Here is a 221472-nt window from a genome sequence, read left to right on the forward strand (position 1 = left end):
GCGCAGGCGGCCCGGGCTGGCTAGCCTGAGCCCATGGGGGAGATCGAGAACCGCCCGCACGACCCGTCGCTGATGCGCATCTCCGACGCCGACCGCCAGCGCGTGGCCGACGTGCTGCGCGACGCCGCCGGCGACGGCCGCCTCGACCTCGAGGAGCTCGACGAGCGCCTCGAGGCGACGTGGCACGCCAAGACGTACGCCGACCTGGTGCCGATCACCGTCGACCTGCAGGCAGCCGGTCCGGTCGCGCCGCCGGCACCGGCGCGTCGTACGCCCTCCGGCGTGCCGGCGGTCGGCCACGCCTCGTCGGTCGCGATCATGGGCGACTGCAAGAGGCGAGGCGTGTGGCACGTGCCCGAGCGCCACACGGCCTTCGCCCTGATGGGCAGCGTCACCCTCGACCTGCGCGAGGCCCTGCTCTCCGGCCACGAGACCCACATCTTCGCCAGCGTGGTCATGGGGGACGTCAAGGTCCTGGTGCCCGCCCACGTGCACGTGGTCGTCGACGGCACCCCGATCATGGGCGACTACGGCCAGGCGAAGGACCGCGTGCCCGCCGAGCTCGGTCCCGACTCGCCCGTGGTGAGGGTGCGCGGGGTGGCCCTGATGGGGTCGGTGCAGGTGCAGCGCCTGCCCGCCCCGGGCACCCCGCGCAAGTACCTCGGCACCTACTGACGCGCCACCTGGTCGCCCGCCACGTCAGCCCTTGACCGCGCCCGCGGTGAGGCCGCGGACGAAGAAGCGCTGCATCGCCAGGAACACCGCGATCGGCAGCACCATGGACAGGAAGCCGCCCGCGGTGATCAGGTTCTGGCCCGATCCGGCCTGGCCCATCAGGTTGTTGCGCAGCGCGACGGTGATCGGCGCGTTGTCGCCCGGGCCGATGAAGATCAGCGCCACGAGCAGGTCGTTCCAGACCCACAGGAACTGGAAGATCGCGAACGCCGCCAGCGCCGGCACCGACATCGGCAGCACCAGCCGGAAGAACGTCTGGAAGTGGCTCGCGCCGTCGATCTTGGCCGACTCGATGAGGCTCTTGGGCAGCGTCGCCATGTAGTTGCGCAGGATGTAGATCGCCAGCGACATGCCGAAGCCGATGTGGGCCAGCCACACCGCGGGGAAGGTGCCCGCGATCTGGAGGTCGCCGTAGATCCGCAGGATCGGCACGAAGGCGATGTAGTTGGGCACCACCAGCAGGCTCACGACGGCCAGGAAGAGGAAGTTGCGGCCGGGGAAGTCCATGAAGGTGAAGGCGTACGCCGCGAACGCCGCGACCAGCACCGGGATGAAGGTCGCCGGCAGCGTGATCGCCAGGCTGTTGACGAACGCCTCGCCCAGCCCGCCCTTGTCGATGGCGGTCGAGTAGTTGTCGAACGTCATGCGGCCCCAGGCCGACGGCGTCCAGAAGAGCGTCCACCAGCCCGACTCGTTGGCGTCGTCTCGAGGGCGGAACGAGGTCAGCAGGAGCCCGAGGACGGGCACGATCCAGAGGAAGCACAGGATGAAGACGACGATCCTGGCGAACCAGCCCGCCTTCTGCGGCTGTCCCTCGCGCGACGCGGCGCGCTTGCGGGTCTTCGAGGTCGGGGTGGCCGCTGCGGGGGTGGTCTGTGTCGAGGTCATGCCATGGACTCCTCACGGCGGAAGTTGCGCACCTGGTACCACATGATCGGGACGGTCGCGATCATCAGCAGGACGACGATCGCCGCGGCCGCACCGTTGTTGAAGTTGGTGAACAGCTCGTTGAAGAACTGGTTGCCGATGACGTTGGTGTTGAAGCCGCCGTTGGTCATCACGTAGACGATGTCGAAGATCTTCATGACCCCGATGAGCGTGGTGACGTAGACGGTGATGACCGATCCCCAGATCTGCGGGACCACCACCCGGAAGAAGATCGCCCGCTCGTTGGCGCCGTCGATGCGGGCCGCCTCGAGGGTGTCCTCGGGCACGCCCTTGACGGCGGCCGACAGCAGCACCATCGAGAAGCCGGCCTGGGCCCAGAGCAGCATGATCATCAGGAAGAAGCTGTTGAGGTGGAACTCGGTGGTCTGCAGCCACACGATCGGGTCGAAGCCGAGGGCGGTGACGATGGCGTTCTGCAGGCCGATCTGCTCGCGGCCCTGGGGCCGATAGTTGTAGATCAGGCCCCACACGGTGCCGGCGCCGACGGCGCTGATGGCCATCGGCAGGAAGATGATGGTCTTCGACGTGCTCTCCCACATGGGCGAGAGCCGGTCCGCGAGGACGGCCATCGCGAGGCCGAGCACCACGGTGAAGACCGGGACGACCGCCATCCAGAGCAGGGTGTTGAAGAGCGTGTCCTGGAAGCCGCTGCTCTGCAGCAGCTTGGTGTAGTTGTCCAGCCCCACCCACTCCGTGCTCTGGGCGTTGGCGAAGCTGAAGACGAGCGTCTGGACCGCCGGGTAGACGAGGTAGAAGACGAGGGCGGCGTAGGCCGGGAGGATGTAGAGGAAGGGCTTGATCCGGTCCTCCCACCTCCCGGGGAGCAGCTCGGCCAGCTTGTTGAGCACCCAGTAGAGGACGACGGCGGCGGCGACGCCCACGCCGACCGTGATCAGGGCGTTGAGGATCTTCAGCAGCATGTGGTTGTGCTCCTAGGTCCGGCGCGGGCGAGGCGCAGACGGGCGAGGGCGGTGGAGCGGGGGCGGCCGTCGTGGTGACGGCCGACCCCGCTCCGACGCGGTCGTCAGCTGGCGGGCCAGCTGTCGTCGATGTTCTTCAGCGCGGTGTCGAGGTCCTCCTGCTCACTGATCCACGCCGTCATCTCCTTCCAGAAGGTGCCGGCGCCGACCTCTCCGGGCATGGCGTCCGAGCCGTCGAACAGCACGGCGTCGGACTTGTAGGCCACGTCGGCGATCTGCCGGGTCAGGTCGCTCGGGTAGAGCGAGGTGTCGAACCCGGTGTGGGGCGAGATGAAGGAGCTGTCGGGCGCCGCCGTGGTGCCGATGTCGACGTTGGCCAGCATCTTCATGACGGCCTTGGCGTCGGCGTTGTCCTGCAGCAGGGTGGCCAGGTCACCGCCGCCGAGGACCGGGTTCTCGCCGCCCGCCTCGGCCGGGGGGAACCCGAAGACGCCGATGCGCTCGTCCACGTTGTCCACGACGTCCTGCGGGATGAAGTCGGCCGAGACGATGAAGTTGCCCTGCTTGAGCATCCAGCACCCGGGCTTGTCGTCCCACATGGTGTCCTCGGCGTCGCCGAAGGCCACGCTCGAGATCGAGCCGCGCCCGCCGGGCACGTCACCGTCGGCGAGCACGTTCTTCTCCATGAAGTCGGCCGCCTGCTTGACCAGGTCGGAGTCGAACGGCGTCTCGTGGGTGACCCACGAGTTGTAGCCGTCGGCGCCGCCGTAGCGCATGATCAGGTCCTCGAACCAGTCGGTCACCGGCCAGCCGGTGGCAGCGCCGGACTCGATGCCGAAGCACCACGGTGTGCCGCCGTCGCTCTTGATCTGGTCGCCCAGCGCAGCGAGGTCGTCGAGCGACTCGGGGGCCTTGTAGCCGGCCTTGTCCCACGCCTGCTTGTTGTAGAACACCAAGCTCTTGACGTTCATGCTGATCATCATCCCGTACTGCTTGCCGTCGATCTGGCCGGCTTCGAGGGTGCCGGGGGTCATGTCGGAGAGCAGGTCTGCGGGGACGATGTCGTCGGTGATCTCGACGGCCTTGCCGCGGTCGACGATCTGCTTGATCACGCCCGGCTGGGGGATCACGGCGATGTCCGGGGCGTCGTTGGCCTGGATCTTGGTGAGGATGAGCTGGTTGATGTTGTCCACTCGCTGGACGTTGACCTTGATCCCGGCCTCGTCGGCCATCTCCTCGATCTTGGACTTGAGCCCGTCGAAGACGAGGGGGTCGGTCGTGGCGAGGATGTCGACGACGCCGTCGTCGCTACCGCCGGCGCTGCCACCGCCCCCGTCGTCACTGCTGCCGAGGCAGCCCGTCGTGGTCAGGGCCAGGGCGGCCGCGGTCGCGGCGAACGCCGCTCGGCGCCGTGTCGCAGTCAGTCGCATGTGGGTGCCTCCTCGGATGGCGGGGGCCTACCCCGCCAGTCCTGTCTGTCGTAGTGTGACCTACGCCACTGCTGAATCGAATCAGCCGCATCATGTGCGGCCCACGCGACCGGTGTCAAGCAACGTTTGGGACACGGTCGGCCCAGCACCCCCTGAGGGGTGCGGCATGCTCTGGCGCGCGCTCGGGGGCGGCGCCATCGACCACGTACGGAGGGGTGAGGGCAGTGAAGACACGACGGCGCGTGATGCTCTCGGACGTCGCCGCGGAGGCCGGGGTGTCCGCCACCACCGCCTCCTACATCCTCAACGGCCGCGCCGACGAGATGCGGATCTCGCCGGCCACGGTGGCCAAGGTCCAGGCGGCGGTCGCCTCGCTCGGCTACCGCCCGAACCGCAGCGCCCGCAGCCTGCGCACGCGTCGTACGGCCACGGTCGGGCTGATCTCCGACCAGATCGCCGGCGCCCAGTACGGCAGCAGCATGCTCACCGGCGCGAGCCTCGCCGCCCGCGAGCTCGACCACCTCGTCGTGATGGGCGAGAGCGGCGGCGACCCCGACCTCGAGCGGCTGCTCATCGAGGAGATGCTCGACCGCGAGGTCGACGGGGTGGTCTATGCCACCCGCACGGCCAGGGCCATCTCGTTGCCCGCCGGGCTGCGCGGCGTGCGAGCCGTGCTGCTCAACTGCGAGGCCCCCGGCGAGCAGGTCGCCTCCGTCATGCCCGATGACGAGGGCGGCGGGCGGGCGGCCGCGCGGGTGCTGCTCGACGCCGGCATCGACGACGTCTGGGTGATCGGCGAGGACCCGACGCCCGACGCCACCGCGGGTCCCCGTCGCCTCGCCGGCGTACGCGCGGAGCTGGCCGCCCACGGCTCCGCGGTGGCCGGTGTCATCGCGTGCGACTGGACGGTCGAGGACGGCTTCGAGGCCACCAGTGCGTGGCTGGCCGCCGGCGGTCGCCCGCGCGGCCTGGTCTGCATGAACGACCGCCTCGCGATGGGTGCCTTCCAGGCCCTCGCCGAGGCCGGGTACCGCGTGCCCGACGACGTGTCGGTGGTGTCGTTCGACGGGTCTGCCCTGGCGGGGTGGCTGCGGCCGGTGCTGACGTCGGTCGAGCTGCCGTTCCGTGAGCTCGGCGCCCTCGCCGTACGTCGTCTGCTCGACGTCGACGACCGGGGCGGCACGGTCTCGCTCCCGATGGCGGTGCGCGAGGGAGGGTCGGTGCGCGCTTCCGCGGAGGTGGGCTGAGACGACCGACGCCTCCGATTGCCACGGTCACCGCCCCGCCCTACTGTGAGCGGCGTCACTTCACTACGGATCGTCCGGCACGTACCTGCCGGTGAAGGAGCAGAAAATGGCATCAGTGACGTTCGAGAAGGCCCAGCGGTGGTATCCCGGGGCCGATGAACCAGCAGTTCCGGGCATCGACCTCGAGATCAAGGACGGCGAGTTCATGGTGCTCGTCGGCCCCTCGGGCTGCGGCAAGTCCACCACCCTGCGCATGCTGGCGGGGCTGGAGGAGGTCAACGACGGCAAGATCTTCATCGGTGACCGCGAGGTGACCAACATGCCGCCCAAGGACCGCGACATCGCGATGGTCTTCCAGAACTACGCGCTCTACCCGCACATGTCGGTCGAGGAGAACATGGCGTTCTCGCTCAAGATGGCCAAGGTGCCGGCCGAGGAGCGCAAGAAGCGCGTCGCCAAGGCGGCCGAGATCCTGCAGCTGACCGACTACCTCCAGCGCAAGCCCAAGGCCCTGTCGGGTGGTCAGCGCCAGCGCGTCGCCATGGGCCGCGCGATCGTCCGCGCGCCGCAGGTCTTCTGCATGGACGAGCCGCTGTCCAACCTCGACGCCAAGATGCGCGTCGCGACCCGCACCGACATCGCCCGGCTGCAGCAGGACCTCGGCGTCACCACCGTCTACGTCACCCACGACCAGGTCGAGGCCATGACGATGGGCGACCGCGTCGCGGTGATGAAGCTCGGCGTGCTCCAGCAGGTCGACACCCCGCTGAAGCTCTACGACAAGCCCGCCAACCTGTTCGTCGCCGGCTTCATCGGCTCGCCGCAGATGAACCTCCTCGAGGGCGTCGCCGCCGAGGACGGCACCGTCAAGGTCGGTGGCTACGCCGTCCCGGTCGACCCCACCGCGGAGCGCAAGATGCGCGGCAACGTGACCGTCGGCGTGCGTCCGGAGAACTGGCGCCTGGTCACCGCGGACGAGGGCGGCCTGCCGGTCAAGGTGACGGTCGTCGAGGAGCTCGGCGCGGACAGCTTCGTCTACGGCACCTCCGACGTGGAGGGTGTGCCCTCCAACATCATCATCCGCGTCGCCGGCCGCCGGGCACCGATGAAGGGCGAGGTCCTCCACGTCACGACCGACCCCCAGCACGTCCACGTGTTCGACACCGAGTCGGGCGAGCGCCTCTCCGACTGAGTCGTCGCACGGCACCACCACCGAGGCCCCGGGAGCAGCGCTCCCGGGGCCTCGTGCGTCCGCTCGTCAGGCGTGGACGGCCAGGCGTCGGAAGCGGGCCGTGCCGCCCTCGGCGACGACCTCGATCCCTGTGCTGTCCGGGTCGGGGAAGACCTGGTCGGTCAGCACCACCTCGCCGTCGGCGAGGAACACCTCGACCGAGGCCACGTCGACGACCACCTCGAGCCGCACGGCGCCGGGGTCGTCCGGCAGCCGTGCCGTGTGCACCGCCGCGAAGTCGGGGTGCACCTCGACGGTGCCCGAGGACGTCCGGTCGAGCGCCACCGCGCCGTCGCGGTCGACCCACACGGTGGTGCGCTCGCCGGGCCCGACCCTCACGTGCAGCCCGGCACGTCGCGCGGTGCCGAGGTCGATCTCCGCCACCACCCGGCAGGTGCGGGCGGCGACCGGCAGGGCGAGCGCGCGGTCGACCTCGAGGTCGGCGGCGGCGTACGTCTGCGCACCTGGTCGCACGACCGGGCGCTGCACCAGCACCAGCTCCGCGCCGCGCCGGCGCAGCGAGAGGCGGCGCGCCAGCGTCATCGAACCGCGGAAGTCGCGGGCGGGGACCTTGTCGGCGTAGCGCCAGTTGCTCATCCAGGCCTGGACGACCGGCTGCGGCCCGACGTCGCCTGCGTAGGAGATCGCGGCGTAGAAGTCGGCGCCGTGGTCCATCCAGCGGGCCGGCTGGGTGCTGCGGAACCCGTCGTCGTCGAGCACGCCCACGAAGTACTGCATGCCCGACCCGCCCGCGGGCGCGCCGTCGGAGACGCTCACGAGCAGGACGTCGGCGTGCTGCGAGGTGCCCTCGACCGGCACCCGGACCAGGTCGGGGCACTCCCAGTCGGCGTCCACGTGGCCCTCGGGGCCGAACGTGGAGTGGTGGGTCCATCGCAGCAGGTCGGGGGAGCGGTAGAGCTCGACCACGTGCTCGTCGGCGCGCACCAGCACCATCGCCCAGCCGTCGCCGTGGCGCAGGACCTTGGGGTCGCGGAACGAGGTGGACCCGACGTCCAGCACCGGGTTGGCGGCGTACGCCGTCCACGTGCGGCCGCGGTCGCTGCTGTGCGCCACGCACTGGGACTGCGCGCCGGTGGCCGGGTCGAAGCCGGTGTAGAGGGCGACCAGCGGGCCGGTCGCGCCGGAGTCGAGCCCCGAGGTGTTCGCGGCGTCGTGCACCACGCTGCCCGACCAGGCGTGCTGCACGTCGGTGGCCGCGATGGCGGTGGGCAGCTCGGTCCAGTCGATGAGGTCGGTGCTGACCGCGTGCCCCCACGAGATCGGGCCGTGCACCAGATCACCCGGGTTGTGCTGGAAGAAGAGGTGGAGCTCGCCCTCGTGGAGCAGCAGCCCGTTGGGGTCGTTGAGCCAGCCCCGCACCGGCGTGAAGTGGTCGCGCGGGCGCACGGACGCATCGAAGCTCACGACGGTCCAGACTAGGTGCGAGCCAGTGACGAGCGGGACCGATGTCGCCATACTGTCTCGCGTGGACGGGTCCGACGCAGGCTTCGAGAGCCGCCTCCAGCAGTGGACCCCCGACCTGCTGCGCACCCTCGAGCGCGTCTACGGCGCCGAGGCCGCACCCGACATCGCCGACCGGCTCGTCGAGGTCGCCCGCGCCGCCCACGGGGCCAGGGCTGACGACCTCCGCGCCCTCGACGACCTCCGCCTGCGCGAGCCCGACTGGTTGCAGCGGCCCTCGATGGTCGGCTACGCCGCCTACGCCGACCGCTTCGCCGGCACGCTGCGCGGGGTCGGTGAGCAGACGGCGTACCTCCAGGAGCTGGGGGTGGGCTACCTCCACCTCATGCCGCTGCTGACCCCGCGCCCCGCGCCCAACGACGGCGGCTACGCCGTCATGGACTACCGCTCCGTGCGCCCCGACCTCGGCACCGTCGAGGACCTGCGCGAGCTCGCCTCGACCCTGCGCGCCGCCGGCATCAGCCTGTGCCTCGACCTGGTGCTCAACCACGTCGCGCGCGAGCACGAGTGGGCGGGGGCGGCGCGGTCCGGCGACGCAGCGCGGCGCGCGTTCTTCCACGTCCACCCGGACCGCGCGGTGCCGGACGCCTACGAAGCGACGCTGCCGGAGGTGTTCCCCGACTTCGCGCCGGGCAGCTTCACGTGGGACGACGAGCTCGACGGCTGGGTCTGGACGACGTTCAACGACTACCAGTGGGACGTCAACTGGTCGAACCCCGACGTGCTCGTGGAGTACGCCGACATCATCCTGGGCCTGGCCAACCTCGGCGTGGAGGTGCTGCGCCTCGACGCGATCGCCTTCATCTGGAAGCGGATGGGCACCGACTGCCAGAACCAGCCCGAGGTGCACGAGCTGACCCGCGCGCTGCGCACGGTGGCCCGCATCGCCGCCCCGGCGCTGGCGTTCAAGGCCGAGGCGATCGTCGGCCCGGCCGACCTGCCGGCCTACCTCGGCGTCGGCGAGCACGCCGGCAAGGTGAGCGACCTCGCCTACCACAACGGCCTGATGGTGCAGGTGTGGTCGATGCTCGCCTCCGGTGACGTCGCGCTCGCGACCCGGGCGCTGCAGCAGCTGCCCCCGCCGCCGTCCACCACCGCGTGGATCACCTACGTCCGCTGCCACGACGACATCGGGTGGGCGATCGCCGACGAGGACGCGCGCGCGGTGGGCATCGACCCGTTCGCGCACCGCAGGTTCCTCTCCGACTGGTACTCCGGGGCCTTCCCGGGGTCGTGGGCGCGCGGGCTGGTGTTCCAGCACAACGAGGCCACCGGCGACCGCCGCATCTCGGGCACGACGGCGTCGCTGGCCGGTCTCGAGGCGGGCGACCCCGGCGCGGCGGCCCGCATCCTGCTGGCGCACGCGATCGTGTGCTCCTTCGGCGGCATCCCGGTCGTGTGGATGGGCGACGAGCTCGCGCTGCTCAACGACCGGGGCTGGGCCGACGACCCCGCCCACGCCGGCGACAACCGCTGGGTGCACCGGCCGCGGATGCCCTGGGAGCTCGTCGAGGAGGGCGCCGACCCGGCCGGCATCGGCTCCGGGCTGCGGCACCTCGTCGACGTACGGTCCCGGCTGTCGCAGCTGCACGCGGCCGTGCCGACCGAGGTCTGGGACCCGCGCGACCCGCACGTGCTGCTGGTCGTGCGTCGCCACCCCGGCGGCCCGCTGCTCGCCGCCCACAACGTCTCCGGCGGGGAGGCGTGGGTCGCCGCCGACGTGCTGCTGTGGCTGGGCCTCGACCCCGCCGGCCTCCACGACGCGCTCACGGGAGGGGCGCCGGTCGTGGTCGACGGCGCCGTGCGCCTCGGACCCTACGCCGCCGCCTGGCTGCACGCGACGCCCTGAGGCGCGAGGGTGCCGCTAGGGTTTGGCGCACGCAGCACCGCCAACGCCTGAGCCTCCGAGAGGACCCGTCGTGACTCGCTGGATCGCGCCCGGACGCATCAACCTGATCGGTGAGCACACCGACTACAACGACGGTTTCGTCCTCCCGTTCGCGCTCGAGGTGGGCTGCACCGCGACCCTGTCGCCGGCCACCGAGGGCTGGTCGGTCACCTCGGCGCAGGCCCCCGGCGAGGTCGTCGTACAGCCCTCCGGCCTGGCCGGTCGGGAGCAGGTGCCCGACTGGGCGGCGTACGTCCTGGGCGCGCTGTGGCTGCTCCACGACGACGGCGTCGAGGTGCCGCCGATGCGCATCGAGGTCGACTCCGACGTTCCCACCGGCGCAGGGCTCTCGTCGTCCGCGGCCTTGGTGTGCTCGGTCGTGTGCGCCCTCGACGACCACCTCGGCCTCGGCCTCGGGCCCGACGGCCTGCTCGCGCTGAGCCGGCGGGTGGAGAACGACGCCGTGGGCGCCCCGACCGGCGGGATGGACCAGCTGGCGAGCCTGCGCGGCGAGGCCGGTCACGTGCTCTTCTGCGACATGCGCGACCTCACCGCGCAGTCGGTGCCCTTCGCCCCGGCCGACTCAGGCCTGGCCGTCCTCGTCGTCGACACCCGCGCGCCGCACCGCCACGCCGACGGCGAGTACGCCGCCCGCCGCACCGGCTGCGAGGAGGCCGCCCGCCGCCTCGGCGTCCCGGCGCTGCGCGACGTCGCCGAGGCCGACCTCGACGACGCGCTGTCCCGCCTCGACGACGAGGAGCTCGAGCGCTACGTGCGCCACGTCGTCACCGAGGACGCCCGCGTGCTGGCGGCCGTCGAGGTGCTGCGCGGCGGCCGGGTCGAGGACCTCGGGCCCCTGCTCACCGCCTCGCACGCCTCCATGCGCGACGACTTCCGGATCACCGTCCCCGAGGTCGACACGGCCGTGGAGGCGCTGCTCGCCTCCGGCGCGCTGGGCGCGCGGATGACCGGCGGCGGCTTCGGCGGCTGCGTGATCGGACTGGTGCCCGAGGCCGCGCTCGACGCGGCGGGCGACGGCGTACGCCGTGCCTTCGCCGACGCGGGCTTCGGCGATCCGGCGCTCTTCACCGCCGCTCCGGCGGCGGGGGCGCGGGCGTTGGTTTCCCCGGATATCCGGGGAAACTGAAGCCTCACCCCCGAAACTTCGCACTGGAAGCTCCAGTTTCCCCGGATATCCGGGGATCGCGACAGCGGGTCAAGAGGCCCGGTCGGCGGTGCGCGCGATCGCCTCGACGAAGGTCTCGAACAGCTCGGGCGGCAGGTCGTGGCCCATGCCCTCGACCAGCAGCAGCTCGGCGCCCGGGATCGCGGCCGCGGTGGAGCGGCCGCCGCTGACGTGGACCATCTTGTCGGCCGTGCCGTGCACCACCAGGGCCGGCACGCGCAGGCTGCGCAGCCGCGGCGTGCGGTCGGGCTGCTTGAGGATGGCCATCATGTGGCGCATCATCCCGCTGGCGCTGTAGCCGCGGTCGAAGGTCTCGCCGGCGCGCGCGGTCAGCCGCTCGGGGTCGGCGGGCCAGCCGGGGGAGCCGATCACGGCCCAGAAGGCGACGCTCGTCTCGACGTACGACTCGCGGCCGGGCTTGCGTGGCGCGATGAGCGACGGGATCAGGCGCGGGTCCTGCCAGCCCACGGTGCGCCGGCCGGTCGTCGACATGATGCTCGTCAGCGAGCGGACCCGCCGCGGGTGCTCGATCGCGACGGTCTGGGCGATCATGCCGCCCATCGAGATCCCGGCGACGTGTGCGGAGTCGACGCCGAGGTGGTCCATCAGCGCCACCGCGTCGCCGGCGAGGTCGCTCATCGTGTAGGGCGCCTTGACCTTGCGTCCGCCGAAGGCGCGCACCAGCTGGCCGCGGGTGACCCGGGCGCGGATGCGGCTCGAGCGGCCGGTGTCGCGGTTGTCGTAGCGCACGACGTAGAAGCCCTCGGTCGCGAGCATCCGGCACAGCTCGGTGTCCCACCAGGTCATCGGTCCGCCGAGCCCCATCACGAGGAGCAGCGGCTCGCCGTCGGGGTCGCCGAAGGTCTGGTAGCACAGCTCGACCTCCGCGCCGACCGGAGCGAAGAGCTCCTCGGACACGGCGGGCGCCTCGGAGGGGGCTCGTCGCTCAGGCATGTGCCCAGTGAACACGACGACGGCGCACCAGAGTGGGTACGGGGGCGCCACGTCCCCCATTGCATGGGGGTTCTGGGCTAGGTTCGACGATTGTGACCCAGCGCACAGTGGCGTCGTTCCTGACCCCGGAGGGCTTCTCGCAGCCGTCCGCGGGCGCCGTGCTGCGCGAGGGCTCGCTGCTGACGGAGGCCTCGCGCTACGCCCTGCACGCCGTCGCGGGTCGCGGCGCTCGACGTCGTACGCCGCTGGGCGCGCGTCCGGCGCGGATGGGCGAGCCGGTGCTGCTGGTCCCCGGGTTCCTGGCCGGCGACTCCTCGCTCGCACCGATGAGTCGCACCCTGCGCCACGAGGGTTTCCGCACCTACCGGGCCGACATCCGCGTCAACGTCGGCTGCACGCTCGCCGCGGCCGCGCAGCTGGAGGAGCGGCTCGAGGAGATCTCGCAGCGACGCGGCGCGCGAGTGCGGATCGTGGGCCACAGCCTCGGCGGCATGCTCGCCCGCGGCGTCGCGGCGCGGCGCCCCGACCTCGTCTCGGGCATCGTCACGATGGGCAGCCCGATGCTGGCGCCCGGCGCGCACCACGCCTCGCTCGCGCGCAGCGTCGACCTGTTGGTGCGGCTCAACCGCGCCGGCCTGCGCAACCTGATGGCCGAGGACTGCGTGGCCGGCCGCTGCGCGCAGGAGAGCTTCGACCAGGCGCGCGCGGTGCTGCCCGCCGGCGTCGACTTCACCGCGATCTTCTCCCGGCGTGACGGCATCGTCGACTGGCGCGCCTGCATCGACCCGGTCGCCCGCGCCGTCGAGGTGCGCTCCTCGCACGTCGGCATGGCCTTCGACCCGGTCGTCATCGCGGCGGTGTCGGCCGCGCTGCGACCGGCGGTGCTGCCGTCAGTTGTCGAAGTCGATCGTGGAGAGATCGCGTAGCTTCGAGAGCCGGTGCTCGGCGGTGATCGATCGCACCGTGCCGCTGCGCGAGCGCATCACCAGCGAGTGCGTGGTGATGCCGTCGCCGCGGTAGCGCACGCCGCGCATCAGCTCGCCGTCGGTGATGCCGGTGGCCACGAAGAAGGCGTCGTCACCGGTCACCAGGTCGTCGGTGCCGAGCACGAAGTCGGGGTCGAGGTCGTGCCCGGCGTCGAGGGCGCGCTGGCGCTCCTCGTCGTCCTGGGGCCACAGCTTGCCCTGGATCTTGCCGCCGATGCACTTCATCGCGCACGCCGCGATGATGCCCTCCGGGGTGCCGCCGACGCCGAGCATCAGGTCGATGCCGGTGTCGGGACGGGCCGCCATGATCGCGCCGGCGACGTCGCCGTCGGTGATGTACTTGATGCGCGCCCCGGTGGCACGGATCTGCTCGACGAGGCCGGCGTGGCGCGGCCGGTCGAGCAGCACGACGGTGACGTCGTGGACCGACAGGCCCTTGGCCTTGGCCACGCGGGCGATGTTCTCCTTCACCGGGAGCCGGATGTCGACCTGGTCGGCGGCCTCGGGGCCGGTGACGAGCTTGTCCATGTAGAACACCGCGCTCGGGTCGTACATCGTGCCGCGCGGCGACACCGCGAGCACCGCGATCGCGTTGTTCATGCCCTTGGCGGTCAGCGTGGTGCCGTCGATCGGGTCGACGGCCACGTCGCACTCGGGGCCGGTGCCGTCACCGACCTGCTCGCCGTTGAAGAGCATTGGGGCGTTGTCCTTCTCGCCCTCGCCGATCACCACGGTGCCGCGCATGCCGATCGTGGAGATCATGTCGCGCATCGCCGCGACCGCGACGCCGTCGGCGTCGTTCTTGTCGCCGCGTCCCACCCAGCGACCTGCGGCCATGGCGGCTGCCTCGGTGACCCGAACGAGCTCGAGGGCGAGGTTGCGGTCGGGCTTGGGAGCGCTCATGGCGCACAGGTTAACGGCCCGCCGCGTAGCGGCTGACGGCCGTCGCCTTGGCCGAGAGCCACACCTCGCGACCCGGCACGAGCTCGAGCTCGGCGGCTGCGGCCGGCGTGACGTCGGCGAGGAGGTCGGGCTCGGCGTGCACCATCAGGCGTACGGCGTCGCCGTGCGGCGCGAGGGTGCCGACCGGGCCGTGCCAGTGCAGCCGCGACGACCCCTCGGGCTCGGCGAGCGACACCGTCACGGCGTCCGGCGTGAAGGCGATCAGGTCGTCGCCGTCGCTGACCAGGTTGAGCCCGACCAGCCGCGCGACGTGCGCGGTCCGCGGCTGCGCGGCGACCTCGTGGGGAGCCCCGACCTGGGCCACCCGGCCCTCGTCGAGCACGAGCACGCGGTCGGCGAGCGTGAGTGCGTCGATCGCGTCGTGGGTGACGAGCAGGACGACGCCGGGGAAGTCGCGCAGGTGGCGGCCGAGCTCGATGCGCAGCGCCATCTGCACCGACACGTCGAGGCCGGTGAAGGGCTCGTCGAGCAGCAGCACGTCGGGCTCGGTGGCCAGCGCCCGGGCGATGGCGACGCGCTGGGCCTGCCCGCCCGACAGCTCGCGCGGCTTGCGGCCGGCGAGGTCGCCGATGCCGAAGCGCTCCAGCCACTCCCGCGCCACTGCGTCTGCGGCGGCGCGGGCCGTGCCGCGGGACCGGAGGCCGAACGCGACGTTGTCGAGGGCGCTCAGGTGCGGGAAGAGCAGCTGGCCCTGGAAGACGAGCCCCACCCGACGCTCGCGCACCGGCAGGGCGAGCAGGTCGGTGCCGCCGATCCGGGCGTGCCCCTCGACGTCGACCAGGCCCGCGACGGCGTGGAGCAGCGACGACTTGCCGGCGCCGTTGGGCCCGATCACCGCGAGCGTCTCGCCGGGCGCGACGGTGAACGCCGCCTCCACCCGGTCGGCGACCCGCAGGTCGGCCTCGAGGGGGGTGGTCACGAGGTGCCCAGCCAGTGGTCGCTGAGCGCCACCAGCACGCCGATCGACACCAGCAGCATGACCAGGCTCAGCGACAGCGCGGCGTCCTGGTCGGACTGACGGGTGACGTAGATGAGGGTCGGCATGGTCTGCGTGGTGCCGGGGTAGTTGCCGTTGAAGGTGATCGTCGCGCCGAACTCGCCCAGCGAGCGTGCCCAGCCCAGGACCGTCCCGGCGACCACGCCGGGCATTGCCAGCGGCACGGTGACCCGGCGGAAGGTCGTCCAGCGGGTCGCGCCGAGGGTCGCGGCAGCCGCGTCGTACCTCGGGTCGGCCGAGCGCAGCGCCCCCTCGATCGCGATCACCACGAAGGGCATCGACACGAAGACGTGCGCCAGCACCACGCCGTACGTCGTGAACGGGAAGGCGAAGCCGGTCCAGGCGAGGAGTGGCTCGCCGACCACTCCGGTGCGGCCGAACGCCGCCCGCAGCGCCACGCCCGCGACGACCGGGGGGAGCACGAGGGGAACGGTGACCAGGGCGCGCAGCGCGCCCCGTCCGGCGAAGTCCACGCGGGCCAGCAGCCACGCCAGCGGCAGGCCGAGCACGAGGCACACGACGATCGCCACCGTCGAGGTGACCAGCGACAGTCGCAGCGCGTCGAGGGCGGCCGTCGAGGTGAGGTGGTCGGGCAGCGCGCGCCAGTCGGTGCTGGCGACCATCGCGACGAGCGGGACGAGCAGCAGCAGCGTGGCGAGTGCCGCCGGCACCACCAGGAGCGCGGGCGGGCGGCCGAGTCGGTCGCTCACGGGCTGCCGAAACCGGCGTCGCGCAGGATCGCCTGCCCCTCGTCCGACGTCACCCACGTGACCCAGTCGGCCGCGAGCCCGGGGTCGCCTGCCTGCTCCAGGGTCGTGGCGTAGTAGGACGTCGGCTCGTCCTCGGCGCCGGGGATCTCGATCGCGTCGACGTCGTCACCGGCAGCGACCGCGTCGGTCGCGTAGACCAGCCCGGCATCGGCCTCGCCCGAGATGACCTTGTCCAGCGTGGAGCGCACGTCCTCCTCCAGGCTGGCGGGCTCGGCGGTGACGCCGTGGTCGTCGAGCACGGCGAGCGCGACCTTGCCGCACGGCACCTCGTCGGCGCAGCGCACCCAGGTGGAGCCGGCGAGGTCGTCGAGGGACTCGATGCCCGCCGGGTTGCCCTTCGGCACCACGATGGTGAGCACGTTGGTCGCGAACGTCGCCACGTCGCCGGTCACGCCCGCGTCCTCGGCGATCCCCATGGAGGTGGAGTCGGCCGTGGCCAGGACGTCACCCGGAGCACCGTCCGCGACCTGCTCGGCGAGGTCGGTGCTCGAGCCGAAGGAGAAGGTGACGTCGACGTCGTGGTCCTCCTCGAAGGGCGTGGCCAGCTGGGCGAAGACGTCGGTGAGCGACGAGGCCGCGAGCACGGTCAGCTCGCCGTGGGCGCCCGGCCCCGCGCCGTCGTCGGCCGCGCCCCCGCAGGCAGCGAGGGGGAGCAGCAGCACGAGCACGGCCAGGCGCTTCACTGCGGCACCTCCACGACGACGTTGGTCGACTTCACGCTCGCGATCGCCCGCACGCCCGGCTCGAGGCCGAGCTCGTCGGCGGCGTCGCTGCTCATCAGCGACACCACCCGGTAGGGGCCGCAGATCATCTCGACCTGCGCCATCACGTGGTCCTTCTTGACCCGCGTGACGATGCCCGCCATCCGGTTGCGCGCGCTGACCGTGCTGGCCCGCGTGCGGTCGCGCTCGGCGACCTCGCCAGACTCGGCCAGGTGCTCGGCGAGCTCGGCGAGGTCGTGGCCCGTCACCGTCGTGCGGCCGTCGGTGCGCTGCGAGGGGATCCGCCCGGCGTCGACCCAGCGGCGTACGGTGTCGTCGCTGACGGCCAGGATCTCTGCGGCCTCCGCGAGTCGGTAGGTGATCACGAAGTGAGTATGCCGCACCCGCGGATCACATGTGCGATGTCCTCACCGCACCTGCGGTTCTTGTGACCCATGCCGCCTCCCGATAGTCCGCATCAGACGGCTTCTCTGGACGCGCTCGGGACGAGCCGATTGATGCGGACTACCGGGGGGCTGGGAGGATGAGGCACGTGAGTGGGCAAGGACGACCGAGCCGGTACAACCGCTCGTTCAACGGCATGGTCGGGGCTCTCATCGTCACGGTGCTGTTCGTGGTCAGCTTCGTGGTCTGGCGCGGCCTGTTCCGCACCGACGTCGACGACACCCCCGTCGCGGTGGACTGGCAGGAGAGCGTGAAGCTCGCCGAGCAGGCCGACCTGCGCGTGGTGCACCCCCGGGCGCTGCCCGACGGGTGGACGGCGACCAGCACCGACCTGTCCGCCGGCGACGACCCGCGCTGGGCCCTCGGCGTGCTCACCGCGGAGGGCGACTTCGTCGGCATCCGCCAGCAGGACTCCTCCGTCGACGACCTCGTGGACCTCTACGTCGACGAGGAGGCCGAGCAGGGCGACGACGCGCAGGTGACCTCGGAGGTCGCCGACACGTGGCAGACCTTCTCCGACGACGGCGGCGACCACGGCTTCGCCGCCGAGATCGGTGACGAGGCGGTGCTGGTCTACGGCTCCGCGCCGGTCGACGAGATCGAGGCCTACCTCGGGACGCTCACCCGCTGACGTACGTCGCTCAGTCGGCGTCCTCGGCGCCGATCGCCTCGTCGAGACGGGTGCGCGCGCCGTCGAGCCAGGCCTGGCAGACCTTGGCGAGCGCCTCGCCGCGCTCCCACAGTGCGAGCGACTCCTCGAGGGTGGTGCCGCCGGCCTCGAGGGTGCGGACGACCTCGACGAGCTCCTCGCGCGCCTCCTCGTAGGTGGGGGCGTCGGTGGGGGCGCCGGTGGGGGTGGCGTCACTCATGGGGGTCCTCCTCGACCGGGGTGGCTGCTGGGGATTCGGCTTCGGTGCGGTCCGTGGTGGCGTGGATGCGGCCGTCGGCCACCCGCACCGACACCGCTGTGCCGGCGACCGCCTGGGTGACGGACGTGATGACGTGGCCGTCGGCGTCCTGGAGCACCGAGTAGCCCCGCTGCAGGGTCGCGAGCGGGGAGAGTGCCCGGGCCCGGGCCCGCTGGTGGCCGATGTCGTCGGCGGCGCGGTCCAGGCGGTGCGAGAGCGTCCGGCGCGCGCGGGCCAGCAGCTCGTCGACCTCCTCGGACCGTGCGGTGAGCAGGTTGCGCGGGTCGGCCATCGCGGGGCGCGAGCGGAGCTGGACCAGCCACTCCTGCTCCCGCGCGATGCGCTGCGCGACGACCTGGCGCAGCCGGTCGCGGGCCCACGTCACCCCGTGCGCCTCCTCGGCCATGTCGGGCACGACGAGCTTGGCGGCGTCGGTGGGGGTGGAGGCGCGCACGTCGGCGACCAGGTCGAGCAGCGGCTGGTCGGGCTCGTGCCCGATGGCGGAGACCACGGGCGTGCGCATGGCGTGCACGGCGCGGATGAGGGCCTCGTCGGAGAAGGGGAGGAGGTCCTCGATCGAGCCGCCGCCTCGCGCGACGACGATGACGTCGACGTCCGCGTTGCGCTCGAGCCGGTCGAGGGCCTCCATGACCTCGGCCGCCGACCGGGTGCCCTGCATGGCGGCGTAGGCCACCTCGAAGCGCACCGCCGGCCAGCGTCGGCGCGCGTTCTCCAGGACGTCGCGCTCGGCGGCGCTGTTGGGTGCGGTGACCAGCCCGACCCGGCCGGGCAGGAAGGGCAGGTCGCGCTTGCGCTCGGGGGCGAAGAGCCCCTCCGCCGCGAGGAGCTGGCGGCGGCGCTCGAGCCGGGCGAGCAGCTCGCCGAGCCCGATCATGCGGATCTCGCGAGCGGCCAGGGAGAACGAGCCACGGTTGGCGTAGAAGCTGGGACGCGCGTGGACCACGACGCTCGCCCCCTCCACGAGGGGCGGGTTCATCGAGTCGAAGAGCGAGCGCGGGCACGTGAGGGTGACCGAGATGTCGGCGACGGTGTCGCGCAGCGTCATGAAGACGGTGTTGACCCCGGGGCGACGGTTGACCTGGGCGATCTGCCCCTCGACCCACACGCCGCCGAGCTTGTCGATCCATTGCGACACCGCGTTGGCCACGGCCCGCACCGGGGCCGGGGACTCGGCCGTGGCGTCGCGGAGTGAGGGCACGCGGCGAGGATAGGGGAGGGGTCGGACACGCCCGTAGACTCGACCCCATGACGACAGACCTCGGCCTGCCCCCGGTGCTCGACCCCGAGAGCGCGAAGAACGTGCTGCTGGCGGCTCCCCGCGGCTACTGCGCCGGCGTCGACCGTGCCGTCATCACGGTCGAGAAGGCGCTCGACCTCTACGGCGCCCCGGTCTACGTGCGCAAGCAGATCGTGCACAACAAGCACGTCGTGGCCAACCTCGAGGCACGCGGCGCGATCTTCGTCGAGGAGCTCGACGAGGTGCCCGCCGGGCACACCGTCGTCTTCTCCGCCCACGGCGTCTCGCCCGCGGTGCACGCGCAGGCCGCCGAGCGCGGCCTCAAGACGATCGACGCCACCTGCCCGCTGGTGACCAAGGTGCACCACGAGGCCCGTCGCTTCGCCAGCGACGACTACGACATCCTGCTGATCGGCCACGCCGGGCACGAGGAGGTCGAGGGCACCGCGGGCGAGGCGCCGGAGCACATCCAGCTCGTCGAGAGCCCCGCCGACGTGGCCGGCATCGTCGTACGCGATCCCGCGAAGGTCGCCTGGCTCTCGCAGACCACGCTCAGTGTCGACGAGACGCTGGAGACGGTCGCCGCGATCCGGGAGCGTTTCCCGCTGCTGCTCGACCCGCCGAGCGACGACATCTGCTACGCCACCCAGAACCGCCAGCTCGCGGTCAAGGAGATCTCGCCGAGCGCCGACCTGGTGATCGTGGTCGGCTCGCGCAACTCCTCCAACTCCGTGCGCCTGGTCGAGGTGGCCCTCGAGGCCGGCGCGAAGGCGTCCTACCTCGTCGACGACCACACCGAGATCGACGAGGCCTGGCTCGACGGCGTGGAGACCGTGTCGGTCACCTCGGGCGCGTCGGTCCCGGAGGACCTGGTCGAGGGGGTGCTCGCGTTCCTCTCCGAGCGCGGCTACCCCGACGCCCGCGCGGTGCACTCGGCCGAGGAGTCGCTGATCTTCGCGCTGCCGCCGGAGCTGCGCCGTGACCTGCGCGCCGCCCAGGGTGCCGCGCGGAAGGCCTGAGACGGATGGCCCGCTTCCTCGACATCCACCCCGACAACCCGCAGCCGCGGCTGGTCACCCAGGTCGTCGAGGCGCTGCGCGACGACCAGCTGATCGCCTACCCCACCGACTCCGGCTACGCCCTCGGCGCGCAGCTGGGCAACCGCGAGGGCCGCGACCGGATCCTCCGGATCCGCGAGCTCGACGACCGGCACCACTTCACGCTCATGTGCAAGGACTTCTCGCAGCTGGGCCAGTTCGTGCACGTCGACAACAACGCCTTCCGGGCGATCAAGGCGTCGACCCCGGGCCCCTACACGTTCATCCTGCCCGCCACCGGCGAGGTGCCGAAGCGGCTGATGCACCCCAAGAAGCGCACCGTCGGCGTCCGCATCCCCGAGCACACGCTGGTCTGCGCGCTGCTCGAGGAGCTCGGCGAGCCGATCCTCACCAGCACGCTGATCCTGCCCGGCGAGACCGAGGCGCGGACCATGGGCTGGGAGATCAAGGAGGACCTCGACCACGTCGTCGACATCGTCATCGAGTCGGGCGAGGTGACCGCGGAGCCCACGTCGGTGATCGACTGGTCCGAGGCCGAGCCCGTCGTCGTACGCCGTGGGGCGGGCGACGTGTCGCGCTTCGAGGAGTGAGCGGTCATCCGGCCTGACCGAGCTCGCGCGTGAGCTCGGTGGCGATGTCGGCCTCGCCCTCGCGGTGCAGCCGCCAGCCGAGCCAGCCCAGGCAGAGGGCGTAGCCCACGCCGAGGGCGATGCCGTGCGTGGCCACCCCCGAGATGACCGCCTGCAGGACGCTGTCGCGCGGGTCGGCGACGGCGTCGCGGGCCACGAGGGCGACGAAGGTGAAGACGGCGGTCATCAGCAGCGGCGGCAGCAGCGCGACCAGGAAGAAGTCGCGACGGCGCACGAGTGCGGCGAGGCCCAGGCAGAGCGCCATGAAGCACAGGTCGAAGAACAGCGTGAGGCGTCCCACCAGGAGCACGTCGATGCTCACCGCGGTGAGGGCGAGCGCCACGCCGAGGGACACCACCTGGCGGCCGGGCTCGCGGCCGACCTGCCACCACGCCTGGGCCAGTGTCACGTCGCTCAACCTAGGACCGATCTCAGGCGCCCTCGGCGCGGCGCGCCGGTGCGTCGTCGCGCTGCCCGGCGAGGAGGTCGTCGAGCGTGGGCTCGTCGCGCGCGCTCGCGACATCGCCCAGCGCGGCCAGCTCGGGGGCCGCGGGTGAGCGCGGCACGGTCTCGACCTGGCGGGGGGCCTCCAGCGGTTCGGACGTGACCCCGAGATCGGCGAAGCGACGCGCCGAGACCAGCACGCGGCCCTCCAGCGAGCCCATCGCCTGGTTGTAGGCCACGACGCTGGCGTTGAGCGAGCGGCCGACCTTGTCGAGGTGGCCGGCCATCGAGGCGAGGCGGGCGTGCAGCTCCTGGCCCAGTCGCTGCACCTGGTGGGCCTGGGCGTTGAGCACCTCGTGCTGCCAGCCCTGCGCGACCGTGCGCAGCAGGGCGATCAGGGTGGACGGCGTGGCGAGCACGACGTTCTTCGCGGCGGCCTGCTCGATCAGGTCGGGCACCGCCTGGAGCCCCGCCTGCAGGATCGCCTCCCCGGGCAGGAACAGCACGACGAACTCCGGGGTGCTGCCCAACGCCTCCCAGTAGCGGCGGGAGCCGAGGTCGGCGACGTGCTTGCGCAGGTGCTCCCCGAGCCGGGTCAGGGCGTGGTCGTGCTCGGCCGGGTCGTCGGACCCGGTCAGGTCGAGAAAAGCGGCGAGCGGCGCCTTGGCGTCGACCGCGATCGTGCGGCCGCCGGCGAGAGAGACCACGAGGTCGGGGCGCAGCCGGCCGTCGTCGAAGCGCACCTGCTCGGCGAAGTCGCAGTGGTCGACGAGCCCGGCCAGCTCGACCGTGCGACGCAGGTGCAGCTCGCCCCACTGCCCGCGGACCTGCGGCTTGCGCAGCGCCGTGGCCAGGGTGGTCGTCTCGCGCCGCAGCGTCTCGGTGGACAGCCGCATGTCGGCCACCTGCTGGTGCAGCTGGGCCTGCCAGGCCACCCGGTCGTGGGCGAGGTCGCTGAGCTGGTCCTGGAGGCGCTCGAGCCCGTCCTGGACGACGGCGTGGTCGGCCACGCGCTGCTGCAGGGCGGCGACGGCCGCGTCGTCACCCGGTCGGCTGCGCGCCCACAGCACGCCGATGACGGCACCGAGAGCCAGACCGACGACGAGGACCAGCGCCAGGGTGAGCAGCAGGGGGAAGGTGTCCATGGGCCCAGCATGGACGGGCCCACCGACAGCGCGTGGGACGCAGGCGCGATCAGGCCAGCGCCGCCGATGCCTCGGTGAGGCGGTCCAGCTCGGCGGCACTGAGCTTCACGGCCGCCGACGCGACCAGCTCGTCGAGCTGGGCGACGGAGGTGGCCGAAGCGAGCGGTGCGACGACGTGGGGCCGCTCGCGCAGCCAGGCCAGCGCGACGCTCGCGGCGGCCACCCCGTGGTCGCGGGCGACCGCCTCGACGGTGTCGAGCAGGCCGAGGCCGTCGGGCGTGAGGAGCGGCTTCACGTTGGCGCCGCGAGCCCTGCCCTCGGTGTCGGCGTCGGTCCGGTACTTGCCGGACAGGAAGCCGCCGCCGAGCGCGCGGTAGGGCAGGACCGCGAGTCCGTCCTCGGCCACGACGGTGCCGAGACCCGTCTCGTAGGGCCGGCGGTGCACGAGGCTGTAGTGCGGCTGCAGCGCTACCGGTGCCGCGAGCCCGTGCCGGTCGGCGGCCCGGAGCCACTCGGTGACCACCTCGACGTCGAAGTTCGACAGCCCGACGGCGCAGACCTTCCCGGCCCGGACCAGCGCGTCGAACGCCGCCGCGCTCTCCTCGACGGGGGTCTTGTCGTCCTGGTAGTGCGCGAGACAGAGAGGTCGACGTGGTCGGTCCCGAGCCGGCGCAGCGACTCCTCGACCGCCGCCGTCACGACGGGGGCCGACAGCCCGTCGAAACGCGGGTGGTTGCCCACCTTGGTGACGACGACCATCCGGTCACGGCTGCCACGGCGTCGCATCCAGTCGCCGAGGATCGTCTCCGCGGCACCGCCGGAGTAGGTGTCCGCGGTGTCGACCAGGCTCCCGCCGGCCGCCTCGAACCGGTCGCGGGCCGCGTGGGACGCGTCGGCGTCCGTCGTCCGGCCGAAGGTGTTGGTGCCCAGTCCCAGCGGCAGGGGGAGCTCGTCGCCCCAGAGGCGGTCGGTCATCGTGTCTCCCCGAGGCTCGTCATGCGCCCACCCCACCACACGGCGCCGACAACCGTCCGGGCCTCAGACGTCGACCACGGCCGGTGCTCCCCGGAACGTACGTCGGTAGGCCGACGGCGAGACCCCGACGCTCGCCCGGAGGTGCTGGCGCAGCGAGGCCGCGGTGCCCATCCCGCACCGGGCGGCCACCTGGTCCACCGGGAGGTCGGTCGCCTCGAGCAGGTGCTGGGCGTGCCGGATGCGCTGCTGGGTGACCCATGCGCCGGGGGACTGGCCGGTCTCCTCGCGGAAGCGCCGGGTGAAGGTGCGCACGCTCATCGACGCGCGCTGCGCCAGGGTCGCGACGTCGAGCGGCCGGTCGAGGTGCTCCAGGGCCCACGCGCGTGTGGCGCCGGTGGTCTCGTCGGCTCGCTCGGGCACCTGCCGCTCGATGTACTGCGCCTGGCCGCCGTCGCGCCAGGGCGGGACGACCATGTGGCGGGCCACGGCGTTGGCGACCGCGGTGCCGTGGTCGGTGCGCACGAGGTGCAGGCACAGGTCGACGCCGGCGCTGAGCCCGGCGGAGGTGAGGACCCGGCCGTCGTCGGTGAACAACACGTCCTCGTCGAGCGCGACGGAGGGGTGCAGGCGGCGGAGGTCGTCGGCGTACTTCCAGTGGGTGGTGGCGCGGTGGCCGTCGAGGATGCCGGCGGCGGCGAGCACGAAGGCGCCGGTGCAGATCGAGACCCACCGTGCGTCGGCCGGCACCGTCGCGAGCGCCGCGCGCAGGTCGTCGGGCAGCGTGCCGTCGCGTCGCGGGCCGGCCACCTGGGTGCCGGGGACGATGACGGTCTGCGCCGTCGCCAGCGCCTCCGGCCCGGCCGAGGGCGCGATCGCGTAGCCGCGGGTGGCGGCGACCGGTGCGCCGTCGAGGCTGACGACCTGCACGTCGTAGAGCGCCCGCCCGGCTGCGTCGACGGCCTCGCCGAGCACCTGCGGCCCGATGGTGAGGTCGTAGCCGATGACGGGCGGGATCGCGAGCACCACTACGCGGTGGGGGACCGGAGGACGCATGGCCGGATTCTTCCACATGTTGGCATTCGTGCCACTCGTCGCGAGACGTCGCAGGAGGGGAGACTCCTCGCGTGAGCACGACGACGTCCCCCGCACCCGCAGGCCCGACCTCCCAGCAGCGCATCCACCGTGCGTGGGTGGTCGCGGCCGTCGCGTTCGTGACGCTCGTGGGCGCGGCCGCCTTCCGGTCGGTCCCCGGCGTGCTGATCGAGCCGCTGCACGACGAGTTCGGCTGGTCGCACGGCCTGATCGGCTCGGCCGTCTCGCTCAACCTCATGCTCTTCGGGCTGATGTCGCCCTTCGCGGCCGCCCTGATGGACCGCTTCGGAGTGCGTCCGGTCGTCACCTTCGCCCTCGTCATGGTGTCCGTGGGCAGCGGCCTGACCGTGTTCATGACCGAGCCGTGGGAGCTGATCGTGTGCTGGGGCCTGCTGGTCGGCCTCGGCACGGGCTCGATGTCGATGGCCTTCGTCGCGACCATCACCAGCCGCTGGTTCGTGGCGCGCCGCGGCCTGGTCAGCGGCATCCTCACTGCCGGCAACGCGACCGGCCAGCTCATCTTCCTGCCGGTCGTCGCGTGGCTCGCGACCCACCACGGGTGGCGTACGGCGGCGCTGCTGGCCTCGCTCGCCGCACTGGCCGTCATCCCGCTGGTCCTGCTGCTCCTGCGCAACCACCCGGTCGACCTGGGGATCAGGGCCTACGGCGCCACCGACGCCGACCCGGGACCGCCGCCGCACCAGCACGTCGGCTCGAGCGCCGGCCGCGCCCTGTCGGTGCTCCGCGACGCGGTGCGCACGCGCACCTTCTGGCTGCTCGGGGGCGGCTTCGCGATCTGCGGGATGACGACCAACGGGCTCATCGCCACCCACTTCGTCCCCGCCGCGCACGACCACGGCATGCCGGCCACCACCGCGGCGTCGCTGCTCGCGGTCGTCGGCGTCTTCGACGTGGTCGGCACGATCGCGTCGGGCTGGCTCACCGACAAGGTCGACCCGCGGCTGCTGCTCGTCGGCTACTACGTGCTGCGCGGAGTGGGCCTGATGACGCTGCCGGCGCTGATGTCGCCGCACGTGGCGCCGAGCATGTGGGTCTTCATCATCGTCTACGGCCTCGACTGGGTGGCGACCGTGCCGCCCACGGTCGCGCTGTGCCGCGAGCACTTCGGGGCCGGCTCCGGCCCGATCGTCTTCGGCTGGGTCTTCGCCAGCCACCAGGTGGGTGCGGCGATCGCCGCGACCGGCGCAGGTGTCGTGCGCGACCTGACGGGGGGCTACGACCCGGCCTTCTACGCCGCCGCCGGGCTGTGCGCGGTCGCCGCGCTGCTGTCGTACGCCATCCGGCGGGCGCCGGTGCCCGTGGGGACGCCGGACCGCGTCGGGGTCAGCTGAGCTCGTGGGTTGCCGAATCGGGGAGCGGCGCCTCACGCAACAGGCCCGCCGACCTGGAGATCCAGGTCGGCGGGGCAGTTGTCGCTGTTGCATGGACGACCGGTGCGGCTACTCCCAGCGAACGGAGGCGAGCCAGGTCTGCATGGGCTCTTGGACCCTTGCCCGGTCCTTGGGTGCGTACTCCACCCAGAAGAGAACCAGTCCCTGCCCGGTGCGTACGACAGTCACGTCCATCGGCTTCTCCTCCAGCAGCTTGTAGCAGCCTCCGGCCTTCACGCAGAACAGGTCGAACGCCGCCGTCCCGGGCTTCTGGGCAAGGGTGAAGGTCTGCGCAGGCCGGCCGCCGACCTCGGTCATGGCGACGTTGCTCACCGTGAGCTCGTCCCGGGTCTGGCGGATGTGAGCGGCCAGGTCGGCGGGCAGGTCGGGTGTCGGGACCCGGGTGAACGTGCTGACCAAGAAGACTGCGGCTGCGCCGCTGGTGCCCTTGATGGCGTAGCCACGCGTTCCGTTCTCCGTCGACGGATCCGAGAAGCCCTTCGGGACGACGAAGGTCATCGGGAACGTGACCCCCTCGAATCCCTCGACGGTGCTGCCCGGGGTCTGAGGCGCTTCGGGCACCTCAGGCTCGGCCGAGGAGGGGGACGGTGAGGCGACCGGGGCTGCGGGATCCACCGGCGCCGGCGCCCCCTCCTGGCCGAAGCCCAACCAGATCGCGCTGGCCACGACGGCTGCGGCGCCCAGAGCGGCGGCTGCGACCCCCGCCCTACCCCGGCCGGGACCTCGGTTGCCCTGGTCGACTCGATCGTGGAACTTGTTGAGCTCGGTAACGGTGCTTGTCTGAGCCATTGCTTCCTCCGCGTGTTGGTGAAGGACAGCGGTCAGTCGTCGCTCGACATCCGAGTCGGTCATGACTGCTCCTCCCATTCCTGAGCAAGGGCGGCCAGGCCGCGGCTCGCATGTTGTTTGACCGAGCCCCGGGATATCCCCAGGGTCTCGGCAATCTCGACCTCGGACTGCTCGAGGTAGTACCGCATGACCAGCACCTGCCGCTGACGCATCGGCAGGGAGGTGACCGAACCCCACATGCGATCGGCCTCCTCGTGCGCCACCACGCACTGCTCCGCGGACTCGAGCTCCTCGGAACGAGGAACCAGGCGCAATGTCGCCCGTTTCCCTCGGAGCCCGCGACGCAGGACGTCCCGGCTGCCGTTGACGACCGCACGGTTCAGGTAGGTCACCACCGCGTTCTGGTCCCGAAGGCCTCGCCAGTGCCGGTGCAGCGCGGCGAACGCATCCTGCACCACGTCCTCCGCCACTTGGCGGTCGTCCACGAGGAGCGCTGCCAGCCCCACCAGACGGCGGTGGTGGACGACGAACAACTCGGAGACAGCCGCGGAAGCATCACTGTCGATGGAGCGCAACGGCACCACCACTTGGGGCCCCGGCCCCTCGATCCCATCCCTTGCCACGTGCATATCGGATCAGACGACGATGGGGAAGAACGGTTGACAGAGCCCAGCCATGACTTCAGATGGGCTAGACCAGCCTCGCCGCACCGACGGGACGCGATGTTCGCGGCCCGTTCCGGTCTCAGCTGGTCACATCAACGACAACGGGTGCATGGTCGGAGGGCGCGCCGTCGTAGGTGTCGGGGTTCCGCTCGTCACGATCGATGAACGCGCCTGTCACACGGTCAGCCAGCGCAGGCGACGCGAGCACGAAGTCGATCTTGAGGCCACGATCCCGCTCGAAGCGCTGGCGGTAGTAGTCCCAGTAGGTGTAGCCCGGCGCGTGCGCCCGTGTCGTCTCGGCCCACCCGTCGTCGAGGAAGCCCTGGAAGGCGGCGCGCTCCGGCGGCGTAACGTGGGTCGACTTCGCGAACTGCGTGACGTCGAAGACGTCGTCGTCGGTGGGGCAGATGTTCCAGTCGCCCACCAGCGCGGTCGGGGTGTCGAGCCAGCCGCGCGCGGCCTCGCGCAGTCGCGCCAGCCAGTCGAGCTTGTAGACGTAGTGCGGGTCGTCGGGCTTGCGGCCGTTGGGGACGTAGAGCGACCACACGCGCACCCCGCCGCAGGTGGCGCCGATAGCGCGCGCCTCGGCGGCGGCAGGGTCGCCGTACGGCGGCATGTCGGCGAAGCCGACCTCGACGTCCTCCAGGCCGACCCGCGACAGCAGCGCGACGCCGTTCCACTGGTTGAGCCCCGCCACCGCGATGTCGTAGCCGAGGGCCTGCAGGCCCATCAGCGGCAGCTGGTCCTCGCGCGCCTTGGTCTCCTGCAGGGCGATCACGTCGATGTCGTGGCGCTGCACGAACGCCTCGACGCGGTCGATGCGGGAGCGGAGCGAGTTGACGTTCCAGGTCGCGATGCGCATCCGTCCACCCTAAGGAAGGCAGCCACGCAGGAGATCACGGGGCGGGAGGAGCGGTTCGCGGGAAACCCTTTACAGACCGGGTGCGGGTGCGGAAGGTTCCAGGCCGACGCACGCGTGCCCGGACGCGCGCGTGCCACCAGTCGCGAACGCCCCTTCCGTCCCGAGCGGAGGGGGCGTTCGTCATGCCTGCCCACGGGAGGCCGGTAGCGTCGTCGGCGTGCCGAACCCCACCTCCACGATCCTCTCCGCGCGCGACCTCGAGTTCCTGCTCTTCGAGTGGCTCCACGTCGAGGACCTCAGCGCGCGCCCGCGCTTCGCCGAGCACGACCGCGAGTCCTACGACGCCCTGCTGGGGCTGTGCGAGGAGCTCGCCACCGAGCACTTCGCGACGCACTACCGCAAGAGCGACACCGAGGAGCCGGTCTTCGACGGCGAGAAGGTGCGCCTCATCCCGGAGATCGAGGCGGCGCTGCAGAAGTTCGCCCGCGCCGACCTGATGGGCCTCACGATCGACGAGGAGCACGGCGGGCTGCAGGTGCCGCACGTCGTCGCGGCGGCCTGCATGGCGTGGTTCACCGCGGCCAACATGGGCACCGCGGCGTACTCGTTCCTCACCGTCGCCAACGCCGGGCTGCTGCTCGCGCACGGCACCGAGGAGCAGGTCGAACGCTACGTGCGGCCCATGCTCGAGGGCCGCTTCTTCGGCACGATGACGCTCTCGGAGCCGCACGCCGGGTCGAGCCTGGGCGACGTGGTGACGCGAGCGGTGCCCGCCGACGACGGCACCTACCGCATCTTCGGCAGCAAGATGTGGATCTCGGGGGGCGACCACGAGATGGGCGACAACATCGTCCACCTGGTGCTGGCCAAGCTGCCCGACGCGCCTGCCGGCTCGCGCGGCATCTCGCTCTTCATCGTGCCCAAGCACCTCGTCGGCGAGGACGGCACGATCGGCGAGCGCAACGACGTCGCGCTGGCCGGCATCAACCACAAGCTCGGCAGCCGCGGCACGGTCAACACCGCACCCGTCTTCGGTGGCGGCGCCTTCACCCCGGGCGGCGCTGCGGGCGCGGTCGGCTACCTCGTCGGCGAGCCCCACAAGGGCCTGTCCTACATGTTCCACATGATGAACGCCGCCCGCCTCGGCGTCGGGATGGGGGCGACGACGACCGCCTACACCGCCTACCTCAAGAGCCTCGACTACGCCCGCACCCGACCGCAGGGCCGCCCGCTGAGCGCCCCCGACCCGGCCGGCCCGCAGGTGCCGATCATCCAGCACGCCGACGTGCGGCGGATGCTGCTCGCGCAGAAGTCCTACGTCGAGGGCGCGCTCGCGCTGAACCTCTACTGCTACCGGCTGCTCGACGAGCAGGCCACCGCCGAGGACGACGCCGAGCGGCTCGCCACCGGCCAGCTGCTCGACGTCCTGACGCCGATCGCGAAGTCGTGGCCCTCGCAGTGGGGCCAGGAGTCGTGCAGCCTCGCCATCCAGGTGCTCGGCGGCTCGGGCTACACCCGCGACCACGACCTCGAGGCCCACTGGCGCGACCAGCGGCTCAACCCGATCCACGAGGGCACGCACGGCATCCAGGCCCTCGACCTGCTCGGGCGCAAGGTGCTCGGCGGCGGTGGTGCGGCGCTGATGGCGCTGGCCGCGCGCATCGAGGACACCGTCGCCCGGGCGGGCGCGCTCGGCGGCGAGCCGGCGTCGTACGCCGTCGCGCTGAAGGCCGCGGTCGACCGCCTCGGCGAGGTCACGATGACGATCGCGGGGCTCGGCGACCCCGACCGGATGCTGGCGAACGCCACGGTCTACCTCGAGGCGGCCGGCCACGTCGTCGTCGCGTGGATGTGGCTCGAGCAGCTGGTCGCGGTGGGGGAGCAGCAGGGCGACTTCTACGACGGCAAGCGGGCCGCGGCGCGCTACTTCTTCGGCTGGGAGCTGCCCAAGGTCGCACCGATGCTCGACCTGCTCGCCTCGGGTGACACCACCGCGCTGGAGATGCGCGAGGACTGGTTCTAGGCGCCCTGCTCGACGAACGGGGTCAGCATCCCCGGCGTCGCGCGGTCGGCCAGGGCGACCGCGACCTCGAGCCGCACGTCGCGCACCAGCACCCGCTCGGTGCCGGCGGCGGTCGTCGCGGTCAGGTCGGCCAGGCCGATCCGGCGCTGCCACCACGACTGGCTCACCACCCAGCCGATGATGCCGTCGGTCTCGAGCACGGTGCGCACGCGGGCCAGGGTCCCGCCGCCCGCGACGAGGTGGCGGTCGAGGAGCGCGTGCCCGAGGTGGCGGTACGACGCCTCGCCGACCGCCGCGGCCACCACGGGGAGCGCGACGGCGAGCGCGGCGAACCACGCCCACGACAGGTCGGCGAACCACCACGCGACGGCGGCGGCGACCAGGACCTCCAGGGCGGTGCGGAGCTGGCGGAACCACGCCCGACGGTGCGCCCTCGGGCCGTGCGCGACCAGCGGCGCAGTGAGCGCGCCGGTCTCGCCGAGGACCGCGCCGCCGACGCCGACCGCGACCTCGCGCGGGCACGGCGGCAGGACCTGGGTGACGCCGTCCTCGACGCCGGTGGCGAGGGTGGACATCTCGGCGCCCCCGACGACGCGCAGGAGCACCGGCTCGACCATCTCCACGCCGCGCACCTTGGCCTCCTCGACGGTGATCGAGCGGGTGGTGAACAGCCCCGAGGAGAGGTGCAGCGAGCCGTGCTCGCGCACCAGGCGGAACCCCCACCACTGCACGACGTAGCCGGTGACCGAGACGACCAGCCAGAGCGCCAGCCCGCCGACGGCGAGCGCCAGCGCGACGGCGACCAGGGCGAACTGCGTGACCCACTCCCACGCCGACGTCGCGGTCTCCTGGTTCCAGATCGGCAGGTCGTCGCCGAACTGCGCGACCACGCCGACCGCACCGGCGAGCAGCACCAGCCGGGCCAGGCTGAAGGGGGCGAAGCGCAGCCACGACCAGTCGATGCGGGCCAGGAGCACGGACGCAGGGGCGGACGGCGCGACCGGGGCGTGCGGTTCGGCGGGGTCGAGGTCTGTCGGCCGGACGTCGGTGGTCTCGCGGCGGCGCAGCAGCGTCGTACGCAGTGCGTGGGCGTCGGCCCTGGCCAGCGCGTCGAGGGTGATCCGGTCGTCGTCGACGCCGGTGCCGACCTGCACCTTCTGCAGGCCGAGCACCCGGTGCAGCAGGGAGGCCTCGAGGTCGACGCTGCGCACCCGGTCGAGCGGCGCGGTCGACGTGCGCTTGTTGAGCACGCCGCTGCGCACCTGGATCTGGCTGTCGGTGATCCGGTAGTGGGTGGTGAGCCAGGGCAGCGCGCCGAGGATGATCGGGCCGAGGACCACGAGCGGCAGGACGAGCGGCCAGAAGCGGGTGTCGCTCCGGCTGATCCCCACCACGGCCACCACCACCGGCACGATCGCCTGGCCGATCGCCTTGACCGGGTCGAGCAGCAGCTTGCGCGGGTCGAGCCGCGCCCAGCCCTCGCCGGGCGCGGGGATCACGTGGCGTCGCCCGCAGTGGCGGACGTGATCGCGGTGAGCCGGGCCACCACCTCGCGGGCGGTGGCGGCGTCGAGGCAGTCGACGGTGATGGGGCCGGCGGCCGACGCAGTGGTGACGGTGATCGAGGCCAGCCCGAACACGCGCATCAGCGCGCCCTGGCGCGAGTCGACCGTCTGCACGCGGCTCAGCGGTGCGATCCGGCTCTCCCGCCCCAGCCAGCCCGCGCGCGTGTGCACGGCCGTGTCGGTGACCTCCCAGCGGTGCACCCGGTAGCGGATGCGCGGCATCAGCACGACGTGCGCCGCCGCGAGCAGGCCGAGCAGCAGCACGACGAGGCCGGCCCAACCGGGCACGTCCGGGACGACCAGCCACGCCACCAGCGCCGCGACCACGACGGCCGCGTCGCCCAGCAGCGCCGACACCGTCCAGAAGCCGATCGCCCGCGGCGAGACCCGGTGGGCCGGCTCCCGCAGCACCGGCACGGCCGGCCCCGCCCCCACGTCACTCATGCGCCGAGTCTTGCAGGTGGCTGCGTGCTTTTCGTACGCCCGTCGGCGCCGCCGTAGACTCCCCGCCCGTGGCTCTCACCATCGGCATCGTCGGTCTCCCCAACGCGGGCAAGTCGACGCTCTTCAACGCCCTGACCAAGAACGACGTGCTCGCGGCGAACTACCCGTTCGCCACCATCGAGCCCAACGTCGGCGTCGTCGGGGTCCCCGACGATCGTCTCGGCAGGCTGGCGGAGGTGTTCGAGTCGGCCAAGCAGCTGCCCGCGACGGTCGAGTTCGTCGACATCGCCGGCATCGTGCGCGGCGCCTCGCAGGGCGAGGGCCTGGGCAACAAGTTCCTCGCCCACATCCGCGAGTCCTCTGCGATCTGCCAGGTCACGCGCGTCTTCCGCGACGAGGACGTCACCCACGTCGACGGCGAGGTCAACCCTGCCAACGACATCTCCACCATCCAGACCGAGCTGATCTTCGCCGACCTCGAGACCGTCGACAGGGCGATCGCGCGACTGGAGAAGGAGTCGCGCAAGGTCAAGGACCTCGTCGCCAACCTGGAGGCCGCGAAGGCTGCCAAGGACGCGCTCGAGAGCGGCACGCCCATCATCGCCACCGACATCGACCGCTCCCTGCTGCGCGAGCTGTCGCTGCTGACGGCCAAGCCCTTCATCTACGTCTTCAACTGCGACGCCGACGAGCTCGCCGACGAGGCCCTCAAGGACAAGATGCGCGAGATCATCGCGCCGGCTGAGGCGATCTTCCTCGACGCCAAGTTCGAGGCCGACCTCGCCGAGATGGACGACGACGAGATGGCGCACGAGATGCTCGCCGAGATGGGGATCGCCGAGTCGGGTCTCGACCAGCTCGCTCGCGTCGGCTTCGACACCCTCGGCCTGCAGACCTACCTGACCGCCGGCCCCAAGGAGACGCGGGCCTGGACGATCAAGAAGGGCGCCACCGCCCCCGAGGCCGCCGGTGTCATCCACACCGACTTCCAGAAGGGCTTCATCAAGGCCGAGATCGTCTCCTTCGACGACCTGATGGCCGCCGGCTCCATGCTCAAGGCCAAGGAGGCCGGCAAGGTGCGCATGGAGGGCAAGGACTACGTCATGGTCGACGGCGACGTGGTGGAGTTCCGCTTCAACGTGTGAGGCCGCCCACCAACGGACCTACGGCCGCCGCCGCCGGCGTACGCCCTGGCGTGCGTGCCCACACGCTGACCTCGTTCGGTCCGCTGGCCGGTCAGGCGCCACGTCCCGGCCGTCGGACGGACGAGGACCACTACCCGCCCGAGCCCTGGCGCGCCGTCACCTCCTCGTAGGCGGCCGTCAGCTCGGCGAGCACGCCGTCCGCCGGAGGTGGTCGCCGCTCCAGGTGGATGGCGCGCAGCTCGTCCATGAAGCGCTCCCACAGGGGCGGTCCTCCCGAAGCGAGCAGCTCGGCGCGGACGGTGAGCTCGGGCGTGGTGTCGAGCCACGTCGCACCCCAGGCGCCGAGCTGCGCCATGACCGGGAGGAGCTGGATCGACGCCTCGGTGAGGTGGTACTCGACCTTCTGGCGGTGGCTGGGGTCGTCGTCGCGCGTGAGCAGCCCGGCCGCGACCAGCTTGGCGAGTCGCGCGGCCAGGATGTTGGACGCGATGCCCTCCATCGAGGAGCCGAGCAGCTCGCGGAAGTGCGTCGCGCCGCCGAAGGTGATGTCGCGCAGGACGACGAGGCTCCACCGGTCACCGAGCAGCTCGACGGTCAGGTTGATCGGGCAACCGGACTTGCCGCGGGGGACCGGCAACCGTCCTGGCACGACTGGTTGCGACACGCCATCAGTGTAGCTAGGGTGAGAAACTGATTGCACAGTGCAACCAGAAAGGAAATTGTCGTGACCCAGCTCGTCCGCGTCCAGAACTTCAACGTCTCCCGCGATGGCTTCGGCACCGGTGAGGGGCAGAGCCTCGAGCGTCCGTTCGGCCACGCCGATCCGGCCGCGATGTTCTCCTGGTCCGGCGCCACGGCCCACGCCCCGATGAGGACGGAGCCCGGCGGCACCTACGGCCTCGACGACTACTTCACGCGCGACTTCAGCCGCAACATCGGCGCGGAGATCATGGGGCGCAACAAGTTCGGGCCGCAGCGCGGGCCCTGGCAGGACCTCGACTGGGAAGGCTGGTGGGGCGAGGAGCCGCCGTTCCGCACGCCGGTCTTCGTGCTGACCCACCACCCGCGCCCGTCGATCACCCGGGGGCAGACCACCTTCCACTTCGTGGACGAGTCACCCGCCCAGGCCCTCGCCCGTGCCTTCGAGGCAGCCGACGGCAAGGACGTACGCATCGGCGGGGGCGTCACCACCGTCCGGGAGTTCCTCGACGCCGACCTCGTCGACACGATGCACGTCGCGGTGGCGCCGGTCGACCTCGAGCGCGGCGTGCGGCTGTGGGAGAGCCCGGACGAGCTCCTCGACCGCTTCCACCTCGAGCGGGTGCCGAGCCCCAGCGGTGTGGTGCACCACATCTTCTGGCGACGGTAGGCCGGCGACCCCTCTGGGGCTACTGTGGAGTAACCAGCCACATCCACCAGCGCGAGGTGACCGCCATGGCACGCCTGGCTCCCGACACGGTCGTGCTCCACGGCCACGAGCTCTCCTACGTCGACAGCGGCTCCGGCTCGGCGGTGCTCTTCATCCACGGGATCCTTGGCTCCCGGGTCCAGTGGGCCCACCTGGTCGACGAGGTCGACGACGACCACCGGGTGCTGGTCCCCGACCTCTTCGGCCACGGCGAGTCGGCCAAGCCGACGGGCGACTACTCCCTGAGTGCCCACGCCGCGACCCTGCGCGACCTGCTCGACCACCTGGGGGTCGAGCGGGTGACCCTCGTCGGGCACTCCCTCGGCGGTGGCATCGCGATGCAGTTCTACTACCTCTTCCCCGAGCGGGTGGACCGCCTGGTCCTCGTCGCCAGCGGTGGCCTGGGACGCGAGGTCAACCTGGTGCTCCGCTCCGCCACGCTGCCGGGCGCCGAGCAGGTGCTCAGTGTCATCGCGTCCGCACCCGTGCTCGAGAAGGCCGAGGCCCTCGGCCGCGGCGCGCAGAGGATCGGCTGGAAGCCCGGTGCCGACATCGGCGCGATCTGGCGCGGCTTCACCTCGCTGGGCGACAGCCAGAGCCGCCGCGCGTTCCTCGCCACCACGCGGGCCGTGATCGACCTCGGCGGTCAGAGCATCAGTGCCCACGACCACCTCGGCGCGGTGACCCCGCCCCCGACCCTGATCGTCTGGGGCTCGAAGGACCGGATGATCCCGGCCTGGCACGCGCTCAGCGCCCAGCGCGCGCTGCCCGAGTGCCGCGTCGAGCTGTTCGAGGGGGCGGGCCACTTCCCGCACCTCGACGACCCCGACCGGTTCGCCCGCGTGCTGCGGGAGTTCATGTCAGCCGAGGCCTGAGGCCCGGTTCAGCGGGTCGCCGCGGCGAGCGCGGCGCGCAGGTCGTCGGCAGAGACGCGCCTGGCCGTGTCGCCGCTCCAGGTGCCGTCCGGGCTGCCGTCGTAGGGGAGCCCGTACGCCGGGGTGTCGGGCTGGAAGCGCCAGCCCTCGGCGAGCGGACCGGCGTCGACGACGTCGTAGCCGAGCACCCCGAGCAGCGCCGTGGCCGACTGCTTGGCCTCGGCGTCGTCACCGGCGATGGCCAGCACGCTGCGCTCCCCGCTGCCGACAGGCGAGCCGGGGCGAGCAAGGGCACCGAGGTGCTCGAAGAAGATGTTGTTGAAGACCTTCACGACGCGCGCGCCCGGCAGGGTGCGGGCGGTGAGCTCGCTCGCGGTGGTCGAGGCGTCGTCGAGCTCGGCGATGCGGCCGTCGCGCTGCGGGTAGTAGTTGCCCGTGTCGAGCACGACCTGCCCGTCGAACGCCGCCACCGGCAGGTCGCCCAGCGCCTTGAGCGGCACGGTGAGGACGACCAGGTCGCCGTCGCGCGCCGCCTCCTCGGCACTGGCCGCGCGGGCGCGCGGGCCGAGGTCGGCCACGAGGTCGGCGAGCGTCGCCGGTCCGCGACTGTTGGCGATCACCACCTCGACGCCCGCGTCCACCGCGAGGCGTGCCACCGTGCTGCCGATGTGTCCTGCTCCGACGATTCCCAGTGTGGTCATGCCGGGGTCAACGGTGTCGGCCGAGGTGTTGTTCCGCGAAGGCACCGCCTGCGAGAGCCGACCGGTTGATCAGGCGTACGGGCCCGCGGCCGGCGCGGCTGCGGGCACGGCCACGGGTCGCGGGCGCCAGGTGAGCACGCCGAGCATGAGGGCGAGCATCCCGATGGACGCGCCGACGAGCAGCTCCGCGGTGAGCCCGGGGAAGTAGGCGCGGAGCAAGTCCTGCCGCAGGGTCCAGCCCGCGAGGCCCGCGGTGGTGAGCCCGAGCACGAGGGCCACGACGTCGGGTCGGCGCACGGCGGCGCCCACGACCAGCACGGCCAGCAGGACCAGCGACAGCCCGAAGGCAGGGAGGTAGACGTCGACGTTCAGGGCGAAGGCCCCTCCGGCGTCGAGGTCGAGCGCCGGATCGGTGGACGGCGTGCGGAAGCACAACGCGTGGAGGACGACAAGCCAGCCGGCCGCGGCCAGCGCCGCAGCGGTCCAGCGCGTCAGGGCGACCATGGGCAGATCCTAGGCACGCCACTCGTCCTCGAGCAGGCCGAACACCAGCTGGGTGGCCCACTCACCCTTGAAGTGCACGCCGTCGACGAACCGTCCCTCCTGGCGGAACCCGAGCCGGCCCAGCAGCCGTGCCGAGGCGTCGTTGCCCTCGATGACCACGGCGCTGACGCGGTGGAAGCCCAGCTCGTCGTACGCCGTCCGCAGCACCGCGTCGGTGGCCTCGGCGGCGTAGCCGTGGCCCTGGGCGTCGCGGGCGAACGCGAAGCCCAGCTCGCCCTGGCGCTCCGAGGCCCACTTGAGGAGCACCTCCCCGATCACGCGACCGGTCTCCCGCAGCTCGACCGCGAGCACCAGCCACTGCCCGGGCTCGCGCAGCTCGCCCTGGTCGAGCTTGACCCGCAGCGTCTCCTCCGTCGCGGCGCGGTCGCGCAGCGGCCACGGGACGTAGCGCACCACCTCGGGGTCGCCGTGGAAGACGACGAGGTCGTCGAGGTCGTCGGCGCGGTGCACGCGCAGCAGGAGCCGCTCGGTCTCGATCGGCAACCGGAGGTCGAGGTCGCTCACAGCGAGAAGTGCCCCGGCGCCAGGCTGCGCAGCACGCAGAACTCGTTGCCCTCCGGGTCGGCCAGCACGACCCACGACTCGTCGCCGGTCTGACCGACGTCGGCGTGCGTGGCGCCGAGCGCGAGCAGCCGCTCGACCTCCTCGTCGCGGGAGCGGTCGACGGGGGAGAGGTCGAGGTGCATGCGGTTCTTCACCACCTTGTCCTCCGCCACGGCCGCCAGGAACATCGTCGGTGGCACCGGCCCGGTGCGTACGGCGTCGAGCAGGGCCTGGTCGCTCTCGCGGGCCGGACCGATCTCGACCAGACCCGGCTCCCGCTCGAGCACCACCCAGTCGAGGGCGGCGGTCCAGAACTCGGCCAGGCGGTCGGGGTCGTGGCAGTCGAGGGAGATCTCGGTCAGGCGGGAGGTCATGGTCGATCCAAACACGTGCGGCGGAGGTGGCCCCCGAAAGACCGGAACGAGGTCCACGACCGCCGCACGTGCGGTGCTCAGAAGTCCTCGTCGAACCCGACCGCGCCCGTCACCCCGACCTGGTAGGCCGAGACCTTGCGCTCGAAGAAGTTGGACAGCTCCTGCACGTCCTGCAGCTCCATGAAGGCCAGCGGGTTCCTCGAGCCGTAGATCACCGGCAGCCCGAGCCGCTCCATCCGGCGGTCGGCGACGTACTCGAGGTAGGAGCGCATGTCGGTGGTCGAGAGCCCGGCGACGCCGCCGCCGAGCAGGTCCTCGGCGAACTGCGCCTCCGCGTCCACGCCGTCGACGAGCATCTGCCGGACGTCTGCGGCCATCTGCTCGTCGAAGAGCTCCGGCTCCTCCTCGCGCACGGTGTCGACGACGTCGAAGGCGAACGCCATGTGCATCGACTCGTCGCGGAAGACCCAGTTGGTGCCGGACGCCAGGCCGTTGAGGAAGCCGCGCGAGCGCAGGAAGTAGACGTAGGCGAAGGCGCCGTAGAAGAACAGCCCCTCGATGACCGCGGCGAAGCAGATCAGGTTGAGCAGGAACTTCCGCCGGTGCTCGCGGGTCTCCAGCGCGTCGAGGTCGAAGACCGAGTCGATCCACCGGAAGCAGAAGTCGGCCTTGGCCTTGATGGAGGCGATGTTGTCAACCGCTGCGAACGCCTCGTGCCGCTCGGTCTCGTCGGGGACGTAGGTGTCGAGCAGGGTGAGGTAGAACTGCACGTGCACCGCCTCCTCGAACAGCTGCCGCGAGAGGTAGAGCCGGCCCTCGGGCGAGTTGATGTGCTGGTAGAGGTTGAGCACCAGGTTGTTGGCCACGATCGTGTCGCCGGTCGCGAAGAAGGCGACCAGCCGCGAGACGAGGTGCCGCTCGGCGTCGCTGAGCCGCTGGAGGTCCTTGAGGTCGGAGTGCAGGTCGACCTCCTCGACCGTCCAGGTGTTCTTGATCGCGTCGCGGTAGCGGTCGTAGAAGTGCGGGTAGCGCATCGGCCGCAGGGTGAGGTTCATCCCGGGGTCGAGCAACATCTGGGTCTTGACGTTCGTGGTGGTCACTGGCAGGCCTCGCAGTTCTCGGGGTTCTCCAGCGAGCAGGCGAGCGCCTCGTCGTCGGAGATGGTGGTGGGGACGACGGAGACCGTCGTCTGCTGGATCCGCGTCGCGGGACGCGAGCGCAGGTAGTACGTCGTCTTGAGGCCGGCCTTCCACGCGTGGAGGTACATCGAGGAGAGCTTGCCGATCGACGGCCCGGCGATGAAGAGGTTGAGCGACTGGCTCTGGTCGACGTACGCCGAGCGCTCGGCCGCCATGTCGATCAGCGCGCGCTGCGGCAGCTCCCAGGCGGTCCGGTAGAGCTCGCGGACCTCGTCCGGCAGCTGCGTCACGCCCTGCACCGACCCCTCCGCCCGCTTGATGGCCTCGCGGACCTCGGCGTTCCAGAGGCCGCGCGCCTTGAGCTCGCGGGTGAGTGCGGCGTTGACCTGGAGGAACTCGCCCGACAGCGTCTCGCGCTTGAACAGGTTGGACACCTGCGGCTCGATGCACTCGTAGCAGCCTGCGATCGAGGCGATGGTCGCCGTCGGCGCGATCGCGACCAGGAGGGAGTTGCGCAGCCCGTGCTCGGCGATGTCGGCGCGCACCCGGGCCCACCGCTCGGTCTGGGTGGGCGTCACGTCCCAGTGGTCCGGCTGGAGCACACCGGCAGCAGCGCGCGTCTCGGCGTACGCCGGGTGCGGGCCGTGGCGTCGAGCAAGGTCGACCGAGACCTCGAGCGCCGTCAGGTAGACCTCCTCCTGCACCCGGGTCGAGAGCTCGCGCGCCTCGGGGGAGTCGAAGGGCAGCCGCAGCGCGAAGAACGCGTCCTGCAGCCCCATCAGGCCCAGTCCGACCGGGCGCCAGCGCGGGTTGGACGCGGCCGCCTCGGTGCTCGGGTAGTAGTTGATGTCGATCACCCGGTCGAGCAGCGGCACGGCCGTGCGCACGGTGGCGCGCAGCTTGTCCCAGTCGATGCCGTCGGGTGCCAGGTGCTGGGCGAGGTTGATCGATCCGAGGTTGCACACGGCGGTCTCGCCGTCGGAGGAGACCTCGATGATCTCGGTGCAGAGGTTGGACAGGTGCACGACGGGACCGCCCGGGGTGTCCCGGGTCTGGTTGCACGTGCGGTTGGAGGCGTCCTTGAAGGTCATCCACCCGTTGCCCGTCTGGGCCAGCGTGCGCATCATCCGGCCGTAGAGCTCGCGCGCCCTGACCTTGCGGACGTAGCGGCCGTCGGTCTCCGCGCGACGGTAGGCCTCGTCGAACGCCTCCCCCCACAGGTCGGGCAGCTCGGGAGCCTGGTCGGGGTCGATCAGCGACCACTCGGCGTCGGCCTCGACGCGGCGCATGAACTCGTCGGGGATCCAGTGGGCCAGGTTGAGGTTGTGCGTGCGACGGGCGTCCTCGCCGGTGTTGTCGCGCAGCTCGAGGAACTCCTCGACGTCGGGGTGCCACGGCTCGAGGTAGACGCACGCCGCGCCCTTGCGGCGCCCGCCCTGGTTGACCGCCGAGACCGACGCGTCGAGGGTGCGCAGGAAGGGCACGATCCCGTTGGACTGGCCGTTGGTGCCGCGGATCAGGGCGCCGCGCGAGCGGACCCGTGAGAAGGCGATGCCGATGCCGCCGGCGAACTTCGACAGCTTCGCGACCTGGGCGTAGCGGCTGTAGATGGAGTCGAGGTCGTCGACGGGCGAGTCGACGAGGTAGCACGACGACATCTGCGTGTGGCGGGTGCCGGAGTTGAAGAGCGTCGGGCTGCTCGGCAGGTAGGCCAGCGACGACATCAGCCGGTAGAACTCGATGGCCTCGCCCGGGCTCTGCGCCAGCCCGCACGCGACGCGGAGCAGGAAGTACTGCGGGGTCTCGACGACCAGGCGGCTCGAGGGGTGGCGCAGGAGGTAGCGGTCGTAGACCGTGCGCAGCCCGAAGTACTCGAAGCGCCGGTCGCCGTCGAGGTCGACGGCGACGTCGAGCTTGCGGGCGTTGTCCTTGACGAAGCGCGCGGTGTCGTCGCCGATCAGGCCCTCGGCGTGGCCGAGCGCCACCGACTGGCTGAACGACATCACGCCCTGGTTGCGCACCTCCTTGTCGACGTAGCCCGCCAGCAGGCGTGCGGCGAGCCGGCTGTACTGCGGCTCCTCGCCGATCATCTCCGCGGCCGTCTGGATCGACAGCCGGTCCAGCTCGGCGGTGGTGGCGCCGTCGTAGAGCCCACTGATCGTGCGGGTCGCGACGCGCATCGGGTCGACGTCGGCCAGATCGGCACTGACCCGGTCGACGGCCCGGACGATCTTGTTGACGTCGACAGGCTCGCTGTCGCCGTTCCTCTTGCGCACCTGCATGGTCGTGCGCACCTGTGACTCGGTGATGGTCACTTCTCTCTCCTCGCGAGACGGACGGGGTCCGGGGTCGCGGGGAGGGGAGCGAAGGACGACGCTCGCTGCCGGCAGGTGCCGACGCGTGCGACGTACGTGCCCACCGGCCTTCCCACGAGGCCTCGGACCACCGCACCCGGTCGGGTGCGGTGCGCTGGCAGGTCTTCGGACTCGTGGGCGCGCCTCACGGACTGATCCGTTCGACCCCTACTGGCCGTCGCTTCCCAGACCTCCCGGTCCAGTGCTGTGTGACGGCTGTCGTTCCCACTCACCGCTGCGGGGCAGTCCCGGACTCACACCGGGTTCCCTCTTGCCTCGACGCGCCTGGGTGGCGCGCCGAACCAGCTGCGTGCACCACCATATGTAGGGCTTGTCGTGAAGTGGGGGACCAGATCTTGTGTCGGCGTGTTGCTGCGCCGGTCGGGCTCAGCCGGCGGCGTACGCCGTCGCGATCGCCGCGCCGAGCCGCGCGTTGTGCTCGACCAGCGCGATGTTGGCCCGCAACGACTCCCCGGACGTGATCTCCACGATGCGCCCGAGCAGGTAGGGCGTGGCGTCCTTGCCGCGGATGCCGAGGGCGTCCATGTTAGCGAGCGCGCGGTCGATGATCGCGCCGATCTCGTCGGCCGGGATCTCCGACTCGGCCGGGATCGGGTTGGCGACGACCACGCCGCCCTCGAGCCCGAGGTCCCACTTGGCGCGCATCAGCGCGGCGACCTCGGCGGGGGAGTCGACGCGCATCGGCGCGCCGAAGCCCGACGAGCGCGAGTAGAACGACGGGAACTCGTCGGTGCCGTAGCCCAGCACGGGCACGCCGAGGGTCTCGAGCTTCTCGAGCGTCAGGCCGATGTCGAGGATGCTCTTGACGCCGGCGCAGACCACCGCCACCGAGGTGGTCGAGAGCTCGGTGAGGTCGGCCGACACGTCGTACGACGTCTCCGCGCCGCGGTGCACCCCGCCGAGCCCGCCGGTCACGAAGACGTCGATGCCGGCGAGGGCCGCCAGCCGCATCGTCGAGGCCACGGTCGTCGCGCCGTGCAGGCCGCGCGAGACGACGTAGGGCAGGTCGCGGATGGAGACCTTGAGGACGGACTCGTCGGAGGCGAGCAGCTCGAGGTCGTCGGCCGACAGCCCGATCGTCGGCCGGCCGCGCAGCACGGCGATGGTCGCCGGCACCGCGCCGCCGTCGCGCACGATGCCCTCGACCGTGCGCGCCATCTCGACGTTCTGCGGGTAGGGCATGCCGTGGCTGATGATCGTGCTCTCCAGGGCGACGACGGGCTGCCCGGAAGCGATCGCGTCCCGGACCTCGTCGGTGACGTGCAGCATCAGCGGTTCTCCTTCAGGGCCTCGGCCAGGTCCGGCCGCACGGTGTGGGGACAAGCGATCGTGGCGGCAGCGGCGAGGTGGCCCCGGCGGGCCGCGGCGACCGGGTCGGCGCCGCGCAACCAGGCGGCGACCCAGGCGGCGAGCATCGCGTCACCCGCGCCGGTGACGTCGACCACCTCGGCCGCGACCGCCGGGAGGTGGACGGGCGCGGCGCCGCGGCTGCACATCCACGACCCGTCGGCGCCGTGGCGCACCCAGACGTGCTCCACGCCGCGGTCGTGGAGGTCGGTGACCGACTCCCGCCACGCCGCGGGCCGGCGGCCGGTGAGGGCGGCGAGCTCGTCGGTGTTGGGCGTGACGAGGAAGAGGTCGTGCACGAGGTCGGCGAGCCGCGCCGCCTTGGCGACCGACACGGGCTCGAAGGCCAGCGGCACGCGCGAGGCGGCGGCCGCGGCGACCACGCGGGCGGCCTGCGCGGGCGCGAGGTTGCCGTCGAGCACGACCAGCGCGGCGTCGGTGAGGTGGACGGTCTCGAGCTCCAGCGCGTCGACCGTGGCCATGTCGGACACCGCGGCCACGAGCTCACCGCGGTCGTCGAGCACCGCGGTGTAGGTGCCCGTCGCGCCCGGCACGCGGCGTACGGCCGACACGTCGGCCCCGCACTCCGCCGTCACCCGCAGTGCCTCGGCGCCGAAGGCGTCGTCGCCGACCGCCGACACGAGCCGCACGGGCGCGCCCAGCAGCCCGAGGCAGGCGGCGATGTTGCGACCGACGCCGCCGGGGGAGATCCGGGTGTGGCCGGGGTTGCTGGTGGCGGGCACGAGAGGCGCGGAGGACCGCGCGACGACGTCCATGTTGGTCCCGCCGACGACCACCACCCACTGCTGCACGCGCAGATCCTGACAGAGCGCTCGGCAGCCTTCACAGGAACCGCACAGGTGGCTCCCACCGCAGTGCCAGCAGCCATCGGCACGCTCGAGCCATGACCCTCCTCCACGAACCGGCGCCGGCGACCGCCCGCGACGTACGACGACTCGGTGCCCGTGCCCGCCGTGACGCGGGCGTCCGCCTCGCCGCCGGCAGCACGCTGTGGCTCTCGCTGCTGCTCGTCACCTGGTGGTGGGTCACCGGCGGCGGCATCGGCCAGCTCGGCGGGTGGGCCACCGGGCTGCAGTCCGTCGGCCGCATCACCGGCCTCACGTCCGCCGTGCTGCTGCTCGCACAGGTCCTGCTGATGGCACGCGTGCCGGTGCTCGAGCGTGCCTTCGGCCAGGACGAGCTCGCCCGGCTGCACCGCATTGTCGGCTTCTCCTCCTTCAACCTGATGCTCGCCCACCTCGTCACCATCACGTGGGGCTACGCCGGCGGCTCGCTGACCTCGACCCCGCGCACCCTGTGGGACCTGGTCGTCAACTATCCGGGCATGCTGCTCGCCACGGCGGCCACGCTGTGCCTGGTGATGGTCGTCGTGACGAGCGTCCGTGCGGCCCGGCGCAAGCTGCGTTACGAGTCGTGGCACCTCCTGCACCTCTACGCCTACCTCGGTGTCGGCCTCGCCATCCCGCACCAGCTCTGGACCGGCACGGACTTCACGTCCTCAACCGGACGCCAGGTGTTCTGGTGGACGTCCTGGGGCCTCGCCGCCGCCGGCGTGCTGGTGTGGCGGGTCGCGTTGCCGGTCTGGCGCAACGTGCGCCACGACCTCCGGGTGGCCGCCGTGGTCCCCGAGGGGGACGGCATCGTGTCCGTGCACTTCACGGGACGCGACCTCCACCGACTGCCCGTCGAAGCGGGCCAGTTCTTCACCTGGCGCTTCCACGGCCGACCCGGCTGGTCCCGCGCCAACCCCTACTCCCTGTCGGCCGCCCCCGACGGCCGCTCCCTGCGGATCACCGTCCAGGACGTCGGCGACGGCAGCGGGGCGGCGGCCGGCCTGACGGTCGGCTCCCGCGCCTGGGTCGAGGGACCGTACGGCCGGCTCAGCCCGCGAGCCCGCGGCCGCCACAAGGTGCTGATGATCGGTGCCGGCGTCGGCATCACCCCGCTGCGCGCGCTGGCCGAGGGCCTCGACTACGCCCCCGGCGAGGCGATGCTGCTCTACCGCACGTCGGCCGCACCGCTCTTCGTCGACGAGCTCAACGCCCTTGCGCAGCACCGCGGTCTGGTCGTGTGGGGCCTGCCCGGTCGCCGACGCGGCCCCGACTCATGGCTGGGCAGCGGTGTCGACGCACCCACTGACCTGGCCGCCCTGACCTCCTGGGTCCCGGATGTCGCGGAGCGCGACGTCTACCTCTGCGGGCCCCGCGTCTGGACCGACCTCGTGCTGCGCGACCTCCGCGCGGCCGGGGTGCCCGAGCACCACATCCATCTCGAGAACTTCGGCTGGTGAGACCCGTGAAACGCATCGTCCTCTGGGTGCTGAGCACCCTCTCCGCCGTGGTGGTCCTCTTCGGCTACCACACCTCCACCTCCTCGACCATGGCCACGAGCACGGGGGGCACCTTCTCCGGCTCGCTGCAGGGACAGTCGACCTCGGGCACCACGTCCGGCGGCGGTACGACGACGGGCGGCAGCGCGCCGCCGAACGGCTCGAACGGCTCGAACGGCTCGAACGGGTCCAGCGGCTCCAACGGCTCCAACGGCTCCAGCAGGACCGTCACGGGCGACACCGCGCGGACCCAGTGGGGGCCCGTCCAGGTCCAGCTCGACGTGAAGGGCTCGACCATCACCAACGTCACGATCCTGCAGTACCCCAACGGCAACGGCACCGACATCCAGATCGCCAACTACGCCCTGCCGCAGCTGATCCAGGACACCCTCGACTCCCAGGGCCACAACGTCTCGATGGTCAGCGGGGCCACCTACACCAGCCAGGGCTACCTGCAGTCGCTGCAGAGCGCGATCGACCAGGCGGGGCTGTGACCACCGCTGCAGGCGCCGACGTCGCCCGGCGCGTCGAGCACGTGATGGGGATGCCGGTCAGCCTCGCCCTGCGCGGGCGGCTCGCGCACTCGGCAGAGGCCGAGGAGGCGTGGCAGGCCGCGCTGGCCGAGCTGCGCTGGGTCGACGCGGTCTTCAGCACCTGGCGCACCGCCAGCCAGGTCTCGCGGCTCGGCCGGGGCGAGCTCGCGGTCGAGGACTGCGACCCCGCCGTGGCCGAGGTGATCGCGCTGGGCGAGGCCGCACGCGCCTCGTCGGGCGGCGCGTTCGACATCTGGCGGCCCGACGCGGACGGCGTACGCCGGCTCGACCCCAGCGGCGTCGTGAAGGGCTGGGCGGTCGACCGGGCCGTGGTGCCGCTGCTCGCGCTGGAGGGCACCGACGTGTGCCTCTCCGCAGGTGGCGACATGGTCTGCCACGTCGCCGACCCCGGTGGCGAGCCGTGGAGCATCGGCATCGAGGACCCTCGCGACCCCTCGCGGTTGGTGGCCACCGTGCCGGTGCACCGCGGCGCCGTCGCCACCTCGGGCTCGGCGCACCGCGGCGAGCACGTCGTGGACGCCCGCTCGGGAGAGGCGGCCGGCGCGCTGGCGTCGGTGACCGTCGTCGGTGCCGACCTGACGAGCGTCGACATCGACGCCACCATCGCGCTCGCGCTGGGCGTCGACGGCCCCGCCTGGCTCCGGTCGCGGCTGCGCACGGGGCTCGTGGTGTGGGCCGACGGGCGCGCCGAGACCGTGGCGTGAGGCGCGTCGCGGGCGTAGCGTCCTCGGCATGGTCGTCACGGGGATCGTCATCGGTGTGGTCGTGCTCGTCGTGCTGGTGCTCAGCGAACGCCAGAGGCGGCGTGACTGGGAGGACCTCACCCGACCGGGGATGGGGGCGCGTCGCACCCGGCCCGGGACCGGCACCGGTCACCTCGGCGAGGCGCCGGTGACGATCCACCACCGCCTCGGCGGTCGCGGCCGCAACGACTGAGCGGCCCGCTCAGATCTCGTCGTCGACGTACGTCGGTGAGGCCACGCGCAGCCCGGCGAGGGTCAGCGGCACCGAGGTGAGCGCGAGCAGCACGATCACCAGCGACCACCCGCCCGTCGCGTCGTGGAGCAGGCCGACGAGGAAGGGCCCGATCGCCGCGAGCGCGTAGCCGACGGGCTGGACGAAGCCGGACAGCTGCGCGGTGACCGACGGGTGGCGGGTGCGGGCGGTGATGAGCGCGATGGCGGTCGGGAAGGCGAGGCCGGAGAGGCCGAGCATCAGCGCCCAGAGCCACGGCACGGTGGCGGGTGCGACGAGCAGGCCGGTGTAGCCGAGCGCGAGCATCACGCCGAAGGTCACCATCCAGGCATGCAGGCCGCGGCTGCGCGCGATGACGGTCGGCATGACGAGCGCGCCGACGATGCCGACGCTGGAGAGCAGCGCCTGCAGCGCGCCGGCCGAGGAGGCGGAGATGCCGGCGTCGCGGTAGATCTGCGGCAGCCACCCGAACTGGACGTAGGCGTGCATCGACTGCACCCCGAAGAGCACCGTCAGCGCGACCGCGGTGGGGGAGTGCGCGATCCGCCCGGTGGGCGCCGGTCCGCTGCTGACGCTGTGCTCGCTCGGCGAGCGGTGCTCGCGCCACGCGACCCAGCCCCACACGGGCACGGCGAGGAGCAGCAGCAGGCCCCACATGCCGAGCCCGGCGCGCCACGAGCCGCTCGCCTCGCTCACCGGGGCGGTGGCGAGCGAGCCGAGAGTGCCGCCGACGACGAGGCCGGTGCCGTAGACGGTCATCAGCACGACGGTGTGCCCGTGCGCCTTGATCCACGCCGGGACGACGACGTTGCCCACGGCCATGCCCGCGAGTGCCAGCACGGTGAGGAGGAGGAAGAGCGGCACGCTGTCGGTCGTCACCCGCAGCAGCAGCCCGGCTGCCGCGGCGGCGAGCCCGGTCGCGACGGCGGCGGTCATGCCCACCCGGCGCGCGAAGCCGACGGCCAGCGCGCCGACCAGGCCGAAGCACAGGCCCGGCAGCCCGGTCATCGCGCCGGCGACACCGGCGCTCATGCCGAGGCCGTCGCGCACCTCCTGCAGCACCGGCCCCGGGGAGGACGCGCCCGGGCGGAGGTTGATCGAGACCAGCACGACGGCGGCGAGCAGGACGCCGTAGCCGACCGCGGAGGAGCGGCTGGAACGGGTGGGGCGGGCGTCAGCGTCGGGCACGTGCACCGACTCTAGGCACGGCTCGGGGCAGCACCAGCAGCGCCCCGAGGACGAGGGTCGCCACCACGACGAAGGGCGTCGCGGTGCCCTGGCCGCTGACCTGCCGCAGCAGCATGCCCCCGACGAGGGCGCCCAGCCAGACCACGACCCCGGACGTCACGGCACCCGGCGGCCGCCGCGTCACGGCCAGCACGGCCCAGGCGAGGAGCGCCCCGGCCAGGAACGGCCAGGCGGTGGTCCACCAGCCGCCCAGGCTCAGGGAGCCGTAGTGGCTGAGACGGCCCACGACCGCGAAGACACCGACGAGCAGGAGGTCGACCAGCAGCCACATGACGATCAGCCTAGGGAGCGCCCTGATGGGCGTGGCTAGGCTCGGTGCATGAGGTCGACGGTCCACTGGGGCGTGGCGCACGGCCTGCCCACCATCTTCCTGCGGCGGGCGGCCGCGCAGGGCGACCTGCAGGCCCGCATGATCCGGGTGGGCTCGCGCGGCACCGACGACGTGTTCGACCTGGTCGAGGAGATCCGGTCGCGCGGGCCGCTCTACCGCTCGCGGATCGGCCACGTCGCCACCAGCCACGACGTCGTACGCCACGTGCTCACCAGCGACGACTTCCGCACCGGCCTGCCGACCGCGCAGGGACCGCTGGGCCGGGTGTCGCGCTGGGCGGCGCCCACCACGTTGCACCCGGTGGAGCCGCCCTCGCTGCTCGTCACCGAGCCGCCCGACCACACGCGCTACCGCAAGCTCGTCACGCGGGTGTTCACCATGCGCGCCGTCGAGCGGCTGCGCGAGCGCACCGAGGAGATCGCCGCCGGCCTGCTCGACTCGCTCGAGGCGCGCGCGGACGGCCCGGTCGACCTCGTCGAGGCCTACTGCGCGCAGCTGCCGGTCACCGTGATCGCGGAGATCCTCGGGGTGCCGGAGGCCGAGCGCGGGCGGGTGCTGGAGTTCGGCTCCGCCGCGGCGCCGAGCCTCGACCTCGGGCTGGGCTACCGGCGCTACCGCGCGGTCTCGCGGGCCCTCGCGCAGTTCGACGCCTGGCTCGGGCACCACCTCGACGACCTGCGTCGCGAGCCCGCCGAGCACCTGCTCGGCCAGCTGGTCGCGGTGCGCGAGGAGGGGCAGGGGCTCAGCGAGTCCGAGCTCAAGGCCACCGCCGGGCTCGTGCTGGCCGCCGGCTTCGAGACCACCGTCAACCTCCTCGGCAACGGCATCGCGCTCCTGCACGACCACCCCGACGAGCGCGCTCGCGTGGTGGCCGACCCGGCGCTGTGGCCCAACGTCGTCGAGGAGGCGCTGCGGCTCGACCCGCCGGTGCTGCTGACCGGGCGGATGGCGGCACGCGACACCGAGCTCGCCGGGCAGCCGGTGCGCGCGGGCTCGATGGTGACCGCCGTCCTCGCCGGCGCCAACCGCGACCCCGAGGTCTTCCCCGACCCGCTCCGCTTCGACGTCGCGCGCCCCAACGCCCGCGACCACATCTCCTTCTCGGCCGGGCGCCACCACTGCCTCGGCGCCCAGCTGGCGCGGATGGAGGGCGAGGTCGGGCTGCGCGCGATCTGGGACCGCTTCCCCGACCTGCGGCTCGAGGCGGGCGCACGCCGCCGCGAGACCCGCATCCTGCGCGGCTTCGAGACGCTCCCGGCGACCTTGCGTCCCTGAGCGCGGAGGAGCAGGTACGGTCCACCGGTGCCGATCCGGGGAGCAGCGCGCCTGCTCGTGCTGCTCGTGACCGCCTGCGTCCTCGCCGTCTCGGGCCCGGCGCTGGCCCGGACCGACGTCCCGCGCCCGGTGCTCGACGTCGACTTCCCCGACCCGGCGGTCGTCTCGACGCCCGGCGGCCTGGTGGCCTACGCCACGGGCGACCGCGTGCCCCACGCCTGGTCGCGCAGCGCCGACGGTCCGTGGCGACGCGGCGGCAGCCTGCTGGCGCACCGGCCGTCGTGGTCGCGCGAGGGCGGGGTCTGGGCGGTCGACGTGGCGCGCGTGCGCGGGCACTGGCTGCTCTACTTCGCCACCCCCGTGAAGGGCATGGGGGAGCACGGCCGCTGCATCGGCGTGGCCCGCTCGACCTCGGCCCGCGGCCCGTTCCGGCCGGTCGGCAGCGCGCCGCTGGTGTGCCCGTCCTACGCCGCGACGCCGACCGCGCAGGACCCGCTCCTGCCGCGCGACCCCACGCTGCCGCGCGCCGGCGTCATCGACCCGTCGTGGTTCCGCGACGCCGACGGGTCGACGTACCTGCTCTACAAGACCGACCGCCGGCCCGCGACCGTGCGGATCGTGGCGCTGGCCCGCGACGGGCAGTCGGTGCGGACCGGCGCGTCGAGCGTGGAGCTCGTCCGCTCGGCCGGCGTGCTGGAGAACCCGGTGCTGGCGCAGCGGCCCGAGGGATACGTCCTGCTGGCCTCGGAGGGCGACTGGACCCGCTGCGGCTACCGCACCCGCTGGCTGCGCTCGACCAGCCTGCTCGACTGGTCGCTCGCCGAGACCGGGACGCTGCTCGACACCGCGACGACGGGCCTGTGCGGCCCGGGCGGCGCCGACCTCGTCGACCTGCCCGACGGGCGCACGCTGGCGTTCCTGCACGGGTGGACCTGCCGCGGGACCTCGCTGCCGTGCACCGGCACGGGCAAGTGGGACCACAAGCCCGCGGCGCGCGGCCACCGAGCGATGTACGCCGCCCAGCTCGACTGGGTGGGCGGCCTGCCCGTCGTCGCCGGGTGGCTCGACCCGCGCGGAGCGCCTGCCGGCGACCCGCGCCTCAGCGGTCGAACCAGGCCCGGTCCATCGACACGATCCACCGTCGCCGGGGGTGCTCGGTGACCGACCACAGGCGGTCGGTCGAGGGCCAGTAGCTCAGGTCCTCCGGGCCCATCGGCAGCGCCCAGCGTCGCTCCGTCATCGAGCCCGGCTGCCCGGACCACACCGAGCCCGGCATCCACGGCCCGTGCGAGACCGTGACGTGGAAGCGGCCGGCCGCGAGCACCGCGCCCTGCATCTGCCGCACCCCGCCGTCGTCGAGGGCCAGCGGTCGCGAGAACCCGTCGTCGCCCGTGGCCAGCTCCCCCGTCGCGGGGTCGAGGGGGTAGCGAGCCAGTCGGGTGGTGGCGCTCGCGCTCGCGGCGTACTCGCCGGCGACGAGCGCCGGCGGGTCGGAGTGCCGGTCGAGCGACATGAAGGAGTAGCGCAGCTTCTCGTGGCCCTCGTCGGTGAAGGCCTTGTGGGTCGAGCGCACCGGGAGGACGTAGCGGTGGCCGAAGGCGTGCAGCCGGGTGCCGTCGAGGCCGAGCTCGTCGGGGTGGTCGTCGTCGCCGGGCACGCGCATGATGTCGTCGACGCGCGCGGTCACGAAGCCGCGCCCGGTGGCCGCGACGTGGAGGTAGGGCCCCGCCCACACGATGCCCCCGGCGTGGACGTTCAACGGCCTGAGGACGAGCGTGCCGGTCTCGTCGAGCACCGGCGAGACCAGCAGCACGTGACGGTAGCGGCCGGAGTCGAGGTCGGCGAAGGTGACCCGCGAGCCGCGCTTCACCCCGTCGCGGCCCGTCGAGTACCACGTCGCGACGACCACCCGACGCCCGTCGACGACCTCGGCGTCGGAGGCGTCCGCGCTGGTCGAGATGCCCTGGGGATACCACTGCACGTCGCGCTCGTCGTAGGCGTCCCAGCGCCACGCCTCGCGCACCGCGCGCCCCAGCAGGCGCGGCGCCCGGGAGCGTCGCAGCGGCCACTTGAGGTCGCCCAGCAGCCCGCTGAGCCCGGCCGGGTCACCCAGCACCGCTGCGAGCGCCTCGATCTCACGGACGTTCTCGTCGGTGCGCCGCAGGTGCACCCCTTCGACGTACGCCGCCTCCGACGCGACCTGCGACGCGGCCGTCCCGGCCGGGGGCGCGGCTGCGGGGTCGGCCGTGGGGTCGGGCTCTCCGGCTGGCTGCATGTCCTCGACCCTAGCCACGGCGCGGCTGTCCCCCCGTCCCCCTTCGGGGTAGTCCGCATCAAACGACTTGTCGATGACCACGTGGAGGAAGCTTCTTGATGCGGACTACCGCGAGGTCGATGGCGGTCAGGGGCCGCCAGCCGTCCACAGGCCCGGCTCGGTACGTGTCGTCCACAGGATGCTGCCGACGCTGACCGTCAACGTCGGTGGGCCTCCGTGCGATGGACTCCATGGACCGACGAAGACCCCACGCCTGGGAGGAGCGCCCGAGCGGACTGCTGGCACCGGTGCGGCTCGACCCCCAGGGCAAGGACGGACCGACCCGCAACCAGGTGGCCGGGCCGCGGTGGCGGCGTACGTCACCGGGACGCTATGTGCCGGCGTCCACCGACCGCGAATGCATCCACCAGCACATCCTCGAGCAAGGGCACCGGATCGGTGCCCACGGTGCGGTGACCGGGTGGGCGGCCCTGCGGTTCCGGGGGGCTGCCTACTTCGACGGTCTCGAAGGGCGGGGTGCCGGCGGGCTCGCCCCGGTCCCCATCGTGACGGGCGGCGCGCTGCTCCGCCCGGACCCCAGTGTGCTGGTCAGCCGCGCTCAGCTCGCGGAGTGCGAGCGGGAGCTCGTGGAGGGGATCTGGGTGGCGACGGCGGAGCGGGCACTGTTCGACGAGGTCCGCCGTCACGGCAGGCTGCGCCAGGCGATCGCTGACATCGAGGTCGCCGCGGCGGCTGGGCTCATCGGCTTCACGGAGTTCGCTGCCTACGTCGCTCCCCGGAACCCGTGGACCGGCATCGCTCTCGCGCGCGAGGCGGCGGCGCTCGCGGGGTTCGGATGTTGGTCGAGACCCGAGGTGGGGATGGCGCTCATCTGGTTGCTGGACGCCGAGCTCGGGCGGCCCCGGTGCAACGTGCCGGTCTTCGACCGCGCAGGCAGGCTGGTCGCGATCGTGGACCTGCTCGATCCCGAAGCCGGGTGCGTCGGCGAGTACCAGGGCTCCGAGCACAAGGACGGTGACCGGCATCGCAGGGACGTGGCACGCGAGCAGGCCCTGCGGGACGTCGGCCTCGAGTGCTTCGAGGTGGTCGGTGGAGACCTGGGCGATCGTGACCTGGTCGAGAAACGCATGCATGCTGCCCGTGACCGGTCGCTGTTCCGTGCTCCGGCCGATCGACTCTGGACGCTGGACCCGCCCGCGTGGTGGGCGGCCTGGGCGGCCGCCCGGGGGCTCTGACGCTGTGATCTCGGGGTAGTCCGTATCAACTGACTTGTCCCTGGGCTGAAGGCACAAGCCTTTTGATGCGGACTATCGCGAGGGAGGGAGGACAGCCCAGCCACCGTGGACAATGACCCCGTGAGGGCGATCTTCTTCGACGAGACCGACGCGCAGGCGGTCGTGGCGCGGCTGCGCGCCGACGGCTTCGAGGCCGCGCTCGAGCGCGAGCGGCTGGCGGGGGAGGACGACGACGAGGACCACCCGTGGGCGGTGGTCAGCGACGCGCCGGCCTTCATGCTCGAGGTGCTCGTCGACACCCATGATGGGTGGCTCGACGAGGGCGACGACGACGCCGGGGAACACACGACCCCGCTCGCGCCGTTGGACCTGCCGACGGCGCCGAGGACCGTCAAGCGCCCCGACCTAGGCTGAGGTACATGACCGATCGCCGCATCCTGCTCGTGCACGCCCACCCCGACGACGAGTGCATCAACAACGGCGCCACGATGGCGCGCTACGTCGACGAGGGCGTCGGGGTCACGCTCGTGACGTGCACCGCCGGCGAGATGGGCGAGGTGCTCGTGCCCGACCTCGCGCACCTGGCGTACGACGAGAAGGGTGGCCTGGGCGACCACCGCCGCGGCGAGCTCGACGAGGCGATGGCGGTCATCGGGGTCACCGACCACCGCTTCCTCGGCGGCTACGGCCGCTTCCACGACTCGGGCATGGCGTGGCACGAAGAGGGTCACGCCGTCGCGGCCGAGACGATCCCGGACAACGCCTTCTGGAGCGCCGACCTCAACGAGGCAGCCGACGAGCTGGTGAAGGTGATCCGCGAGGTGCGCCCGCAGGTGCTCGTCACCTACGACCAGTTCGGCGGCTACGGCCACCCCGACCACATCCAGGCCCACCGCGTCGCGATGTACGCCGCCCAGCTCGCGGCCGCGCCGTCCTACAAGCTCGAGCTCGGCGAGCCGCACGACATCGCGAAGATCTACTGGACGGCGATGAGCGAGTCGCGGATGCGCGAGAGCCTGCGTCAGCTGCGTGAGTCGGGCGACACCGAGACGTTCAAGGGCATGGAGCCCGACGGCAAGCTCCCGCCGTTCGTCACCCCCGACGAGCTGATCAGCGCCCGCGTCGACGGCAGCGCCACGGTCCAGCGCAAGATGGACGCGCTGCGCAAGCACGCGACCCAGGTCGAGCAGGACGGCCACTTCTTCGCGGGCGCCGAGAGCGGGCACTCGTGGTGGTCCGACGAGTTCTACCGGCTGGTCAAGGGCACCCCCGGCCCGACCGACGCCGACGGCTTCGAGGACGACCTCTTCGCAGGTCTGTGAGTCGATGAAGGTCGTGCTGACGCTGGTCGTCGGGGTGCTCTCCGGCGCTGCCGGGACGGTGCTCCACCAGCGCTGGTGGGGCCTCGCGCTCGCCCTCGCCACGGGTGTCGTCGTGCTCGCCTGGCTGCCGCCCGGCACGGGTCGCGTCGCCTTCGCGCTGGGCTGGTGGGTGCCGGTGCTGCGCGGGGCGCTGGAGCGTCCGGCGGGCGGGTTCCTGATCGGCGCCGACGCGACGGGCTGGTCGTTCCTGGCCGGGTCGGCGGTGCTGCTGCTCGCGTCGCTCGCGACGGTGGCGTCGCGGCGCAGACGCGCCGGGGATCCGGGAGTTGGCGACCCGGCCACCTAAACTCGCCGCGTGCCGAAGAACCCGCCGCGCCCGGACCAGCCCCGCGACAAGGCGGGCGCGAAGGTCGTCTTCTGGCTCCTGCTGGGCCTGGTGGTGCTCTTCGGCGGGTTGTACGTCGCCGCCCACGAGGTCGCCGGCGACAGGGTGCCGCGCAACACCACCGTGTCGGGGGTGCGGATCGGCGGGCACCCGCAGGGCGAGGCCGCGCAGCGCCTGCAGGCCGGGCTCGCCGAGCAGGTCCAGCGCGACATCTCGACCACCATCGACGGCCAGCCGGTCGCCCTCGACCCGGCCCGGCTGGGGCTGTCGGTCGACTACGACGCCTCGGTCGCGGAGGCCGGCGGCGAGCGCACCTGGGACCCCGCGCGCCTGTGGGACTACTTCACCGGCGGTGACGACCTCGAGGCCGAGGTCGTCGTCGACGACGCCGCTTTCAACGCCTACGTCGCCGAGCTCGACGCCGAGCACGGCACGCCTGCCCGCGACGGCGCGGTCGCCTTCGACGGCATCGAGATCCGTACGACGAAGGCGCGCACCGGGCAGGCGCTGGACCCGAGCGACACCCTGGCCGCGGTGCAGGACGCCTTCCTGGCCGAGACGCCCGACGTCGTGGCGCTCGAGACCGCGGACGTGGTGCCGGCCATCGACGCAAGCGACGTCCAGGAGGCGCTCGACGGCTTCGCCTCCCCGGCCGTCGCTGCCCCGGTCACCCTCGCCTTCGAGGGCTCGGAGGTGAAGGTCTTCCCCGCCGACTACACCGCCGCCCTCTCGCTCGTGCCCGCCGACGGCGAGCTCGTCCCCACCCTCGACGCGGCCGTCCTCGCCGACGTCGTGGGCTCGAAGGTGACCAGCGGCGCCCCGGTCGACGCGACCATCGCCCTCGTCGGGGGCCGCCCGCAGGTCGTGCCGGCCAGGCCGGGCGTGACGTTCGACCCCGCCGAGCTCGAGGCCGGCTTCCTCGACGTCGTCGCGCAGCCGCAGGGCGAGCGCCGGCTCGAGCTGACTGCGAAAGTCGCCGAGCCCGACTTCACCACCAAGGACGCCCGCGCGCTCCGCGTCCGCGAGCAGGTCTCGACCTTCACGACGTACTTCCCCTACGCGGAGTACCGCAACACCAACATCGGCCGTGCCGCCGAGCTCGTCGACGGCACCCTGCTCAAGCCGGGTGAGACCTTCTCCCTCAACGGCGTCGTCGGTGAGCGCACCGAGGAGAACGGCTTCACCAAGGGCTACATCATCAACGACGGCATCCTCGTCCAGGACCTCGGCGGCGGCGTCTCCCAGATGGCCACGACGACCTTCAACGCGATGTTCTTCGCCGGCCTCGAGGACGTCGAGCACAAGCCGCACTCGTTCTACATCGACCGCTACCCGATCGGCCGGGAGGCGACCGTCGCCTGGGGCGCGGTGGACCTGCGCTTCCGCAACGACACCCCCTACGGCGTGCTCATCGACACCTCCTTCACCGACTCGACGCCGACCTCCTCGGGCGCCGTGACGGTGTCGATGTGGTCGACGAAGTGGTGGAACATCACCACCAGCACCGGGGAGCGCTACAACCTCACCCAGGCGAAGGTCCGTCGCATCGACGACCTGAAGTGTCACCCCAACGAGGGCTTCGGCGGCTTCGACATCGACGTGGTGCGCTCCTTCGAGCCGGTCGGGGACAACACCGGGTCGCGCGAGGACGAGGTCTTCCACACGACCTACACCCCGAGTGACACGGTGATCTGCACCAACCCCGACGCGGTGGACGAGTAACGCCGTGCTGGTCCACCTGCGCCTCACGGTGCCGAGCGAGCTGAGCAACGACGTCGTCGACCTCCTGCGCCACGAGGACCGCTCGGCCAACCTCACCGTCCACCCCGGCGCGTCGCTGTCACCGGTCGGCGACCTGGTCGAGTGCGACGTGGCGCGCGAGCTGGCCGGCGAGCTCATCGGCCGCCTGCGCAGGCTGGGCCTGCACGAGACCGGCGGCATCGTGGTCACCACCCCCACCTCGACGCCGTTCGCCGCCGCCCGGCGGCTCGAGCACGCCGCGCCCGGCGACCCCGACGACGCGGTCATCTGGGAGAGCGTCGTGGAGCAGTGCTACGACGCCAGCCGGCCGACGGTGTCCTACTACCTCTTCTTCGTCCTCGCGACGCTCCTGGCCGCGGTCGCGGTCATCACCGACTCGGCCGTGCTGGTCATCGGGGCGATGGTCGTCGGGCCGGAGTTCGGCACCGTCGCGGCCGTCGCGACCGGGCTCGTCCTGTGGCGACCGGGGCTGACCACGCGCGCGCTGCGCCTGCTCGTCAGCGGCGCGGTCATCTCGGTCGTGGTGGTCGCGCTGCTCAGCCTGGTGGCCTCGTCGGCCGGTCTCATCAGCGCCGACATGGTCACCCGGGCACGCCCGCAGACGGGCTTCATCTGGCACCCGGACCGGTGGTCGTTCATCGTCGCGCTGATCGCGGGTGCGGCCGGCGTGCTCGCGCTGACCACCGCGCGGGCCAACGCGATGGTCGGGGTGTTCATCTCGGTGACGACGATCCCCGCGGTGGGCAACCTCGCCCTCGCGATCGGCGTGTGGGCGCCGTCGGAGGCGCGCGGCTCGCTCGCCCAGCTCGGTCTCAACATCGCCGGGATGGTGGTCGCCGGCGTGCTCGTGCTGGCGTTGCAGCGGCTGCTGTGGGTGCGCACGCTCACTGCTGCCCAGCGGCTGTTCAGCCGCGGGGATCAGCGCGCGACGAGGTAGCGGTTGAGGTGGTGGGTGCGGAACCCGAGCCGGTCGTAGAGCGCGCGAGCCGCGGTGTTGTCGCCCTCCACGTGCAGCCAGGCGGTCCGCGCGCCCCGCGCGGCACCCCAGTCGAGGAGCTCGGCGACGACGCCGGTCGCCAGCCCGCGACGACGGTCCTCGGGACGCACGTGCAGCGAGTGCAGGCACAGCCAGTCGCCGTCGAGCGACGCCTCGCCGCCACCCGCGCCGTGGGGCAGCCGGACCGTCACGCGCGTCGGGGACTCGTCGGCCTCGACGTCGTCCGGCGGCGGAGGGAGACGGCGTACGACCTGGGCGAGCGGCGCGAGCATCGTCTCGGAGTCGCCGGTGCCGAAGGGCTCCCACCCCAGGGCGCGGAGGCCGCGCTCCACCTCGCCGTCGCGCTCGACCTGCGCCAGCGCCACCCGCTCCAGCCGCGCGTACGCCGCCCGCACGTGCGCGGACGCCTCGGCGAGCGGCACGCCCGGGTCGCCCATCGCGAGCGCTGAGTTGCCCCGCTTGAGCAGCCGGCCGCCGATGGGCGGCGAGCTGCGCACGACCCACTCGCCCAGTGGCTCGCGCGCCACCTCGGCCCAGTCGGCGAAGGAGTGCAGCTCGACCTCGCGGGCGCTGACCCGCGCCCGCACCGACGCGCGGGGCGGCACGGGCTTGCCGGTGACGACGTCGGCCAGGGCCACCACGACCGGGCCGGCCCGGTCAGGTGGGCCGTCGCGCTCGATCGTGAGGGAGTCCGCGCCCCACGACGTACAGGTGCCCAGGACGTCGGTGGCGCGACCGTCGGGGAGCAGGTGCCGCACGACGACCCGCTGGCCGACGACGTGGGGCCCGAGGCCGTGGCTGCCCACCCGCGGGTCCGATGGGTGGTGTCCCCGCTCCTCGGCCATGCGCGGGATACTAGAGTGGCGTCCGCTCGCCCCACCCATGCGTCTTGTAGGAGGACCTGGTGACCTACGTCATCGCCCAGCCGTGCGTCGACCTCAAGGACCGCGCGTGCGTCGACGAGTGCCCCGTCGACTGCATCTACGAGGGCAAGCGGATGCTCTACATCCACCCTGACGAGTGCGTCGACTGCGGTGCCTGCGAGCCGGTCTGCCCGGTCGAGGCGATCTTCTACGAGGACGACACCCCGGAGGAGTGGAAGGGCTACTACGACGCCAACGTGCACTTCTTCGACGACCTCGGCTCGCCCGGCGGCGCCGCCAAGATGGGCGTCATCGACAAGGACCACGAGCTCGTCGCCGCGCTGCCCCCGCAGGAGCACGACGAGTGACCGACCTTCCGCTGGTCGAGGAGGTCGCCCAGCGGCCGTCACGAGACCACCGGAAGGTCTCCGGCCGGCTCCCGGACTTCCCCTGGGACAAGCTCACGGCGTACGCCGCCACGGCGCGCAGCCATCCCGACGGGGTGTGCGACCTGTCGGTCGGCACCCCCGTCGACCCCACGCCGGAGGTCGTGCAGCAGGCGCTGCGTGACGCCTCCGACGCGCCGGGCTACCCCACCACGATCGGCCTCGAGGCGACCCGCCGCGCGGCGATCAGCTGGCTGGAGCGCCGCCACGGGGTGAGCGGGCTGGGGCTCGACGGCGTGCTGCCGGTGATCGGCTCCAAGGAGCTGATCGGCTCGATGGCGGTGCACCTGGGCATCGGCGCGGGCGACCTGATCGGCTACCCCGCCCTGGCCTACCCGACGTACGAGGTCGGCGCGGCCCTGGCGGGTGCGGAGAGCCTCGCGACCGACTCGCTGACCGCGTTCGGCCCGCGCACGCCGCGGCTGCTGTGGATCAACAGCCCCGCCAACCCGAGCGGCCGGGTGCTCCCGCTCGACCACCTGCGCAAGGTGGTCGACTGGTGCCGCGAGCGCGGCACGGTCCTGGTCTCCGACGAGTGCTACGTCGAGTGCGCGTGGGAGGGCGAGGCGCCGCTGTCGGTCCTCGACCCCCGGGTCAACGGCGGCTCCCACGAGGGCCTGCTGGCGGTCCACTCGCTGTCGAAGCGCTCCAACCTCGCGGGCTACCGCTGCGCCTTCGTCGCCGGCGACCCCGCGATCGTGGGCGAGCTGCTCGCGGTCCGCAAGAACCTCGGCCTGCAGATGCCCGCGCCGCAGCAGCGCGCGATGATCGCCGCGCTCGACGACGACGCCCACGTCGAGCGGCAGCACGCGCTCTACGCCGCGCGCCGCACGGTCCTCAAGGACGCCCTCGAGTCGGCCGGCTTCCGCATCGACCACTCCGAGGCCTCGCTCTACCTCTGGGCCACGCGCGACCAGGACTGCTGGGAGACCGTGTCCGACCTCGCCGAGCAGGGCATCCTCGTGGCGCCCGGTGAGTTCTACGGCGCCGCCGGCCGTCGGCACGTGCGGGTCGCGTTCACTGCGACCGACGAGCGCATCGCGGCCGCCGCGGCCCGGCTCGTCGGCTGACTGTGCACCCGAGTCTCCTGCTTGTCGGCCCAGATCTGGTGTGACAACCGGGCAAGTCCCCGGATATCCGGGGACTTCGGGGCGGGCGAGACCTCACCTCAGTCGAAGACGTCCACGTGCACGTGGTCGCGGTGCTCCAGGATCGCCCGGTCGCCACGTGAGGACGACGGCACCCGGTAGTCGGTCCACCCGTCGTCCGAGCGCGACCCGGCGTGCCAGATCCGGTCGTCGAAGATCAGCGTCTTGATGTCGAGGCGGTCGGCGTTGGCCACCAGGTAGGTCGCCATCGCCCAGCCCCGCTTGGTGTTGTCGGCGTTGATCGGGCGGAAGAAGACGTCGATCGCGCGCCCCTCGTAGTGGGCCGATCCCTCCATGTGGCCGCTCGAGACGCCCCCGGGCTCGAAGCCGCCGAGCGACAGGGTGCCGAAGCGGGCCTCGAGGTCACGTCGTACGACGGCGGCGCGGGGCACCAGGCCGGACTCGTCGAGGTCGTCGCTCGCCTCCTCGGCGTCACCGCTGACGTCGCACCACATCGCGCGCGGCGAGTTGCCGGTGAGGGCGGAGGCCAGGGCGCGACCGTCCTCCTCGTGGTCGGCGTAGGCCTCGGGGTAGGCCGAGCGCTGCACCTCCTGCGCGGCCTCGGTGATCTCCATCGTCTGGTAGCCCTCGACCTTCGTCAGCGCGTCGTAGAACGCGTTGACGGCGTAGACCGGGTCCTTCAGCTGCTTCGCCGTGCCCCAGCCCTGCGAGGGCCGCTGCTGGAACAGCCCGACGGAGTCGCGGTCGCCGAAGTCGAGGTTGTAGAGCTTGGACTCCTGGAAGGCGGTGGCCAGCGCGATGCTGGCGGCCCGTGCCGGCATGCCGCGCTGGACGGAGACGGCCGCGATGAGCGCGGCGTTCTTGGCCTGCTCGAGGTCGATCTCGACCGTGTGACCGTCGACCTCCGCGGTGCACCCGGTGGTGTCGAGGATCGAGGGCACCCCGCCGCGGTCGAGCACCACCAGCGTCGCCGCGACGGCGCCGGCGGCCACCACCACCGCGACGGCGGCGGAGCGCAGGGAGGGCACGGCGGCGCTAGTTGGCGTGGAGCGCGGCGTTGAGGGCGATGCCGGCCCCGTCGGACCCGCCCTTCCACGGCACGGCCTCGATGGCGCCGCTGACCGAGTTGCGGCGGAACAGGATGTTGTCGACGCCCGAGAGCGTGGCCGCCTTGACCACCTGCGGCTTGCCCTCGATGTCGGTGACGGTGACCTTGGTGCCGGCCGTGACGTAGCAGCCGGCCTCCACGACGCAGTCGTCGCCGAGCGAGATGCCGATGCCGGCGTTGGCGCCGAGCAGGCAGCGCTCACCGACGGAGACGACCTCCTTGCCGCCACCCGACAGCGTGCCCATGATCGACGAGCCGCCACCGATGTCGGAGCCGTCGCCGACGACCACGCCGGCCGAGATGCGGCCCTCGACCATCGAGGTGCCGAGCGTGCCGGCATTGAAGTTGACGAAGCCCTCGTGCATCACCGTGGTGCCCTCGGCGAGGTGCGCGCCGAGGCGCACGCGGTCGGCGTCGGCGATCCGTACGCCGCTGGGCAGGACGTAGTCGGTCATCCGCGGGAACTTGTCGACCCCGAGGACCGTGACGTGCTGGCCCGCCGCGCGCAGCCGGGCGCGGGTGGCCTCGAAGCCCTCGACGGCGCACGGGCCGGCGGAGGTCCACACGACGTTGGCGAGCAGGCCGAAGATGCCGTCGAGCGACTGCCCGTGCGGCTCCACCAGGCGCGTGGAGAGCAGGTGCAGCCTCAGCCACACGTCCTCGGTGGAGCTCGGGGCGACGGCGAGGTCGTCGATCTCCACCAGGCGCACCTCACGGCGTACGCCGCGCGCGTCGTCGTCGCCGGCCAGCGCGAGGAGCTCCGCCGGGGCCTCGCCCTCGGTCGCGCCGAGGACGGGGGAGGGGAACCACGCGTCGAGGACGGTGTCGCCGTGCAGGGTCAGCAGGCCGTAGCCGGAGGCAGCAGTCACGTCCCCAAGCCTACGGAGGTCACTCCACCGGACGGACTACTGCCCGGCGCGTCCGTCGATGCACTCGCGCACGAGGTCGGCGTGCCCGCAGTGTCGCGCGTACTCCTCGATCATGTGCACGACGATGTCGCGCACCTCGCTGGGCTCGCCGTGCACGTCGACCACCGCGTCGAGGTCGGTGCGCTCGAGGACCTCGCGGGCGTAGGCGATCTCGTCCTGCCACAGCTGCTGCGAGGCGCGCACGAGGTCGTCGTCGGCCTCGGGGAAGGTGAATCCCGCGTCCTCGGCCTCGTCCTGGAACAGCCGTGGGAGGTCCATCCGCGCCTCGATCACCCGGCGGAACCAGCTCTGCTCGACCCGCGCCATGTGCCGCACCAGGCCGAGCAGCGAGATGTTGGACGGCGGCACCGCCTTCGTCGCCAGCTGCTCGGCGGTGAGGCCGTCGCACTTGAGCGCGAGGGTCTGGCGGTAGTGCTCGAGGTAGCCCACGAGGCACTCGCGCTCCCCCCGCGTCGGTGCCAGGTCCGCCATCCTGGGGTCCTGGTCGGAGGGGAGCCACATGCCGTCGTACCCGGGGTCCGCCATGGGGCCAGCCAACCGCGCTCACGCCGGGGTAGTCCAGTGAGTTCGGGCTTTCCGGGCGCGGTAGTCCAGTGAGGGATGGCTGCGCAGGAGCTCATGTCGCAGCCAGCGCTCGCTGGACTACCCAGGCGGGACGAGTCCCAGCTGGCTTGTGGATGACCGGTACGAGCGGCTCGGACCGGGGACGCTGCTTACGTGTTCGTCCCTCCTCCCTTCCACGAGAACCGGCCCGGGCTGGTTGCGCCCGTGCGGTCCGACCCGACCGGCGAGACCGGGCCGACACGTGGGGAGGCGCGAGGTCCTAGGTGGCGTACGACGGGGTGCGGGCTGTGGGTCCCCGCCGACGTGCCGGCGACGTCGGCGCAGCGGGCGGTGGAGGCCTCGGCCGTGCTGAAGTCGGACGAGGCGGTCACAGGCTGGGCCGCCCTGAAGTGGCAGGGTGCGGCCTGGTTCGACGGAACGTGGGACGGACTCCGGGAGAGGCCAGTGACGGTCGTGGCGCGTCGCAACGTCCGCCCACAGCCCGGGTTCGCCGTCAGCCAGGAGTTCCTGAACCCGGCAGAGATTGTCCTGCTCGACGGACTCCAGCTCACTCGCGCGGTGCGTTCGGTGACGTTCGAGATGAGGTACGCCGATGGGCTCGGTCCGGCGATCGAGGCGCTCGACATGGCGTGCTACTCCGACCTCGTCAGCATCGCCGAGGTGGCGGCGTACGTGCGGCATCTCGGGCCTGTCACGGGTGTCCAGCAGGCCCGCGACGCCCTGGCCGAGGCCGAGGAGAACTCGTGGTCACCGCGTGAGACCGCGATGCGCGGGGTGTGGACGCGCCGGGCGGAGCTGCCCAGGCCGAGGTGCAACGTCCCGGTGTTCACGCTCGACGGCAGACATGTCGGCACCCCTGACCTCATCGACCCGCGGACGGGACTGGTCGGGCTCTACCACGGTGACTCGCACCTCAGTCTTGTAGGAGCCTCGAAGGACAATCGGCAGGACGCTGACTTCCGCGATCTCGGACTCGAACCGGTCGCGATGTTCGCGACGGACTGGCGCGACGTCGACGACGTGGCCCGCAGGTTGGTCGCGGCGCAGCGGCGCGCTCGGTCGCGTAACGGACCTCGGGGCTGGTCCCTCGACCCGCCGCCCTGGTGGACGCCGACGGAGACCGTCGCGCAACGACGGGCGCTGGCTGAGGGGGAGAAGGAGCGCTACCTCCGCTACAGACGGGCAGCTTGACGGAGCGAGCATGCGGACCGGCCCTCTCGGCGGCCGGGGTAGTCCAGTGAGCGATGGCTGCTGTGGGGCCCGGATCACGACCATCGCTCACTGGACTACCCGCCCAGCCAGCCAACACTCACTGGACTACACCGCCCGCTGACCGTCCCGGCAAACGGATTGGCGCGCCTGCACACGCGCGCCGTACGATCGCCGCAGGCGTCTGAGCCGTCATCAGCGGCGAGCCTCGGGAAGAACAGGTGCGGCGATCCGGCCGTGGCCCCACTAGACCCCGACGGGTACGGCCCGACACAGCCGCAAATGAGCGGTCCCGGCAGGGACAAGCGAGGTGGTACCGCGGTCGCACCGATCGTCCTCGTGGAGTCATCCCACGAGTCGAGAGTCGAGCCAGCCGCATGACGTACCCCAAGGTCTCCCACACAGACGCGACCACCGTTGCGAGCAGCCCCCGCTTCCCTGACATCGAGGAGGCGGTGCTGGCGTACTGGGAGTCCGACGACACGTTCCGCGCGAGCGTCGAGCAGCGCGACGCGGGCGCGGACGGCGAGAACGAGTTCGTGTTCTACGACGGCCCGCCCTTCGCCAACGGCCTGCCGCACTACGGTCACCTGCTCACCGGCTACGTCAAGGACCTCATCCCGCGCTACCAGACGATGCGCGGGCACAAGGTCGAGCGCCGCTTCGGCTGGGACACCCACGGCCTGCCCGCCGAGCTCGAGGCGATGCGCCTCAACGGCATCAAGACCACCGACGAGATCGTCGAGCTGGGCATCGAGAAGTTCAACGAGGCGTGCCGCCAGTCGGTGCTGAAGTACACCGGCGAGTGGCGCGACTACGTCACCCGCCAGGCGCGCTGGGTCGACTTCGACAACGACTACCGCACCATGAACCCCGACTTCATGGAGTCGGTCATCTGGGCCTTCAAGCAGCTGCACGAGAAGGGCCTGGTCTACGAGGGCTTCCGCGTGCTGCCCTACTGCTGGCAGGACGAGACGCCGCTGTCCAACCACGAGCTGCGCATGGACGACGACGTCTACCAGATGCGCCAGGACCCGGCCGTCACCGTCGGCTACGACGTCACGACGGAGGCCCCGATCGGGCAGAGCTTCAAGGGCGTCAAGGTCCTCGTCTGGACGACGACCCCGTGGACCCTGCCGTCCAACCTTGCGGTGATGGTCGGTGAGGACATCGACTACGTCGTCGTCACCTCCGACGGCCCCACCGGCAGCCCGGAGCGCTACCTGATCGCCGAGGCCCGCCTGGCGTCGTACGCCCGCGAGCTGGGCGAGAGCCCCGAGGTCACCTGGCGCGGCAAGGGCGCCGACCTCGTGGGGCTGGAGTACGCCCCGCCGTTCGGCTACTACGCCGGCCACGAGCGCGCCTTCCGCCTCGTGCCCGCCGAGTTCGTCACGACCACCGACGGCACCGGCCTCGTCCACACCGCCGGCGCGTTCGGTGAGGACGACAAGGTCGTCACCGACCGCGAGGGCATCGAGGCGGTGATGCCGGTCGGCAAGGACGGCCGCTTCACCTTCCCGGTCACCGACTACGAGGGCATGCAGGTCTTCGACGCCAACCTGCACGTGATCGACCACCTCAAGGCCGCCACGGCCAACCTCTCGCCGGTCGAGGAGGGCGCGCAACGCTCGTCACGCGACCAGGGCTCGGTCACCCCCGGCACCGTCCTCGTGCGCCGCGAGACCTACGACCACTCGTACCCGCACTGCTGGCGCTGTCGGCAGCCGCTGATCTACAAGGGCGTCTCGTCGTGGTTCGTCGAGGTGACCAAGGTCAAGGAGCGCCTGATGGCGCTCAACCAGGACATCCGCTGGGTGCCCGACCACATCAAGGACGGCCAGTTCGGCAAGTGGCTGGAGAACGCCCGCGACTGGTCGATCACGCGCAACCGCTTCTGGGGCTCCCCGGTGCCGGTGTGGAAGTCCGACGACGAGCACTACCCGCGCATCGACGTCTACGGCTCCTTCGCCGACATCGAGCGCGACTTCGGCACCATCCCGCGCGACCCGGACGGCAACCCCGACCTGCACCGCCCGTTCGTCGACGAGCTCACCCGGCCCAACCCCGACGACCCGACCGGGAAGTCGACGATGCGACGCGTCACCGACGTGCTCGACGTGTGGTTCGACTCGGGCTCGATGTCGTTCGCGCAGGTGCACTACCCGTTCGAGAACAAGGACTGGTTCGACCACCACTTCCCGGGCGACTTCATCGTCGAGTACATCGGCCAGACCCGCGGCTGGTTCTACACGATGCACGTCCTGGCGGGCGCGATCTTCGACCGCCCGGCCTTCTCGACGTGCCTGAGCCACGGCATCGTGCTCGGCAACGACGGGCAGAAGATGTCCAAGAGCCTGCGCAACTACCCCGACGTGCGCGAGGTCTTCGACCGTGACGGCGCCGACGCGATGCGCTGGTTCCTCATGTCGAGCCCGATCCTGCGTGGCGGCAACCTCGTCGTCACCGAGCAGGGCATCCGCGACTCGGTGCGCCAGGTGCTGATCCCGCTGTGGAACAGCTGGTCCTTCTTCAGCCTCTACGCCAACGCGGCCAAGGGCGGGGAGGGCTACGACGCCGTGTGGCGCACCGACAGCGCGCACCCGATGGACCGCTACATCCTGGCCAAGCTGCGCGACTACGTCGCCGCGATGACCGACCAGCTCGACAACTACGAGGTGGCGGCGGCGTGCGACTCGACGCGCGGCTTCCTCGACGTGCTGACAAACTGGTACATCCGTCGCTCGCGCGAGCGCTTCTGGGACGAGGACGCCGACGCCTTCGACACCCTGCACACCGTGCTCGAGGTCGTCTGCCGGGTCACCGCGCCGCTGATGCCGCTGACCACCGAGGAGGTCTGGCGCGGCCTCACCGGCGAGCGCTCGGTGCACCTCACCGACTGGCCGTCGCTCGACGAGCTGCCGGGCGACGAGGCGCTCGTCGCCTCGATGGACACCGTGCGCGACGTCTGCTCGGCGGGCTCGGCCCTGCGCAAGGCCGCCAACCTCCGCAACCGCCTGCCGTTGTCGCGCCTGACGGTCGTCACCGAGGCCGACCTCACCGGCTTCGACTCGCTGGTGGCCGACGAGCTCAACCTCAAGGCGGTCGAGCTCCTCGCAGCCGACGCGCCCGAGGCGGCGGCGTACGGCGTCTCGCAGCGGCTCACCGTCAACGCCCGCGCCGCCGGGCCGCGCCTGGGCAAGGACGTCCAGCTCGCCATCAAGGGCTCCAAGTCCGGCGACTGGTCGGTCGCCGACGACGGCACCGTGACCGCCGGGGGACTCGCACTGGTCGAGGGGGAGTACGCCCTCGAGACCGTCGCGGGCACCTCCTCCGACGACACCGCGATCGGCATGCTGCCGCGCGGCGGCTTCGTGGTGCTCGACACCGCGGTGACGCCCGAGCTCGAGGCCGAGGGCACCGCCCGCGACCTCGTGCGTGCGGTGCAGCAGGCCCGCAAGGACGCCGGGCTCCAGGTCAGCGACCGGATCGCGCTGACGATCACGGCGCCGGCCGCGACCCTCGACGCCGCCCGCACGCACGAGTCACTCCTGTCGGAGGAGACGCTCGCGACGAGCGTGGCGTACGCCGATGGCGCCGAGGTCGCGGTCGAGGTGGCGAAGGCCTGATCGGGATCAGCGCACCACCCGGAGGCGGAGCTTCTCCTTCGGGCTGGTGCCGACCTTGTTCTTCGCCGTGACGACGACCGTCCAGCGGCCCGGCTCGAGCACCTTGCGGGCACCGAGGCGGGCGCGGAGGGTGACGACGTTGCGACCGGCGTCGAGGCGCTCGACCAGGCGGACCGGCTTCGCGCCCGCCTTGCGGAAGGTGAAGGTCACCTTGGCGTCGGTGTTGAGTGTGAGGGAGGCCTTGGCCTTCTTCGCCACCCGCGCGTGCGAGCCGACGGCCCGGACCTGGTGGGTGCCGAGGCGGGCACGACCCACGACCGGGGCGATGCGGGTGGTCGCGCGGCAGGTGAACGTGCCGGTCCAGGTGCAGGCGGTGGCGTTGCCGACGCTGTCGGTGAGCACCACCCGGACCGAGCCCGGGCGGTCACCGGCGTACGACACGGTGGTGCCGGTCGCGGTGGTGCCGTCGGGGAAGGTCCAGCGGGCCGAGGCGACCCGCGACCACACGTCGTGGGCCTGCACGCTGTAGGTCCGGGCGCCACGGGAGGTGCGGGGCGTCTGGCCGGTGATCTCGTCGACGACCGGGCCGGCTGCGTCAAGGCCCCGGGCCTGGACGACGTAGCCGGCGCTGCCCTTGCGCGACCACGCCGCGGTGGCGTTGCCGGCGGGGTCGACCGCGACCTGCGGGTTCCGGGCGTCACCGGGCGCCGAGAGGTCGATCGGTGCGGTCCACTCGCCTCCGGCCGGGCGGCGCGCGGCCTCGACCACACCGCCGCCCTCCTTGCCGCGCGACCACAGCGCGGTGGCGTTGCCGGCGAGGTCGACTGCGAGCTGCGGGTCCCAGGAGTCGATCGCGGGCGTCGACAGCGAGACGGGGTTGCTCCACGCACCTCCCGTCGTGCGCGTCGCACTGGTGACGATCCACCCCTCGTCGTAGCGCTGCCACAGCGCCGTGGCGGTTCCCTGGCGGTCGACGGCGATCGCCGGCGTGTCGAAGACGTCGCCGCGCACGAGGTCGACCGGGCTGCTCCACGCGCCGCCGAGCGGACGGGTGGCGGTCTGGACGCCGTACACGCCGCCGGCAAAGCTGTGCCAGACCGCGGTCACGGTGCCGGCCGGGTCGACGACGACCCGCGGGTTGGCGCGGTTGCTCGCGCTCGCCGAAAGCTGGGCCGGGGCCGACCAGGCGCCGCCGGCCGGACGGGTGGCCGCCTGGAGGGCGGACCCAGCCGCCCACACCGCGGTCGCGTTGCCGGCGGTGTCGACGGCGACGTCGGTGGTGCGGGCGGAGGTGCCAGCGGGCGAGAGGTCGACCGGGGTGCTCCACGTGCCGTCCGTCGCCCGCGTGGCCGACTGGACGGTGTCCTTCCACGGTTGCCCCGGCACTGCCTCGAAGCGTGACCAGGTCGCGGTCACGACGCCGGCAGCGTCGACCGCGACCTGTGGGACGTCGCGCCGGGTGTAGTCGACGGACGGGTCCGTGGCGACGTCCACTGGTGCGCTCCACGTGCCGCCGAGCGGCCGGGAGGCGGACTGCACGACGCTGCGGTCGGTGTCGACGCGCCGCCAGACGGCGGTGGCGTTGCCGGTCCGGTCGACGACGACCTCGGGGTCGATGACCTGCCGCCCGCCGGCCAGGTCGACGGGAGCGCCCCACGTGCCGCCGACCGGGCGGTAGGAGGCCTGCACGACGAACTGCGTGCCATTCCAGCGCGACCACAGCACGGTCGCGTTGCCGGCGTCGTCGACGGCGACGGCGGGCGCGAAGGCGCCGGGTGCCGAGAGATCGGCGAAGAGGTTGGTCACCGGCCGCCAGGTCGGCGCGGCCCCGGCAGGTGGCGCGACGAGCGCGGCCCCCACCAGTCCGGTCACCAGCAGCGCGATGAGATGCCTGAGGCGTCGTGCCATGTCGTTCCCCCGTGTCGTGCGCGCCGGCACGTCCGACGCAGTGGTGACCCTATGACGCCCGCGGAGGCCAACTGGTTGTATGGGACTCATGCAGCTCGATCTCTCCGCCGACGTCGTCACCCTCACCCGGCAGCTCGTGGACACCTTCTCGGTCAGCCACCACGAGGAGGAGATCGCCGACGCCGTCGAGGTGGCGCTGCGGGCGCTGCCGCACCTGACCGTCGTACGCCGCGGGCACACGCTGGTCGCGCGCACCGACCTCGGTCGCGGCGAGCGCGTCGTGCTCGCCGGCCACATCGACACCGTGCCGCTCAACGACAACCTGCCCTCGCGCCTCGAGGACGGCATCCTCCACGGCCTGGGCACCTGCGACATGAAGGGCGGCGACGCGGTGATGCTCAAGGTCGCTGCCGACCTCACTGAGCCCAACCGCGACCTGACCTTCATCTTCTACGAGGCCGAGGAGGTCGACTCGGTCCACAACGGCCTGCGCAAGCTGACCGAGAGCGACCCCGACCTGCTGGAGGCCGACTTCGCGATCCTCATGGAGCCCAGCAACGCCGCGGTCGAGGCCGGTTGCCAGGGCACGATGCGCGTCGACGTACGCACCACCGGCGAGCGCTCGCACAGCGCGCGCAGCTGGAAGGGCGTCAACGCCATCCACCTCGCCGCCCCCGTGCTCGCGCGGCTCAACGACTACGTCGCCCGGCAGCCCGAGATCGACGGACTGACCTACCACGAGGGCCTCAACGCGACCGGGATCCGCGGCGGCGTCGCCGGCAACGTGATCCCCGACGAGTGCGTCGTGGAGGTCAACTTCCGCTTCGCCCCGGACCGCAGCGAGGCCGACGCCGAGGCGTTCGTCCGCGACTTCTTCGACGGCTTCGACGTCACCGTGACCGACCTGGCCGCGGGCGCGATGCCCGGCCTCGACCGCCCGGCGGCCAAGGAGTTCCTCGAGGTCGTCGGGGGCGAGGCTGCCCCGAAGTTCGGCTGGACCGACGTCGCGCAGTTCACCAAGCTCGGCGTCCCGGCGGTCAACTTCGGCCCGGGCGACCCGATGTTCGCCCACAAGCAGGACGAGCGCGTGCCCACCGAGCACATCGAGCGCTGTGAGCGGATCCTCAAGGAGTGGCTGGCATGAGGGACCGTTACAAGGGCCCGGTCGTCGAGCGCCGCGGCCAGATCCACGACGAGAGCACCACCGACCAGCGCCTGCTCGACTCGCGCGGGGCGACCGATTGGGTGCACACCGACCCGTGGCGGGTGCTGCGGATCCAGGCCGAGTTCGTCGAGGGCTTCGGGGCGCTCGCCGAGCTGGGGCCGGCGATCGCGGTCTTCGGCTCGGCCCGCACCCCGAGCGACCACGCCTTCTACGCCGTCGGCGAGGAAGCGGGCCGCAAGCTGGCCGACGCCGGCTTCGCCGTCATCACCGGGGGCGGCCCGGGCGCGATGGAGGCGGCCAACAAGGGCGCCTGCGAGGCGGGCGGCACCAGCGTCGGCCTCGGCATCGAGCTGCCCTTCGAGTCGGGCCTCAACCAGTGGGTCGACAAGGGCATCAACTTCCGCTACTTCTTCGCCCGCAAGACGATGTTCGTCAAGTACTCCCAGGGCTTCGTGGTGCTCCCCGGCGGCCTGGGCACGCTCGACGAGCTGTTCGAGGCGCTGACCCTGGTGCAGACGCGCAAGGTCACGTCGTTCCCGATCGTCCTGCTCGGCACGGCGTACTGGTCGGGCCTGCTCGGCTGGCTGCGCGACACCGCGCTCGCCGAGGGCAAGGTGAGCGCCGCCGACCTCGACATGATGATCCTCACCGACGACGTCGACGAGGCGGTGGCGATCATGGTCGCCGCCCGCGAGGACCGCTGGCCCACGCCGTCGCCCGAGCGTCCGGAGTGAGGAGCAGCTCGTGATGGTGTGGCTCTTCGCGATCCTCGTCGTGCTCGTCATGGGCGGCGTGGCGATGGTGGCATCCGGACGCGGCGGCTCGATGCCCCCGGCGTACGACGACCGCCCCGACCTCGTGCTGCCGGAGGGCCGCCCGCTCGAGGCCGGCGACCTGCGCCGGGTGCGGTTCGGCCTCGCGGTGCGCGGCTACCGGATGTCCGACGTCGACGCGCTGCTCGACCGGCTCGCCACCGAGCTCGAGGACCGCACGGGCACGGGGCCCGCTGCGGACGGACCCGCGCCGGAAGCCTCGTCTGGCGACCCCGCACGCGACTAGGGCAGACTGCACGGCCATGTCGTTCCCGATCGTCGTCTGGATCCTCACGGCGCTGGCCGCCGTGGCGATCGTCCTGACCCGTCTGCGCCTCGCCAGTGACGACGCGGCCGGTCAGTTCGTCATCAGCCGGCGGCTGCCGCTCACCCACTTCGTCGCAGGGCTGGTCGCCCTCGTCCTGTGGGTCGGCGTGCTCGTCGCGCCGGAGGACTCGCCGGTCGGCGGGGCGCTGGTCGGGATCGTCGCGATCGCGTGCTGGTGGGTCACCGCGATCTGCGGGCTGCTGATCCTCGCGCGCTGGCTGCCCTCGCGGGGGCGCCACGTGCCGTCGGCGTCGGGCGACAGCTGGAGCGACGGCCCCGGGCTGTCGCTGCTCGCGCACCTCGGCATGGTCGTCGGCGTCCTCGTCTTCACCTACGCCTACCTCACCGCCGCCGTCTGATGCGCCGGGCCCCCGGCGGCGTCGCGACCGTGCTGCTCCTGCTCGTCGCAGTCCTCGCCAGTCCGGCGCCGTCCGCCACGGCCGTCGAGGCCGGACCGGCTGCCCGCCCGGCCGTCGTCGAGGCCCGCACCATCGGGCACTCCGTGCGCGGCCGCCCGATCCGCGCCTGGCGGCTGGGGGAGCCCGGCATGCGCCGCGTCGTGCTGATCTCCACCATGCACGGCAACGAGCCGCACACGCGCCGGATCCTGGAGACGCTGCGCGACGGTCGTGCGGTGCGCGGGATCGACCTGTGGGTGATCCCGACCCACAACCCCGACGGCCTGGCCCGCGGCACCCGTCGCAACGCCCGCGGCGTCGACCTCAACCGCAACTTCCCCTACCGCTGGGCCGACCTCGACGGCAGCTACGAGTCCGGTCCTCGACCGGCGAGCGAGCCCGAGACGCGCGCGGTGATGCGGTTCCTGCGGGAGGTCGATCCGCGGCGAGTGATCAGCTTCCACCAGCCGCTCAACGGCGTCGACACCGACACCAAGGACCGGGCGTTCGCGCGACGCCTGGCCCGCGCGCTGCGCCTGCCTCGTACTTCGCTCGACTGCGGCGGGCTGTGCCACGGCACCATGACGATGTGGTTCAACCACCGCATGGCCGGCTCGGCGCTCACCGTCGAGTACGGCGCGCACCCCTCGCGTCACCGCATGGTCGTGGAGGCGCCGCGCCAGGTCCTCGACGTGCTCGGGGCGCACCGCACCTCGCGGGGATAGTCCGCATCAAGAAGCTTGTCCGGAGGCGCTCGCGACCAGCTATGTGATGCGGACTATCCCGATCGCGGAACGGCTCAGCGGCCGTTGAAGACCGGCTTCTCCTTGGCCATGAAGGCGTCGACGGCGGCGAGGTGGTCGTCGGTGCCGCCGGTGAGGGCCATCTTCTCGGCCTCGAACGCCAGCGACTCCTGGAGCGGGTGCGACGCCGAGTAGGCGACCGCCTGGCGGATCGACCCGAAGGCGACGGTGGGGCCGGCAGCCAGGCGAGCAGCGAGCTCGCCGACGACACCGGGCAGCTCGTCGGCGCTGACCACCTGGGTCGCCAGGCCGAGCTCGAGCGCCTCCTGCGCGGAGACGGTGCGGGGGAAGTAGAGCAGCTCCATCGCCTTCGCGCGGCCGACCAGGCGCGGCAGCGTCCAGCTCGCGCCCGTGTCGCACGAGAGTGCCACCCCGGCGAACGAGGTGTTGTAGCCCGCGGAGTCCACCAGGATGCGGAAGTCGGCGGCGAACGCCAGGCTCGCTCCCGCTCCGGCCGCGACGCCGTTGACGGCCGCGATGACCGGCTTGGGCATGGTGGCGAGCGCGTGGACGATCGGGTTGTAGTGCTTCTCGACCGTGTCGGACAGCGGCACGTCGGCCTCGCCCTTGAGCCCGGCCAGGTGCTCCTTGAGGTCCTGCCCGACGCAGAACGCGCGCCCGCTCCCGGTGAGGACGACGCAGCGCACCTGCGGGTCGGCGGCGACCGACTGCACGGCCTCGAGCAGCAGGTCCTTGGTGGCCACGTCGAGGCCGTTCATGGCCTCGGGCCGGTTGAGGGTGATGGTGGCGACGGAGTCGACGACGTCGAGCAGGACGGAGGTCATGGGGGCAGTCTGCCCGACGTCCTCCCGACCGGCCTTTCCCCCCAACGTGTGCCCTGTGGTGCCGATCACGCCTGTCATGGGGGATAATGGAGGCGTACGACGCCGATCGAGGTGGCAGGCACGACTCAGCCGCCTCGATTCGCATGTTGAGAGCCACCATCTCCGAGACAGATGGCTGAACAGGAAGAGGTGCGCCGATGGCCGCCATGAAGCCCCGCACGGGCGACGGACCGCTCGAGGTCACCAAGGAGGGGCGCGGCATCGTCATGCGCGTCCCGCTCGAGGGCGGTGGGCGTCTGGTGGTCGAGCTCAACGCCGACGAGGCGCGCGCTCTCGGTGATGCCCTCAAGGACGTCGTCGGCTGATCGTGCCCACTCCGCAGCTGCCCCCGCAGGTCTCACCGCCCGAGTTCGCACTCAGCCCCGCGCTCCCGCACCAGATCGGCGGGGCGGAGGTCTGGGCGTTCCCGGTCCTGCCGGGCGACGACGGACCCCTGCTCGGCCCGGGCGCCGACGAGGCGTCCGACGCGCTTGGCGTCGACCTCCTCGCGGCCCTCGAGGCCGCTCGTGCCACCGGTCGCACGGGTGAGGTCACCACCGTCCCGGTCGCGGCCCTGGCGGCGGCCGACGACGTGAGCCTGGTGCTCCTGGTCGGCGTGGGCAGCGCGAGCGTCACCGACTTCCGTCGGGCCGGGGCCGCGCTGGCACGCGCGACCCGGGACCGGGTCAGCGTGGTCACCTCGCTGCCGGCGATCGCCCCCGACGAGGGCCTGGGTGCCTTCGTCGTCGGAGCGATGCTCGCCTCGTTCTCCTTCCACTGGCGCTCCACCGGGCCCGAGTCGCGCCCGGTCTCGCGCATCGTGCTGGCCGCCGTCAGCGACGACGGTGCTGACGACGAGCTCGCCCGCGCCATCGCGCTCGGGGGTGCGGGCTGGCGCTCGCGCGCCCTGGCCACGGTCCCGTCCAACCTGAAGTCGCCGGCCTGGCTGGCCGAGCAGGCTGTCGAGGTCGGCGAGGCCGCCGGGCTCGAGGTCACCGTCTGGGACGCCGAGCGTCTCGCCGCAGAGGGCTTCGGCGGAATCCTCGCGGTCGGCGGAGGGTCGGTCAACGAGCCGCGCTTCGTCCGGATGGACTACACGCCGCGCGGCGCCACCAAGCGCACGCCCACCGTCGTGATCGTCGGCAAGGGCATCACCTTCGACACCGGCGGCCTCGACATCAAGCCCAGCGAGGGCATGCTGACGATGAAGCGCGACATGAGCGGGGCCGGCGCGGTCATCGCCACCATGGCAGCGCTGCGCGACGTCGACTGCCCGGTCCGGGTCGTCGGCCTCGTCCCCGCCGCGGAGAACTCGGTGAGCGGCTCGGCCATGCGTCCCGGCGACGTCATCACCCACTTCGGCGGACGCACCTCCGAGGTCAACAACACCGACGCCGAGGGACGCCTCGTCCTCGCCGACGCGATGGCGTACGCCGTCTCCGAGCTCGCGCCGAGCGCACTGCTCGACATCGCCACCCTGACAGGTGCCATGAAGGTCGCGCTGGGTCAGTGGACCGGCGGCCTCTTCGCCAACCACGACGCGTTCGCGCGCCACGTGGAGGCGGCCGCCGAGGCGTCGGGCGAGCGCGTGTGGCGCATGCCGCTGGTCGCCGACTACGAGGAGCGGGTCAGCTCGAAGATCGCCGACGGCGACAACGCCGCGGGCGGGCCGGGCGCCATCACGGCCGCGCTCTTCCTGCAGCACTTCGCCGGCGACGTGCCGTGGGCCCACATCGACTTCGCCTCCGCCGCCGAGTCGCCGGCCGACCGCCACGAGTGGACGGCCGGACCGAGCGGCTTCGGGCCCCGGCTCCTGCTGACGTGGCTCGGCTCCGACGACCCCCTGGAAGGGATCTCCTGATGCTCGGACTCACCGTGCGCTGGTCGCTGGCCGAGGCCCCCGACGGGGTCGAGGAACGCCTCGCGACCTACGTCGCCGAGACCTCCCACGCCCGCTTCACCGGCATGGCCGGCCTGCGCTTCAAGACCTGGCGGATGGTGCCGGGCGAGTGGTTCGAGGGCTGCTACGTCTTCGCCACCGACCAGGCGCGCGAGGACTTCCAGCGCGAGTTCGCCGCCGGTGCCGCCGAGGCGCCCGGGTCGCAGATCGTCGGCTCCGCGCCGGTCCTCATCGAGGCGTGCGACGTCGTCGCCGTCGCGGAGGGCTGGGACGGCTTCGAGGCGACGCCCCGCGCCTGAGCGCCTCAGGCCTCCGGCGCCCACTCCTTCTTCGCGGCCAGCAGGCCGTCGCCCACGGGCAGCAGCACCGGCACCAGCGCCTCGTGCTCCAGGATCGTGCGTCCGAGGTCGCGGATGGTGACGGTCTCCTCGTCGCGCTGGGCGGGGTCGGCCACGCGGTCGTGCCACAGCGCGTTGTCGAACGCCACGATGCCGCCGGGGCGGAGCAGGCGCAGCGCCTCCTTGAGGTAGGCGGCGTACTCGCGCTTGTCGCCGTCGCAGAACACCAGGTCGTAGTGGCCGTCGGTGAGGCGCGGCAGGACGTCCAGCCCGGCGCCGGCGATGGTGCGCGCGCGGTTGCCCGGGATGCCGGCCTCGGTGAACGTCTCCTTGGCCAGGCGCTGGTGCTCGGCCTCGATGTCGACGGTGGTCAGCACGCCGTCGGAGCGCATGCCCCGCAGCAGCCAGAGCCCCGACACGCCGGTGCCCGTGCCGATCTCGACCACGGCCCGGGCGTCCAGGACGGAGGCGAGGAAGCGCAGCGCGGCGCCCACGCCGGAGCCGACGGGTGACACGCCCACCTCCTCGGCGCGGCTGCGGGCGGCGGCCAGGATCTCGTCCTCGGCCACGAAGGACTCGGCGTAGGACCAGCTCGCGGACTTGATCGGCGTGGTGTGGTGGGGCACCCGCGGACTCTATCGCGCACCGTGCGTCGGGCGTGGCGGGGAACACACGGCCGGCCTCGCTCGTTGGAGGCTGTGCGCCCACGTCGTACGACGCCGGGCCGACCCGGATCTTCTTGGTCCTCGCCCACGTGGTTCACAGCGAACTCTCAGGCCGAGGACCTAGCGTCAGGAAGGACAGCGAACCGTGCAGCTGCGGTCGAGGAAGTCGAGCCAGGGAGCACCCGTGGGCGAGCAGACGATTCCCACGTGGGACGAGGTCGTCGAGCAGCACTCCGACCGGGTCTTCCGCCTGGCCTACCGGCTCACGGGCAACCGACCTGACGCCGAGGACCTCACCCAGGAGGTCTTCGTGCGCGTCTTCCGCTCGCTCGACACCTACACGCCCGGCACGTTCGAGGGCTGGTTGCACCGCATCACCACCAACCTCTTCCTCGACGGCGCGCGCCGCAAGCAGCGCATCCGCTTCGACCCGCTCTCCGACGAGCGCGCCGCCCGGCTGACCAGCCCGGCGCCCGCACCCGAGCTGGCCTTCGCCGACCGCACCTTCGACGACGACATCGAGACCGCGCTCGCCACGTTGCCTCCCGACTTCCGCGCCGCCGTCGTGCTGTGCGACGTCGAGGGCCTCACCTACGAGGAGATCGCGGAGATCATGGGCGCCAAGCTCGGCACCGTGCGCTCGCGCATCCATCGCGGCCGCAGCATGCTGCGTACGGCGCTCGCGCACCGCGAGCCCGCCGCCGGACGTGAGCGCTACTCCGGGCCGGCCGCGACGCGCGCCCGTGGGGCGGTGTCGTGATGAGCCACCTGGGTCCCCGCGTCAGCGCCCTGCTCGACGGTCGCCTCGACCCGGAGGAGGAGGAGCGCTGCTGGAACCACGTCCACACCTGCCACAGCTGCCGTGACCTCGTCGAGCAGGAGGGCTGGGTCAAGACCCAGCTCGCGCAGCTGTCGTTCGGGGGCTCGGAGACCTCGCACGACTTCAAGTCCGCGCTGGTCGGTCGGTGCGCAGCGGCGTCCGGGTCGGCCCTCGCCCCGGCCAGGTTCCCGACGGCCGCGCACCGCCCGCGACGCGGCCTGGTGGCCATCGGCGGCGGTGCGGCGAGCGCCTGCGTCGTCGGTGTGCTGGCCCTCGGCGTCGCCGGTTCGCCCGGGCGCGAGCCGCAGCCGCCGACGACCGACCTGAGCCGCCCCGCGACGCCCGTCGTGAACGTCGACGACCGGTCGGCGCGCGGCCTCGTGTCGCCCTCCCGGACGCCCCTGGCCGAGCGCCTCGTGGCGATCCGGGAGAAGATTGCCCCGTGAGCGACGAGCACCAGCCGGACGAGCGCCAGCCGGACCAGCACCCGGAGGCCGACCAGCACCCGCCGGCCGACCCGCACCCAGTGGCCGACGGGCGCGCGCCGGAGCAGCCCGACGAGCCGACCCAGCCCCTCGCGGGCTGGTCGCCGACGCCCGCGCCCCACCCGGACGGTCACGCCTACGGCCAGCCCGGCCCGATGATCGCCGGCCCGCCGCCCCAGCCGCACCCGCAGCCCCGCCCCGAGCCGGCGCCCGCCACCCGGCCCCTGGACCCGGGCGCGCCCCAGGGCGCGTGGTTCGGCCCCGGCCCCTCTCCCTACCCGCGCTCGCCCTACGCGCAGCCGGCGCCACCGCGCCGGCTGCCGCTGTGGGTGTGGCCCGCGGTCGCCTGCCTCGCGCTCGTCGTCGGTGTGCTCGGCGGCCTCGCGGGAGGCGCGCTCCAGGACCAGCTGGCCTCCGAGCGCGGCACCAACGACAACGGCCTCCAAGGCGTGCAGACCCGCTCCGCGGCGCCGCTCGAGGCCGACAACGGCTCGGTCTCGGCCGTTGCCGAGGCCCTCCTGCCGAGCACCGTGCAGATCCTGGCCGAGTTCGACGGCCGCGCAGCCGGGGCGACGGGATCGGGCTTCGTGCTCGACCGACAGGGCCACGTCGTCACCAACAACCACGTCGTCGCGTCCGCCGCGGAGGGTGACGGCCCCATCGTCGTGATCGACGAGGCCGGTGAGCGCCACGAGGCCACCGTCGTGGGCCGCAGCGCGGTCTACGACCTCGCCGTGCTCTCGATCGACGGGGCGGAGTCCCTGGAGCCGGCCGCGCTCGGAGCCTCCCAGGTGCTCCGGGTGGGCGACCCGGTCGTGGCGTTCGGCGCGCCCCTGGGGCTGAGCCAGACCGTCACCTCGGGCATCGTCAGCGCCCTCAACCGGCCCGTCACCACCTCGGGTGAGTCCGACGACGAGTCGTCCTACATCAACGCCGTGCAGACCGACGCCGCGATCAACCCGGGCAACTCCGGCGGCCCGCTCGTCAACCTCGCCGGCGAGGTCGTGGGGGTCAACTCCGCGATCGCGACCACGGGCGGCGCTTCGGGGGAGTCGGGCAACATCGGCGTCGGCTTCGCGATCCCGATCGAGCAGGTGCGCACGACGGTCGACCAGATCCTGCGCACGGGCAAGGCGGAGTACCCGGTGATCGGCGCGCAGGTGCGCACCGGGGGAGAGCCCGACGCGGACGGCGCCACCATCACCGAGGTCATGCCCGACACCCCTGCCGCGCGTGCCGGCCTGGAGCAGGACGACGTCATCACCTCCGTCGACGACCAGCCGGTCACCGACGGCATCGCGCTCATCGTGGCCATCCGCACCCACCTGCCCGGCGAGACCGTGGAGATGTCGGTGCTGCGCGGCGGCGAGGAGCGCGTGGTGAAGGTGGAGCTCGACGGAAAGGTAGGTTGACCGGGCTACTGCTCGGGCCCGGTGTCGGCGCCGGCGCCGGCCTCCGCCTCGACGAAGGGGTGCTGGTCGACGAACGTCCTGGTCTCGGCGTACATCCGCTGGATGAACTCCTCGAGCTGGACCCGCTCGACGCGCCACTGGCCCCGGCCGCCGATCTTGATGGCCGGCAGGTCGCCGCGCCGCACCAGCGCGTAGACCTGCGCGCCGGAGGTGTTGAGCACCTCGGCGACGTCGGCGAGCGTCAGGAAGCGGGGATCGTCGGCCATGGCCACATGGTGCCACCGCCGCGGTCGGCCACGGGCACGCCCGGCCGACGTCTGTGGAGAGACAGGTGTGAAGTCCGCCGCTCGCGGCAATGATGGCCGTGTGTCTCGGAACGCCTCACGCCACCTGCCCCGCCCCGCCCCGCGCGACGCCCGTGGCGTCGACGTCCCCCCGGCCACCCGGGCCCGCAGCGCCGGCTGGCGCGACCCGCGGCTCTGGGTCGGCATCGTGCTGGTCGCTGGCTCGGTCGTCGCCGGGGCCCGGATCCTGGCTGGTGCCGACGACATGACACCCGTCTGGTCGGCGTCCACCGACCTGGTCGCGGGCCAGACCCTGACCGCGGCCGACCTGGTCGCCACCCGGGTCCGCTTCGACGACGCGGTCGACCGCGAGCGCTACCTCGCGACGGGGGAGGAGCTGCCCGCGGCGCTCACCCTGACCCGGCCGCTGGCGGCCGGTGAGCTGGTCCCGGCGAGCGCGCTGGGCGAGGCGGCGGGTGACGACACGGTCACCGTGTCGATCGCGGTCGCGGCGGAGCACGTCCCCACCGACCTGGCGCGAGGCTCCCACGTCGACGTCTGGGTGATCGGCGAGCGGAGGCCCGCTGCCGAGCTGGTGCTTGGTGACGTGGTGGTGCTCGACGCACCCGTCGTGTCGGACGCCTTCGTCTCCGCGACCAGCCGGCAGGTGGTGCTGGCGGTGCCCGACGACGAGGACGAGGCGTTGGGCCTGGTGCTCGCGGCCAGCAGCGACGACCGCGTGCGCGTCGTGGGCCGGGGCTGAGCGGTGATCTGCGTCCTGCTCATGGCCGCGGGCGAGGCGTGGGAGTCGCCCGCCCTGGCCGACCTCGAGGCACACCCGGGCGTCGTCGTGCTCAAGCGCTGCGTCGACGTCGACGACCTGCTGGCCTCGGTCGCCAGCGGACAGGCCGACGTCGCAGTGGTGTCCCTCGACGCACCCGGGCTCGACCCCGGCTCCGTCTCCCACCTGCGGCGCCACGCCGTGCGACCCGTCGCGGTGACCTCGAGCGCCTCGCACGACCTCGACGTGCGCGAGCACGCCCAGCGCCTGGGCGTCACGACCGTGGTGGGCGCCGGTGAGCTGGCCTCCCTGGCGCAGGTGGTCACGACCGTCGAGGACGTCGGCGACACCCGACCCCACGCGCTCGACCTCGCCGGTCCGGCTCCGGGCCTGGACGACGCGGTCGACGGCGAGGGCCGCGTGGTGGCGGTGTGGGGACCCGCCGGCGCCCCGGGTCGCACGACCGTCGCGACCGGCCTGGCTGCCGAGCTGGCCCGTCGCCGCACGGCGGTGGTCCTGGCGGACCTCGACCCCTACGGCGGGGCGGTGGCCCAGCACCTCGGCATCCTCGACGAGGTGTCCGGGCTGCTCTCCGCCGCGCGCCTCGCCACGGCCGACCAGCTCGACGACCGGTTCGCCTCGGCCTGCCGGGGGATCGGTGAGCACCTGGCCGTGGTCACGGGACTCCCGCGTGCCGAGAGGTGGCGCGAGGTGCGTCCGGCCCAGGTCGAGCGCCTCGTGGAGCGGGCGCGCACGCACGGTCACGTCGTCCTCGACACGGGCTTCTGCCTCGAGGACGACGCGGGCTCCGACTTCGGGGCACGACCCGCGCGCAACGCCCTGACGCTGACCGCCCTCGAGCAGGCCGACGAGGTGGTGGTCGTCGGCGCCGCGGACCCGGTCGGCCTGGCCCGCCTGGCCCGGGGACTGGTCGACCTGCGCGAGGTCTCCGGCACGACGCCCGTGCGGGTCGTGGTCAACCGGATGCGGGCCTCGATCGGCTGGTCGGAGAAGGAGATCGCGGGCATGGTCGAGGGCTTCACCCGGGTGTCCGGCCTGCACTTCCTGCCCGAGGACCGCATCGGTCTGGACCGCGCGCTCGTGGCCGGGGTGCCGCTGGGCGAGGCCGGCGAGTCCGCGCTCAGCCACGCGGTGGCGACGCTCGCCGACGCGGTGTTCCCGGGGACGGCGGAGGCGTCACCGGGGCGTCGAAAGCGGACTGTTCGCCGTAGAACCGGTTCAAAATGATGCCAAACCTCAAGATTCACCTTAGATTGGGTTCTGATTTCAAGGAGAACCCAGGTGACTTCCTTCTTCCGCCGCACCCCCGGCCGCACGACCCCTGCCCTGGCCGCGCTCGCGCTGAGCGCGATCACGCTGGCCGCGACGCCCGCGATCGCCATGCAGGCGCGCGGCACCACGTCGGACGACAGCATCGTGGGCCGCGCCAAGGCCGACCACATCATGGCTCTCGGCGGGCGTGACCGCGTCCGCGGCTACGGCGGCGACGACACGATCTACGCCGGCAACGGTGACGACATCGTCTACGGCGACGGCGGCAACGACTGGATCACCATGCAGCCGGGCAGCGACTGGGTCGCCGGCGGGCTGGGCAACGACAAGGTCGACGGCGGCCAGGGAGACGACGTCCTCTACGGCGGGGACGGCAACGACATCCTCGCCTCCAACGCCGGCAACGACACCGTCTACGGCGAGGCCGGCGACGACCTCCTCGGCGGCAACGACGGCGACGACCGACTCATGGGCGGCGACGGGTCCGACAAGCACATCGGCGGCGCGGGCAACGACTGGATCGACGGTGGCCCCGGCGACGACGGCGCCATCCAGGGCGGACCCGGCAACGACGTGCTCATCGACGGCGAGGGTCACGACTGGCTCGTCAAGGGCGACGAGGGCGACGACGTGATCTTCCTCGGTCCCGGTGCCGACAAGGTCTTCGCCGAGCAGGGCAGCGACACCATCTACGTGCTCCCCGACGGCTTCGTCGACAAGATCCGCTGCGACGACGGCGGCCAGGAGAACGGCGCGGCCGACCGCGTGGTCTTCGTGGGGTGGCGCGACCCGCTCGACGTGGTCGACCCCTACGGCAGCTGCGAGTTCGTCATGACCGTCACCGACCTCCCCAACGGCTGGCCCTACGGTCCGGTCGGCACCGCTCCTCGTCAGGCCGCGAACAGCAGGTAGAGCCCGCCCACGGTGAAGCCCACCATCGCGACCAGCAGCGGGAGCTGGCCGGTGAGCTGGTGGCGGCGCGGCAGGAGCCGGATCGCGCGGTCGTGCGCAGCCACGACCCCGACGACGTGCCCGAGCGCGACGGCGAGGACCTTGGTCACCGCCAGGAACGTCGGGTGCGTGGAGATCCAGTAGCTGACCTGCAGGTCGGCCGTGCCGAGGTAGTCGTCCCCCCGGCTGAACGGGTCGCTGAGCTGGATGAGCGTCTGCTGGCCGTACTCCACGAGGTAGGTCAGGTAGTGGGCCGTGACGTAGCCGACGATGATCGGCACCACGGAGTGCGCGAACAGCGAGGGCAGCTCGCGCCGTGACGTCGCGCTCGTGGTGCCCGTGGCCATCGTGGCCGCGGTCAGGACGAGCGCCACACCCGCCGAGAAGACGACGAGGGCCAGGGTGTCGGGCAGGACCCGGGAGGTCGACCACGACTGCACGAGCGTGAGCCACGGCGTCGACTCGCGGAAGGAGTCGAACGCCGTGCTGCCGAAGAGCACGCCGACGACGGCCACCAGCCCGGGACGGGGCACGACGGTGTCGAGGTTGGCCAGGGGACTGCGGATCACGAGGAGGGAGTCGCGGCGTCCCCAGACCGACAGCTTCGCGACGAGCGAGGAGTAGACCTCGAAGGGGTCGGCGCGGGCGAGGAAGGTCGTGCCCCACACGGCCGAGCCGATGAGCATGATCCCGAGGTAGGCCGCGACCCACAGCCGCACCGGGCCGAGGTCGGTGGAGCCGGGGTAGACGAGCTCGAGCCACACGAAGGCGAAGAGCCCCGCAGCCGCCGGCCAGTAGCCCAGGCGGGCGGGATAGGCGTACATGCCCTCGCCCTCCGGCACCCCGGAGACCTTCGCGAAGAGCATGGCGATGGTGCGTGCGGGGCTGACCGCCCTGAAGAACGGCCCGAGCAGCAGCGACGCCGGCACCAGGCCCACCCACAGCAGGACGTAGAACGTCCCGAGGAAGGGGTTGATCAGGCTGTCCTTGCCGAAGACCGCGGCGGCGGCGACGTAGAGGAAGAAGGCCATGCCGAGGACGCGGGCGGTGACCGCCAGCGCCCGCGACGACACGAGGCGGTCGAGCCAGGCCGGAGCCGGGCGGCCGCTGGTGGCGGCGTCGTAGCGCGGCTCGCGCCACGCCACCGCCAGGACCGTGAAGGAGATGACCAGTGCGGCGACCGCTCCGGCGATCGCCAGCTCGGAGGGGATCGGCAGGTCCTTGGCGCCCCCGAGGCCGTGCGCCGAGATCCTCAACGGACCTCGAGCTGGAGCACGACCGTGTCGGGCTCGTGGCTCTCCACCTCCACCACGCCGGGTCGGTCGATCGTGATCTCGTGCTCGGACGTGCCGGCGTCGTAGGAGATCTCCTGCTCCGGCGTGCTGTGCACGTGGAGCTCGCCGGCCGTGTCGGCGGTGATCGTCAGGGTGAGCGTCTGGCCGACGCCCAGCTCGACCCGCTCGCCGTTGGGGGTGAAGGTGTCGCCCTCGCGGGTCACGTCGAGCGCGACCGAGTCGCCGTCGGAGCTGCTCGACGGGCTCGAGGAGCTCGTGGCCGGCGGGTCGGCGTCGTTGCCGCCACAGGCGGTGAGCCCGGCGGCGAGGACGAGGACGAGGGGGGCGAGGCGCGCGAGACCGCGACCGGACACAGATTTCTCCTTCGACAGATCCACGAGTGGCGGTGGCCACGGCACGCACCGGGCCAGCACCTCTGCCAGAATCCCATGCGGGACAACGGATCGACGACTCGGCCTCGGGAAGGGGCACACCCTGTGAGCGAGCACGTGCATGAGTGACCGGCTGCGGCCGCGGGACCTGGCGATCCTCGCCGCGGAGTCCCCCACGACGCCCATGCACAACGCCACCGTCGAGATCTTCGACCCGGGCGACTCCGGCTTCGACCACGACCGGCTCGTCGAGCTGATCGCCGACCGCATCGCGTTCGTCCCGCGCTACCGCCAGCGACTGCAGGTGGTGCCGGCGCGCCTCGCCAACCCCGCGTGGGTCGACGACGAGAACTTCGACCTCGGCTACCACGTACGCCGCTCCGCGCTGCCGCGGCCCGGCACGATGGACCAGTTGCGCGAGCTGGTCGCGCGCATCGCCTCGCGTCCCCTCGACCGCACCCGGCCGCTGTGGGAGTGCTACTTCGTGGAGGGCCTCGCCGACGGACGGGTCGCGCTGCTGACCAAGAGCCACGCGATCCTCGTCGACGGTCGCGAGACGGTCGACATCGGCCAGGTGCTGCTGGACACCTCCCCGGACCGCTCGACGCTCGGCCACGACGACGACTGGCGCCCGCGGCGCAGGCCGGGGCCGCTGGGGGTCGCCCTCAACGCCCTGACCGACACCATGGAGAGCCCGCGCACCCTGTGGTCGACGACCCGCGCCAACGCGGAGGCGGTCGGCCGGCAGGCCACGGCCTCCGGCTCGCGGGTCGCCGAGGTCGCCAACGCCCTCGCCGGCCGGGGGCCGGTGCACTCGACGCCGGTGCACCGCAGGCTGTCGCAGCAGCGTCGCTTCGTGACCGTGCGCACCCAGCTGTCGGACTACCGCGCGATCCGCGAGGTGCACGGCGGCACCGTCAACGACGTCATCCTCGCCACCATCACCGGGGGGCTGCGCGGCTGGCTGATGGCGCGCGCGGAGTCGATGTCGGGGCTCAAGGCGATCAAGGCGATCGTGCCGATGTCGGTCATCGACGACGAGCTCGAGCCCACCTCGCTCGGCAGCCAGGTGACCGGGCACCAGGTCTACCTCCCGGTCAGCGAGCCGAGCCCCGTCGTGCGCCTGCACCAGGTGAGCTATGACTTCAAGGCCCACCGCGACAACGGCCGCAACGTCTCGGCCCGGCGGCTCTCCGGCATCGCCGGCTTCGCCCCGACGACGTTCCACGCGCTCGGGGCGCGCCTGGCCGCGACGGAGCTGCGCCACGGGTTCCACGTCTCCATCACCAACGTGCCCGGCCCGCAGTTCCCGCTCTACGCCGACGGGGCCCGCATGCTCGAGTCCTACCCCGTCCACCCGTTGATGCCCGACCACCCGCTGGCCTTCGGCGTGACGTCCTACGACGGTGGCGTCTTCTACGGCATCACCGCCGACCGCGACGCCGTACCCGATGCCGACACCCTGGGCCAGTGCGTGCTCGAGGCGCTCGAGGAGCTCAAGGACTCCGCCTCCGACTCCCGCCCGCGCGCACCGAGGGGACGCAAGAAGTGACCCGCCGCTACGTGCCCTCCTCCCTGCCGCGTCTCGCCGAGGACTGGGAGGCCGACGGTCCGCGGGTGCTCGACGCGGTGCTCGCCGAGGACGACGGCGAGGAGGCGGAGTACGCCGCCCTCATGGGCGCCGCGGACGCCTCGGCCGAGCTGCTGGCCGGCCTGCCCGACGGCCGGCGGCGCCGCGTCGTGGTGGTCGTCGACAGCCCTGCGGACCGCGGACCGGTGACGTGGCGCGACGTGGTCGCGGTGCACGTCGACGACCGCGACGACGCCGACCCCGACGACGACCTGGCGTGGTGGGCGACACAGGAGGTCGGCGACCTGCTCGCCTCCCTTTGAGGCGCGGGCGCGTCTCTGACACGATCGGCGACATGGACGCGATCACCTTCCCGCCGGCACCCACCAACGAGCCCAACCTGACCTACGCACCGGGCACCCCGGAGCGCGAGGCGCTCGTGGTGGAGCTGGCCCGACTCGAGGGCGAGCAGCACACCTTCCACGCCGTCATCGGCGGCGAGCACCGCGACGGCGGCGGCGCGGAGGTCGAGGTCGTCCAGCCCCACGACCACGCCCACGTGCTCGGCACGCTGCGCCACTCGACGGCGAAGGACGCCGAGGACGCCGTCAGGGCAGCCGCGGACGCCGCGCCCGGCTGGCGCGCGATGCCGTTCGACGAGAAGTGCGCGATCATCCTCAAGGCCGCCGACCTGCTCGCCGGCCCGTGGCGCCAGCGGCTCAACGCCGCCACGATGCTGGGGCAGTCGAAGACGGCTTACCAGGCCGAGATCGACGCCGCGTGCGAGCTGATCGACTTCTGGCGCTTCAACGTCCACTACGCCAAGCAGATCCACACCGACCAGCCGATCGCCAACAGCCCCGGCATCTGGAACCGCACCGACCACCGCCCGCTCGAGGGCTTCGTCTACGCGATCACGCCCTTCAACTTCACCGCGATCGCCGGCAACCTGCCCACCGCCCCGGCGCTGATGGGCAACACGGTGATCTGGAAGCCCTCGCCGACCCAGCAGCTGGCCGCGTCGCTGACGATGGAGCTGCTCGAGGAGGCCGGCATGCCGCCGGGCGTGATCAACATGCTCCCCGGCGACGGCCTCGACGTGTCGAAGGTGGCCCTGGCGCACCCCGACCTCGCGGGCATCCACTTCACCGGCTCCACGCCGACGTTCCAGCACCTGTGGCGCACGGTGGGGGAGAACATCACCGGCTACCGCTCCTACCCGCGCATCGTGGGCGAGACCGGCGGCAAGGACTTCATCGTCGCGCACCCCTCGGCCGACCCCGACGTGCTGCGGGTGGCGATGATCCGCGGTGCGTTCGAGTTCCAGGGCCAGAAGTGCTCCGCGGCCTCGCGCGCCTACGTCCCGCGCTCGGTGTGGGCCCGGATCAAGGACCAGCTCATCGTCGACACCGAGGCGCTGAGCATGGGCGACGTGACCGACCTGTCGCACTTCATGGGCGCCGTGATCGACGACCGCGCCTTCGCCAAGCACCGGAAGGCGATCGCGCGCGTCGAGGGCACCGACCACCTCACCCTGCTCGCCGGCGGCCAGACCGACGACTCCGTGGGCTGGTTCGTGCGGCCGACGATCGTGGAGTCGACCGACCCGACCGACCAGATGTTCTCCGAGGAGTACTTCGGCCCGATCCTGGCCGTCCACGTCTACGACGACGCCGACTTCGAGTCGGTCGTGGCGCAGATGGAGAGCTTCGCGCCGTACGCCCTCACCGGCGCGATCATCGCGCAGGACCGCGCGGCGATCGCGTGGGCACGCAAGACGCTGCGCTTCGCGGCCGGCAACTTCTACATCAACGACAAGCCGACCGGAGCCGTGGTGGGCCAGCAGCCCTTCGGCGGCGGTCGCGCGTCGGGCACCAACGACAAGGCCGGCGCCGCGGTCAACCTGCTGCGCTGGACCTCGCCGCGCTCGATCAAGGAGACCTTCGTGCCGCCCAAGACCCACCTCCACCCCCACCAGGGGTGAGGGCCGGGTGACGCGGACGCTGTGGCACATGGGGGCGCTGCACCCGTTCGAGCAGGCGCTCGTGCTGCTGCTCGCCTTCGGTCCCTTCGTGGTGCTCGGCCTCGTGGTGTGGCTACGGCGCCGGGAGGACGACCGGGAGGACTCCCGGGACGGCCGCTAGCGCGCGAGCCACTCCACGCCGACCTCGTGCTCACGGTCGAGCGCGTGCCCGACCATCTCGGCGATGAGGCCCTCGACCTTCCCGCCGACCAGCGGGATGCGGACGCTCACGACGAGGTCGACGGTCTCCGTGGTGGTGCCACCCGACTCGGTGAGGACGAGCGTGCCGACGGCCTCGCCGGGCTTGCCGGGGATCTGGAGCTCGAGGTCGGCCGCGGTCGCCGACGTCCAGGTCTCCTGCTGCACGATGACGATCTCGTCGCCGGCGAACTTGCGGGCGAACGACGGCAGGTCCGCGCCCGAGCGCACCTGCTCGATCCGCACGTGGTCGCCGTCGATGTCGACCGAGCCCCGCGCGACCTTCTGCCGCTCCAGCACCGCCTCGCGGAACGCCGGGTCGTCGAGCATCGCGGCCACCGCCTCCGCCGGGGCGTCGTACGTCAGCGTCTTGGAGAGCTTGGTGCTCATCGTGGGGACTCGCATTCTGTGTGGTCGTCAGGTCCGGGATCCGGCCCCATCATGGACTGAACGAGGGGCTCGTCAGCAGGGTTACGCGCGGGTAGGGACCTGTGTTGTGACGGTCACACGACGGGTCCTATGGTCGGTGCGTGGCAACGGCTGAGGAGACCAAGGACCAGCAGCTCGACGCGGCGACGGAAGGGCGACCCGAGTGGGGTGACCTGGTCCGGGCCTACTACCGGCACGTGCCACCGGAGGAGGTGGCCGAGCGCTCGCCGGAGGACCTCCTCGGGGCCGTCGCCTCGCACCGCGAGCTGGCCACGTCGCGGCCCCAGGGCACCGCCGCCGTCCGCGTCGTCACGCCCACGCTGGCCGACTCCGGCTGGTCGGCCTCCGGTCGCTCGGTCGTGGAGGTCGTCACCGACGACATGCCCTTCCTGGTCGACTCGGTGACCATGGAGCTCAACCGGCTCGGCCACACCGTCCACGCCGTGATCCACCCGCAGCTGTCGGTCGAGCGCGACATCACCGGCGAGCTCCAGCGCGTCGCCACCCACGTCGTGGAGCCCCTCGCCGGGACCAGCGAGTCGGGCGCGGAGTCGTGGATGCACGTCGAGATCGACCGCACCGACGGCGACGAGGCCGCCGAGGTCACCGAGGGCGTGCAGCGGGTGCTGCGCGACGTGCGCGAGTCGGTCGAGGACTGGGCCAAGATGCACGCCCAGGTGCTGGCCGTGGTCGAGCAGCTCGACCAGGACCCGCCGCCGCTCTCGGCCGACGAGCTGCGCCAGGGCCGCGACTTCCTCACGTGGCTGGCCGACGACCACTTCACCTTCCTCGGCTACCGGGAGTACCACCTCGAGGCCGAGGAGGGCGCGCCCGAGGAGTGCGGCCTGCGTGCCGTGCCGGGCTCGGGGCTCGGCATCCTGCGCCACGACCAGGACCTGTCCAGCTCGTTCGCCAAGCTCCCGCCGCTCGCGAAGGCCAAGGCCCGGGAGAAGACGCTGCTGGTGCTGGCGAAGGCCAACTCGCGCGCGACCGTGCACCGTCCGGCCTACCTCGACTACGTCGGGGTGAAGACGTTCGCTCCCGACGGGGAGGTCGTCGGCGAGCGGCGCTTCCTCGGCCTGTTCTCCAGCGCCGCCTACACCGAGTCGGTCACCCGGATCCCGGTGCTGCGCGAGAAGGTCGCCGAGGTGATGCGCCACGCCGGCTTCGACCCGCGCAGCCACGCGGGCAAGGCCCTGATGGACACCCTCGAGAACTACCCCCGCGACGAGCTCTTCCACACCTCGCCCGACGAGCTCGCGCCGGTGGCGCAGGACGTCATGTCCGCCCGGGCGCGCCGCCAGCTGCGGGCCTTCGTACGACGCGACACCTACGGCCGCTACGTCTCGGTGCTCGTCTACCTTCCCCGCGACCGCTACAGCACGGCGGTGCGTGAGCGCTTCTCCGACATCCTGCGCGAGCAGCTCGGCGGCGAGCACGTCGAGTTCACCGCCCGCGTCAACGAGTCCACGACCGCGCGCGTGCACTTCGTCGTCCACCCGCCCAAGGGCGACCACATCCCCGAGATCGACGTCGCCGACCTCGAGCGCCGGCTCACCGAGGCCTCGCGGTCCTGGCGCGACGACTTCGTGGCGGCCGTGGTCAACGAGCACGGCGAGGACCGCGGCTCGCGCCTCGCGCGGGTCTGGGCCGACGCCTTCCCGGAGGCCTACAAGGAGGACTACGAGCCGCAGCGCGGGTCCGCCGACCTCGGACGCATCGAGGCCATCGAGGGTGACGAGGGCATCGACCTCGCGCTCTTCGACCAGGACCAGCAGTCCGGTGTCTACCGCCGCGGCGAGTCACGCCTCAAGGTGTTCCGCGTCGGCGAGCCGCTGTCGCTGAGCACCGTGCTCCCGATGCTCACCTCCATGGGTGTCGAGGTCGTCGACGAGCGCCCCTACCAGCTGAGCGGACTGGCGCGTCCGTCCTACATCTACGAGTTCGGCCTGCGCCACGGCCGGGTGCTGTCGCCGCACGAGCGCACGCTGTTCGCCGAGGCGCTGCGCGCGGTGTGGGACGGCTACAACGAGATCGACGGGTTCAACCAGCTCGTCCTCAGCGCCGGCCTCACCTGGCGCCAGGCCACGGTGCTGCGCGCCTACGCGAAGTACCTCAAGCAGGGCAACTCGCCCTTCGCCCTCGACTACATCGAGGAGGCCCTGCGCAGCAACGTCGACATCACCCGGCTGCTCGTGGAGCTCTTCGAGGCGCGCTTCGACCCCGGTCGCACCGAGGGCCGGGTGCTCGAGGCCGACGCCGAGGCGCGCACCGCCAAAGTCGAGGCGATCGAGGAGCGGCTGGCCAAGGCGCTCGACGACGTGGTCAGCCTCGACCACGACCGCATCCTGCGCTCCTACCGCACGCTCGTGCGCGCCACGCTGCGCACCAACTTCTTCCAGCGCACCGCGGACGGCAGGGTCCACCCCTACATGTCGTTCAAGCTCGAGCCGTCGGCGATCCCCGACCTGCCCGAGCCGCGCCCGCGCTACGAGATCTTCGTCTACAGCCCGCGCGTCGAGGGCTCGCACCTGCGCTTCGGCGCCGTCGCCCGCGGCGGTCTGCGCTGGTCGGACCGGCGCGACGACTTCCGCACCGAGGTGCTCGGGCTGGTCAAGGCGCAGATGGTGAAGAACACCGTCATCGTGCCGGTGGGCGCGAAGGGCGCGTTCTTCTGCAAGCAGCTGCCCGACCCCTCCGACCGCGACGCGTGGCTGGCCGAGGGAGTGGCCTGCTACAAGACCTTCATCTCGGGCCTGCTCGACATCACCGACAACCTCGTCGACGGCGCGACCGTGCCGCCGCGCGAGGTGGTGCGCCACGACGGCGACGACTCCTACCTCGTCGTCGCCGCCGACAAGGGCACCGCGACGTTCAGCGACATCGCCAACGGCGTGGCCAAGGACTACGGCTTCTGGCTCGGTGACGCCTTCGCCTCCGGCGGGTCGGTGGGCTACGACCACAAGGCGATGGGCATCACCGCCAAGGGCGCCTGGGTCTCGGTGCAGCGCCACTTCCGCGAGATGGGCGTCGACTGCCAGGCCGAGGACTTCACCGCCGTCGGCATCGGCGACATGTCGGGCGACGTCTTCGGCAACGGCATGCTCTGCTCCGAGCACACCCGGCTGGTCGCGGCCTTCGACCACCGCGACATCTTCCTCGACCCCGCGCCCGACGCCGCGTCGTCGTACGTCGAGCGCAAGCGGCTCTTCGACCTGCCGCGCTCGAGCTGGAAGGACTACGACGCCTCGCTGATCTCCGAGGGCGGCGGGGTCTGGCCGCGCTCGGCCAAGTCGATCCCGGTCTCCGCGCAGGTCCGCGAGGCCCTGGGCCTGGGCGCCGGCGTCACCGCGCTCACGCCGGCCGAGCTGATGAAGGCGATCCTGGTCGCGCCGGTCGACCTGCTCTGGAACGGTGGCATCGGCACCTACGTGAAGTCGTCGGAGGAGACCCACGCCGACGCCGGCGACAAGGCCAACGACGCGATCCGCGTCAACGGCGAGGACCTGCGCGCGCGCTGCATCGGCGAGGGCGGCAACCTCGGCTTCACCCAGCTCGGCCGTGTGGAGTACGCCCGCTACGGCGCGGGCGGCAAGGGCGGTCGGATGAACACCGACTTCATCGACAACTCCGCGGGCGTCGACACCTCCGACCACGAGGTCAACATCAAGATCCTGCTCGACCGGGTGGTCCGCGCGGGTGCGATGGACGAGGAGGCGCGCAACCACCTGCTCGCGGAGATGACCGACGAGGTGGGCGCGCTGGTGCTGCGCGACAACTACGAGCAGAACCTCGCGCTCGCCAACGCCGAGGCGCACGCGCCGTCGCTGCTCCACGTCCATGAGGACTGGATGCGGGCACTGGAGAAGCGCGGCGTGCTCAACCGTGACCTCGAGGGCCTGCCCAGCACACGTCAGGTCAAGCGTCGCCTCGACCGCAAGCAGGCGCTGTCCGCGCCCGAGCTGTCGGTGCTGCTGGCGTGGACCAAGATCGTCCTGGCCGACGAGCTGATCGACTCCGACCTGCCCGACGACCCCTACCTGCGCGAGGACCTGCTCGCCTACTTCCCGCAGCAGATGGTGCCCGACCTCGAGGCAGCGATCGAGGACCACCCGCTGCGCCGCGAGATCATCGTGACCCAGGTCGTCAACGACCTCGTCAACGGTGCGGGCATGACCTTCTGGCCCCGGCTGCAGGGGGAGACCGGCGCCAGCCCGGCCGAGCTCACCCGGGCCAACTTCGTGGCGCGCGAGATCTTCGGCTCGCTGCCGCTGCGCCAGGAGATCGCGGCGCTCGACAACGAGGTGCCGGCAGAGCGGCAGACCCGCATGCGGATCGAGATGCGCACGCTGGTCGAGCGCGCGTCGCGCTGGCTGGTGACCAACCGGCGCCCCCCGCTGGACTCCAGCGCGACCGTGGCGTTCTTCCGCGGTCCGGTGCAGACCGTCCTGGCCGAGCTGCCGAGCATCATGAGCGGTCGCGAGCTCGACGACTACGCGGTGCGCGAGAAGCGGCTGACCGACCAGGGCGTCCCGGCCGACCTCGCCTCACGCGTGGCGGTGCTGGCATCGGCGTACGCCCTGCTCGGGATCGTGGAGACGGCCGACCGCCTCGGCCTCGACCCGGTCGAGGTGGCTCGCGTCCACTTCGCCCTGGGGGAGCGGCTGGGCCTGCCCGCCCTGGTCGACCGGATCTTCGCGCTGCCGCGCGACGACCGCTGGCAGACCATGGCGCGCGCCGCGGTGCGCGACGACCTCTACGGCGTGCACCAGCAGCTGACGGCACGGGTGCTGGAGACCACGAGCAGCGAGGACAGTGCCCCGGCACGGGTCGCCGAGTGGGAGGACTCCGAGCAGGAGCTGGTCACCCGCGCGGCCGGCACGCTCGAGGAGATCTGCCGCGAGGAGACCGCCGAGCTGGCCCGGCTCTCCGTCGGGCTCCGGGTGGTGCGCGGCCTGCTGTCCTGAGGCGCCGCCGGTCTGGTCGATGAACTGCTTCGTCTACGAGCCCGGGAGGCCACGCGACTGTCGCTCGGCACGGGGGCGGCGCGGAACAGGTGCGCCTGTCAGGCTCGACCCATGAACGCATCCTTCGCCCCTGAGGGGGCCCAGTGGCTCAACGAGCCGGAGTGGCGGGTCGACGGGGAGGTGCTGGAGATGCGCGCCCGCGAGGGCAGCGACCTGTGGCAGGTCACCAGCTACGGGTTCGCCCGCGACACCGGGCACGCGCTGCTCCACCCGCTCGAGCCCGGACAGGCCTGCGAGGTCGACGTCCTCGCCGACATGAGCGAGCAGTTCGACCAGGCAGGGCTGCTGGTCCGGGTCGACGCGACGCACTGGCTGAAGGCCGGCCTCGAGCTGGCCGACGGTCGGCTCGGTGCCAGCGCGGTGTTCACCGACAGACGCTCGGACTGGTCGACCAGCCCGGTGGACGAGTGGGCCGGCGCCTGGGTGCGGCTGCGCATCAGCAGGGGAGCGGACAGCCTGACGGTCCGCGCGCGACCCGAGGGCGGGCAGTGGCGGCTGGTGCGGCTGGTGCCGTTCTCCGCGTCCGGGTGGGTCGGCGTCGGTCCCTACTGCTGCAGCCCGAGCCGGGCCGGGTACGTCGCGCGCTTCCGTGCGCTCGCCGACGGGCCTGCAGACGAGGAGCTGCACCCCTAGCCGGGGCCTCAGAACAGCAGGACGGCGGCCACCACGCCGGCGGCCACGACGGCACCCCTGAACACGGTGTCGGGGAGCGTGCGACCGATGCGGGCGCCGACGTAGCCGCCGCCGAGCGACCCGGCGGCGAGCAGCACCACGACGTCCCAGCGCGGGTCGGCGACGACGACGAAGATCAGTCCGGCCACGATGTTGCCGACCATCAGCGACAGGGTCTTGAGCCCGTTGACCACCCGGAGCTCCAGGTCGGTGCCGAGGCCGAGCACAGCGACCATCATCACCCCGGCACCGGCGCCGAAGTAGCCGCCGTACATCCCGGTGACGGTCGCGAAGCCCGTGGTGACCGGCGACATGTGCAGGCGCTCGGGGCAATGCTCGCCGTGCAGGGCGGCGTGGCGCTCGCGCAGCCAGCGCGAGATGCGCGGCTGGACGCCCACGAGCAGGCAGGTGAAGAGGATCAGCCACGGCACGACCGCCTCGAAGACGCCCGGCGGCAGGCCGAGGAGCAGCGCGGCTCCGGCGACGGCGCCGAGGGCGCACACCAGCACGATCGACCGGGCCACCCCGCCGGCCTCGCGCACCTCCCGGCGGTAGCCGAGGACCCCACCCAGGCCACCCGGGATGAGCCCGAGGGTGTTGGACACGTTGGCGACGACCGGCGGCAGGCCGAGCCCGACGAGCACCGGGAAGCTCAGCAGGGAGGCGACCCCCACGGTGGAGGAGAGCACGCCGGCGCCGAACCCGGTGGCGAGGACCAGCAGCGTCTCGAGACCTGTCACTGCTGCTCGCGGAGCAGCGCGACGTCGCTGACCATCGCCACGTGCGCGTGCATCGCGTCGGCCGCCGCCTCCGGGTCGCCGGCGCGGATGGCCTCGGCGATCGCGCGGTGGCCGGCCAGCGAGTCCTGGGGACGGCCGGGCTGGCCGAGCGACTCCAGCCGGGTCTCCCGGACCAGGTCGCCGATCTCGTCCATGAGGCGGGCCAGCAGCAGGGAGTGCGAGGCGGCGGTCACGGCTCCGTGGAAGCGCTCGTCGCCCTCCACGCCCCGTCCGCCGGCCTCGATGTCGGCGGCCATGAAGGCCAGGGCGTCGTCGATGCGGGCGAGGTCGTCGTCGGTGCGCCGGGCGGCGGCCAGTGCCGCGATCTTGGTCTCGAGCGCGTCGCGGGTCTCGATGATCTCGGGCAGCCGGTCGGCGTGGCTGCGGATCGCCTCGACGATACGGGTGGACTGGCGGTGACCGGCCGTGACCAGGGTGCCGTCGCCGTGGCGCACCTCGACCACGCCGATGACCTCGAGCGCCACCAGCGCCTGGCTCAGCGTGGCCCGGCTGACGCCGAGGCGCTGGGCGAGCTCGCGCTCGGGCGGCAGCCGGTCGCCGGCGGTGAGCCCGTTGTCGCTGATCCACGACGAGATCTGCCCGGCGACCTGCTCGTAGAGGCGGGTGCGGAGCAGCCGGGGCGGGAACGAGGGCGGGCCGGGCGACTCGGACATGGAGACACCCTATTGACGATCGGCGCATTGTCCTATTGGCTAGGCCACTGAGCCAAGCGCGTGATGAGGGTCACCCCCGGGTCCTCGCCGTGCCGGCCATCGACTCGGAGGTGTGGGCATGGGCCCGGAATGGATTGCGATCCTCGCGCTGGTCGCGTTGTTCGTCATCGGCACGGTGCTGCCGATCAACATGGGAGCGCTGGCCTACGTCGCCGCGTGGTTCGTCGGGATGTACGCGCTCGACCTCGACGAGAAGGAGATCATCGCCGGCGTCAGCGGTGACCTGATCCTCACCCTCATCGGCGTGACGTACCTCTTCGCGATCGCGCGCAACAACGGCACGGTCGACCTCATCGTGCGCACTGCGGTGCGCGCCGTCGGCGGTCGGGTCGCGCTGATCCCGTGGGTGATGTTCGCGGTCACCGCGGTGCTCACCGGCATCGGTGCGGTCAGCCCCGCGGCGTGCGCCATCATCGGCCCGATCGCGCTCGGCTTCGCCGGTCGCTACGGCATCAGCCCGTTGATGATGGGCATGTTCGTCGTGCACGGTGCGCAGGCCGGCGGCTTCTCGCCGATCAGCATCTACGGCACGATCACCAACTCCGTGATGGAGGATGCCGGACTGCCGTCGAGCGAGGTCACCGTCTTCCTCGCCAGCCTCGTGGTCAACACCGTGATGGCCGCGATCCTGTTCATCGTCCTCGGCGGACGCAAGCTGATGGCGATGCGCATCGACCCGAACGAGCCCGACACGCTCGACGAGGACCTGCACCGCGGAGGACACACCGTGCCGGCCCGCGGCACCGGAGCCACGACGATGACCGGCACCCAGGCCGTGGGCGTGCGTCACGACCAGATCCTCACGCTCGTGGCGTTCGTCGGTGTCGCGCTCGTGGCACTCGTCTTCGACAAGAACATCGGCTTCGTCTCCATCACCGCGGCCGTCATCCTGGCGATGCTGGCGCCCCACGAGCACAAGGACGCCGTCAAGCAGATCGCCTGGCCGACCGTGCTGCTCGTCGCCGGTGTCAGCACCTACGCCACCATCCTCACCACCGCGGGCTCCCCGGAGTTCGTCGGCACGTGGGCCGCGGGCCTCGGCGCCGCCGCGATCGGCGCGCTGATCCTCTGCTACGTCGGCGGTGTCGTCTCGGCGTTCGCCTCGTCCACCGCGCTGCTGCCGGTGATCATCCCGATCGGCGTCCCGCTCATCGCGGACGGCGGCATCAACGCCGCCCTCTTCGTCGCCGCGCTCGCCGTGTCGTCGACCATCGTCGACGTCAGCCCGTTCTCCACCAACGGTGCGCTCATGCTCGCCAACAAGCCCGACTCGATCAGCGAGCCGGTCTACTACAAGCAGATCCTCGGCTACGGCGTCATCGTCACCCTGGTCGGGCCGCTGCTCGTCTGGGCCGCCCTCGTCCTCCCGGGCTGGTGACACGATGACCGGCCCTCTCTCCGACCTCCTCGTCGTCGACCTGACCCGAGCCCTCGCCGGCCCGCACGCCACCCAGATGCTCGGCGACCTCGGTGCGCGCGTGATCAAGGTCGAGGCCCCCGGCAGCGGCGACGACACCCGCGGGTGGGGACCGCCGTTCGTCGGCGAGCCCGACGCGCGCCAGTCGACGTACTTCCTGTGCACCAACCGCAACAAGGAGTCCATCGCGCTCGACCTCAAGGACGCCGGCGACAAGGACGTCCTGGTCGGGCTCGTGGAGCGCGCCGACGTGCTGGTCGAGAACTTCCGCACGGGCGTGCTCGAGCGGCTCGGCCTCGGCATCGAGGAGCTGATGCGGCGCAACCCGCGCCTCGTCGTGCTCTCCATCACCGGCTTCGGCCACGACGGCCCCGAGGGCGGTCGCGCGGGCTACGACCAGATCGCGCAGGGCGAGGCCGGCCTGATGTCGCTGACCGGCTCGGGCCCCGACGACCCGCAGCGGGTCGGCGTGCCGATCGCCGACCTGCTGTCCGGCATGTACGGCGCCTACGGCGTGCTCGCCGCGCTCCACGAGCGCGAGCGGACGGGCGAGGGCACGGTCGTGCGGACGTCGCTGCTGGCCTCGGTCGTCGGCGTGCACGCCTTCCAGGGCACCCGCTGGACCGTCGCCGGCGAGGTCGGCCGCGCTCAGGGCAACCACCACCCCTCGATCGCTCCCTACGGGCTGTTCCACTGCCGCGACGGCGCGGTGCAGATCGCCCTGGGCAGCGAGGGGCTGTGGAAGAAGTTCTGCGCGGGCTTCGGCCTCGACCCCGACGCCGAGGGACTCGCGACCAACAGCGAGCGCGTCGCACGCCGCGACGACGTGATCGCGCTCGTCGAGCAGGCCTTCGCCGACTGGGACGCCGAGCCGCTGCTCGCCCGGCTCGCCGAGGTCGGTGTGCCGGCAGGCAAGGTGCGCAGCCTCGACGAGGTCTACGAGTGGGACCAGGTCGCCAGCCAGGGCCTGCTCGTCGACGTCGCCCACCCCACGCTCGGTGACATCACCCTGCCCGGGCCGCCGCTGCGCTTCTTCGACGCCGCGGGCACCGAGGTCACCCGTCGCGACCACGTCGCGCCGCCGCTGCTCGACCAGCACGCCGACGACATCCGCGCGTGGGTCGGCGGGGGCGGCGCGTGAACACACCCGTCAAGCGCTGGACCTCGCACGAGCTGCTCGACCTGGTGCTCGACCCGGGCACCTTCACCTCGTGGGACTCACCCATCGACCTGTCCGACGTCGAGCCGGGCTACCGCGCCGTCCTCGAGGCCGCCGCGCTGAAGGCGGGCACCGACGAGTCGGTGCTCACCGGCCGCGGTGAGGTGCGCGGGCGGCCGGTGGCCGTGGTGGTCAACGAGTTCGCCTTCCTGGCGGGCTCGATCGGGCGGGCCGCGGCCGACCGCATCGCCTCCGCCGTACGTCGTGCCACCGCGGAGGGCCTGCCGCTGCTGGCCAGCACGTCGTCGGGCGGCACCCGCATGCAGGAGGGCACCCCCGCCTTCGTGCGGATGGTCGAGATCTCGCGCGCGCTGATGGACCACCGCGCCGCCGGGCTGCCCTACCTCGTGCACCTGCGTCACCCCACCACCGGCGGCGTCTACGCCTCGTGGGGCTCGCTCGGCCACGTCACCGTCGCCGAGCCCGGCGCCCTCGTCGGCTTCCTCGGCCCCAAGGTCTACGAGGCCCTCAACGGCCGGCCCTTCCGGCCCGGCGTCCAGGTGGCGGAGAACCTCGCCGCGGCCGGCGTCATTGACGGTGTCGTCGGTGCCGAGGACCTGCCGGCGATGGTCGACCTCGCGCTCTCCGTGCTCGTCGACCCGCCCGGGCCCGGCGCCCTCGAGCCGCGCCCGGCCGCCCCGATCGGCGACCACGCCGCCTGGGACAGCGTCGAGCGGACGCGGCGTACGGACCGGGCCGGGGTGCGCGACCTGCTCGCCCACGGCGCCAGCGGCACCATCCAGCTGCGCGGCACCGACGAGGGCGAGCGCGACTCGAGCGTCCTGGTCGCCCTGACCCGCCTCGACGACCAGCCGTGCGTGGTCATCGGGCAGGATCGGTCGCGCCAGACACCGGGGCACGCCATGGGCCCCGGTGCGCTGCGCGAGGCACGCCGCGGCATGCGGCTCGCCCAGGAGCTCGGCCTGCCGCTGGTCAGCGTCATCGACACCCCCGGGGCCGAGCTGTCGCCGGAGGCCGAGGAGCGCGCCATCGCCGGCGAGATCGCCCGCTGCATCGCCACGCTGACGACGATGACCGTGCCGACGGTCTCGGTCATCCTCGGCCAGGGCTGCGGGGGAGGGGCGCTCGCGTTCCTGCCGGCGCAGACCGTCGTGGCGACCGAGCACGCCTGGCTCTCGCCGCTGCCGCCCGAGGGCGCCAGCGTGATCGTGCACGGCGACGTCACGCACGCCGCCGAGATGGCGCAGCGCCAGCGGGTGCGCGCAGCGGACCTCCTCGCCGACGGGGTCGTCCACCACGTCGTGCCCGAGGTCGACGGGGAGTCGCCGCGCGCCCTCGCCGTCGCGGTGGCGGCGGAGATCGGCACGATCCTGCGCCGCTCGACCCGGAGGGCCGTGCCGCTCGGCGCCTGAGCCGTGCGACGATCCGCCCATGACCTCCGCGCCCCAGATGTTGACCCTCCCCGACGGCCGGCAGCTGGAGTTCCTCACCGGCGGCGCCGAGGACGGCTTCGGTCTCGTCTACCACTCCGGCACGCCGAGCGGTGCGGTCGTCGACCCGTCGATGTGGGCCGCCGCCGAGCGCGCCGGCCTGCGCCTGGTGACGTACTCCCGCCCCGGCTACGGCGCCTCGACCCCGCGCCCGGTGCCGGAGGGCTGGCCGGTGCCCATCGCCGCTGACGCCGACGACACCGCGGCGCTCCTCGACCACCTCGGGATTGGCGAGTTCGTCACCCTCGGCTGGTCGGGTGGCGGTCCGCGCGCCCTGGCGTGTGCCGCCCTCCTCCCCGAGCGTTGCCGCGCCGCGACGAGCCTCGCCGGCGTCGCCCCGCGCGAGGCCGAGGGCCTCGACTGGCTGGCCGGCATGGGCCCGGAGAACGTGCGCGACTTCGAGGCCGCCGACCGCGGCCGTGAGGCCTTCCGCCCCATCGCCGAGCAGGAGGCGGCCGAGCTCGGCTCGGTCACCACCGACGACATCGTCGAGGCCTTCGGCGGGCTCGTCGACGAGGTCGACGCCGCGGCGCTCACCGGCGAGTTCGCCGAGGTGGTCGCCGCGTCCTTCCGTCACGCGATGGCGCAGGGGCCCGAGGGGATGCTCGAGGACAACCTGCAGATCGCCCGCCCGTGGGGCTTCGACCTGGCCGGCATCGTCGTACCCGTCTCGGTGTGGCAGGGCGCCCACGACAAGATGGTGCCCTTCGAGCACGGCCGCTGGCTCGCCGCGCACGTCCCCGGCGCCCGCGCGCACCTCTTCGACGACGAGGGCCACATCTCCCTCGCCACGCGGATGGACGACATCCTCGCCGACCTGCGGGAGCTGGCCGGGCTCTGACCCGGTCTCGGGCGGTGAGTGAGGAGGATTCCTGCGCCAGAAAACCCGCCTCACGCACCGCTTGGCGGGCGGGGCTGGCGGCGTCGGTGAGTGAGGAGGCGTCCTCGGCCGGAAAACCCGCCTCACGCACCGCTCGGCCGGTCAGCTGGCCTTCTTGGCCACCGTCTTTTTGGTGGTGGTCTTCTTCGCCGCAGCCTTCTTGGCGGGGGCCTTCTTCGCCGCCGTCTTCTTCGCAGCCGACTTCTTGGCGGGCGTCTTCTTCGCCGCGGCCTTCTTGGCCGCCGGCTTCTCCTCGGCCTCGTCGGTGGCCTCGCCGCGGGCGGACTTCGCGGCCGCGACCGACTTCTGCAGCGCGGCCAGCAGGTCGACGACCTCGCCGGAGGTCTTCGTCGAGGTCTCGGTGCGCTTGATCTCGCCGCCCTCGATCTTCGACTTCACCAGCGCCTCGACGGCACCGGCGTAGTCGTCCTCGAGCTCGGAGGGGTCGAAGTCGCCGGCGAGGGTCTCGACGAGCATGTGCGCCATCTTGACCTCGCTGTCCTTGACGTCTCCGGTCTCGACGGAGAAGTCAGGGGTGCGGATCTCGTCGGGCCACATCATCGTCTGCAGCACGATGACGTCGTCCTTCACGCGCAGCACCGCGATGCTGGTGCGCTGTCGCAGCGCGACGGTCACCACGGCCATGCGGTCGGCGTCGAGCAGTGCCTGGCGCAGCAGGGCGTACGGCTTGGCGCCGGCGCCCTCGGGCTCGAGGTAGTAGGACTTCTCGAACAGCAGCGGGTCGATCTGCTCGCGCGGCACGAACTTCTCCACCGCGATCTCGCGCGACGACGTCGACGGCAGCTCGGCCATGTCGTCGTCGGTGAGGATCACCATCTCGCCGTCCTCGGTCTCGTAGCCCTTGGCGATGTCGGCGTAGGCCACCTCCTCCCCGTCGAGGGAGCAGACCCGCTGGTACTTGATGCGGCCGCCGTCCTTGGCGTGCACCTGGCGGAACGAGACGTCGTGGCTCTCGGTCGCGGCGTAGAGCTTCACCGGCACCGACACCAGGCCGAAGGACACTGCGCCCTTCCAGATCGCTCGCATGGGGTAAGCATGTCCCATGCGCCCCATGCTCGCCACCAAGGGAGACGTCGTCCCTGCCGGCGACGAGTGGTCCCACGAGGTGAAGTGGGACGGCGTGCGGATGCTCGCCGACGTGCGCGCAGGCGCGGGTCGCGCGCGGCTGACCACCCGCAACGACAACGACGCGACCATCGCGTGGCCCGAGGTGCACCCCGCCCCGATGGGTGGGCGCGACCTCCTCGTCGACGGCGAGATCATCGGCATCAACGACGCCGGCGTGCCCGACTTCGCGGTCATCCAGGAGCGCATGCACGTGCGGTCCGCGATCACCGCGGCGCGCTTGGCCACGAGCGTCCCGGCGACCTTCATGGTCTTCGACGTGATGCGCCTTGACGGCCGCGACCTGACGTCGCTGCCCCTGGCCGAGCGGCGCGAGGTCCTCGCCGGGCTCGACCTCGGCGGGTGGCAGGTGCCGCCGACGTACGACGACGGGCCGATGCTGCACGAGGCGACGCTGGCGCAGGGCCTCGAAGGCATCGTCTCCAAGCGGCTGACCTCGACCTACCAGCCCGGCGTGCGCAGCCGGGCGTGGCTGAAGTTCGCCCACCGGCACCGCTTCTCCTTCGTCGTCGGCGGCTGGCGTCCGCAGGAGGGCACCAAGGACCGGCTCGCATCGCTGCTGGTGGGCGAGCCCTCGCCCGACGGCCTGCACTTCCGCGGTCGCGTGGGCAGCGGCATCGGCGGTGCGGCCAGCCGGCTGCTCGCCGCGCAGCTCGCGGGGAGCGAGCGCGCTCACAGCCCGTTCGTCGACGACGTGCCGGCGGTCGACGCCCGCGGCACCACCTGGGTCGAGCCGTTCCTCGTCGTGGACGTCGACTCGCTCAACAAGATGCCGGTGACGCGGCTGCGCCAGCCGTCCTACCGCGGCATCCGCACCGACGTCGATGCCGCCGACCTCGTGGGAGGACAGCAGTGAGCGAGCTCCAGGTCGACGTCGACGGACGCACCCTGACGATCAGCAACCTCGACAAGGTGCTCTACCCCCGCACCGGCACCACCAAGGGCGAGGTGCTGCACTACTACGCGCAGGTGGCGCCGGTGCTCCTGCCGCACCTCGCCGACCGCGCCGTGACCCGCATCCGCTGGCCGCACGGGGTGGAGGGGGCGAGCTTCTTCGAGAAGAACGTGCCGGGCGGCACGCCGTCGTGGGTGCGCACGGTCGACGTGCCCACCACGGGCTCGCGCTCGGGCAAGGGTGACGGCACCATCCGCTTCCCGGTGTGCGACGACCTCGCCACGCTGACCTGGCTGGCCAACCTGGCCGCCCTCGAGCTGCACGTGCACCAGTGGACCGTCGAGCCCGACGGCACGCCGCGCCACCCCGACCGGCTCGTGATCGACCTCGACCCGGGCGAGCCCGCAGGGCTGCACGAGTGCGCGCGGGTGGCGCTGATGGTGCGCGAGGCGCTGGCCGAGCGCGACCTGGGCTGTACGCCGGTCACGAGCGGCAGCAAGGGCCTCCACCTCTACGCACGGATGGACGGCACCCTCGACAGCGACGGCACCACGGCGCTGGCCAGGGAGGTGGCGGAGGCACTGCAGAAGGAACACCCCGACCTGGTGACCGCGGCGATGACGAAGGCGAAGCGCCCGGGCAAGGTGTTCCTCGACTGGTCGCAGAACTCGGGGTCCAAGACCACCGTCTCGCCCTACTCCCTGCGCGGTCGCGAGCGACCCACCGCGGCGACCCCGTTGACGTGGGACGAGGTCGAGGCCGGGGCGGAGGACGACCTCGCGCTCGAGCAGTTCTCGATGGACGCGGTGCTGACCCGCGTGGCCGAGCACGGCGATCTTTTCGACGCTTGAACCGTCACACCCAGTTGCGCCCGTTTGTGCCCGAGTGGACCGGAAACCTTTCCCTGTCGTGACCGCTCTGAGGATTTCACGTGGATCGCCCCGCCACATGCTTTACCCATGTCCCGCATCCTCCTGGTCCCCGTCGCAGTCCTCTTGGCTGCCGGTGGCGTCGTGCTCGGCCCCGGCGAGCAGGCGCCCGCCCAGCCGCCCACGTCGGTGGTGTCGACGACCGGGCAGATGGGCGTTCACGTCACCAACCGCTGACCCTGCCTCTATGCTCGACCGCATGGTGCAGGACGTGCTGGTCGTGGAGGACGAGGAGGACATCGCCGTCCCCCTCATGCGCACCCTCGAGCGCGAGGGCTACGCGGTCAACCGCGTCGCGGGCGGAGCGGACGCCATCGCCTTCGCCGTCGACAACGGTCCGGCCGTGGTCATCCTCGACCTGGGGCTGCCCGACATGGACGGCCTCGACGTGTGCCGCCAGATGCGCGCCGGGGGCTTCGAGGGCGGGATCATCATGGTCACCGCCCGTGCCGGCGAGCTCGACCGCGTGGTCGGCCTCGACGTCGGTGCCGACGACTACCTCGCCAAGCCCTTCGGCCTCGCCGAGCTGCTCGCCCGCGTACGCGCGCTGCTGCGCCGCAGCGGTGCTCCGGCCACCCAGGACGACACCACCGTCACGACCGCGTCGGGGCTGCGCATCGACGCCGCCTCGCGCCGGGTGCACCTCAACGAGCGCGAGATCGCGCTGACCGCCAAGGAGTTCGACGTCCTGGCGGTGCTCGCGTCCAACCACGACAAGGTCGTGCCCCGCGAGACGCTGATGAACCAGGTGTGGGACCAGAACTGGTACGGCTCGACCAAGACCCTGGACGTCACCATCGGGCGCCTGCGCAGCAAGCTCGAGGCCGCCGAGGCCGGGGAGAAGGTCGTCGCCATCCGCGGCGTCGGCTTCCGCCTCGAGACCGGCAGCTGAACCCCTCTCTTTACCCCCGCCTACCCACGATGGGGGAACTGGCCCGCCTCGCCGGCCGATCACGCCCGGCGCCGTAGGACTCTCGCTCCGGACTCGTCGAGCCGGACAGGAGTGGGGCCATGCACACTGCGACAGAGGGACGTCCACTGCGGATGCGACCGGACCTGACCCGGTTGCTGGCCCGGACGGGCGCGATCCTCGCGGTCGTCGTCGGCGGCTCGTTGAGCGGGCTGCAGCCCGCCTCCGCCGCCGGCTCGCCCCCGGTCGCCTACGACGACTTCGCCACGACGACCGCGGGACAGCCGGTCGACATCGTGCTGTCCGGCTCGGACGCGGACGGTGAGCCTCTCACCTTCTCGATCGCCTCGCCGCCGACCAGCGGGACCCTCGGTGCGATCGGGTCGCCCACGTGCGACCTCTTCGGGTCTTGTGACGCCACGGTCACCTACACGCCGACCAACGTCCCCGGCGTCGCCAGCTTCACCTTCACCGTCAACGACGGCTCCCTGACGTCCGCGCCGGCCACCGTGGACATCACCGTCGACGCGCCCCCGCCGGGGAGCATCATCTCTGCCGGCCCGCTGACCAGGATCACCACGACCGCCACCCTCAACTGCGCGGTGAACCACTCCGGCGACCAGTCGGGAGAGTGGTTCGGCGGCACCGCGTGCGGCACTCTCGTGGCCGTGGGTGCCTCGCTCTACGGCCCGTCGGGCATCCCCGCTGGGGGTGGCGCGACCGGTGCGGCCGGCTACCAGGCCTTCACCCCCGTCAGCCAGGCCGGCCCCACCGGGGCGGGCACCCAGGCCTCGCCGTACGTCCTCACCACCGTGGTCGACCTCGGCACCAGCGGTGTGCGGCTGGCCCAGACCGACACCTACGTCGTGGGCCAGGAGAGCTATCGGACGGACCTCGCCCTCACCAGCAGGGACGGTGCCGCCCATAGTGCCATCGTCTACCGCGCCGGCGACTGCTACCTCCAGGACAGCGACCAGGGGCTGGGGCAGGTGTTCTCCGGCAACTCCCCGAACTGCAAGGCCGAGCCGGGCTCGCCGGACCCCAACCGGGTCGAGGGGTTCTTCCCGCTCACCGGTCCCAGCCACTACATGGAAGCGGGGTTCTCCGAGGTGTGGTCCGCCGTCGGTGCCAAGACCCAGCTGCCCGACACGTGCCGCTGCGCCGAGAACATCGACAACGGCATCGGCCTGAGCTGGGCGGCCGCCATCGCCGCCGCCGGCACGACGAACATCTCGAGCCTCACCAACTTCTCGCCGGTCGGCGCGGTGCCCGTGAGCTTCTCCAAGACCGCCGACCACCCGGACGTCGCTGCGGGCGCAGCCGACGGCTACACCGTGACGCTGACCAACCCAGGCGCTGTGCCGCAGACGCTGACCAGCATCACCGACACGCTGCCCGTGGGCTTCACCTACGTCGCGGGGTCGACCACCGGCGTCACGACCGCCGAGCCCACCGTGTCGGGTCGTGACGTGACCTGGACCGGCACCTTCACGGTCCCCGCCGCCACCGGCGGAACGCCCGGCACCCGCACGCTGCACTTCGGGGTGACGGCGTCGCAGACGCCCGGCACCTACACCAACTCCGTCACCGGGTCGGGGACCGGAGTGACCGTCCTCGGGGCGAACGGTGTCGCTCCCGTCACGGTGACGGGCGCCGACACGACCCCGCCGGACACCACGATCACGGCGGGGCCCAGTGGCACGACGAACGACAGCACGCCGACGTTCTCGTTCACCTCGACCGAGGCGGGTTCGACGTTCCAGTGCCGCGTCGACGGTGGCGCGTGGGTGAGCTGTACGTCGCCGTTCACGACCGCTGTGCTGGCTGATGGGTCGCACACGTTCGAGGTGCGGGCGACCGACGCGGCGGGCAACACGGATGCGACGCCGGCGAGCCGGACGTTCACCGTCGACACCAGCACGCCTCCCGACACGACGCCGCCGGACACCACGATCACGGCGGGACCGACGGGCACGACGAACGACAGCACGCCGACGTTCTCCTTCACCGCGACGGAGGCGGGTTCGACGTTCCAGTGCCGCATCGACGGTGGCGCCTGGGCGAGCTGCACGTCACCGTTCACGACCGCTGTGCTGGCCGATGGGTCGCACACGTTCGAGGTGCGGGCGACCGACGCGGCGGGCAACACCGACGCGACGCCGGCGAGCCGGTCGTTCACGGTCGACGCGACCGCGCCGGACACCACGATCACGGCGGGGCCGACCGGTACGACGAACGACTCGACGCCGACGTTCTCGTTCACCTCGACGGAGGCGGGCTCGACGTTCCAGTGCCGTGTCGACGGTGGTGCCTGGGTGAGCTGCACGTCGCCGTTCACGACCGCTGTGCTGGCTGACGGGTCCCACACGTTCGAGGTGCGGGCGACGGACGCTGCGGGCAACACCGACGCGACGCCGGCGAGCCGGGCGTTCACGGTCGACACGACCGCGCCGGACACCACGATCACGGCGGGGCCGACCGGTACGACGAACGACAGCACGCCGACGTTCTCCTTCACCGCGTCCGAGGCGGGCTCGACGTTCCAGTGCCGCATCGACGGTGGCGCTTGGGTGAGCTGCGCGTCGCCGTTCACGACCACAGCGCTGGCCGACGGGGCGCACACGTTCGAGGTGCGCGCCACGGACGCGGTGGGCAACACCGACCCGACGCCCGCCGCGCGCACCTTCACCGTGGCCACCGCAGCCCCGGTGCCGACCTGCTTCGGCAAGCCGGCCACCGTGGTCGGGACGGTCGGCAACGACGTGCTGACCGGCACCGGCGGCGCCGACGTGATCGTCGGGCTCGGTGGCAAGGACAAGATCAGCGGGGGCGGGGGCGACGACCTGATCTGCGGCGGTGACGGCGACGACGTCCTCCGCGGCGCCGGCGGCGACGACCACGTCGACGGCGGCACGGGCAACGACGACATCGGCGGCGGCGGTGGCGACGACGTGCTCCTCGGAGGCGACGGCGACGACCGGATCAAGGGCAACGGCGGTGACGACGAGATCGACGCCGGCGCCGGTGACGACCAGGTGCGCGGAGCGGCCGGCGACGACGACCTCGTGGGTGGCCCCGGTGACGACCGACTCTACGGTCAGGGCGGCAACGACCACCTGTCGGGCGGCCCCGGCCGGGACAAGCTGGACGGCGGGCCCGGCCGAGACCGCGGTGACGGTGGCGGGGGACAGGACGTGATCGTGCGCTGCGAGTCCTGAGGCGCCCGGCTCAGGCGCTGTGGGCGAGGGACAGCTCGCGTGCTGGTCGGCCGTGCACGGCTTCGCGGTGCTCAACGTCGAGGGGCCGCTGCGCGGGCTGCCGGCGGCCGAGCGCCAGCGTGCCCTCGAGGGTCTGCTGCTCAGCACCGACCGGGGCCTCGGGATCGGCCACGACTGGCCCGCGCTGACCGTCCCCTGAACGTCCAGGATCGGTTGTCCACAGTCTTTGCCTGACCCCTGTTTCCGGGTGCCTGCTGCTGGGTAGCGTCCCCATTGCACGATCTCGGGGAAGCAGGTGCGTCATGGCAGTGGACCGTCTGGCGGTCGATCGACCGCAGCAGGTGCGTACGCCCGCTCGCGACGACCTCCTGGAGCGCCTCGACGGCCAGGTGCGCGAGCGGGTGCGTCGCGCCGGCGTCGACCCGCAGCGCGAGGCCGCGGTGGTGCGGCGCATCGCCGAGGACGTCGTGCGCGACCACGACGAGCTCAGCCTCACCGGTGCGGTCGCGCCCATCGCCGACGACGGCGCGGTGGTCGGCGAGCTGGTGGCCCGGGTCTCCGGCTTCGGGCCGCTGCAGCCCTTCCTCGACGACCCCGAGGTGGAAGAGGTCTGGATCAACTCCCCGGAGCGGGTCTTCATCGCCCGGCGCGGCCGGCACGAGCTGACCAACCTGCGCCTCGACGCCGCCCAGGTGGCCGAGCTGGTCGAGCGGATGCTCAAGTCGAGCGGACGCCGCCTCGACATCAGCACCCCGTTCGTCGACGCCATGCTGCCCGAGGGGCACCGGCTCCACGTGGTGCTGGAGGGGATCACCCGCGGCTTCACAGCCGTCAACATCCGCAAGTTCCTGCTCCGCGCGCATCGCCTCACCGACCTGGTCGCGTTGGGGAGCCTGACCCCGCAGGCGGCAGCATTCCTCGAGGCCTCGGTGCGCGCGGGCATGAACATCCTCGTCGCCGGCGGCACGCAGGCCGGCAAGACCACCATGCTCAACTGCTTGGCAGCCGCGGTGCCGGGTGGCGAGCGTGTGGTGAGTGCCGAGGAGGTCTTCGAGCTGCGGTTCAGCCACCCCGATTGGGTCGCGATGCAGACCCGCCAGGCCGGGCTCGAGCAGACCGGGGCCATCGTCCTGCGCGACCTGGTCAAGGAGGCGCTGCGCATGCGCCCGAGCCGGATCCTCGTCGGCGAGGTGCGCGCCGCCGAGTGCCTCGACCTCCTGCTCGCGCTCAACTCCGGCCTTCCCGGCATGTGCACCCTTCACGCCAACAGCGCCCGTGAGGCCCTGGTGAAGATGTGCACGCTGCCTCTGCTGGCCGGTGACAACATCTCCGCGCGCTTCGTCGTGCCGACCGTCGCGAGCTCGGTCGACCTCGTGGTCCACCTCGGCCTCGGCGCCGACGGCGTACGACGAGTCAACGAGATCGTGTCGGTGCCTGGACGGGTGGAGGCCGACGTCATCGAGGTCGAGCCGATCTTCGTGCGCGTCGGGGGCGAGCTGCGCCGTACCAGCGGTGTCCCGGCGCACCCGGAACGCTACGAGCGCGTGGGCATCGACATCCACCAGCTGCTGGCGTCCGTCCCCACGGGTGCACGCTGATGGGCGCCTTGGTCGGGCTCGGCGTGGGCGTCGGCCTGCTGCTCGTCTGGTCGGCGTTCGCCCTGCCCCGCCAGCCGCGCACGCCCACGCCCACCTCGACCGCGCTCGGGCGCCTCCTCGGCCGCGCCGGGCTCTCCGATGTCACGCCGGCGAGCGTGCTGGTGGTGTGCGCGGTGCTCTTCGCCGTGGCGTTCGTCCTCGTGCAGGCGGTGTCGCGCACCGTCCCGGTGGCCGTCGTCTTCGCCACCATGGCGGCCTACGTGCCCGTCGCCGTGCTGCGCCAGCGCGCGGCCCGGCGCCTGCGCGACTTCGCCGAGGTGTGGCCCGAGGCCGTCGACAACCTCGCCAGCGCCGTGCGAGCCGGGCTGTCTCTGCCCGACGCCGTCGCCGCGCTCGGCACCACCGGGCCGGAGGCGCTGCGCGCCGACTTCGCCCGCTTCGCCCTCGACTACCAGGTCACCGGGCGCTTCGGCGAGTGCCTCGACCGGCTCAAGGACCGGCTGGCCGACCCGGTCGGGGATCGCGTCGTGGAGGGACTGCGCCTGGCCCGCGAGGTCGGCGGGGGTGACCTCGGGCGATTGCTGCGCAACCTCTCGGGCTTCCTGCGCGACGACGCCCGCACCCGCTCCGAGCTCGAGTCGCGACAGGCGTGGACGGTCAACGGCGCCCGCCTCGCCGTCGCCGCGCCCTGGATCGTGCTGCTGCTCATGTCCTTCCAGACCACCGCCATCCGGCGCTACGCCACCCCGGGCGGCGTCCTGGTGCTCGGCATCGGCCTGGGCGTCTGCGTGCTCGCCTACACCGCGATGATGCGGATCGGGCGGCTGTCGGTCGAGAAGCGGATCCTGTCGTGAGCACGGCGGTGTGGGGTGGCGCGCTCGGTGCCCTCGCCGGGCTCGGGCTGCTGCTGGTCGGCCTGCGCGTGAGCGTCCTCCGACGTCCCCAGCTGGGCGTGCGGGTCCTGCCCTACCTCCGCGACGTGCCCCGGCGCGACCATCCCGCGACCCTGCTCCCGCTCGCGTCGTCGCCGAGCTCCGCGGCAGCCGGGATCTTCGGGCCCGCCCTCCAGGCGGCGGCCGACGTCGTCGAGAGGGTGCTCGGCGGGAGCGCGTCGGTGCGCCGCCGGCTCCGGCGGGCGGGGCTCGACCGCACCGTGCAGGAGTTCCGCACCGAGCAGGTCGTGTGGGGCCTCGTCGGGTTCGCCGCCGCGGCGGCGGTCGCCCTGCTGCGCGCACTCGGCGGGGTCGGCGGCCTCGGCTCGACGGTGGTGTTCTGCGGGCTCGGGTTCGTGTGCGGCGTCTTCCTGCGGGACAACAGGCTGAGCACCCAGGTGAAGAGCCGCGAGCGACAGGTCCTGACCGAGTTCCCCACGGTGGCCGAGCTCCTCGCCCTGTCGGTGGCCGCGGGGGAGAGTCCGGTGGCCGCGCTCGACCGCGTCGTACGCCGCAGCCACGGCGCCCTGTCGGAGGACCTCGCCGACGTGCTGTCCCGGATCCGCACGGGCGAGCCGGTCGGCGTGGCCTTCGAGTCCCTCGCGGGGGCCACCGGCCTGCCGATCGTCGCCCGGTTCGCCACCGGCATCACCGTGGCGATGGAGCGCGGCACGCCGCTCGCCGACGTGCTGCACGCGCAGGCCGCGGACGTGCGGGAGGCCGGGCGCCGGCTGCTGATCGAGACCGCCGCGCGCAAGGAGATCGCGATGATGGCGCCGGTCGTCTTCCTCGTCCTCCCGGTCACCATCCTCTTCGCCTTCTACCCCGGCGTCCTGGGCCTCCGGCTCACCACGCCCTGACCACTGACCGACTGCTCGACCTCGCCCACCGGAAGGACACACCTCATGCACCAGTCGATCTCGGGACTGCTGTTCCACCTCGCGGCCCTGGCCGACCCGCTTCGCGCCCGTCCCCGCGACGACCGGGGCGACGTGCCGGGCTGGGTGATGGTCACGCTGATGACCGCCATCGTCGTCGCGGCGCTCACCCCCGTCGTCAGTGACGAGCTGATGGGCATGCTGCGGCGGGCGTTCGCGATGGTCGGCGGCTAGGTCCAGGTGGATCGTCGCTCGCCCGCCGGCGAGCGCGGATCGGCGGTCGTGGACTTCGTGCTCGTCCTGCTGGTCCTGCTCCCGCTCGTGCTGGGCATCCTCCAGCTCGCGCTCGTGCTGCACGTGCGCAACACCCTCGCCTCGGCCGCGGCAGAGGGGGCGCGGCACGCCGCGGTGGCCGGCTCGTCCGCCGGAGCGGGCGCCGCGAAGGTGCAGGAGCTGGTCGACGGCGCGCTGTCGACGGACTTCGCGCGCTCGGTGGTCGTCCGACCCGCCACCGTCGGCGGCGCCCCGGGCTTCGAGGCGGTCGTCGAGGCCGACGTCGCGGTCCTCGGCCTCGGCGGTCCCGGGATCCACGTCCGGGTCGAGGGGCACGCGGTCGCCGAGCAGGCAGCGGTCCAGCCGTGAGGCGCCGCGACGACACCGGCTTCGCACTCGTCGAGCTCAGCTGGCTCGCGATCATCCTGCTCGTCCCGCTCGTGTGGATCGTCATCTCGGTCTTCGAGGTGCAGCAGGGCGCCTTCGCGACGAGCGCCGCAGCGCGTGCGGCCGGACGGGCCTACGCCCTCGCGCCCGATGACCGCACCGGCGAGGAGCGGGCTCGGGCAGCGGTGGCGCAGGTGCTCGCCGACCAGGGGACCCCCGGACAGGAGGCCCGCGTCGAGATCACCTGCGAGTCGCCCGCGAGCAGCTGTCACGTCGGCACTGCGGTGATCACGGTGCGGGTGGACTCCGGCGTGGAGCTGCCGCTCTTCCCGACGATCCTGGGCGACGGCGCCGCGAGCTTCTCGGTCGACGCCTCGCACACCGTCCCCATCGGGCAGTACGTCGAGAGCGCGCCGGTCGACGACGAGGACCGTGCGCCATGACGCCGACCCGCGACGACCAGGGCCAGGTCACGCTGCTGATCATCGGGTTCGCCTCGATGCTGCTGATGGCCATCGTGGTCGTGATCGACGCGTCGGCGGCGTACCTCCAGCGCCAGGGGCTCGACAACCTCGCCGACGGCGCCGCGCTCTACGGCGCCGACCTCGGCTCGGCCGGCGTCTACGAGGAGGGCCTCGGTGAGGCCCGGCTCTCGCAGCAGGCGGCGGCGGTGCAGGCAGCAGTGCGCGACTACCTCGACCGGGCCGGTGCCGCACATACCTACCCGGGCATCGGCATCGCCGTGCGCGTGGACCCGGCCGGACGCTCGGTGACCGTGCGGCTCGAGGCGCCGCTCGACCTGCCGCTGTCGATCCCCGGCTCGCCGAGCGCCCCGAAGGTCGCGGCCAGCAGCACCGCGGCGGTGACGGTCGTCACCGCCCCCACCCCATGAGATGGTCCGTGAGGGGCCTACCGGCCGGTCGCCGGTAGCGTCGACCCATGACCGAGACCTGGCCCGGCACCGCCTACCCCTTGGGTGCCACCTTCGACGGCACCGGCACCAACTTCGCGCTCTTCAGCGAGGTCGCCGAGCGCGTCGAGCTGTGCCTGTTCGACCCCGACCCGGACAACGCCGGTTCGTTCATCGAGACCCGGCTCGAGGTCACCGAGGTCGACGCCTACGTCTGGCACTGCTACATCCCGACCGTGCAGCCGGGCCAGCGCTACGGCTACCGCGTCCACGGTCCGTGGGACCCGACCCAGGGCCTGCGCTGCAACCCCAGCAAGCTGCTGCTGGACCCCTACGCCAAGGCCACCGCCGGCGAGATCGACTGGGACCAGTCGCTGTTCTCCTACGACTTCGGCGACGAGGACAGCAAGAACGAGGACGACTCCGCCGCGCACATGACCCACGGCGTGGTCATCAACCCGTTCTTCGACTGGGAGGGCGACCGCCGCCTCTCGATCCCCTACAACGAGTCGTTCATCTACGAGGCGCACGTCAAGGGCCTCACCCAGCTGCACCCCGACGTGCCGGAGGAGCAGCGCGGGACCTACGCCGGTCTGGCGCACCCCTCGATCACCGCGCACCTGCAGAAGCTCGGCGTCACCGCGATCGAGCTGATGCCGGTGCACCAGTTCGTCCAGGACTCCACCCTGCTCGACCAGGGCCTGCGCAACTACTGGGGCTACAACACCCTCGGCTTCTTCGCACCCCACGCCGACTACGCCGCGAGCGGCCTGGGCCAGCAGGTGCAGGAGTTCAAGGCGATGGTCAAGGCCATGCACGCCGCCGGCATCGAGGTCATCCTCGACGTCGTCTACAACCACACCGCCGAGGGCAACCACCTCGGCCCCACGCTGAGCTTCAAGGGCATCGACAACGCGGCCTACTACCGCCTCGTCGAGGACGACCAGCGCTACTACATGGACTACACCGGCACCGGCAACACCCTCAACGTGCGCCACCCGCACTCGGTGCAGCTGATCATGGACTCGCTGCGCTACTGGGTGACCGAGATGCACGTCGACGGCTTCCGCTTCGACCTCGCGGCAACGCTGGCCCGCGAGTTCTACGACGTCGACAAGCTCTCCACCTTCTTCGAGATGGTGCAGCAGGACCCGGTGGTCAGCCAGGTCAAGCTGATCGCCGAGCCGTGGGACATCGGCCCCGGCGGCTACCAGGTCGGCGGCTTCCCGCCCCAGTGGACCGAGTGGAACGGCGCCTACCGCGACACCGTGCGCGACTTCTGGCGCGGCGAGCCCTCGCTGGGCGAGTTCGCCTCGCGCCTTGCCGGGTCGTCCGACCTCTACGAGCACTCCGGTCGCCGGCCCTTCGCGAGCATCAACTTCGTCACCGCCCACGACGGCTTCACCCTGCGCGACCTCGTGTCCTACAACGAGAAGCACAACGAGGCCAACGGCGAGGACAACAACGACGGCGAGAGCCACAACCGCTCCTGGAACCACGGCGTCGAGGGCGCGACCGAGGACCCGGAGGTGCTCGAGGCGCGCGCCCGCGAGCAGCGCAACTTCATCGCCACGCTCCTGCTGAGCCAGGGCGTGCCGATGCTGCTGCACGGCGACGAGCTGAGCCGCACCCAGGACGGCAACAACAATACCTACGCCCAGGACAGCGAGATCAGCTGGGTGCATTGGGACGACGCCGACAAGCCGCTCGTCGAGTTCACCGCCGCAGTGGCCAGGCTGCGCGCCGACCACCCCACCTTCCGCCGCAAGCGCTTCTTCGACGGCCGCGAGGTCCGCACCGGCGACGGCGAGCGGCTCAACGACATCGTCTGGCTCGCCCTCGACGGCCAGCCGATGGAGGACGGCGACTGGGAGGGCGCGAAGGCGATCGGGATGTACCTCAACGGCCACGGCATCGCCGGCAAGGACGCCCGCGGCGCCGCGATCACCGACGACCACTTCCTGCTCTACTTCAACGCCGACGGCCCCGCGCAGGTCACCCTGCCGCCCGGCGAGTACGCCGAGGCGTGGGACGTGGTGATCGACACCGGGGGAGACGCCGACGCGGAGGCGACGCTGGAGGCGGGCGGGTCCTTCGACCTGACCACCCACAGCCTCGTCGTGCTGCGGGAGCACTCCGAGCCCGAGGCGAGCCCCGACCACTCGGTCGCCGCATCGCTGGCCGCCCGCTCGGCGACGGACGCCTCGTGACCGCAGCCCAGCGGCGTACGCCCCACAGCACCTACCGGCTCCAGGTCAGCCCCGACTTCACGCTCCACGACGCCGCGCGGGTGCTGCCCTACCTGCGCGACCTCGGTGTGGACTGGGTCTACCTCTCGCCGCTGCTGGCCTCCGAGCCCGGCAGCACGCACGGCTACGACGTGGTCGCCTTCGACCACGTCGATCCCGAGCGCGGCGGCGCGGAGGGCCTCGCGGCGCTGTCCGCCGAGGCCCGCCGGCTGGGCCTGGGCGTGCTCGTCGACATCGTGCCCAACCACGTCGGTGTGGCCACGCCCTCGGAGGACCCGTGGTGGTGGGACGTGCTCAAGCTCGGGCGCGAGTCCGAGCACGCCAACGCCTTCGACGTCGACTGGGCGGCCGGTGACGGCCGCATCGTCATCCCGGTCATCGGCGACGACGACGAGGACGCGATCCGGGTCGTCGCCGCCAAGGGCGAAGTTCGCTACCACGACCAGCGCTTCCCGCTGGCTCCCGGCACGAGCACGCTCGAGGAGCAGCACTACGAGCTGGTCAACTGGCGTGCCGCCGACGAGGACCTCAACTACCGCCGGTTCTTCGCGGTCAACACCCTCGCCGCGGTGCGCGTCGAGGACCCCGAGGTCTTCGCCGAGACGCACGTGGAGATCAAGCGCTGGTTCGACGAGGGACTCGTCGACGGCCTGCGCGTCGACCACCCCGACGGCCTGCGCGACCCCAAGCGCTACCTCGACGACCTCGCCGCCCTCACCGGCGGCGCCTACGTGCTAGTGGAGAAGATCCTGGAGCCTGGCGAGGCGCTGCCCACCGACTGGGCCACCGCCGGCACCACCGGCTACGACGCGCTCGCCCACATCGACCGGGTGCTCACCGACCCGGCCGGCGAGGCACCGCTGACCGCGCTCGAGGACCGCCTGCGCGGCGCCTCGGTCGACTGGCACCGCACCGTGCACGACAACAAGCGCGCGGTCGCCGACGGCATCCTGCACTCGGAGGTCCTGCGGATCACCCGCGAGGTCGAGCGCGTGCTCAGCGTCCGCGAGGAGAGCGCCGACGAGGACGCCGTCGCCGACGCGATCGCCGAGCTGCTCGCCTGCTTCCCGGTCTACCGCTCCTACCTCCCCGAGGGCCGCGAGCACCTCGAGCAGGCCTTCGCCGCGGCGCGGGCCGAGCGCCCCGACCTCGCGACGACGTACGACGTGCTGGAGCCGGTGCTCCACGACGAGTGGAGCCAGCCGGCCCGCCGCTTCCAGCAGACCTCCGGCATGGTCATGGCCAAGGGTGTCGAGGACTGCTCGTTCTACCGCTGGTCGCGCCTGACCTCGCTCAACGAGGTGGGCGGCGACCCGTCGATCTTCGCGATCGGCGTCGACGACTTCCACGCGGCGATGACCGAGCGCCAGCGCGACTGGCCCGACGCGATGGTCACGCTGTCGACCCACGACACCAAACGCGGCGAGGACGTCCGCGCCCGCATCACCGTGCTCGCCGAGGAGCCGGGCCACTGGGAGCGCGCGCTCGACGAGCTGCTGCGACTCGCACCGGTGCCCGACCCCGGCTTCGGCTCGCTGCTGTGGCAGGCCGTGCTCGGCGCCTGGACGCCCGACCACCTCCCCGACCTGCGCGAGCGGCTCCACGGCTACGCCGAGAAGGCGATGCGCGAGGCCGGCGACCGCACCACGTGGACCGAGCCCGACGAGGCGTACGAGTCGGCCGTGCACGCGGCCGTCGACGCGGTCTTCGAGTCCGAGGACGTGCGGGCCGTGCTCGTCGACCTCGCCGCCCGCATCGACGCGCCGGCGCAGGCCAACTCGCTCGCGGCCAAGCTGCTCGCGATCACGATCCCCGGCGTGCCCGACGTCTACCAGGGCAGCGAGCTCTGGGAGACCTCCCTCGTCGACCCCGACAACCGCCGCCCGGTCGACTTCGACCACCGCGCCGCGGTGCTCGCCGGCACCGAGGAGGACGACGCCGCGACCAAGCTCCACGTCACCTGCACGGCGCTGACGCTGCGTCGCGAGCATCCGGAGCTCTTCACCTCCTACACGCCGGTCACGGCCACCGGCAGCGCAGCCGGGCACGTCGTGGCCTTCGACCGCGGAGGCGCCATCACCGTCGCGACCCGCCTGCCGGTCGGGCTCGCCGCCGCCGGCGGCTGGGACGACACCGCGCTGGAGCTGCCCGAGGGCCGCTGGCACGACGTGCTCACCGGTCTCGACACCGACGGCCGGCTCGCCGACCTGCTCGCGGTGCACCCGGTCGCCCTGCTGGTGAGGAAGGGCTGATGCGCGGCCCGTACGACGTCTGGGCGCCGCGACCCGAGCGGGTGCGGCTGCTGGCGGGTGGCGAGACCGTCGAGATGACCCGCGGCGACGACGGCTGGTGGAGCCCCGCCGCGCCGGTCGCCGACGACGGGCCCGTCGACTACGGCTACCTCGTCGACGACGACCCCGACCCGCGCCCCGACCCGCGCTCGCGCCGCCAGCCCGAGGGCGTGCACGGGCTCTCGCGCCGCGACACGACGGCGTACGAGTGGCGGGACGCCGCCTGGACCGGCCGCCAGCTGGCCGGGTCGGTGATCTACGAGCTGCACGTCGGCACGTTCACCCCCGACGGCACGCTGGACTCCGCGATCGAGCGGCTCGACCACCTCCTCGACATCGGCGTCGACCTCGTCGAGGTGATGCCGGTCAACTCCTTCAACGGCACCCACAACTGGGGCTACGACGGGGTCGCGTGGTTCGCCGTGCACGAGCAGTACGGCGGCCCCGACGCCTACAAGAGGTTCGTCGACGCGTGCCACGCCAAGGGCCTCGGCGTCGTGCAGGACGTCGTGCACAACCACCTCGGCCCCTCGGGCAACTACCTCCCGCTCTTCGGGCCCTACCTCAAGGCCGGGCGCAACACGTGGGGCGACCTGGTCAACCTCGACGGCGACGACTCCGCCGAGGTGCGCCGCTACATCCTCGACAACGTGCGGATGTGGTTCGACGAGTTCCACGTCGACGCGCTGCGCCTCGACGCGGTCCACGCGCTCAGCGACACCTCCGAGGTGCACCTGCTGGAGGAGATGGCCGTCGAGACCGCGGCCTTCTCCGCGCACGTACGCCGCCCGCTGACGCTGATCGCCGAGTCCGACCTCAACGACACCCGCCTGGTCACCCCACGCGAGGCCGGGGGCATGGGTCTCGACGCCCAGTGGAGCGACGACTTCCACCACGCCGTGCACGTCGCGCTCAGCGGCGAGACGGCCGGCTACTACGCCGACTTCGAGCCCCTCGAGGCGCTGGCCAAGGTGTGCGAGCGGGGCTTCTTCCACGACGGCACGTTCTCCTCCTTCCGTGGCCGTGACCACGGGCGTCCGGTCGACACCGCGCACATGCCCACCTGGCGGCTGGTGGTCGCCAACCAGAACCACGACCAGGTCGGCAACCGCGCCCGCGGCGACCGGCTCACCGAGCACCTCGACGACGACCAGCTCGCCTGCGCCGCGCTGCTGACGCTGGCCGGGCCCTTCACCCCGATGCTCTTCATGGGCGAGGAGTGGGCGGCCTCGTCGCCGTTCCAGTTCTTCACCTCCCACCCCGAGCCCGAGCTGGGCAAGGCCACGGCCGACGGCCGGATCGCGGAGTTCGAGAAGATGGGCTGGGACCCCGCCGAGGTGCCCGACCCCCAGGACCCCGCGACGTTCCACCGCTCCCGGCTCGACTGGGACGAGCTCACTAGGGGCCGGCACGCGGTCGTGCTCGACTGCTACCGCCGGCTCGCGCGGCTGCGTCGCGAGCTGCCACAGCTCACCGACCCGGCCTTCGGGTCCGTCTCGTGCGACGTGGACGGACGCGTCCTCACCATGCGACGCGGCGACCTGCTCGTGGTGGTCAACGCCGGAGACACCGCTGCGACCACCGAGGTGGGGCAGCGCGAGGTGCTGTTCGAGACCCCCACCGGGGTCGGGCTCGAGGGCACGACGCTGTCCCTCCCGCCGCACACCGGTGCCCTGCTGCGCTGACTCTCCCGGGAGGTGACGCCAGTCCTGCGCACGCGGGTCAAAGGACTCCTGACGTGGCCGCCCCGGACGGCAAGGGTGGAGGTGGAGCCCCACGACGAGGTGGAGCCCCGCCGAGATGAGGAGCACGTCATGAGAGGCATAGTTCGCGCCGCGGTCGCCGCGGTCGCGTCCCTGGGACTGGTGTCGATGGCACCGGTCGTCACCGCTGCATCGGCACCGGCACCGGAGGTCCACAAGTCGGCCGCCGCCTTCAAGGTCATCGCCGCCATCGACAAGACCGAGGTGGTCGCGGGCGAGGACATGGTCCGCATCACCGGCCGGGTCCGACCGAAGGCTGCCGGTCAGAAGGTCTTCCTGCAGCAGCGGCTGGACGGGACGACGCGCTGGAAGAAGTCGGGCACCGCGACGATCAAGCCGTCCGGCAGGTTCGTGCTCAAGGACGGGCCCAGCGCCAACCATGCCGGCGTCCGGTTCTATCGCGTCCTGAAGCCTGCGGCCGACGGCGTCAAGGCCGCCACCAGCCGTGAGCTCCAGCTCGACGTGTGGGCTTGGTACGACCTGACCAGCTGGCTCAGTGCAGGCGCCCACTCCGGGGTGCTCCTCGACTCCTACACCCAGTTCGGCGCCGAGGGCTACTCCAGCAGCCTCGTGCAGGAGACGGCGGGCACGCCCGGCTACGTCGAGTACACCCTGGGCAAGAAGGTCCGCAGCCTGCGCGGGACCTACGCGCTGACCGACGACTCCACGACCGGGGCGTCCGGCTCGGTCAAGGTCTCGGTGGACGGGACTGCCGTGGTGACCCATCCGCTGGTCACGGGGACCATCGTCAAGGACTACGTCCTCGACGTGACGAACGCCTTCCGCATCAGGTTCGACCTCGTCGGCTCGGCCACGCCCGCCGGCCGCTCCGCCGTGGGCGAACCGCAGGTGCTCGTGCTGCCGTGAGCCAGTGAGAAGTTGTCGGCGGGTCTTCTCGGACCCGCCGACAACTTTTCCCCGACGCACCTAGTCTCCCTCGTGAAGGGGCCCGCCAAGGGCCACCGCCACACACGACGGGGACACCCAATGAACCGCATCGCCACCTGGTCCGCAGCCGCGGCCCTCGCCCTCAGCCCCCTGGCCCTCGCCCAGCCCACCACCGCGGCGCCGGCGAGGATCGCCAACGCCTACACGGTCACCGCGAAGGTCAACACCGACACCGCCATCGCCAAGGAGACCATCGTCAAGGTCACGGGCCGCGTCACGCCCAAGGCCGCCGGCGAGAAGGTGATCCTCCAGCAGCGCGTGGGCACCAAGAAGAAGTGGACCGCCACCGGCGACGCCAAGGTGAAGTCCAACGGCACCTACAAGCTCACCGACAAGCCGTCGACGCCCGGCTCGCGCGAGTACCGCGTCCTCAAGCCCGCCTCCAAGGGCATCGCCAAGGGCCTCAGCAAGGCGGTCCAGGTCGAGGTCTACCGCTGGGAGAAGCTGGCCAACCGGCAGCCCGTCGCCACCAACTTCAACGCCCCGGTCGGTGTGAACATCGGCACCGAGTACTTCGGCAGCAGCCTCGCCACCGCCACCTCCGGCGTGCCGTCGACCCTCGAGTACACGCTGGGCCGCAAGTGCACCGAGATGCGCGCGACGTACGCCCTCACCGACGAGTCGGTCACCGGCGCGATCGGCACCGTCAGGGTCACCGGCGACGGTGCGGTCCTGGTCGACCACGCCCTGGCCGTGGGCACCATCGTGTCGGACGAGACCTCCGACCTGACCGGCGTCTTCCGCCTGAAGGTCGACGCCACCACCACGGCGGCCCCGGCGGCCGCGACCGTCGCGATCGGCACCCCCGAGGTGCTCTGCACGCGCTGACGCGCGCCTGATCCGCAGCGGCGGGCACGACCGGGGTACAGGCCCCCGGGCGTGCCCGCCTCTGCTTTAGCGCTCCTGAGCGCCGCGCCGTAGTGTGGGCTCTCGTGGCAGGCATCGACTACGACGTAGAGATCAAGCAGCTCCAGGCGACCATGAAGACCATCGGTCAGGTCCTCGACCTCGACGGCATGCGTCGCGAGATCGCCGACCTCAGCGAGCAGGTCGCCGCGCCCGACCTCTGGGACGACGTCGAGAGCGCCACCCGCATCACCGGCCGCCTCTCCGCGCTGCAGGGCGAGCTCGACCGCTTCACCGGTCTGGAGTCGCGCATCGAGGACCTCGAGCTCATGGTCGAGATGGCCCAGGACGAGGGCGACGCCGACTCGCTCGCCGACTCCGAGCGCGAGCTGACCCGGATCAAGAAGTCCGTGGAGTCCCTCGAGATCCGCACCCTGCTCTCGGGCGAGTACGACGAGCGCGAGGCCATCGTGACGATACGCTCCGGCGCCGGTGGCGTCGACGCGGCCGACTTCGCCGAGATGCTCATGCGGATGTACACGCGCTGGGCCGAGCAGCACAAGTACGGCGTCGAGGTCTACGACGTCTCCTACGCCGAGGAGGCGGGGATCAAGTCCGCCGAGTTCGCCATCCACGCGCCCTACGCCTACGGCACCCTCTCGGTCGAGGCGGGCACGCACCGCCTGGTGCGGATCAGCCCCTTCGACAACCAGGGGCGCCGCCAGACCTCCTTCGCCGCCGTCGAGGTCGTGCCGATGATGGAGCAGACCGACGAGATCGAGGTCGACGAGAACGACATCCGCACGGACGTCTTCCGCTCGGGCGGTCCGGGCGGCCAGTCGGTCAACACCACCGACTCCGCGGTGCGCCTGACCCACCTCCCGACCGGCATCGTCGTGTCGTGCCAGAACGAGAAGTCGCAGCTGCAGAACAAGGCCTCGGCGATGGTCGTGCTCAAGGCCAAGCTGCTGGCGAAGAAGAAGGCCGAGGAGGCCGCGCTCAAGAAGGACCTCAAGGGCGACGTGGCCGCGAGCTGGGGCGACCAGATGCGCAACTACGTCCTCAACCCCTACCAGATCGTCAAGGACCTGCGCACCGGCCACGAGTCCGGCAACCCGAGCTCGGTCTTCGACGGCGACCTCGACGACTTCATGGAGGCCGGCATCCGCTGGCGCCGGGGAGCGGAGAAGGCCGAGGCATGAGGCGGGTTTCGGGCTCGCGGCCACCCCTGACGTAGCCTCGACGCCGTGATTCGCTTCGAGAAGGTGACCAAGGCCTATCCCGGCCACCCGCACCCGGCGCTCGACAACATCTCCGTCGACGTCGAGAAGGGGGAGTTCGTCTTCCTCGTCGGGTCCTCGGGCTCGGGCAAGTCGACCTTCCTGCGTCTCGTGCTGCGCGAGTACCGCCCCACTGCGGGCCGGGTCTACGTCGCGGGCAAGGAGATCAACCGCCTCGCGAGCTGGAAGGTGCCGCGGCTGCGCCGCGACATCGGCACCGTCTTCCAGGACTTCCGCCTGCTCCCCAACAAGACGGTCACCGAGAACGTCGCCTTCGCACTCCAGGTCATCGGCAAGTCGCGCAAGGAGATCAAGGACCTCGTCCCCGAGACCCTCGAGCTGGTCGGCCTCAGCGGCAAGGGCGACCGGATGCCCGACGAGCTCTCCGGCGGCGAGCAGCAGCGTGTCGCCGTGGCGCGGGCCTTCGTCAACCGGCCGATGATCCTGATCGCCGACGAGCCCACCGGCAACCTCGACCCGACCACGTCGGTCGGGATCATGAAGCTGCTCGACCGCATCAACCGCACCGGCACGACGGTCGTGATGGCCACGCACGACTCCGGCATCGTCGACCAGATGCGCAAGCGCGTCATCGAGCTGGAGAACGGCCACGTCGTGCGCGACCAGGCGCAGGGCGTCTACGGCCACCAGAGCTGACCCGACCCACCCGATCCGGACCCCCGAACGAATCGAGAGCCTCCACCCCATGCAGCTTCGCTACGTCTACTCCGAGCTCGGCCAGGGCCTGCGGCGCAACCTGTCCATGCACCTCGCGGTGGTGCTGACCCTCTTCGTCTCGCTGACCCTCGTGGGCATCGGCGTGCTCTTCAACCAGCAGGCGGCCAAGGCCGCCGACCACTGGGGCAACCAGCTCCAGATCACGGTCTACCTGTGTCGTGCCAACGACAGCAGTGCGGTGTGCCCCAACGCGGTCACGGACGCGCAGAAGAGCGAGATCTCGGCGGTCGTGGAGGACAACCCGGAGGTCGCCGACTTCCACTTCGAGTCCAGCGAGCAGGCGCTGGAGAAGGCCCGCGAGCTCTACGGCGACGAGCTGTTCACCGGCGACAACCCCGCCATCACCGCCGCCGACATGCCGCAGACGATCTGGATCACGCTCGAGGACCCCGCGAAGTACCAAGGCATCACGAGCGCCGTGAAGGGCCTCGACGGGGTGTCGAAGGTGCGCGACATGCGCGAGCAGGTGGCGCCGATCCTCGAGTCGATCAACATGCTGCAGTGGGTCGCGCTCGGCACGGCGGCGTTCCTGGTGTTCGCGGCGCTGCTGCTGGTGGCCAACACCATCCGGCTCGCGGCCTTCGCGCGCCGCAAGGAGATCGGGATCATGCGCCTGGTGGGAGCCTCCACGCTCTACATCGCGCTGCCCTTCCTCCTCGAGGCCCTGGTGACCGCGCTGATCGGCGTCGCGCTGGCCGGAGCCGCGCTGTGGGGCTTCATGTACTTCGGCATCGACGAGCTCTCGCAGAACCGGCTGAAGTTCGTCCCGTGGATCGGCTGGGACGAGTTCTGGCTCGCCGCGGCGTCCGTCGCGATCCTCGGACCACTGCTCACGTTGCTCCCGACACTCGTGCTGACGCGGAAATACCTCAAAGTCTGATCCCCGGGGGTTAGCGTCTAGCCGTCTGCCTCGTCGAAGCCGTCGGGGGAGGCACCCTTCCCCGCTTCCCCAACGCAAAGGCTTCCCCGGTGCGTACCTTCCCCCGTACCGCTCAACGACGCATGGCCGCAGCACTCGTCGCGGTCATGGCCATGGGCGTCCCCGCAGCGCATGCCGACGACCTCAAGGACAAGAAGCACAAGGTCGAGCGCGAGCTCAAGGGCGCGCACCGGGACCTCGACGAGTCGAGCGGCAAGCTGCGTCGCGCGGACGCCCGCCTCAGCGCCGCCGAGGCGCAGCTCGGCACCGCCAAGACCCGGCTCGCCACCGCACGCGGCAAGGTCGCGGTGGCGCGCGAGCGCGACGCCGAGATGCAGGCCGAGCTGGCGCAGGCGGAGGCCGAGCTCGCGACCGCCGAGGCCGAGCTCGAGCAGGGCAAGGCCGACCGTGAGACGCAGCGCGCGAAGGTCGCCTCCACGGTCGCCGACATGTACTCCGAGGGCGACCCCGAGCTGATCGCATTCTCCTCGCTCATCGACGCCGAGTCGACCGAGGAGCTCACCCGCCGTGACGGCGTGCGCGACGTGATCGTGGGCCAGGAGGCCCGGGCGTACGACGAGCTCAAGGCCGCCGAGGTGCTCCTCGAGGTGCGCGAGCAGCAGGTCTCCGACGCCCGCGACGACGTGGCCGCCAAGCGCGAGGCCGCCGCCGAGCACCTCGCCCTCATGCAGTCGCTCGAGGCCGAGGAGCAGGCCGCGAAGGACTCGGTGGTGTCGCTGGTCGTCGAGCGCCGCGACGCACGGGCCGGTGCCCGCGCCGCGCGTGCCGCGGACCTCGCCAAGCTCCGCAAGCTCGAGAAGGAGCAGAACCAGATCGAGGAGATGCTGCGCAAGCGGGCCCTGGCCGCCCTGCGCCGCGCTCGTGCGCAGGCGCGCGCGCACTCCCGGTCGCAGCTCGGCGGCCCGTCGTCGGGCCTGCTGGCCCACCCCGTCGACGGCTACGTCACCTCGCCGTTCGGCTACCGCATCCACCCGATCTACCACTACTGGGGCCTGCACGACGGCGTCGACTTCGGCGGCGGCTGCGGCACGCCGCTCAAGGCCGCGGCGCCGGGCCGGGTGGTCGCGTCGTACTGGAGCGACGTCTACGGCCACCGCCTGGTCGTCGACCACGGTGTGCTGGCCGGCAAGGGCATCGCCACGATCTACAACCACGCCAGCAGCTACACCGTCGGCGTGGGCGCCCAGGTCTCCGAGGGCCAGGTGATCGGCTACGAGGGCGACACCGGCTGGTCCACCGGGTGCCACCTGCACTTCACGGTGATGGCGAACGGCCAGGCCGTCGACCCGATGAATTGGTTCTGATCGGCCACGGCCGAGCGCAGCGAGGGCGTGAGGAGCCGATCAGGTTGAGGAGCGACCGTCAGACCCGAGCGCAGCGAGGGACTGGGGGCTCGCGTCTCGAAACCTGCCGCTATGAATTGGACAGCGCCTGAGAGAATGGCTCCATGGCGAAGGAGCAGGGCCAGAAGATGGTCGCGCAGAACAAGAAGGCCCGCCACGACTACCACATCGAGGACACCTGGGAGGCCGGGCTGGTCCTCATGGGCACCGAGGTGAAGTCGTTGCGCCAGGGCCGCGCGTCCCTCGTCGACGGCTTCGCCGAGATCGACAACGGCGAGGCGTGGCTGCTCGGCGTGCACATCCCGGAGTACAGCCAGGGCACCTGGACCAACCACGCCGCGCGCCGTCGCCGCAAGCTGCTGCTCAACCGCTCCGAGATCGACAAGATCGAGCGCAAGATCACCGACAAGGGCTACACGATCGTGCCGCTGGCGATCTACTTCAAGGACGGCCGGGCCAAGGTCGAGATCGCGCTCGCCAAGGGCAAGAAGTCCTACGACAAGCGCCACACGCTCGCGGAGCGCACCGCCAACCGCGAGAAGGTCGAGGCGGTCCAGCGCCGGCTCAAGGGTCACCGCGACTGATGGTCGACCCGAGGTCGTTCGCCGAGGAGCTCGGCCTGCCCGGCCTGATGGACATCCACACCCACTTCCTCCCGCCGCGGGTGATGGCCAAGGTGCGCGCGCAGTTCGACGCGGCGGGCCCGCTGATCGGCCGACCGTGGCCGCTGCACTACCGCGACGACGACGACGTGCTCGTCGAGACCCTGCGGTCCTTCGGCGTGCGACGCTTCACCGCCCTGCCCTATGCGCACAGGCCCGACATGGCCGAGTTCCTCAACGACTGGGCGGCCGGCTTCGCCGCGCGGGTGCCCGAGGCGGCGGTGTGCGGCACGTTCTTCCCCGAGCCCGGCGTGACGTCGTACGTCGCCTCTCGGGCCTCATCGGTGGAGGTCTGGAAGGTGCACGTGCAGGTCGGTGCGTTCGACGTCACCGACCCGCTGCTCGACGAGGCGTGGGGTCTGGTGGCCGAGACCGGCACACCGGTCGTGCTGCACGCCGGCAGCGGACCCGTCGCCACCGAGCACACCGGCCCCGCACCGGTGGCCGCGCTGCTGGCGCGCCACCCCCGGCTGCGACTGGTGATCGCGCACGCGGGGGCGCCGGAGTACGCCGAGTTCCTCGCGCTCGCCGAGGCGCACGAGCGGGTGGCGCTCGACACGACGATGGCCTTCACGCCGTTCTTCGAGGAGATGGGCGGTGCCTACCCGGCCGAGCTGCTGCCGCAGCTGCGTGACCTCGGCCTGGCCGGCAAGGTGCACCTGGGCAGCGACTTCCCCAACATCCCCTACCCCTACGACGTCCAGCTCGACGCGCTCGCGCGGCTCGACCTCGGTGACGACTGGCTGCGCGCGGTCTGTTGGTCCAGCACGGCGGCCCTGCTGGGGGTGCCCTCGCTACGGTGAGGGGCGTGGAGTCCGGTACGTGGGTCGACGTCCTGCTCGTCGTCGCCTTCATCCTGGTGGGCGGGGTGTTCGCCGCCACCGAGATCGCCCTCGTCTCCCTGCGCGCCGCGCAGGTCTACCGGCTGGAGTCCCAAGGGGGCCGCGGCCACGCCGTCGCGTCGCTGGCTCGTGACCCCAACCGGTTCCTGTCCGCGGTGCAGATCGGCGTCACCGTGGCGGGCTTCTTCTCCGCGCGTTCGGCGCCTCGACCCTCGCGCCGTCCTTCGCTCCCGCCTTCGAGGCGCTCGGCACGCCGGCGCCCGACACGGTCTCCCTGGTGGTCGTGACACTGGTCGTGTCCTACCTGTCGCTGGTGCTCGGCGAGCTCGTGCCCAAGCGCCTCGCGCTCCAGCGCTCGGTGGGCGTCGCCAAGCTCTTCGCGCCCTCGCTCGGTCATTTCGCCACGGTGATGACCCCGGTGATCTGGCTGCTGTCGCTCTCCACCGACCTGCTCGTGCGCCTGCTCGGGGGCAACCCCGACGCCACCGGCGACGAGGTCGACGAGGAGGAGCTGCGGATGATGATCTCCGGGCACGAGGACATCCCCGAGGGCGAGCGCAAGCTCGTCGACGACGTCTTCGAGGCCGGCGACCGCTCGCTGAGCGAGGTGATGAAGCCACGCGGCGACGTCGTCTTCCTCGCCGGCGACCTGACCCTGGCCGACGCCGTCGCCGTGATCGTCACCGAGCCCTACACGCGCTACCCGGTCACGGGGGAGTCGTTCGACGAGGTGCTGGGCTACCTCCACCTGCGCGACGTGCTCGGCCACGCCGACGACCGCTCGCGCACCGTCGCCGACATCGTCCGTGACCTCCCGGTCCTGCCCCGCACCAACCGCGTGCTGCCATCGATCGACCAGCTGCGCAGCCAGGGCGCCCACATCGCGCTGGTCGTCGACGAGTACGGCGGCACCGACGGCATCGTCACCCTCGAGGACCTGATGGAGGAGCTGGTCGGCGAGATCCACGACGAGTACGACCGCGACGCCGAGATCGCCGCGGCCGGCGACCCCGCCACCGTCGACGCCGGGCTGACCATCAAGGAGTTCGGCGAGCGCACCGGCCTCGAGCTCGAGGACGGCCCCTACGAGACGGTCGCGGGCTTCGTGCTCCACCGGCTGGCGCGGATGGCCGACGTCGGCGACGTCGTGGCGGTCGGCGACCGCTCGCTCGAGGTGTCCGAGGTCGAGGGCCACCGCATCACCCGCGTCCGCCTCCACGCGGCTCCTGCCACCGACGACGTCGACCCGCAGCACGCCGACTGAGGCAGACTGGCCCCATGAGGGGCAGTGCCTCGAGCTGGATCGCCGCTTGCGCAGCGGCGGAGGCGATCGGCATGACCGCCGCGGCGACCGCGGCGCGGGTCGGTGACGGGCTGGACTCCCGGTGGGCTGCGCTGGGCCTCGTCGTCGCCGGTGGCCTTGTCGAGGGCACGGCGCTCGGGCTGGCGCAGTCATCGGTGCTGGCCGCCCGGCTGCCCGGGCTGCGTCGTCGGGCGTACGTCGTCGCCACCGTCCTGATCGCCGGGGTGGGCTGGGCGGCTGCGTCCGCCCCTGGCGTGCTCTCCACCGACGACGGTGGCGACGAGCCCGCCCGCGCCCTGATGGTGCTCGGCGGCGCGGCCATCGGCCTGGTGATGGGACCGGTGCTGGGAGGGGCGCAGGCGCTGGCCCTGCGGGGAGCCGCGGCCGCACCGCGGCGCTGGGTGCTCGCCAACACGCTGGCCTGGCCCCCGGTGATGGTGGTGATCTTCGCCGGCGCGACGGCTCCCGACGCGTCGTGGTCGACACTCCTCGTCGCGCTGACCGGGGCGGTGACCGGGGTGGTGGCCGGCACGGTGCTCGGGGTGCTGACCGCGGCGTGGCTCCCACAGCCGGTGCAGCGACAGCCGGCGCAGCCACCGGCGCAATAGCCTCAGCGCGTGAGCGACGACGCGCCCTTCCACGCCCTGGCCAAGCTCCTCGACGAGCGCTGGACCTGCCGGCAGTTCCTCCCGGACGAGGTTCCCCAACCCGATGTCGAGCGGCTCCTCGCGCTCGCCCAGCGGACGCCGTCGTGGTGCAACACCCAGCCCTGGCGCGTCGAGGTGACTCGCGGCGAGGCCACGGCCCGCCTGCGCGCGGCGTACGCCAAGCACGTGATGACCCACCCGCAGGAGCCGGACTTCGCCTTCCCGACGGCGTACACCGGCACCTACCAGCAGCGGCGGCGCGAGTGCGGGTTCCAGCTCTACGACAGCGTGGGCATCGCCAAGGAGGACTCCGGCCGGCGGCTCGAGCAGATGCTGCGCAACTTCGAGTTCTTCGGTGCGCCGCACGTCGCGATCGTCACCACCGAGGACGACCTCGGGACCTACGGCGCCATCGACTGCGGACTGTGGATCGGTGCGTTCCTCCTCGGCGCCCAGTCCCTCGGCATCGCCGCCGCGCCCCAGGCCGCACTGGCGGGGCATCCCGCGCTCCTCCGCGAGCACTTCGACCTGCCCGAGCACCGCAAGGTCGTGGTCGGGATCTCGTTCGGCTACGCAGACCTCGACCACCCGGTCAACGGCTTCCGCACCTCGCGGGCCGGGCTCGACGACGTGGTGACCTGGCACGACGCCTGAACGACGACGCGTGCCGCCGCGGTCACCGGCGGAATAGCGTTCGCGGCCCGGTGGTTGTGACCCGTAGACTGTGCGGTGCAGGCGCCATCAGGCATCGCGGAGCCTGCTTGACAACACAAGAGGGGCTGATCGGTTTCGACTTGGGACGTTAGTTCCAGGGGAAGCGGGTCGAGAAGCCAGCGTCATCTCGTAAACGATCGCTGGAAAACCATAGTTGCCAACACCAATCGCAACGACTTCGCTCTCGCTGCCTGAGCAGTGATCGAAGGGTCTGACCGGGCACCCGTCTCCGTCCCGGATCCAGGCCTCATCTAGGAGACTTGCTGGTCACTCTCTGTCAGGAGGGGTGGCCGGGACTCAATCCTGACTAGGCCTGTCGGCGACCTGTCTGTGGGAGCGCCGAGGCCGAGAAAAGCGACAGCACTGACTGCACCCGGAGAAGACCTGGATCGACGCTCGAGGACCGGGGTTCGATTCCCCGCAGCTCCACGTAGCAGCCCTCTTGACGACAGCCGTCCCGACCTCGGTCGGGGCGGCTGTCGTGTTGTGCGTGCGGAAGCGGTGGGTACCGTCGAGGAGCGGCGCTGTCCGGCGCCGCCACCCCCAGTAATCCGAGTCACCCCCGACTTCGAGGAGCCCTGCCGTGCCGAAGATCCTGATCGTCCTGACCGGTGCCGACCACTGGACCCTCAACGACGGGACCCAGCACCCGACCGGCTTCTGGGCCGAGGAGCTGCTCGCCCCGCTGGAGGTGTTCGCCGAGGCTGGGATCGAGGTCGATCTCGCCAGCCCCGAGGGCCGGACCCCGGTCGTGGACGAGGGCAGTCTCTCCCCGGACACCATCGGCGAGGAGGAGTCGGCCAAGCAGCGCAACGCACTCGACGACCTGGCAGACCGGCTCGCCTCGACGCTCGTCCTGGCCGACGTCGACCCCGGCTCGTACGACGCCGTGTTCGTGCCCGGTGGCCACGGCCCGATGGAGGACCTCGCCGTCAGCGACGACCTCGGCCGGATCCTGGTGACGATGCTCGACGGCGGCAAGGTCGTCTCCTCGGTCTGCCACGGTCCGGCCGGTCTCCTGCCCGCCCGGCGCGACGACGGCTCGTGGCTGTTCGCCGGTCGTCAGCTGACCGCCTTCACCGACGCCGAGGAGGAGCAGGCCGGCCTCGCCGACAAGGCGCCCTGGCTGCTCGAGTCGCGCCTGCGCGAGTCCGGCGCGAGCTTCTCGTCCGGCGAGCCGTGGGCGCCCTTCGTGGTCGTCGACGGCAACCTGGTGACCGGCCAGAACCCGGCGTCCAGCGCTGACGCCGCCCGCAAGGTCGTCGAGCAGCTCACGCCCTGAAGTTCTCGCGGGTCGAGGAGGTCGCGCAGCGACCGTCACGAGACTGGGACACATGGGGAACGAGGTGCAGCTCGATCGCGGGCTGGAGGCTGCTCCTGGTTCCCCAACCGTTCGCCGTGTCAGGGGGCCGATGGGCCGATTGACGCGTCCGGACGCCCCGGCGTCGGCCGCGAACCGGCGCAGTGGTCTCGGGACACGACTTCATCGTCCCTCGACCAGCGGGGAGCCGAGTTGGCCTTCGTGGTCGTCGACGGCGACCTCGTGGCGGCCGGAACCCGGCGTCCAGCGCTGACGCCGCCCGCAAGGCAGTCGAGGAGCTCGCGTCCTGACGGCGTGCGAGCATGCGGCCGTGAGCACTTCCGTCGACCCCGCATCCGTCCGCAGCGCGCCGCTGACCCGGGCGCACGCGGAGGACATCGTGACGTGGCGCTACGACGCGCCGTACGACGTCTACGACATGACGGGCGCGGAGCCGGACGACCTGCTCGACCCTGAGCTGGGCTTCCACGCGGTGGTGGCGGGCGACGTGCTGATCGGGTTCCGGTCCTTCGGTCCGGACGGCCGGGTCCCCGGTTGGGACTACGACGACTCTGCCCTCGACACCGGGGGAGGCCTGCGACCCTCGCTGACCGGGCAGGGGTTGGGCAGGTCGGTGATCGCCGCCGGCCTCGACTTCGGCCGCTCGCGGTTCGCGCCGGCCGCCTTCCGGGTGACGGTCGCGTCGTTCAACGCACGCGCACGGCGTACGGTCGAGTCGCTCGGCTTCGAGGTGGTCGGGTCATTCGCCGCCCGTCATGACGGGCGACCGTTCGACGTGCTCGTGCGCGACGAACGCCGCTGACGAGCCGCGTCGCCCTACGCCGTGGTCAGCGCGGACCGGTCGCCGTCCAGGGCGTGCTTCGAGCCATGTCGAGCGCGCGACGGGCGACGAACGGGTCGGCCTGGTTGAACAGCCACGGACGGCCGAACCAGACGAAGCCGTCGACCGACCGCGCGGCCACCGCTCGCTGCTCGGGGGGCAGTCCCCACTGCGGGTCGGCGGGGCGCGGGGTCGGCGGGATCCCGAGGGTGACGCAGCGCGTCATCGTCCTGGTGGTGCAGGTGCGGGCGTTGTTCTTCAGGTCCTTCTTGCTGGCCGGGACCATGTCGCGCCACTGGGTGGGCCGGCCGGACTTCGCCGTGTCGACGATGAAGTGCTTCTCGCCGTAGCCGTCGGCCTCGAGCAGGGCCAGGATCTCGCTGCCGCGGTCGATGTTCTCGACCGGGCCGGCGTAGTGGGTGGAGTCGAGCGCGAAGCCGCGGGCGTACTGGATGCCGGAGAGCTCGAGGATCTCGGCGCAGCGGAACGACTCCTGCGCGGTCCCGTTCTCGCACCAGTCGGCCGCGCCTGCGTCGATGTAGACGCTGGTGTTGGGCAGGGCGCTGAGCGTCTGGGTGGCCCACGTGAGGAGCTCGGACTTCGCCGCACGGTCCGGCGCGCAGAGCAGGAACGGGCCGTCGGGCTGCATCACCACGAGGGTGTGTGCGGTGCCGATCCCGGCGGCGAGCTCTGTGATCCAGGTGCGATAGCTCGCCGCCTCGGCGGGCGTCGTCGGGCGCTTGCACGCCTCGCCCTCCCACGGCTTCATCCGGAAGACGGCCATCTGGGCGAGGGTCTCGGGGTTGCCGTCCTGAGCGGACGCGATGTAGCCGGCCGCCGTCGTCCTGATCCGGTTGTCCGGCACGAACGCGCCGTACCACTTGGTGCGGGGCCGCTCCGCGATGGTGGCCAGCGCCTCCCGGGTTCGCCCGGTCGCCCGGGTGAAGGGTCGCCAGACCTGGTCCTGCGGACCCTGGTAGACGCCCCACAGGCGTCCCGCGAGCGGGTTGGTCGGGTTCTCGTCGTGCGGGGCCATGGGTGCGAGCCAGACCGGCAGCGACGACGTACGGGCCGGGGCCTGTGCAGCCTCCACGGGCGCGGCCAGGGGCGCCGCCACCAGGACGGCGGAGGCGAGGACGCGGACGAGGGAAGCGATGACCATGGCTCTCCCATGGTGGGGGAGCGCGTCGCCGCTCGGCGGCGTTTTCGGGATTTCCGGCCGGCTCAGGCCTGGCGTGCCGCGACGGCCGTGAGGCCCGGCTCGGGGTGCAGGATCGCCGCCAGCGCCTCGACGCCGTCGACGAGCCGTGGGCCGGGCCGGGCGAACTCCCCGTCGGCGTCGACGGCCCAGACGGGCACGCCGGGGAAGCGACGGCGTACGTCGACCGCCAGCGCGGTGCTGCCCTCGAGGTCGAAGCCACAGGGGGCGACGACGACCACGTCGGGCCGCGACCCCTCGGCCTCGTCCCACGTGATGCGGCTCGACTTGCTCCCCGCCACGCCCAGCGTCGGCTCGCCACCGGCCAGCGCGACCATCTCGGGGATCCAGTGCCCCGGCGCGAACGGCGGGTCGGTCCACTCCAGCACCAGCACGCGCGGGCGCTCGCGACCCGCGACCCGGTCGGCGACGGCGGCCAGGCGCTCCCGCAGCGACGCGACGAGGGCGGCGGCGCCATCGACCCGGCCGGTGAGGCGCCCGACCTCGGTGACCGAGGCCAGCACGTCGTCGAGCGAGTGCGGGTCGATCGTCGCCACCTCGGCACGGCAGCCGAGGTAGGACAACGCGTCGTCGACGGTGCCTACGTCGACGGCGCACACCGCGCACAGGTCCTGGGTGACGACGAGGTCGGCGTCGAGCTCGGCCAGCGCCCCGGCGTCGAGGCGGTAGAGGTCCTCGCCGGCGGCCAGCGCCGCGCCGACGAAGTCGTCGATCTCTTTGGGAGAGAGGCCTTCCGGCATGGCCGACGTCGACACGACGCGGCGCTCCCGGGCCTCGGCGGGGTGGTCGCACTCGAACGTCACGCCCACGACGTCGTCGCCGGCTCCGATGGCGAAGAGGATCTCGGTGGCAGACGGGATGAGCGAGACGATGCGCATCCCGCGAGCCTAGGGCGCGCGGCTCATCCGCAGCGAGTGAGCCTCCGCGACGCCGTCCTCTCCGCTCGGGAACGGGACTCGATCGCGTACGACGAACCCCCGGGGCTCGGTAGAACGGGATACCCAGGTCGTTGCCCTCGGTCACCGAGACCCACTGCACCGGTGGGCGAAGGACTGGTCGACCGCCGGTGGACTGCGCAGTGCTGCCGGGGAGGACGGACTGGGACACACTGGTGGACGCTGGACGCACGGCGTGCCGTGCGTCGAGCGGACGATGGTCCGCTCGACCGCCACCGTTCCGGCGCACCCGGCATGGCACGATCCCGACATGGCCGACTGCGTGTTCTGCCGGATCATCGCCGGGGAGGTCCCTGCCCACGTGGTCCTCGAGACCGACGACCTCCTCGCCTTCCTCGACGCACGTCCGGTGTTCAAGGGCCACGTGCTGCTTGTGCCGCGGACCCACGTCGAGACGCTGCCGGACCTGCCGGCCGGGCTGCGCGACCCGTTCCTCGAGCAGGCGCAGCGTCTCGCGACGGCGGTCAAGGACGCGCTCGGCGCCCAGGGCTCCTTCGTCGCGATCAACAACACCGTCAGCCAGTCGGTGCCCCACCTGCACCTCCACGTGGTGCCGCGCACCAAGGGCGACGGCCTGCGGGGCTTCTTCTGGCCCCGCACGAAGTACGCCGACGACGAGGCGGCGGCGTACGCCGACAAGCTGCGCGAGGCACTGGTGCAACCAGACGACTAGGTCGTGCGTCCTCCTCTCACACACAGGGGGACAAATGACCACTCGCACCACCGTCCGCGCGGCCCTCGCCGCGCCACTGCTCGCACTGCTCGTCGCGGCGGTGCCGGCGCCGCCGCCGGCGTCCGCAGCGGCCACGGCCGACCTCGCCGTCCGACCGATCGTCACCACGGCCACCGTCCCCGCCTCCGACCTGGGGCCGGACGCGGTCGTCGCCGTGGTCGACAGCAGCGTCGCCGAGGCGCTGAAGGGGGGCCGGATGCACCGCTCGCTGGAGGTGGTCACCGGCGACGGCGCGCGACACCCGGTCTACAGCGTCTCGACGCGCCGGGTCCCGGGCGGCTGGTATCCCGGCGACTTCGTCCTCGCCGACTGGCGCCCAGAGCTGCACACCGCGCTCCTGCGCGTCTCGCGCGGCAGCCACGGCGACACCCTCCTGTCGTACGACGTCACGACCGGGACCGTCCACGAGGTGGAGGCGCCGGAGCGGGCGAGCACCGTCGCCCTCGCCCCGGACGGCTCCGGGGTGCTGATGACGACCTACATGAGCAACCGGGGTGCGGGGCGCGTCGCGACGCTGGGCTGGGACGGGACCCGGCTGTGGCTGCCCGCGCGGGCCGACGGCCGCGCCATCACCAGCATCGACGGCCGCACCGTCGTGACCGTCGACGACCAGCGGTGGTGGGTGGTCGACCTCGCGACCCGCTCGAGCACCACCCTCGAGCTGCCGAGCTGGTGCGTGCCGCACCGGTGGCTGGACGCCGACACCGTGGTGGCCTCGTGCGGCCGGGCGGGCTGGAGCCAGCTGCGCGCCGTGAGCCTCGACGGGAGCTCGGTGCGCCTCGGGCTGCGCCACACCGCGAAGACCCGGCGCTCCGGGCCCGCCGTCTTCGACGACGCAGACGTCCGCACCGTGCAGGGTCGCTCCTTCTACGAGTCCCACGGCGGCTGCGGGGGAGGGTTCCTGACCCGGCAGGCCGACGACGGCCGGGTGCGCCCGGTGCCCGTGCCGTGGCGCGACGGCGCACTCACGCTGGTCGGGGCCCGCGGCGACGACCTGGTCGTCGCCCACCACCCCGACGACTGCGACGCCCGTCGGGCGCGATCGGTGCTCGCGCTCCTCGACCCCGTCACGGGACAGGTCGTGGAGCTGACCCGACTGGCCCGCGGCGAGTCGTGGCGCGAGGTCGTGCCGGCCTCGGAGGTGCAGGCCTGGATCGGGTGGTGAGGCTCAGCCGCGTCGGGGCGGCAGGGCCTCGGCGCCGGACGCGATCGTCACCATCGGCACGGGAGCGCGGAAGGTCCACGGCTCGTCGCGCCGGCGCAGGGGGTTGCCGGTGATCCTGGCGGCGAGCGTCACCGCCGCCACGCCGACCCCGACGCCGCCGATGACGTCGACGAAGAAGTGCCACCCGAGGTAGATCGTGGCCACGACCGTCATCACGAGGAAGGCCCAGGCCGCCACGCGGACGGCGAGCGGGAGCCGCATCATCTCGGCCACCAGGCAGATGGTGACCATGACGGCGACGTGCAGCGACGCGAAGGCCGCGATCGTCTGCACCGAGTGCGTGTCCCAGGGGCCGGCGAGGACGGCGACCCGGTCGGAGAGCAGCAGGTCGCGCACCGCCGTGTTGGGGGTGCGCGGCAGGGCGGCGAACCACTCGGGGTGGGAGTACGTCGGCCCCAGCGAGGGCAGTGCGTAGTAGAGGATCACGCCGAGGCCCCAGTTGAGGGAGATCGCGGTGACGTACCACGCGCCGGCGGTCGAGCGCCGGGTCCAGACCAGCGCGATCGCCAGCGTCGCCGGCACGAGCCCGATCCAGATGAGGTAGACCGAGGCCATCACCCAGTTCGCGAACCCCGTGCCGAGCACGTCGTGCAGCAGGACCGCCGGGTCGTGGCCCAGCCAGATCAGCCGGTCGAGGTGGCGCAGCTCCGGGTCGGCGATCCGGTCGGTGACGAAGGGGACATAGCTCTTGAGGTTGCGGAACGCGACGTAGGCGACGTACCACGTCACCAGGCCGCTCACCGTGAACCGGACCTGGTCGCGGTCCCAGCGCTCGCGCAGCACCTCGCGCACGGTCGCGCGCCCGGCCCAGCCCTCGCGGCGGGCCAGCAGCAACCACCGGGTGACCACGTCGAGCGCCACGGCGGAGGCGACGATCACCGGGAGCCGGAACCAGGTCGGCATGTTGGCCCCGTCGGGGTCGCGCAGGGGCAGGTGGTGCTCCCACGCGACCAGCGCTGCAGCCACCGCCATGACGGCCGCCACGACGGCGGCGGCGCGAAACTCCCCCCGACCCATGTGCACACGGTAGCCAACCGGGGTCCCGGTGGACCGGACCACTGCCCACCCGTGCCGTCCGGCGTACGTCGGTGGGTAGCCTCAGGACCGTCCGTCCTGATCCCGCACCTCGACCTCAAGGAGTCCACATGGGTCGCTTCGACCGCCGTGTCGCCGTCATCACCGGAGCAGCGCGAGGCATCGGCTTCGGCATCGCCCAGCGCTTCGCCAGCGAGGGCGCCTCGATCGCGATCCTCGACCTCGACGAGGCCGCCGCGCAGGAGGCCGCGGGCCGCCTGGAGCTGGCCGAGGGGGCGAAGGCGGTCGGGATCGGCTGCGACGTCGTCGACTCGGCGGCCGCCGAGGCTGCCGTGCAGCGCGTGGTCGACGAGCTCGGCGGGATCCACGTCCTGGTCAACAACGCCGGCATCACCCGCGACAACCTGCTGTTCAAGATGACCGAGGACGACTGGGACCTCGTCATGAACGTCCACCTCAAGGGCGTGTTCAACATGACGAAGGCGGCGCAGTCGCGCTTCGTGGAGCAGAAGTACGGCAAGATCCTCAACCTCTCGAGCGTCTCCGCGCTCGGCAACCGCGGCCAGGCCAACTACTCGGCGGCCAAGATGGGCATCCAGGGCCTCACCCGCACCCTGGGCATCGAGCTCGGCCCCTACGGCATCACCGCCAACGCCATCGCGCCCGGCTTCATCGTCACCGAGATGACCGACGCGACCGCCCGCCGGCTCAAGATGGAGCCCGAGGAGCTGCAGCGCCTCAACGCCGAGGCCACCCCGGTGCGCCGCGTCGGCCAGCCCGAGGACATCGCCGCTGCGGCCGCGTTCCTCTGCAGCGACGATGCGTCCTTCATCACAGGCCAGACCCTCTACGTCGACGGTGGGCGCAAGCTCGGCTGAGCCGGATCCTGAGACCGACGTCACGGCCCCGACCGCGCGCACGCGCCGGTCGGGGCCGTGGTCGTGTTGCGCCCGGGCGTGGTGCGTGCCTACCTTGGACGGCGGTCGCGAGACCCACGGGACGGCTCGGGCCCTCCTGCTGGTGGCGGCCATCGACATCACGACACACCCGCCCGGGCTACGCCGAGTCCTGCCCGTCCGGAGCGGCCCCCCGAGAAGATCGAGGGCAGGAGTGGGGGACCCACAGGTTCCACGCCGGCCCGTGCTGCGGCACGAGTCGGCTCGGGGTGAAGCCACCACCTGGTGGCGGGGCACCTTCCAGCCCTAACCCGACAGCTCACCTCACAGGCGTGGGAAAGGACCACCCTCCATGCCTGCGACCCCTCGCACGGTGCGTGCCCTCGCGCTCGCCCTCGCCGGACTCGGCGTCACCGCCTCGACCATGACCGCGCTGCCGGCCGACGCCGCCTCCGGCTCCGGCGACAGCATCGAGTCCACCACCACGACCACGACGCGTACGGCCGCCAGGCGCGTGGCCGCCCGCGTCATCGGCGCCAAGGACATCGCCATGCACCAGCGCGGCGACGCCTACGCCTACGGCGCCGCCGGGCCCGACCGCTTCGACTGCTCCGGCCTCATCTACTACAGCTACCGCCGCGCCGGCTTCTCGGTGCCGCGCACCTCCAGCGCCCAGGCGGGTGCCGTGCGGCGGGTGGCCAAGCAGGACCTGCGGGCCGGCGACCTGATGTTCTTCTACGGCAGCGGCGGGGTCTACCACGCGGCGATCTTCCTCGGTTGGTCGCACGGCCACGCCGTGATGCTGCACTCCCCGGGATCCGGCCAGCGCGTGCGCATCGCCGCACCGTGGACGTCGGCGTGGTTCGGCGGCACCCTGCGCCGCTGACCCAGCGGCGCTTCTGATCCACCTGCGTCGCTGATCTACCCTGTGGCGCGCCTTCCCCGAACGGGGTGGGCGCGCCGCCACACTTTTCCCCTGAGTTCCCCCGCTCGATCGGAGTTCCCCCCGTGCGTCACCGCCTCCACCCCCTCTCGTCCAAGCCGGTCGTGGCCGCCCTCGTCGCGGCCTCGCTCCTCCTCGCCGGCTGCGGTGGCGGGGACGAGGAGGAGGCGCCCGCGGACGCCGCTCCCTCGGAGCCGACCTCCTCGGCGACCAGCGAGCCGCCGGAGCCGACGTACTGGCCGCTGACCGGGCTCGAGCGCACCGGCAACGCCCCCCAGCACCCGGTCATTGTCACCAAGGTCGACAACACCTCCTCCAGCGCGCCGCAGGTCGGGCTGGGCTCGGCCGACATGGTGGTCGAGGAGCTCGTCGAGGGCGGCTACACCCGCCTGGCGGCGTTCTTCTACTCCAAGGTCCCGGCCGACATCGGGCCGGTGCGCTCGATGCGCGCCAGCGACATCGGCATCGTGCCCGAGGGCGCGACGGTCGTCACCAGCGGCGCCGCCCCCATCACGATCAAGCGGATCAACGGCGCCGGCATCCCGTGGATCACCGAGGGCGCGGCAGGCGTCTACCGCGAGAACACGCGCTCGGCCCCCTACAACCTCTTCGCCCACCTCGCCGACATCTCCAAGCGGCTCAAGACCGACGAGGAGCCGCCGCCCTACCTGCCGTGGGGCACCAAGGCCGACCTGCCCAAGGGCGCCAAGGCGCGCACGCTGACCGCCGACTTCGGGGCGCACTCCACCAGCTGGCAGTTCCAGGGCGGTGGCTACGTCAACACCGACTCCTACGCCGCCCAGGGCGACCAGTTCCCGGCCGACTCGGTGCTCGTGCTCCGGGTCAAGGTGGGCGACGCGGGCTACCGCGACCCCGCGGGCTACCCCGTCCCCGAGACCAAGTTCGAGGGCACGGGCGCCGCGCTGCTGTTCCACGGCGGTCGCGTGGTCAAGGGCACCTGGACCAAGGACGGCCTGACCGGCGCGATCGAGCTCGCCACCAAGGGCGGCGAGCTGACCGTCCCGGCCGGCCACGTGTGGGTCGAGCTGGTGCCGGCGGTCAACGGCGACGTCAGCTTCGCCAAGTAGCCCCTGACTCCAGCAGCTGCTGGAGCCCGGCCAGGATGAAGCCGATGGCCGCCTCCACCCGGGCGGCCGCGGCTGCCGGGTCGTCGCTGACCGCGACTGCGCCCCCGGCTGCCGACATCGCGCCGAAGAAGATGCGGGTGAAGGTGTCGAGCAGCTGCTCGTCGAGGTCATAGGCGTCGGTGCCGAGCACCGAGCGCACGATCTCGTCGAGGATGGCGTACGTCGAGCGCTCCTCCTGCTCGCGGTAGCGCTCGTGGCCGAGCACGGACGGGCCGTCGGAGATCACGATCCGGCGGTAGGCCGGCTCCTGCACGGCGTCGAGGAAGGCGCGCAGCCCGGCCTGCGCCTTCTCCCACGGGTCGTCGTGGCCCTCCGTGGCGACCGCGATGCCGGCGGTCGCGCGCGACTCGACCCGCTCGAAGGCAGCCTCGAAGATCGCCTGCTTGCCGCTGAAGTGGTGGTAGAGCGCGCCCTTGGTGACCTCGGCCCCGGCGACGATGGCGTCCAGCGAGGTCGCGGTGTAGCCGTGCGCGGTGAACAGCTGCTCGGCCACGTCGACGAGCGCGCGCTTGGTGGCGTCGGAAGACATGGGCGCAGCCTAGGTGACCGGACTCACGCGCGGGCCGGTTGGAGACGGGAGCGCAGCGTGGGCATACTGAAAGTACGTACCGTCGGTATGTAACCCGAGGAGACCGCCATGACCTGGACGTCCCACCACCGACGCGGAGACGTGCTCCGCGAGGTGATCCGCGCCGCCGACACCCGACTCGACGGCCACCTGCCCCTCGACGTCGAGGGCGTCACCGAGACCTTCGGCGACGACCTCACGCTCCTGGGCGCCCTGCAGCTGCGCTGGCACACCCGACTCGCCGGCCACGTCGAGCGCGAGCTCGCCGACCAGCCGCTCGACCTCGCCCACGCCGTCTCCGTGGCCTGGCTGCGGGCCGCCGAGGACATGCCCGGCACGCGGGCGATCATCGACCACCACCTCGCCCACCCCGCCGGCCCCGAGATGGCCCGGGTGCTCGCCGTGGCGACCGGCAAGGAGCACGAGATGCTGGCCCTCATGGCCGGCCGCGCCAGCGCCCCGGGCGAGGCCGCCCGACGGGTCGGGGCTGCGATCGAGGCCGCCGCGCGGACGTCGTACGTCCCGGGCGCGAAGCGTCCCGCCTCCGCCACGCCGTCGCTGGTGCAGCGCCTCAAGGCGGTGCTGGCCGCCTGATCGGCGATCGGCCATAGTGGAGGACATGCAGCTCGCAGCGGGGATGCTGCTGGTGGCGACGCCGGCGCTGCAGGACCCCAACTTCGTCGACACCGTGGTGCTGCTGCTCGACGTCACCGACGAGGGCGTGCTCGGCGTGGTGCTCAACCGCCCCTCGCAGGTGCTGGTCGCCGACGTGCTCGAGCCCTGGAGCGAGGTGGTCAACGCCCCCGAGGTGCTCTTCCGCGGCGGTCCCGTGGGCACCGACGGCGCGCTCGCCGTCGCGCGGCTGCGCGACCCGGGCGACCCCCCGGTCGGGTGGCGCCAGGTCGCCGGGCTGATGGGGATCGTCGACCTCGACACCCCGACCGAGCTCATCGACGGCTCGCTGTCGGCGATGCGGGTCTTCGCGGGCTACGCCGGGTGGGGCGCCGGACAGCTGGAAGGCGAGGTCGAGGAGGGCAGCTGGTACGTCGTCGGCGGCGAGGTGTCCGACGCGTTCCGCGACGATCCCGCCGTCCTGCGGCGCGACGTGATGCGCCGCCAGCCGGGCATGCTCGCCTGGCACCTGAACCGGCCCGTCGATCCGGACCTCAACTGATCGCCGGGTTAGGCTCTCCCATCATGAGCACCATCGGATTCTCCCCGGGTAGTCAGACGATCGAAGAGCGTCAGACGGTCCCCACGGACGAGGGTGACCACGAGCGGTTCTCCCACTACGTCCCCAAGGACAAGCTCACCGAGGCGATGGTCATGGGCACTCCCGTGATCGCCCTGTGCGGCAAGGTGTGGGTGCCCTCGCGTGCCCCGGAGAAGTTCCCGGTGTGCCCGGAGTGCAAGGAGATCTGGGACTCGATGAAGCCCGGTGACAAGCCCGGCGGCTCTGGCGACGGCTCGGGTCCCGAGGCGTGACGGGGCGCCCTGACGCGCCGCTGCCTCCCGCCTGGCCCGACCGGGCCGCGTGGGGCACCGCGCCCTCGCTGCGTGCCTGGCAGCAGGCGGCGATGGACCTCTACCAGTCCCGCCAGCCGCGCGACTTCCTCGCCGTGGCCACGCCCGGCGCCGGCAAGACGACCTTCGCGCTGACCGTCGCCGCCGACCTGCTCAGCCGTCGCGTCGTCGACCGCATCACCGTCGTGGCCCCCACCGAGCACCTCAAGACCCAGTGGGCCGAGGCCGCTGCGCGCGCCGGCATCCCGATCGACCCCGCGTTCTCCGCGGGCAAGGGCCGCACCTCCGACGACTACGTCGGCATCGCGGTCACCTATGCCGGGGTCGCGGTCAACCCGCTCGCGATGCGCATCCGCACCGAGCGCTTCAAGACGCTGGTGATCCTCGACGAGATCCACCACGCCGGCGACGCGCTGTCGTGGGGCGAGGGCGTGCGCGAGGCCTTCGACCCCGCCGCCCGGCGCCTGTCGCTGACCGGCACACCCTTCCGCTCCGACATCAACCCGATCCCGTTCGTCACCTACGCCCCCGCCGACGACGGCATCCCCACCTCGGTCGCCGACTTCACCTACGGCTACGCCCACGCGTTGTCCGACCACGTCGTGCGCCCGGTGCTCTTCATGGCCTACTCCGGGGAGATGCAGTGGCGCACCCGCGCCGGTGACGAGATCACGGCCCGCCTCGGCGAGCCGCTCACCAAGGACATGCACGCCCACGCGCTGCGCACGGCCCTGGACCCGCGCGGGTCCTGGATGCCCGCGGTGCTGGAGGCGGCCGACACGCGCCTGTCGGAAGTACGCCGTCACGTCCCCGACGCCGGCGGCATGGTCATCGCCAGCGACCAGGAGACCGCGCGCGCCTACGCCGGGCTGCTCAAGAAGATCACCGGCGAGTCGCCCACCGTCGTGCTGTCCGACGAGAAGGGCGCGTCGAAGAAGATCGCCACCTTCACCGAGTCGGACAAGCGCTGGCTGGTCGCGGTGCGCATGGTCTCCGAGGGCGTCGACGTGCCGCGCCTGGCCGTTGGCGTGTGGGCGACCACGACCTCGACGCCGCTCTTCTTCGCCCAGGCGGTGGGGCGCTTCGTGCGCGCCCGCTCGCGGGGCGAGACGGCCTCGGTCTTCCTGCCGTCGGTGCCGCACCTGCTCGAGTTCGCCTCCGACATGGAGGCCCAGCGCGACCACGTGCTGGGGCGCCGGGTCACCGACGACGACGACATCTTCGCCGCCGAGGACGACCTGCTCGCCCAGGCCAACGCCGAGGAGGGCACGTCGGAGGAGCTCGAGATGTCGTGGGAGGCGCTCGGCTCCACCGCGTCCTTCGACCACGTCCTCTACGAGGGTGCGCAGTTCGGTCACTCCGGCGAGGTGCACGCCGGCTCGGAGGAGGAGATGGACTTCCTCGGCATCCCCGGCCTGCTCGAGCCCGACCAGGTGCGCGAGCTGCTGCACTCGCGGCAGAGCGAGCGGGCGCGCAAGCAGCGTGCCGAGGGCGGCGGCGACCGGGTCGTCGAGTCCGTCGCCGAGCTCAGCACCCACCAGCAGCTGGGCGTGCTGCGCCGCGAGCTCAACGGCCTCGTCGCCGCGTGGCACCACCGCACCGGGCAGGCCCACGGCATCACGCACTCGGCGCTGCGCAAGGAGTGCGGCGGCCCGCCCGCGGCCGTGGCCAACGCCGAGCAGCTCCACGAGCGGATCAACCGGATCCGCGAGTGGGCGATGCGGCAGACCTCCTGAGGCGGGTCGCGCCCCACTAGGGTCGTGACATGGCCTCGGAGACCTCGCAGACGCTCGACCGCGGCCTCCGGGTGCTGAGGGAGCTCTCGGAGAGCCCGGAGGGGCTCACGGTCACCGAGCTCTCGGGACGCCTCGACGTCAACCGCACCGTGGTGCACCGCCTGGTGAGCACGCTGGAGCAGCACGGGCTGGTGCGCCGCGACGCGCGCTCACGGCTCTTCGTCGGGCTGGGGGTGCTCCACCTGGCCAGCGGCGTGCAGCCGCTGCTGCGCGACCTCGCGATGCCGGTGCTGCGCCGGCTGGCGGAGTCGATCGGCTCGACCGCGCACCTCACCGTCGCCGACGGCGACGAGGCCCTGGCATTGGCGGTCGTCGAGCCCACGTGGACCGACTTCCACGTCGCCTACCGGGTCGGCGCCCGCCACCCGCTGTCGCAGGGGGCGGCGGGCAAGGCCATCGCCCTGCTCGACGCGGGCGGTCCGGCGTACGCCGTGACGAGCGGGGAGCTGGAGTCTGGGGCCCGCGGGCTCGCCGCCCCGGTGCTGGGCGTGGACGGCCTGCGAGCGAGCGTCGGCGTGGTCACCCTCGACGGCGCCATCGACGAGGACGCCGTCGCCCCGCAGGTCGTCGCCGCGGCGCGCGAGGTCGCCGAGCGGCTGCGCTGAGGCCTCAGCCCGCGAAGGGACGCGCCCCGGGGCCGGGCCGGCTCACGACGTCGCGCGGGCCGGTGACGTCGTGTCCCGCCTCGCAGCGCACCGACACCGCGACGGGTGCCCCGCAGTCGCGGTGCGCGAACTCCACCGGCGGGCCGTCGTCGTCGGCGTAGTAGCGGTCGCCCCACTCGGCGATCGCGACCATCGCCGGGAAGAGCTCGAAGCCCTTGTCGGTCAGCCGGTATTCATGGCGCTCGCGCTGCCCCTCCTCGCGGTAGGCCTCGCGGCGCAGGATGTCGTGCTGGACGAGCAGCGCGAGCCGGTCGGTGAGGACCTGCCGGGGGATGCCGGTGTGGCGCCGCACGTCGTCGAAGCGCCGGATGCCGTTGGCGACCTCGCGCACCACCACGAAGGTCCACCGCTCGCCGAGGACGGCCATCGCGCGACCGATGGTGCAGTTGTCGGTCGACCAGGCGAGGGCGGGGGGAGTGGCCACGTCGCCATGCTAGGTCCAGTTGACAGACTCAGACAAGGAGCCGCATGCTGGGTCCATGACACAGACTGAGGCGTCGACGTTCGCGACCGAGTCCCGCACCTTCAGCTGGGCGACGCCCGGTCAGGTGGACCTCGCGCGGCTGCTCGAGCTCGACGGGCTGCAGCAGCTGCAGGCGATGCGCGACGGCGAGCTCCCGGCGCCGCCGATCATGCAGACCCTCGGCTTCACCGACCTGCGTCCCGAGGCGGGTCGGGTGGTCGTCGAGATGCCGGCCGCCGGCTTCCACTACAACCCGCTCGGCACCGTGCACGGCGGGGTCATCTCGACGCTGCTCGACACCGCTGCCGCCTGCGCGGTGCACACCACGCTCGCCGTCGGCGAGGTCTACACCTCGGTCGACCTGACGGTGAAGTTCCTGCGCCCCGTCACGGTCGAGTCCGGGCTGCTCTCCTGCGAGGGCACGGTGATCCAGCGTGGACGGCGTACGGCCCTGGGTCAGGCGCAGCTCACCGACGGCGCCGGCCGACTGGTCGCCCACGCCACGTCGACCTGCCTGATCATGCGCGTGGACCAGTGACGGCGGTCGTCGCGAGCGGCAGCACGCGGTAGGGGATCTGGGTCGCGAGCGCGATCACCGTCGTCGAGCGGTCGATCGCGGGCTCGGTGAGCACCAGGTCGATGACGCGCTGGAGGTCGGCGTTGGAGCGGGCCACCACGCGGGCCCACATGTCGCCCGCGCCGGTGATCGTGTAGGCCTCGAGCACCTCGGGGATCTCGCCGAGGTGCCGCGCGACGGCGTCGTGGCCGCCGGCGCTGCCCGAGCCCTGGCGGATCTCCAGGGTCAGGAAGGCCGTCACGGGATAGCCGAGCGCCTCGGGGGAGAGGTCCGGGCCCCAGCCCGTGATCACGCCGGCCGCCGACAGCTTGTCGAGGCGCGCCTGGACCGTCCCGCGGGCGATGCCGAGCCGGCGGCTGGCCTCCAGCACGCCGAGCCGTGGCTCGCCGGCGAACAGCTCGATCACCTTGCCGTCGATCTCGTCCATCTGTGCCCCTGTGGTTGTGCAGGTTGTCCAGTGTTTCGGCGTACTGTTGCACATCTTGCCGAGCGTTGGCAGGGTTCGGGGCATGACGACTGACATCGCCTCGACCGGTGGCGCCCTGACCGTGGACGAGATGAAGGCCGACCTGTCGCTGGAGCAGCTGCGCCAGCTCGTGGGCCTCGTGGAGTACGACGCCGACGCCGACCCCTTCCCGGTGACCGGGTGGGACGCGATCTGCTTCGTCGTCGGCAACGCCACCCAGGCCGCCCACTACTACGCCTCGGCGTGGGGCATGGAGCTCATCGCCTACGCCGGCCCGGAGCACGGCACCCGCGACCACAAGTCGTACGTGCTCAAGTCGGGCTCGATCAAGTTCGTCCTCAGTGGCGCGGTGTCGCCCGACAGCCCGCTGGTCGGCCACCACGCCCGCCACGGCGACGGCGTCGTCGACATCGCCCTCGAGGTGCCCGACGTCGACCAGTGCATCGCCCAGGCCCGCAAGGCCGGCGCGACCGTGCTGCGCGAGCCCGAGACCGTCACCGACGAGCACGGCTCGGTGCGCGTGGCGGCGATCGCGACCTACGGCGAGACCCGCCACACCCTCGTGCAGCGCACCGTCGACGGAGTGACGTACGCCGGCCCCTACCTGCCGGGCTACGTCGCGGTCGCCCCGCGCTGGGAGAAGAAGGCCGAACAGCCCAAGCGGCTGTTCCAGGCCCTCGACCACATCGTCGGCAACGTCGAGCTCGGCAAGATGGACGAGTGGGTCACCTTCTACAACAAGGTGATGGGCTTCGTGAACATGGCCGAGTTCATCGGCGACGACATCGCCACCGACTACTCCGCGCTCATGTCGAAGGTCGTGGCCAACGGCAACCACCGCGTGAAGTTCCCGCTCAACGAGCCGGCGATCGCGAAGAAGAAGTCGCAGATCGACGAGTACCTCGAGTTCTACGACGGGCCCGGCGCCCAGCACCTCGCGCTCGCGACCGGCGACATCCTCGCCACCGTCGACGCGCTGCGCGCCAACGGCGTGGAGTTCCTCAACACCCCCGACTCCTACTACGAGGACGACGCGCTGCGCGCGCGCATCGGCGAGGTGCGGGTGCCGATCGAGGAGCTGCAGAAGCGCGGCATCTTGGTGGACCGGGACGAGGACGGCTACCTCCTCCAGATCTTCACCAAGCCCCTCGGCGACCGGCCCACGGTGTTCTTCGAGCTCATCGAGCGCCACGGCTCCCTCGGCTTCGGCAAGGGCAACTTCAAGGCGCTCTTCGAGGCCATCGAGCGCGAGCAGGACGCGCGCGGCAACCTCTGATTCCGCATCTCTCCCTCGCCCGGGCGGTGCGTGAGGGGGATTCCGGGCCACCGGATTCCTCCCCACGCACCGCCCGCGTGCGTGTCGCCGTACGACGCGCCGCTGGGCGGTGGGTGAGGGGGATCCGAGCGACGGGAAGTCCTCCTCACGCACCGCTCCGCAGATTTGAGAAGGTGCTCCCATGATGATCCGCCCGGCCGAGCTGGCCGCGATCAGGGCCGGCACCATCGACCTGGCCTTCCGTCGGTGGGCCCGGCCGCGGGTCGTCGTGGGCACCCGGTTGCGTACGTCGGTGGGCGTCGTGGAGGTGACCTCGGTCGAGCAGGTCAGCGTGTCCGCGTTGCGCGCCGACAACGCCCGGCGGGCCGGGGCTCCCTCGCTCGCCGCGCTCAGGGAGGCGCTGGCGGCGCGGCCCGACGACCCCACCTGGCGCATCGGGCTGGCGTACGCCGGTCCCGACCCGCGCGAGGCGCTGCGCTCGACCGTGCCTGACGCCGCCGGGATCGCGGCCATCAACGCGCGCCTCGACCGGCTCGACGCCGCGTCGTCGTCCGGCCCGTGGACCCGCGAGACGCTGGACCTGATCGACCTCAACGGAGGGGTGCGGGCCCCCGAGCTCGCGGCGCGGGTGGGTCGCGAGACGCAGGACTTCAAGAAGGACGTGCGCAAGCTCAAGGAGCTCGGGCTCACCGAGTCGCTCGCGATCGGCTACCTGCTCTCACCCCGCGGCGAGGCGGTCGTCGACGCAGGCCTCCCTTCGCCGCGCGTGCGCGCGCCGCGCGAGGAGGGGACGCCGCTGCCCCGCACGATCGGGGCGCCCGCCACCCGCGCGCTGCGGGAGGCGGGCGTGACCACGCTGGAGCGGGTGGCGACGTACTCGCCAGGACGGCTCGCCGCGATGCACGGCGTGGGCCCGATCGCGATCACCCGACTGCGCGAGGCGCTGGCCGAGCAGGGCCTCGCCCTCGCTGAGGACTAGAGCGGGGCGCCGTCGCAGCAGTTGGCCTTCATGTGGCAGTGGGGGCACAGCCACCTGGTCGAGATGGGGTCGAACTCTTCCCCGCAGTAGTCGCACGGCACGGTGCCGACGCTACTACGCCAGGTCGCCGACGAGCTCGCTCTCGGCCTCGGCGACGCCGTGCGCGTCGGGCGCCGCGCCCAGAGCCGCGGCGATGGTGCGCGAGCCGGCACGACGTTGACCACGCCGACCGCGCCCGCGCCGAACCAGAACGGTGCGTGCAGGTCGACCCGCGTCACCTCAGTGCGCGAGGAGCCCGACCCCGAGCGCGCCCATCAGGACCGCGATGCCGGAGTCGAGCACGCGCCAGGCCGAGGGGCGGGCGAAGAGGTCGCGCAGGAGCCGGGCGCCGTAGCCGAGCCCGAAGAACCACAGCAGGCTCGCGAGCAGCGTGCCGGCCAGGAACCACCAGCGGTCGGTGCCGAAGCTGTTGGCGACCGTGCCGAGCATGAGCACGGCGTCGAGGTAGAAGTGCGGGTTGAGCCACGTCAGCGCGAGCGTGAGGAGGACCGCCTTGGCCGGGGTCAGGGCCGCACCGCCCTCGGTGGTGAGGGCGGTGGGCTTCCATGCCCGCACCGCGGCGTGGATGCCGAAGGCGATCAGGTAGAGCCCGCCGAGCACCTGCGCCACCGGCAGCACCGACGGCCAGCGCTCGAGCACGACGCCGAGACCGGCGACGCCGGCGGTGATCGCCACGACGTCGGACACCAGGCACGTCAGCACGATGGGGAGGACGTGCTCGCCGCGGATGCCCTGACGGAGCAGGAAGGCGTTCTGCGCGCCGACGGCGACGATGAGAGCGAGGCCGGTGAGAAGACCGGTGAGTGCGACCTGGAACATGCAGACAACGCTAGGTCGGCTCGGTGGTTCAATCCAGCGAACTATTCTGACGAATCATTAGGATGTCTAAGTATGAAAGACATCACCCAGCTCGATCCCGTGGCGTTGCGCACACTGGCGGTCGCCGTGCGTTTGGGCACCTTCGAGGCGGCGGCCCGCGAGCTCCACGTGACCCCCTCCGCGGTGAGCCAGCGGATCAAGGCGCTGGAGACCCGGATCGGCCGCGTGCTGCTGCACCGGGTCAAGCCCCTCGAGCCCACGGAGGCGGGACTGGTGCTCGTGCGGCTGGCCATGCAGACCGAGCTCCTGGAGCGCGAGGCCGTGGCCGAGCTCGTCGAGGAGGACGACGGCGACGGCACGGCGTACGCCTCCCTGCCGATCGCGGTCAACGCCGACGCCCTCTACGGCTGGTTCGTCGACGCCCTCGCGGACGTGCAGTCACGGCACCGGGTGGTCTTCGAGGTGGTGCGCGAGGACCACACCCGCACCGCCGAGCGGCTGCGGCGCGGCGAGGTGGTCGCCGCCATCACCGGGGAGCCCAAGCCGGTGCCGGGGTGCCGGGTCGTGCGGCTCGGGCGCCTGCGCTACGCCGCCGTCGCCACGCGCGCCTTCCACGAGGCCCACTTCGCCGACGGCGTCGGGTCGGCCGCGCTCGCCGAGGCGCCGATCGTGGCCTTCGACCGCAGCGACTCGCTGCAGCACGACTTCGTGCGCCGGGTCACCCGCCGCCACCTCGCGCCGCCGGCGACCTACGTGCCGTCGGTGCGCGAGTTCGACCGGGCCGTGCGGGTGGGCATGGGCTGGGGCCTGCTGCCCGAGTCGGACGTGTCGGAGGAGCTGGCGCGCGGCGAGCTGGTCGAGCTGGTGCCGGGGCGTCGCCCGGAGGTGCCGCTGTTCTGGCAGCACTGGCGGCTGGGGTCGTCGCTGGTCACCGACCTCACCGACGCCGTCGTGGTCGCGGCCCGGCGGTGGATGGCGGCGACCTGAGGCAGATCTTCGGTTTCCCTGACAGGTTCCTTCGAGCAGTCCTAGGCTGCCGGGCGGGATCGAGCACGTCGCTCGTCACGGACCTTGAACGGGGAAACCCAGTGGCACGTCGCAGCAGCGCAGCATGGGCCGGGGCCCTCGGAGCCGGTCTCCTCCTCGCCCTGAGCGGGTGTGGCGGCTCGGGGACGGCCGCCACCACCAAGGGCGGTGACGTCCTCCTGGAGGGCGAGCAGCTCGACGCCCTGGTCGCCCAGGTCGACAAGATGGGCATCGTGGAGTGGCACGGCCAGCTCCTCACCAAGAACCCCGACAACGGCGGCAAGCGCATCTTCGACCTCGACGGCCGGTTCAGCCCCTCCACGGGCTACAGCGAGCTCTCGATGGACTCGGTGATCGACGGCGATGCCCAGCAGGTCGACTACCTCGTGGTCAACGGCCGCACCTACTTCAACAGCCAGGCGTGGGGCCCCAACGCCGACACCTGCTACGTCGACATCACCGAGGACGCGACCGAGGCCCGCAGCTGGGCGCTCCCGACCGACCTCGACCCGACCTGGCCGGTCACCTCCGCTCGCGCGATCCGCCTCGCCGGCGACGGCGTCAGCGTCGGGATCCCGGCGCAGGACGTGATCACCGGCATGCCGCGCGGCCTCTTCCCCGACGTCCCCTCCGGGCTGGACGGGATCGAGGCCAAGGCCGTCATCACCCCGCACGGCCACCTCATCGAGGTCGGCGTCGACGTGCTGAACATGTGGAACGACGTCCCCGCCAAGGAGCTGGCCAAGATCGACACCCGCAAGGCCGGCTGGTGGGCGATGACGATGAAGGAGTCGCAGGACGGCTCGGCCATCCAGCCGCCGCAGCACGTCTTCGACTCCGCGGTCACCCCGCCCAGCCAGTGCAAGCGCCCCTGAGCGGCTCCCGCTCGGGCATGATCGGCTGATGCCCACCTACGTCGCGTTCCTGCGCGCGATCAACCTCGGCGCCACCCGCAAGTTCCCCAAGGACGCGATCCGCGCGGCCACCGAGGCCGCGGGCGGGACGGATGTCGAGACCTACATCAACACCGGCAACGTCCGACTGACCCACTCCGCGCGGTCCGTCGCCAAGGTGCAGTCCGCGCTCGAGCAGGCGTACGCCGCCGAGGCGGGCTTCGCGGTGCCGACCGTCGCCTTCACCGCCGCCGACCTCGCCGCCCTCACGTCGCGCGCCGAGGAGCTGCACGCCGAGCACGACCCGGCCGGCCAGCACTACGTCACGCTCTACGCCACCGCCCCGTCGGCCGCCGCGGTGGACGCGGTGCACGCGCTGGAGAAGGACGGCGAGCGCGTGGTGGTCGACGGACGGGCTGCCTACGTGCTGCTGGAGGGCGGTGTGCACACGTCCCGGCTCCTGGCGAGCAAGGAGTTCAAGGCGCTCGGCGAGGGCACCGCTCGCACCGTCAAGGTGCTGCGGACCGTCACCGAGAAGTGGTGCTGACCGGCGCCTGACGACTCAGGCGATCTCGACGCCCGCGCTGCTCATCTCGGTGATCGCGGCAGCCGTGGTCTCCTCGGCCACCCCGGCGCACAGGGCGGTCAGCACGCGGGTCTCGAAGCCCTCGACCGCGCTGTCGAGCGCGGTCGCGCGCACGCAGTGGTCGGTCGCGATCCCGCACACGTCGACCGCCTCGACCCCCCGCTCACGCAGCCACGCCGCGAGCGCCTCGCCCGACGACGTACGCCCCTCGAAGCCGGAGAACGCCGCCTCGTAGTCGCCCTTGTAGAACACCTCGTCGAAGGGCTGCGGGTCGAGGTTGGGGTGGAAGCCCGCGCCCTCCGTGCCGACCTTGCAGTGCACCGGCCACGACTCGGCGAAGTCCGGCTTGGCCGACCAGTGGTGGCCGGGGTCGACGTGGTGGTCCTTCGTGGCCACCACGACGTCGTAGGCCGGCGCGCCCTCGGCGCGGGAGTGCCACCGGTGCAGCAGCTCGCCGATGTCGGACGCCACCCGCGCGCCCCCGGTGACCGGGAGGGACCCGCCCTCGCAGAAGTCGTTCTGGACGTCGACCACGATCAGCGCTCGTGCCATGGACGTCAATCTAGCGGCCTCGGCGGTGGGGGACCGCTCACAGACCCTCGAACACCGTCGGGATCACCGGCTCGCCCGCCGACATCATCGTGACCGCCCGCGGCAGCTCGGCGAGCGAGGCGCGGTGGCGCGTGCGGGCCTCCGCGAGCGTCTCGCGGCCGACGACCTCGCCGCCGCGCACCAGCGGCACGAGCAGCGCCCGGTCGTCCCCGTCGTCTGTCGGCGGCTCACCGATGCCGACCACCTCGGACTGGGCGGTGCCGCCTGCGGAGCGGCGGCGCAGGGCGTACTTCCGCCCGCCGACCGATGCCTTGTCCTTCGAGCGCTTGGCCACCGACACCATCTCGCCGTCCTCGCCCTCGCGCGCGACCAGCTTGTAGACGAAGCCGCAGGTGGGATGCCCCGAGCCGGTGACGAGCTGGGTGCCGACGCCGTAGGCGTCGACGGGCGAGGCCGCGAGTGCGGCGATGGCGTGCTCGTCGAGGTCGCTGGTCACCACGATCCGGGTGGAGGTGGCGCCGAGCCCGTCGAGCTGGGCGCGCACCTCGCGTGCCACCAGGCCGAGGTCGCCGGAGTCCAGGCGTACGGCGCCGAGCCCGGTGCCGGCCACCTCGACCGCGAGCCGTACGGCCTCGGCGACGTCGTAGGTGTCGACCAGCAGGGTCGTTCCGACGCCGAGGGTCTGCACCTGGGCGCGGAACGCGTCGGCCTCCTGGTCGTGCAGGAGCGTGAAGGAGTGCGCGGAGGTGCCGGTCGACGGAACGCCGTAGGCCGCGCGCGCCGCCAGGTTGCTGGTGGCCTCGAAGCCGGCGACGTACGCCGCCCGCGCGGCGGCGACCGCGGCCTGCTCGTGGGTGCGGCGCGAGCCCATCTCGATGCACGGCCGCGCGCCGGCCGCCAGGGTCATCCGCGACGCGGCGGACGCGATGGCGGAGTCGTGGTTGTAGATGGAGAGCAGCACGGTCTCGAGCAGCACGGCCTCGGCGAAGGTGCCCTCGACGACCAGCAGCGGGGAGTGCGGGAAGTAGGCCTCGCCCTCGGGGTAGCCCCAGACGTCGCCGGAGAAGCGGTAGGAGGCGAGCCACGCCAGCGTGTCGGCGTCCACCACGCCCTCGAGCGCGGCGATCGTCGCGGGGTCGAAGCGGAACGCCTCGATCGCGTCGAGCGCCCGGCCCACGCCCGCGACCACGCCGTAGCGGCGACCCTGGGGCAGGCGGCGCGCGAACAGCTCGAACACCGCCCGCCGATCGGCCGTGCCGGCCTGCCGGGCCGCCTGCACCATGGTGAGCTCGTAGTGGTCGGTCAGCAGTGCTGCAGACGTACGGGGGGAGCCGGTCACGACCGACACTGTGCCACGATGGCCCCGTGTCAGCCGCCAGTCCCGTAGAGGTCGAGCCGACCCTGACCCCCGACGAGATCACCTTCCTGGCCAAGCCGTGGGTGACCCTGGTCTGGGACGACCCGGTCAACCTCATGTCCTACGTCTCGTTCGTGTTCCAGAAGTACTTCGGCTACGACAAGGCCAAGGCCGAGAAGCTGATGCTCGAGGTGCACAACGAGGGCCGCTCGGTCGTCTCGACCGGCACCCGCGAGGAGATGGAGCGCGACGTGCAGGCGATGCACGAGTACGGCCTGTGGGCGACGATGGAGAAGGCCTCCTGACGTGAGCGGCTTCGAGCACCACCACCGCTCCGACCGGGTGATCACCACGTTCACCGGCTTCGAGGCCGACCTGCTGCGCTCGCTCGCCTCGCAGATGGTCGAGCTGCTGCGCAACGAGCGCGCCGAGCCGGCCGCCCCCACCGCCGACGCCTTCGAGGCGCTGATGTCGGAGTTCTCCGGCGCCACCACGATCCCCGAGGACCCGGTCCTGGCGCGGCTGTTCCCCACGGCCTACCCCGACGACGAGGAGGCGGCCGCGGACTTCCGTCGCTTCACCGAGTCGGGGCTGCGTGACGGCAAGGCGGCCGCCTCGGGCTCGATCATCGACGTCCTCGAGGAGGCCGGGCTGCCGCCCGAGCTCACCGAGGACGGGCTCGTGATCGACGTCGAGCTGACGCCCGACGAGGCCGAGACGTGGATGCGTGCCTTCACCGACATCCGCCTCGCGCTGGCCACCCGGCTCGGGGTCGAGGCCGGCGACGAGGACTACTGGCACTCCCTGCCCGAGGACGACCCGCGCGCCCAGGCGCACGACATCTACGAGTGGGTCGGCTACCTCCAGGAGACGATCGTCGAGGCCTTGATGTCGTGACGGCCCGATGAGCCCGGTCCCCGACTTCATCGTGGCGGTCCGGGAGAAGATCGGCGGCGACCACCCGCTGTGGCTCCCGGCCGTGACCGCGGTCGTGCGCCGCGGCGACCAGGTGCTGCTGGTGCGGCGGTCGGACAACGGCGCGTGGACCCCCGTCACCGGCATCGTCGATCCGGGCGAGGAGCCCGCCGTGGCCGCGGCCCGCGAGGTGACCGAGGAGACCGGCGTACGGGTCCGCGTCGACCGGCTCGCCTCGACCGACGCCCACCCCGAGGTCGTCCACGCCAACGGCGACCGCGCGGCCTACCTCGACCTCACCTTCGCCTGCACCTGGCTCGAGGGCGAGGCCCACGTCGCGGACGACGAGTCGAGCGACGTGCGCTGGTGGCCCGTCGACGGGCTCCCGCCGATGTCCGGGCTCATGCGTGCGCGCATCGACGCGGCACTGAGCGGCGAACGGGAGGCGCGCTTCGTCGCACCTGAGGGCCAGGACGACGTCGAGCCCCCCGCGCTGCTGGCCCCGGACGCCCCGGTGCTCGGGGTCGACGCGTGCCCCGGTGGCTGGGTCGGGGTGGTGCTCGACCGCGAGCGCCGCGCGCAGGTCTTCGTCGACGCCACCATCGCCGGCCTGGTGGCGCTGGTGCGCGAGACCGTCCCCGTCGACGTCGTCGCGATCGACATCCCGATCGGGCTGCCCGACTCCTCGGGTCGCCTCGCCGACAGCGAGGCCCGCAAGCAGCTGGTGGGCAAGTCGTCGTCACTGTTCTCCACGCCGGTGCGCGCCGCACTCGAGGCGGAGTCGTACGCCGCCGCGCGCGAGGCCAACCTCGCCGCCACCGGCGGGCGCACCAGCGTCAGCGCGCAGGCCTACGCCCTGCGGGAGAAGGTGCTGCAGGTCGACGCGTGGGTGCGCTCGCGACCCGGGGTCGAGGTCGTCGAGGTGCACCCCGAGCTGAGCTTCGCGCGGATGGCGGGCAGCCCGGTGCTGCCGAGCAAGAAGGACTCCGACGGCGTACGGGCTCGGCGCGAGGCGCTCGCCGCTCACGGCATCGTCGCGCCGCCGTGGTTCCGCGGGGCCGGCTTCGGCGAGGACGACCTGCTCGACGCGTGCGCCGCCGCGTGGTCCGCCGTACGCCACTCGCTCGGGGTCTCCGAGTCGTTCCCGGCCACGCCCGAGGTCTTCTCCGACGGGGTCCCCGCAGCGATCCGGGTGTGACGCTCAGCCATGGCGTACGTCGAGCGGCCAATGGTCCGCGCGAGTCACGCGCTGGTCGCTGGTGCGCGCGCACTGGTCGACCGCGGTGGTCGCCTGACGCACGGCATGGCGGACGTCGAGCGGCCAATGGTCCGCTCGAGTCACGCACTGGTCGCTGGGTGCCCACTGGTCGACCGCGGTGGTTGCCTGACGCACGGCATGGCGGACGTCGAGCGGCCGATGGTCCGCTCGAGTCGCCCGGCGGTCAGTTGGCGGCGGCGCCAGACCCTCGCTAACCCGAGTGCGTGAGCACGCCGTAGCGCTCGCGGGAGGCGAGCGCCCAGCGCGAGACCGGCACCGACACCAGCGCGATGACCAGCATCATCGCGGCCAGCACCAGCCACCCGATCTCACCCAGGTCGACGCACAGCAGCGTCACGATCGGCGGCCCGACCACGGCGATCACGCTGAAGCCGAGACCGGCGAAGCCCTGGTACTGCCCCTGCCGCTCGTGCGGGGCCAGGCCCATCTGGAGCCCCCACTGGCCGCCGGAGCCGATCATCTCGCCGACCACGTGCACCACCGAGCCGACCAGGAGCACGGCGATCGCGAACGTCGCGTCGCCGCGGTCGGCGAGCGACACGATCGCGAATCCGGCCGCGATCCAGACCGCGCCGCGCACCAGTGCGCGGGCCCCCGCATCCACGGAGTCGGCACGGCGTGACAGGCGCACCTGGAAGAGAGCGACGCAGGCGGTGTTGAGGATGAGCAGCACCGCCACCATCACGGGCGGGGCGGAGGTGCGCTCGGAGATGTAGAGCGCCAGGCCGAGCTCCATCACGAAGAAGTGGATGGAGAACAGCCCGGTCAGGGCCACCACGACCACGTAGGGCCAGTCGCGCAGCACGGCGAGCCGGGGCTCGCCCTCGATGCGGACGTAGCGCGGCAGCTCGGGCAGTCGCGTGCTGTTCCACGCGGCGAACCCGGTGAAGACCGCGTTGAGGACGAAGACCGCGACGTAGGCCCACGTCTCGTCGATCACCAGCGCGGCGCCGCCGAACATCGAGCCCAGCCCGATCGCGGTGTTGGTGACCGCGCGCAGGTAGGCCTTGAAGAGCACGCCTCGCCCGCCCGTGGCGAGCTGGGCGATGACGCCCTGCTGCACCGAGCCGGCCGAGCGCTCGAAGAGCGACAGGACACCGAGCAGCAGCGCCAGCTGCCACGGCGTACGGGCCAGCACGGGGAGCGCGCTCGTCAGTGCTGCGCCGACCATGAACCAGGTGAGCACGCGCCGCGGGCCGCGGGTGTCGCCGAGGTGGCCGGCCGGCACCTGCACCACGATGCCGACGATCGCGGCGACCGACATCGCGAGCGCCACCTCGGCGGCCGAGAAGCCGACCTGGCGGGTGAAGTAGAGCGCACTGGTCGTCATCACGGCACCGGCGCCGAACCGGTTGGCGAAGGAGCCGAGCGCGAGGACCTGCAGGTCGCGCTCGAGCGGGATGCCCCGCCTGGTCAGCGGCGGAGCCTCGTGCAGCGACATGTGTTCCTTCCCCCGGATCTCTCGACGTCAAGACTAGGTCGTGAGACGCGTCCGGGGCACTTCGACGGCCTGCCTAGGCTGGAGCGCGTGCTGAGGATCGCCCAGGAGACCTACGACGCCATCGTGGCGCACGCCAAGCGTGACCACCCCGACGAGGCGTGCGGCGTCGTGGCGGGCCCGGAGGGCAGCGACCGCCCCGAGCGCTTCGTCCCGATGGTCAACGCCGCCGGCAGCCCGACGTTCTACGAGTTCGACTCCACCGAGCTGCTCGCGCTCTACAAGGACATGGACGCCCGCGACGAGGAGCCGGTGGTCGTCTACCACTCCCACACCGCGACCGAGGCCTATCCCAGCCGCACCGACATCGGCCTCGCGAGCGAGCCCAACGCCCACTACGTGCTCGTCAGCACACGCGAGCACGGGAATAGTGACGGCCCTGTGGAGTTCAGGTCATACAGAATCATCGACGGCGTCGTGACCGAGGAGGACGTCACGGTCACGGCCCCGGAGACACCGAAGACGAACCAGGAAGAGAGCACCCCCTGATGGCCATCGAGGTCCGGATCCCCACCATCCTGCGCACCTACACCGACGGCGCGAAGTCCGTCGAGGGCGACGGAGAGACGCTGTCCGCGCTCATCGACGACCTCGAGGGCAGCCACCCCGGCATCAAGGAGCGCCTCGTCGAGGACAAGGCCGGCTCCATCGACCTGCGCCGCTTCGTCAACGTCTACATCAACGACGAGGACGTGCGCTTCATCGGTGGCCTCGAGGCCCCGCTGGGCGACGGCGACCAGGTCGTCGTGCTCCCCGCGGTCGCCGGAGGCTGATCCTCACCCCGTGACCCGCTACGACGACCTCCTGTCCTCGGTCGGCGGCACGCCCCTGGTGGGGCTGCCGCGGCTGTCCCCGAGCCCCGACGTACGCCTCTGGGCCAAGCTCGAGGACCGCAACCCGACCGGCTCCATCAAGGACCGCCCGGCCCTGCGGATGATCGAGCAGGCCGAGGCCGACGGCACCCTGCGCCCCGGGTGCACGATCCTCGAGCCCACCAGCGGCAACACCGGCATCTCGCTGGCGATGGCCGCCACGCTCAAGGGCTACCGCATCGTGTGCGTGATGCCGGAGAACACCTCCGAGGAGCGGCGCCAGCTGCTGCGGATGTGGGGCGCGGAGATCGTGTCCTCGCCCGCCGCGGGCGGCTCCAACGAGGCCGTGCGGGTCGCGAAGAAGATCGCGGGGGAGCACCCCGACTGGGTGATGCTCTACCAGTACGGCAACGAGGCCAACGCCCTCGCGCACGAGGAGACGACCGGCCCCGAGCTGCTTGCCGACCTCCCCGGCATCACCCACTTCGTCGCCGGTCTCGGCACGACCGGCACGCTCATGGGCGTCTCGCGGTTCTTCCGCCGGGCCAAGCCCGACGTGCGGATCGTCGCCGCCGAGCCGCGCTACGGCGAGCTCGTCTACGGTCTGCGCAACCTCGACGAGGGCTTCGTGCCCGAGCTCTACGACGCCTCGCTCATCGACTCGCGCTTCAGCGTCGGCCCGCGCGACGCCGTACGCCGGGTGCGCGAGCTGCTCGAGCTCGAGGGCATCTTCGCCGGCGTCTCCACCGGCGCGATCCTGCACGCCGCGCTGGGCCAGGCCGCCAAGGCGGTCAAGGCCGGCGAGCGCGCCGACATCGCCTTCGTGGTGTGCGACGGCGGCTGGAAGTACCTCTCGACCGGCGCCTACGAGGGCACCGTCGACGAGGCCGAGGACGCCCTCGACGGGCAGCTCTGGGCCTGACCCCCGGGCCGGCCGGGCTCAGTTGGGTGAGGTGAGCCTCAGGTCCATGGCGACGTCGAACTCGCTGCCCTCGACGGGCGGCAGGTCGAGCAGGTCGAGCGCGAGGTTGGCGATCATCCCGTTGCGCACCGGCGGACGCCGCATGCCGTAGACCGTGCGGCGGGTGCCGGGGTCCTTGTAGGTGGGGTTGATCGCGTAGAGGTCGACGCCGTGGTCCACCGCGGAGCCGCGCGCCATGAAGACGATCCGGTAGTCGTCGAGGAGCGTGGCGTCGTCGTGCGACGGACCGTGGCCGCCGTGGTCGCTGGTGAGCAGGATCGTGGTGCCCGCGCGGCGGGCGGGGTCGGCGTTGACCGCCTTCACGACGCGTCCCACGAGCTTGTCGGACTGGCGCACGGCGCGCAGGTAGGGCTTCGACATCCAGCCGTGCGCGTGGCCGGCGACGTCGGGCGGTGACAGGTGCAGGAACCGGAAGTCGCGGTCGACGGGGAGGTCGGCGATGAGCTGGTCGACCAGCGCCGAGTTGTCGAGGTCGATCGTGGTGCGGTCGATCGCGTCGGGCCAGGAGCGCTGCCAAAGGCTGAACTTGGTCTTCGCGGCGAACAGCGCCGTCGAGCCGCCGGCGGCGTCGACCGCGGTGAACACCGACCCCACGTCGTGGCCGGCCGCCGCCTGCACCGTGCTCGGGGTGGGGCGGTCGTCGTTCCACGTGACGCCGTGGCCGCCCTTCGCGGCCTCGATGCGCCGACCGGTGACCATGCCGGTGTGGTTGGGCAGCGTCACCGTCATCTCGCGCTCGGTGCGCGCGTTCATCGTCGAGGCGCCCACCCGCATGAAGCGGTAGAGGTTGGGCAGCTCCTTGCGGCCCAGCTTGCGCACCGCGGCGACGCTCATCCCGTCGATGGAGATGGCGAGCACCGACTCCGAGTCGGCGCGGCGGGCGGGGGCACCGGCACCGGCCACGTCGTCCGGGGCGACGACCGCGCAGGCGGGCGCGCCGGCCAGGACGACGCTCGCCGAGGCGAGCAGGGAGACGAGGGACGCGGTCACGCGGGATCGACGAGGCACCGGGTGACGATAACCCGGGCGACCCGGTGTGACCGGCCCGACGCCCCCGACAGCGTGACCACTGACGGCCCGAGCGCCTAGCCTGCTTCCTGTGCCGCCCATCTCCGCCGATGCCCCGATCGGCATCTTCGACTCCGGTTTCGGCGGGCTGACGGTCGCCCGGTCGGTCATCGACCAGCTGCCGCACGAGTCGGTGGTCTACCTCGGCGACACCGCCCGGCAGCCCTACGGGCAGAAGCCGATCAGCGAGGTCCGCGAATACGCCCTCGAGTGCCTCGACCACCTCTACGACCAGGGCGTCAAGGCGCTCGTCATCGCCTGCAACTCCGCGAGCGCGGCGATGCTGCGCGACGCGCGCGAGCGCTACGACGTGCCGGTCGTCGAGGTGATCCTGCCGGCCGCGCGCCGCGCTGCCGCCGCCACGCGCAACGACCGCGTCGGGGTGATCTGCACCCGCGCGACCGCGAGCTCGATGGCGTACGACGACGCCTTCGCCGCGGCGCCGCACCTCGACCTCCACATCGCCGCGTGCCCGCGCTTCGTCGACTTCGTCGAGCAGGGCGTCACGGGCGGCGAGGAGCTGCTCGCCGCGGCCCACGACTACCTCGACCCGCTGGTGGCGGCCGGCGTCGACACGCTCATCCTCGGCTGCACCCACTACCCGCTGCTGACCGGTGTCATCTCCTACGTCATGGGCGACCAGGTGACCCTGGTCAGCTCGGCGGAGGAGTGCGCGAAGGACGTCTACAAGATGCTCGCGCGCACCGGGCTGATGCGCGAGGGCGGCGACCCCGTCTACACCTTCTCGACGACCGGCAGCCCGGAGGAGTTCGCGACCACCGGGCGTCGCTTCCTCGGCTCCGAGCTGCTGAGCGCGACCCAGTTCGCCGGGGGTGTGCGTTGAAGCTCACCGTCGTCGGCTGCTCGGGCTCATACCCCGGCCCGGACTCGCCCGCCAGCTGCTACCTGCTCGAGGCCGAGCACGACGGCCGCACGTGGCGGGTCCTGCTCGACCTCGGCAACGGCGCGCTCGGGCAGCTGCACCGCTACGCCGACCCCCTGACGATCGACGCGGTCCTGGTCAGCCACCTCCACGCCGACCACTGCCTCGACCTCTGCGGCTACTACGTGATGCGCAAGTACCACCCCACCGGCCCGCAGCCGCGGATCCCGGTGTGGGGCCCGGCCGGCACCGCGGACCGGATGGCGCGCGCCTACGACCTGCCCGTCGACCCCGGCATGACCGAGGAGTTCGACTTCCGCGCCTACGACGGCGTCCCGGTCGAGGTCGGCCCCTTCCGCATCGAGGCGCGCGAGGTGGTGCACCCGGTCACCGCCTACGCGCTGCGGGTGAGCGCCGGCGGTCGCACGCTCGCCTACTCCGGCGACACGGGGCCGTGCCCGGCCCTCGACGAGGTCGCCAAGGGCGCGCACCTGCTGCTCGCCGAGGCGTCGTTCCGCACCGGCGACGACAACCCGCCCGACCTGCACATGACCGGCGCCGACTGCGGCCGCACCGCGGCCCAGGCCGGCGTCGACCGCCTGGTGCTCACCCACGTGCCGCCGTGGCACGACCCGGCCGACGCCGAGGCCGAGGCCCGGGGGCAGTGGCCCGGCCCGGTCACGCTGGCGCGCGCCGGGTCGACGTACGACGTGTGAGCCGGAGGCTCAGACCAGACCGGCGTCGTGGACGACCATCGCGACCTGCACCCGGTTGGTGCACCCGAGCTTGGTCAGCAGGCGCGAGACGTGCGACTTGACCGTGGGGACCGAGAGGTAGAGCTCGGAGGCGATCTCGGAGTTGCTGAGCCCGCGGCCGACGCAGACCGCGACCTCGAGCTCGCGCTCGGTGAGCACGGTCAGCCGGTCCCCGGCCGTCGAGGCACGGTCGCCCGCGGTCAGGTCGCGCACGCGGGACACGAGGCGGCGCGTCGCCGAGGGGGAGAACATCGCGTCTCCGGCGGCGACCGTGCGGATCGCGCCCACGATCTCGCCCGGCGGGGTGTCCTTGAGCAGGAACCCGTCGGCGCCCGCCGCGACGGCACGCAGCACGTGGTCGTCGGCGTCGAAGGTGGTGAGCACCACCACCGACGGCGGTGAGGGGCGCTCGTGCAGCACCTCGGTGGCGCGCAGGCCGTCCATGACGGGCATCCGGATGTCCATCAGCACCACGTCGGGGTCGAGCTGGGCGACGAGTGCGACCCCGGCCTCACCGTCGGGGGCCTCGCCCACCACGTCGATGTCGGGCTGCCCGCCGAGCATCAGCGTCAGCGCCGAGCGGACGAGCGGGTCGTCGTCCACCAGCAGCACCCGGATCATGCGGTCCACGGTAGCCATGCCTCCAGCACGAAGGTGGAGCCCTCCGTGCGCTGGTCGAGCCGGCCGCCGCGCAGCTCGGTGCGCTCGCGTAGGCCGACCAGCCCCAGACCGGCCCCGGGAGCCCCGGTCGGTCGCGGGCGGCGGCTGTCGCGCGCCGGGCCGTCGAGCAGCGGGCCGGGTGGGCCGAGCGGGTTGGCGAGCCGCACGGTGATGCCCGAGTGCGGGTCGCCCGAGGAGCGGATCGCGACGACCGCGCCGGGGGAGTGCTTGCGCGCGTTGGTGATGCCCTCCTGCACGATGCGGTAGACGGTGCGCCCGGTCGCCGGCGGCACCGGCGTGCTGGCGTCGACCTCGTCGGCGAAGTCGACGTCGAGGCCGAGGGTCCTCGCCTCGTCGACGAGCGCCGCGATGTCGTCGTACGTCGGTTGCGGGCGCGCGGCGGCAACCCCGGAGTCGTCCTCGCGCAGCACGCCAAGCACGTCGCGCAGCTCGCGGAGCGCGTCGTTGGCCTGGCCCTGGATCTGGGTCAGGCCCTCCCGCAGCCGCTCCGGGCCGAGGTCGTCGCGGAACGCGAGGGCGCCGGCCTGCATGGAGACCTGGGTGATCCGGTGGGCGAGGACGTCGTGCATCTCGCGCGCGATGCGGGTCCGCTCGGTGGACCGGGCCTGGGCCACGCGCAGCTCCTGCTCACGCTCGGCCCGTTCGGCGCGGCTGCGGAGGGTCCAGAGGAGCTCGCGCCGCGAGCCGATGTAGAGGCCCCAGCCCATCATCCCGGCGTTGACGACGAGGTTGACCAGCGTGGTGATGACCGGGTCGGTGTCCCTGAAGGGGGCCAGGGTCGTGTAGACCTGCGCGGCGACGAAGTTCGCCGAGCCGACGACCGCGACCTCCCTGAAGTCGCGACGGGTGGCCACCGAGACGGCGGCCAGGGTGGCCGGGCCGGCGGCGATGCCGGAGAGGGCGCTCATCGCGGCGATGGCGAGGGCGATCGGCACAGGGGCGCGCCGGCGGACGTGCACGAGCACGTAGGAGGCCACGCCGAGCACGACCTCGGCGGCGAAGAGCTGGCGCTGCTCGCGCCACTCGGTCGCGGCCACCGACTGCCAGACCGCCACCGAGATCACCACGCACAGCGCGTAGCGCCACGCGTGGGAGGCCCAGGTCAGCTCGGGCTGCGTCTCCGAGGGGCGGGGCCAGGTCTCCACGGCGTTCAGGGTAGCGATCCACACTCCTACTTTGGTCCTATCCCGGGCGCTGCCGGCACCCGTCCGAGGACCGATGCGTCAGGTGGCCCCTGACCAGCAGGCTTGTCCCACCATCGCGTGGGGGAGCCACGCGGGGCGGGGTCGTGCACCGATGGCGACGTCGCTGGGGAGGGACCTGCAGCCGGGTCCGGTAACACACGGGGGTGACCGGACCCGGCTCTGTCGCGTCTAGGGTCGTGCCATGACTTCCGCACCCGACCCCGCACCGCGCGCCACCCCCCGTGAGGATGGCCGCGCCGACGACGAGCTCCGGCCGATCACCATCACCCGCCACTGGCTCGACCACGCGGCCGGCTCGGTGCTCGTGGAGTTCGGCGGCACCAAGGTGCTGTGCGCCGCGTCGGCCTCCGAGGGCGTGCCCCGCTGGCGCAAGGGCTCGGGGCTGGGCTGGGTCACCGCCGAGTACGCCATGCTCCCGGCGGCCACCAACACCCGGTCGGACCGCGAGTCGGTCAAGGGCCGCATCGGCGGGCGCACCCACGAGATCTCGCGCCTGATCGGCCGCTCGCTGCGCGCGGTCATCGACTACGAGGCGCTCGGGGAGAACACGATCGTGCTCGACTGCGACGTGCTCCAGGCCGACGGCGGCACCCGCACCGCCGCGATCACGGGTGCCTACGTCGCCCTGGCCGACGCCGTCGCGCACCTGCGCGGCAACGGCGCGCTGACCGGCGAGCCCCTCACCGGGTCGGTGGCGGCGGTCAGCGTCGGGATCATCGACGGCGTCCCGCGCCTCGACCTGCCCTACGTCGAGGACGTGCGTGCCGAGACCGACATGAACGTCGTGATGACCGGCGACGGCAAGTTCGTCGAGGTGCAGGGCACCGCCGAGGGTGCCGCGTTCGACCGCGCCGAGCTCGACGCGCTGCTCGCGCTGGCCGAGAAGGGCTGCGCCGACCTCACCCGCATGCAGCAGGAGGCCCTGGCCCGATGAAGGTGGCGCGATGAAGGTCTTCCTCGCCTCGGCCAACGCCAAGAAGATCGGCGAGATGCAGCGGATCCTGGCCGAGCACGTGGCGGGCGTGGAGGTGCTCGGGATCACCGACCTCGAGGGCTACGTCGAGCCGGTCGAGGACGAGCCCACCTTCGCCGGCAACGCGCTGCTCAAGGCCCGTGCCGGGGTCGCGGCGACCGGCCTGCCGTCGATCGCCGACGACAGCGGCCTCTGCGTCGACGCCCTCAACGGCATGCCCGGCGTGCTGTCAGCGCGCTGGTCGGGGCCTCCGAAGTCGGACGACCGCAACAACGAGCTCCTCCTCGACCAGCTGCACGACGTGCCCGACGAGCGCCGTGGCGCGCATTTCACCTGCGCGATCGCGTGGGTGATGCCCGACGGGCGCGAGCGGGTCGTCGAGGGCCGCATGGACGGACGGATCATCCGCGAGGTGCGGGGCAGCGGGGGGTTCGGCTACGACGTCGTGTTCGTCGCCGACGAGCACGACGCCGAGGACCTCACCTCCGCCGAGCTCACGCCCGAGGAGAAGGACCGCATCTCCCACCGGGGCCGCGCGCTGCGCGAGCTGGCGCCGTACGTCGCCGCGGACCTGTCAGCGGGCTGAGGCCTGCTGGGTGCGCCCGGTGAGAGTCGAACTCACACTGTCACGGACCTAAACCGTGTGCCTCTGCCTGTTGGGCTACGGGCGCTGGAACCCCGGGGAGCTCAGTCCAACCCTAGGTCGCGCCGAAGCTTGGCGACGTGGCCGGTGGCCTTGACGTTGTACTGCGCGAGCTCGATCGCGCCGGCCTCGTCGACGACGAAGGTCGAGCGGATCACGCCCTCGACCTCCTTGCCGTAGAGCAACTTGCTTCCGAAGGCGCCGTAGGCCCGGTGCACCGCGAGGTCCTCGTCGGAGAGCAGGGTGAGGGTCAGGGAGTCGCGCTCGCGGAACTTCGCGAGCCTGGCCGGCTTGTCCTTGGAGATGCCGAGCACCTCGTAGCCCGCGCCGCGCAGCGAGTCGAGCGACTCGGAGAAGTCGCAGGCCTGCTTGGTGCAGCCGGGGGTCATCGCCGCGGGGTAGAAGTAGACGACGACCTTCCGCCCACGCAGGTCCGAGAGCGTGACCTGCTCCCCGGCATCGCTGGTGAGCGTGAAGTCGGGTGCGGTGTCCCCGGTGGTGAGTCGGTCGGTCATGCGAGTCCCTTCTCGAGCTGCTCCTCGAACCTGTCCTCGACGCGTGCGAGGTGGTAGTACGCCACGCTGGCGCCCCAGACGAGGACGAACAATGCCACGAGGCCGAAGCCGACGTACTCCAGGTCCATCTCGCCGGCCCAGCCGAGGCCGGGCACCCAGTCGGACGCGAGCTGCACGAGCAGCAGCAGGCCGATCGACAGCGCCACGGTCACCGACAGGATGGTGACGGTGAAGTTGTAGTAGATCTTGCGGATCGGCTTGAGGAAGGCCCACGAGTAGGCGCGGCTCATCAGCACGCCGTCAATGGAGTCGAAGAGCACCATGCCGGCGGCGAAGAGCACCGGCAGCGTCAGCACGGCGTACCAGGGCAGCGCGAACGCCGCCGTGCCCCCCGCCAGGACGAGCAGCGCGATCTGCGTGGCGGTGTCGAAGCCGAGCCCCATCAGGAGCCCGACGGGGTAGAGGTGGCGCGCCCGCGTGACCCGCTGGGTGGTGCGCTTGAAGATGCGGGCCAGGAAGCCGCGGTTGTGCAGGTGGTGCTCGAGGTGCTCCTCGTCGAACGTCCCGGCGCGCAGGTGCCGGAAGGCGTGGACGATGCCGATCAGCGCGCTGAGGTTCATCAGGCCGATCACGATGAGGAAGGTGCCGGCCGTGAGGGTGCCGACGGTGCCGAGCGTGCCCTGGAGCACCGACCCCTCGTCGCGCACCGGGTCGGCGAGCGCTCGTACGCCGATCGCGAGGAGGAGGCTGAGCCCGAAGACGACGCTCGAGTGGCCCAGCCCGAACCAGAAGCCGGTCGTGGTGGCCGGGGAGCCGTCGCCGACGAGCTTGCGGGTGGTGTTGTCGATGGCGGCGATGTGGTCGGCGTCGAAGGCGTGCCGCGCCCCGAGGAGGAACGCCGCGACCCCCAGGCCGACACCGAAGACGCCCGCGCTGCCCACCTCGAAGCGCTGCGGCGCGACGACCGCGACGAGCACGCCCCAGCCCACCGCGTTGAGCGTGACGACGACCGCGGCCATGGCGGCGATGTGGCGCCGGTCGGTGTCGGACCAGGTGCGCGACGGCTTGTTCACCCTGCGATGTTATTGCATGTCATGTGCAACAAGGTGGTGGCCGCCCGGTCCGCGCCGGAGGGCCTCGCGCCGCGTTGGTAGCCTGCCACCGTGACCCAGGACATGAGCGCGCTCGAGCGCGAGATCGAGGAGACGCGTCAGCGGCTGGCCTCGACCATCGACCAGCTCGCCTACCGCGCCCACCCCAAGACCATCGTCGGGCGCCAGGTGACGACGGTGAAGTCGCACTTCGTCGACCTCGACACCGGCGCCCCGCGCACCGACAACATCCTCAAGGTCGCCGGCGCGGTGGTGGGTGTCGTCGTGCTGCTCGCCGTCGTGCGCAAGGTCGCGAGCTGAGCACGATGACCGGGGGCTCCCAGACCGCCCCGATCAAGATGCTGCACGACCGCCTGCTCGTCGAGCTCGACCAGGAGGCGGGGGAGCGCCGATCGAGCGGCGGCATCGTCATCCCGGCGACCGCCGCGATGGGCGCGCGCCGCCTGGCGTGGTCGCGGGTGATCGCGGTCGGCCCGCACGCGCGCGCCGTCGAGGTGGGCGACCGGGTGCTCTTCGACCCGGAGGACAAGGCCGAGGTCGAGGTGCAGGGCGAGGTCTACGTCGTCATGCGCGAGCGCGACGTCCACGCCGTGGCCGCCGAGCGGCTCGAGGCCGGGTCCACCGGTCTCTACCTCTGATCCCTCCCCAGGAGCGCTGATGGCCTACCTCGTCAAGCAGGCGCACCGGGCCCCGGCGGTCGCGACCCCCGTGCCGGTGGACCCGTCGCTGCCGCGGGCGTGCGTGATCGGCGCCGGGTCGTCGGGCATCGCCGCGGCCAAGCACCTCTACCTCGCGGGCATCGGCTTCGACTGCTTCGAGAAGGGGGGCGACATCGGGGGCACCTGGGTCCTCGACAACTCCAACGGCCAGTCGGCGTGCTACGACACGCTCGAGATCAACACCTCGTGCCCACGGATGGCCTACTCCGACTTCCCGATGCCGGCGGACTACCCGGCCTACGCGCGCCACGACCAGGTCCGCGCCTACTTCGAGGACTACGTCGACCACTTCGGCTTCCGCGACACCATCACCTTCGACACGACCGTCGAGGACGTCTCCCGCACCGCGGACGGACGCTGGGCGGTGCGGGTCAGCGGTCCCGGCGGCACCGAGACCCGCACCTACGACGCGGTGCTGGTCGCCAACGGTCACCACTGGGACGCGCGCTGGCCGGAGCCGGCCTACCCCGGCGACTTCGACGTCGAGCAGATGCACTCCCACGACTACCGCAGCGGCGATCAGCTCGCGGGCCGCGACGTGGTGGTCGTCGGCGCCGGCAACTCCGCCATGGACATCGCCGTCGAGGCCTCCGAGCGTGCGCGCACCACGACGTGGTCGGTGCGGCGCTCGGAGTGGGTGCTGCGCAAGTGGTTCCTCGGCAAGCCGAGCGACCAGGGCCTGCTGCCGCCGGGCTGGGTGCCGTGGTGGGTCACCGCGCTGCGCCTGCGGATCGGCGCCACGACCGCGGGGAGCATGACGAAGTACGGCCTGCCCGCGCCGACCCACAAGCCCGGCCAGTCGCACCCCGTGCAGTCCGAGCGCATCCGTGAGCGGCTCGCCGCCGGCGCGATCACCGCGCGCCCGGCCATCGAGCGCCTCGACGGCGACCGGGTCGTCTTCGTCGACGGCACGAGCGCCGCGGCCGACCTGGTCATCTGGGCCACCGGCTACCGCGTCAGCTTCCCGTTCCTCGCACCCGAGCTGGTGTCCGCGCGCGACAACGAGCTGCCGCTGTGGAAGCGCGCGGTCCACCCCGACCTGCCCGGCCTCTACTTCCTGGGCCTGCTCCAGCCAATCGGCGCCGTCATGCCGCTGGCCGAGGCGCAGGCGGCCTGGATCGCGGAGACGCTGCGCGGCGACTACGCCCCACCCAGCGCTGCCGACGTACGCCGCCAGATGGCCGAGGAGCACCGGCGTGACACCCGACAGTTCTACTCCTCACCCCGCCACACGATGGAGGTCGACTTCGACCACTACCTGTGGGACCTCGCGCGCGAGCGCAGGAAAGGACGTGCCCGTGCTGCGTCGTAAGGTCGCCGGCCTCGCCCTGCGTGCCGTCCGCTGGAAGGCCGTGGGCGAGGTGCCCGAGCGCGGCGTCCTGGTCGGCGCGCCGCACACCTCCAACTGGGACTGGGTGCTCACCATGCTGCTGGCGTGGCGCTACGGCATCACGATCCGGCTGCTGGTCAAGCAGGAGCTCTTCGTCGGCCCGCTCGGCTGGCTGCTGCGTCGCACCGGCGCGGTCGAGCTCGATCGCAAGAACCCCGCGGCGACCATCAAGCAGCTCCTCGCCGAGTCCGAGGGCGGCGACCCGTGGCTCATCGGGATCGCCGCCGAGGGCACCCGCTCGCGCGGTGAGCTCTGGAAGTCGGGCTTCTACCGCATCGCGCAGCAGACGGGCCTGCCGATCACGCTCGCCTTCCTCGACGTCCCCTCGCGCACCGTCGGTTGGGGGCCGACGTTCCACCCCACCGGCGACGTGCGCGCCGACATGGACGTGCTGCGCGAGTTCTACGCCGACAAGACCGGCTTCCACCCGGAGAACTTCACGCCGCCTCGGCTGCGCGGGGAAGGCTGAACCCCGGCCGACGTCCGCTATCCGAAAGGGTGTGTCCGACTTTCGGCGCCGACCCGATGTGGCTACGTTGGAGGCTCAACCGAAGGGAGCATGACATGGCTTTGCTGCTGTGGATCCTCGCCGTCATCCTTGTGGTGTCAGGCATCGTCTCGCTGGTCCGGGGCCAGGTGTTGATGGGCATCGTCCTCATCATCGTCGGCCTCCTGGTCGGCCCGGGTGGAGTCAGCCTCTTCACGAAGTAGTCCTGCGTCACCACAGGGAGCCGGTCCTTCGGGGCCGGCTTCCTGTGCGTCAGGCACCGACAGGGAGGATCGGGCCATGCCCGCCGACACACCCGCCAGCGCCCGCTCCGAGGTCGAGGCGCTCCTGGCCCGCGCCGAGGTCGTCGAGCCACTGGTCAACGCGATCTGCACCCCTCATCCGGGAGCGCTGGAGCAGGCCGACCTGCTCGACCGTGAGGCCGCCGAGGGTCGGGTCCGCGGGCCGCTGCACGGCCGCGCCGTGCTGGTCAAGGACAACATCGACACCCATGACCTCCCCACCACCGCCGGCTCGCTCGCCCTCGCCGACGCCCCACCGCCCTCGCGCGACGCCGCGCTCGTGCAGCGCCTGCGCGACGCGGGCCTCGTCGTGCTGGGCAAGACCAACCTGTCGGAGTGGGCCAACATCCGCGACGAGTCGTCGGCCTCGGGCTGGAGCGCCCACGGCGGCCTCACCCGCAACCCCTACGCCCTCAACCGCTCCGCGGGAGGCTCCAGCTCCGGCAGCGGCGCGGCCATCGCCGCAGGCCTCGCGCCACTCGCCGTCGGCACCGAGACCGACGGCTCGATCACCTGCCCGGCCGCCTTCAACGGCTGCGTGGGCATCAAGCCCACCGTCGGCACCGTGCCCACCGACGGGGTCGTGCCGATCTCGGCGTCGCAGGACTCGCCCGGCCCGATGGCGCGCACGGTGCGCGACGCCGCCGCGCTGCTGACGGTGCTCGCGGGCGACGGCCGCGACTTCGCGTCGTACGCCGTCCCCGGCCGGCTGGCCGGCAAGCGGCTCGGCGTGCCGCGCGCGACCTACTGGGCCTACTCCACGCACGCCGACGCCGCCGCCGAGCGGGCCGTCGCGCTGCTCGCCGCCGAGGGTGCCACCATCGTCGACGCCACCGACCTGCCTGAGCTCCCCGACCAGGTGTGGGAGGACGAGCTGCTCGTGCTGCTGGCCGAGCTCCGCTCCGGGCTCGCCGACTACCTCGCCACCCGGCCGGGGGACGTGCCGCGCACGCTCGAGGAGGTCGTGGCCTTCAACCGTGCGCACCCCGACACCGAGCTCGCCCACTTCGGGCAGTCGCTCTTCGAGAAGGCCCTCGACGGGCCCTTGGCCGGCAGCCCCGAGCACCTCGCTGCCCGGGCTCGCGGCGTGGCTGCCACGCGTGAGGGAGGCATCGACGCGGTGCTGCGCGCCCACGACCTCGACGCCCTCGTCACGCCGTCGTACGCCCCGGCGCACCCGATCGACCTGGTCAACCCCGAGCACTTCGGCGGGTCGTGCAGCGGCCCCGCGGCCGTCGCGGGCTACCCCCTCGTCACCGTGCCGACCGAGCTGGCGGCGGGGCTCCCGGTCGCGGTGTCGTTCTGGGGGACCGCTGGCTCGGAGGCCACGCTCGTCGAGGTGGCCGCCGGCTACGAGGCGGCGCGCGACGCGAGCACCGGCCCGCTGCCGGAGCCGACGTTCCCGACCTTCGTGTGACACCGGGACCGGACGGGCCGACGGTCAGTGCGACCAGACCCGCACCCAGTCGACCTTGGCGCGCTGGCGCATCGTGGCCGGCGTGAGCTTCTCCAGCTCGTAGTCGGACGTCAGCATCGACAGCAGCAGGTATTCAGGTGCCCGGGAGACGACCTGGGTCTCGCGGAAGAACTCGCGGCCGTCCACCCGGAAGACGTAGGCGTCCTTCGTCCACTCCACGCTGAACACGTGGTAGGCGCTCGACCACGTCTCGGCGGCCTTCTTGAGCGTGTTGGCGTGGGGGAACAACCCGCCCAGCTTGTGGTGCTCGTTGGCGGTGTCGTACCAGTGGACGAACGAGCCGATGGTGGAGTCGCGGCTGGTGCGGCCGAAGAACTCGACCACGTCGATCTCGGTGCCCTTGGCGGGCTGTCCCGGGGTGTACCAGTCGGACGGCTGCAGCCAGAACGAGGTGTGCATGCCCTTGTCGAGGTGCATCTTGATCCGGGCGGCGGCGTAGCCGTAGGTGAAGTCGAACTTCCCACCGGTGTAGAGCTGGGTGTTCCACATGTAGGGGTGCGAGCCCGAGTTGCCGTTGAGCTCCCACGTGCAGGGGCGGTCCGCGCGGGTGGGGTCGGGTGCGACACCGAGGTTGAGCACGCCGTCGCCGACGGTGCGCACGCGGCGGGACAGGGTCGAGCACATCCGCATGTAGGCCGGAGCCAGCGTCGGCTGGTCCGACCACTTCGAGGTGTCGACCCTCGTGCCGGAGAACTCGTCCTTGAACAGGGTCGTGAACGCGCGTCCGCGCACCGTGTTGGTCGTCGCGCTGACCGACCCGCTGCGCGACAGCACGACCGCGCGGTAGTGGCCGGTCGTGTCGGGGAGGGTGAAGAGGGTGGACCCGCTGCGGTGCTGCCGGGCGCGGCCGACGGTCCGCCACCCCGCGCCGTCCTCGCGCTGCAGCGCGACCGTCCGTCCGGTGCTCGTGTGGCGGAAGACGGCCAGCGCCTGCGTCCTCGACGACGAGGTGGTCGGGCGCTTGCCGGGCTGGCTGAGGGCCGGGCGCAGGCTGAGCACGCCCGTGGTCCGCGCGGCCTCCACCCGCGTCGGGAGCGCGGCCGTGTCGACGTCGGGTGTCAGCGCCCCGGCGGGAGTCTGCAGCAGGCCCGCGGTGAGCAGCGTCGCGGCGCAGGCGAGCGCAGTCGGGAGCGTCCTGAACGGCACGGGCGGGTCCTCTCGCCTGGGGCTCGGGGTGGCCCGTGGGTGCTGCGAGGCTAGTCGACCGGGCGGGCGCCGGGGGCAGGAACGACGAAGGCCCTCCTCGCATCTCTGCGTGGAGGGCCTCGGTCGTGGTGCGGGTGGTACGCCATCAGGGACTCGAACCCCGAACCCGCTGATTAAGAGTCAGCTGCTCTGCCAATTGAGCTAATGGCGCAGGCGGTGAAGCGAGTAGAACACTACAACGTCGCGACCAGCAGGCGAAATCGAGGTCAGAGACCGGCCAGGACCGCCTGGGCCGCGTTGTGCCCACCCAGGCCGGAGACCGCGCCACCGCGGCGCGCACCCGACCCGCACAGCAGCACCGAGTCGTGCTGGGTCTGCACGCCCCACTGCTGCGCAGGGGTCTCGAGCCGCGATCGGTTGGGTGCCCAGGGCCACTCGAGGTCGCCGTGGAAGATGTGGCCGCCGGGCATCGCGAGGTCCTTCTCGACGTCCTGCGGGACCTTGGCCTCGATGCACGGGTTGCCGTCGGCGTCGCGGGCCACGCAGCTCGCGATCGGCTCGTCGAGCACGGCGTCCAGGGAGGCGATCGCGCGCTGCACGGCCAGGTCACGGGCACCGTGGTCGGCGTCGAAAAGGGCGGCGGGGGTGTGCAGCCCGAAGTAGGTCAGCGTGTGCGCCGCACCGGCCTGCTCACCCAGGATCGAGGGGTCGGTGAGGCTGTGGCAGTAGACCTCGCCCGGCATCGGGTCGGGCACCCGGCCGGCGGCGGCAGCGGCGTACGCCGTCTCGAGCTGGCTGTAGTCCTCGCCGAGGTGGAGCGTGCCGGCGAAGGCGACCTCGGGGTCGGCGCCGGAGGCCAGCCGCGGCAGGCGGTCGAGCAGGAAGTTGATCTTGAGCTGCGAGCCGGCCGGCTTGGTCGCGGGGTCCTCGCCCTCGCCGAGCAGGATGCTCAGCACCCACGGGGCGACCCCGGAGAGCACCCGGCGCCCGGTGACCGAGTGCTCGCGGGTGCCGTCGTGCCAGGTCACCTCGGCGCCGTCCGCGCCGGGCGTGATGGCACTGACGCCGGCGCCGGTGACGATCTCCGCGCCCGCCTCGACGGCCGCCCGGGCCAGGGCGTCGGTGACGGCGCCCATCCCGCCGACCGGCACGCGCCACTCGCCGGTGCCGTTGCCGATGAGGTGGTAGAGGAAGCAGCGGTTCTGGATGAGGGAGGCGTCGTCCATCGAGGCGAAGGTGCCGATGAGCGCGTCGGTGGCCACGACGCCGCGCACCGTGTCGTCCGCGAAGCGCGCGGTGATCGCCCGCCCGAGCGGCTCGGAGACGACCTCGTCCCAGATCCGCTCGTCGACCAGGGCGCGGACGTCGCGCTCGAGGGGGAGCGGCTGAATCAGGGTCGGGGCGACGACCTCGGCGAGCTTGCCGACCTCGGCGTAGAAGGCCTGCCACGCGGCGTACTCCTCGTCGCCGCCGGTGAGCTCGCGGAACGACGACCGCGTCGCCTCGCCCTCCGGGCGCTCGACGAGCAGCCCGCCGGAGCGCTCGCCGCGCACCCAGGGGGTGTACGACGCGGTGCTGCGCGAGGCCAGCCTCACGTCGAGGTCGAGGTCGGCCATCAGCTGCTCCGGCATCAGGCTGACCAGGTAGGAGTAGCGCGAGAGCCGCGCGGGCAGGCCCGCGAAGGGCTCCACGGAGACCGCCGCCCCGCCGGTGTGGCCGAGTCGCTCCAGCACCACGACGGACAGTCCGGCGCGGGCGAGGTAGGCGGCGCTCACGAGGGCGTTGTGGCCGCCGCCGACCACGACGACGTCATAGCTGTGGGTCACCGGGCCAAGGTAGACCCTGGGTGGGGTGCCGTCGGGTGACGGCACCGCGGCTCAGCCGGTGAACGTGTCGTTGGGCACGATCACGGCCCGCCCGGTCACCCGCCCGTGGGCGAGGTCGTCGTACGCCGACACGGCGTCCTCGAGCGGGTAGATCGTGGTGGCCGCGTGCAGCAGGCCGCGCGAGGCCAGGTCGAGCACCTCGACCAGCTCGCGGCGGTTGCCCCAGTAGGTCGTCTGCACGCTGGTCTCGTAGGGGAGGCCGAAGAACGACACCGGCAGGGTCCCGCCGGCGATCCCGACGATGGTGAGGTCGCCGAGCTGGCGCATGCTGGCCGCCGCAGTGGCCAGGGTCTCGTCGGAGCCGACGAAGTCGAGCACCACGTCGGCGCCGCGACCTCCCGTCGCCTCGCGGATCCGGGTCGCGGTCTCCTCGCCGGGCTCGAGCACGAGGTCGGCGCCGAGCGCGGACGCCTGCGCGCGGGCGCTCTGGCGTCCGTCGACCGCGATCACGCGGGCGGCGGTGACGGCCTTGAGCACCTGCAGGCCGAGGTGCCCCAGCCCACCGACACCGATGACCACGGCCGTGGTCCCGGGGCCGAGCTTGCCGAGCGAGCGGCGTACGGCGTGGTAGGGCGTGAGCGCCGCGTCGGTCAGGGGCGCCGCGTCGACGACCTCCAGCCCGTCGGGCAGCGGCACGAGGTGGCGCGCGGAGGGCACGAGGAGGAAGTCGGCCATGCCGCCGTCCATGCCGAGACCGCCCCCGCCGCCCGGCACGGGCGCGAGGTCGGGTCGCTCGCAGTAGGTCTCGAGGCCGTCGATGCAGTGCGCGCAGGTGCCGCAGCCCCAGGCGCCCACGACGGCCACCGCCTGCCCCACCTCGAGCCCGGTCACGCCCTCGCCGAGGGTGTGCACCCAGCCGGCGTTCTCGTGGCCGAGGGTGAAGGGCGGGCTCCAGGGCAGGGTGCCGGACTCGAACTCGTGCATGAGGTGCAGGTCGGAGTGGCACGCACCCGCTGCCCCCACCTGCACCAGCACCTCGCCCGGTCCCGGCTCGGGGACGGGCACGTCGGTGAGCACCGGGTCGCTCTTCCAGGACTTCAGCTGCAACGCACGCATGCGGACCTCCTCAGGTTCGCCTCCAGCCTCGCAGTGGTGGCAGCGGCGCAGCAGGGTCATTTGCCGCGACCTGTCGGGTCCAAGGGCCCTCGCAGCCGGCGCGGCGTCGGCGAAGAGTGGACCTTGCCGGACCCATCCGAGGAGGACGTCATGACCCAGCAGAGCCCCGCCACCACCCCCGTGATCGTCGTCGGTGTCGGCCCCGAGGAGGTGGACTCGGCGCTCGCGTTCGCCGCGGAGGAGGCGGTGCGCGCGCGCTGTGGGCTGCACCTCGTCCACGCGCTGCACGTCGCGCCGCCGGGACCCGAGAACGCCCTGCTGACCGACGTCGACGTCGAGAAGTGGGGCCGCGAGGTGCTCGAGCTCGCGGTCAAGCACGCCGAGGACCTTGTCGACGGCGTCGTCCCGGTCACCCACGAGCTGCGGCGCGGTGCACCGGTGCACGTGCTGGTCGAGGCCGGCCGCGACGCCCGGATGGTCGTGCTGGAGCACCGGCACCTGTCCAAGCTCTCGCGCATCGTCAACCGCACCGTCGCCGGCGGGGTCGCCGCGCACCTCCCGGTGCCGGTGGTGGCCGTGCCGAGCGGCTGGTCGCCGTCGGAGGGGCACCAGGTCGTCGTCGCGGGCGTCGACGTCCCGGAGCGCTCCGACGAGGTGCTGCGCACCGCGATCGCGGAGGCCCGCGCCCGCGACGCGTCGCTGCGCGTGGTGCACGCCTGGTCGTGGCCGACGTACGACACCGACCTGCCGCCGCGCAGCGAGGACCACCGTCGCTGGACCGAGCGCTCGCGTGCCGAGGTGCGTGCGGCGCTCGACCGGATGGGCGACGAGTCGGTCGCGATCGACGCCGACGTGCAGGTGCACCCCGGTCGCGTGATCGAGGCGATCCTGGAGGCCTCGAAGGACGCCGACCTGCTGGTGATCGGCCGCCACGACCCGCTGGTGCCGGTCGGGTCGCACATCGGACCGGTGGCCAGGGCCGTGCTGCGCGAGGCAGGCTGCCCGGTGCTGCTCGCGAACCCGCGACCGCACCGGGCCGTCTACCACCCCTGACGTCACTGCCAATCCGTCCGTCAGGGATGCCCGGTCAGCCGGGGATCCCGACGTCGCGCTCAGTCGCGACCGAAGAGGCGGGACAGGAACCCGCCGCGACTGCCCTGCGCCTGCTGCTTCTCGGCAGCGGTGTGCTGGCCGTTGCACCACTGCTGGGCGGGCACGCCGGCCTTGACCTGGCTGACGTGCTGGCCGCAGCCGGCCCAGGTGGTCTTGCCGCAGGTCTTGCATCGGACGGGTCGGCACATGGTGTGTCTCCTTCGGTGGGGGTGATCCTGCCTCAGACGAGAGCGGGAAGTGCGGATGCGGCGGTGCAGGCGGCCACGAGGATGACCAGGCCGGTGAAGGCTGCGGAGAGGCGCCGGGTGTCGGTGCGGGCCGCGAGGCGGGCCCCCGCGACCGAGCCGGCGACGGCGGTGACGGTGAGTGCGGCGACGAGCCACCAGTCGGGCGCGGTGCCCGTGCCGGCGCGGGTCGCCAAGGCCGAGGCGCTGGTAATCGTGATGACCACCAGCGAGGTGCCGGCGGCGTACGTCATGGGGAGCGCGAGGGCGAGGGTCAGGGCGGGGACGACGAGGAACCCGCCGGCCACGCCGAGGAAGCCCGTGAGGAGCCCGACCGCGGTCGCGGTCACGAGCACCTTGAGCGCGCGCGGGCACTGGCACATGAAGGTCGGGCTGAAGGTGATGATGGGGTCGTCGAGACGGGGCTCGGCGGCACGCGCGCCGTCGCCGCGGCGGGCCCGGACCTGCCGGATGACCATGAGGGTCGCGACGACCAGCATCAGCGCGGCGAACGACGCCAGCAGCACGGGCTCCGGGACTGCAGCCGAGGCCCGGGCGCCGGCGACGGCGCCCGCGATGGCGACGGCGCCGAACGCCGCGCCCCGGGCGAGCAGCACGTTGCCCGCCCGGCGTGCGGTGACGACCCCCGCCAGGGAGGTGATGCCGACGACCACGAGGGAGCCCGTGGTCGCCTGGGCCGGTGACTCCCCGAGGGCGAGGAGCACCGGGACGGCGAGGATCGACCCGCCGCCGCCGAGCGCGCCCAGGCTCAGCCCGATGAGCGCGCCCGCGGCGAGGGCGGCGACGAGTGCGAGGCTCACGCCGCGGGCCCCACCAGGTGCAGCCCGACCGACTCGGCGTTGTCGAACGAGTCGTCGATGGCCACCAGCGACCGTCCGGCCGCGTCGAGCATCGAGGCCGCCACCGAGGCGCGGTAGCCGCCGGCGCAGTGGACCCAGACCTCGCCCGCGGGCACCTCGTCGAGGCGTTGGGCGAGCTCGTGGAGCGGGACGTTGACCGCGCCGTCGATGCGGGCCGCGTCGTGCTCGTCGGCACGGCGTACGTCCAGCACGACCACCTCGCGGTGGTGGCGCACCTGGGCGAGGTCGGCGAAGGTCGCGGTGGCGAACGAGCTCAGGGGCCGGTCGCTCCAGTCCTCCGGGCCGCCCGTGGCGTGCGCCGCGGGGCGGTCGATGCCGATGCGCACCAGCTCGCGCTGGGCCGCGGCCACGTCGTCGGCGGTCTCGCCGAGGAGCGTGATCGGGGTGCCCCACGTGACGAGCCACCCGAGGTAGGTCGCGAAGCCGCCGTCGAGGCCGAAGTTCAGCGTCCCGGGGGCGTGCCCGGCAGCGAAGGCCGTGCGGTTGCGAAGGTCGACGACCCACTCCCCGTCCTCGATGCGGCGGCGCAGCTCGGCGGCGTCGGCGAGGGCGGGTGGCGACAGGTCGGGCTCGGACGGACCGCTCGCGTTGGCGGGCGCCATGTGCGCGTAGTACGCCGGCCAGGGGCCCAGGCCGGCGAGGAGCTCGTCGACGTAGGTCTGCTCGTCCTGGGTCAGGGCCGGGTTGGACTTCTTCTCCTGCGCGATCGTCGACGACGTGGCCTCCGACTGGGTCGCGGAGCAGAACGAGCCGAAGCCGTGGGTGGGGTAGACCTCGGCCTGGTCCGGCAGCAGGTCGGCCAGCCGGTGCGCGGAGGCGTGCTGGTGGCGCACCAGGTCGTGCGTGTGCTCGGGCCCGAGCAGGTCGGGCCGGCCGGTGGCGCCGAAGAGCAGCGACCCGCCGGAGAAGACGCCGATCGCACGGTCGACGCCGTCGGCGTCGCGCTGGCCGGCGTCGGTCAGGGCGTAGGAGAGGTGGGTGAACGTGTGGCCGGGGGTTGCCAGCGCAGTGATGCGCATCCGTCCACCCACCTCGACGACCTGTCCGTCCGCCACGGGGGTGCGGACGAAGGACACGTCGTCCTCGCCATTGACGAGGTAGAGGGCACCGGTGCGCTCGGCGAGGGCGAGGCCCCCGGTGATGTAGTCGTTGTGGATGTGGGTCTCGAAGACGTGGGTCAGGCGCACGTCGTGCTGCTCGAGCAGGTCGAGCACGCGGTCGATGTCGCGCTGCGGGTCGACCACCAGCGCCACCTCGCCGTCGTGGACGAGATAGCTGCGGTCGCCGAGGGTCGGGGTCTCGATGGCGACGACGGTGAGGTCCTTCATCACAGACCCATCCCCACGGCGCGGCCGGAGGCGATCCACGCCTGCGTGCCGCCGGAGACTGAGACGGCGTCGAAGCCCTGGGCGACGAGCAGGTCGGTCATGGCCTTCGAGCGGTTGCCGGAGGCGCAGATGACGTGGACGCGGGACGAGCGGTCGAGCTCGTCGAGCCGCGAGGCGAGCTGGCCCATCGGGACGAGCAGGGCGCCGGGCACGTGGGCCTGGGCGTACTCGCCGCGCTCGCGGACGTCGACGGTCGTGCCGTCCTCACGCTCGGCGGCGTAGTCCTCGATCGAGATCTCGGGCGTCTGGTGCGACATGCGATTCCTCTCCGGTCGTGGGCTTCCTCGGTGTTGAGGAATACCCTAGGGGGTATGTACGCTGAAGGCAAAACACCCCCGGGGGTATTCCCCGACCACGATGAGAAGGAGCCACCCATGACCACCCGTGACCTGACCGCGGCGGACTTCGAGTCCACCGTCACCGCGCACGAGATCGTGCTCGTCGACTTCTGGGCGTCCTGGTGCGGCCCGTGCCGCCAGTTCGCCCCCGTGTACGAGAAGGCCTCGGCCGATCACCCCGACATCGTGTTCGGCAAGGTCGACACCGAGGCCGAGCAGGCGCTGGCCGGTGCCGCCCAGATCACCTCGATCCCCACGCTGATGGCGTTCAAGGACGGCGTCCTGGTCTTCTCCCAGCCCGGCGCGCTCCCGGCCGCCGCGCTGGAGGAGCTGATCGCCTCGGTGCGCGCGCTCGACGTCGAGGCCGCGCTGCGCGCCGCCGAGGCCGAGCGCGAGAGGATGAGGGCATGACCTACACGCTGAGCACCACCGTCGCGATGTCGTACGACGACACCGTCGCCGCGACCCGCACCGCGCTCGCCGACCAGGGCTTCGGCATCCTCACCGAGATCGACCTGGCGGCCACCATGAAGGCCAAGCTCGACGTCGACCTGCCGCCGCAGATCATCCTCGGCGCCTGCCGGCCGCCCCTGGCCTACGAGGCCATCCAGGTCGACCCCTCGATCGCCGCGGTCCTGCCGTGCAACGTGGTCGTCCGCTCCGTGGACGATGCCACGACGATCGTCGAGGCCTTCGACCCCGACGCGATGATGGGCCTGGCCGGTGCCGGCGCGCTCGACACCGTGGCCGCCGACGCCAAGCAACGCCTGACCGCGGCCCTCGCCGCCCTGTCCCAGGAGGACTGATGGAGCTCGACCCCACCGAGATGACCCCGGTCATCAACCGCATCAAGCGCGCCCAGGGCCAGCTGGCGGGCGTGCTGCGCCTGCTGGAGGAGGGGCGCGACTGCGAGGACGTCGTGACCCAGCTCGCCGCCGTCTCGAAGGCGCTGGACCGGGCCGGCTTCGCCATCGTGGCGAGCGGCCTGCAGCAGTGCCTGGTCGCCGGCGACGGCGTCGACGGGGTCGACGTCAAGAAGATGGAGAAGCTCTTCCTGTCCCTCGCCTGAGATCGGCCCGAGCCTGTCGTCCCCGTAGTGTCGAGCGCTGAGGGAGACGCCTGAGGGAGGGCTGCACGTGAGCATGAGGGAACAAATCGACCGACGACTGAGCGACCCCATCTGGTGGAACGACGTCCTCCAGCTGGCCAAGACGGTGCTCGCCGCCGTCGCCGCCTGGGTGGTCGCGGCGAGCGTGCTCGACCTGCCGCAGCCGTTCCTGGCCCCGTGGGCGGCGTTGCTGGTGGTGCACGCCACCGTCTACCGCACCTTCTCCAAGGGCACCCAGCAGGTGGCGGCGACGGTGGTCGCGGTCCTGCTGGCCACGGCGGTGGGGGAGACCCTCGGGCTGACGACCGGCGCCATCGCGCTGCTGCTCGTCGTCGCGCTCCTCCTGGGCGCGGTGCCGTGGCTGGGCGCCGAGGCCACCACCATCGCCACGACCGGTCTCGTGGTGCTCACCACGGGTTTCGAGAGCGACGCGATGCTCATCTCGCGGCTGCTCGACAGCGGGATCGGCGTCGCGGTCGGCCTGCTGGTCAACGTGCTCGTGTGGCCCCCGCTGCGACGGCGTACGGCGGCCGAGGCGATGGATCGCATCGACGACGGCATCGGCGAGCTGCTGGTCGACATCGCCGGCGGGCTCGGTGACGGTTGCCAGGAGGAGGACGTCACCGGCTGGATCGACCGCACGCGTGACCTCGACGCCGACCTCGACCACGCCTGGTCGCTGGTGCGCCAGGCCCAGGAGAGCGCCCGGATGAACCCGCGCCGACAGGCCCGGGAGATGAAGAACCCCGAGCGCTGGCACGAGCTGCTGAGGCGCATGGAGCAGTCGGTGGCCGAGATCCGCAGCCTGGCGCGCACGCTCGGCGGCCAGCAGGCGCACAAGGAGACGTGGGGCGCGGCCTTCGCCGACCCGTGGATCTCGATGCTGGGCGACGCCGGTCGCGCCGCCGGCGACGCCGACCCGCAGGCACTGCTCGACGTACGCCGTCGCCTCGAGGTGTTCACCGAGGACCTGCGGTCCACCGAGCGCTCGCCCGAGTGGCCGATCTACGGCGCGCTCATCATCAACCTGCGCAACATCGTCGACTCGATGGACAAGGTCGCCGAGGCCAACCCGATCCGCGGCAACCCGCTGCCGCTGCACGTGCCGCAGCGCCGCCGCTGACTGCGGTGGGCTAGGCGCCGCTGGACCCGGGCCTCATCAGCACCCAGATCAGCTCCAGGCTGCGGTCCAGCCACCCGGGCGCGACCTCCCCGTGGAGGACGAGCTCGCCGAGGTAGGCACCGACCATCAGGCTCACGACGCCGTCCGCATCGAGTCCTTCCCGGAGGGCCCCCGCGTCCACGTCGTCGCGGATGCGGGTGACGAGCATGTCGACGTAGGGTCCGAGCGCGGCCCGGAAGAGCCCGGTGAACTCGGGGTCGCTGTCGCCGACGATGGCGGCGAGCCCGCCGCGGCCGAGCACCACACCCATCTGGTGCCAGGCCTGCTCGAGCGCGAACCGGATCTTGTCGCGGACCGACCCCTCCTGCGGCACCTGTGGCGCGCCGATGGCCACGGTCAGGACTGCGGTCAGCAGTGCACCACGGTTGGGGTGGCGGCGATAGATCGATGTCTTGGCGACCCCGGAGGTGGCGGCGACGCGGTCCATCGTCACCGCGGCGGGTCCTCCGTCGCGCAGCAGCTGCAGGACCGCCGCGTGCACGCGCTCGTCCAGCGCCGCCTCGCGTGGGCGACCCGGCCGCCCGGACGAGGGGTGCGACTCCGGGGAGGTGTCAGCAGCGGTCACGCGGCCTCCGGTCGCTGGGCGGGGTGTGGTCGTGGGTGCCGACGTCGGCGGCGTGCAGCAGCAGGAGCACCACGGCGTAGGTCACGAGCGCCGCGACGCCGGAGGCGACGAGGACCATCACAGGATGCACGGGTCACGCTGCTTCGTCGAACGGACTCGCGCGCCGGGCCGCCGCAGCTTGGTGCGCAGGCGGCGCCGGCGGCTCGACCCGCCACTTGTCCAGGAAGTAGACGAGCGTGACGCCACCCATCGTCAGGCCCCCGGCGAGGAGGGCCACGGCGATGAAGGCGATCACTTCGACGCTGGGCACGTGCACCACCACTTTCAGATGAGAGGCCCGTCCAGGCCTGAGTTACGACACGATTAGTGTATCGGAAATGGCTCGATGCCCAACGATGCGGCTCAAGGAATCAAAACGCTATGCGTAGCGTTTTGTAGGAACAGCTCGCCTTGCCGCTCCTCCGGCGGCGTCCGCGGCGGGCGCATCCACACGAGCAGTGCCCGCACGGGCACGAAAGGAGCGTGGGCGACGTGGTCGTCTACAACGAGCTGGTCGCACTGACCGCCGGCGCAGGGCTGCTGGGCTTCTCCGCATTCCTGGCACACCTGATCAAGGGCAAGCACATCGACAGCGAGGGCTGGGCCGGCTTCTTTGCCGTCACCGGTGTCCTGCTGCTGGCCCTCGGCATCCACACCACCGTCACGTGGCCGTTCGGGGGCAACGGATTCGAGTACGCCAACATCGCCTTCGGCCAGCCCGCGGCCGGGTTCGGGGCCCTGCTGCTCTTCGCAGCCGTCTACCTCTGGCGCCACCGGACGCTGTACGCCGGCCCGGTCGGGGAGGCCAACGGTGCCACCCTGGCCGCCTTCAAGCCGGTCGGCATCTTCGTCGGAGCGCTCGGGCTCGCCATGGCAGTCCTGGCCATCGCCTTCGTCCGCTTCCAGCTCGGGGCTGCGCCCGCGGTGGAGCCGATCAGCGGTCGCTTCGGGCACCTGCCCGTCCTCGAGGCGCTCTTCCTCGGAGGTCTCTGGGGGATCGTCGCCCTCGGCGCCCTGCTGTTCGCCATCGCGCTCTGGACCGACCGCCCGCAGCTGATGCGCTGGGCCGTGTGGGCCTGGGTCGTCGGCGGAACGGTCTTCCTGCTGTTCGGCGCGATGAACTTCTACACGCACATCGGGATGTACTACAACATCGAGCACGGGACCATGCACAAGTGGTGAGGTGACTCCTCCGACAACGACTCGAGCCCCCGGCCTGCAGGCCGGGGGCTCGATCCATTGGGGTGAGTAACGGGACTTGAACCCGCCATCGAGCCGGTCCTGGCCGCGTGGCCAGAGTCCCCGCAATCTACCTGCGGATCCAAGCGGTCGCCAGCGGTTTCGAGCGGTTGCAAGCGGTGCTGAGCGGTGCGTTTGCCCCCCAAGCTGCCCCCCATTGCGCCCGCGCGGCCACGGCGGACGGTCGCCGCCATGACGAGCATCGACGACGACTTCAAGACCCTCCGCTGCTACTCCCGGCAGGAGGCAGCCGAGATGCTCAAGGTCAAGGACTCCATCCTCAAGAGCCTGGTGTCGAAGAGGGCAGTGCCCCACCAACGCACCGGGAAGCCCGGCAAGCGGCAGAGGGGAGTCTGGTTCACCTACGACGACATCCTCCAGATCGGACGGATGCTGCCCGACCTACTGTCTGGGCGGCAGGCGAACAGCCGCGCCGAGGTCCCCGTCACCGCAACGGAGCTGACCGGGGGTGAGCACCCTGTAGAACCAGACGCCGTCATCGCGAGGGCCATCACCGTGGACATCTCAGAGGATGAGCTTGCTCGATTCCGCTCGCTCGCATCTCTGCCGCGTCGGTGAGCGGAAGGGCCCCGTCTCGACCGTCATCGTGATTCAAGGACACCCGGTGTGTCGGCCGCGGTCGGCGGTCAATTCACTGAAGCCGGGGCTTCCGGCGGGTGAGGGCGCGGTCTGCCAACTCGGAGTCCCAGCGCTTCGTTCATCTGCTCGAACCCCACACGGGTGCGGTCAAGCAACTGCGCGCCGGAATGGAATGAGCGCCCCACTGAAGGTCTCTGACTGCTGCAGCAGCGTCCGGCCACCCGACAACGGCGTGAGTGTGCAGCGGTGCCGGCCGTCGAAGACGCCGGGCATGCCGACGCGCCCCAGGCACTCCACGTACCGGTGCTCGTCCACGGCGGTGACCCAGGGCTTGAACCTCATCGGCCGACCACCGGGCGGATGGATCGTCAGGTCGAGACGTCCGCCGAACGCCAGCATGCCGGACGCTGAGGTGATGAACGGGTTCCACTCGCCGTATGCCGGCAGGGTGGTGAGGGTCTCCCACACGTCCTCGACCGGTGCGTGCAAGGTGACGTGGGTGGTGATGATCTTGCTCATGTCAGGCGCCGGCGGCGTCCGAGCCTGAGGCGCTCGGAGGTGGAGGCGCTGCGGGATGCGCGCGCAGAGGGTGCGCGCCTGCTGTCCCTACCGCCGGCGCCGAAGGAGCCACAACCTCCTGACGACCACCCTGAGTGGGTGCTCGCCAAGGACCTTGCAGCGGAGATGGGTGTCGGTGGCGGCTGGGTGGTGCATCAACGCGCGCGTCGCGGACGGCTGCCGTACGTCACCGGCGTGGACGGGACGAGGTGGTTCCGACGGGACCTCGCCGAGATGGCGGTACGCGCCTAGGATGCGGCAAGGCGGAAAGAGGATGCCTAGCGGCGGGTCGTGACTTGCGCGGCCGCGTTCGTCTGGGCGCTTGGTCCCGTGAGTCCAACACGCGGCTGAAGGCTGAACTCGGCGTTGCCTCGCCGGCCGTTCATCGGGTTTTTGTTTCCGGGTACAGGCCCGGCAGGCACCGAGCCCGCGACCCGCACGAGGACGCGCGCCCCAGCGCCTTCAAGCTGACACACCAGCTCCTCGTACAGTTGATGACGGCCCTTGCTGCGGCTCCGCCACCCGCTCAACGCCCGCTCGAGACCGTTCCAGAACGCCGTCACCGCCGGCAACGCGAGCACCAGGTTCTTGGTGGCGGCCAGCCGAGCAACCTCGGCGTCGAGCGCAGCCTCGAGGACCGGGTCGAGGTTTGTGGTGGTGGTCCTCGCAATGCATGCGGCGTCGGCGGCGGCGTGGCACGCGCACACCTATCATGGCTACCTCGGCGTCGACGGGGACAGGTGCGCGGCGAGCGCGCAGGCTCCCGCGAGGCAACCGCAGGTGACCTCCACCAGCTGCAGCCTCAGGTGGTCGTGCTCGGCGAGCATGCCGCCAAGGACCAGCCCGAGTCCCGAGATGAGAATGACGGCGGCTGCGATGCGGTGCCGACCGGGGACCACAGCGACACGCAGTCCGGAGAGGCCGAGGAGGATGGCCCACCCTGTGTCGCGGAAGCTGTTGCTCGCGCCGGTGGCGTTGTGAGCCACGAGGTTCCACTGGGAGACGACAAGGGTTGCTGTGATGAGCATGCACATCCAGCCTGCGACGGGAGCCCAGTGAGCCTTCGCGGGATGGTGGGCAGCGTCCTCCAGGCGGCGGGTGCGTTGGTTAGTTGCGGCCGCGTCGGCATGGGCCCGGTCCGTGTTGACCATCTCGCCGGGAGCGACCCCTGGGTGCACCACGCCGTCGCGGACCTGCCGAAGCTCTCGACGCGGAGAGAACCCCGAGACGGCGTCGTAGAGCACGCCACCGCGGACGCTGCACCCCACGCCAAGGAGCAGCATCACGGTGCCCGTCACGGACAGCGGTCCGGACAGCAGCACCACGCCGACACTTAGGACGACGGCACCGCTAAGGGCTCCGATGAGTCCGCCCCAGACCCAACGGGGCCGGACCAGGTGCCGGGCCCGCCGACCACCGGGTGTTGCGGCATGGGAGCTTGCGGCGTCGGCGGTTATGTCGGCGCCGCGCTGCAGGGGTCGGGGTGTCGTCATCGCCGGACCTCCTGCACGTCGAGCGCTGAGAAGCCCAGGGCCGTGACCGCGCTCACGAGTGCGAGGCACCTGCGCTTCGGTGAGACCGCCGCCAGGGCGACCATGCTGGCGGCATGCGTCACCTCGATAGCGACGTCCAACTCCCGCACCCACGGTCGACGTTCGCTCGATACCGGGGCCCGCTGCTGCAACCGAGAGGCAGCGAGGCCTATGACCGACTGGGCGAGGTAGCGGGCTCCCAGGATGCGGACCGCCGCGCGCTCGTGCTGCTGGGTTCGTCCTCCACAGAGTCGCAGTGCCACCTCCGGACGGGTCAGGTTCACCAGGCCGAGACCGAGCCGGACAACATCGACCAGACGCCAAGTCCTGTTCATGCCGTCCTCCTTGCGCGTACGGCGAGCCCGCCGGCGAGCGATAGGGCCGTGACGCCGAGGGCACGGCGGTGCTGCGAGGCCCACTGCTGCGGCGAGTGCGCGATGGCACGGTCGTCGAAGACTCCGTGGGCGCCGTGGTCGTGACCGTCCTCGCCGTCGACCGGTTCCCACAGGTTGGTCTTCTGGTCGGCGGGGCGGGGCGTGTCCGTCTGCTGCGATGCCACGCCGGTGCGGGCGAGGTAGCGGTCCAGTAGTCCCCCTGCGACACGGTTCGCCACGATGGTGGCGGCGGTGGTGGCGCCCACCCAGTACGCCCGCCGTTGAGGGTGTGCCGCGGCGTAGAGGACGGCGCGAGCAGCGACCTCCGGTTGGTAGAACGGTGGGACTGGTTGGGCCTGCATGGGCAGTCGGGACGACACCCACCTGAACTGGGGGGTGTTGACGCCCGGCATGGCGACCGAGGTGACGTGGACGTTGCTGTGCTCGTGGCGCAACTCGGTGAGCAGTGACTCGTGGAACCCCCACATGGCGTGCTTCGCGCCGCAGTAGGGGGACTGGAGAGGGATGCCGCGGTGGGCCAGGGCGGACCCGACCTGGACGATCACCCCGCGGTCGCGGGGCAGCATCCTTGTCAGGGCGGCGCGGGTGCCGTTGACGAAGCCGAGGTAGGTGACTTCGGTGACGCGACGGAACTCCTCGGGGTCGATGTCGACGAAGCGTGCGAACACCGAGGTGAACGCGTCGTTGACCCACACGTCGATGGGGCCGAGCTCAGCCTCGACCCGGTCTGCGGCCTGCTCGACGGCGTGATGGTCGGCGGTGTCCACCGTGATGGTCAACGGGTCGCCGCCGAGGTCACGGACTTCACGCGCCGCTGCCTGCAGACCGGTGCTGCCACGCGCGAGCAGCGCCACGTGGTCGCCTTCGCGGGCGAACAGGCGGGCGCTGGCCCGGCCGATGCCACCGGATGCTCCGGTGATGACGACAATGCGTGGGCTCTTCTTGAGTTCCATCTGCTCCTCCTGGGGGAGTCGTGTGTTGGGTTCCTTGCGGGGCGGGCCGCTCACCTGGCGCGGGCCTGAAAGCCGTGCGAGCTCACACCGGCCTCACCCAGGCGGTGGGCGGTCTCGATCAGTTGGGCGTGTACGAAGGCCTGGGGCAGGTTGCCGCGCAGCTGTCGTTGGACGACGTCGTACTCCTCGGCCAGTAGGCCCGGGGGGCCCATGGCGGCGCGGTTGCGCTCGAACCAGCGCAGCGCGTCCTCTCGTCGGCCGAGGTTGAGGAGGGCGAGCGAGAGCCAGAACCCGCAGAGGACGAACGCACCCTCACTCTCGTGCAGTGGGCGGTTGTCGTCGTGGCGGAACCGGTAGACGAAACCGTCATCGGTCAGCTCCTCCAGTACCGCCCGGATGGTCGCGAGGTTGCGGGGGTCGTTGGGGACGACTGCGCCTCGGATGCCGGGCAGGAGAAGCGCGGCGTCGACGGAGTCGTCGAGAGGTGAACGTTGCCACCGTCCGGAGGTGTGCCGGCAGTCCCGGTCAGCTGAGGTGATCAGCTCCTCGGCGTGTCGGCGCCACGTAGCAGCGTCGTCGCCGTGGCTGCCCAGAGTCGGCGCATCTGCGGCGGCTCGCAGGCCGGCGGCGCACATGAGCCTTGAGTGGGCCCACCGGCGATCGTCGATCTCCCAGATCCCGGCGTCGGGGTCCTGGTCACGTTTGCGGATGGCCTCGACGAGCGTGGTGACGGCGCGGCGGCCGTCGTCGTGCAGCCGGCCGCGGCCCTCGGCCGCGGCGAGCAGGAGCAGCGCCTCACCGAGCGCGTCGAGCTGGAACTGATGGTTGACCCAGTTACCGGTCCGCACCGGGGCCCCGGGGTATCCCGGAAGCGTGACGTCGTGCTCGTCTGGGACCCGACCTCCCGTCACCGTGTATGCGGGCCGCAGGTCCGGGCCGTCCGCGAGTACGCGCTCGGACACGAACTCAACAGCGCTGTCGAGCAGCGTGTGGTCACCGATGATGGCTGCTGCTCGCCCGGCGTAGCACTGGTCGCGGATCCAGGCGTACCGGTAGTCGTAGTTGCGCCCCTGGGCGGCGCGCTCCGGCAGCGAGGTGGTGGCGGCCGCAACCATCGCACCAGTGCTGGACGTGAGGCCGCGCAGGATGGCATAGGAATGACTGGATGCTCCCGGAGTCGCGGAAGCGCTCATGTCGGGAGTCGCTTCGTGCCACGCGCGCAGAGTGCGGTCCCACAGCTCCTCCGGGTCGGGCAACCGCCGGGGGAGCTCGCCACGCGAGATCTCGAGCACCAGGTCGCGGGACTCGCCAGCGGGTACCACCAGGTCCAGGACGAGTCGCCCGTCCTCCAGGTGGGCGTGCTCGGTGGAACCGGTCCATCGGTAGGCGAGCTCGCCGGAGTGACCGTGCCAGTGCCCGTCCTCGCTGCGAGCTACCGTCATCGTCCGGGCGCCGAAGTCCGCCCGCAGATCCAGCCCGACGTGGACGTGGGCGACGCCTAGCGTTGCTTCGATCCGGCGCAGCAGCACGACCCGGTGCGGGTCGCCGGGAAACGCGAGCGCTTCGCGGCACTCGGTCACGGCGTTGGTCGAGACCCATCGGCTGCGCCAGATCAAGGTCTCCGGCTCGTAGTAGCCGCCCCACACGAACCGGTCGTCCGCAGGGCTCAGGCCGTACCCGCCGTGGCCGCCCAGCAGGCTGGAGAACACCGCGTCGTCGTGCCAGCTCGGTGCGCACATGAACGCGATGTCCCCGCGGGGCCCCACCAGGGCGCCACGCTCGCCGTCGGCGATGAGCGCGTACTGACGCAGCACCTGCGGGACCGGGTGGATGACCTCACCGGTCGCTCGTCGCGTCATCGACCCACGACCACTGTCCGCGGATCCACTGTTGCTCCGGTCATGCGGCCCTCCCATTCGATGCGCAACGGCATGTATGCTGTGACGCAACGAAAGCACGATGAGGGAAGGGACACAAGGTGCGACTTCATCCGCCGCGGCGAGCCCCAGGCATGGCGCCGATGTCGACGTCGGACGACCCCACCACCTCCCCACCACCTCTCGGTCTCGCCGCAGTTCCCGCCCACGCCGCCTGTCCCGCCCCGCGCGACGCCCGGCAGCTGTCGCATCACGCCCAGTCCTCCCGGCGAGCCGACACCCCCAACAAACGAGCAAGCCCAACGAGCAAGCCAACGAGTAACGCAACGAGCAAGGAGACCGCCATGCTGAACGAACCTTCCCTGAGCACCGCACTGCTCCTGCGACCTTCCTGCTGACATGCCGATCTGGGCGCAAGCGGGACTGTGGGGCCTCGTCGCGGGGGGTGCGCTGGTCGTTGGCGCCCTCGTCGCCTGGCTGACCGCCGTGCCTCAGCGCGTCGTCGCCTCGGTGATGGCTTTCGGTGCTGGTGTGCTCATCTCCGCCCTCGCGTTCGACCTGGTCGACGAGGCGGAACGAAGCGGAGGCCTGCTGGCGACCGTGGTCGGCTTCCTGGCTGGCGCCGTCGCCTACCTGCTGGCCAACCTCGTCCTGGCCAGGCGAGGCGCACGGCACCGCAAGCGTTCCGGCACCCAGCAGCCGAGCGAGCAGGACCACGACGGCAGCGGGTCCGCCATCGCCATCGGTGCGCTGCTCGACGGCATCCCCGAGTCCGTCGTCCTCGGGCTCTCCCTGCTCGGCGGTAACGGCGTCGGCATCCCCGTGCTCGCGGCGATCTTCATCTCCAACCTGCCCGAGGGGCTCTCGAGCGCAGCCGGCATGAAACGCAGCGGCCGGTCAGCGCGCTACGTGTTCGGTGTCTGGGGCGGTGTCGCCCTCGCCAGCGGCGTCGCTGGGCTCTTGGGCTGCCTCCTCCTGCAAGGTGCCTCGGCGCAGGTGGTCGCCGTCATCACCGCGCTGGCGGCCGGCGCCATCTTGACGATGGTCGCCGACACCATGATTCCGGAGGCGTTCGAGCGCACCCACCTCTACGCCGGTCTGCTCGCCACCGTGGGCTTCCTGACCGCGTTCACGATCGGCCGCGCCGGATAACGCGCCCCGCAGCACGCCAAGGAGCCCGCCCCCTGGTCCACCGACCACCACCCCGCAAGCCCCCGCAAGCCCCCGCAAGCCCCCGCAAGCCCCCGCAAGCCCCCGCAAGCCCCTACCTCTCAGCCAGCTAACACACGAAGGAAGTCCACGACCGAGAAAAGGAAGCGACCCATGTTCACCCTCACCCACCAAGCACACGAAGCGGTGCGCCAGATCTCGAGCTCGGGAACCACCGCGGAGGTCCCGGGCCTGCGCATCAGCCGCCGCAGCGACCGTCCCACCTTCGCCGTGAGGCGCGCCGCCGCCCCCCAAGAGATGGACCGGGTCGTCGAGCACGACGGTGCTCGCGTCTACCTCGCACCCATCGCCGCCCTGCGCTTCGCTGACAGCGTGCTCGACGTCCGCACCGACCAGTCCGGTCGACTCGAGTTCATCGTCCGCGACCACGATGATGACTGACTCCAACCGGGCCCGCCGGACCCGTGACGAACCGCGAGTGGGGCCACGTCGAGGCCCAACGGCAAGGGGCACCGTAGAGCGCAGCGCGTTGCCCTCGGTCGAGCTGAACCAACCGCAGCGGGCCCGGTTCATCAGCTGTCACCGAATGGTTACGACGTCGTGACCTTCACGCTCGGCCGGTGTCCTCGTGGGCAATACGGCGCGGTCGCTGTGACCGGAAACAGTGCCGGCGGACCTTCGGAACGGCGTCTGTCTCACCGGGGTCTTGGTAGTGGTGGAGACATGCCTCGCGCCGAGATGAACGACCGCACACTGATGGACGAACCGGGCCTACAGCGTCCCCACCGCCACCGCCACCTCCACCGCCACCGCCACCGCCACGGCCACGGCCACACCGGTCCACGACATCGGCTCACGGTGGTGATGCTGGTCGTGTGCGTGGCCCTCGCCGGCCTGTTGTCCTCCTGCGGCCAGGAGGGTGTGAGCGGCGCGGCGCCCTTGAGCGAGCGGGCGGAGAACGACGTCCCCCTCAACCCTCCGACGTTGCGGTTCCACGTGTCCAAGGACGGTCGGGTCGAGGCCTCACCCGACCGGGAGGCCGAAGCCGGTGAAGTCGTCGCCATCGTCCTCGAGAACGAGAGCGACTCGCGCTACGAGCTGCGCCTGATGGACCCCGACGGAAAGGACGTGTTCACCGTCGAAGCACCGGCAGGCGAGCGCGGAGACGGTCGCGCGATGCCGCGCGTCGTCGGAACCCACGTCGCCAAGATCTACCCGGCGGACACCCCGCAGGCTGCGGAGCAGTTCCTCGTTGACGTGTCGAAAACCTAGGAGGGCTCAGGTGCGAACCACCCGAACCACTCGAGCCGACGACCGGCGACCTGCCGAGAGAGCACGCATGCGCGGGGCCCGACAAGCACGGTGGATCGGGGGACTCTTCCTAGGTCCGGCGCTGTTCTCCGGGTGCTCGGTGGAGGCCCCGGTCGAAGCGAAGTCCTACCACCCCTCGATCGGCAGCAACGCCCGTACCGAACAGGTCGACGCCCTGGGCGTGGCCATCGTGGTCGACGGCGACAGGAACGGACGAGTCGTCGGCACGTTGCTCAACACCGAGAACCGGCGACACGCGCTGACTGGCGCCACCGTCAAGAGCGATGGAGTGCCCCGCAGATCCGCCCTGCTCACCGACGTGGTCCTCCTGCCGCCGGGCGAACCCGTGCACCTGGCCCACGAGGCGCCCGTGTCCGTGCCAGCCGACCACCTGTCCGTGGGGTCGTTCGTCGAGCTGACGCTGGACGTCACCGACGGTGAACTCGTCCAGATGCTCGTCCCGGTCGAGGCGAAGAAGGGCCCGTACGCAGACGTCGACGTGGTCACCGCCCCGTAGCGCCCTTCAGCTGAGTTTGCCGGGCACGCCAGCTTGGGCTGCCAGTGCCGAGGTCTGTCGAGGTCTGCCGGGTGACTTCGTTCGACGCATCAGCCGGCTCCGGTGGACGCGTCGGTCCGCTACTGCACACAGAGGCCGCCTCCGGTGTCAGAGGCTCAGCAGGAAGCCGGTGACGAAGCCTGCGGCGCTGGCCAGGGCGATGGCTGGGCCACCGTCACCGAACGCCTCGGGGGCGAGCGTGTCGATGACGGAGGCCAGAACCGCACCGCCCGCGAAGGCGAGCGGATACGCCAAGGTGGAGGGGTCCGCGCCGGCGAACAGGTACCGCCCAGCGAACACGGCCCCACCAAGCAGCACGGTCGCGGCGCTCCACACTCCGACGACGAACCTCGGGCTGCGGTCGCGCTCCAGCATGCTCCGCGCGCCGGCCAGGGCCTCGGGGAAGTTGCTGACGAACACCGCGACGAGCAGCGCCAAGCTGGCTGTGCTGTTGAGTGAGACCCCAAGCGCCGTGTTCTCGGGGATGCCGTCGAGCGTGACCCCGGCCAGCAGCGCCAGCCCGGCGGCGCTGCCCGACGTACGACGGTCGAGCCACGTGTCCGCGACCACGAAGACCAGCGCACCCGCGGCGAAGGACAGCCCGGCGCGCCACGCGCCGCCGCCCTCGTAGGCGGGCTCGAACAACTCGAAGGACGTCGACACGATGAGCGCGCCGGCCGCGAAGGCGAGGACGGAGGCCACCAGTCGCTGCGGCGGCTGCCACCGCACCCCGACGATGGCACCCGCGAGCAACGGCAGTGAGGCGCCGGCGGCGTACCCGACGGTCGTCCACATCAGACGACTCCGTCCTCGAGGGTGACGACGACCTTGACGTCCTCGCCCGGCCGATCGAACGCCGAGGCCGCCTCGTCGAGCGGGACGGTCGTGGTGATGAGCCGGCGCAGCCAGTCCCGGTCGGCGGCGGCGAGCGCCTCGGCGGCGGTTTGGTAGTGGCGAAGGTTGGCGTTGACGGAGCCGATGACGGCGTCGTTCTCCAGCACGAGGCTGCGGTTGAGTCCGCCCGCGTCCACGGTCAGGTCCCGTCCGCGCGGCGACACCCCGGTGAGGCAGACGATGCCGTAGGACGCGGTGCCGGCGATCGCGTCGAAGACGACAGATCCGGCCCCGGTGGCCTCGATGACCACGTCGGGTCGTGCCCGGTCGACGACCCGGTCGACGCTCGTGTGGTGGTAGGTCGCCCCGAGGTCGCGGACCAGGTCGGGTTTGACACCGTCGTCGACTCGGTCGAGGACGTGCACGTCGAGGCCGCGTTGCACACCCAGCATCGCTGCCAGCAACCCGATGGGTCCCGCGCCGGTGACGAGCACCGTGCGTGGGTCGAACCACGCTCGCCCACCGACACGGTCCACCTGCTCCCACGCCTTGGCCACCACGCTGGTCGGCTCGGTCAGGACCCCAGCGAGGCCCAGGCGGTCGTTCACACGCACGGCATACCGCTCGGGCACGGTCCACCACTCGCTGCCGAAGCCGGGCAGCTCCTTGATGCCGCGCTCGGTGTAGCGACCGTTGCGGCACATGTCCCACTCGCCGACCGCGCACGCCCCGCACGGCTCCGGGTCCGGACGGCGCACCACCCCGACGACGAGGTCACCGCGGCTGAACGAGCTGCCCGAAGGCACCTGCTCGACGCGACCGAGGGATTCGTGGCCCAGCACGAGCCGGTCCTGTCCGGGCGGAGCGCAGCCGTAGTCACCGCGAACGATCTCCTTGTCGGTGCCGCACACGCCGACCGCCAGCCCCCGCACGAGCAGCTCGCCCGAGCCTGGTGCGGGGTCCGGCACGTCCTCCACCCGCAGCGACCCGGACCTTCCCGGCTGCACCCTCAGGGCCCTCATCGGCCCTCCCCATCGGTGCCCGCCGGCACAGCCTCGGCCTCGTGCGCTGCCGCGTTGAACGCGTGCAGCACCTCCACCGCGGGCGCCCAGCTCTCAACGGGCATCGCCGCGACGACCGCCCGCAGCTCGCGCAGCCGGTGCTCGCTGACCGCGTCCAGGACGCGCCGCCCCTCAGCAGTGGCCTCGACGACCGAGGCCCGGCCGTCCGCCGGGTCGGTGACCCGCCGCACGAGGCCCTGATCGACCAGGCGAGCCACCAGCCGGCTGGCGTTCGACTGGTTCACACCCAGGTCGGCGGCCAGGGTCCCGATACGTCGCGGACCGTCGGCGGAGACCAGCACGAGCAGCCGGTGCTGGGGGACCGTCAACGGAACCGGGGCCGCCGCCACGGACCGCAACGACATGCCCAGCAGCGCTCGGCTGGCGGTCATGAACGCCACGGCGGCAGCTTCTGCGTCGGTCATCTTCATGGCTCCGTTCTGCTCAATGCGTCATCGGCCCGTGTCCGCTGTGGGTAACCCCCGCGGGGTGGACCGGCCTTGTCAGGCCGTGCCACACTCGCAGTGTATGCGCTAGGGCATGCAAAGTGTTGGGGTGTCGAAGGAGGAATGGACGTGAGCGACCGGATCGCCGACATCTACGGAGCTCGTACGCCGCACACGAAAGGGACGGTGTGGCCTGCGCGAGTGGACCAGTTCCTCGACCCGGGGGTCGATGAGGGAAGTGTCGACTCCTGGGTGCAGTCGGCCTGCCTGCTGTGCAGCAACGGCTGCGGCGTCGACATCGCGGTCAAGGACGGCCGCATGGTCGGCGTCCGAGGCCGCGCGACCGACGTGGTCAACCACGGCCGCCTCGGGCCCAAGGGCCTCTACGGGTCGACCCGGTGGGCGAACTCCGGCGACCGGCTGACCCGACCGCTGGTGCGCGAGGGAGGTCGACTCGTCGAGACCGACTGGGAGACCGCCATGGGCCGCATCGTGGACCGGTCGAAGTCCATCCTCGACGCCAAGGGGCCCCTGAGCCACGGCTTCTACACCTCGGGGCAGCTGTTCCTCGAGGAGTACTACGCCCTCGCCGTCATCGGCAAGGCCGGCATCGGCACGCCTCACATGGACGGCAACACCCGGTTGTGTACCGCGACCAGTGCCGCGGCGTTCAAGGAGTCCTTCGGCGCCGACGGCCAGCCCGGGTCCTACACCGACATCGAGCACTGCGACGCGGTCTTCCTGTACGGCCACAACATGCCCGAGACCCAGACCGTCCTCTGGGCACGCATCCTCGACCGCACGCGCGGCGACGACCCGCCGAGGATTGTGTGCGTCGACCCACGCCGAACCCTGGTCGCGATGGAGGCCGAGCGCACCGGCGGCGTGCACCTCGCGCCGCGCGTCGGCACCAACCTCGCGTTGATGAACGGCCTGACCCGCGAGCTCCTCGTCAACGGGTGGGTCGACCAGGACTGGGTCGCCGCGCACACGCTCGGCCTCGAGGACCTCCGGTCCACGGTCGAGCCCTACACCCCCGAGCACGTCGGCGACATCTGCGGCGTCGCCGCGGACGACGTGCGCCGGGCGGCGCGGATCTTCGGCGAGAGCGAGGCGGTGCTCTCGACCGTCCTGCAGGGCTTCTACCAGTCCCACCAGGCCACGGCCGCCTCCGTCGCCGTGCACAACCTGCACCTGCTGCGCGGCATGCTCGGTCGCCCCGGAGCCGGCATCCTGCAGATGAACGGCCAGCCCACCGCCCAGAACAACCGCGAGTGCGGCGCCGACGGCGACCTCCCGGGCTTCCGCAACTGGGACAACCCCCACCACGTGCAGCAGCTCGCCGACGCCTGGGACGTCGACGCCATGACGATCCCGCACTGGGCGCCACCCACCCACGCCATGCAGATCTTCTCCTACGCCGAGACCGGTTCCATCGGCCTGCTGTGGATCTCGGCGACCAACCCCGCCGTGTCGATGCCCGAGTCGGCGCGCATTCGCCGCATCCTCGAAGGCGACCAGTGCTTCGTGGTGGTGCAGGACCTCTTCCTCACCGAGACCGCCGAGCTCGCCGACGTCGTCCTGCCCGCCGCCGGATGGGGTGAGAAGACCGGCTGCTTCACCAACGTCAACCGGACCGTCCACCTGTCCGAGAAGGCCGTCGACCCGCCCGGGGAGGCCAAGAGCGACCTCGACATCTTCTTGATGTACGCCGACCGGATGGGCTTCACCAACCGGTCCGGTGAGCCGCTGCTCGGGTGGCGAACAGCCGAGGAGGCCTTCGACGCGTGGGCGGCCATCACCGCCGGCCGGCCGGTCGACTACACCGGCCTGTCCTACGACAGGCTGCGTGGACCCACGGGCATCCCGTGGCCGGTCAACGACGAGCACCCCGACGGAACCGACCGGTTGTACGCCGAGGCCGTCTTCCCGACCGACACCGACTACTGCGAGACCTACGGTCACGACCTCATCACCGGCGGCACCGTGACCGAACAAGAACACCGCGCCATGCGCCCCGCCGGACGGGCCTTCCTCAAGGGCGCGCCGTACACGCCACCACACGAGGAGCCGTCCGCCGACTTCCCGCTGCGGTACACCACCGGCCGCACCGTGTACCAGTTCCACACCCGCACCAAGACCGGCCGCTCCGGCGACCTCAACCGGGCGGCACCAGACGCGTGGGTCGAGATCTCCCCAACCGACGCAGATGCGCGCGGCATCGCCGAAGGCGACTGGGTACGCGTGGAGTCCCCCCGCGGTGCCATCGAAGTCCGCGCCAGGGTTGGCGAGGTGATGGAGGGCGCGGTGTTCGCGCCGTTCCACTACGGCCACTGGGAGCCGGCCGCCGCGGACGGGGGTGGACACGACGACGCCAACCACCGGCTCGCCAACGAGCTCACCATGACCGTCTGGGACCCGGTGTCGAAGCAACCGGCCTTCAAGACCGCCGCCTGCCAGGTGACCCGCCTGCGCGCAAGCGACGGCCCGGCTCCTGCCCCCACCACGGGGGCCTCCGCCCCGGCGGAGCGTGACGGCGCACGCCGGCGCCGTCCGCGCCCCACCCAAGGTGGTGGGCCGACCACCAGCACCACGCTTGCCGAGACCCCGACCTATCCGCTCGACCCAGCCTGTGGAGCGTCGTGATGCCCCATCTCACCACCTACATCGGGTTGGCCGACCACAGCGAACAGACCCTCGCCGACTCCTTCCGCACGGTCGCCGAGGGCCACGCCCGGGCGGCCGACGTGTTCCACACATGCCGCCTCCTCGCCAGCTGGTCCGACGAGCACCGCACGGCACTGGCACCGATCATCGAGCGCTACGGTGAAGCCGACGTCGACGAACCCGAACGCCTCCACGCCGCCGGGCTCGCCGAGAGCCGAGACGGTGACGTTGGGTTGTTGCGTGACCTCCAAGACCTCCACGTCCTGGCCACCCTCGTGCAGACCACCTGGACCGTCATCGCCCAAGGAGCCCAAGGGCTGCGTGACCACGAGCTGCTCAACGTCGCCACGCGCTCCAACGCGCAGACCGCACGCCAGCTGACGTGGCTCAACACCCGCATGAAGGCCGCCGCCCCCCAGGTACTAATAGTCGCCCCGTGAGGTGTCGCCGCGCCAGGGCCCGCCGACATCACCGGACCCCGAGTAGCAGGAAGCGGCTGTGATGGGGACCATGGAGGGACTGCTGCAGTGGGTCGAGCAGGACCACCACGTCGACCCGACCAACCGCGAGCTCGTCTTGACTCTGGCCGCGAACGTCCTCACCAACGGGACATGGCGCAACAACTCCAGATCGAGGAATCCACGCCGTCACCCAGTTGTGGTGTGGCCCAGTCCACGACCAGGTTCACCCCGCTTAGACGGTCAGGCATCCGTCGACCGTCACGATCTGACCGGTCATGTAGGAGGATCGGGGTGAGCTGAGCCAGAGCACCGCGTCGGCTACCTCGTGCGGGCGCCCGAGGCGACGCATGGCGATGAGGGCCTCGTAGCGTTCGACCCGTGCTTGGCGCTCGTCTAGGGAGGCCTCGCTGAGGTTGCGTTCCAGCATCGGGGTCGCGATAGCTCCCGGGCGTACGGCGTTGACTCGCACCCCGTGCTCGGCGTACTCCTTCGCGACGGTGACGGTGAGGACCTCGACGCCGGCCTTGGCTGCCGCGTAGCTGCCGGTTCCGGGCAGTCGCAGTTCAGCGTCCTTGGATGAGGTGTTGACGATGGTGCCGCCGTGTTTGGTCAGTGCGGGGAGCTGGTGTTTCATGCACAGCCACACGCTGGTGAGGCTGGCGCGGACGATGCCCTCGAACTCGTCAAGCGTCATGTCGGTGAACGCGTCGCTGGTTCCTGCGGCCTCGGTGTTGGCGGCGTTGTTGAACGCGTGGTCGAGCCGACCGAACGTGTGCAGCGTGCATTCGACAAGGTGTCGCACCGACCGCTCGTCGGTGACGTCGGCTTGCGTGAAGGTCACCTCGCCATGAGCGGCCAGGTCGTGCACTGCCTGCTCTCCGCGCTCAGGCGAGCGTCCGCAGATCATGACGGCAGCGCCTGCGCTCAGGAACGCCCGGGCCGCAGCGAGACCGATGCCTGACGTGCCGCCGGTGACGAGCGCGACGTGCCCCGCCAACTCAGCGGACCCACTGGACCCTGTGGACCTGCCGTCAGCGGCGATCGGGACGTTCACGAGCCCACGGGTGCGGACGACCCCGACCCTGCTGACCGTAGGAGCTCGTCCCCGCCTTCGCTACGGTCCTCTCGCCCCTGGCGGCGGAGTTTCAGGGTGGTGACGGCGACTCGGGTGAGGACCATGGTGAGTGCCATCAGCACGAACGCTGTCGTCCATGCGTCGGCACCCGTGATGTGGTGCCGCATCGAGTACAGGCCGATGTCGGTGGCGAACGGCCCGGTCGCCGCGGTCGCGAACATGATCCGGCCCCCGATGGCCACGACCCAGATGGCCGCGTAGCTGGCCCCAGCGACCGTCCACGCTCGCGCGCCGACGCGTTCGACCCTCATCACGATGCCGGCCAGGGCTCCGGCGGTGACCCCGGCCGCCACCCCGGCAAGCTCGAGCTGGACGTCGTTGCCGGCGGTTGGCACCGACCGCAGCAGGACTACGGCTGCGACTGCGACCAGCGCGACCGGAAACAGCAGCCGGCGCGGGGCCGCGACCCGTCGCCCGAGGTTGGTGCCGAGCACCAGGACGAGCAGGGCGGCGTTCAGCAGGTACTGGGTGACACTCATGCCGCACCGCCGGCACTCTGGAGGTTCTGCTTGCTGTGCAGGCTCTGGGCACTGGTGTGACCGTCGTGGGGGTCGTCGCGCTGTAGACCGCGCAGGCACCACAGTCCCCACAGCAGCATCGCGATGTCGTGACCGACCAGAACGCCCCATAAGGCCCCGCCGTGCAGGTTGGTGATGTGGAACATGAGGTCCCCGACGGCGTGGACGGCGGCGAGGAGCCACACGGCGTTGGTGCGCCAACGCAGGATGGAGAACCCGACTCCGAAGCAGAACGCGCCGACCGACTGAGCCAGGGAGATCGCCAGCGGCTGCCCGAAGGCGACGTTGGTGAGGTGACTGACACCGAACAGGGCGCCGCCGATGAGTGCGGCACGTCGCAACCCGACCGGACGCAACGCGTCGAGGACGACGCCGCGGTGCCACAGTTCCTCGAACACGCCAGTCGCGGCGTACCCGACGACGAGCACAGCAACCGTGGACGTGGCTGGCATGTTCAGTCCGGTGGTCAGCGGGACGAGGGCCACGAGCGCAGGCACGAGGAGCAGTCGCGTGTCGCGCCAGCTGGCCGGCCCGGCGGCGGCGGTCGCGCGCCACGCCTTGGCGCGACCCACGACGGCGACAGCAGCGGCGGCGACCAAGAGGACCGCCACCAGACGCCGGATCAGCGCGCCAGTGTCGCCACCTCCGGGAGCCAGTCGTTCGCCGGCGACGCCGATGCTCACCGCGATCAGGTCGACAGCCAGGACCAGTGCGACCGCGGTCCACACCGGTTGCGCTGATCCGGCCCACCATCGACGTGCGTCGGTGTCTCCGCTTCTGGTGGGGTCTGCGGACGGGTGGTCGTGACGAATGGGTTGTGGCGCGGTCATGACGTGGCTCCTGTTCTGGTGTGGGTGGGCCGGTCGTCCGGCCTCACAGCTGGGGCGGGGTGTGCGGTGGTGGCGGAAGCGGGCGTGGAAGTTGGTGTAGGGCTTGGGGTGGCAGCAACGGGCGATGAAGGATCTAGCGCGGACTCGGTGCGGACCTCGACGATCCGCACGACCGCGAGCGCGAGGAGCGCGAACATGCCGAGGTCGGCGTTGTAGACGCTGAGTGCGGTACAGGCGGCGAACACGCTCGTCGTTGCCCAGGCCCAGCCGGCGCGGCGTGGTGGCCCGACGGCCCGGTCGACGACGTTGACGATCAGCGACGTCAGAGCGGACAGGGTGAGCATGGTGCCGATGTACATGGGTGCGGAGGTGGTGTTGAGGTCCCTGCCGACCACGGCGGTGGGGAACGGCAAGAACGCGAGGACCAGCAGCCAGCCCAGGTTCAGCTGCCGCAGTCCGCGCGGCTCGACGTCCATCAGCTCCGCGCGTCGCAGCGCGGTGCCGTGCGCTGCCCAGAACACGTAGATGACCACGAAGCTGACCGCGAACGACAACAGGAGGTCGCCATGGTCGGCGAGCAGCGCGCGTACGTGTGCGGTGTCCACCTCGCCGGCCACCTCGACGAGCGGGAGGACTAGCAGCGTCATGGCGATGGCCACGACCGCATCGGTGAGCGTCACGACCCGCACCAGGCCCGGCCCCTCAACCGTCGCGGCCACCTGAGACTCCGCGGTAGCCGGGGCCTTCACGTGGCCACCACTTCCCAGCTCGCGACCGACGCTGGCGCCGGTACGGCGTGCCGGCCCAGATAGCCCGCCAGACGGGCGTGCGCCAGAGCGTCCGAGTCGACCTGCACCTCGGAGCCGAACACGCCCGGCACCCGGTACGCATCCAGGCCACCCATGCCTGCGAGGAGCTCGAGGACGTCCTCGCACAGGCGCTCGTCGAGCAGGTCGATCTGCTCGGTGGCGACAGCGAGGTCGACTCCGTGGCCGACGAGCTCGAGCAGGTGGATGACCGCTGCGAAGCTCGCGGGCAGCGTGCCCAGCGAGATCGTGACCATCCCGGCCATGGCGTCTGACCCACGCCAGGCTGCAAGGTCCAGTTCGGCTGCCTCGGTGAACGCACCCTGGGGGTCGAGTCCGAGCCAGTCCGCCTCATGCTCAGCTTCCGGCGCGCGGCCCGTTAGCTCCGCCACGAAGATCCGCATCCCGCCCACCACATGGTTGAGCACATCGCGCACTGACCATTCCTCGCACGGCGAAGCTGCTGGCCACTCCTCCTCGCGGATGCCTGCAACGAGGCGCCCCACCATCTGCACGCTTCGTTCGATGCCAGTCAAGACGTCGAATTCGTGTTCCATCTTTCCTCCCAGGTTGTTGGCTTACACCTGTTAGGTTAGAGCCGTTGCCTAACAGGTGTAAAGTGATTCGCATGACAAGTTCTCGGAAGCCCAACCGCCGTGGCGAGGGTGCGAAGCTGCGGCCCGAGATCGTGGCCGGCGCGGCCGCGGTCCTCGAAGAGACCGGGAGCGAGGACGCCGTCACGTTGCGGGCCGTGGCCCGTAAGGTCGGCATCGCGACCCCGTCGATCTACGGCCATTTCGACGACCGCGATCAGATCCTGCTGGCCGTCATCGCGGATGCGTTCGCGGAGCTCGACGCCGTTCTCGTGGCCGCGACAACCGACGTCGAAGCTTCCGACCACCTGGCCGCGGCGTGCGCCGCGTACTTGACGTTCGCCACGACCCGACCGCACCGCTACCGCGTGATGTTCGCCCGCCACCGCACTGGAGAGGCAGGAAGCATGAACGAAACCCGACCCACCGACGAGCTCGTCGGTGCAGCCGCGTTCGGCCGACTCGTGGACGCCGTCGCCCGGCACCCCGACACTGCCGGCGGATCGCCACTCGAACCAGCCGTCGCGCTCTGGGTCGCCCTCCACGGCTACATCTCGCTACGCGACGCCGTCCCCGCGTTCCCCTGGCCACCAGAGCAAGCCATGCTCGATGACCTCATCGCACGCATTCTGCGGCCCACCACCACCCGGGAAAGCGCGTGACAGGGTCCTGTCGGCCGCTCGCATTCAGTCCAGGGCCGAGGAGCCGACCGTGACCGGCGTGGTTCTACTTCCACTTGGGGCGCAAGACTTCCCCGCCGTCCAGGACCTGATCGACTCCGACTCCGCCTACGTCGAGCGGGTCGAAGGCCGCCCACCGACCGCGGACGACGCCCGTGCGCTACTGGCAGCGGCGCCTGCCGGTTGGGAGGACGACAAGGTCGTTCTCGGCGCCTTCGTAGGGCGGGGTTGATCTCGAGCAGCGCCGGCCGCTGGTCGACCGCGAGCTGGAGTGCCTGCTTGAGGACGGTGTGGACGTTGCGGATGTACTTGTGGCTCAGCTTGGAGTCCTTGATCGGCCGCAGCGCATTGTTCAGCCGCGGCTTGGTGAGCATCAGGTCGACCCAGTGGTCGACGTACACCGCACCGGTGAGGGCGTCGGAGACGCGCAGCGGTTCGGTGCGCTGGATCAGACCGAGGTCGGTGTCGCCGAAGAACGGCAGGAAGTGGATGCGCCCGTACATCTCGTAGAGCTCTGCCGTGGACCCCTCGAGGTGGCGCTGGATGTCGAGGAACCGCTGCCACAGGTGGGCGAAGGTGACGCCGACGCGCGCGTCGTAGCGCTCCCCGACCCCGGTGGTGGACGGCACGACGCCGACGACGGCCTGTGTCGCGGTGGAGGTGTCCTGCGGGGCGGGCTTCGGCCGCCGGCCGAGCAGCTCGTCCAGCACCTCGTCGCTGGGGTTGTGCAACCACGCCAGCGCCCCGGAGAGGCTGCTGGTGCGGGCGAGCTGGCGGAAGAGTTCGGCATGGTCGCGGGTGGGGAACGGGTGAAAGGACCTCTTGGGTCCGGTCTCGTTCTGGTTGCGCCAGTAGACCCGGTGCTGCTGGCCGCGCTGTTCGATCCACATGATGGTTTCTCCGGTCGGTTGGTGGTGCTGACCGGCTTCACCGTGCGGCGGGTCTGAGGGTGGGCAAACGACCCCGTCACTGCCCCCCAGATTCCTGCGGTGCCCCCCAATCTGCCCCCCAATTGGGGGGCACGGGGTGGAACGGATCGAGCCCCTGACCGCATCGCTGCAGGTCAGGGGCTCGATCTGTTTGGGGTGAGTAACGGGACTTGAACCCGCGACATCCGCCACCACAAGGCGGCGCTCTACCAGCTGAGCTATACCCACCATGTCCGCTCGCCCGATGAGCGAGGACGACGAGAAGTGTAGGGCACTCAGTCCGTCGGGCTGGAATCGGTGCCGGAATCGGCACCCATGTCGTCGCCGAGGCCGGTCAGCCGGCCGCCGTGCCGAGCCGCGATCTCCTTGGCCCGCGCGCTGTCGGGGCCGGGCTGCGGCACGAAGACGGCCTCGCGGTAGTAGCGCAGCTCCTCGATGCTCTCCTGGATGTCGGCCAGCGCGCGGTGGTTGCCACGCTTGGTCGGGGCCGCGAAGTAGGCGCGGGGATACCAGCGGCGCGAGAGCTCCTTGATCGAGGAGACGTCGACGATGCGGTAGTGCAGGAACGACTCGAGGTCGACCATGTCGCGGGCGAGGAACGCCCGGTCGGTCGCGACCGTGTTGCCGGCCAGCGGCGGGCGGCTGCCGTCGGGGCAGTGCTCCTTGATGTAGGCCAGCACCTGCTCCTCGGCGTCGGCGAGCGTCGTGCCGCTGTCGAGCTCCTCGAGCAGGCCCGACTTCTCGTGCATGCTCCGCACGAACTCGACCATCTGGTCCAGTGACTCCTGCGACGGCTTGATGATCACGTCGACGCCCTCGCCGAGCACGTTGAGGTCGAAGTCGGTGACCAGGGCCGCGACCTCGATCAGCGCATCGGCGCCCAGGTCGAGGCCGGTCATCTCGCAGTCGATCCACACCAGTCTGTCGTTCACGTCCGGCACCCTACCGACCCTCGGCGGCCCGCCCCCGCGGCATGCCTCTCAGGGGTGACTCAGGCTGACCTCCTAACCTCGGGGGTGTGAAGGACTGGTTCGGGCTCGTCGCGCGCCTGGTGACGGGCGGGGTGTGGATCGTCGCGGGCGCCCTCAAGCTGCCCCACCCCGCCGACAGCGTGCGCGCGGTCAGGGCGTACGACCTGCTGCCCGAGGCCGTCGTGCCCACCGTCGGGCACCTGCTGCCCGTGGTCGAGGTCGTGATCGGCCTCTGCCTGGTCGTCGGCGTGCTCGTGCGCGGCACCTCGGTCGTGTCCGCGCTGCTCTTCACCGCCTTCATCATCGGCATCTCGAGCGCCTGGGCGCGCGGCCTGTCGATCGACTGCGGGTGCTTCGGCGGCGGGGGCGAGATCCCCGACGCGGCGGCGAAGTATCCGGGCGAGATCGCCCGTGACGTGGGACTTCTGGCCCTGTCCGCGTGGTTGGTCGCGCGGCCACGCTCGCGCTGGGCGCTCGACTCCGTCCTGTTCCGCTCGACCACCGACGACGACCCAGATCCGCTCGACGCAGAAGGAAGCCTCCATGGCGCAGAAGAAGACCTCGCACAGGACCGCTGACGACAAAGCGGCGACCGCTGCCAAGCGTGACGCCCGGCGCGCCAGGACCGAGCGGGCCCGCGCGCAGGCCGAGGAGCGCCGCAAGGCCGCCAAGCGCAAGGAGCAGCTCACCCGCTACGGCCTGGTCGCCGGCGTGCTGGTGGTCGTCATCGGTGGCTACCTGCTGATCAGCAACCTCGGGTCCGACAAGCCGACGACCCCGCCCTCGGGTGCCAGCGCCAGCTACGGCCTGGTGATCGGCGACACCGACGCTCCCAAGGAGGTCGTGGTCTACGAGGACTTCCTCTGCCCGTTCTGTGGCCAGCTCGAGAAGACCGTCCGCGATCGGCTCGACGCCGCCGTGGAGGCGGGCGACGTCAGCGTGGAGTACCGACCGCTGCCGTTCCTCGAGGGCATCGACGACTACTCCCCGCGCTCGGCCAACGCCTTCGCCGTCGTGCTCGACGCGTCGGGCCCGGAGGTCGCCAAGAAGTTCCACGACCTGCTCTTCGACAACCAGCCCTCGGAGAAGGGTCCGTTCCCCGACGACGACGCGCTCGTCGCCCTCGCCGTCGAGGCGGGCGCGACCGAGGCCGACGTACGCCCCGGCATCGAGGACATGGCCTTCGAGGGCTGGGTCGACGCGGCCGGCGAGGCGGCGTCCAAGGCCGGGGTCAACTCCACGCCGACGGTGCTCATCGACGGCGATCCGGCGAAGGGCAAGACCATCGACCAGATCGCCGCGGAGATGGTGGGCTGACCCGGCCCGGCTGCCACACTGCGGGGCGTGAGCCTCACGTCCTTCATCGCCGGCCTGCCCAAGGCCGAGCTGCACGTCCACCACGTCGGGTCGGCGTCGCCGCGGATCGTCTCCGAGCTCGCGGCGCGCCACCCCGGGGCCGGCGTGCCCGCCGACCTGGAGGCGCTGCGCGAGTTCTTCACCTTCCGCGACTTCGCGCACTTCATCGACGTCTACCTCTCCGTCGTCGACCTGGTGCGCACGCCCGAGGACGTGCGGCTGCTGACCTACGAGGTCGCGCGCGAGATGGCGGAGGGGCAGAACCTGCGCTATGCCGAGCTCACCTGCACGCCGTACACCTCGGTGCTGCGCGGGATCGCGATCGAGGCCTACACCGAGGCCATCGAGGACGCGCGCGTGGCGGCCGAGCGCGACTTCGGCCTGGTGATGCGCTGGATCTACGACATCCCGGGTGAGTCCGGCATCCCCGCGGCCGACGCCACCCTGGAGTACGCCCTCGAGCACCGCACGGACGCCCTGGTGGGCTTCGGCCTGGGCGGCCCCGAGATCGGGGTGCCGCGTGCGCAGTTCGAGGAGCACTTCACCGCCGCGCGCGCTGCCGGGCTCCGGTCGGTGCCCCACGCAGGGGAGACCACCGGGCCCGAGACGGTCTGGGAGTCGCTGCGGCTGCTGGGCGCCGAGCGGATCGGCCACGGCGTCTCGGCCGCCCAGGACCCCGAGCTGCTGGCACATCTCGCCGACACGGGCGTCGTGCTCGAGGTGTGCCCGACCTCCAACATCGCCACGCGCGCGGTCGACCGCATCGAGGACCACCCGCTGCGTGCCTTCGTCGACGCGGGGGTACGCGTCACCATCAACTCCGACGACCCGCCGATGTTCGCGACCACGCTCAACCACGACCACGAGGTCGCCGCCGGGCTCCTCGACCTCGACGAGCACGGGGTCGCCGAGCTCGCTCGCGCGGCGGTCGAGGCCTCCTTCGCCCCCGACGAGGTGAAGTCGCGGATCGGTGCCGAGATCGACGCGTACGCCGCCGGCACGGGCCTCTCCGAGGACTTGCCGACCGCCTGACCCGGCGTGTCGGACCCGACACGCCGTGTCGCGCGAACATCCCCCGGATATGTCGGCCGCTGCCCTTGTCCGGGGCCTCCCGCAGGCGTAGAACTGAGGTGTCGGACGGACCTCGGTCCCGAAGACGCGAGGCCCCGGCAACTCATACTTGCCGGGGTCTCACCTTTTCTCGCGCGCGACGTTGGTCGGGTCCATCGCCGCCACGAGGAACAGCAGTGTGGCGATGCCCGCGAGGACCCCGAGCACGGTCAGCAGACCCTGGCCGATGTCGTTGGTCATGTGGAGCCCCTCTCATGAGTGCATGAGTGGTGCTCGTACCCGCCAGCCGGAAAAGGATTCGGCCCCGTCACCTCATACGTGGCGGGGCCTGTGTCACATCCTGACGTCGAGCCGCGGCCGTGCGGGGGAGGCCGGGCCGCGTGTCGCGGACGCGACCGCGGTGGGCGCCCCCGGCAGGACTCGAACCTGCAACCAACGGATTAGAAGGCCGTTGCGCTATCCATTGCGCCACGGGGGCAAAGCCCGGCCAGTATCCCAATCCCGGCCCTCCGGTGTGCGGAGGGCCGGGCGGGACGCCTCAGGCCGCGGTCGCCGCGGTGGTCGGACGGGCCGTGGTCTCGGCGTCCTCGCGCCACGCTCCACGCCCGCGCGGGGCGTCGTACGCCGCCTGGTCGAGGATTCCCTCACGCTTGGCCACCAGGGTCGGCACCAGTGCCTGGCCGGTGACGTTGACCGCGGTGCGACCCATGTCGAGGATCGGGTCGATCGCCAGCAGCAGGCCGACGCCCTCGAGCGGCAGACCGAGGGTGGAGAGCGTCAGCGTGAGCATGACAGTCGCGCCGGTGACGCCGGCCGTGGCCGCCGAGCCGATGACCGAGACGAAGGCGATCAGCACGTAGTCGGTGATCGAGAGGTCGAGGCCGAAGAACTGGGCCACGAAGATCGCCGAGATCGCGGGGTAGATCGAGGCGCAGCCGTCCATCTTGGTGGTCGCGCCCAGCGGCACCGCGAATGAGGCGTAGGCACGCGGCACGCCGAGGTTGCGCTCGGTGACCGACTCGGTGACCGGCATGGTGCCGACCGACGAGCGGGACACGAAGGCCAGCGAGATGGCCGGCCAGGCGCCGGAGAAGAACTGCTTGACCGACAGGCCGTTGAGGCGCAGCAGCGCCGGGTAGACGCCGAGCAGGACGAGGAAGAGGCCTGCGTAGATGGCGACGGTGAACATGCCGAGCGAGCCGAGCGCGTCCCAGCCGTAGCTGGCGACCGCGTTGCCGAGCAGGCCGACCGTGGCGATCGGGGCGAGGAGGATGATCCACCACAGCACCTTCTGCACGACGGCGAGCGCCGAGCGCACGAAGGACAGGAACGGGTCGGCCGCCTCGCCGACCTTGAGCGTGGCGATGCCGATCGCGATCGCGACGACGAGGATCTGCAGGACGTTGAACGACATGCCGACGGTGCCGTCGCCGTTGTCGTAGCCCTCGAGGCCGAGCACGTTGGCCGGCACGAGACCGGTCAGGAAGTCGAGCCACGACCCGGTGGTGCCCGGCGCGGAGGCGGCGTCAGCGGTGACGCTCGTGTGGTCGCCGGGGCGCAGCACGAGGCCGAGCACGATGCCGATCGACACCGCGATCAGCGCGGTCGTGGCGAACCACGCCAGCGTCTTCCAGGCGAGCCGCGCCGCGCCGGTGACGTCACGCAGGTTGGCGATCGAGGCCACGATGGCGAGGAAGACCAGCGGCGGGACGACCGCGCGCAGGAGCGTGACGAAGGTGCCACCGATCGTGCTGAGCGTCTCGGTGAGCCAGTTGGGGTCCACCTCGCCGGTGGCCGCGTCGACGCCGTCCGCGCCCATGCTGCGGGCCACCAGACCGAGGACGACGCCGAGCACGAGTCCGGTCAGGACCTGCACGCCGAACGAGGGGAGCCGGAAGCGGGTGGGCTTCTCGGTCTCCGTAACAAAAGTATTCATACTGAAAAGATAACCTTTCGGAGCGGCGCCGCGCACACGCGGGCCGGGGACGCAGGGAGGTCAGTCGACGGCGCTGGTGGAGCGACAGAGCGCGCTCCCGGTGCGCACGAGGTCGACGGCTCGACGCTGCGTCAGCAGGTCGCCGACGGTCGTGGGGGTGCTCACGATCGGCACAACAGGTCATGGCGGCCGCGGATTCCGTGGTTCGGGTCACACGTCAGGAGCCGCCTGACTAGGGTCGGCGGCATGTCCCTCCGCCTCGCCACGCGGCTGCTGACCGCCCTCGCGCCCGCCGTCCTGCTCCTGCCCACCGCGGCGCACGCCGAGCAGCTGACGACGGACGACGCGGTCGCGGACGTCGTGACCGTCGGGCCGACGGAGGAGGGCCAGGGCGACCTGGCCAACCTCGTGCCCACGCCGGACAACCTGACAGCGGACGTCGTACGCACCGTGGTCGACCACGCCCAGCGCCGCCTGAGGGTGCGTGTCGACCTGCGCGAGCTCGGCCGCGACAAGCAGCACTTCGCTGTCCTGAGCGTGCGCACGCCCACGGGGACCTTCGAGGTGGAGGCCGACGACCTCGGGCACCGGCCGAAGGCCGACATGACCCGCCGTGGGCGCTCCGTGGAGTGCCCGCGGCTGCGGGCCGTCGGCGACCGCGCGTCGTCGCGCGTCACCGTCACCATCCCCGCGTCGTGCCTCGGAGGCCCTCGGTGGGTCCGCGTCGGCGTGGGTGTCGCCGTGCTGACGACCGCGACCAACGCTGAAGGCGTGGAGGAGGTCGCCGTCCTCGCCGACGACGCACAGCGTGCCGGCGACGTCCGCGACCGCATCGCGCTCGGCCCGAAGGTCCACCGCGGCTGACCCGTCCACCAGCAGGCAGGTCACCCCGGCGCAGGTGTGACCGGTTGCCAGCCGGGCGCCGCTGCGCTGTGGTGGGTCCATGACCCGGATCGGCTTCCACGCCTCCCATGAGCAGATCTCGCCACGGGACCTGCTCCGCGACGTCCAGCACGCCGAGGGGTCGGGCTTCGACATGGAGATGTGCTCGGACCACCTCGGGCCCTGGAGCGCCCGTCAGGGCCACTCGGGCTACGCGTGGTCGTGGCTGGGAGCTGCGCTGGCCACCACCGGCCTCGGGCTGGGCTGCGTGTCCGCACCGGGCCAGCGCTACCACCCCGCGGTGCACGCCCAGAAGATCGCGACCCTCGCCGTCATGTTCCCCGGTCGCTTCTGGGTCGCGCTCGGCAGCGGGGAGGCGAGCAACGAGCACGTCACCGGCGACCGGTGGCCGGCGAAGGAGGAGCGCACCCGCCGGCTGGAGGAGTGCGTCGACGTCATCCGCCGCCTCCTCGCAGGCGAGGAGGTGAGCCATGACGGCCTCGTGCGGGTCGACCGGGCGAGGCTGTGGGACGTCCCCGAACAGCCTCCGCTGCTCGTGGGTCCGGCTGTGAGCGTGGCGTCCGCGGGACGGGTGGCCGCGTGGGCCGACGGCCTGGTCACCATCAACCAGCCCCACGACACGCTGCGACGTCTCGTCGCGGCGTACCGCGACAACGGGGGACGGGGCCGACTCGCGCTCCAGGTCCACCTCTCGTGGGCTCCCACCGAGGCGTGTGCCGAGGAGATCGCCTTCGACCAGTGGCGCACCAACGTGCTGGGCGGCGACGTGCCCTGGGACCTCGAGACCCCGGCGGCTTTCGACGAGGTCGGCGAGCACGTGACGATGGACTCCGTACGACGAGCCGTGCTGGTGTCGTCCGACCCGGCGCAGCACGCGGCCTGGCTGGCGGAGTACGCCGAGCTGGGCTTCGACGACCTCTACCTCCACCACGTGGGCCAGGAGCAGGAGCGCTTCATCGACACCTTCGCCGAGCAGGTCCTGCCGCAGCTGCGGGGCGCGGACCTCGTCCCGGCGACCGTTGCCGCACCCCACACGACCGACCCAGGGAGCTGACATGCAGATCACCGAGACCAGCGACGTGTGGTGGAAGACAGCCGTCGTCTACTGCCTCGACGTCGAGACCTTCTACGACCTCGACGGCAACGGCATCGGCGACCTGTCCGGCCTGGCCGAGCGCATCGACTACCTCGCCGAGCTCGGGGTCACCTGTCTGTGGCTGATGCCCTTCTACCCCACCCCCGACCGCGACGACGGCTACGACATCGTCGACTTCTACGGCGTGGACCCCCGGCTGGGCAACCACGGGCAGCTCGTCGAGGTGCTGCGCACCGCGCACGACCGCGGCATCAACGTCATCGCCGACCTGGTCGTCAACCACACCTCCGACCAGCACCCGTGGTTCAAGGCCTCGCGCCGCAGCAAGGACAACCCGTTCCGTGACTACTACGTGTGGCGCGACACCGAGCCGCCCGACACCTCGAAGCTCGTGGTGTTCCCGGACAAGGAGGACTCCATCTGGGAGCTCGACGAGCGGACGGGGGAGTGGTACCTCCACAACTTCTACAAGCACCAGCCTGACCTCAACCTCGCCAACCCCCGGGTGGTCGAGGAGATCCTGCGCATCGTGGGCTTCTGGCTCGAGCTCGGCTTCGATGGCTTCCGGGTCGACGGGATCCCCTTCCTGGAGCAGAACGCCGACAACGCGGGCGACCCAGCCCTGGCCGTCGACCCGCACCAGCTCATGCGCCGGATCCGCGCGTTCGTCAACCGACGTGCCGGTCACGCGATGATGCTGGGCGAGGTCAACCTCCCGCACCCCCAGCAGCGGGAGTTCTTCGGCGGTGACGCCGGCAACGAGCTGCAGATGCAGTTCGACTTCATCGGCATGCAGGCCACCTACCTGGCCCTGGCCCGGGGGGACGCCGCCCCGCTGGTGGAGGCCCTGCAGGCGCGGCCGGAGATCCACCGGACCTGCCAGTGGGCCACCTTCCTGCGCAACCACGACGAGCTCACGCTGGACAAGCTCAGCGACACCGAGCGGGAGGAGGTCTTCGCGGCCTTCGGCCCCGACCCCGAGATGCAGCTGTTCGCCCGGGGCCTCAAGCGACGCCTGCCCCCGATGATGGGTGGCGACCCCCGCCGCATCCGGATGGCCTACAGCCTGCTGTTCACCCTCCCCGGCACCCCCACGCTCTACTACGGCGAGGAGATCGGGATGGGCGAGGACCTCGCGGCCGAGGGCCGGATGGCCGTGCGCACCCCGATGCAGTGGACATCCGGGCGCAACGGGGGCTTCTCCTCCGCGGCGCCGCGCAAGCTGGTGCAACGCGTGGTCCCGGACGGCTATGGCCCCGCCCACGTCAACGTCGCCGACCAGCGCCGTGACGCCGATTCCCTCTGGAGCTACATGCGGACCCTGATCGGCACCTACCGGATGTGCCCCGAGCTCGGGTGGGGCGAGTTCTCCCTCATCGAGCAGCCCGACAGCCGCGTGTTCGCCCACCGCTGCGACCTCGACGACGTCGCCGTCGTCGCCGTCCACAACCTCGGCGCCGACGCGGTGGTGCTCGACCTCCCGGTCGACGGGCTCGACGAGACGCGTGAGCTCGTCGACCTGTTCAGCCAGGCGGAGGTGGCGACCGGTGCAGGTTCGGTCGAGGTGAGCCTCGAGGGCTACGGGTTCCGCTGGTACCGCCTGCGGCCGCACGGAGGGCTGCACCTTCCGTGACGGTGCGGTGCGACCCCTGAACCTCACCGGGTCAGCAGGACGATGACCTCGTAGTGGGTGGTGTGCGGGAACATGTCGAGCACCCGCGCCTCGACCGCGCGCAGCGACGGCATCAGCGCGAGGTCGCGGGACAGCGACTCGGCGTTGCACGAGGAGTAGACGACGTGGCGCACGCCCGAGCGCTCGAGCCAGCCGGCCAGGTCGGGCCCGATGCCGCGCCGGGGTGGGTTGACCACGACGAGGTCGGGGACGCTGCCCGCGCCCACGGCGTACGCCGTCGCGTCACCGGCCACGAAGTCCGCGGCCAGCCCGAGCTCGGCCGCCGTGGTGCTCGCCGCCGCGACGGCGTCGGGCGAGACCTCCACCCCGAGCACCGCTCGGTCCGGCGCGGCGAGGTGCAGCGCGAAGCCGCCGACACCGCAGTAGAGGTCCCAGACGGTCTGCACGTCGTCGAGCCCCTCGACCCAGGCGCGGGCCTGCTCGTAGAGGGACTCAGCAACGAAGGTGTTGGTCTGGAAGAACGAGCGCGGCCCCAGCCGCAGCGTGACCCCCGTGGCGAGCCGCATCGGCAGCGTGTCGTCGCCGGTGAGCACGATCTCGCGCTCGCCCTCCAGCACCGCCTTGTGCTCGGGCTGGACGTTGAGGGTGACCACGCGCAGCTGCGGCAGGGCCTCGAGCAAGGTGGCGAGCCGCGAGCGGACCCGCGCCTCGAGGGCGGTCGAGCGCACCACCAGGCGCAGCATCAGCTCGCCGTCGGGTGACTCGGTGAGCAGCACGTGCTTGAGCTCGCCGGCGCGCGCCGCGACGTCGTACGGCGTCAGCCCGGTGCTGCTGATCCACCCGGCGACGACGTCGAGGGCCGACGTCAGGCCCGGCGAGTGCAGGCCGCAGTCACGCAGGTCCACCCCGGCGAGGTCGCGGTCGAGGATGCCGAGGGTCGGTGCCTCGACGGTCCCGCCGACGACCATCTTGGCCTTGTTGCGGAAGCCCGCCTCCGCCCCGGCGACGGTCGGCGACCACGACGCGGCGTCGACCAGCGACCGGGCGTGCGCCTCCTTGTCGGAGAGCTGACGGGCGCGCGGCACCTCTAGCAGCGTGCACGAGCGGCAGCGGAAGGCGTCGTAGTGGTGGCAGTCCATCACCCAGCGGTGTGGCGGCCCATCCACTCCTCGACGTCGGCCGAGGTGCGGGGCAGCGAGGCCGAGAGGTTCCGGTTGCCGTCGGCGGTGACGAGGATGTCGTCCTCGATGCGGATGCCGATGCCGCGCAGCTCCTCGGGCACGAGGAGGTCGTCCTCCTGGAAGTAGAGGCCCGGCTCCACGGTGAGCACCATGCCCTCGGCGAGGTCGCCCTTGGGGTAGATCTCGGTGGCGGCGCGCCCGCAGTCGTGGACGTCCATCCCGAGCATGTGCGACGTGCCGTGCAGGGTCCAGCGGGCGTAGACCTTGGACTCGGGGTCGAGGGCCTCCTGCGCGGAGACCGGCAGCAGGCCGAGGTCCTCGAGGCCGTGGGCGAGCACCTCCATGGCCGCGTTGTGCGCGGCCAGGAACGGCACGCCGGGGCGTACGGCGTCGATGCCCTTCTGCTGCGCGGTGAGGACGAGGTCGTAGAGGTCGCGCTGGAGCGGGGTGAAGGTGCCGTCGACGGGCAGGGTGCGCGTGACGTCGGCGGTGTAGAGGTTGCGACCCTCCACGCCCATGTCGAGCAGCACCAGCCTGCCCGGCTCGATCGCGCCGGTGTTGTCGATCCAGTGCAGCGTGGTGGCGTGCGAGCCGCCGGCGCAGATCGAGTCGTAGCCGATGTCGTTGCCCATCGCGCGGGCGCGGCGGAAGAACGTGCCCTCGATCCAGCGCTCGCCGAACTCACGGGCCCGGTCCCACTCGCGCACGGAGTCCTCGAAGCCGAGGGCGGTGATGTCGCAGGCCTCCTGCAGCTCGGCGACCTCCCACTCGTCCTTGACCAGCCGCAGCTCGTCGGCGACGCGGGCCAGGTCGGCGTCGGTGGTGATGTCCCGGGTCTTGCGGTCGTCCTCGAACGACGGCAGGTCCTTGACGTGGCGCACCTCGATGCCGAGGGAGTCGGAGATCTCCTGCGCCGACGGGCGACGCCCGGCCCACAGCTCGCCGTACTGCCGGTCGCGGAAGAACTCGTCGGTGTCGCGCTCCGAGCGGGGGCGCGCGTAGAGCACGGACTCGCCGTCCTCGACGACCAGCACGGCGTCGGAGGTCTGGTTGCCGGAGAAGTAGGTGTGCGCGGTGTCGGGACGGAAGCGGTAGTCGGTGTCGTTGGCCCGCACCTTGTAGGTGCCGGCGGGCAGCACGAGCCGCTCGCCCGGGAACGCCTCGGCGAGGCGCGCGCGGCGGGCCGCGGCCCACTCGGCCACCGGGTGCCGGGGCACGTCGAGGTCCCGCTCGCCCCAGCCCTCGCGCATGAAGGCGGCGTAGGCAGCGGGGACGGCCGGGTCGTGCGACTCGGTCTTCGGCTGGTCGGCGGGAGTCTCGGCAGGGGTCTCGGCAGTCGGCTCGCTCACGCGGTCACTGTACGCCCGGAGGGGTGCGCCGAGCGGGGTCGGGCGGCGCTGCTCCGTTAGGGTCGGGCCATGCAACGAGGCCGTCGCGACAGTGTCGCCTTCACCGTCGTGGTGGGCGTCCTCGTGCTGCTCGGCGGCCTGGCGATGGCGCTGGTCGTCGCCCTCTCCGGTGCCCCCGGTTCCCTGGCGCTCGCGGCCCTCCTGGCCGCGGTCCCGGTCGGTCCGCTGGTCGGGTGCTTCATGTGGCTCGACCGCTACGAGCCCGAGCCGCGCGGCCTGCTCGTCGCGGGACTGCTGTGGGGCGCGTTCGTCGCCACCGCGGCCGCCCTCGTCTTCCAGGGCATCGGCCTGGTCGGCGGCGCCACCGAGCGCGACAGCCTCGCGGTGGTCGCGCCGGTCACCGAGGAGGCCACCAAGGGCGCCTTCCTCCTCCTGCTGCTGTGGTGGCGGCGCCACGAGCTCGACGGCGTCCTCGACGGCATCGTCTACGCCGGCATGGTCGGCATCGGCTTCGCCTTCACCGAGAACATCCTCTACCTCGCCGCCGCCTACGACGGCACCGACGGGCTCGGCCCCGGTGGCACCGAGGCCCTCACCGGCACGTTCGTGGTGCGCTGCCTGATCAGCCCGTTCGCGCACCCCCTGTTCACCGCGTTCACCGGAATCGGTGTCGGGCTGGCGATCTCCTCGCGCCGGTTGCCCGTGCGCGTCCTGGCGCCCCTGGCCGGATTCGCGGTCGCCGCCCTCCTGCACGGGCTGTGGAACTCCTCGACCCTGTCGGGCACCGGCCACTTCTTCGTCGTCTACGGCACCCTCATGCTGCCCGCCCTGCTCGGTGTCGTGGCGTTCGCGGTCTACCGCCGCCGCTCCGAGCGCCCGCTGCTCGCCGCGGCCCTGCAGGACGCCGCCGACCGCGGCCTGCTGCCGGCCACCGACATCCCGTGGCTGGTCGACCTCCGCGCTCGCCGGCACGCCCGCCGCTGGGCCCGGCAGCACGGTGGCGCGCCGGCCGAGCGCGGCATGCGCGCCTACCAGACCGCCGCCATCGAGCTCGGCTACCTCCACCACCGCTACCTGCGCGGCACGGCTCCCGCCGACTTCGCGGTCCGCGGGCAGCAGCACGTCGAGGAGCTGCGGACGATCCGCCCCTTCATCTCCTTCCCCGGACAGGTGGTACCCACCCGATGAGCGAGCCCGAGGGCGACCAGACCCCGGACCAGACCCCGGACCAGACCCCGGACCAGACCCCGGACCAGACCCCGTTCCCGGGTCGTCGTACGCCGGACACGACCACCGCGATGGTCACCGCGCTGGTGCGGCTGCGCGGCGCGCTCCAGGAGGCGCGGCTGCCGCTGGAGCTGCCGGGTGCCGAGGAGCAGCGCGCCTCGCGCGCCGAGATGGTCGACCAGCTCGAGGACTACGTCATCCCGCGCCTGATGACCCTCGACGCGCCGCTGCTGGCCGTGGTCGGCGGGTCCACCGGCGCCGGCAAGTCGACGCTCGTCAACTCCCTCGTCGGCACCCGCGTCACCATCCCCGGCGTGCTCCGCCCGACGACGCGCTCGCCCGTGCTGGTGCACCACCCCGACGACGCGAAGTGGTTCGGCCAGGACCGCCTGCTGCCCGAGCTCGAGCGCGTCAGCCGCCAGACCAACGACCCCGAGGCGCTGCAGCTCGTGGCCTCGCCCGCGATGACTCCCGGCCTGGCGATCCTCGACGCACCCGACATCGACTCCGTCGAGGAGCGCAACCGGGTGCTGGCCGCCCAGCTGCTGGCCGCGGCCGACCTGTGGCTGTTCGTGACGTCCGCGGCGCGGTACGCCGACCAGGTGCCGTGGGACTTCCTGCGCAAGGCCGCCGAGCGTTCGGCCGCGGTGGCGATCGTGCTCGACCGCACGCCGCCCGACGCAGTGGACACCATCGCCACCCACCTCGCCCGGATGCTCGCCAGCCGCGGGCTCAAGGACTCCCCGCTCTTCACCGTCGAGGAGGGCGGGGTCTCCGAGATGGGGCTGCTGCCCTCGGAGTCGGTCATCGAGATCCGCAGCTGGCTGCAGGCGCTGGCCGACGACCAGGACGCCCGCGCCGCCGTCGTCCAGCAGACCCTGGACGGCGCCATCCGCACCCTCGGGCGCCGCACGCACACGGTCGCCGACGCCGCCACCGAGCAGGTCGACGCCGTACGCCGCCTGCGCGAGGACGCCAACTCCGCCTACGACCGCGCCGTGACCGCGGTCGGTGAGGCCTCGGCCGACGGCACGCTGCTGCGCGGCGAGGTGCTCGCCCGGTGGCAGGAGTTCGTCGGCACCGGCGAGCTGCTCAAGTCGCTGGAGACGCGGGTCGGCTGGATCCGCGACCGGGTGGTCAACGCCGTGAAGGGCAAGCCCCAGCAGGCCGAGCGCGTCACCGTCGCGGTCGAGTCGGGCCTGGAGACGCTGATCCTCGAGCACGCCGAGGCCGCCGCCGAGCGTGCCGAGGCGTCGTGGCGCAGCACCGCGGCGGGTCAGATCCTGCTGCGCGACGCCGGTGAGGACCTCGGCCGCGCCTCGCGCGACTTCCGCCGTCGGGCCGAGCGGGCCGTGCGCGACTGGCAGGACGACGTGCTGGAGATGGTGCGCACCGAGGGCGCCGACAAGCGCTCGACGGCGCGGTTCCTGGCCTTCGGCGTCAACGGTCTCTCGGTCGCACTCATGGTCGTGGTCTTCGCGCACACCGCCGGGGTCACCGGTGCGGAGGCGGGCATCGCCGGCGGCTCGGCCGTCCTGGGGCAGAAGCTCCTCGAGGCCGTCTTCGGCGACCAGGCCGTCCGCACGCTGGCCGAGCGCGCGCGCCTGCGCCTCGAGGCGTCGATGAGCGACCTGCTCGACGCCGAGCGGCGCCGCTACACCGACCTCCTCGACAGCCTGGAGGTCTCGCCCGAGGCGCCCGAGCGGATGCGCTCGGCGGCCCGCAAGGTCGACGACCTGCGCTACGCCGCGACCCGCCAGCCCCAGGGCGAGGGTCAGGGTTCGGGCGCCGAGGACGCCGCCCCCTAGGGTTGACCTGTTGGACCGCACCACCCACACCGTGAGGGAGTCATGACGTCGTTGCTCGAAGGGGCCAAGAAGCTGGTCACCAGGAGCTCTGACATCGGCGCCCGCGTCGAGGGGCTCGAGCGCGCCGCCGCCGCCGCGCGGGGTCGTGTCGACGACGCCGTGGTCGACGACGCCGAGAAGGTCGCCGCCCGCGCCGCGAGCCGGCTGAAGCTCTCCGCCGACCACACCGTGGTGGCGCTCGCCGGTGCGACCGGGTCGGGCAAGTCCTCGACCTTCAACGCCCTCAGCGGCCTCGAGCTGTCCGCGGTCGGCGTACGCCGTCCCACCACGTCGTGGGCCACCGCGTGCGTGTGGGGCAAGGAGGGCGCCGAGGAGCTGCTGGAGTGGCTCGGCATCCCCGCGCGCCACCAGGTCACCCGCGACTCGATGCTCAGCAAGGGCGACGAGGACGCCGAGCTGCGCGGCGTGGTGCTCCTCGACCTGCCCGACCACGACTCCACCGAGGTCTCGCACCACCTCGAGGTCGAGCGGCTGGTGCAGCTCGCCGACATGCTGGTCTGGGTCCTCGACCCGCAGAAGTACGCCGACGCCGCCATCCACGACCGCTTCCTCAAGCCGCTCGCCGGGCATCGCGACGTGATGCTCGTGGTGCTCAACCACATCGACACCGTGGCGGAGGACCGGCGCGACAGCATGGTCGCGGACGTACGCCGCCTCCTCGAGGCCGACGGTCTGGCCGGGGTCCCGGTGCTGCCGGTGAGCGCGCGCCACGGCTGGGGCATCGACGAGCTGCGCGGGATGGTCGCCGAGCGGGTGGCGGCCAAGAAGGTGACGCGTTCGCGCCTCGAGGCCGACGTGAAGTCCGCCGCCCAGCGCCTCCAGGAGGCGACCGGCACCGGCAAGGCGCCGACGCTGTCGAAGGAGCGCGTCGCGGCGCTCGACGACGCGTTCGCCGACGCGGCCGGCGTGCCGACCGTCGTCAAGGCCGTGGCCGACTCGACCCGCCTGCGTGCCAACCGCGCGACCGGCTGGCCGGTCACCGCCTGGTTCTCCCGGCTCAAGCCCGACCCGCTCAAGCGGCTCCACCTCGACCTCGGCTCGGCGGGCAAGCAGCTCAGCGGGCAGTCCCGGACGTCGGTGCCTCAGGCCAGCGGGGTCCAGCGCGCGCGGGTGGACACCGAGGTGCGCAAGCTGGCCGACCAGGTCGGCGAACCCATGGCGCCCGCCTGGGCGACCGCCGTGCGCACCGCGTCGGTCTCACGTCTGCCCGACCTGGGCGACCGCCTCGACCGCGCCGTCGGCACCACCGACCTCGGCGCGGCGAAGATCCCGGTGTGGGCCGGGCTGGTGCGGGTCCTGCAGTACGTCCTGATCGTCACCGCCCTCGTCGGTGCCGGCTGGCTGGCCCTGCTGGCGCTGGGGTCCTACGCCCGCCTCCCCGAGCCGCCGACTCCCGAGGTGGGGGCGTTCCCCGTCCCGACCCTGCTGCTGCTCGGGGGAGTCCTCCTCGGCGTGCTGCTTGCGCTGGTGTGCCGCTGGCTCGTGGCCCTCACCGCGCGCAAGCGCGCCCGTGCGGCCGACAAGCGGCTGCGCGACGCCATCTCGGAGGTGTCCGCGGAGCTCGTGGTCGCACCGATCCAGGCCGAGCTCGCGTCCTACGCCGAGGTGCGCGAGGGGCTCTCCGCCGCCCTGCGCTGACCATCGCGCACCACCTGGCGTCCACAGGGGCGCCTGAGTGGCCGTCCTCCACAAGCGCGCCTCCGTCCGGGCTGCACGTGTCGGTGCGGTTGCCGAGCCTTGGGTGATCGCGGCGGACCGACCGCCGCCCTCACAGGAGGCACGAGATGTACGACACCCAGATCACCCTGACCGGCTGGATCGGCGGCGAGGTCACCCTGCGCCAGGTCGGCGAGGAGCGCCACGTCGCCTCGTTCCGTGTGGCCTGCACCCCGACGCGCTTCCGCGACGGCGAGTGGGTCAAGGGCACCACGTCGTGGCACACCGTCAAGGTGTGGAACCGGCTGGCGCGCCACGTGGCCGACTCGCTCCACAGCGGCGACCCGGTCGTCGTGCACGGACGGCTCGTCGCCGACGTGTGGGAGCGCGACGGCAAGCCGCAGACCAGCTTCGAGGTCGTCGCCACCTCGGTCGGTCACGACCTGTCCCACGGCACCTCGGTCTTCACCCGCCCGGTGCGCGCCGAGGACCGGCCTGTGGAGGTCCAGCCGGCGCCGGCCGCGGTCGCCGCCGAGCCCCAGGCCGCCTGACGCCGGAGGCGCCGGGAGCGTCGGGGCGCGATTGTCGGCGCGGGTGCGCTTCCCCGTAGGCTCGCCCGCATGGCTGAGTACGTCTTCACACTGCGCAACGTGCGCAAGGCCCATGGTGACAAGGTCGTCCTCGACAACGTCACCCTCTCGTTCCTCCACGGCGCCAAGATCGGCGTCGTCGGACCCAACGGCACGGGCAAGTCCTCGTTGCTCAAGATCATGGCGCAGCTCGACCACGCCAACAACGGCGACGCGATCCTCGACCCCGACGCCACCGTCGGCATGCTCCAGCAGGAGCCGCCGCTGAGCGAGGGCAAGACCGTCCTGGAGAACGTCGAGGAGGCCGTCGGCGAGATCAAGGGCAAGATGAAGCGCCTCGAGGAGGCGTACATGGAGATGGGCGAGCCCGACGCCGACCAGGACGCGCTCATGGAGGAGACCGGCAACCTCCAGACCGAGCTCGACAACGCCAACGCCTGGGACATCGACAGCCGTCTCGACCAGGCCATGGACGCGCTGCGCTGCCCGCCGCCCGACGTGCTGGTCGACAACCTGTCGGGTGGTGAGCGCCGACGCGTCGCCCTGTGCAAGCTGCTGCTGCAGCAGCCCGACCTGCTGCTCCTCGACGAGCCCACCAACCACCTCGACGCCGAGTCGGTGCAGTGGCTCGAGGGTCACCTCGCGTCCTACCCCGGCGCCGTCCTGGCCGTCACCCACGACCGCTACTTCCTCGACAACGTCGCGCAGTGGATCCTCGAGCTCGACCGCGGCAAGGCGCACCCCTACGAGGGCAACTACACGACGTACCTCGAGACCAAGAAGGAGCGCCTCAAGATCGAGGGCCAGAAGGACGCCAAGCGCGCCAAGGTCCTCGAGCGCGAGCTCGAGTGGGTCCGCTCCAACGCCAAGGCCCGCCAGACCAAGAGCAAGTCGCGTCTCGCGCGCTACGAGGAGATGGCGGCCGAGGCCGACCGGATGCGCAAGATCGACACCTCGGAGATCAACATCCCCGCGGGTCCGCGCCTCGGCGACATCGTGCTCGAGGCCGAGGAGCTCGGCAAGGGCTTCGAGGGCCGCACCCTCATGCACGACGTCTCGTTCAAGCTGCCGCGCGCCGGCATCGTCGGCGTCATCGGCCCCAACGGCGTCGGCAAGACCACCCTCTTCCGGATGATCACCGGCCAGGAGCAGCCCGACGAGGGCACGCTGAAGGTGGGCCAGACGGTCAAGATCTCCTACGTCGACCAGAGCCGTGGCGGTATCGACCCCAACAAGAACGTCTGGGAGGTCGTCTCCGACGGCCTCGACTTCATCAAGGTCGCCAACTTCGAGATGAACAGCCGCGCCTACGTCGCGTCGTTCGGCTTCAAGGGCCCCGACCAGCAGAAGAAGGCCGGCGTGCTCTCCGGTGGTGAGCGCAACCGCCTCAACCTCGCGCTGACGCTCAAGATGGGCGGCAACATGCTGCTCCTCGACGAGCCCACCAACGACCTCGACGTCGAGACCCTGTCCTCGCTCGAGGACGCGCTGCTCGACTTCCCCGGCTGCGCCGTGGTCACCTCCCACGACCGGTGGTTCCTCGACCGCGTCGCGACCCACATCCTGGCCTGGGAGGGCAACGACGAGGACCCGGCGCAGTGGTTCTGGTTCGAGGGCAACTACGCGGCCTACGAGGAGAACAAGATCGAGCGGCTCGGCATCGAGGCCGCTCGCCCGCACCGCGTCACGCACCGCCGCCTGACGCGCGACTGAGCGGTCACGGGGTTCGGATCTCCGACTCCGGGTGCCGAGTGACGAGGTGGTCGGCCACGCGGTCGAAGACCCGGCCGACCGCGGCGAAGTCGTCCTCGGAGACGAGGTCGACGATGTTGCGCCGCACGCTCTCGACGTGGCACGGAGCGGCTCGCACGAGCAGGTCGT

The 221472-nt window shown here is 72.0% G+C and carries 235 protein-coding genes, 4 tRNA genes, 1 other RNA gene, 1 pseudogene and 2 riboswitches (1 of these 243 running past the window's edge); of the genes and pseudogenes, 144 read left to right on the forward strand and 97 right to left on the reverse strand.

What is annotated here, in order from left to right; all coding sequences use genetic code 11:
- Window positions 1-33: 33 nt before the first annotated feature.
- Window positions 34-675, forward strand: coding sequence for a DUF1707 domain-containing protein (locus tag ASG76_RS14225; protein ID WP_056604604.1), 642 nt, complete (start codon window positions 34-36; stop codon window positions 673-675).
- A gap of 24 nt (window positions 676-699) precedes the next feature.
- Here the strand turns inward: ASG76_RS14225 and ASG76_RS14230 are convergent, their stop codons facing one another.
- The 3 genes from ASG76_RS14230 to ASG76_RS14240 all read right to left on the reverse strand — a co-directional run bounded on the left by ASG76_RS14230 (window position 700) and on the right by ASG76_RS14240 (window position 4033).
- Entirely contained in the window at window positions 700-1623 is a 924-nt protein-coding gene (locus ASG76_RS14230) for a carbohydrate ABC transporter permease (RefSeq protein WP_082587562.1), read from the reverse strand.
- Window positions 1620-2603 (reverse strand): carbohydrate ABC transporter permease, encoded by a 984-nt coding sequence (locus ASG76_RS14235; RefSeq protein WP_056604605.1) that lies wholly within the window; start codon window positions 2601-2603, stop codon window positions 1620-1622. The genes ASG76_RS14230 and ASG76_RS14235 overlap by 4 nt, the downstream gene beginning before the upstream one ends.
- Window positions 2604-2707: 104 nt before the next feature.
- A complete protein-coding gene (locus tag ASG76_RS14240; RefSeq protein WP_056604608.1) occupies window positions 2708-4033 on the reverse strand; it encodes an ABC transporter substrate-binding protein in 1326 nt (441 codons plus the stop codon).
- Window positions 4034-4257: 224 nt separating this feature from the next.
- Between ASG76_RS14240 and ASG76_RS14245 the strand changes: the two genes are divergently transcribed.
- Together ASG76_RS14245 and ASG76_RS14250 are read left to right on the forward strand one after the other, a co-directional pair.
- Window positions 4258-5280, forward strand: coding sequence for a LacI family DNA-binding transcriptional regulator (locus tag ASG76_RS14245; protein ID WP_200948191.1), 1023 nt, complete (start codon window positions 4258-4260; stop codon window positions 5278-5280).
- Between the two features lie 106 nt (window positions 5281-5386).
- Window positions 5387-6472 (forward strand): ABC transporter ATP-binding protein, encoded by a 1086-nt coding sequence (locus tag ASG76_RS14250; protein ID WP_056604614.1) that lies wholly within the window; start codon window positions 5387-5389, stop codon window positions 6470-6472.
- Between the two features lie 66 nt (window positions 6473-6538).
- Here ASG76_RS14250 and ASG76_RS14255 read toward each other — a convergent pair whose 3' ends face one another.
- Window positions 6539-7936 carry a glycoside hydrolase family 32 protein gene (locus tag ASG76_RS14255; RefSeq protein ID WP_056604616.1) on the reverse strand — a complete coding sequence of 466 codons (1398 nt, stop codon included), beginning with the start codon at window positions 7934-7936 and terminating at the stop codon, window positions 6539-6541.
- A gap of 277 nt (window positions 7937-8213) precedes the next feature.
- Between ASG76_RS14255 and ASG76_RS14260 the strand changes: the two genes are divergently transcribed.
- Together ASG76_RS14260 and galK are read left to right on the forward strand one after the other, a co-directional pair.
- The gene (locus ASG76_RS14260; RefSeq protein ID WP_414858332.1) at window positions 8214-9842 is read left to right on the forward strand and encodes an alpha-amylase family protein; all 1629 of its coding nucleotides are present in this window, start codon (window positions 8214-8216) and stop codon (window positions 9840-9842) included.
- 70 nt (window positions 9843-9912) lie between these two features.
- Complete coding sequence (gene galK, locus ASG76_RS14265; RefSeq protein WP_200948192.1) at window positions 9913-11028, forward strand: galactokinase; 1116 nt, start codon at window positions 9913-9915, stop codon at window positions 11026-11028.
- 69 nt (window positions 11029-11097) lie between these two features.
- Here galK and ASG76_RS14270 read toward each other — a convergent pair whose 3' ends face one another.
- Entirely contained in the window at window positions 11098-12021 is a 924-nt protein-coding gene (locus ASG76_RS14270) for an alpha/beta fold hydrolase (RefSeq protein WP_056604623.1), read from the reverse strand.
- Window positions 12022-12113: 92 nt separating this feature from the next.
- Between ASG76_RS14270 and ASG76_RS14275 the strand changes: the two genes are divergently transcribed.
- Window positions 12114-12947 (forward strand): esterase/lipase family protein, encoded by an 834-nt coding sequence (locus ASG76_RS14275; RefSeq protein ID WP_157559129.1) that lies wholly within the window; start codon window positions 12114-12116, stop codon window positions 12945-12947.
- Here ASG76_RS14275 and glpX read toward each other — a convergent pair.
- Genes glpX through ASG76_RS14300 form a run of 5 tightly spaced genes read right to left on the reverse strand, consistent with a single transcriptional unit; the run spans window position 12912 to window position 16824 of the window.
- Window positions 12912-13910 carry a class II fructose-bisphosphatase gene (gene glpX / locus ASG76_RS14280; RefSeq protein ID WP_056604628.1) on the reverse strand — a complete coding sequence of 333 codons (999 nt, stop codon included), beginning with the start codon at window positions 13908-13910 and terminating at the stop codon, window positions 12912-12914. The genes ASG76_RS14275 and glpX overlap by 36 nt on opposite strands.
- 10 nt (window positions 13911-13920) lie before the next feature.
- Window positions 13921-14889, reverse strand: a complete 969-nt coding sequence (locus ASG76_RS14285) for a sulfate/molybdate ABC transporter ATP-binding protein (protein WP_157559130.1) — start codon at window positions 14887-14889, stop codon at window positions 13921-13923.
- The gene (locus ASG76_RS14290; RefSeq protein WP_056604631.1) at window positions 14886-15677 is read right to left on the reverse strand and encodes an ABC transporter permease; all 792 of its coding nucleotides are present in this window, start codon (window positions 15675-15677) and stop codon (window positions 14886-14888) included. The genes ASG76_RS14285 and ASG76_RS14290 overlap by 4 nt, the downstream gene beginning before the upstream one ends.
- Window positions 15674-16420 carry a molybdate ABC transporter substrate-binding protein gene (modA, locus tag ASG76_RS14295; protein ID WP_056604633.1) on the reverse strand — a complete coding sequence of 249 codons (747 nt, stop codon included), beginning with the start codon at window positions 16418-16420 and terminating at the stop codon, window positions 15674-15676. Before modA ends, ASG76_RS14290 begins: the two co-directional genes overlap by 4 nt.
- Window positions 16417-16824 carry a TOBE domain-containing protein gene (locus ASG76_RS14300; protein WP_056604639.1) on the reverse strand — a complete coding sequence of 136 codons (408 nt, stop codon included), beginning with the start codon at window positions 16822-16824 and terminating at the stop codon, window positions 16417-16419. The genes modA and ASG76_RS14300 overlap by 4 nt, the downstream gene beginning before the upstream one ends.
- Window positions 16825-16991: 167 nt before the next feature.
- Between ASG76_RS14300 and ASG76_RS14305 the strand changes: the two genes are divergently transcribed.
- On the forward strand, window positions 16992-17534 hold the full coding sequence (locus tag ASG76_RS14305; RefSeq protein WP_162254120.1) for a DUF4245 domain-containing protein: 543 nt from the start codon (window positions 16992-16994) through the stop codon (window positions 17532-17534).
- Window positions 17535-17544: 10 nt separating this feature from the next.
- Here ASG76_RS14305 and ASG76_RS14310 read toward each other — a convergent pair whose 3' ends face one another.
- Both ASG76_RS14310 and xseA read right to left on the reverse strand, forming a co-directional pair.
- Complete coding sequence (locus tag ASG76_RS14310) at window positions 17545-17772, reverse strand: exodeoxyribonuclease VII small subunit (protein ID WP_056604644.1); 228 nt, start codon at window positions 17770-17772, stop codon at window positions 17545-17547.
- The gene (gene xseA, locus ASG76_RS14315; protein ID WP_056604646.1) at window positions 17765-19030 is read right to left on the reverse strand and encodes an exodeoxyribonuclease VII large subunit; all 1266 of its coding nucleotides are present in this window, start codon (window positions 19028-19030) and stop codon (window positions 17765-17767) included. The genes ASG76_RS14310 and xseA overlap by 8 nt, the downstream gene beginning before the upstream one ends.
- Window positions 19031-19077: 47 nt before the next feature.
- Here xseA and ASG76_RS14320 point away from each other — a divergent pair, with 47 nt between their 5' ends.
- Window positions 19078-20088, forward strand: a complete 1011-nt coding sequence (locus ASG76_RS14320) for a 4-hydroxy-3-methylbut-2-enyl diphosphate reductase (RefSeq protein WP_056604649.1) — start codon at window positions 19078-19080, stop codon at window positions 20086-20088.
- Between the two features lie 5 nt (window positions 20089-20093).
- Entirely contained in the window at window positions 20094-20717 is a 624-nt protein-coding gene (locus ASG76_RS14325) for an L-threonylcarbamoyladenylate synthase (protein WP_056604653.1), read from the forward strand.
- Window positions 20718-20721: 4 nt separating this feature from the next.
- Here the strand turns inward: ASG76_RS14325 and ASG76_RS14330 are convergent, their stop codons facing one another.
- From ASG76_RS14330 to ASG76_RS14345, 5 genes are all read right to left on the reverse strand, one after another.
- Window positions 20722-21165, reverse strand: a complete 444-nt coding sequence (locus ASG76_RS14330) for a DUF6542 domain-containing protein (protein ID WP_056604655.1) — start codon at window positions 21163-21165, stop codon at window positions 20722-20724.
- Between the two features lie 22 nt (window positions 21166-21187).
- Entirely contained in the window at window positions 21188-22345 is a 1158-nt protein-coding gene (locus ASG76_RS14335; protein ID WP_056604658.1) for a DNA recombination protein RmuC, read from the reverse strand.
- A gap of 49 nt (window positions 22346-22394) precedes the next feature.
- On the reverse strand, window positions 22395-22922 hold the full coding sequence (locus ASG76_RS19765; RefSeq protein ID WP_268788371.1) for an aldo/keto reductase: 528 nt from the start codon (window positions 22920-22922) through the stop codon (window positions 22395-22397).
- The gene (locus ASG76_RS19770; protein WP_268788369.1) at window positions 22814-23320 is read right to left on the reverse strand and encodes an aldo/keto reductase; all 507 of its coding nucleotides are present in this window, start codon (window positions 23318-23320) and stop codon (window positions 22814-22816) included. Before ASG76_RS19770 ends, ASG76_RS19765 begins: the two co-directional genes overlap by 109 nt.
- A gap of 63 nt (window positions 23321-23383) precedes the next feature.
- Entirely contained in the window at window positions 23384-24373 is a 990-nt protein-coding gene (locus tag ASG76_RS14345; protein ID WP_056604661.1) for a GlxA family transcriptional regulator, read from the reverse strand.
- Window positions 24374-24444: 71 nt separating this feature from the next.
- Here ASG76_RS14345 and ASG76_RS14350 point away from each other — a divergent pair, with 71 nt between their 5' ends.
- A complete protein-coding gene (locus ASG76_RS14350) occupies window positions 24445-25764 on the forward strand; it encodes an MFS transporter (RefSeq protein WP_200948193.1) in 1320 nt (439 codons plus the stop codon).
- Between the two features lie 108 nt (window positions 25765-25872).
- Here ASG76_RS14350 and ASG76_RS14355 read toward each other — a convergent pair whose 3' ends face one another.
- The 3 genes from ASG76_RS14355 to ASG76_RS14365 form a co-directional block, all read right to left on the reverse strand.
- Window positions 25873-26676: a hypothetical protein gene (locus ASG76_RS14355; RefSeq protein WP_056604663.1), complete on the reverse strand. Its 804-nt coding sequence runs from the start codon at window positions 26674-26676 to the stop codon at window positions 25873-25875.
- The gene (locus ASG76_RS14360) at window positions 26673-27236 is read right to left on the reverse strand and encodes a SigE family RNA polymerase sigma factor (RefSeq protein ID WP_162254121.1); all 564 of its coding nucleotides are present in this window, start codon (window positions 27234-27236) and stop codon (window positions 26673-26675) included. The genes ASG76_RS14355 and ASG76_RS14360 overlap by 4 nt, the downstream gene beginning before the upstream one ends.
- A gap of 121 nt (window positions 27237-27357) precedes the next feature.
- Window positions 27358-28140 carry an exodeoxyribonuclease III gene (locus tag ASG76_RS14365; RefSeq protein WP_056604670.1) on the reverse strand — a complete coding sequence of 261 codons (783 nt, stop codon included), beginning with the start codon at window positions 28138-28140 and terminating at the stop codon, window positions 27358-27360.
- 217 nt (window positions 28141-28357) lie between these two features.
- Between ASG76_RS14365 and ASG76_RS14370 the strand changes: the two genes are divergently transcribed.
- Window positions 28358-30163 (forward strand): acyl-CoA dehydrogenase, encoded by a 1806-nt coding sequence (locus ASG76_RS14370; RefSeq protein WP_056604673.1) that lies wholly within the window; start codon window positions 28358-28360, stop codon window positions 30161-30163.
- Here ASG76_RS14370 and ASG76_RS14375 read toward each other — a convergent pair.
- The gene (locus tag ASG76_RS14375; RefSeq protein WP_056604676.1) at window positions 30160-31662 is read right to left on the reverse strand and encodes a PH domain-containing protein; all 1503 of its coding nucleotides are present in this window, start codon (window positions 31660-31662) and stop codon (window positions 30160-30162) included. The two genes, ASG76_RS14370 and ASG76_RS14375, sit on opposite strands and share 4 nt — an antisense overlap.
- A complete protein-coding gene (locus ASG76_RS14380) occupies window positions 31659-32171 on the reverse strand; it encodes a PH domain-containing protein (RefSeq protein WP_056604679.1) in 513 nt (170 codons plus the stop codon). Before ASG76_RS14380 ends, ASG76_RS14375 begins: the two co-directional genes overlap by 4 nt.
- A gap of 68 nt (window positions 32172-32239) precedes the next feature.
- On the opposite strand from ASG76_RS14380, the gene ychF reads away from it, so the two are divergent.
- Window positions 32240-33316 (forward strand): redox-regulated ATPase YchF, encoded by a 1077-nt coding sequence (ychF, locus tag ASG76_RS14385; RefSeq protein WP_056604682.1) that lies wholly within the window; start codon window positions 32240-32242, stop codon window positions 33314-33316.
- A 130-nt stretch (window positions 33317-33446) separates the two neighbouring features.
- Here ychF and ASG76_RS14390 read toward each other — a convergent pair whose 3' ends face one another.
- Window positions 33447-33980 (reverse strand): winged helix-turn-helix transcriptional regulator, encoded by a 534-nt coding sequence (locus tag ASG76_RS14390; RefSeq protein ID WP_235529633.1) that lies wholly within the window; start codon window positions 33978-33980, stop codon window positions 33447-33449.
- A 60-nt stretch (window positions 33981-34040) separates the two neighbouring features.
- On the opposite strand from ASG76_RS14390, the gene ASG76_RS14395 reads away from it, so the two are divergent.
- Both ASG76_RS14395 and ASG76_RS14400 read left to right on the forward strand, forming a co-directional pair.
- Entirely contained in the window at window positions 34041-34685 is a 645-nt protein-coding gene (locus ASG76_RS14395) for a dihydrofolate reductase family protein (protein WP_056604688.1), read from the forward strand.
- A 65-nt stretch (window positions 34686-34750) separates the two neighbouring features.
- A complete protein-coding gene (locus ASG76_RS14400; protein WP_056604691.1) occupies window positions 34751-35599 on the forward strand; it encodes an alpha/beta fold hydrolase in 849 nt (282 codons plus the stop codon).
- 8 nt (window positions 35600-35607) lie between these two features.
- On the opposite strand, the gene ASG76_RS14405 is transcribed toward ASG76_RS14400, so the two are convergent.
- The 8 genes from ASG76_RS14405 to ASG76_RS14440 form a co-directional block, all read right to left on the reverse strand.
- Window positions 35608-36300 (reverse strand): NADPH-dependent F420 reductase, encoded by a 693-nt coding sequence (locus ASG76_RS14405; RefSeq protein ID WP_056604694.1) that lies wholly within the window; start codon window positions 36298-36300, stop codon window positions 35608-35610.
- Window positions 36301-36369: 69 nt separating this feature from the next.
- Window positions 36370-36804 carry a hypothetical protein gene (locus ASG76_RS14410; protein WP_056604697.1) on the reverse strand — a complete coding sequence of 145 codons (435 nt, stop codon included), beginning with the start codon at window positions 36802-36804 and terminating at the stop codon, window positions 36370-36372.
- A gap of 9 nt (window positions 36805-36813) precedes the next feature.
- On the reverse strand, window positions 36814-37368 hold the full coding sequence (locus ASG76_RS14415) for a GNAT family N-acetyltransferase (RefSeq protein WP_056604700.1): 555 nt from the start codon (window positions 37366-37368) through the stop codon (window positions 36814-36816).
- Window positions 37365-37781, reverse strand: a complete 417-nt coding sequence (locus tag ASG76_RS14420; protein WP_056604703.1) for a VOC family protein — start codon at window positions 37779-37781, stop codon at window positions 37365-37367. The genes ASG76_RS14415 and ASG76_RS14420 overlap by 4 nt, the downstream gene beginning before the upstream one ends.
- A gap of 77 nt (window positions 37782-37858) precedes the next feature.
- Window positions 37859-38881 carry a ribonucleotide-diphosphate reductase subunit beta gene (locus tag ASG76_RS14425; RefSeq protein ID WP_235529634.1) on the reverse strand — a complete coding sequence of 341 codons (1023 nt, stop codon included), beginning with the start codon at window positions 38879-38881 and terminating at the stop codon, window positions 37859-37861.
- Window positions 38878-41235: a ribonucleoside-diphosphate reductase subunit alpha gene (locus ASG76_RS14430; RefSeq protein WP_056604706.1), complete on the reverse strand. Its 2358-nt coding sequence runs from the start codon at window positions 41233-41235 to the stop codon at window positions 38878-38880. Before ASG76_RS14430 ends, ASG76_RS14425 begins: the two co-directional genes overlap by 4 nt.
- Window positions 41236-41373: 138 nt before the next feature.
- A riboswitch (cobalamin riboswitch) is annotated at window positions 41374-41596 on the reverse strand.
- 65 nt (window positions 41597-41661) lie between these two features.
- Complete coding sequence (locus ASG76_RS14435) at window positions 41662-42564, reverse strand: pseudouridine-5'-phosphate glycosidase (RefSeq protein WP_056604709.1); 903 nt, start codon at window positions 42562-42564, stop codon at window positions 41662-41664.
- The gene (locus ASG76_RS14440) at window positions 42564-43454 is read right to left on the reverse strand and encodes a carbohydrate kinase family protein (protein ID WP_235529635.1); all 891 of its coding nucleotides are present in this window, start codon (window positions 43452-43454) and stop codon (window positions 42564-42566) included. Before ASG76_RS14440 ends, ASG76_RS14435 begins: the two co-directional genes overlap by 1 nt.
- A 92-nt stretch (window positions 43455-43546) precedes the next feature.
- Here ASG76_RS14440 and ASG76_RS14445 point away from each other — a divergent pair, with 92 nt between their 5' ends.
- Genes ASG76_RS14445 through ASG76_RS14460 form a run of 4 tightly spaced genes read left to right on the forward strand, consistent with a single transcriptional unit; the run spans window position 43547 to window position 46482 of the window.
- A complete protein-coding gene (locus ASG76_RS14445; RefSeq protein WP_056604712.1) occupies window positions 43547-44953 on the forward strand; it encodes a ferric reductase-like transmembrane domain-containing protein in 1407 nt (468 codons plus the stop codon).
- Window positions 44954-44958: 5 nt separating this feature from the next.
- Window positions 44959-45486 carry an FMN-binding protein gene (locus ASG76_RS14450; RefSeq protein WP_056604715.1) on the forward strand — a complete coding sequence of 176 codons (528 nt, stop codon included), beginning with the start codon at window positions 44959-44961 and terminating at the stop codon, window positions 45484-45486.
- Entirely contained in the window at window positions 45483-46250 is a 768-nt protein-coding gene (locus ASG76_RS14455; RefSeq protein WP_235529640.1) for an FAD:protein FMN transferase, read from the forward strand. Before ASG76_RS14450 ends, ASG76_RS14455 begins: the two co-directional genes overlap by 4 nt.
- Before the next feature lie 28 nt (window positions 46251-46278).
- The gene (locus ASG76_RS14460) at window positions 46279-46482 is read left to right on the forward strand and encodes a hypothetical protein (protein ID WP_056604718.1); all 204 of its coding nucleotides are present in this window, start codon (window positions 46279-46281) and stop codon (window positions 46480-46482) included.
- A gap of 9 nt (window positions 46483-46491) precedes the next feature.
- Here the strand turns inward: ASG76_RS14460 and ASG76_RS14465 are convergent, their stop codons facing one another.
- Entirely contained in the window at window positions 46492-47709 is a 1218-nt protein-coding gene (locus ASG76_RS14465; RefSeq protein ID WP_200948194.1) for an MFS transporter, read from the reverse strand.
- On the reverse strand, window positions 47696-48040 hold the full coding sequence (locus ASG76_RS14470; protein ID WP_056604728.1) for a DUF3054 domain-containing protein: 345 nt from the start codon (window positions 48038-48040) through the stop codon (window positions 47696-47698). Before ASG76_RS14470 ends, ASG76_RS14465 begins: the two co-directional genes overlap by 14 nt.
- A 48-nt stretch (window positions 48041-48088) precedes the next feature.
- On the opposite strand from ASG76_RS14470, the gene ASG76_RS14475 reads away from it, so the two are divergent.
- Entirely contained in the window at window positions 48089-49375 is a 1287-nt protein-coding gene (locus ASG76_RS14475) for a cytochrome P450 (protein ID WP_056604730.1), read from the forward strand.
- 27 nt (window positions 49376-49402) lie between these two features.
- Window positions 49403-50536, forward strand: a complete 1134-nt coding sequence (locus ASG76_RS14480; RefSeq protein ID WP_056604733.1) for a family 43 glycosylhydrolase — start codon at window positions 49403-49405, stop codon at window positions 50534-50536.
- On the opposite strand, the gene ASG76_RS14485 is transcribed toward ASG76_RS14480, so the two are convergent.
- On the reverse strand, window positions 50475-51650 hold the full coding sequence (locus ASG76_RS14485) for a hypothetical protein (RefSeq protein ID WP_056604737.1): 1176 nt from the start codon (window positions 51648-51650) through the stop codon (window positions 50475-50477). The two genes, ASG76_RS14480 and ASG76_RS14485, sit on opposite strands and share 62 nt — an antisense overlap.
- A gap of 374 nt (window positions 51651-52024) precedes the next feature.
- Here ASG76_RS14485 and ASG76_RS14490 point away from each other — a divergent pair, with 374 nt between their 5' ends.
- The 6 genes from ASG76_RS14490 to ASG76_RS14515 all read left to right on the forward strand — a co-directional run bounded on the left by ASG76_RS14490 (window position 52025) and on the right by ASG76_RS14515 (window position 57290).
- On the forward strand, window positions 52025-52885 hold the full coding sequence (locus tag ASG76_RS14490) for a hypothetical protein (protein WP_056604739.1): 861 nt from the start codon (window positions 52025-52027) through the stop codon (window positions 52883-52885).
- A 120-nt stretch (window positions 52886-53005) separates the two neighbouring features.
- Complete coding sequence (locus ASG76_RS14495) at window positions 53006-53299, forward strand: hypothetical protein (protein WP_056604743.1); 294 nt, start codon at window positions 53006-53008, stop codon at window positions 53297-53299.
- Window positions 53300-53304: 5 nt separating this feature from the next.
- On the forward strand, window positions 53305-54207 hold the full coding sequence (gene mshB / locus ASG76_RS14500; protein ID WP_056604746.1) for an N-acetyl-1-D-myo-inositol-2-amino-2-deoxy-alpha-D-glucopyranoside deacetylase: 903 nt from the start codon (window positions 53305-53307) through the stop codon (window positions 54205-54207).
- Window positions 54208-54211: 4 nt separating this feature from the next.
- The gene (locus ASG76_RS14505) at window positions 54212-54553 is read left to right on the forward strand and encodes a hypothetical protein (protein WP_056604748.1); all 342 of its coding nucleotides are present in this window, start codon (window positions 54212-54214) and stop codon (window positions 54551-54553) included.
- 9 nt (window positions 54554-54562) lie between these two features.
- Window positions 54563-56314 (forward strand): VanW family protein, encoded by a 1752-nt coding sequence (locus ASG76_RS14510; protein ID WP_056604750.1) that lies wholly within the window; start codon window positions 54563-54565, stop codon window positions 56312-56314.
- Between the two features lie 4 nt (window positions 56315-56318).
- Window positions 56319-57290, forward strand: a complete 972-nt coding sequence (locus tag ASG76_RS14515; protein WP_056604753.1) for a DUF389 domain-containing protein — start codon at window positions 56319-56321, stop codon at window positions 57288-57290.
- Here the strand turns inward: ASG76_RS14515 and ASG76_RS14520 are convergent.
- Window positions 57272-58195 (reverse strand): GNAT family N-acetyltransferase, encoded by a 924-nt coding sequence (locus ASG76_RS14520; RefSeq protein WP_082587567.1) that lies wholly within the window; start codon window positions 58193-58195, stop codon window positions 57272-57274. The genes ASG76_RS14515 and ASG76_RS14520 overlap by 19 nt on opposite strands.
- Before the next feature lie 59 nt (window positions 58196-58254).
- Here ASG76_RS14520 and fdxA point away from each other — a divergent pair, with 59 nt between their 5' ends.
- Together fdxA and dapC are read left to right on the forward strand one after the other, a co-directional pair.
- Window positions 58255-58581 (forward strand): ferredoxin, encoded by a 327-nt coding sequence (fdxA, locus tag ASG76_RS14525; RefSeq protein ID WP_056604759.1) that lies wholly within the window; start codon window positions 58255-58257, stop codon window positions 58579-58581.
- An 11-nt stretch (window positions 58582-58592) separates the two neighbouring features.
- Entirely contained in the window at window positions 58593-59729 is a 1137-nt protein-coding gene (gene dapC / locus ASG76_RS14530) for a succinyldiaminopimelate transaminase (RefSeq protein ID WP_056605298.1), read from the forward strand.
- Window positions 59730-59827: 98 nt separating this feature from the next.
- Here the strand turns inward: dapC and ASG76_RS14535 are convergent, their stop codons facing one another.
- Genes ASG76_RS14535 through ASG76_RS14545 form a run of 3 tightly spaced genes read right to left on the reverse strand, consistent with a single transcriptional unit; the run spans window position 59828 to window position 62330 of the window.
- Entirely contained in the window at window positions 59828-60796 is a 969-nt protein-coding gene (locus ASG76_RS14535; RefSeq protein WP_082587568.1) for a hypothetical protein, read from the reverse strand.
- A 7-nt stretch (window positions 60797-60803) separates the two neighbouring features.
- Entirely contained in the window at window positions 60804-61745 is a 942-nt protein-coding gene (gene dapD / locus ASG76_RS14540; RefSeq protein WP_056604763.1) for a 2,3,4,5-tetrahydropyridine-2,6-dicarboxylate N-succinyltransferase, read from the reverse strand.
- Between the two features lie 36 nt (window positions 61746-61781).
- The gene (locus tag ASG76_RS14545; RefSeq protein WP_056604766.1) at window positions 61782-62330 is read right to left on the reverse strand and encodes a DinB family protein; all 549 of its coding nucleotides are present in this window, start codon (window positions 62328-62330) and stop codon (window positions 61782-61784) included.
- 192 nt (window positions 62331-62522) lie between these two features.
- Between ASG76_RS14545 and ASG76_RS14550 the strand changes: the two genes are divergently transcribed.
- Together ASG76_RS14550 and ileS are read left to right on the forward strand one after the other, a co-directional pair.
- On the forward strand, window positions 62523-63560 hold the full coding sequence (locus ASG76_RS14550; protein ID WP_157559133.1) for a hypothetical protein: 1038 nt from the start codon (window positions 62523-62525) through the stop codon (window positions 63558-63560).
- 395 nt (window positions 63561-63955) lie between these two features.
- Complete coding sequence (ileS, locus tag ASG76_RS14555) at window positions 63956-67204, forward strand: isoleucine--tRNA ligase (protein WP_056604772.1); 3249 nt, start codon at window positions 63956-63958, stop codon at window positions 67202-67204.
- A gap of 6 nt (window positions 67205-67210) precedes the next feature.
- Here ileS and ASG76_RS14560 read toward each other — a convergent pair whose 3' ends face one another.
- The gene (locus ASG76_RS14560; protein WP_056604774.1) at window positions 67211-69112 is read right to left on the reverse strand and encodes a PKD domain-containing protein; all 1902 of its coding nucleotides are present in this window, start codon (window positions 69110-69112) and stop codon (window positions 67211-67213) included.
- Window positions 69113-69200: 88 nt separating this feature from the next.
- Here ASG76_RS14560 and dapE point away from each other — a divergent pair, with 88 nt between their 5' ends.
- Genes dapE through ASG76_RS14585 form a run of 5 tightly spaced genes read left to right on the forward strand, consistent with a single transcriptional unit; the run spans window position 69201 to window position 72539 of the window.
- Entirely contained in the window at window positions 69201-70256 is a 1056-nt protein-coding gene (gene dapE / locus ASG76_RS14565; protein WP_200948195.1) for a succinyl-diaminopimelate desuccinylase, read from the forward strand.
- A complete protein-coding gene (locus tag ASG76_RS14570) occupies window positions 70253-71011 on the forward strand; it encodes a TIGR00730 family Rossman fold protein (RefSeq protein WP_056604780.1) in 759 nt (252 codons plus the stop codon). The genes dapE and ASG76_RS14570 overlap by 4 nt, the downstream gene beginning before the upstream one ends.
- 13 nt (window positions 71012-71024) lie before the next feature.
- Window positions 71025-71336: a DivIVA domain-containing protein gene (locus ASG76_RS14575; protein WP_082587589.1), complete on the forward strand. Its 312-nt coding sequence runs from the start codon at window positions 71025-71027 to the stop codon at window positions 71334-71336.
- Between the two features lie 16 nt (window positions 71337-71352).
- Window positions 71353-71775, forward strand: coding sequence for a hypothetical protein (locus ASG76_RS14580; RefSeq protein ID WP_056604782.1), 423 nt, complete (start codon window positions 71353-71355; stop codon window positions 71773-71775).
- Window positions 71775-72539, forward strand: coding sequence for a M14 family zinc carboxypeptidase (locus ASG76_RS14585; protein WP_056604784.1), 765 nt, complete (start codon window positions 71775-71777; stop codon window positions 72537-72539). Before ASG76_RS14580 ends, ASG76_RS14585 begins: the two co-directional genes overlap by 1 nt.
- Before the next feature lie 74 nt (window positions 72540-72613).
- Here the strand turns inward: ASG76_RS14585 and ASG76_RS14590 are convergent, their stop codons facing one another.
- On the reverse strand, window positions 72614-73402 hold the full coding sequence (locus ASG76_RS14590) for an enoyl-CoA hydratase/isomerase family protein (protein ID WP_056604787.1): 789 nt from the start codon (window positions 73400-73402) through the stop codon (window positions 72614-72616).
- A gap of 197 nt (window positions 73403-73599) precedes the next feature.
- Here ASG76_RS14590 and ASG76_RS18850 point away from each other — a divergent pair, with 197 nt between their 5' ends.
- From ASG76_RS18850 to ASG76_RS14600, 3 genes are read left to right on the forward strand one after another with little or no spacing between them, the layout of a single operon-like run.
- Window positions 73600-73767 carry a DUF3117 domain-containing protein gene (locus tag ASG76_RS18850; protein ID WP_082587569.1) on the forward strand — a complete coding sequence of 56 codons (168 nt, stop codon included), beginning with the start codon at window positions 73600-73602 and terminating at the stop codon, window positions 73765-73767.
- A gap of 2 nt (window positions 73768-73769) precedes the next feature.
- On the forward strand, window positions 73770-75302 hold the full coding sequence (locus tag ASG76_RS14595; protein WP_056604790.1) for a leucyl aminopeptidase family protein: 1533 nt from the start codon (window positions 73770-73772) through the stop codon (window positions 75300-75302).
- Entirely contained in the window at window positions 75302-75640 is a 339-nt protein-coding gene (locus tag ASG76_RS14600; RefSeq protein ID WP_056604793.1) for a hypothetical protein, read from the forward strand. The genes ASG76_RS14595 and ASG76_RS14600 overlap by 1 nt, the downstream gene beginning before the upstream one ends.
- A gap of 5 nt (window positions 75641-75645) precedes the next feature.
- Here the strand turns inward: ASG76_RS14600 and ASG76_RS14605 are convergent, their stop codons facing one another.
- A complete protein-coding gene (locus ASG76_RS14605) occupies window positions 75646-76305 on the reverse strand; it encodes an O-methyltransferase (protein WP_235529641.1) in 660 nt (219 codons plus the stop codon).
- A gap of 223 nt (window positions 76306-76528) precedes the next feature.
- Between ASG76_RS14605 and sigE the strand changes: the two genes are divergently transcribed.
- From sigE to ASG76_RS14620, 3 genes are read left to right on the forward strand one after another with little or no spacing between them, the layout of a single operon-like run.
- The gene (sigE, locus tag ASG76_RS14610; protein WP_235529645.1) at window positions 76529-77104 is read left to right on the forward strand and encodes an RNA polymerase sigma factor SigE; all 576 of its coding nucleotides are present in this window, start codon (window positions 76529-76531) and stop codon (window positions 77102-77104) included.
- Window positions 77104-77610 carry an anti-sigma factor family protein gene (locus tag ASG76_RS14615; RefSeq protein ID WP_056604799.1) on the forward strand — a complete coding sequence of 169 codons (507 nt, stop codon included), beginning with the start codon at window positions 77104-77106 and terminating at the stop codon, window positions 77608-77610. Before sigE ends, ASG76_RS14615 begins: the two co-directional genes overlap by 1 nt.
- On the forward strand, window positions 77607-79061 hold the full coding sequence (locus ASG76_RS14620) for a S1C family serine protease (RefSeq protein ID WP_056604802.1): 1455 nt from the start codon (window positions 77607-77609) through the stop codon (window positions 79059-79061). Before ASG76_RS14615 ends, ASG76_RS14620 begins: the two co-directional genes overlap by 4 nt.
- A 5-nt stretch (window positions 79062-79066) precedes the next feature.
- On the opposite strand, the gene ASG76_RS14625 is transcribed toward ASG76_RS14620, so the two are convergent.
- Entirely contained in the window at window positions 79067-79327 is a 261-nt protein-coding gene (locus tag ASG76_RS14625; RefSeq protein ID WP_056604805.1) for a helix-turn-helix domain-containing protein, read from the reverse strand.
- A gap of 100 nt (window positions 79328-79427) precedes the next feature.
- Between ASG76_RS14625 and ASG76_RS14630 the strand changes: the two genes are divergently transcribed.
- Genes ASG76_RS14630 through ASG76_RS14640 form a run of 3 tightly spaced genes read left to right on the forward strand, consistent with a single transcriptional unit; the run spans window position 79428 to window position 82331 of the window.
- Entirely contained in the window at window positions 79428-80108 is a 681-nt protein-coding gene (locus tag ASG76_RS14630) for a hypothetical protein (RefSeq protein WP_056604807.1), read from the forward strand.
- A 3-nt stretch (window positions 80109-80111) separates the two neighbouring features.
- The gene (locus ASG76_RS14635) at window positions 80112-81374 is read left to right on the forward strand and encodes an AAA family ATPase (protein ID WP_056604809.1); all 1263 of its coding nucleotides are present in this window, start codon (window positions 80112-80114) and stop codon (window positions 81372-81374) included.
- Between the two features lie 54 nt (window positions 81375-81428).
- The gene (locus ASG76_RS14640; protein WP_056604814.1) at window positions 81429-82331 is read left to right on the forward strand and encodes a calcium-binding protein; all 903 of its coding nucleotides are present in this window, start codon (window positions 81429-81431) and stop codon (window positions 82329-82331) included.
- Here ASG76_RS14640 and ASG76_RS14645 read toward each other — a convergent pair.
- Window positions 82310-83626 carry a hypothetical protein gene (locus tag ASG76_RS14645; protein ID WP_056604817.1) on the reverse strand — a complete coding sequence of 439 codons (1317 nt, stop codon included), beginning with the start codon at window positions 83624-83626 and terminating at the stop codon, window positions 82310-82312. The two genes, ASG76_RS14640 and ASG76_RS14645, sit on opposite strands and share 22 nt — an antisense overlap.
- Window positions 83623-84018: a hypothetical protein gene (locus tag ASG76_RS14650; RefSeq protein ID WP_056604821.1), complete on the reverse strand. Its 396-nt coding sequence runs from the start codon at window positions 84016-84018 to the stop codon at window positions 83623-83625. Before ASG76_RS14650 ends, ASG76_RS14645 begins: the two co-directional genes overlap by 4 nt.
- A gap of 139 nt (window positions 84019-84157) precedes the next feature.
- Between ASG76_RS14650 and ASG76_RS14655 the strand changes: the two genes are divergently transcribed.
- Genes ASG76_RS14655 through ASG76_RS19775 form a run of 4 tightly spaced genes read left to right on the forward strand, consistent with a single transcriptional unit; the run spans window position 84158 to window position 87750 of the window.
- Window positions 84158-85588 carry a WS/DGAT/MGAT family O-acyltransferase gene (locus tag ASG76_RS14655; RefSeq protein ID WP_056604824.1) on the forward strand — a complete coding sequence of 477 codons (1431 nt, stop codon included), beginning with the start codon at window positions 84158-84160 and terminating at the stop codon, window positions 85586-85588.
- A complete protein-coding gene (locus ASG76_RS14660; protein ID WP_056604827.1) occupies window positions 85585-85929 on the forward strand; it encodes a DUF6912 family protein in 345 nt (114 codons plus the stop codon). Before ASG76_RS14655 ends, ASG76_RS14660 begins: the two co-directional genes overlap by 4 nt.
- Window positions 85930-85961: 32 nt before the next feature.
- On the forward strand, window positions 85962-87590 hold the full coding sequence (gene pruA / locus ASG76_RS14665; RefSeq protein ID WP_056604830.1) for an L-glutamate gamma-semialdehyde dehydrogenase: 1629 nt from the start codon (window positions 85962-85964) through the stop codon (window positions 87588-87590).
- A 28-nt stretch (window positions 87591-87618) separates the two neighbouring features.
- A complete protein-coding gene (locus tag ASG76_RS19775; protein ID WP_268788370.1) occupies window positions 87619-87750 on the forward strand; it encodes a hypothetical protein in 132 nt (43 codons plus the stop codon).
- On the opposite strand, the gene ASG76_RS14670 is transcribed toward ASG76_RS19775, so the two are convergent.
- Entirely contained in the window at window positions 87747-88217 is a 471-nt protein-coding gene (locus tag ASG76_RS14670; RefSeq protein ID WP_056604833.1) for a DUF2505 domain-containing protein, read from the reverse strand. The genes ASG76_RS19775 and ASG76_RS14670 overlap by 4 nt on opposite strands.
- Before the next feature lie 140 nt (window positions 88218-88357).
- Here ASG76_RS14670 and ASG76_RS14675 point away from each other — a divergent pair, with 140 nt between their 5' ends.
- Complete coding sequence (locus tag ASG76_RS14675) at window positions 88358-93223, forward strand: NAD-glutamate dehydrogenase (RefSeq protein ID WP_082587571.1); 4866 nt, start codon at window positions 88358-88360, stop codon at window positions 93221-93223.
- Window positions 93224-93334: 111 nt separating this feature from the next.
- Window positions 93335-93916: a DUF1349 domain-containing protein gene (locus ASG76_RS14680; protein WP_056604837.1), complete on the forward strand. Its 582-nt coding sequence runs from the start codon at window positions 93335-93337 to the stop codon at window positions 93914-93916.
- An 8-nt stretch (window positions 93917-93924) separates the two neighbouring features.
- Here the strand turns inward: ASG76_RS14680 and ASG76_RS14685 are convergent, their stop codons facing one another.
- Complete coding sequence (locus ASG76_RS14685; RefSeq protein ID WP_056604840.1) at window positions 93925-94695, reverse strand: sulfite exporter TauE/SafE family protein; 771 nt, start codon at window positions 94693-94695, stop codon at window positions 93925-93927.
- Window positions 94692-95408 carry a FadR/GntR family transcriptional regulator gene (locus ASG76_RS14690; protein ID WP_056604843.1) on the reverse strand — a complete coding sequence of 239 codons (717 nt, stop codon included), beginning with the start codon at window positions 95406-95408 and terminating at the stop codon, window positions 94692-94694. Before ASG76_RS14690 ends, ASG76_RS14685 begins: the two co-directional genes overlap by 4 nt.
- Window positions 95409-95526: 118 nt before the next feature.
- On the opposite strand from ASG76_RS14690, the gene ASG76_RS14695 reads away from it, so the two are divergent.
- Genes ASG76_RS14695 through ASG76_RS14710 form a run of 4 tightly spaced genes read left to right on the forward strand, consistent with a single transcriptional unit; the run spans window position 95527 to window position 100396 of the window.
- Window positions 95527-96846: an SLC13 family permease gene (locus ASG76_RS14695; RefSeq protein WP_056604846.1), complete on the forward strand. Its 1320-nt coding sequence runs from the start codon at window positions 95527-95529 to the stop codon at window positions 96844-96846.
- A 4-nt stretch (window positions 96847-96850) separates the two neighbouring features.
- Entirely contained in the window at window positions 96851-98026 is a 1176-nt protein-coding gene (locus ASG76_RS14700; protein WP_056604849.1) for a CaiB/BaiF CoA transferase family protein, read from the forward strand.
- On the forward strand, window positions 98023-99477 hold the full coding sequence (locus tag ASG76_RS14705; RefSeq protein WP_056605310.1) for a carboxyl transferase domain-containing protein: 1455 nt from the start codon (window positions 98023-98025) through the stop codon (window positions 99475-99477). The genes ASG76_RS14700 and ASG76_RS14705 overlap by 4 nt, the downstream gene beginning before the upstream one ends.
- A 19-nt stretch (window positions 99478-99496) precedes the next feature.
- Window positions 99497-100396 carry an alpha/beta fold hydrolase gene (locus ASG76_RS14710; protein ID WP_056604852.1) on the forward strand — a complete coding sequence of 300 codons (900 nt, stop codon included), beginning with the start codon at window positions 99497-99499 and terminating at the stop codon, window positions 100394-100396.
- A gap of 141 nt (window positions 100397-100537) precedes the next feature.
- Here the strand turns inward: ASG76_RS14710 and ASG76_RS14715 are convergent, their stop codons facing one another.
- Window positions 100538-101482 carry a Ku protein gene (locus ASG76_RS14715; RefSeq protein WP_056604855.1) on the reverse strand — a complete coding sequence of 315 codons (945 nt, stop codon included), beginning with the start codon at window positions 101480-101482 and terminating at the stop codon, window positions 100538-100540.
- Between the two features lie 16 nt (window positions 101483-101498).
- On the opposite strand from ASG76_RS14715, the gene ligD (ASG76_RS14720) reads away from it, so the two are divergent.
- From ligD (ASG76_RS14720) to ASG76_RS14855, 32 genes and pseudogenes are all read left to right on the forward strand, one after another.
- Window positions 101499-102437 carry a non-homologous end-joining DNA ligase gene (ligD, locus tag ASG76_RS14720; RefSeq protein WP_056604860.1) on the forward strand — a complete coding sequence of 313 codons (939 nt, stop codon included), beginning with the start codon at window positions 101499-101501 and terminating at the stop codon, window positions 102435-102437.
- Window positions 102434-103327: a non-homologous end-joining DNA ligase gene (ligD, locus tag ASG76_RS14725; RefSeq protein ID WP_056604865.1), complete on the forward strand. Its 894-nt coding sequence runs from the start codon at window positions 102434-102436 to the stop codon at window positions 103325-103327. The genes ligD (ASG76_RS14720) and ligD (ASG76_RS14725) overlap by 4 nt, the downstream gene beginning before the upstream one ends.
- A gap of 108 nt (window positions 103328-103435) precedes the next feature.
- Window positions 103436-103582 carry a hypothetical protein gene (locus ASG76_RS19155; protein WP_157559135.1) on the forward strand — a complete coding sequence of 49 codons (147 nt, stop codon included), beginning with the start codon at window positions 103436-103438 and terminating at the stop codon, window positions 103580-103582.
- Window positions 103583-103607: 25 nt separating this feature from the next.
- The gene (locus ASG76_RS14730; protein WP_200948209.1) at window positions 103608-104297 is read left to right on the forward strand and encodes a response regulator transcription factor; all 690 of its coding nucleotides are present in this window, start codon (window positions 103608-103610) and stop codon (window positions 104295-104297) included.
- Between the two features lie 119 nt (window positions 104298-104416).
- On the forward strand, window positions 104417-107533 hold the full coding sequence (locus ASG76_RS14735; protein WP_082587573.1) for an Ig-like domain-containing protein: 3117 nt from the start codon (window positions 104417-104419) through the stop codon (window positions 107531-107533).
- A 19-nt stretch (window positions 107534-107552) separates the two neighbouring features.
- Window positions 107553-107732 carry a hypothetical protein gene (locus ASG76_RS14740; protein ID WP_056604871.1) on the forward strand — a complete coding sequence of 60 codons (180 nt, stop codon included), beginning with the start codon at window positions 107553-107555 and terminating at the stop codon, window positions 107730-107732.
- 103 nt (window positions 107733-107835) lie between these two features.
- Window positions 107836-109131, forward strand: a complete 1296-nt coding sequence (locus ASG76_RS14745; protein WP_082587574.1) for a CpaF family protein — start codon at window positions 107836-107838, stop codon at window positions 109129-109131.
- Window positions 109131-109985, forward strand: a complete 855-nt coding sequence (locus ASG76_RS14750) for a type II secretion system F family protein (RefSeq protein ID WP_056604874.1) — start codon at window positions 109131-109133, stop codon at window positions 109983-109985. Before ASG76_RS14745 ends, ASG76_RS14750 begins: the two co-directional genes overlap by 1 nt.
- Window positions 109982-110923: a type II secretion system F family protein gene (locus ASG76_RS14755; RefSeq protein ID WP_056604876.1), complete on the forward strand. Its 942-nt coding sequence runs from the start codon at window positions 109982-109984 to the stop codon at window positions 110921-110923. Before ASG76_RS14750 ends, ASG76_RS14755 begins: the two co-directional genes overlap by 4 nt.
- Before the next feature lie 45 nt (window positions 110924-110968).
- Window positions 110969-111175, forward strand: a complete 207-nt coding sequence (locus ASG76_RS14760) for a hypothetical protein (RefSeq protein WP_056604879.1) — start codon at window positions 110969-110971, stop codon at window positions 111173-111175.
- Window positions 111176-111181: 6 nt separating this feature from the next.
- Complete coding sequence (locus ASG76_RS14765; protein WP_056604880.1) at window positions 111182-111583, forward strand: TadE/TadG family type IV pilus assembly protein; 402 nt, start codon at window positions 111182-111184, stop codon at window positions 111581-111583.
- Entirely contained in the window at window positions 111580-112044 is a 465-nt protein-coding gene (locus tag ASG76_RS14770) for a hypothetical protein (RefSeq protein ID WP_056604881.1), read from the forward strand. Before ASG76_RS14765 ends, ASG76_RS14770 begins: the two co-directional genes overlap by 4 nt.
- Window positions 112041-112493, forward strand: a complete 453-nt coding sequence (locus ASG76_RS14775) for a Tad domain-containing protein (protein WP_056604882.1) — start codon at window positions 112041-112043, stop codon at window positions 112491-112493. Before ASG76_RS14770 ends, ASG76_RS14775 begins: the two co-directional genes overlap by 4 nt.
- 47 nt (window positions 112494-112540) lie before the next feature.
- Entirely contained in the window at window positions 112541-114721 is a 2181-nt protein-coding gene (gene glgX, locus ASG76_RS14780; RefSeq protein WP_056604885.1) for a glycogen debranching protein GlgX, read from the forward strand.
- On the forward strand, window positions 114718-117012 hold the full coding sequence (treY, locus tag ASG76_RS14785) for a malto-oligosyltrehalose synthase (protein ID WP_056604887.1): 2295 nt from the start codon (window positions 114718-114720) through the stop codon (window positions 117010-117012). Before glgX ends, treY begins: the two co-directional genes overlap by 4 nt.
- Complete coding sequence (treZ, locus tag ASG76_RS14790) at window positions 117012-118736, forward strand: malto-oligosyltrehalose trehalohydrolase (protein ID WP_056604889.1); 1725 nt, start codon at window positions 117012-117014, stop codon at window positions 118734-118736. The genes treY and treZ overlap by 1 nt, the downstream gene beginning before the upstream one ends.
- Before the next feature lie 129 nt (window positions 118737-118865).
- Window positions 118866-119681 carry a hypothetical protein gene (locus ASG76_RS14795; RefSeq protein WP_157559136.1) on the forward strand — a complete coding sequence of 272 codons (816 nt, stop codon included), beginning with the start codon at window positions 118866-118868 and terminating at the stop codon, window positions 119679-119681.
- A gap of 120 nt (window positions 119682-119801) precedes the next feature.
- Window positions 119802-120590, forward strand: coding sequence for a hypothetical protein (locus ASG76_RS14800; RefSeq protein WP_056604894.1), 789 nt, complete (start codon window positions 119802-119804; stop codon window positions 120588-120590).
- A 104-nt stretch (window positions 120591-120694) separates the two neighbouring features.
- Window positions 120695-121810, forward strand: coding sequence for a peptide chain release factor 2 (gene prfB / locus ASG76_RS14805; protein ID WP_056604895.1), 1116 nt, complete (start codon window positions 120695-120697; stop codon window positions 121808-121810).
- 45 nt (window positions 121811-121855) lie between these two features.
- A complete protein-coding gene (ftsE, locus tag ASG76_RS14810) occupies window positions 121856-122545 on the forward strand; it encodes a cell division ATP-binding protein FtsE (RefSeq protein ID WP_056604898.1) in 690 nt (229 codons plus the stop codon).
- A gap of 49 nt (window positions 122546-122594) precedes the next feature.
- Window positions 122595-123506: a permease-like cell division protein FtsX gene (gene ftsX, locus ASG76_RS14815; protein WP_056604901.1), complete on the forward strand. Its 912-nt coding sequence runs from the start codon at window positions 122595-122597 to the stop codon at window positions 123504-123506.
- Between the two features lie 122 nt (window positions 123507-123628).
- The gene (locus tag ASG76_RS14820) at window positions 123629-124870 is read left to right on the forward strand and encodes a M23 family metallopeptidase (protein ID WP_056604904.1); all 1242 of its coding nucleotides are present in this window, start codon (window positions 123629-123631) and stop codon (window positions 124868-124870) included.
- Between the two features lie 143 nt (window positions 124871-125013).
- Complete coding sequence (gene smpB / locus ASG76_RS14825; protein WP_056604907.1) at window positions 125014-125493, forward strand: SsrA-binding protein SmpB; 480 nt, start codon at window positions 125014-125016, stop codon at window positions 125491-125493.
- On the forward strand, window positions 125493-126374 hold the full coding sequence (locus tag ASG76_RS14830; RefSeq protein ID WP_056604911.1) for an amidohydrolase family protein: 882 nt from the start codon (window positions 125493-125495) through the stop codon (window positions 126372-126374). Before smpB ends, ASG76_RS14830 begins: the two co-directional genes overlap by 1 nt.
- 65 nt (window positions 126375-126439) lie before the next feature.
- A complete protein-coding gene (locus ASG76_RS19780; RefSeq protein WP_268788372.1) occupies window positions 126440-126700 on the forward strand; it encodes a CNNM domain-containing protein in 261 nt (86 codons plus the stop codon).
- A pseudogene (locus ASG76_RS19875) lies at window positions 126679-126891 on the forward strand (CNNM domain-containing protein); the annotation flags it as partial. The gene ASG76_RS19780 and the pseudogene ASG76_RS19875, both read left to right, overlap by 22 nt.
- Before the next feature lie 132 nt (window positions 126892-127023).
- Window positions 127024-127677: a hemolysin family protein gene (locus tag ASG76_RS19880; protein ID WP_414858333.1), complete on the forward strand. Its 654-nt coding sequence runs from the start codon at window positions 127024-127026 to the stop codon at window positions 127675-127677.
- A gap of 14 nt (window positions 127678-127691) precedes the next feature.
- Entirely contained in the window at window positions 127692-128324 is a 633-nt protein-coding gene (locus ASG76_RS14840; RefSeq protein WP_157559137.1) for a hypothetical protein, read from the forward strand.
- A gap of 9 nt (window positions 128325-128333) precedes the next feature.
- The gene (locus tag ASG76_RS14845) at window positions 128334-129017 is read left to right on the forward strand and encodes a nitroreductase (RefSeq protein ID WP_056604917.1); all 684 of its coding nucleotides are present in this window, start codon (window positions 128334-128336) and stop codon (window positions 129015-129017) included.
- A 121-nt stretch (window positions 129018-129138) separates the two neighbouring features.
- Window positions 129139-129509: a transfer-messenger RNA gene (gene ssrA, locus ASG76_RS18855) on the forward strand.
- Window positions 129510-129660: 151 nt separating this feature from the next.
- Window positions 129661-130359: a type 1 glutamine amidotransferase domain-containing protein gene (locus ASG76_RS14850; RefSeq protein WP_056604921.1), complete on the forward strand. Its 699-nt coding sequence runs from the start codon at window positions 129661-129663 to the stop codon at window positions 130357-130359.
- Window positions 130360-130708: 349 nt separating this feature from the next.
- A complete protein-coding gene (locus ASG76_RS14855) occupies window positions 130709-131200 on the forward strand; it encodes a GNAT family N-acetyltransferase (protein WP_056604925.1) in 492 nt (163 codons plus the stop codon).
- 25 nt (window positions 131201-131225) lie between these two features.
- Here ASG76_RS14855 and ASG76_RS14860 read toward each other — a convergent pair whose 3' ends face one another.
- Complete coding sequence (locus ASG76_RS14860) at window positions 131226-132380, reverse strand: glycoside hydrolase family 6 protein (protein WP_056604928.1); 1155 nt, start codon at window positions 132378-132380, stop codon at window positions 131226-131228.
- A gap of 62 nt (window positions 132381-132442) precedes the next feature.
- Window positions 132443-133315: a cobalamin-binding protein gene (locus ASG76_RS14865; RefSeq protein ID WP_056604931.1), complete on the reverse strand. Its 873-nt coding sequence runs from the start codon at window positions 133313-133315 to the stop codon at window positions 132443-132445.
- 328 nt (window positions 133316-133643) lie between these two features.
- Here ASG76_RS14865 and ASG76_RS14870 point away from each other — a divergent pair, with 328 nt between their 5' ends.
- Together ASG76_RS14870 and ASG76_RS14875 are read left to right on the forward strand one after the other, a co-directional pair.
- Window positions 133644-134066, forward strand: coding sequence for an HIT family protein (locus tag ASG76_RS14870; protein ID WP_056605320.1), 423 nt, complete (start codon window positions 133644-133646; stop codon window positions 134064-134066).
- 34 nt (window positions 134067-134100) lie between these two features.
- The gene (locus tag ASG76_RS14875; protein ID WP_056604934.1) at window positions 134101-135291 is read left to right on the forward strand and encodes a hypothetical protein; all 1191 of its coding nucleotides are present in this window, start codon (window positions 134101-134103) and stop codon (window positions 135289-135291) included.
- Between the two features lie 3 nt (window positions 135292-135294).
- On the opposite strand, the gene ASG76_RS14880 is transcribed toward ASG76_RS14875, so the two are convergent.
- Window positions 135295-136368 (reverse strand): phosphatase PAP2 family protein, encoded by a 1074-nt coding sequence (locus ASG76_RS14880; protein WP_056604937.1) that lies wholly within the window; start codon window positions 136366-136368, stop codon window positions 135295-135297.
- Window positions 136369-136496: 128 nt separating this feature from the next.
- On the opposite strand from ASG76_RS14880, the gene ASG76_RS14885 reads away from it, so the two are divergent.
- From ASG76_RS14885 to ASG76_RS14895, 3 genes are all read left to right on the forward strand, one after another.
- Window positions 136497-137264 carry an SDR family NAD(P)-dependent oxidoreductase gene (locus ASG76_RS14885; RefSeq protein ID WP_056604940.1) on the forward strand — a complete coding sequence of 256 codons (768 nt, stop codon included), beginning with the start codon at window positions 136497-136499 and terminating at the stop codon, window positions 137262-137264.
- Window positions 137265-137435: 171 nt separating this feature from the next.
- Window positions 137436-137628, forward strand: a riboswitch (cyclic di-AMP (ydaO/yuaA leader).
- Between the two features lie 6 nt (window positions 137629-137634).
- Window positions 137635-138168 carry a C40 family peptidase gene (locus ASG76_RS14890; RefSeq protein WP_056604943.1) on the forward strand — a complete coding sequence of 178 codons (534 nt, stop codon included), beginning with the start codon at window positions 137635-137637 and terminating at the stop codon, window positions 138166-138168.
- A 122-nt stretch (window positions 138169-138290) separates the two neighbouring features.
- Window positions 138291-139313, forward strand: coding sequence for a DUF3048 domain-containing protein (locus tag ASG76_RS14895; RefSeq protein ID WP_056604946.1), 1023 nt, complete (start codon window positions 138291-138293; stop codon window positions 139311-139313).
- Here ASG76_RS14895 and ASG76_RS14900 read toward each other — a convergent pair.
- Window positions 139297-139902, reverse strand: a complete 606-nt coding sequence (locus tag ASG76_RS14900; RefSeq protein WP_082587576.1) for a TetR/AcrR family transcriptional regulator — start codon at window positions 139900-139902, stop codon at window positions 139297-139299. The two genes, ASG76_RS14895 and ASG76_RS14900, sit on opposite strands and share 17 nt — an antisense overlap.
- A gap of 108 nt (window positions 139903-140010) precedes the next feature.
- On the opposite strand from ASG76_RS14900, the gene ASG76_RS14905 reads away from it, so the two are divergent.
- From ASG76_RS14905 to ASG76_RS14925, 5 genes are read left to right on the forward strand one after another with little or no spacing between them, the layout of a single operon-like run.
- On the forward strand, window positions 140011-140535 hold the full coding sequence (locus ASG76_RS14905; RefSeq protein WP_056604950.1) for a hypothetical protein: 525 nt from the start codon (window positions 140011-140013) through the stop codon (window positions 140533-140535).
- A gap of 25 nt (window positions 140536-140560) precedes the next feature.
- A complete protein-coding gene (locus tag ASG76_RS14910) occupies window positions 140561-141115 on the forward strand; it encodes a YqgE/AlgH family protein (RefSeq protein WP_056604953.1) in 555 nt (184 codons plus the stop codon).
- 23 nt (window positions 141116-141138) lie between these two features.
- Complete coding sequence (locus ASG76_RS14915) at window positions 141139-141426, forward strand: DUF3039 domain-containing protein (protein ID WP_056604955.1); 288 nt, start codon at window positions 141139-141141, stop codon at window positions 141424-141426.
- Window positions 141423-143201 carry a DEAD/DEAH box helicase gene (locus tag ASG76_RS14920; RefSeq protein ID WP_056604958.1) on the forward strand — a complete coding sequence of 593 codons (1779 nt, stop codon included), beginning with the start codon at window positions 141423-141425 and terminating at the stop codon, window positions 143199-143201. The genes ASG76_RS14915 and ASG76_RS14920 overlap by 4 nt, the downstream gene beginning before the upstream one ends.
- A gap of 29 nt (window positions 143202-143230) precedes the next feature.
- The gene (locus ASG76_RS14925) at window positions 143231-143866 is read left to right on the forward strand and encodes an IclR family transcriptional regulator (protein WP_056604961.1); all 636 of its coding nucleotides are present in this window, start codon (window positions 143231-143233) and stop codon (window positions 143864-143866) included.
- A 4-nt stretch (window positions 143867-143870) separates the two neighbouring features.
- On the opposite strand, the gene ASG76_RS14930 is transcribed toward ASG76_RS14925, so the two are convergent.
- A complete protein-coding gene (locus tag ASG76_RS14930; protein ID WP_235529647.1) occupies window positions 143871-144350 on the reverse strand; it encodes a winged helix-turn-helix transcriptional regulator in 480 nt (159 codons plus the stop codon).
- A gap of 55 nt (window positions 144351-144405) precedes the next feature.
- Here ASG76_RS14930 and ASG76_RS14935 point away from each other — a divergent pair, with 55 nt between their 5' ends.
- On the forward strand, window positions 144406-144927 hold the full coding sequence (locus ASG76_RS14935; RefSeq protein ID WP_056604963.1) for a PaaI family thioesterase: 522 nt from the start codon (window positions 144406-144408) through the stop codon (window positions 144925-144927).
- On the opposite strand, the gene ASG76_RS14940 is transcribed toward ASG76_RS14935, so the two are convergent.
- Window positions 144908-145393, reverse strand: coding sequence for an Lrp/AsnC family transcriptional regulator (locus tag ASG76_RS14940; RefSeq protein ID WP_082587577.1), 486 nt, complete (start codon window positions 145391-145393; stop codon window positions 144908-144910). The two genes, ASG76_RS14935 and ASG76_RS14940, sit on opposite strands and share 20 nt — an antisense overlap.
- Window positions 145394-145475: 82 nt before the next feature.
- On the opposite strand from ASG76_RS14940, the gene hppD reads away from it, so the two are divergent.
- Window positions 145476-146708, forward strand: coding sequence for a 4-hydroxyphenylpyruvate dioxygenase (hppD, locus tag ASG76_RS14945; RefSeq protein ID WP_056604968.1), 1233 nt, complete (start codon window positions 145476-145478; stop codon window positions 146706-146708).
- A 181-nt stretch (window positions 146709-146889) separates the two neighbouring features.
- On the forward strand, window positions 146890-147687 hold the full coding sequence (locus ASG76_RS14950) for a hypothetical protein (RefSeq protein WP_056604971.1): 798 nt from the start codon (window positions 146890-146892) through the stop codon (window positions 147685-147687).
- 279 nt (window positions 147688-147966) lie between these two features.
- Here ASG76_RS14950 and ASG76_RS14955 read toward each other — a convergent pair whose 3' ends face one another.
- Complete coding sequence (locus ASG76_RS14955) at window positions 147967-148566, reverse strand: LysE/ArgO family amino acid transporter (RefSeq protein WP_056604974.1); 600 nt, start codon at window positions 148564-148566, stop codon at window positions 147967-147969.
- Window positions 148567-148638: 72 nt separating this feature from the next.
- Here ASG76_RS14955 and ASG76_RS14960 point away from each other — a divergent pair, with 72 nt between their 5' ends.
- The 3 genes from ASG76_RS14960 (at window position 148639) to ASG76_RS14970 (ending at window position 151032) form a co-directional block, all read left to right on the forward strand.
- Complete coding sequence (locus tag ASG76_RS14960) at window positions 148639-149553, forward strand: LysR family transcriptional regulator ArgP (RefSeq protein WP_056604977.1); 915 nt, start codon at window positions 148639-148641, stop codon at window positions 149551-149553.
- 101 nt (window positions 149554-149654) lie between these two features.
- Complete coding sequence (locus ASG76_RS14965) at window positions 149655-150467, forward strand: hypothetical protein (protein WP_056604979.1); 813 nt, start codon at window positions 149655-149657, stop codon at window positions 150465-150467.
- 28 nt (window positions 150468-150495) lie between these two features.
- Window positions 150496-151032 (forward strand): DUF1697 domain-containing protein, encoded by a 537-nt coding sequence (locus ASG76_RS14970; protein ID WP_056604983.1) that lies wholly within the window; start codon window positions 150496-150498, stop codon window positions 151030-151032.
- Window positions 151033-151047: 15 nt separating this feature from the next.
- Here ASG76_RS14970 and ASG76_RS14975 read toward each other — a convergent pair whose 3' ends face one another.
- Window positions 151048-151623, reverse strand: coding sequence for an isochorismatase family protein (locus ASG76_RS14975; RefSeq protein ID WP_056604986.1), 576 nt, complete (start codon window positions 151621-151623; stop codon window positions 151048-151050).
- A 37-nt stretch (window positions 151624-151660) separates the two neighbouring features.
- A complete protein-coding gene (locus tag ASG76_RS14980; RefSeq protein ID WP_056605325.1) occupies window positions 151661-152962 on the reverse strand; it encodes a nicotinate phosphoribosyltransferase in 1302 nt (433 codons plus the stop codon).
- A 26-nt stretch (window positions 152963-152988) separates the two neighbouring features.
- Between ASG76_RS14980 and clpS the strand changes: the two genes are divergently transcribed.
- Genes clpS through ASG76_RS19300 form a run of 3 tightly spaced genes read left to right on the forward strand, consistent with a single transcriptional unit; the run spans window position 152989 to window position 155093 of the window.
- Window positions 152989-153285 carry an ATP-dependent Clp protease adapter ClpS gene (clpS, locus tag ASG76_RS14985; RefSeq protein WP_056604988.1) on the forward strand — a complete coding sequence of 99 codons (297 nt, stop codon included), beginning with the start codon at window positions 152989-152991 and terminating at the stop codon, window positions 153283-153285.
- A gap of 1 nt (window position 153286) precedes the next feature.
- Complete coding sequence (locus ASG76_RS14990) at window positions 153287-153877, forward strand: DUF2017 domain-containing protein (protein WP_056604991.1); 591 nt, start codon at window positions 153287-153289, stop codon at window positions 153875-153877.
- Between the two features lie 7 nt (window positions 153878-153884).
- Window positions 153885-155093, forward strand: a complete 1209-nt coding sequence (locus ASG76_RS19300) for a DUF429 domain-containing protein (protein ID WP_162254122.1) — start codon at window positions 153885-153887, stop codon at window positions 155091-155093.
- Window positions 155094-155364: 271 nt separating this feature from the next.
- On the opposite strand, the gene ASG76_RS15000 is transcribed toward ASG76_RS19300, so the two are convergent.
- Window positions 155365-156615: an MFS transporter gene (locus ASG76_RS15000; RefSeq protein ID WP_056604995.1), complete on the reverse strand. Its 1251-nt coding sequence runs from the start codon at window positions 156613-156615 to the stop codon at window positions 155365-155367.
- A gap of 87 nt (window positions 156616-156702) precedes the next feature.
- Between ASG76_RS15000 and ASG76_RS15005 the strand changes: the two genes are divergently transcribed.
- From ASG76_RS15005 to ASG76_RS15015, 3 genes are read left to right on the forward strand one after another with little or no spacing between them, the layout of a single operon-like run.
- On the forward strand, window positions 156703-157161 hold the full coding sequence (locus ASG76_RS15005; protein ID WP_056604999.1) for a Mov34/MPN/PAD-1 family protein: 459 nt from the start codon (window positions 156703-156705) through the stop codon (window positions 157159-157161).
- The gene (locus ASG76_RS15010) at window positions 157161-157445 is read left to right on the forward strand and encodes a MoaD/ThiS family protein (RefSeq protein ID WP_056605002.1); all 285 of its coding nucleotides are present in this window, start codon (window positions 157161-157163) and stop codon (window positions 157443-157445) included. Before ASG76_RS15005 ends, ASG76_RS15010 begins: the two co-directional genes overlap by 1 nt.
- A 10-nt stretch (window positions 157446-157455) precedes the next feature.
- The gene (locus tag ASG76_RS15015) at window positions 157456-158406 is read left to right on the forward strand and encodes a PLP-dependent cysteine synthase family protein (protein ID WP_056605005.1); all 951 of its coding nucleotides are present in this window, start codon (window positions 157456-157458) and stop codon (window positions 158404-158406) included.
- A gap of 18 nt (window positions 158407-158424) precedes the next feature.
- Here the strand turns inward: ASG76_RS15015 and ASG76_RS15020 are convergent, their stop codons facing one another.
- Window positions 158425-159474: an alkaline phosphatase family protein gene (locus tag ASG76_RS15020; protein ID WP_162254123.1), complete on the reverse strand. Its 1050-nt coding sequence runs from the start codon at window positions 159472-159474 to the stop codon at window positions 158425-158427.
- A gap of 91 nt (window positions 159475-159565) precedes the next feature.
- On the opposite strand from ASG76_RS15020, the gene murI reads away from it, so the two are divergent.
- Window positions 159566-160378, forward strand: a complete 813-nt coding sequence (gene murI, locus ASG76_RS15025; protein WP_235529648.1) for a glutamate racemase — start codon at window positions 159566-159568, stop codon at window positions 160376-160378.
- Window positions 160375-161133 carry an MBL fold metallo-hydrolase gene (locus ASG76_RS15030; protein ID WP_056605014.1) on the forward strand — a complete coding sequence of 253 codons (759 nt, stop codon included), beginning with the start codon at window positions 160375-160377 and terminating at the stop codon, window positions 161131-161133. Before murI ends, ASG76_RS15030 begins: the two co-directional genes overlap by 4 nt.
- Before the next feature lie 9 nt (window positions 161134-161142).
- On the opposite strand, the gene ASG76_RS15035 is transcribed toward ASG76_RS15030, so the two are convergent.
- The gene (locus ASG76_RS15035) at window positions 161143-161793 is read right to left on the reverse strand and encodes a response regulator (protein WP_200948196.1); all 651 of its coding nucleotides are present in this window, start codon (window positions 161791-161793) and stop codon (window positions 161143-161145) included.
- Window positions 161790-162998 (reverse strand): sensor histidine kinase, encoded by a 1209-nt coding sequence (locus tag ASG76_RS15040; protein WP_056605328.1) that lies wholly within the window; start codon window positions 162996-162998, stop codon window positions 161790-161792. The genes ASG76_RS15035 and ASG76_RS15040 overlap by 4 nt, the downstream gene beginning before the upstream one ends.
- A gap of 241 nt (window positions 162999-163239) precedes the next feature.
- Here ASG76_RS15040 and rph point away from each other — a divergent pair, with 241 nt between their 5' ends.
- Window positions 163240-163992: a ribonuclease PH gene (gene rph / locus ASG76_RS15045; RefSeq protein WP_056605025.1), complete on the forward strand. Its 753-nt coding sequence runs from the start codon at window positions 163240-163242 to the stop codon at window positions 163990-163992.
- Between the two features lie 10 nt (window positions 163993-164002).
- Window positions 164003-164617, forward strand: coding sequence for an RdgB/HAM1 family non-canonical purine NTP pyrophosphatase (gene rdgB / locus ASG76_RS15050; protein WP_056605028.1), 615 nt, complete (start codon window positions 164003-164005; stop codon window positions 164615-164617).
- 11 nt (window positions 164618-164628) lie between these two features.
- Here the strand turns inward: rdgB and ASG76_RS15055 are convergent.
- The 3 genes from ASG76_RS15055 to ASG76_RS15065 all read right to left on the reverse strand — a co-directional run bounded on the left by ASG76_RS15055 (window position 164629) and on the right by ASG76_RS15065 (window position 166262).
- Window positions 164629-164702 (reverse strand) — tRNA-Leu (locus tag ASG76_RS15055).
- A 16-nt stretch (window positions 164703-164718) separates the two neighbouring features.
- Entirely contained in the window at window positions 164719-165189 is a 471-nt protein-coding gene (bcp, locus tag ASG76_RS15060; protein WP_056605030.1) for a thioredoxin-dependent thiol peroxidase, read from the reverse strand.
- Window positions 165186-166262, reverse strand: a complete 1077-nt coding sequence (locus ASG76_RS15065) for a HoxN/HupN/NixA family nickel/cobalt transporter (protein ID WP_056605033.1) — start codon at window positions 166260-166262, stop codon at window positions 165186-165188. The genes bcp and ASG76_RS15065 overlap by 4 nt, the downstream gene beginning before the upstream one ends.
- A gap of 90 nt (window positions 166263-166352) precedes the next feature.
- Here ASG76_RS15065 and ASG76_RS15070 point away from each other — a divergent pair, with 90 nt between their 5' ends.
- From ASG76_RS15070 to ASG76_RS15090, 6 genes are all read left to right on the forward strand, one after another.
- Complete coding sequence (locus ASG76_RS15070; protein ID WP_056605036.1) at window positions 166353-166601, forward strand: DUF3618 domain-containing protein; 249 nt, start codon at window positions 166353-166355, stop codon at window positions 166599-166601.
- Window positions 166602-166606: 5 nt separating this feature from the next.
- A complete protein-coding gene (locus ASG76_RS15075; RefSeq protein ID WP_056605039.1) occupies window positions 166607-166939 on the forward strand; it encodes a GroES family chaperonin in 333 nt (110 codons plus the stop codon).
- Between the two features lie 19 nt (window positions 166940-166958).
- Complete coding sequence (locus ASG76_RS15080; RefSeq protein ID WP_056605042.1) at window positions 166959-168332, forward strand: flavin-containing monooxygenase; 1374 nt, start codon at window positions 166959-166961, stop codon at window positions 168330-168332.
- Entirely contained in the window at window positions 168319-168879 is a 561-nt protein-coding gene (locus ASG76_RS15085) for a 1-acyl-sn-glycerol-3-phosphate acyltransferase (RefSeq protein WP_235529650.1), read from the forward strand. The genes ASG76_RS15080 and ASG76_RS15085 overlap by 14 nt, the downstream gene beginning before the upstream one ends.
- Before the next feature lie 95 nt (window positions 168880-168974).
- On the forward strand, window positions 168975-169121 hold the full coding sequence (locus tag ASG76_RS19440; protein ID WP_200948198.1) for a GPGG-motif small membrane protein: 147 nt from the start codon (window positions 168975-168977) through the stop codon (window positions 169119-169121).
- 76 nt (window positions 169122-169197) lie between these two features.
- Complete coding sequence (locus ASG76_RS15090) at window positions 169198-170616, forward strand: amidase family protein (RefSeq protein WP_056605044.1); 1419 nt, start codon at window positions 169198-169200, stop codon at window positions 170614-170616.
- 24 nt (window positions 170617-170640) lie between these two features.
- On the opposite strand, the gene ASG76_RS15095 is transcribed toward ASG76_RS15090, so the two are convergent.
- The 4 genes from ASG76_RS15095 to ASG76_RS15110 form a co-directional block, all read right to left on the reverse strand.
- Window positions 170641-171822: a family 16 glycosylhydrolase gene (locus tag ASG76_RS15095; protein ID WP_056605048.1), complete on the reverse strand. Its 1182-nt coding sequence runs from the start codon at window positions 171820-171822 to the stop codon at window positions 170641-170643.
- Between the two features lie 135 nt (window positions 171823-171957).
- A tRNA-Lys gene (locus ASG76_RS15100) sits at window positions 171958-172033 on the reverse strand.
- 55 nt (window positions 172034-172088) lie between these two features.
- Window positions 172089-173648 carry a phytoene desaturase family protein gene (locus ASG76_RS15105; protein WP_056605051.1) on the reverse strand — a complete coding sequence of 520 codons (1560 nt, stop codon included), beginning with the start codon at window positions 173646-173648 and terminating at the stop codon, window positions 172089-172091.
- A gap of 51 nt (window positions 173649-173699) precedes the next feature.
- Complete coding sequence (locus tag ASG76_RS15110) at window positions 173700-174764, reverse strand: NAD(P)-dependent alcohol dehydrogenase (RefSeq protein WP_056605054.1); 1065 nt, start codon at window positions 174762-174764, stop codon at window positions 173700-173702.
- A 150-nt stretch (window positions 174765-174914) separates the two neighbouring features.
- Here ASG76_RS15110 and ASG76_RS15115 point away from each other — a divergent pair, with 150 nt between their 5' ends.
- Window positions 174915-175817, forward strand: coding sequence for a universal stress protein (locus ASG76_RS15115; RefSeq protein ID WP_056605056.1), 903 nt, complete (start codon window positions 174915-174917; stop codon window positions 175815-175817).
- A gap of 59 nt (window positions 175818-175876) precedes the next feature.
- On the opposite strand, the gene ASG76_RS15120 is transcribed toward ASG76_RS15115, so the two are convergent.
- The 4 genes from ASG76_RS15120 to ASG76_RS15135 are packed head-to-tail and all read right to left on the reverse strand — an operon-like array spanning window position 175877 to window position 178627.
- On the reverse strand, window positions 175877-176065 hold the full coding sequence (locus tag ASG76_RS15120) for a hypothetical protein (RefSeq protein WP_056605059.1): 189 nt from the start codon (window positions 176063-176065) through the stop codon (window positions 175877-175879).
- Window positions 176066-176097: 32 nt separating this feature from the next.
- Window positions 176098-176922, reverse strand: a complete 825-nt coding sequence (locus ASG76_RS15125; RefSeq protein ID WP_056605061.1) for a sulfite exporter TauE/SafE family protein — start codon at window positions 176920-176922, stop codon at window positions 176098-176100.
- Entirely contained in the window at window positions 176919-178310 is a 1392-nt protein-coding gene (locus ASG76_RS15130; protein ID WP_056605064.1) for an MBL fold metallo-hydrolase, read from the reverse strand. Before ASG76_RS15130 ends, ASG76_RS15125 begins: the two co-directional genes overlap by 4 nt.
- Window positions 178310-178627 (reverse strand): rhodanese-like domain-containing protein, encoded by a 318-nt coding sequence (locus tag ASG76_RS15135; RefSeq protein WP_056605067.1) that lies wholly within the window; start codon window positions 178625-178627, stop codon window positions 178310-178312. Before ASG76_RS15135 ends, ASG76_RS15130 begins: the two co-directional genes overlap by 1 nt.
- 117 nt (window positions 178628-178744) lie before the next feature.
- Here ASG76_RS15135 and trxA point away from each other — a divergent pair, with 117 nt between their 5' ends.
- The 4 genes from trxA to ASG76_RS15155 all read left to right on the forward strand — a co-directional run bounded on the left by trxA (window position 178745) and on the right by ASG76_RS15155 (window position 180939).
- Complete coding sequence (gene trxA / locus ASG76_RS15140) at window positions 178745-179119, forward strand: thioredoxin (RefSeq protein ID WP_056605071.1); 375 nt, start codon at window positions 178745-178747, stop codon at window positions 179117-179119.
- Window positions 179116-179514 carry a DUF302 domain-containing protein gene (locus ASG76_RS15145; protein WP_056605074.1) on the forward strand — a complete coding sequence of 133 codons (399 nt, stop codon included), beginning with the start codon at window positions 179116-179118 and terminating at the stop codon, window positions 179512-179514. Before trxA ends, ASG76_RS15145 begins: the two co-directional genes overlap by 4 nt.
- Window positions 179514-179777 (forward strand): metal-sensitive transcriptional regulator, encoded by a 264-nt coding sequence (locus ASG76_RS15150; protein WP_056605077.1) that lies wholly within the window; start codon window positions 179514-179516, stop codon window positions 179775-179777. The genes ASG76_RS15145 and ASG76_RS15150 overlap by 1 nt, the downstream gene beginning before the upstream one ends.
- 73 nt (window positions 179778-179850) lie before the next feature.
- A complete protein-coding gene (locus ASG76_RS15155; RefSeq protein ID WP_157559140.1) occupies window positions 179851-180939 on the forward strand; it encodes an FUSC family protein in 1089 nt (362 codons plus the stop codon).
- A gap of 10 nt (window positions 180940-180949) precedes the next feature.
- Here the strand turns inward: ASG76_RS15155 and ASG76_RS15160 are convergent, their stop codons facing one another.
- Genes ASG76_RS15160 through ASG76_RS15165 form a run of 3 tightly spaced genes read right to left on the reverse strand, consistent with a single transcriptional unit; the run spans window position 180950 to window position 181886 of the window.
- Window positions 180950-181564, reverse strand: a complete 615-nt coding sequence (locus ASG76_RS15160) for a TetR/AcrR family transcriptional regulator (RefSeq protein ID WP_056605083.1) — start codon at window positions 181562-181564, stop codon at window positions 180950-180952.
- Window positions 181551-181694 carry a hypothetical protein gene (locus ASG76_RS19160; RefSeq protein ID WP_157559141.1) on the reverse strand — a complete coding sequence of 48 codons (144 nt, stop codon included), beginning with the start codon at window positions 181692-181694 and terminating at the stop codon, window positions 181551-181553. Before ASG76_RS19160 ends, ASG76_RS15160 begins: the two co-directional genes overlap by 14 nt.
- 3 nt (window positions 181695-181697) lie before the next feature.
- Window positions 181698-181886, reverse strand: a complete 189-nt coding sequence (locus ASG76_RS15165; RefSeq protein ID WP_056605086.1) for a hypothetical protein — start codon at window positions 181884-181886, stop codon at window positions 181698-181700.
- 200 nt (window positions 181887-182086) lie between these two features.
- Between ASG76_RS15165 and ASG76_RS15170 the strand changes: the two genes are divergently transcribed.
- Window positions 182087-182785, forward strand: a complete 699-nt coding sequence (locus ASG76_RS15170; protein WP_200948199.1) for a DUF981 domain-containing protein — start codon at window positions 182087-182089, stop codon at window positions 182783-182785.
- A gap of 249 nt (window positions 182786-183034) precedes the next feature.
- Window positions 183035-183421 carry a hypothetical protein gene (locus tag ASG76_RS15175; RefSeq protein WP_056605090.1) on the forward strand — a complete coding sequence of 129 codons (387 nt, stop codon included), beginning with the start codon at window positions 183035-183037 and terminating at the stop codon, window positions 183419-183421.
- A gap of 168 nt (window positions 183422-183589) precedes the next feature.
- Here ASG76_RS15175 and ASG76_RS15180 read toward each other — a convergent pair whose 3' ends face one another.
- The 6 genes from ASG76_RS15180 to ASG76_RS15205 all read right to left on the reverse strand — a co-directional run bounded on the left by ASG76_RS15180 (window position 183590) and on the right by ASG76_RS15205 (window position 188694).
- Window positions 183590-183961, reverse strand: a complete 372-nt coding sequence (locus ASG76_RS15180; RefSeq protein ID WP_056605091.1) for an SRPBCC domain-containing protein — start codon at window positions 183959-183961, stop codon at window positions 183590-183592.
- 317 nt (window positions 183962-184278) lie between these two features.
- Complete coding sequence (locus ASG76_RS15185) at window positions 184279-184707, reverse strand: hypothetical protein (RefSeq protein ID WP_056605094.1); 429 nt, start codon at window positions 184705-184707, stop codon at window positions 184279-184281.
- 9 nt (window positions 184708-184716) lie between these two features.
- Window positions 184717-185325 (reverse strand): hypothetical protein, encoded by a 609-nt coding sequence (locus ASG76_RS15190; protein WP_157559142.1) that lies wholly within the window; start codon window positions 185323-185325, stop codon window positions 184717-184719.
- Window positions 185326-185489: 164 nt separating this feature from the next.
- Window positions 185490-185867, reverse strand: a complete 378-nt coding sequence (locus tag ASG76_RS15195) for a hypothetical protein (protein WP_056605100.1) — start codon at window positions 185865-185867, stop codon at window positions 185490-185492.
- Window positions 185864-186880 (reverse strand): SDR family oxidoreductase, encoded by a 1017-nt coding sequence (locus ASG76_RS15200; RefSeq protein ID WP_056605103.1) that lies wholly within the window; start codon window positions 186878-186880, stop codon window positions 185864-185866. The genes ASG76_RS15195 and ASG76_RS15200 overlap by 4 nt, the downstream gene beginning before the upstream one ends.
- A 50-nt stretch (window positions 186881-186930) precedes the next feature.
- Window positions 186931-188694: a glycoside hydrolase family 15 protein gene (locus ASG76_RS15205; protein ID WP_200948200.1), complete on the reverse strand. Its 1764-nt coding sequence runs from the start codon at window positions 188692-188694 to the stop codon at window positions 186931-186933.
- 462 nt (window positions 188695-189156) lie between these two features.
- On the opposite strand from ASG76_RS15205, the gene ASG76_RS15210 reads away from it, so the two are divergent.
- From ASG76_RS15210 to ASG76_RS15225, 4 genes are all read left to right on the forward strand, one after another.
- Entirely contained in the window at window positions 189157-189909 is a 753-nt protein-coding gene (locus ASG76_RS15210; protein WP_056605109.1) for a ZIP family metal transporter, read from the forward strand.
- Window positions 189910-190080: 171 nt separating this feature from the next.
- Window positions 190081-190368 carry a hypothetical protein gene (locus ASG76_RS15215; protein WP_056605113.1) on the forward strand — a complete coding sequence of 96 codons (288 nt, stop codon included), beginning with the start codon at window positions 190081-190083 and terminating at the stop codon, window positions 190366-190368.
- Window positions 190369-190650: 282 nt separating this feature from the next.
- Entirely contained in the window at window positions 190651-191199 is a 549-nt protein-coding gene (locus ASG76_RS15220) for a hypothetical protein (RefSeq protein ID WP_162254124.1), read from the forward strand.
- Window positions 191200-191266: 67 nt separating this feature from the next.
- Window positions 191267-191755, forward strand: coding sequence for a hypothetical protein (locus tag ASG76_RS15225; protein WP_157559143.1), 489 nt, complete (start codon window positions 191267-191269; stop codon window positions 191753-191755).
- Window positions 191756-191902: 147 nt separating this feature from the next.
- On the opposite strand, the gene ASG76_RS15230 is transcribed toward ASG76_RS15225, so the two are convergent.
- The 3 genes from ASG76_RS15230 to ASG76_RS15240 are packed head-to-tail and all read right to left on the reverse strand — an operon-like array spanning window position 191903 to window position 194120.
- Entirely contained in the window at window positions 191903-192589 is a 687-nt protein-coding gene (locus tag ASG76_RS15230; RefSeq protein WP_056605123.1) for a ZIP family metal transporter, read from the reverse strand.
- Entirely contained in the window at window positions 192589-193650 is a 1062-nt protein-coding gene (locus tag ASG76_RS15235; RefSeq protein WP_056605126.1) for a glucose 1-dehydrogenase, read from the reverse strand. Before ASG76_RS15235 ends, ASG76_RS15230 begins: the two co-directional genes overlap by 1 nt.
- The gene (locus ASG76_RS15240; RefSeq protein ID WP_056605129.1) at window positions 193647-194120 is read right to left on the reverse strand and encodes a MarR family winged helix-turn-helix transcriptional regulator; all 474 of its coding nucleotides are present in this window, start codon (window positions 194118-194120) and stop codon (window positions 193647-193649) included. The genes ASG76_RS15235 and ASG76_RS15240 overlap by 4 nt, the downstream gene beginning before the upstream one ends.
- A 144-nt stretch (window positions 194121-194264) precedes the next feature.
- On the opposite strand from ASG76_RS15240, the gene ASG76_RS15245 reads away from it, so the two are divergent.
- Entirely contained in the window at window positions 194265-196781 is a 2517-nt protein-coding gene (locus ASG76_RS15245; protein WP_056605337.1) for a molybdopterin oxidoreductase family protein, read from the forward strand.
- Window positions 196781-197242 carry a hypothetical protein gene (locus ASG76_RS15250; protein WP_056605133.1) on the forward strand — a complete coding sequence of 154 codons (462 nt, stop codon included), beginning with the start codon at window positions 196781-196783 and terminating at the stop codon, window positions 197240-197242. Before ASG76_RS15245 ends, ASG76_RS15250 begins: the two co-directional genes overlap by 1 nt.
- A 253-nt stretch (window positions 197243-197495) precedes the next feature.
- Here the strand turns inward: ASG76_RS15250 and ASG76_RS15255 are convergent, their stop codons facing one another.
- From ASG76_RS15255 to ASG76_RS15275, 5 genes are all read right to left on the reverse strand, one after another.
- Window positions 197496-198317, reverse strand: a complete 822-nt coding sequence (locus ASG76_RS15255) for an SDR family NAD(P)-dependent oxidoreductase (protein ID WP_082587579.1) — start codon at window positions 198315-198317, stop codon at window positions 197496-197498.
- On the reverse strand, window positions 198314-198877 hold the full coding sequence (locus ASG76_RS15260; RefSeq protein WP_056605139.1) for a hypothetical protein: 564 nt from the start codon (window positions 198875-198877) through the stop codon (window positions 198314-198316). The genes ASG76_RS15255 and ASG76_RS15260 overlap by 4 nt, the downstream gene beginning before the upstream one ends.
- Window positions 198874-199644, reverse strand: a complete 771-nt coding sequence (locus ASG76_RS15265) for a CPBP family intramembrane glutamic endopeptidase (protein ID WP_056605142.1) — start codon at window positions 199642-199644, stop codon at window positions 198874-198876. The genes ASG76_RS15260 and ASG76_RS15265 overlap by 4 nt, the downstream gene beginning before the upstream one ends.
- Before the next feature lie 98 nt (window positions 199645-199742).
- Window positions 199743-200465: a TMEM175 family protein gene (locus tag ASG76_RS15270; protein WP_157559144.1), complete on the reverse strand. Its 723-nt coding sequence runs from the start codon at window positions 200463-200465 to the stop codon at window positions 199743-199745.
- Window positions 200466-200491: 26 nt separating this feature from the next.
- Window positions 200492-201109 (reverse strand): TIGR03086 family metal-binding protein, encoded by a 618-nt coding sequence (locus tag ASG76_RS15275; protein ID WP_056605148.1) that lies wholly within the window; start codon window positions 201107-201109, stop codon window positions 200492-200494.
- Between the two features lie 71 nt (window positions 201110-201180).
- Here ASG76_RS15275 and ASG76_RS15280 point away from each other — a divergent pair, with 71 nt between their 5' ends.
- Window positions 201181-201807, forward strand: coding sequence for a TetR/AcrR family transcriptional regulator (locus tag ASG76_RS15280; protein WP_056605151.1), 627 nt, complete (start codon window positions 201181-201183; stop codon window positions 201805-201807).
- A gap of 329 nt (window positions 201808-202136) precedes the next feature.
- Window positions 202137-202772 carry a hypothetical protein gene (locus tag ASG76_RS15295; RefSeq protein WP_157559145.1) on the forward strand — a complete coding sequence of 212 codons (636 nt, stop codon included), beginning with the start codon at window positions 202137-202139 and terminating at the stop codon, window positions 202770-202772.
- Window positions 202773-202906: 134 nt separating this feature from the next.
- Here ASG76_RS15295 and ASG76_RS15300 read toward each other — a convergent pair.
- A tRNA-His gene (locus ASG76_RS15300) sits at window positions 202907-202982 on the reverse strand.
- 47 nt (window positions 202983-203029) lie between these two features.
- Complete coding sequence (gene orn, locus ASG76_RS15305; protein ID WP_235529663.1) at window positions 203030-203653, reverse strand: oligoribonuclease; 624 nt, start codon at window positions 203651-203653, stop codon at window positions 203030-203032.
- A gap of 119 nt (window positions 203654-203772) precedes the next feature.
- On the opposite strand from orn, the gene ASG76_RS15310 reads away from it, so the two are divergent.
- From ASG76_RS15310 to ASG76_RS15320, 3 genes are read left to right on the forward strand one after another with little or no spacing between them, the layout of a single operon-like run.
- Complete coding sequence (locus ASG76_RS15310; RefSeq protein ID WP_056605162.1) at window positions 203773-204303, forward strand: MauE/DoxX family redox-associated membrane protein; 531 nt, start codon at window positions 203773-203775, stop codon at window positions 204301-204303.
- The gene (locus ASG76_RS15315) at window positions 204269-205042 is read left to right on the forward strand and encodes a DsbA family protein (protein ID WP_056605165.1); all 774 of its coding nucleotides are present in this window, start codon (window positions 204269-204271) and stop codon (window positions 205040-205042) included. Before ASG76_RS15310 ends, ASG76_RS15315 begins: the two co-directional genes overlap by 35 nt.
- A 27-nt stretch (window positions 205043-205069) precedes the next feature.
- Entirely contained in the window at window positions 205070-206113 is a 1044-nt protein-coding gene (locus tag ASG76_RS15320; protein ID WP_157559146.1) for an adenosine deaminase, read from the forward strand.
- A 444-nt stretch (window positions 206114-206557) separates the two neighbouring features.
- Here the strand turns inward: ASG76_RS15320 and ASG76_RS15325 are convergent.
- From ASG76_RS15325 to ASG76_RS19815, 3 genes are all read right to left on the reverse strand, one after another.
- Window positions 206558-206630, reverse strand: a tRNA-Arg gene (locus ASG76_RS15325).
- Window positions 206631-206690: 60 nt separating this feature from the next.
- Complete coding sequence (locus ASG76_RS15330; RefSeq protein ID WP_056605172.1) at window positions 206691-208088, reverse strand: dicarboxylate/amino acid:cation symporter; 1398 nt, start codon at window positions 208086-208088, stop codon at window positions 206691-206693.
- A gap of 60 nt (window positions 208089-208148) precedes the next feature.
- On the reverse strand, window positions 208149-208253 hold the full coding sequence (locus tag ASG76_RS19815) for a putative leader peptide (protein ID WP_321164092.1): 105 nt from the start codon (window positions 208251-208253) through the stop codon (window positions 208149-208151).
- A gap of 81 nt (window positions 208254-208334) precedes the next feature.
- Between ASG76_RS19815 and ASG76_RS15335 the strand changes: the two genes are divergently transcribed.
- The 3 genes from ASG76_RS15335 (at window position 208335) to ASG76_RS15345 (ending at window position 211720) form a co-directional block, all read left to right on the forward strand.
- On the forward strand, window positions 208335-208952 hold the full coding sequence (locus tag ASG76_RS15335; RefSeq protein WP_056605174.1) for a hypothetical protein: 618 nt from the start codon (window positions 208335-208337) through the stop codon (window positions 208950-208952).
- Window positions 208953-209031: 79 nt separating this feature from the next.
- Entirely contained in the window at window positions 209032-210045 is a 1014-nt protein-coding gene (locus ASG76_RS15340; protein WP_056605177.1) for a TIGR03885 family FMN-dependent LLM class oxidoreductase, read from the forward strand.
- Window position 210046: 1 nt separating this feature from the next.
- A complete protein-coding gene (locus ASG76_RS15345; protein ID WP_056605180.1) occupies window positions 210047-211720 on the forward strand; it encodes an alpha-amylase family protein in 1674 nt (557 codons plus the stop codon).
- A gap of 23 nt (window positions 211721-211743) precedes the next feature.
- On the opposite strand, the gene rlmC is transcribed toward ASG76_RS15345, so the two are convergent.
- Together rlmC and ASG76_RS15355 are read right to left on the reverse strand one after the other, a co-directional pair.
- Window positions 211744-212859 (reverse strand): 23S rRNA (uracil(747)-C(5))-methyltransferase RlmC, encoded by a 1116-nt coding sequence (gene rlmC, locus ASG76_RS15350; protein WP_056605183.1) that lies wholly within the window; start codon window positions 212857-212859, stop codon window positions 211744-211746.
- Window positions 212859-214250: an aminopeptidase P family protein gene (locus ASG76_RS15355; RefSeq protein WP_056605186.1), complete on the reverse strand. Its 1392-nt coding sequence runs from the start codon at window positions 214248-214250 to the stop codon at window positions 212859-212861. Before ASG76_RS15355 ends, rlmC begins: the two co-directional genes overlap by 1 nt.
- Window positions 214251-214319: 69 nt before the next feature.
- Between ASG76_RS15355 and ASG76_RS15360 the strand changes: the two genes are divergently transcribed.
- The 5 genes from ASG76_RS15360 to ettA all read left to right on the forward strand — a co-directional run bounded on the left by ASG76_RS15360 (window position 214320) and on the right by ettA (window position 221304).
- The gene (locus ASG76_RS15360; protein ID WP_056605189.1) at window positions 214320-215438 is read left to right on the forward strand and encodes a PrsW family intramembrane metalloprotease; all 1119 of its coding nucleotides are present in this window, start codon (window positions 214320-214322) and stop codon (window positions 215436-215438) included.
- Window positions 215435-217285, forward strand: a complete 1851-nt coding sequence (locus tag ASG76_RS15365) for a GTPase domain-containing protein (protein WP_235529654.1) — start codon at window positions 215435-215437, stop codon at window positions 217283-217285. The genes ASG76_RS15360 and ASG76_RS15365 overlap by 4 nt, the downstream gene beginning before the upstream one ends.
- A gap of 42 nt (window positions 217286-217327) precedes the next feature.
- Window positions 217328-218983: a YfjP family GTPase gene (locus ASG76_RS15370; protein ID WP_056605192.1), complete on the forward strand. Its 1656-nt coding sequence runs from the start codon at window positions 217328-217330 to the stop codon at window positions 218981-218983.
- 146 nt (window positions 218984-219129) lie between these two features.
- The gene (locus tag ASG76_RS15375) at window positions 219130-219552 is read left to right on the forward strand and encodes a single-stranded DNA-binding protein (protein WP_056605195.1); all 423 of its coding nucleotides are present in this window, start codon (window positions 219130-219132) and stop codon (window positions 219550-219552) included.
- 69 nt (window positions 219553-219621) lie between these two features.
- Entirely contained in the window at window positions 219622-221304 is a 1683-nt protein-coding gene (ettA, locus tag ASG76_RS15380) for an energy-dependent translational throttle protein EttA (protein ID WP_056605198.1), read from the forward strand.
- A 4-nt stretch (window positions 221305-221308) separates the two neighbouring features.
- Here the strand turns inward: ettA and ASG76_RS15385 are convergent, their stop codons facing one another.
- Window positions 221309-221472: the 3' portion of a MarR family winged helix-turn-helix transcriptional regulator gene (locus tag ASG76_RS15385; RefSeq protein ID WP_056605200.1), read on the reverse strand. The gene runs 331 nt beyond the window's last position; the window shows 164 of its 495 coding nt (coding positions 332-495); its start codon lies beyond the right edge, outside the window; it ends in the stop codon at window positions 221309-221311.

The sequence above is a fragment of the Nocardioides sp. Soil774 genome, assembly GCF_001428125.1.
Classification (GTDB): domain Bacteria; phylum Actinomycetota; class Actinomycetes; order Propionibacteriales; family Nocardioidaceae; genus Nocardioides.

Coding starts and splice junctions, on each gene's coding strand:
- ASG76_RS14225 (WP_056604604.1), top strand. CDS start 34: ATGGGGGAGATCGAGAACCGCCCGCACGACCCGTCGCTGATGCGCATC.
- ASG76_RS14230 (WP_082587562.1), bottom strand. CDS start 1,623: ATGACCTCGACACAGACCACCCCCGCAGCGGCCACCCCGACCTCGAAG.
- ASG76_RS14235 (WP_056604605.1), bottom strand. CDS start 2,603: ATGCTGCTGAAGATCCTCAACGCCCTGATCACGGTCGGCGTGGGCGTC.
- ASG76_RS14240 (WP_056604608.1), bottom strand. CDS start 4,033: ATGCGACTGACTGCGACACGGCGCCGAGCGGCGTTCGCCGCGACCGCG.
- ASG76_RS14250 (WP_056604614.1), top strand. CDS start 5,387: ATGGCATCAGTGACGTTCGAGAAGGCCCAGCGGTGGTATCCCGGGGCC.
- ASG76_RS14260 (WP_414858332.1), top strand. CDS start 8,214: ATGGTCGGCTACGCCGCCTACGCCGACCGCTTCGCCGGCACGCTGCGC.
- ASG76_RS14270 (WP_056604623.1), bottom strand. CDS start 12,021: ATGCCTGAGCGACGAGCCCCCTCCGAGGCGCCCGCCGTGTCCGAGGAG.
- glpX (WP_056604628.1), bottom strand. CDS start 13,910: ATGAGCGCTCCCAAGCCCGACCGCAACCTCGCCCTCGAGCTCGTTCGG.
- ASG76_RS14310 (WP_056604644.1), bottom strand. CDS start 17,772: ATGAGTGACGCCACCCCCACCGGCGCCCCCACCGACGCCCCCACCTAC.
- ASG76_RS14320 (WP_056604649.1), top strand. CDS start 19,078: ATGACGACAGACCTCGGCCTGCCCCCGGTGCTCGACCCCGAGAGCGCG.
- ASG76_RS14325 (WP_056604653.1), top strand. CDS start 20,094: ATGGCCCGCTTCCTCGACATCCACCCCGACAACCCGCAGCCGCGGCTG.
- ASG76_RS14335 (WP_056604658.1), bottom strand. CDS start 22,345: ATGGACACCTTCCCCCTGCTGCTCACCCTGGCGCTGGTCCTCGTCGTC.
- ASG76_RS19770 (WP_268788369.1), bottom strand. CDS start 23,320: ATGACCGACCGCCTCTGGGGCGACGAGCTCCCCCTGCCGCTGGGACTG.
- ASG76_RS14345 (WP_056604661.1), bottom strand. CDS start 24,373: ATGCGTCCTCCGGTCCCCCACCGCGTAGTGGTGCTCGCGATCCCGCCC.
- ASG76_RS14355 (WP_056604663.1), bottom strand. CDS start 26,676: ATGACCGACTCGGATGTCGAGCGACGACTGACCGCTGTCCTTCACCAA.
- ASG76_RS14365 (WP_056604670.1), bottom strand. CDS start 28,140: ATGCGCATCGCGACCTGGAACGTCAACTCGCTCCGCTCCCGCATCGAC.
- ASG76_RS14380 (WP_056604679.1), bottom strand. CDS start 32,171: ATGAGTGACGTGGGGGCGGGGCCGGCCGTGCCGGTGCTGCGGGAGCCG.
- ASG76_RS14400 (WP_056604691.1), top strand. CDS start 34,751: ATGGCACGCCTGGCTCCCGACACGGTCGTGCTCCACGGCCACGAGCTC.
- ASG76_RS14405 (WP_056604694.1), bottom strand. CDS start 36,300: ATGACCACACTGGGAATCGTCGGAGCAGGACACATCGGCAGCACGGTG.
- ASG76_RS14410 (WP_056604697.1), bottom strand. CDS start 36,804: ATGGTCGCCCTGACGCGCTGGACCGCTGCGGCGCTGGCCGCGGCCGGC.
- ASG76_RS14420 (WP_056604703.1), bottom strand. CDS start 37,781: ATGACCTCCCGCCTGACCGAGATCTCCCTCGACTGCCACGACCCCGAC.
- ASG76_RS14435 (WP_056604709.1), bottom strand. CDS start 42,564: ATGCTGCACGTCACCGACGAGGTCCGGGACGCGATCGCTTCCGGGCAG.
- ASG76_RS14445 (WP_056604712.1), top strand. CDS start 43,547: ATGACCCTCCTCCACGAACCGGCGCCGGCGACCGCCCGCGACGTACGA.
- ASG76_RS14460 (WP_056604718.1), top strand. CDS start 46,279: ATGGTCGTCACGGGGATCGTCATCGGTGTGGTCGTGCTCGTCGTGCTG.
- ASG76_RS14470 (WP_056604728.1), bottom strand. CDS start 48,040: ATGTGGCTGCTGGTCGACCTCCTGCTCGTCGGTGTCTTCGCGGTCGTG.
- ASG76_RS14475 (WP_056604730.1), top strand. CDS start 48,089: ATGAGGTCGACGGTCCACTGGGGCGTGGCGCACGGCCTGCCCACCATC.
- ASG76_RS14485 (WP_056604737.1), bottom strand. CDS start 51,650: ATGCAGCCAGCCGGAGAGCCCGACCCCACGGCCGACCCCGCAGCCGCG.
- mshB (WP_056604746.1), top strand. CDS start 53,305: ATGACCGATCGCCGCATCCTGCTCGTGCACGCCCACCCCGACGACGAG.
- ASG76_RS14505 (WP_056604748.1), top strand. CDS start 54,212: ATGAAGGTCGTGCTGACGCTGGTCGTCGGGGTGCTCTCCGGCGCTGCC.
- ASG76_RS14520 (WP_082587567.1), bottom strand. CDS start 58,195: ATGGCCGAGGAGCGGGGACACCACCCATCGGACCCGCGGGTGGGCAGC.
- ASG76_RS14545 (WP_056604766.1), bottom strand. CDS start 62,330: ATGGCGGACCCCGGGTACGACGGCATGTGGCTCCCCTCCGACCAGGAC.
- ileS (WP_056604772.1), top strand. CDS start 63,956: ATGACGTACCCCAAGGTCTCCCACACAGACGCGACCACCGTTGCGAGC.
- ASG76_RS14560 (WP_056604774.1), bottom strand. CDS start 69,112: ATGGCACGACGCCTCAGGCATCTCATCGCGCTGCTGGTGACCGGACTG.
- dapE (WP_200948195.1), top strand. CDS start 69,201: ATGCAGCTCGATCTCTCCGCCGACGTCGTCACCCTCACCCGGCAGCTC.
- ASG76_RS14570 (WP_056604780.1), top strand. CDS start 70,253: ATGAGGGACCGTTACAAGGGCCCGGTCGTCGAGCGCCGCGGCCAGATC.
- ASG76_RS14575 (WP_082587589.1), top strand. CDS start 71,025: ATGGTGTGGCTCTTCGCGATCCTCGTCGTGCTCGTCATGGGCGGCGTG.
- ASG76_RS14580 (WP_056604782.1), top strand. CDS start 71,353: ATGTCGTTCCCGATCGTCGTCTGGATCCTCACGGCGCTGGCCGCCGTG.
- ASG76_RS14585 (WP_056604784.1), top strand. CDS start 71,775: ATGCGCCGGGCCCCCGGCGGCGTCGCGACCGTGCTGCTCCTGCTCGTC.
- ASG76_RS14590 (WP_056604787.1), bottom strand. CDS start 73,402: ATGACCTCCGTCCTGCTCGACGTCGTCGACTCCGTCGCCACCATCACC.
- ASG76_RS18850 (WP_082587569.1), top strand. CDS start 73,600: ATGGCCGCCATGAAGCCCCGCACGGGCGACGGACCGCTCGAGGTCACC.
- ASG76_RS14600 (WP_056604793.1), top strand. CDS start 75,302: ATGCTCGGACTCACCGTGCGCTGGTCGCTGGCCGAGGCCCCCGACGGG.
- ASG76_RS14615 (WP_056604799.1), top strand. CDS start 77,104: ATGAGCCACCTGGGTCCCCGCGTCAGCGCCCTGCTCGACGGTCGCCTC.
- ASG76_RS14625 (WP_056604805.1), bottom strand. CDS start 79,327: ATGGCCGACGATCCCCGCTTCCTGACGCTCGCCGACGTCGCCGAGGTG.
- ASG76_RS14655 (WP_056604824.1), top strand. CDS start 84,158: ATGAGTGACCGGCTGCGGCCGCGGGACCTGGCGATCCTCGCCGCGGAG.
- pruA (WP_056604830.1), top strand. CDS start 85,962: ATGGACGCGATCACCTTCCCGCCGGCACCCACCAACGAGCCCAACCTG.
- ASG76_RS19775 (WP_268788370.1), top strand. CDS start 87,619: ATGGGGGCGCTGCACCCGTTCGAGCAGGCGCTCGTGCTGCTGCTCGCC.
- ASG76_RS14670 (WP_056604833.1), bottom strand. CDS start 88,217: ATGAGCACCAAGCTCTCCAAGACGCTGACGTACGACGCCCCGGCGGAG.
- ASG76_RS14680 (WP_056604837.1), top strand. CDS start 93,335: ATGAACGCATCCTTCGCCCCTGAGGGGGCCCAGTGGCTCAACGAGCCG.
- ASG76_RS14690 (WP_056604843.1), bottom strand. CDS start 95,408: ATGTCCGAGTCGCCCGGCCCGCCCTCGTTCCCGCCCCGGCTGCTCCGC.
- ASG76_RS14695 (WP_056604846.1), top strand. CDS start 95,527: ATGGGCCCGGAATGGATTGCGATCCTCGCGCTGGTCGCGTTGTTCGTC.
- ASG76_RS14700 (WP_056604849.1), top strand. CDS start 96,851: ATGACCGGCCCTCTCTCCGACCTCCTCGTCGTCGACCTGACCCGAGCC.
- ASG76_RS14710 (WP_056604852.1), top strand. CDS start 99,497: ATGACCTCCGCGCCCCAGATGTTGACCCTCCCCGACGGCCGGCAGCTG.
- ASG76_RS14715 (WP_056604855.1), bottom strand. CDS start 101,482: ATGCGAGCGATCTGGAAGGGCGCAGTGTCCTTCGGCCTGGTGTCGGTG.
- ligD (WP_056604860.1), top strand. CDS start 101,499: ATGCGCCCCATGCTCGCCACCAAGGGAGACGTCGTCCCTGCCGGCGAC.
- ASG76_RS19155 (WP_157559135.1), top strand. CDS start 103,436: ATGTCCCGCATCCTCCTGGTCCCCGTCGCAGTCCTCTTGGCTGCCGGT.
- ASG76_RS14735 (WP_082587573.1), top strand. CDS start 104,417: ATGCACACTGCGACAGAGGGACGTCCACTGCGGATGCGACCGGACCTG.
- ASG76_RS14745 (WP_082587574.1), top strand. CDS start 107,836: ATGGCAGTGGACCGTCTGGCGGTCGATCGACCGCAGCAGGTGCGTACG.
- ASG76_RS14750 (WP_056604874.1), top strand. CDS start 109,131: ATGGGCGCCTTGGTCGGGCTCGGCGTGGGCGTCGGCCTGCTGCTCGTC.
- ASG76_RS14760 (WP_056604879.1), top strand. CDS start 110,969: ATGCACCAGTCGATCTCGGGACTGCTGTTCCACCTCGCGGCCCTGGCC.
- ASG76_RS14775 (WP_056604882.1), top strand. CDS start 112,041: ATGACGCCGACCCGCGACGACCAGGGCCAGGTCACGCTGCTGATCATC.
- glgX (WP_056604885.1), top strand. CDS start 112,541: ATGACCGAGACCTGGCCCGGCACCGCCTACCCCTTGGGTGCCACCTTC.
- treZ (WP_056604889.1), top strand. CDS start 117,012: ATGCGCGGCCCGTACGACGTCTGGGCGCCGCGACCCGAGCGGGTGCGG.
- ASG76_RS14795 (WP_157559136.1), top strand. CDS start 118,866: ATGAGAGGCATAGTTCGCGCCGCGGTCGCCGCGGTCGCGTCCCTGGGA.
- ASG76_RS14800 (WP_056604894.1), top strand. CDS start 119,802: ATGAACCGCATCGCCACCTGGTCCGCAGCCGCGGCCCTCGCCCTCAGC.
- ftsX (WP_056604901.1), top strand. CDS start 122,595: ATGCAGCTTCGCTACGTCTACTCCGAGCTCGGCCAGGGCCTGCGGCGC.
- ASG76_RS14820 (WP_056604904.1), top strand. CDS start 123,629: ATGGCCGCAGCACTCGTCGCGGTCATGGCCATGGGCGTCCCCGCAGCG.
- smpB (WP_056604907.1), top strand. CDS start 125,014: ATGGCGAAGGAGCAGGGCCAGAAGATGGTCGCGCAGAACAAGAAGGCC.
- ASG76_RS14830 (WP_056604911.1), top strand. CDS start 125,493: ATGGTCGACCCGAGGTCGTTCGCCGAGGAGCTCGGCCTGCCCGGCCTG.
- ASG76_RS19880 (WP_414858333.1), top strand. CDS start 127,024: ATGAAGCCACGCGGCGACGTCGTCTTCCTCGCCGGCGACCTGACCCTG.
- ASG76_RS14840 (WP_157559137.1), top strand. CDS start 127,692: ATGAGGGGCAGTGCCTCGAGCTGGATCGCCGCTTGCGCAGCGGCGGAG.
- ASG76_RS14860 (WP_056604928.1), bottom strand. CDS start 132,380: ATGGTCATCGCTTCCCTCGTCCGCGTCCTCGCCTCCGCCGTCCTGGTG.
- ASG76_RS14865 (WP_056604931.1), bottom strand. CDS start 133,315: ATGCGCATCGTCTCGCTCATCCCGTCTGCCACCGAGATCCTCTTCGCC.
- ASG76_RS14870 (WP_056605320.1), top strand. CDS start 133,644: ATGGCCGACTGCGTGTTCTGCCGGATCATCGCCGGGGAGGTCCCTGCC.
- ASG76_RS14875 (WP_056604934.1), top strand. CDS start 134,101: ATGACCACTCGCACCACCGTCCGCGCGGCCCTCGCCGCGCCACTGCTC.
- ASG76_RS14880 (WP_056604937.1), bottom strand. CDS start 136,368: ATGGGTCGGGGGGAGTTTCGCGCCGCCGCCGTCGTGGCGGCCGTCATG.
- ASG76_RS14885 (WP_056604940.1), top strand. CDS start 136,497: ATGGGTCGCTTCGACCGCCGTGTCGCCGTCATCACCGGAGCAGCGCGA.
- ASG76_RS14890 (WP_056604943.1), top strand. CDS start 137,635: ATGCCTGCGACCCCTCGCACGGTGCGTGCCCTCGCGCTCGCCCTCGCC.
- ASG76_RS14900 (WP_082587576.1), bottom strand. CDS start 139,902: ATGTCTTCCGACGCCACCAAGCGCGCGCTCGTCGACGTGGCCGAGCAG.
- ASG76_RS14905 (WP_056604950.1), top strand. CDS start 140,011: ATGACCTGGACGTCCCACCACCGACGCGGAGACGTGCTCCGCGAGGTG.
- ASG76_RS14910 (WP_056604953.1), top strand. CDS start 140,561: ATGCAGCTCGCAGCGGGGATGCTGCTGGTGGCGACGCCGGCGCTGCAG.
- ASG76_RS14915 (WP_056604955.1), top strand. CDS start 141,139: ATGAGCACCATCGGATTCTCCCCGGGTAGTCAGACGATCGAAGAGCGT.
- ASG76_RS14925 (WP_056604961.1), top strand. CDS start 143,231: ATGGCCTCGGAGACCTCGCAGACGCTCGACCGCGGCCTCCGGGTGCTG.
- ASG76_RS14935 (WP_056604963.1), top strand. CDS start 144,406: ATGACACAGACTGAGGCGTCGACGTTCGCGACCGAGTCCCGCACCTTC.
- ASG76_RS14940 (WP_082587577.1), bottom strand. CDS start 145,393: ATGGACGAGATCGACGGCAAGGTGATCGAGCTGTTCGCCGGCGAGCCA.
- hppD (WP_056604968.1), top strand. CDS start 145,476: ATGACGACTGACATCGCCTCGACCGGTGGCGCCCTGACCGTGGACGAG.
- ASG76_RS14950 (WP_056604971.1), top strand. CDS start 146,890: ATGATGATCCGCCCGGCCGAGCTGGCCGCGATCAGGGCCGGCACCATC.
- ASG76_RS14955 (WP_056604974.1), bottom strand. CDS start 148,566: ATGTTCCAGGTCGCACTCACCGGTCTTCTCACCGGCCTCGCTCTCATC.
- ASG76_RS14960 (WP_056604977.1), top strand. CDS start 148,639: ATGAAAGACATCACCCAGCTCGATCCCGTGGCGTTGCGCACACTGGCG.
- ASG76_RS14970 (WP_056604983.1), top strand. CDS start 150,496: ATGCCCACCTACGTCGCGTTCCTGCGCGCGATCAACCTCGGCGCCACC.
- ASG76_RS14975 (WP_056604986.1), bottom strand. CDS start 151,623: ATGGCACGAGCGCTGATCGTGGTCGACGTCCAGAACGACTTCTGCGAG.
- ASG76_RS19300 (WP_162254122.1), top strand. CDS start 153,885: ATGAGCCCGGTCCCCGACTTCATCGTGGCGGTCCGGGAGAAGATCGGC.
- ASG76_RS15000 (WP_056604995.1), bottom strand. CDS start 156,615: ATGTCGCTGCACGAGGCTCCGCCGCTGACCAGGCGGGGCATCCCGCTC.
- ASG76_RS15010 (WP_056605002.1), top strand. CDS start 157,161: ATGGCCATCGAGGTCCGGATCCCCACCATCCTGCGCACCTACACCGAC.
- ASG76_RS15035 (WP_200948196.1), bottom strand. CDS start 161,793: ATGATCCGGGTGCTGCTGGTGGACGACGACCCGCTCGTCCGCTCGGCG.
- rph (WP_056605025.1), top strand. CDS start 163,240: ATGACTTCCGCACCCGACCCCGCACCGCGCGCCACCCCCCGTGAGGAT.
- rdgB (WP_056605028.1), top strand. CDS start 164,003: ATGAAGGTCTTCCTCGCCTCGGCCAACGCCAAGAAGATCGGCGAGATG.
- bcp (WP_056605030.1), bottom strand. CDS start 165,189: ATGACCGACCGACTCACCACCGGGGACACCGCACCCGACTTCACGCTC.
- ASG76_RS15075 (WP_056605039.1), top strand. CDS start 166,607: ATGACCGGGGGCTCCCAGACCGCCCCGATCAAGATGCTGCACGACCGC.
- ASG76_RS15080 (WP_056605042.1), top strand. CDS start 166,959: ATGGCCTACCTCGTCAAGCAGGCGCACCGGGCCCCGGCGGTCGCGACC.
- ASG76_RS19440 (WP_200948198.1), top strand. CDS start 168,975: ATGGCTTTGCTGCTGTGGATCCTCGCCGTCATCCTTGTGGTGTCAGGC.
- ASG76_RS15090 (WP_056605044.1), top strand. CDS start 169,198: ATGCCCGCCGACACACCCGCCAGCGCCCGCTCCGAGGTCGAGGCGCTC.
- ASG76_RS15110 (WP_056605054.1), bottom strand. CDS start 174,764: ATGCGTGCGTTGCAGCTGAAGTCCTGGAAGAGCGACCCGGTGCTCACC.
- ASG76_RS15115 (WP_056605056.1), top strand. CDS start 174,915: ATGACCCAGCAGAGCCCCGCCACCACCCCCGTGATCGTCGTCGGTGTC.
- ASG76_RS15120 (WP_056605059.1), bottom strand. CDS start 176,065: ATGTGCCGACCCGTCCGATGCAAGACCTGCGGCAAGACCACCTGGGCC.
- ASG76_RS15130 (WP_056605064.1), bottom strand. CDS start 178,310: ATGAAGGACCTCACCGTCGTCGCCATCGAGACCCCGACCCTCGGCGAC.
- ASG76_RS15135 (WP_056605067.1), bottom strand. CDS start 178,627: ATGTCGCACCAGACGCCCGAGATCTCGATCGAGGACTACGCCGCCGAG.
- trxA (WP_056605071.1), top strand. CDS start 178,745: ATGACCACCCGTGACCTGACCGCGGCGGACTTCGAGTCCACCGTCACC.
- ASG76_RS15145 (WP_056605074.1), top strand. CDS start 179,116: ATGACCTACACGCTGAGCACCACCGTCGCGATGTCGTACGACGACACC.
- ASG76_RS15150 (WP_056605077.1), top strand. CDS start 179,514: ATGGAGCTCGACCCCACCGAGATGACCCCGGTCATCAACCGCATCAAG.
- ASG76_RS15155 (WP_157559140.1), top strand. CDS start 179,851: ATGAGGGAACAAATCGACCGACGACTGAGCGACCCCATCTGGTGGAAC.
- ASG76_RS15175 (WP_056605090.1), top strand. CDS start 183,035: ATGACGAGCATCGACGACGACTTCAAGACCCTCCGCTGCTACTCCCGG.
- ASG76_RS15180 (WP_056605091.1), bottom strand. CDS start 183,961: ATGAGCAAGATCATCACCACCCACGTCACCTTGCACGCACCGGTCGAG.
- ASG76_RS15195 (WP_056605100.1), bottom strand. CDS start 185,867: ATGAACAGGACTTGGCGTCTGGTCGATGTTGTCCGGCTCGGTCTCGGC.
- ASG76_RS15200 (WP_056605103.1), bottom strand. CDS start 186,880: ATGGAACTCAAGAAGAGCCCACGCATTGTCGTCATCACCGGAGCATCC.
- ASG76_RS15210 (WP_056605109.1), top strand. CDS start 189,157: ATGCCGATCTGGGCGCAAGCGGGACTGTGGGGCCTCGTCGCGGGGGGT.
- ASG76_RS15215 (WP_056605113.1), top strand. CDS start 190,081: ATGTTCACCCTCACCCACCAAGCACACGAAGCGGTGCGCCAGATCTCG.
- ASG76_RS15220 (WP_162254124.1), top strand. CDS start 190,651: ATGCCTCGCGCCGAGATGAACGACCGCACACTGATGGACGAACCGGGC.
- ASG76_RS15225 (WP_157559143.1), top strand. CDS start 191,267: ATGCGCGGGGCCCGACAAGCACGGTGGATCGGGGGACTCTTCCTAGGT.
- ASG76_RS15230 (WP_056605123.1), bottom strand. CDS start 192,589: ATGTGGACGACCGTCGGGTACGCCGCCGGCGCCTCACTGCCGTTGCTC.
- ASG76_RS15235 (WP_056605126.1), bottom strand. CDS start 193,650: ATGAGGGCCCTGAGGGTGCAGCCGGGAAGGTCCGGGTCGCTGCGGGTG.
- ASG76_RS15240 (WP_056605129.1), bottom strand. CDS start 194,120: ATGAAGATGACCGACGCAGAAGCTGCCGCCGTGGCGTTCATGACCGCC.
- ASG76_RS15250 (WP_056605133.1), top strand. CDS start 196,781: ATGCCCCATCTCACCACCTACATCGGGTTGGCCGACCACAGCGAACAG.
- ASG76_RS15260 (WP_056605139.1), bottom strand. CDS start 198,877: ATGAGTGTCACCCAGTACCTGCTGAACGCCGCCCTGCTCGTCCTGGTG.
- ASG76_RS15275 (WP_056605148.1), bottom strand. CDS start 201,109: ATGGAACACGAATTCGACGTCTTGACTGGCATCGAACGAAGCGTGCAG.
- ASG76_RS15280 (WP_056605151.1), top strand. CDS start 201,181: ATGACAAGTTCTCGGAAGCCCAACCGCCGTGGCGAGGGTGCGAAGCTG.
- orn (WP_235529663.1), bottom strand. CDS start 203,653: ATGACCGGCCTCGACCTGGGCGCCGATGCGCTGATCGAGGTCGCGGCC.
- ASG76_RS15315 (WP_056605165.1), top strand. CDS start 204,269: ATGGCGCAGAAGAAGACCTCGCACAGGACCGCTGACGACAAAGCGGCG.
- ASG76_RS15330 (WP_056605172.1), bottom strand. CDS start 208,088: ATGAATACTTTTGTTACGGAGACCGAGAAGCCCACCCGCTTCCGGCTC.
- ASG76_RS15335 (WP_056605174.1), top strand. CDS start 208,335: ATGTCCCTCCGCCTCGCCACGCGGCTGCTGACCGCCCTCGCGCCCGCC.
- ASG76_RS15340 (WP_056605177.1), top strand. CDS start 209,032: ATGACCCGGATCGGCTTCCACGCCTCCCATGAGCAGATCTCGCCACGG.
- ASG76_RS15345 (WP_056605180.1), top strand. CDS start 210,047: ATGCAGATCACCGAGACCAGCGACGTGTGGTGGAAGACAGCCGTCGTC.
- rlmC (WP_056605183.1), bottom strand. CDS start 212,859: ATGGACTGCCACCACTACGACGCCTTCCGCTGCCGCTCGTGCACGCTG.
- ASG76_RS15360 (WP_056605189.1), top strand. CDS start 214,320: ATGCAACGAGGCCGTCGCGACAGTGTCGCCTTCACCGTCGTGGTGGGC.
- ASG76_RS15365 (WP_235529654.1), top strand. CDS start 215,435: ATGAGCGAGCCCGAGGGCGACCAGACCCCGGACCAGACCCCGGACCAG.
- ASG76_RS15370 (WP_056605192.1), top strand. CDS start 217,328: ATGACGTCGTTGCTCGAAGGGGCCAAGAAGCTGGTCACCAGGAGCTCT.
- ASG76_RS15375 (WP_056605195.1), top strand. CDS start 219,130: ATGTACGACACCCAGATCACCCTGACCGGCTGGATCGGCGGCGAGGTC.
- ettA (WP_056605198.1), top strand. CDS start 219,622: ATGGCTGAGTACGTCTTCACACTGCGCAACGTGCGCAAGGCCCATGGT.